Source organism: Streptomyces violaceusniger Tu 4113, assembly GCF_000147815.2.
GTDB classification, from domain to species: domain Bacteria; phylum Actinomycetota; class Actinomycetes; order Streptomycetales; family Streptomycetaceae; genus Streptomyces; species Streptomyces violaceusniger_A.
In genome coordinates this window covers 1-225164 of sequence record NC_015957.1, presented here as the reverse complement: position 1 = coordinate 225164, position 225164 = coordinate 1, and the positions used below count along the sequence as shown (strand labels likewise).

Genomic DNA, 225164 nt, shown 5'->3' with positions numbered 1-225164 from the left:
CCTCGGGCTATGAGCCTGCCGAGGGACACCCACACTCCGCCTTATCGGCTGGTCGCCGACGAACTTCGCCAGCTAATCCGCTCCGGCCGTATCAAGCCGGGCGAACGGGTCCCGTCCTCACGCGACCTCGAAGCCAAGTACGACATCGCGAACATGACGGCCCGGTCCGCGCTGCGTGTCCTGCGCGACGAAGGATTGATCTACTCCACACCGGGCCGGGGCAACTTCGTTGTTGACCCTCTGCCCCCGGAGTCCGAGGAACCCCCGGGGGCAGGCGAGACCGAAGGGCGGCGGCAGATGCCCAGCGCCGAGTATCTGGAGCTATCCGAACGCCTAGACGCCCTAACGGCCAAGGTTGACGAGCTGCTGGGGGTCTTCCAGCAACTCGCCAGCTTCACCGAGCGTCAGAAGAAGAGCTAGCGGCCAGGCCCTCAGCGACCCGACTTGCCAACTCCTCCAACCGGGCAATTTTCTCTTCGAGTTCAGCGAGGCGAGCCCGGATTTCCGCCGACTCTTGCTCGTTCATTGCTACCCCGTTCGCGTTGCTGATGCCCTCTTCACCCATCCCAAGCCTGATGTCGAGACCCCGATGGGACACCCGAGTCGGTGACCCCGATCACACTCGCCCCTTGCTCGCCGATCCGCGCAGCCGCAGCGGAGGCCAAGGAGCACAGAGGTTGCTGTTCAAAGTTTCTTTACTGGATCAAGGCGGCCCGCTTGCGCGGGCCGCGCGCGCTGGCGGCCCGTGGCCGCCGCCCGCTCCTGTCTCCGCCCCGCTCAGCGGCGCCCCCGTGCCACTCAGCGCGCCACCCCGCACCAGCACACCACCAGACGCAGTCAGCACCTGGAGCAGCTCCCACGGAGCGCCTGCCGACCGCAGCGGATGCGCCGACGCAGCAGCACGGCCAGGACCACGGGCCCAACCTGCCAGCCACCGAGGGGCGGACACGCAGAGCGGTTTACATGGCCAGCCGTCCGCCGACTGCGGCCATCGCCGTTGTGCGCGTAGCAACGGCCAGCGGGGAGGGGAGGGGTGCCCGGCCGGGGGCATGTCGATCGTCAGCCCCGGCCCGATGTGGCCGGCCGCCGTACTGCCGCCGTCACGGATGCGGATGCATGAGCAGACCGAACCGCCCAGCCGTGGCGGGCGGGGAGCAACTGCTACCGCGCAGTGGCCCAGGCCGCCGTGGTCGCTCCGCGTCGGTTTCCGTATCGCGGTGGCCGACAAGCGTGTCGTAAGCGCTCTGGCATCCGCCACCACCGAGCCCACCGCCCCAAACCTGCCTTGCACTCGTCACCACCCCTATGCCTCACCTGAACTCACCTGAAAATGGGCGACGTCGAAGCGAGCACGACAACCACCCCGGTACCATCGGCACCGGGGTTCCTGAAAGGGGACTCTCCGCCGGGCCACCCGTCCGCCTGCCAGGGTTTCGAGGGGTGGCCCGGTTTTGCGTATGTGGTTGTTGTGCGCGGCCCGGCCCCCTCTCGCGGATATTTGTGGGGCACGAGCGCGGGAGCCGGACCGCAGACGGCGGACGGTGCAGGTCCGCCGTCACCCTGGGGCGGAGTGGGTGAGGCAGGGGGTTGATGGGACGCACGCCCACCTCACAGCCACAACGCCTGAGGGAGCAAAGGCAGGAGCTACCGGGGTCTCCTTGGGCACGGCAGCGCCCCCGTCCTTCTACGGCTCATTTCGTCCGAGCGGAGTGCGACACCTTCCGCCTCCAGAATTCGATACAGCATGTAGTAGGAGAGGCCGAACTTCTCGCGTATCACGGCCACTTTCAAACCGTCGCCGTACGCCTTCAGGATTTGTCTTTTCTTCGGCTTCCATTTCGCCGGTACGCGGCACGCTGCCGTCACCCCTTGCGCTCCCCTTGCAGACCGGAGTTTTCGAGGAGGAAACGACAGGTGTAGCCCAACCCCTGCACATGCGCCTTAGCCGACAGCAGCCCGTGACCGAGCCCTGCCGCTACTTCATAGGAAATCGAGCGCAGTTTGCTCGCCTTGCCATACCACTCCACCGTGCCGTGGTTAAGGCGATCGATCTGCTTCGTTGCCAGCGGTGTCAATGTCTTGATGTGCCCAATCAGTACTTCCCTCAGCTCGCACAGATCCTCGTATCGGGGCACGGTCGAACTCTCCACCAAAGCTCGGACGATGGCCCCCTTGACCTGTTCAACGTCCACCTCCTGAGGACCCGTCACGGCCGTGCGGTCCTGGTCTTGTGAACCCGTGGCCACCACTGCAATCCCTCCTGCCTGCCAGGCTGGTCTCGTGGTCACATCTTGGAGGGAGGCCAAGGTCAATCCGATACGCCCGGCGTATGGCAGGGGCGTATGGTCTTCGGCATGAGCAATCGGCAACTATGGGCTGACGTTCGGTTGCGAGCCGCCTGGGCGCGCAAGGACTGGGCTGCACTGCTGGGCGAGTACAAGCGCGCAGCAGGGATCTCTCAGATGAAGCTGGGAGAGCTGATCGGGATGCCGCAGTCTCACGTGTCGCTGATCGTGCGCGGAAAGCGGAAGGTACTCGCCGCCGAGGTCATGGACAGGATCACGGAGGGGCTACAAGTGCCGGACGAGCTACGCGGGTTGCCGGATCGTTCGAATCTCGGCGATGCATGGAACCCGGACCCACAGCTCCGAGAACGCATCGCTCACGCGCACGTAACGGGGAAGGCGGATCTGCGTACAGCGGACTGGATCGCCAAGGTGCTGACGGAGCACCGCAAGGCGGAAGACATGATCGATGGGGCCGATCTGTGGCCCGTTGTACGGGCGCAACTCGACCAGGTGACCCGCCTCTTGCCCCTGGCTTCCGGAGCCACCGCAGACGGAATCCTGATATTGGCAGCCGAACACGCACATTGGCTTTCCTGGGTCGCCGCGCGGCAAGGCAAGCATGGAGCGGCAGCGGCATGGTTGGATCTCGCCGGAGGCTGGGCAATCGACGCCGGATCGCCGGATCTGACGTCGTGGATCACACGCGTCCGGTCGTACTACACCTTGCAGTACGCGCGTGACCCGATCCGAGCGCTCAGGACTGCGGAGGCCGCCGCCCACGGTCGTGGTCTCTCCCCAGCAGCCGAGGCAATCGCGCTTCATGAAACGTCTATGGCTGCGGCCTCCGTCGGAGAGCGGGACCGCGCGCAACGGCTCGCCGACCGGGCCTACGACCTAGCCGTGCGGGTGCCCGACGCCGAGGAGCGGCCCGGATGGCTGTACTGGCTCGATCCAGTGCGCGCGAAGCTGAACCGCGCGGACGTGGCCTATGCCGCCCGGGATTGGCGAACAGCGGCAGACGGGTACCGCGACGCGCTACGAGATCTGACCGACTTCCCCAAGGACCACGCTTACTACGCCGGACGCCTCCAGGACGCAGAGGGAAGGGGCTAGGGCCTGTGCGGAGTCGTGATCAACGTGGCGGTAGAACATTCGTGTGGCGAGACGCGAACTGAGCGATGACGACTGGGCGTTGGTTGAACCTTTGCTGCCGATTGGCGAGTACGGGCCGTATCCGCATCGGTTGCGGGACCAGTTCGAGGGTGTGGTCTGGAGGTTCCGTACCGGGAGCCAATGGCGCGAGATACCGGAGGAGTTCGGGGCCTGGTCGACGGTCTACGACCGGTTCCGTCAGTGGCGCGATGCCGGGGTGTTCCAGGCCCTGATGGAGGCGCTGATCGCCGAGGCCGCGCGACTCGGGCAGGTGGATCTGTCGCTGGTCAGCGTGGACTCCACGACCGCCCGTGCGCATCACGACGCGGCGGGCGCACGGGTGAGTGAGGACGTGCTGGCCGCCCTGGAGGAGGCCATCGAGCCGCCAAAGGGGACCGCGAGAAGGGACAAAAGGATCAAGACGGTACGGAAGAAGCGGCGGCGGTCGACGCTGTCCGTGCCGAGCGGCGCAGGGTTCGCCGACGGCGCCGCACACGGCTGAAGGCGGCCGCCCTGGGGCGCTCGCGGGGCGGGTTGACCAGCAAGGTGCACCTGGCGGCCGAGCGTCGCTGCCGTCCGCTGTCCTTCGTGCTCACCCCCGGGCAAGCCGCCGACAGCCCGCAGTTCATCCCCGTCCTGCGGGGCATTAAGGTCCGCGGCCCGGTGGGCCGGCCGCGCACCCGGCCCGACGCCGTCGCTGGCGACAGGGCGTACGCCTCCCGCCGCAACCGCACCTACCTGCGCAGCCGTGGGATCAAGGGGGTCATCCCGGAGAAAGCTGACCAGGTGGCCAACCGCAAGAAGAAGGGGCGCCGTGGCGGTCGGCCTGTAGCCCACGACGCCGAGCTCTACCGGGAGCGCAACACGGTGGAACGTCTGATCAACAAGTTGAAGGCGTGGCGCGGGATCGCCACCCGGTACGACAAGACCCCCGAGAGCTATCTCGCGGCGCTCCACCTGCGCGGCGCGGTCATCTGGCTCCGCAGCCTCCGCTCCTACGAATGATCACGGCCTTGAGCAGGCCCTAATCCTCATCAGCGAGGGCCTGCCAGTCGCGACTGCGCGGCAGATCCTTCACCAGCTGCAGAAACTGCTCATGCAACTGCCCGTTCGTGACCAGCACCGACATGTCACCCTGCAGCACGGACGCCCCGCCCAGGTCGGTCACCCGACCGCCTGCCTCCGCGACGATGACCGGCATCGGAGCCACGTCCTCGTAACCCATCGGCGGACCGGCAATCACCCCGGCATCGGCCCATCCCGTCACCAGGGCCGCGATCATGCCCGTCGAAGGCATGAGGAAGACCCGACGGTGGAGAGCGGAAAGGAGTTCCTCCGGCCAGCCCGCCGGGTTGTGCATAAGCGTCCTCGCCCCGCCCAGGGCGGTCCGCTCCGAGACGTGAGCACGGCGGCCCGACCGAAGATCCGGGTCCGGACCCGGCAGCACCCAGCAGCCCAGACCGCGACCCGCCACCACCATCTGCTGCCTCAGCGGCATGTTGATCACGCCGATGGCCGGACCGTACTCGTCCTCGTAGGCGAGATCGTTCGTGAACAGGGGCACCCGGTGGGTGAAGTAGGTGGTGCCGTTGATGGGGTCGATAATCCATCGCCGTCCCGATGACCCGCTGGTCACGCCTCCCTCCTCACCGAAGATTCCGTCATCCGGCGTCCGTCGACTCAGCTCGGCCCGGAGGAACTCCTCAACGTTCACGTCAATCTCGATGACCTCAGTGCCGTCCTCCTTACGACGGCTGTGCCAGCCACCGCCAAAGAACCCTTCCGTAGACATCTGCCCAGCACGACCGGCCAGGCGCACAGCGAAGTCCAGAAGCTCCCGGTCGATGGGAGGCGCATCCGACGCATAGTCCATCCGACGAGCCTTTCACGATCTCCATGACCGCGTAGAGCCAGATCAACTTCTTACGCCGCAGAGCCAACATTGATCACGACTCCGGACAGGCCCTAGTACTCCAGCAGGATTTCGCTGTCTGACCTGCGAGGTTCGCTGGGCGGCTGGAGTGTAGCGGGCCGTGGCCTGGTCAGGGGCGGTCTTATGGAGGCCGCCCCTCGATCGTGCGACAACGTCGCAGGTAATGACAGCGGCGGGCCACTGCTTGGTGTCGTCGGCGCCAGTTCGACCAGTTCACCGCGTGGTGTCGGCCTCGGTGTCCGCGCAGGTGCGGGGGTCGGGGACGACAAGCTGCCAGGAGTCGCCGAACCTCCGCCACTGTGAGCTCGACTGTCCCAGCCGTCTCACCGGTTCCGCCCCCTTTTCCCGGGCCTGGTGGGCTGTGACGGCCAGGAAGGCGTGCGCGAGCATGGCGAGGGTGATGTGCCGGTACCAGCCCACGTAGCGGCGGACTTCGTACTGGTCCAGGCCGCACTCGTTCTTCGCAGCCTGGAAGCACTCCTCGATCGCCCAGCGCATCCCGGCGACCCGCACCAGCTCCGTCACAGTGGTCGCCAAGGGGGCGTAAGCAAGGTAGTAGGCGATCTCGTCGGGCTTGCTGATGCTGCGGCGGGCCAGCGCCCACCGCATCCGGTGGGGGACTTCGCCCTGGTAGTCGAACTCGGCGACGGCCGGCAGCCGCACCGCCGCCCAGTGGTAGACACGCGGTCCCTTCGCCCCGTCGCCGCAGGACATCTTCTCCCACGCCTCGGCGGGAGCCTGCGCGAACAGGTCCTCGATGCGAGGACAGCCCACGGTGAACTGGGACTTGGGCACGGCCAGCACATAGCCGACGCCCGATTGTTCCAGCAGCCGACGGAAACGGCTCTCGTGTCCGTAGGCGGAATCCGCTGTGACCCAGGCGATGGGCAGTGGGGAGGCGAGGGCCCGCAGCACCATGCGCCGGGCCAGTTCGCCCTTGGTGGCGAAGACCCGGTCGTCGGGGACTCTGGCCGCGCGGCAGCGCGTCCGGTCCTCGGCCCAGGTCTTGGGCAGATACAGCTCCCGGTCGGCCAGGGCGCGTCCGGATGTGGTGGCGTAGGCGGCGAAGACGCCGATCTGGCAGTTCTCTGTGCGGCCAGGGGCCCGTATTTCAATAAGTGTTCGGTAGAGGGGTGTTGGTGGGAGCCTGAGATATGACCTCGTGTCTGTCAGGCCGCGTTGCCGCTCGTGCTCTGCGGGCCAAGTTCGATCAGATCCTGCCGCACCTTGATGAGCGTCGCCGTCGGTTGTACCTGGCCAGTGAGGCGACGGCCCTCGGCCGCGGCGGGATCGTCCGGGTCGCCGCCGCCTCCGGCACCAGCACTGCCACCATCGCGCGAGGCATGGCCGAGTTGGCCGGTTGCCCCTCACCGACCCTGCGGGTCCGGGCTCCAGGTGCGGGCCGCAAGCGGCTGACAGACACCGACCCTGGTCTGCTGCCCGCGCTGGAGTCGCTGATCGAGCCGCATACCCGAGGCGACCCCGTCTCCCCGCTGCGGTGGACCACGTTGTCGTTACGGGCCCTGGCCTCGACCCTCACCACACAGGGCCACCCGGTCAGCGCTTCAACCGTCGGACACCTGCTGCATACCCTGGGCTACAGCCTGCAGGGAACCGCGAAGACGACAGAGGGCATCAGCCATCCGGACCGCGATGCCCAGTTCACCCACCTGAATGCCACCGCTGCCGAGTTCCTCAACGATGCCCAGCCGGTGATCAGCGTCGACACCAAGGCCAAGGAATGGCTCGGCAACCGGGACCGTCCCGGTCGCACCTGGCGTCCCAGCGGGCGTAGCGCAGCAGGCGCTGCATCGGTCCGGGCCGGGCGCGACCGGTCTGTTCGGCCAGCCGCCAGCAGTTCTTGCGTTCGGCACCCGAGAGCAGTCCAAGCAGGTAGGCGCGGGCGGTTGTCCGGGGTTCCACCCGCCCAAACCGCCCCGCGATCCGGGCCATGACCTGGTCGAACATCTCCCGCCAGCGGGCAGGGTCTACGCTATGGCCTGCGGCCAGATCAGAGCCCGATCGTCCGAGAGACCGCCAGGCTCGCCGTTCGCAGCGCAATTCGAACGGCGGCCTGGGTTCCGCCCTCATCAGGCGCGACTATTGACAGCGCGCCCAACAAGTCACCGCGATGGTTCAAGATCGGGGCGGCGACCGTCGACATCGTAGTGGGCCCGGTACGTAGCGGATTGGGCCCCGTCATGGCACAGACGCCTTCCATACGAACGGTGGCCATCAGTCGACGGAGGTGACTCGCGTCGGGCACACCGGACAGTGCCTCGTCCCGCACCTGATCGGGGGCGTGGGTCAGCAGGGCGATACCGATGCCGGTCTCGGTGAGGGGGAGGCGGCCGCCGACCCGGTACTTGACCGCTGCCGCGTCCCGGGCCGATAGGCGTTCGACGAGTACGGCCTCGTGGCCGTCGCGTACGGCGAGGAGGATGTGCTGGCGGGTGACCTGGTGCAAGTCCTCCATGAACGGGAGCGCAGCGGCGCGCAGTCCGTGACCGCGGGGAGCCAACGACGCGATTTCGAGCAGCTGCAGGCCAACGATGAATTCGCCGTCATCGAGGCGTTCGAGGGCACCCACACCCATCAGCTGGTTCGCGATCCGCGACGTGGTGCTCTTGGGGAGACCCGCTCGAGCCGCGAGCCTGTGGAGCGGCAGGCTTTCCCCGGTTTCTGTGAAGGCACCCAGGATCCGGAACGCCCGCTCCAGGATCGGCTCACCGTGCAACGGCCGTCCTGAGTGACGATTAGGCACTGGCGTTCCACTCATCGAAATCGCCGGGGCGTCTCGCTGGTCACAGCTCGAATAGTAGTGCCATGACTCACCCGCACGACGTGCAGAGGCCGGTGTTGATCGCTGGCGCAGGCCCGGCTGGGCTGGCCGCCGCCAGCGAGCTTGCCCATCACGGCATCCGATCCATCGTGGTCGAGCCGCGCCGCGAGATCTCCTACATCAGGCCCCGCGCGAAGACCACGAGCGCGAGGACGATGGAGCTGTTCCGCCGCTGGGGGGTCGCGGATGCGGTACGCCGCGCGGCACCGCTTTCACGTGAGTGGTGCCGACGTGTCGTGTTCTGCGACGATCTCTCCTGCGAGGCGATCACCGAGTTCCAGGACGTCTTCGGCCTCAGCGCCGCGGAGCACGGACTGGCTGCCGAGTCGGGGCAGCAGGTGGTGCAGCCGGTCGTCGAGGACGTCCTGCGCGAGCACCTGGCACGCACCGGCCTCGCCGAGCTCCGTCTCGGCGAGCGCCTGCGCGGCTTCACGGAGCAGCCGGGCGGCGTGAGCTGCGAGATCATCCGCGCCGACGGATCGACCTACCGGCTGGTCTCGGAGTACCTGCTCGGCTGCGACGGCAGCCGAAGCACGGTGCGGGACGGCATCGGTGCCACGCTGCACGGCAGCTCCGCCCCACGCGCCAACCTCAACGCGGTCATCCGGGCACCCGGTCTGCGTCCCGCGGCGGGTGCGGCCCTCCACTACTGGGTGGTCGGGACGGACGTGCCCGGTGTCGTCGGCCCGCTGGACCACGACGGAACGTGGTGGGTCAGCCTCGGGGAGGTCGGTGAGTCGGTCGGAACCGAAAGAGCCTTGGAGCTGATCGCGCGGCTTGCAGGCCGATCCGTCGCGGAACTCGGGATCGAAGTGCTTTCGACCGACCCGTGGACACCGCGGATGCTGCTGGCCGACCGGTTCGCCACTGAGCGAGTCTTCTTGGTCGGTGAGAGCGCTCACGTCAATCCGCCCATGGGCGGGCACGGGTTCAACACCTGTGTCGGGGATGCTGTCAACATCGGGTGGAAGATCGCCGCGGTGCTTCAGGGGTGGGCCGGTGCCGGGTTGCTGGCGTCCTACGAGGTCGAGCGTCGGGGCGTCGCCGAGCTCACCCTCGCCTCAGCCGTCCGCAATCTGCGGGCTTCTGGACCGGAACGGGCAATCACCGCCGAAAGGATCCAGGAAACCAAGGCGGAGGAGTTCTATTCGCTGGGGCTGGTGCTGGGCTACTCCTACGCGGGCTCGCCGGTGATCACCGGTGCCGGCGAGGACGACTCTCCCCAGCTCGGCGTGGAGAGCTATGTCCCTACGACGGTGCCGGGGGCACGCCTTCCGCATGCGTGGGTCTCCCTGGGGCATGCCCTGTACGACGATCTCGGCCTCGGAATGACTCTGCTGCAACCGCCGGACTCCGATGCGGAGGTGGTCGCCGCCTTCGCCGATCGAGCCGCTGTTCTGGGCATCCCGTTGTCCCTGCTTGAGTTCCCCACGGGGACGCACTGGACTCAGGACTACCTCCTCGTGCGGCCCGACCAGCACATCGCCTGGCGCGGCCGCCACCTCGAAGATGCTGACCTGAGCCGCCTCTGTGGCACTTCGCGGTGCAGCGACGGGTCACCCACAGCTAGCAGCGAGAAAACGCAGGAAGGAGTACACCTGTGCCCATGCACCGACTGACCGCAATCACGCTCGGCGTACCCGACGTTACGGCCACAGCCGCGTACTACACCGACTTCGGCCTGACACCGCTCCCCGGCAGCGGCAAGGACATGTCCCTCTTCAGCACCGTCGACGGCGGCGAGCAGCTCACGCTCAGGCAGGCGGCGCGCCGGCAACTGCTTGACCTCGGCATCGGTGTCGACGACCCGGACGACCTCGACCGTGTCGCCGGCAGCCTGCGCAGGCTGGGGGTCGAGGTCGAGCGGTCCGCGGCTTCGGTGGAGGCCAACGATCCCGGCACCGGCGTGCGGGTTCACGTCGAGATCGCCTCGCGCATCGCCTCCGAGCCGAGCCCCTCTCCGGTGTACAACCGCCCGGGGGAGATGACGCGGCTGGGTTCGCGGGCGGATGCCGTCCTGAGGGACAGGCCGGTGCGCCCCCGGAAGCTGGGCCACGTCGTGCTGGGCTCCACGGACCAGGAGACCTCGCAGCGCTTCTTCACCGAGGGCATTGGACTCAAGATCAGCGACATCGTGCCCGGGATCGCCGCGTTCCTCCGGTGCTCCACTGACCACCACAACGTGCTGGTCCAGAGCGCTCCGGTCGGCTTCCTGCACCACACCTCCTGGCAGGTCGACGACGTCGACGAGGTGGGGCGCGGCGCCACAGCCATGCTCGAGGCCGACCCGGAACGGCACGTGTGGGGACTGGGCAGGCACGCTATCGGCTCCAACTTCTTCTGGTACCTCAAGGACCCGGCCGGGAACTTCTCCGAGTACTACTCCGACATCGACTGCATCGTCGACGACGCCCTGTGGACGCCGGGTGTGTGGGAGGGCACGCGCTCCCTGTATCAGTGGGGACCGCCCCCGCCGCCATCGTTTCTCGCCCCCGACGACCTCGCCGCACTGATGACCGGAGCCCACTCCTCGTGACCACTACCCGTTGTCCAACGACTCGGGCATCGCAGACCAAAGAGAAGGAGACGATAACGGTGGCTGATCCCGCACAGCGCGACGTCTACGTCCCGCACGCCTATCCCGAGAAGCAGGCCGATCTCGGCGAGATCACCATGAACTACGCCGAGGCCGGCGAGCCGGACATGCCCGCCGTGCTGCTGATCCCCGAGCAGACTGGCTCATGGTGGGGGTACGAGGAAGCGATGGGCCTGCTTGCCGAGAACTTCCATGTCTACGCCGTCGACCTGCGGGGCCAGGGGCGCAGCAGCTGGGCCCCGAAGCGGTACAGCCTCGACAACTTCGGCAACGACCTGGTCCGGTTCATCGCCCTGGTGGTGAAACGCCCCGTCATCGTCGCGGGCAACTCCTCTGGTGGCGTCCTCGCGGCCTGGCTGTCGGCCTACTCCATGCCCGGGCAGGTGCGGGGGGCGCTGTGCGAGGACGCCCCGTTCTTCGCGTCCGAGCTCGTCACCACGTGCGGTCACTCGATCCGTCAGGCGGCGGGGCCCATGTTCGAGCTCTTCCGCACCTACCTCGGCGACCAGTGGAGCGTCGGCGACTGGACGGGCTACTGCCGCGCGGCCGACGCCTCGTCGTCGCCGATGGCGCGGTACTTCGTGGCGGACGAGATCCCGCAGCACATGCGGGAGTACGACCCGGAATGGGCACGGGCCTTCTGGGAGGGGACCGTCGCATTGCACTGTCCGCACGAGCAGTTGCTGACCCAAGTCAAAACGCCGGTACTTCTCACACACCACATGCGCGACATCGACCCGGACACCGGCCACCTGGTCGGAGCGCTCTCCGACGAGCAGGCCGCCCGGGCCAGGCTGTTGATGGAGTCCGCCGGGGTGAAGGTCGACTATGCGTCGGTGCCGGACGCGTTGCACATGATGCACCAGTTCGACCCGCCTCGGTACGTCGAGATCTTCACACAGTGGGCGGCCACGCTGGCGGCGTGATCGGTACCGCCGTCGGCTCGTGTTGTCCACTGCCGGCCTGTGCAGCCGACCACGACGCTCTCACGGGCGTGCCCCCATCCACCATTGTCAGCCAGAAAGACACGTACGCATGCGCATCGCTACACGTCATGGCCGTTCGGTTTTGATCTCGCCTGACGCTACGTCCCTCGTCGACGTCGCGGAAGCAAGCCAGGGGCGCTTCGGCCCCGGGCCAAGGAGCGTCTACGACGCGTGGGACGAGTTCGTCGACTGGGCAGAGCACGCATCAATCGATTTCGCCATGAAGGGCATCCCGTTGATCCTCGCGGAACTCGGCGCGCCCTCGCCAGACCCACGGCAGGTCTTCGCCATCGGGCTCAACTACCGCGACCATGCTGATGAGTCGGGATTCGACTACCCGACGTCACCGCCGACGTTCACGAAGTTCGCCAGCAGCTTCACCGGACCGGTCGGCGCACTGCCGCTGCCGACGGCGACGGTCGACTGGGAAGCCGAACTGGTGGTCGTGGTGAGCCGCCGGGCCGAGCGGGTGACCGCCGCCGAAGCATGGTCCTATGTAGCCGGTCTGACCGTAGGGCAGGACTATTCGGAGCGTGCCCTGCAACTCGCCGGCCCCGCACCTCAGTTCTCGCTGGGCAAGTCGTTCCCCGGGTTCGCGCCACAAGGACCCTGGCTGGTCACGCTCGATGAGGTCGCCGACCCCGACGACCTCCCGATCGAGTGCCGTATCAACGGCGAGACGATGCAGCGGAGCTCCACCAAGCAGCTGATCTTCTCGGTGCCCCAGCTGGTGGAGCATCTCTCGGCGGTCCTGCCCCTCATGCCGGGTGACATCGTCTTCACCGGCACCCCGGCCGGGATCGGCGGAGCGCGGAAGCCCGCCCGCTTCCTCCTGGAGGGCGACGTCGTCGAGACGAGTATCGGCGGCATCGGTGAACTCCGCCAGGTCTGCGTCGCCTTTGCCGAGACGGGAGAGCGACAGGTGACCGCATGATGCAGTCGGCCTCACCGCCTCACCGCCTCATCGCGCTGCTCGGCGGCTTCCTAAAACTGATCCTGGTGCGGTCCAATTCAGCGTCGGGGTTGCACCGTCGTGCAGCCCCGACGCTGCCTTCGACGTTGAGCGGATCCGGATCCACCTCGGCCGCGGGTTCGGGCCACACAGAAAGTCGCAAGGACTGGTGGCCGCAAGGGGGCCGGCGGTACGACGGGGGCCGACCGAGCCGGTCCCCTGGCTGAGCTTGATTTTTAAGCTCGCTGGTCACCCGACCTGCTGATCTTGGTGTGTTCCTTGTAGGGTCGGGGACGGAGGTTCGGGCGGCGGGCCGAACGGGTCGACGTCGTCGATGGGAGGAGCCTTTTTTGCACGGTGGGCGCCCACCTTGCAGCCGGCGAAGGGGCCGTCCGGGTCCCGCAATGAGCTCATCACGGGGAACAGGTAGTCGCGGTGCCAGTTGGCGGGCCCGCACACCCCGGAACCGGGACCGGTCAGCTCGCTCCAGGCGAGCCACAGGCCGTGAAGCTGGGCGACCGCTTCCTGGTGCTCCCACCAGCGGGAGCACCAGGGGGCCGTGGACGTGACCTCCCTGCCGTAGACCGGCAGCAGCACGTGGTGGGTCCACAAGGTCAATCCCCGTAGGGTCTGTGCGTACGCGGGCCCCTCCATATAAAGGATGAATCGCGGGGCGGCGGGCCGTGGAGGAGGTGTCTTGGAGGAGGGCTCCGCGGGCTTTCGGGCCTCTTGCTCGACGTCAGGATTGTCGGCCGTCATCGTGTTCCTTCCTGATGCGCGGTGAGGGTTGTCTCAGACGGTTGTCAACGAAGTGATGAGCGGGGGGCGGGATCTTGTCCGGGCATCACAACGCGCGCGCGAGGCATTGGGTTCACCGGAACCCGCAGATCCTGCCACGGCGTCCAGCCACGTGGTACGACGTGGCACGGGGAAGCTTCATGGCCCCCGCGTCATGCGCCGCTTCCTGGACGGGCTCGCAGGCCACTTCGACCACAAGGTGCGCCTCGTCGTGGACGGCCGCTCCGCCCACCGCTCCCGCGGGGTCCGCACCTGGCTGTGCTACGGCGGCCACGCGGAAGCGGGCGGCTTTCTAAGGGGGTCGTCACGGCCGTGACGAGTGAACCGGGCCGTGGGTATGTACGTAGTACAGCCGGAACAGGGATCCGCTGTTACCAGAGACCAGGAGAGTGGCGTGCCCGAGCCCAGCCAGTATGACCCGTATGACCAGTCACAGTATGACCCGTATGAGGGGGGCTTGCCTCCAGGGCGGCTGCAATCGCCGGGCCCGGAATTCGCCCCGGCGTTCCTGCGTGAGGAAACGCTGGGACGGGGCGGCGACGTACAGTACCCGCACAACCCGGCACCAGCAGCACAGCACGCCCCCCTCCGCCATACCGACGCGCACAGGCGTTTAACGAGTGGAACGCCACTTCGCCGCGCAACCGTACTGTCCCGACACTCAAAGTCATTGCCGGGCACCCCGCGCTGCAAGGACTAATACTCCAGTCGCAGTTCGCTATCGCTGCTGGTCAGAGCCCTGTTTTGGAGTGTACTCGGCTGATACCCCGTCAGGTGGCGGGAGTTCGTGACCTCGGGTGCGGCGGTGGTAGTGGCAGCGGCGGGCGGTGGCCTGGTGACGGCGGCGCCAGCGGGACCAGTTCAGTGCGTGGCCGGTGTGCCGCAGGTGCGTGGGCGTGGGGCGGCCAGTTGCCAGGAGTCGCCGGATTTCCGCCACGGTGAGCGGTGCGAGGGCGTCGGAACCGTTTCTGCCGCCCCCCTTTCGGTCCCCGCGGCGGCGGTCATCGCGGCGAGGAAAGCGTGGGCGAGCATGGCCAGGGTGATGTGGCGGTACCAGCCCGGATACCGGCGGACCTCGTATTGATCCAGGCCGCACTCGTTCTTCGCGGCTTGGAATGCCTCCTCAATCTGCCAAGCACACTGCACCTATGAATGGGTATCAAGTAGGTGATGTGCCGGTAATCGGGCGTGAGGGACTGCTCAGGCTCGTCGTGGTGATCGAGCGGCTGCGGGCTCGGCAGGGTGAAGAGGAGAGCGAGTCGTCGTGGACGACGCAGGGGGCGGCTGCCCCAGAGCCTGGCCCGTCAGGGCCTGGGCGAGGAGGTGTGGGCGGGGCTGCCGGAGGTGAACCGGCTGCTGGCGGTGCGGTGGCTGGCGGTGTTGGCGGGCCGGGCTCTGCCGGAGGCGGCAGCCGCGCCGTCGATGAGCGGTGAGGCGGGCCGGTCATGACGGCGCTGATGCCGTGGGAGCGGTCGGGGAGCAAGGTGACTGACTGGCAGCTGACCAGGCTCGCGGTCGTGTACGTGCGGCAGTCGAGCATGCAGCAGGTCTCGGATCACCAGGAGTCGACTCGGTTGCAGTACGCGCTGGTGGATCGGGCCGTCTCGCTGGGCTGGCCCGCCTCGCGGGTGGTGGTGATCGATGAGGACCTGGGCCGTTCCGGGGCGAGTGCGGTCGGACGCTCGGGGTTCCAGCGTCTGGTCACCGAGATCGGGCTGGACCATGTCGGCCTGGTGCTGGGCGTCGAGATGTCCCGCCTGGCACGATCGGGGAAGGACTGGTATCAGCTCATCGAGTTGTGCGCTCTGGGCCCGTATTTCAATAACTGTCAACGACGGGTTCCTCGGGGGTTATTCGGGCGTGTAGCTGTTCCAATGTGCGGGCGGGTGTCCCGGGTATCGGCGTGATGAGGATCCGGTGCAGGTCCAGGAGCCGTTTTGCGTCCTGGTACTGGATGGACAGGTTGGTGCGGTTGACGCCCAGTAGTTGGGCCAGGAACGTCATGGTCACCGCTCTGCGGCGGCGGAGGATGGCTGCCAGGAGCCGGTGGGTGTGGTCCACGCTGCTGGTCTGGGGGTGGCGGTAGCTGCGTGGGCGGTGGAAGCGTCGCTGGAATGCTGCCTCGGCCAAGGCGTCCCAGAAAAGGCTCCGAGACCGCCACCAGATGCTCGAAGGCGGTTCGTGACATGCCGGTCAGGGCCGGGTCGGTGAGCATCGCGGTCAGGGCCGGGTCGGTCCGGTGTGTCGTTGCCGGCGCGTCTGGCGCTCGCGGTGGAACGGGAGACAGTGTGTAGTTCCAGTCACCGTGGAAGGTGTTGGGTGTGATCGGAAGGGCGTGGAACTCGGCGGGTGTGACGCTGATGCCGAGGTCGTAGCTGCCTGTGTCCAGTTCGGCCCCGATGGTCAGGCCGGTCCTGGTGGTTGTGGCGGCGATGGTCTCGAGGACGACCTGGTAGCTGGTCAGCGGCCGCCCCCGCCAGTTCGCGGTGATGTGACAGAACATCCTGTGCTCTATCTTGTTCCACTTCGAAGTCCCCGGCCAATGCCGTTGCTTGAACTCGTCAAGCAGTTCCCAGTGACGTTGGAGGAGCGGGGTCGTTGGGCTCGGCATGCATCCTTGGGTGGGGTTGTCCGATCATGTGCGACTGGGTGTGGTGACCCGATGGGTGACCCCGGAACTGGTCGCCGGGGTGCTGGAGAAGTGCGGAGTCCGGGACAAGAAGCCCGGTGCACTGCCGGCCGGGTTCATGGTCTACTTCACGCTTGCCCTGGCGTTGTTCCAGCAGGATTCCCATGACGATGTGGCGGAGCAACTGGTGGGGGCTATTAGGGAGTTGAGCGGGAGAATCCCGAACAAGTCCTCGTTCACGCGGGCGCGCAAGCGTCTGGGACCGCTTGTCCTGGAGACCGTTTTCCGCGAGCTGGCCAGCCCGTTGGCCCCCATCGATCTGGAGGGCTCCTTCTATCGCGGGATGCGGCTGGCCGCGGTAGACGGGTTCGTGCTGGACGCACCGGATACGACGGCCAACCGGGCTGCGTTCGGCGGCCCGGCCAAGAACGGGCAGCCCGCGGGTTTCCCGCAGGTCCGGGTGGTGACACTGACCGAGTGCGGCACACATGCGCAGGTCGACGCGGCGGTGGGCGGATTCAGCGGAGGTGAGCGGGAACTGGCAATGGCTCTGGCTGGCTCGGCGAGCGGAATGCTGGTCATCATGGACCGGAACTTTCCCGGGGTCGCTTTGTGGAAGGCGTACCTCGGAGCCGGGGCGCACTTGCTGATCCGGGCCCGTTCGCCGGTGGCACATCGGCCGGTCGAGCATCTTCCCGACGGTACCTACTTGGCCAGGATGAACCTGGCCGGGCAGAAGGGCGCACACCACGCTGGGGTGCTGGTCCGGGTGATCGAGTACCGCGTCGACGGCGGCGAGGTGGTCAGGTTACTTACCGACCTGCTCGACCCGGTTGACTTTCCGGCGGCGGAGTTGGCTCGGCTCTACCATGCGAGGTGGGAGGCGGAGTCGGCGTTCCGGCAGATCAAGACCTTCCAGCGCGGGCCGGCCGAGGTTCTGCGCTCGGGAGACCCGGATCTGGTGCGGCAGGAGGTCTGGGCGCACCTGGTCGTACACCACTGCCTCACGCGGATCATCATGTCCCTGGCCGAGGACAACGGCATCGATCCGGACCGGGTCTCGTTCGTCAAAGTCCTCAAGCACACGCGGCGCAGTGTGGTCCGTCAGTGTGCGGACACACCCAAGAGGATCAAGAAGTTCCTGGCCATGCTGGCGGCGAAGGTGCACCGGAAACTCGACAACGGCGCCAGGCGCCTGCGCGAGGCGGACCGGCACCTCAAACGGCCGGACTCGAAGTACTCCTCCAAGCTGTCCTACCGGATCAACACCCGGGACCGGCAGCCGACACGGCGCGTTGCCCCCAAGGTCATCACCTTACAGCCGACGATAGTTCACTGACTTAAGCAACGGCATTGAGTCCCCGGCGGTAGGTGACAGACCGTGATCTCCAGGCCGCTCTCTCGTGCGAAGGTGGCAAGGTTGCTTTTCCAGGTCCAGCGGCGGGGGTCGTTGGAGCCACCGGAGTCTGCGGTGATCAGGAGCCGGGTGGCATTCGGGTGGTCCGCCCGTCCGCGGTGTTGCCACCAGCGTCGGATGGACTCCACCGCGAACTGGGCGGTGTCGTGGTCGGTGCCGACGTTGACCCATCCGCTGTTGTTGGCAATGTCGTAGATCCCGTAGGGGATCGCCATGGGCTGGTCGTTGGTGGTGAACGTGTGGCAGTCCACCTTGATCGCGCTCTTGCCCGGGCGCCAGGTGCGACCGGGACGGTCCCGGTTGCCGAGCCATTCCTTGGCCTTGGTGTCGACGCTGATCACCGGCTGGGCATCGTTGAGGAACTCGGCAGCGGTGGCATTCAGGTGGGTGAACTGGGCATCGCGGTCCGGATGGCTGATGCCCTCTGTCGTCTTCGCGGTTCCCTGCAGGCTGTAGCCCAGGGTATGCAGCAGGTGTCCGACGGTTGAAGCGCTGACCGGGTGGCCCTGTGTGGTGAGGGTCGAGGCCAGGGCCCGTAACGACAACGTGGTCCACCGCAGCGGGGAGACGGGGTCGCCTCGGGTATGCGGCTCGATCAGCGACTCCAGCGCGGGCAGCAGACCAGGGTCGGTGTCTGTCAGCCGCTTGCGGCCCGCACCTGGAGCCCGGACCCGCAGGGTCGGTGAGGGGCAAGAGGCCAACTCGGCCATGCCTCGCGCGATGGTGGCAGTGCTGGTGCCGGAGGCGGCGGCGACCCGGACGATCCCGCCGCGGCCGAGGGCCGTCGCCTCACTGGCCAGGTACAACCGACGGCGACGCTCATCAAGGTGCGGCAGGATCTGATCGAACTTGGCCCGCAGAGCACGAGCGGCAACGCGGCCTGACAGACACGAGGTCATATCTCAGGCTCCCACCAACACCCCTCTACCGAGCACTTATTGAAATACGGGCCCCAGCGGTGCCGGAGTACTGGCGCTGGACCCCGGCGGAGGTGGTTCCCTTCTTGAGGAATCCGGTGTCGTCGATGATCAGGACCCCGCCGTTCTCGCCGAGGTGGGTGGCGAGGTATTCCTGCAGGTCGTCGCGAATGTCGTCGGGTTCCCACTTCGCGCCGGCAAGCAGGTGCTGCAGACCGTTAGGGGTGGCGTGGCCCGCCTGCTCGGCCAGCTGCCAGCTGTTCTTCCGGGCCACCGGTGCGAGCAGCCCGCGCACGTAATCACGCATCCTGCGGCGAAGTTCCACTCGCCCGAAGCGATGTCCGATAGCGACGAAGAGGTCGTCCAGCTCACGGTCCCACTGCCCGGCAGCATGCTCGGTGATCACACGGGATGACTTCCCTCGCCGCTGTCATTACCTGCGACGTTGTCGCACGATCGAGGGGCGGCCTCCATAAGACCGTCCCTGACCAGGCCACGGCCCGCTACACTCCAGCCGCCCAGCGAACCTCGCAGGTCAGACAGCGAAATCCTGCTGGAGTACTAGCCCCTTCCGGATGTGAAATCCGTGATCTCAGGAGCCGCGGGAGCGTCCGGGTCGTCCACGTGCCGACAGGACAGAATGACCACGGCATCGTGCCCGACATGACGACGGAGCTTTTCGAGTATTTCCTGGCGCGTCGGCCCGTACCCCATCGGTTCGCCACCGAGCAGAGGAGTAACCGGCTCAACGTTCGAATCAAATTCGAACAGCTCCTGACGCCGCTGGATCGGGTCCGGGTATTCGCCCTTATCTGGGTCGCAGGCAACCCACTGAAAGGGGTCATGAACGTTGTACTTGATCCACCAGTGCTGCACTGCTCCAGCCCTCCACGATGACTACCTCAGCCAACCGTAATGGGCCGCACTGACGAGCAGATAGCAGGAGCGTCCCCGGGCGTGTGCCAGGCGTCGCCCCGCCGCTCGAAGATCACCCGAACAGACGACAAGACCGGTTCCCCCTACGCTCCGAGCAGGAGGAACCGGCAGGTCAGACGCACTTTTACAGAGCCTCGCGCGACGGAGTAATCGGTGTGCCAGACTTACGACATGGAGGCAAGACAGACCACGGGAAGTTGATCCACTGATCGGTGCGCTTCCAGATGTACTCGCACTTCACCAGCGACTGGGGCTTCTCGTAGATCACCGCGCTGCGCACCTCGGCGACCGAGCCGAGGCAGAAGTCACGGACCAGCTTCAGCGTCTTGCCGGTGTCCGCCACGTCATCGGCGATCAGCACCTTCTTGTCGGAGAAGTCGATCGCGTTGGGCATGGGCGCGAGCATCACGGGCATGTCGAGGGTGGTCCCCACGCCCGTGTAGAACTCCACGTTCACCAGGTGGATGTTCTTGCAGTCGAGCGCGTACGCCAGCCCACCGGCCACGAAGACCCCGCCACGGGCTATGGAGAGCACGATGTCGGGCTCGTACCCATCCTCGGCGATCTTCTCCGCCAGTTCGCGGACCGCGACCCCGAACCGCTCGTACGTAAGGTTCTCGCGCTGCTCACCCATACCGCTCATACCTTCGTCCGGTGGAACCGCTGGAACGACCGCGAGGGCGTCGGCCCGCGCTGCCCCTGATAGCGGGAGCCGTAATGAGCGGAGCCGTAAGGATGCTCGGCGGGCGAGGTCAGCCGGAACATGCACAGCTGCCCGATCTTCATCCCCGGCCACAGCTTGATCGGCAGCGTCGCGACATTCGACAGCTCGAGCGTGACATGCCCGGAGAACCCCGGGTCGATGAAGCCCGCCGTGGAGTGCGTCAGCAGCCCCAGCCGCCCCAGACTCGACTTCCCCTCGAGCCGCGAGGCGAGGTCATCGGGCAGCGATACGACCTCGTACGTCGAGGCGAGCACGAACTCCCCGGGATGCAGGATGAACGCGTCCTCGCCCTCGGGCTCCACGAGCCGCGTCAGATCGGGCTGCTCCACCGCCGGGTCGATATGGGGATAGCGGTGGTTCTCGAACACCCGGAAGAACCGGTCCAGCCGTACATCGATACTCGACGGCTGCACCATCGCCGGGTCGTACGGATCAATCCGCACCCGTCCGGCGTCGATCTCGGCCCGGATGTCCTTGTCTGAGAGAAGCACCCGACGAGGATACGCACATCGGACCCACCCCCACGGCACAGGCCCGGTCCCACCGGACCGGGCCCGCACCCTGCGGCTTCATCGGCTACCGCTTACCGCTTCTCGGCACCCACCGGCACAGCGTGCCGGAGCCGGGCGCAACGCGGACACCGCAGCAACCGGCCGGGACCAATGCGGTCGACGGTGAGGTGCTGCATCGGGAACGAGGCGGTGCTGAATACGTGTCCTTCAGCACAACGGACGACGGTGCGCTCCATTGAGTCCCTTCCCCAAGAACGTGGACGGCGTGGACGACAAAAGCCACATTAGGGGATCAACCACGCACCGCTCCACGCGGCACTCCGCACCCCCACCGTACGCCCAACTCCCGCACCCCAACAGCCGCTTCCACCCCCGCCCACACCCCGAAAATCCACCCCAAAACCACCCCGAAACCCACCGGAATCCCCACCACCTCACCCTGCACCCGCCCTGGGCTCACCCCCGCCCGACCCCACCTTGACCTCGATCCAGCCCGAACAGCACGAAGACCCCACGACGAATGCGCCGGGGGTCAGCCATGGGGTAAAGTAACCGACGATGCGGCGCCGGAAATCGGGCGCCCTCGCGGGTGTAGTTTAATGGTAGAACATGAGCTTCCCAAGCTCAGAGCGCGGGTTCGATTCCCGTCACCCGCTCCACCACAAAGCCCCAGGCCACCGTCCCGGGGCCTTTTCGTTGCCCGGGGCCGCTGGCGTCTCCGGCAACTCGCGACGGCGCACCAAGATCCAGCACAACGCGATCACACTTGGGCCAGAGCGATCGAGACGCGTCGGCTGTTGTGTGGCGGACCAGGCGCGGGCGTAGGCTCAGCCCAGCGTCCGCAACAACGGCACGATGATCACGCAGACCGCCGCCCAGGAGACGTTCCGATGACCGAGCAGCCCTCTGCCCCCGACGGGCCCCTGATCCCCATGCCGGCGCTTACTCCGGCAGCGCTCCGCGCAGCGGTTGCCCAGATCGCCCCCGCCCAGTTGCCTTCCTTCGTCGAGCACCTCGACCGCGCGGTTGAACAAGCCGCCGCTCAGAGCACTATTGCTCCGCTGCGTACCTTCCTGCTGTGGTGGGGAGAATTCGTTGCCATCGAGCGCTACCCCGCGCGCACGGCCCGCCTGCGTGAACTGGAAGCCGTAGCGGAAGAAGCAACTGACCGCGAGGCCCTGCGTTCCGCACTCGCCGAGATGCGACAGATGACAGACCTGGCACAGCGCGAGATCTCCACGTGAGCGATAACTGGACCTGGGACTACGACCGCGATGCCGAGCATGCGTAGGCGGCCTGCCGCACGAAGTCGTGGCCGAAGTAGAACGCTTGGCTGAGCAGCTGACGGTCCTGGGCCGCGACGCGGTCGACGTCGGTCGCGGAAACCCGCACGGCGGAGGTCTGCGGACACAGGACATTTTCGGAGGACGGGGCTTCTTCATGTTCATGGCCGTGGAGCGACTCGAACTGGTTGTGATCACCCGCGTCACATGGCTCGGCTGATCAGTCGCTACGGCGCAAGCCTGCATGCGATCGGCCTGCTTGGCACTGCAGAGTGAGCCACGCCGCCTGAGCAACCGCGTAGCGTCCGTCGCACCAGAAGCGCACCAGATACGGCGGTCAACATGGCACGGCTGGTACTGGGAGGGTCGCCCATCGTGGGTCTGCTTGCCTTCGTCGTTCGGAGAGATCTCGGGAAGAGTCTCTCCCACCATGAGTAAACGAATGGCAAAGCACAACCGACTCCAGCGAGTCCACGGGGGGCTTTGACTGACCCGGCTACCACCGCCTGTCACCTCGCTACGAGCGCCATCCCCGCAACTACCTGGCCTTCCTCGGCCTCGCTGCCGCCCTCTGCTGCTACAAACACCTCCTCAAACTGATCATGTAGGACACGGTCGTGTTAGCGCGTTGAGGGCGGCGTCAGCTCTCTGACGCCGCGGCTGCCGGGCGCGTGGCGGCCTCCCGCAGGGCCTCGGCCTCCGGAGGCATTCAGCGGACCCGGTCAGCGTGTCGGGGTGCGGTGGCCGAGGCGGCGGGGTGGGATGGGCACGGCGCACCACGGTCAACGGCTCGGTGCCGACCGAGGTGTTCTGGGCTTCGAGTTCCGGCTCCGGCGGCGCCGCGACACACATCCTCCCCCGCTCACCTCCGGAGACAGCGATGGGATCCCGACCGACCTGCCGTGCCGCCGTGACGCTTCTCGCCCTGGCCACGGCGCTGTCCAGCTGTTCCGCACCGTCCCCGAAACCGGCGGTACGGCGAGAGGTGGCACCGGGCGCCCGGCTGAAGGATCCGCCGGAGCTGGTGAGCCACAACGGGCTGCTGCGGGCACGGCTCGTCGTACAGCGGCGCAAGGTCGACGTGGCCGGCCGCAAGCGGTGGGCCCTCACCTACAACGACCGCTATATGCCCCCTACGCTGCGGATCCGCCCAGGTGACAAGGTGGAGCTGGACTTTGTCAACCGGGTGCGCCCCCACACCAACCTCCATGTGCACGGGCTGCATGTGTCACCCAAGGCCCCCGCCGACAACGTCCTGATCCATATCGGCGCGGGCAAGACGTACCACTACCGATACCGGTTCCCCCAGGCCCTCAAGCCCGGCACCTACTGGTACCACTCGCACGCCCATCCCATCTCGGCTCCCCAGGTCGCCGGGGGACTGGCGGGCATCATCGTGGTCGACGGGCTGCAACAGTACTTGCCGTCGGCCCTGCGCCACATCACCGAGCACACCATCGCGCTCAAGGACTTCCAGGTGCAGGGTGACGCGGTCAAAACCGAGGGACTGAAGATCGGCGCCCCCACCCACCGGACCGTCAACGGCCAGCTCAACCCCACCATCCACATCCGGCCCGGCGAGGTCCAGCTGTGGCGGCTGGCCAATATCAGCGCGAACATCTACTACAAGCTGCGCCTGCGGGGGTATCGGTTCAGGGTGATCGGACGGGACGGATTCCCCGTCGACCGCACCTTCACCAGGGACACCCTCCTTCTGGCGGCCGCCACCCGCTTCGACGTACTGGTCACCGGTGGCCGGCCCGGGCGCACCGTGCTGGAAACGCTTCCGTACAGCACCGGCCCGGCCGGCAATCAGTTCCCCCGGGCGAAGCTGGCCACCCTGGTCTCCTCGGGGAAACCGGTGGCGCGGGTGGCCATGCCCACCACCTTCGCTCCGCCGGAGGACCTGAGCCACCTCCCGCTCGCACGCCGGCGCACCGTGGTGTTCTCCGAGAACAAGGCGGGGACCAAGTTCTACATCAACGGCAAGCAGTTCGACCCGCACCGGGTGGACCTCAGATCGAAGCTGAACACCACCGAGGAGTGGACCGTCGTCAACACCAGCAACGAGGAGCACTCCTTCCACACCCACACCAACCACTTCCAGTTGATGAGCATCAACGGCGTGCCCCACCATGGCCACAGCCTCCAGGACATCGCCAACGTTCCGGCCAAGGGCAAGCTCGTCATCCGGATCCGCTTCACCAACTACACGGGGAAGACCGTTCTGCACTGCCACATCCTCAACCACGAAGACGAGGGCATGATGGCCATCCTGGACATCGTCAAGTGACCGATCCGGTGGGAGCCCCACGGTCACCCCAGGCATGATCTTCGCGGGGCTAGTAGGGCTTGGTCAACGAGAGGACGCACAGCCGTGCATCCCGGCCTACCCCGGCCGGGGCCGACGGCCGGTTCCTGCCTGCCCCGAGCCGGCACAGAGGGTGAAGAGCCTGGTCATCGTGGCCGGCAAAACTTCCGCGCGGCCGGTGCAATGGAGGGAGGGATCGCGGCCGGGCAGTGGCCGCAGCGGGCACAAGCGCATGTACTCGCGCTTCGTGGCCCTGCGGATCCGGCCCGCCGGACGTGAGATCCGCAAGGCCACGGCCGCCACCGGGCTGCCGGTCCGCTGGCTGCTGGCCGAATGGCCCGCCGACCAGGACGAGCCCGTGCAGTTCCGGCTCTCCAACCTGCCCGAGACCACCCCGTTACCCGTCCTCGTGCGCACCGCAAAGCTCCGCTGGCGCATCGAGACCGACTACCGCGAGATGAAAGAGGCCCTGGGCCTGGCCCACTTCGAAGGCCGAACCTGGCCAGGCTGGCACCACCACGTCACCCTCGTCTCGGACGCCCACGCCTTCGGCACCCTTCAGCGACTGCGCCGATCCCCAAAAGAGACGGCGTCGGCCTGAGCCTCTACCGAGTCGTTCGCGAGCTGCAGATACTCCTCGTGATCTTGACCGGCGCCTGCCCCACCTGTCACCGCGACATGCCAGACCTCGCACCAACATGACCAAGCCCTACTAGGTGTGCTGTCCCTGGACGTTGGTGACAGGCGACACGCCTTGAGCGGTCCTTGAACGGGGTGAGGGCCTCTGGTTTCGGTGTGGATTGCGAAGTCTGCACCGAGGCCCAGGAGGCCCTCGTCGTCCCACCGTAATGCCCCGCTGACTCCGACGGGCAGGCTGCGTCTGGCCCAGTGTGTCGTCGACGACGGCTGGCCTGTGCGGCGAGCCGCGGTACGCTTCCAGGTCAGCCACACCACCGCCGCACGCTGGGCACACCGCTACCGCGGGCACGGAGCCGCCGGAATGCAGGACCGCTCCAGCCGCCCGCACCACCAGCCCGCACGCACCCCGGCCGCCATTGAGGAACGGCCGGACGATAAGCGTGCTGAACAGGCGCTGGATCTCGTTGCAGGAAAGCGGGACCAGGTCGGCCGGTGCCGGGCGCCGGACGTATTCGTCGGCTCGGACGGCGGCGAGGAAGGCGTGGGCGAGCTCTACGACTCGACGTCACCCTGACGAGCCAAAGTCAGGTAAACGGGGACCTCATCAATGGAGCAGCGACTGCCCAGGCGGACCAGTTGGAGTGGACAGGACCCGATCAACCGGGGCCAACTGGGAGAAGAGGGCCGCTGGGGGCGCGTTTCCCGCGGCTGCCTGGATGTTTCGTCCGACACCTTGGAGCGCTCATGAAAGGAATGGCCGCGGCGATAGCGCCGGCGGTTTCCGCCATGGCGCTTGCTGCTGCCAGCGGCTGTCCCAGCCGGACGATCTCGTCCGCCTGCGCCAGGCCCACAGCTGGAACGCTGTCAGCGGGCATCCCCGTATACATCGGCTCGGCCGCACCCGGCAGCGCGGCCGCCGCCACTGGCACGGCCACGGTGCACTTCAGCAAGCTCGGCCCCATCCTGGATGACGCCAAGGGGCGGACACTCCACCTCCCCGAGGCCGCCAAGTCGACTACGCCGACGGGCGGCGGAGCATGCGCGTTTGCCTGGTCGCCGCCGCTCCCCTCCGGCGCGCCCAAGGCGGCCCCGTATGCCAGGAGCAACCTGATCAGCACCTGGAAACGCTCCAACGGCATCACTCAAGTGACCTACACCGGGCACCCGCTGCACTGCTCCGCGGGTGACACGACGGCCGGTGACACCAGCGGCGAGGAAACCAGCGCGTCCGGCGCCACAGTGGTACGTCCCAAACGCATCCAGCAGCAAGGTCCAACCCGATTGATCGGGGACCTATGACCGGGCACGCGGGCGCGCGGATGCGGCGTCCCGCACGAACGGTGGCGGGCTTCTTGGCTGCATTGCTGCCGGTCGCCGTCGCGGTGGGGATCTATGCGTTCGGCCGCACGCACACACCCGACTCCACCAGCGGCCTGTTCGGGCAGCACGGCGTCGGTGTCAAGGATCTCAAGGCGCGCCTGGGTAGCGCTCTGATGGGACTCGCGGTCGTCCAACTGCTGCTCGGGCTGTGGATGTACCGGCGCCTACCGGGAGCGGGGGCCGCGCCGCACCGGGTGCATCCCACCCACCGGCTCATCGGCCTCCTCGCCTTTCTGCTTTCGCTGCCCATCGCCTACCACTGCATCACCGCCTACGGAGTTGAGTTCACGAGCAGCCGAGTGGCGGTGCACTCCATCACGGGGTGCGTCCTGTACGGCGCGTTCGTCGCCAAGGTGCTGGTGGTACACAGCCGCCGACTGCCTGGTTGGGCGCTTCCGGCCGCCGGCGGCGCCCTGGTCACTGCCATCGCACTGTTGTGGTACACAGCCGCCTTGTGGCACTTCGTCGGCTCCGCCTCCGGCTTCTGACCATCCTGGTCCCGCTGGGTCACCCTCGCCATGCTCGCCCACGCTTCCTCGCCGTCGTCCGCGCCGCCGAACACATCCGACCGGCCTCCGACGACCTCATTCCGCTGACCCGCAACGAGATCCAGCACCTGTTCATCGCGCTCGTCGTCCAGCCCGTATCCATCCCGGCTCACCGCTTGAGCTGGTCCGAGTGGAGACGATGTCATCAAGCTCGATCCCGCAAGAGTCACTACGGCGACAAGCGGTGACTGGCGAGTCCAGCGAGTCGCGGGCGGTGAGGAAGAGCACCGGCGGATGGTTCTCGTCGGCGGCGACCAGGCACCGGCACACCGTGAAGCCGTCCAGATCGGGCAGCATCACATCGAGGATCACCAAGTCGGGCCGCTCCCGCCCGACCCGATCGAGCGCCTCTCCGCCGGTGGCCGCGGTGCCGACCCGGTAACCGGCCAGCTCGAGGGTGTCGAGAGCAGTTCGGCGATTCTCGATTCATCGTCGACGACCAGGATGTGCTGCCCGCTGCCACGGGCGGGCGCTGATTTCTCGCTGACACTCCCGTACACGCCATGGCACTACGTGAACCGACCGTTCCGGGGCACGGGGACCCTGACCGCGACCGATGAGATCCCAACGTTGCATCCGCGCAGGTCAAGGCATGTCCATCAGCTCCAGCATAAACAACCCGTGACCTGACGGACATCTTCCCTTCGAGCTTCTTCCAACTCATGGAGGTGGCCAAGAATCTGGGACTCAGCCTGCGCGCTCTGACCAGTCGCCTGGCTGCCTACCGGGTGAAAACGGGCATGACCCTGCCGCAGCGCGCCACCGAACTCGACCGCGAGCTGTTCCGCTACGACGACCTGCTACGGCTCGACGCGGAGGATTTCGATGAACGGGACGGGCCCTGGTGGTTTTTACTCGGCCCAGATGACGAGATCCCGTTCTTCGTCCTGGTCATGGCTGCCCGGGACCTCGGTCGGCGCCCGAGAGAGCTGGCGGCGGCAGGGGGCTTTGTTGGGTACCTGGGTCGTCGGAGCCAGACGAGGCGGGTAGTCACGCGGACGGACACGATGAGGGCCACCGGCAGCGCGAGAGCGGGCGACTCTGCGGGTCACAGGCCCGGCGGGAGTTCGGGCCCCATGTAGCGTTCCAGGAAGGCGCGCGCGTAGGCCGGGTCGTCACGCAGCCGGAACAGCCGGGCCCGCCGCAGCTTTTCGAGGTACCCCGCGTCCGGGGTACCGGGAAGCGGTCCGTGCTGGAGGTGGAGCATGAAGTGGCTGAACTCCTGCACCTGCCACACGTCGGCGAGGCGCCGCCGTGAGTAGGCCGCCAGCACCTCACCGAGGTCCCCCGCGGAGTCTTCGCAGAAGTGCCGGCCCAGGGCGGCCGCGAGATCGGCCGCGTCGGCCATGGCCAGGTTCATCCCCTTGCCACCGGAGGGCGGCACGATGTGCGCCGCGTCACCCACCAGCGCCACCCGCCCGAGGTGCATGGGTTCCACCACCCAGGTCCGCATCTCCACGAGGGACCGCTCGAGCACCGGCCCCCGCCGCAGCGCTCCCGGCGGTAGCGCCAACCGGGCATCCAGCTCGCGCCAGATGCGTGCTTCGGGCCAGTCCTCCAGGCTCTCGCCCGGGGGCACCTCCAGGTACAGGCGCGTCACCTCCGCGGACCGCAGCATCTGCCCCGCGAACCCGTCGCGGTGCTGACCGTAGACGGTATGGGGCGCGAAGGGCGCAGTCTGCGCCAGGACGCCGAGGAGCCGCACACCGTGCCGGATGTCGTACTGGGTGAAGGCGTCGGCGGGCAGGGCGGCGCGCACGGGACCGTACTGGCCGGCTGCCTCCACCACCATCTCGGACCGCACCACCGTGCCGTCCGCGCACCGCACCACCGGCAGCCCCCGCTCGGTGCCGAGGCCGACGACGGGGCGGCCCAGCAGTACCGCTCCGCCGTCCGAGACGTACCCGTCCAGCAGATCGGCCACCAGCTCGTGCTGCGGGTAGACGAAGCTCGGGGTGCCTCCGCACAGGTCCGCGTAGTCCAGCCGCACGACCTCGCCGTCACACCGGAACTCGCACGCCGTGTGTGGCAGGCCCTCAGCGTGTAGCCGCTTGGAACGCCCGAGGTGGTCCAGGAGCCGCGCGGTGCGGCGTTCCAGGAAACCGGCACGGGACCTGGCCACCAGCTGGTCGCGCCGGAACTTGTCGATCACCACGCAGGCGACGCCCCGCTGGTGCAGCAGCGTTGCCAGTGTCAGGCCGGCGGGCCCGGCCCCGACGACAGCCACCTGTGTTTCGATTGTTCCCACCACAGTGCTCCTTCGTCCGTGCTAGGCGAAAGGATAGGGAGCCGCTGCTGCATCGCCGCCGGTGTGTCCGGCACCAACGGGTGGGTCCACGAGCCTGCCGGATTCGCGGGCCGGCGCATGGGCGACCGCGCCGGAAGCGGCTCGCCGCGGTGCACGTTGTACGAGGACGGCATAAGCGGTCGGCATGCCGTACAGGGAACTGTGGAAGCTCCGCGAGGCCGACCCGCTGTTCAACCTGCGACTTTCTCTCCTTGGGTGAGTGGGGATCGTGGGCGCTCTTGGAGAAGGGCCCAGGTCAGCGACCTGGGACTTGTTTGTTGTCTGGCCTCTCCGGACGGGTCGTTGTCGCGTGCCGCCCCTCAGCCCCTTCGGTCAACTCTGAGCGCAGCCGGTGGCAGGGTGGCTGGGCGCCGTGGTTTGGCGAGTGAGCGCTCTTGTTGCCGCGCTTCCGTGATGAATACGACTGCATGAGGACGTGTGCTCTGAGCGCCGTCACCGCCGACCTCACTCATGCCAGAGTCATCACGAGGCGGGGCTGCTGGTCGGCAGCCAGCTGTCGATGGTTGCTGCCAGCTCGTCGAGTCTGGTGAAGACGTGCCCGTTCATGCCGGTGGCCTGCGCTGCGCGCACGTTCTCTTCGCGGTCGTCGACGAAGAGGAAGTCGGCGGGCGCGGCCCGCATGGCGACGACGCAGTGACAGAACGCCGCTGGGTCCGGTTTCGCCGCATGGATCTTTCCGGAGAAGGCGACGTGGTCCAGGTTCCGCAGCCAGGGCTGTGCGGCGAGGAATGCGTCCGCATGGTCTGCGGGAATGTTGGACAGCAGGGCGACCTCGGCGACGTCCCGCAGGGACTGGATGTAGGCGACCATGCGGTTGTCGACGCGTGACCAGCTGTCGATGTCGGCGAGCCGCAGCTCCTCGATCGTGTCGCCGTCCACGGGGAGTGACAGCCATCGCAGTACGGCCGTCCAGTACTCACGCGCGGACCACTGCGCGGCGTCGTAGGGCGGGCGGCAGGCCCAATAGGCGTCGGCGAAGTCGTCTGCGGGTGCGGTGCACCGGGCGGCCATCTCCGCCAGGGCGCCCGGGCGTTGGTGTAGGGCGATGACCCCGAAGAGGTCGAACAGGACGATGCGTCGGTCGGTGGACATGGTGGGGCTTCCTCCGGTCCCAGCGGTTTCGGTTCAGGGGCGGGAGTCCAGGGCGCGGGCGAGCGAGGCAAGGGATGTCAGGGCGTCGGGGCCAGTGGGGGTGAGGACGACGCTGGTCGCGCCTGCTGCGTGGCGGGCTGTGATCGCTTCGCGTGCCTGGTCGGGGGTGCCGGCGACGCTCAGTTGGCGGACCCAGGCGGCGGGCATGGTCTGGGCGAACTGCCGGGCGTCGGCGCAGGCGGCGCGGTGTGCGCGCAGCCGCGCGGCGAACGGCAGCGGGTCGATGTGAGCGGCCCAGTCCGACTCGCCGATGGCGGTCAGTCCGTCGCGGACGCGGGCGAGAGCGGCGTCCTCGTCGTCGTCGACGGCGGCTGCGTCGTAGGTGACGACTTCGGGCGCGCTCGCGTCAGAAGTGCTGCCCAGGTGCCGGAGTGAGGAGGCGATGTAGGCGGGGGCCGCGGGCTCGGCCAGGAGGAGCCCGTCGGCCACCTCGCCCGCGGCTGCCTGCGATTTTGGGCCACGTACGCCGAGGATGACCGGGGGGACGAGGTCGGGGGTCTCGGTGATGACGACGCCTTCGCAGCGCACATAGCGGCCGTCTGCCGGGCCGGGCTCGCCGCGCATGAGCAGGCGCAGCGCGGTCGTGTACTCCTTGATCAGCGTCAGGGGGCTGGCGGGCCAGGCTCCTACCTGGCACATCCAGTCCGGCATGCCGTGGCCGATACCGGTGACCAGCCGGCCAGGGTAGAGCTGGGCGAGGGTGGCCAGTTCCATCGCGGCGAAGCACACGTTGCGGGCGCCGGCGGGCATGATGCCAATACCGACGGTGATGCTGGTGGTGCTGGCGAGGACAGGGCCGGCCTGCGCGAGTCCGCCGCGCCAGCCGAGGTCCTCCACCACCCACACCTGGTCGAACCCCAGCTCTTCGGCTCGCCGGGCGTAGGGCAGCACGTCCCGGACGGGCAGGTCGCGAGGAAGCAGGACACCGACACGGCCGCGGGCGGGAGTGGCGTCTGTCTGAGGCAACAACGGCTCCTTCTGTTGGCGGTGGTTCGTTTTTCCTCACCGGTCTGGCGGCCAGCCGGGGCGAGCGGAGGAGCCTGTGCGGCACGGTGTCAGGGGCCGTGCCGCACAGGCGATCAGTGGCTGCTGCGTGCTAGCTCGCGCGTGCGGTCGGATCCGGTGCGCAGGACTCCGGCGGCCGTAGCGGTGATGGCGCACAGCAGGGTCAGCAGTACGAAGGTGTGGTTCAACGCCACAAGATGGGTCAGCCAGCCGATGACGGCGGGGCCGGAGAGCATGCCCAGGTAGCCGAGCCCGGCGACGCGGGAGACGTTGGCCCCGGCAGCGGAGGGGTCGGCGCGGCCGGCCGCGCTGAAGAGCTGGGGGACGCAGCCGGACAGTCCCAGGCCGAACAGCGCCCAGCCCGCGAACGCGGCCCATATCCACGGCGAGACGGCCACGATCGTGATTCCGACGGCGGCCGTGACCGCGCCGTAACGCAGGACGGCCATGGGTCCGAACCGGCCGGAGACGCGGTCGGCGAGCAGTCGGCCGGTGGTCATCGCCGCCGCGTAGGTGCCGTACCCGACGGCGGCGGTGCTCGCGGGCGCACCGAGGACGTCCTTCAGGTGCAGAGCGCTCCAGTCGTTGGCAGCTCCCTCGCTGAGCATGACCATCAGAGCCAGGGCGGCCAGGATCCAGATGCGCCCTGGGGCCCTGCGTGGCTTTCCGGCCCGTGTCTCCTCACTCTCCGCGGCGGTGGCGGCGGGTGCCGGCGTGGTCGGCAGCAAGCCGCGTGTCGGCACCAGTACGGTCACGATGCCCACGGCTCCCACGGTGGCCATGCCCGTAGCCGGGCTCATCCCGACGCTCGCGGTGCCCGCTCCGATGAGCGAGGCAATGACACCGCCGACGGAGAACATGGCGTGGAAGGCCGACATGACGGGCCGGTTGTACGCCTTCTCCACATGCACGGCGTGGGCGTTCATGCTCACGTCGAGACAGCCATTGCAGAAGCCGAAGACCAGCAGAGCACCCGCCAGCATCCAGGGATCCCGGGGCAGGCCGGGCAGCACCACAGCCGCACTGGACAGAACGCCGGCGACAGGGAGCACGACGCGCGCCCCGAGGCGGTCGGCCAGACGACCGGCCACCTGCATACCAGTGAAGGCCCCGAGCCCCAGCAGCACCAACAGGCTCCCCAGCGTCGCGTGGCTGATGCCCACGCGCTCCTCGATGGCGGGGATATGCACCACCCAGGTGCCCATCAGGGTGCCGCAAAGGACAAAGTAGACGAAGTTCGCCACACGGGCGGATCGAAGCGAGCGGTCCATGCCGATCACCATAACGAACATATTTTGTGTTCGTAAGGCTCGGTCGCGAACATCTTGATTGTTCGTTTCCAAGTGGTGTTCAATCGCGGTATGAGCAACGCAGACCGGCACGGGCTGATCGCGCAGACCGTCAGGGAGGCGGGCAGTGTCACGGTCCAGGCGCTCGCTGAGCTGACCGGCGCGTCGGAGATGACCATCCGGCGCGACCTCGACACGCTGGCCGCGCAAGGTGTCCTCGAACGCGTCCGCGGCGGGGCACGCACTCTGCTACTCAGGGGGGAGGAGCCGCCCTTCGCGCTGCGCGCCCGCGAGGCCGTCGACGCCAAGCGCCGGATCGCAGCCGAGGTCTGCTCGCTCATCGCCGACGGCGAGACCGTCCTCCTGGACAGCGGCACCACCTGCCTGGAGGTCGCCCGCCTGCTGCGTCAACGGCCGGTCACAGTGATGCCCTTGTCATTGCAGGCCATCCAGATACTCGGCGACCCCCCGGGTCCGACCACGCTGATGGTGCCCGGTGGACGGCCTCGCGCCGCCGAAGGAGCCCTGACCGGCCCCCTCACGCTCGCTTCCCTCTCGGCGCTGCGTTTCGACACCGCGGTCGTCGGCTGCTGCGGCCTGAGCGCAGCCGAAGGCCTGACCGCCTACGACCTCGACGACGCGGCGGTGAAGAAGGCGGGCATCACCTCATCGCGCCGCATCATCGTCGCGGCGGACGGCAGCAAACTCGGCCGCACCGCCTACGCCTACGTCGGCCCCTCCACGCACCTGCACACCCTCGTCACCGACACCACCGCACCTGCCGACGAAGTGGCCACCCTCGAAGCCACCGGCACCGTCGTCAAGGCCGTCTGACAAAGCCGCTGCGCGGTAGCCGACGGTCGCTGGTCCGGTGCGAACCACCGTATGACCGAGGGGCGCACAAGCAGGCAGGGCGGCGAGGTGTCACAGAATGGGACAGTCGTTCGTTGTCTGTCAGACCGTGCCCGTTGCGTGCCAGATAGCTGTCGCGCGTGTCCGGCGGTCACGTTCACTCCCCGTCCGCCGATCCGCACTGCCGATGCGCTCGCCGGTCCCCATCAGGAATGCTGGATCCATGAGCGGGTATGCAGCGGCGAAGCCGTACGTACTGCCGGAGTCGCTCGACGAGCTCAGCGGGCCGACGGTCGGCGGCAGCACGCTGCCGCGCCACATCGACTGGGGACCTCGCTACGTCTACGACCTGGCCGACGAGGCCGACTTCCGGCTGATGTACGAGCGGGTCATCCGCGAGGCCCAGACGCGCGACGACCTCAACGCATATCTCAACGCGATGTCCTTGCGGAAGGTGTGGCGCAACCTGTTCCTCCCCGTCCCGGTCAAGACGGCATGCGAGGCCCGCTTTCCCGAACTCCGCGAACCGGGCGCCACGAACGCGGTTGCCCAGTGGACGAGCCGCATCGCCATCTGATCCGCATCGGCCTGGACGCGCTCGCCACGGACTACGGATACGCCCTCGGATGGATCGCTTTCTTGAGCCAATGAACCCTCCCAAGGGCGTCGCCGTGCCGCTGCCACCGGGGCAGGGCACGGCCAGGACAGGCCCTTTGACCCTGCGCAACGAGGGTGGTTGTACGGGTCACATCCGGGACACGACGCGATCGACGCCGGGCCGAGGGCGATCGAGCGGCCCGGCGGGCGGGAGGAGGCGGTGGGTCAGCCGACGCTGCAGCCCGACACCCGCCCAGGCCGCTCCCGCCACGGCCGGCAGCACGGCGACGCGCAGCCAGTGCCAATCCGTCAACGCGTCCCCGGCGAGCGCCACGCACCAGGCAGCCAGCGCGATTCCGGTCACGGCCACGGCGGTGCGCCGTGTGCCGGCGGTGCCGGCGCGGACTCCGTCTCCCCCGTGAGCCCCGCCGCCGGCCCCGCCGATCTGCGCCACCAGCCGGTACCCGGCCACGACGAGGAGCGTCAGGCCGGACAGGACCGCCGGACGCTCCGGCGCGGTCCGCGGACACTCAGCCACAGCGCCTCCCCCGATTCCCCCGTCTTGGTGCCGGGCACATCGTGACACCGAGGCCACGAACCGCACATTGCCGGATCCCGGCAATCTTTACGCCTTCCTGACGGCCTGGTAGCACCGGAACCGCATGGGCAGGCCACGCCTACAACGGGCTCCCCGGCCACCCCAGCAGCCGGGCCCCCATGGCCGCCGTCTCCAAGGTGAAGCGCTGCAGGGCATCGCCCGGGTCGTAACCGGTCAGGGTCTTGATGCGCTCCAGCCGGTAGGAGAGCGTGCGGACACCGATGTTCAGCCGCCGCGCCGCCTCGGCGTTGACATACCCCGCCGCCGCGCACGCGCTGAGCGTCTCCAGAAGGGGCCCGGCCCCGCCCCGGGCCCGCGTGAGCGGGCCGAGCACCGTGCGCACCAGGTCGGTCATGGCGGCCCGGTCGCGCCGGAGCACCGGAAAGACCAACAGGTCGGCGGCGCGCAGAACAGGACCGGGCAGACCCAGACGGTCGGCGAGCTCCAGGGCACCCAGGGCCTCCTCATAACTGCTCACCACGCCACCGGCCCCTGGGTGCTCACGGCCGATGGCCACCCACCGTGCGCCCGTGTGCCCACTGCCGGGTTCACGCACCCGGTTCGTGAAGGCGTCCAGGATCGCCCGCTCACGCTCCTCGCCGGCCGCGACGCACACCAGCCGGCCTTCCTTCGTGGTCAGCAGCACATCGTGCTCACCGAAGCGGGCGATCAGCTCCCGCTCGACCCGCCGCACGACCGGATGCACATCGTCGTACGGCTCCTCCCCCTCGACGACCGCCACCGCGTGACTCCGTGCCAGCCGCAGCCCGAACCGTTCCGCCCGCTCGGCCAACCGCCCCAAGTCGCTGCGCCCGTAGAGCAGGTCGTCCACGAACTCCCGCCGCGCCGCCTCCTCCTGCCGCACCGCCAGGCGCTGCGCCCGTTCATGGCCCTCACCGAGGGCGCCTACGGCGGTGTCCACGGCGCCCAGCAGCGCGTCAGCGGTACGGGCCGACGCCGACGCGCCGGACGCCCGGACGGCGCCGGGCAGCGACCCCCACAGCCTGCGGGTCTCGCCCAGGTACAGCCCGATGAGCGGCCCAAGCCCGTATCCGGCCTCGGCCGCCCGCTCCCCCAGATCTCGCAGTTCGTCCAGCTCGGGACGGAGCAGCAGTCGGCCGGTCTCGGCGACGTCGGTGAGCATCCGCTCGTACCCGCCGAGGAAGTCATCAGGTACCCGGGGCTGTCTCATCGGTCCGCTCCCTGTGATCGTCGTAGGGTCAGCTCAAGGCGAAGTACCGCAGCCACAGGTATCCGGCGGCGATCGTGACCGTCACGGCGGTGACGACCAGGCCGTACCGGGTGAACTGCCAGAAGGAGATGGGCTGGCGGTTGCGTTCGGCGATGCCCAGGACGACCACGTTGGCGGAGGCGCCGATGGCGGTGGCGTTGCCGCCCAGGTCGGCGCCGAGGGCCAGTGCCCACCACAGCACGTGGACACCGTCGCCGCCGCCGAAGCCGTGGGCCAGGTCGGCGGTGATGGGGGCCATGGTCGCGACGTATGGAATGTTGTCGACGACCCCCGACAGCACTGCCGAGCCGAACAGCAGCAGCATCACCGCGCCGAGTTCGCTGCCGCCGGTGGCGTCCGCCAGCGCGCGGGAGATCTCCCCGATGACGCCGGTCTCGATGAGCGACCCGACCATGATGAACAGCCCGGCGAAGAACGCCAGGGTCGGCCACTCCACCTCCTTCAGCGCCTCACCCGTCTCCACCTCGGAGACGGCGATGAGCAGCCCGGCGCCGAGCAGGGCCACCACGCTCGGCGCGTAGTGCAGCACCGGGTGCGCCACGAACCCGAAGACGACCAGGGCCAGGACGGCCAGGCCCTGGTACAGCAGCCGGTGGTCGCGGATGGCCTCCCGTTCCTCCAGCGCCATCACCTCGGCGGCGCGGTCCTCGTCGTACACCAGCGCCTTGCGGAACATCACCCGGCACAGCACCACCAGAACGGCGGTCAGGACAACGGCGATCGGGGCGAGATGGACGAGGAAGTCGTTGAAGGTCAGCCCGCCCCGGCTGGCGATGATGATGTTCGGCGGGTCACCGACGAGCGTGGCGGTGCCGCCGATGTTGGACGCCATCACCTCCGCGATCAGGAAGGGCGCCGCCGGCAGCGCGAGACGTTCGCACACCAGCAGGGTCACCGGGGCGACCAGCAGGACCGTGGTGACGTTGTCCAGCAGCGCGGAGGCGGTCGCGGTGATGACTATCAGCATGGTCATCACGCGGAATGGCTTGCCGTGGGCGCGTTTGACCGCCCAGATCGCCAGATACTCGAACAGGCCCGTCTGCCGCAGGACCCCGACGATCGCCATCATGCCGAGCAGCAGGAAGATGACGTTCCAGTCGATTCCGGAACGCTCGTCGAAGAAGGCGGCCTTGTCGTCGGTGGCGCCGATGGTGAGCATGACGGCCGCCCCTCCCAGGGCGGCGGCCGTCCGGTGGACGCGCTCGCTGATGATCGCCGCGTAGGCGACGACGAAGACGGCGATCGCCGCCCAACTGTGCCAGTCACTCATGGGGCTCCGCATGTCCGAGGAGTCGTTGGAGGAGCTGCGAGGCGGTGATCACCCCGAGCAGATGCAGGCCCGCCTTGTCCCGCCTTGCCACCGCCACCAGCGGGCTGCGCGCCTGCGCCATCAACGCGGCCACCTCCAGCGCCGTGTCGTCGGGATCGGCGATCGGCGGCCGGGTCGCCTTGTCGGACAGCAGGTCGCCGACCCGGCGGCCACGCAGTGCCTCGCACAGCCGGTCGGCGTGTTTCTCGTCGATGACCGCCGCCAGCGCGGGGTCCTCGATCACATAGGCCGGGACGAGCGCCTTGATCACCTGGGAGGCGGGCAGGATCGCCTTCGGCTCCCCGTCACGGTCCAGGACCAGCAGCCCGGGCAGTTGGTGCTCGGCCATGAGGCGAGCCGCCTCCAGCGCGTCATCATCGACGCGGACCGACTCGTATGCCATCGCCAGATCACGTGCGCGCATCGTCGTGCTCCTCCACTCGGGACGCCGTCCGGGCTGCCCCGGCGGTCTGCTTCTTCCTGCCCCATCGTGGCCGTCCTCGTCAGCGTCGTCCGGGATGCCGACGAGGTCCTCGACCTCGAAGAGACGGGCGACGGGCACGTCCGTGCTGCTGTGGGCGGCGATGGAGAACGCGATGCACACCGCGATCAGGGTGTACGCCTCCTCGCCCTGCGGGATGCCGGACTGGAGCACCAGCAGGCCGTACACGACGGAGGCGAAGCCCTTCGGCCCGAACCAGGCCGCCGCCAGCTTCTCCCGCCGCGCGAAGCGGGTGCCGATCAGTGAGATCAGCAGCGACGCCGGGCGGACCAGCACAATGGCCAGCACCACTGTGACGTATCCGCCCACCGTCAGATCCCCGAAAAGCCGTGGTGTCAGCAGTGCGCCGAACACCAGCAGCGCCACGAACTTGCTCAGCTCCGCCACCGCCTCACCCAGCGGCTCGAACGCGCGACCGGACTCCGGCGAGACGGAGGCGAGCACCGCGCCCGCCGAGAAGGCGGCCAGGTAGGGGTTGGCGTGGGTCAGATGGCAGCCGGCGTAGAGAATCACACCGGTCGCCAGCGGCAGCAGGGGCTGGAGCTTGGGCTCGGCACCGAGCACCGGGAGCCGCACGAGCGCATTGACCACCAGTGGCAGCACGATGCCCAGGGCCAGGCCGCCGAGCAGCTCCAGGGCGATCTTCGACAACGACGTCTCCGCCTCACCCGAGGCCGGACCGGCCGCCGCGATCAGCACCAGGACGACCGGCAGCGCAAGCCCGTCGTTGATCCCGCTCTCCACGTTCAAAAGCTGCCGCAGCCGAGCCGGAACCTCCTTACGGCCCACGATCGCCGACGCGAAGACCGGATCGGTCGGCGCCAGCACCGCGCCGACCAGGAACGACGTCGTCCAGTCCAGCCCCACCAGGAAGTGGGTGATCAGCGCCATCCCCACGAACGCCAACGGCATGCCGAGGGCGAGCGCACGTGCCGGATTCCGCCAGGCGCCGCGCAGCGCCGGGAACGAGACATGCATGCCGTCGGTGAACAGCACCGCGAACAGCGCCAGATCCGCCGTGACCGCCACGATCGGGCTGTCCGCGGTGATGTGGATCAGTCCGAAGGCCCCATCGCCGACGAGCGCGCCCGCGACGAGGAAGAGCAGCGAGGTGGAGAGAATCGAGCGGGCGGCCAGCCCCGAGACCAGGACCGCGATGAGAAGCGCCACGCCGAAGACCGCGATGAGCACCATGAGTACCGTCCCCGATCGTTGGAGAGAGCAATCCCCTACCGCCGACCAGGCTTCCCGGCACACCGCACGGCACTTTACATGACCCTTACCCGTTTCCTACGGAACGTTGATGCCCTCTCTGCGCGCAACGCGGCCACCCGCACGGATCCGCCACCCGACCACCAAGTGCCATGAAGCGGCACACTGCTCATAGCCCTTCCGCAATTCCTTCCCCGCTCATCGAACCTTGGGGCTCAGCAGCTCCAGCGCTTGCTCCCATCGGAACGTGTCACGACCGCCACCCGCCTTCGGCTGATGCGGCTCGTACTCGGCGACCAGCACGCCCATGCCCCGTAGCCGCTCCAGGCTCTGCCGGTAGGCCGGGTGGGCGGCCTGGGCGGCGTTCAGATAAGGCAGGACGGCGGTGGGGACGCCCAGGCCGTACGCCTCGCACAGGATGCCCACCGCCAGAGTGTCCGAGATCCCGGCGGCCCACTTGTTGATCGTGTTGAAGGTCGCCGGGGCGACAGCGATGGCATCCGGCGGCGGGAGCGGACGCGGATCGCCGGGCGAGCGCCAGGCAGAGCGGATCGGATAGCCGGTCTGGGCCTCGACCGCTTGGGCGTCGATGAAGCCCAGGCCCTGCGGAGTGGCGATGACGCCCACGTCCCAGTCCCGCTCCTGGGCGGCGATGATCAGCTTGCCGACATCATCGGCGATACCGGCCGCGCAGACGACGACGTACAGGAACGGCTTCCTCCGCTCACTCATGCGGGCACTCCCAGGTGTCGACTGAAGCGATGCAACTCCGGCACGGCCCGGCGGCGGTCACGGGCCGCCATGTCCGCCACCAGCTCACGTACGGCCGGCCGCCGGACATCCTGGGCCGCACAGTCTTCGGCGACACGCAGGGCCCGGTAGCCGTCGGCGAGCCTGCCTTGCTGACTGTACGCACGGGCGGCATCGACCCACAGAGCCGCACGCCGCTCAGGGACAGGGATCGGCCGACGCATAAGCGGCCGGGCCGCCTCCAGGGCCACACCCGCGTCGCCGAGCGCAACGGCAGCGCTGACGGCGTGCAACTCGACGTTGATGGGACTGAAGTTGGCCCACGCGTCGGGGCGATCGAGGGTCACGTAGCGGGCAATGTTCTTCGCCTCGGCGAGGAAATCCTGCGTGGCCGCGCGATCTCCAGCGGTACTCGCCGCCGTGACATGGAGGCGACCGATTCGGAGGCGCAGGCTCCCCTTGCGACCGCGACCGCAATGCCGCCCTCGCGCGCGCGTGGCAGTGTCAGCGTCAGCCGCCCCAGGAGAGGTGGAGCACGTCCGCACTCCACTCCAGAGGTCCAGGTCATAGACCCGGGCAAGCCCCGTGCCCGTCGCTTGGTGCCTTCAACAGCCGGTCCAGCTCGTTCCCGGCCTCGTCGTATCCGGCGTCGGCGATCCGTTGCAGTTCGGGCAGGTCGGCGGCCGCGGCCGCGCGGCGGGTGAGCAGGAACCCGGCGTGCATGGACCCTTCGTCCAACAGCTCGCTCAGCTCGTCGAGGTCGCCGGCTGCCTCGGCGAGGTCGGCCAGCCGGTCCAAAGCGGTCTCGTTGCCCTGATCGGCCAGCTCGCGCAGGCTCTCCCGGTCGACATTCAGGTGCGTCATGAGGCGCTGGACCAGTTCGGCGGCGGTCATGCTGCCGGAATCGGTGGTGAGGAGGCAGACCATCACCCGCGCCATCATCTTGTTGGACAGGCCCGATTGCATCATGACGGTGGTGAACCGCTCTTCGTACTCGGCCACGGCCTCGGGGTCGCGTCCGTGCGGCAGGGCGGCCGGCTCCGCTCCCCGGGACGTGACCGAGTACCGCGAGACAACATCCAGCAGATCCGAGCCGACAACGACATCCCGGACGACGAGGATCTGATCTTCGTCGAGGTCACCGTCCGCGACCCGTCCGACTTCGAATCGGCGCTGCGCGTGCACGGCGAGGTGCTGCACGGCCGCTACCGCGTCCTGACCCTCGACGGCTCCAGCATCCCCAACTCGCCGGCCGCGCTGCTGCTGCACGTACGGGATGTGACCGGGTGCAGGCCGCATATCTACTTCGAGTGGACCGAGGGCAGCCCCTTCGCCCAGTTCCTGCGGTTCTTCCTGTTCGGCCAGGGAGAGGTCGCCCCCGTCACCCGGGAAGTGCTCCGCGAGGCCGAGCCCGACCGGGCCCGATGGCCCCATGTCCACGTCGGCTGAGTGCCGGGCTCGGGACGCTGACGGGCTCACCACCGCGCGTGGCGGATCGTCAGTCGTCCGAATCCCATGGTCCCGGAGATGCGGATCCTCGGCCCGCCGGGGCCGGAGTGCCGCCGGGGCTTGTAGCGCGTGTCCTTCCACCCGGTGTGCAGATCCTCGAGGTCGACGATCGCGTCGCGGGGCACCGTGATCCTGGCTCTGCCGGTGCCGAGTTGCAGCTCGATGTCGACTACCGGATGTTCGATGACCGCCCGGGACAGGTCCAGGCGCACCCTTCCGAACGCGGACGCGACCTTGAGGACCCGAGGCACCTGCCATGCGCCGCGCCGCTTGATGCGTCCGCCGGCGGCGGCGATCGTGGACGTGGTGCCCGCGTTCTCCTCCGGGAGCGAGGCCAGAGCCGACACAAGTTCGCCACGCGTCTTGGCGGTGAGCACCTGGTGGAGGCGTTCGTCCATGTCCTCGTGCGAGATGTGCCCCTCGGCGTACGCCTCCTGCACGCGCCGCACGGCCGCGTCGCGGTCGTCTTCGCTGACCAGTAACGGCGGGTCTTCCGGCAGAGAAGTCACCGTTTCACTCTACTGGCGCGCCGGCGATACGCGGGTGAGTCAGCCGGTTTGTGATCGCGTCAGCGCTTCGTTAGTGGAGCGCTAAGGGAACGGTAGCGGCCACCGGCAAGCTGAGTTGCACACCGAGCGAAACGTCGCCGGGAGCACTACAACACTGATGACGAAGAAGGTCTTCCCATGCTTATCAGCCGCCCCCGGGTCCGTATGTTCGCCGGTGCCAGCCTGCTGGTGACGGCCGCGATGTTCGCCACCGCCTGCCAGTCGGACGAGACGAGCAGTGGGTCCGGTGACTCGTCTGCCTCCGCCAAGGCCACGACCGGAGCCACGGCCGATGCCGCGGGCGATGCCGCGGGCGACAAGGACACCGCCGGCGGCTCGTCGGCCAAGACCCCCGGTGCGAAGGACAAGGGAGCCCAGGACGGCTCCGGTGCCGACACCGGCAACGGCAAGCGCGGCAAGGTCGGGCAGGTGTGCGGGGCCAACGACATTTCCTGGAGCACCCGGGAAGAGACGCAGGCCGGCGGATACATCCTGGTCATGGCGAAGGCCAAGGCGGGGATCACCTGTGTGCTGCCCGCCGCGCTTCCCACGGTGGCCTTCGGGTCGGACGGCACCGAGGCGGGTCCCGCGGAGCAGGCCGTAGGACCGGCGATCACGCTGAGCGGGGGAACTACCGCCTACGCCGGGGTGAACCCGAAGACCACCGGGGACAACGGTGGCAAGGAACTGGACAGCATCATCGTCGCCGTCGGCAATGAGGACGCCAACCCGGTCTCCCTGCCGGTCGGCACCATCACCGTCGACAAGCCCATCGTCACCAACTGGCACACCTCCGCGGCGGACGCCGTCCCCTTCGACGGCGGAACGGACCAGTAACCGACCGGGCCGCCCCATTCCGGTGACGGTGGTTGATGGCGAGGGCGCGCGCCCGCTCTCCCCGGTCGCACGCCGCGGCGATGTAGTACGGCAACTCGGTACGCACTCACGGGGCGTCGCCACCCTCTCACTTCGCAGTAACGACGCCAGGAGTTCGTAGATGCTTCGCAAACGGTCACGTCTGATCGCCGCCCCGATCGCGGCTGTCGCCCTGACCCTGACCATCGCCGGTTACCAGGCCAGTGCGGCCGGGTCGTCGCCCTCGGGCGGCGCGGAACGGTCCGGCAAGGTCAGCGAGGCGACGGGCCCCTGTCTGGCCAACGCCACGACGCTGGTCGGCGATCTCGACGGCGACGGCAACCCGGACAAGATCTCGAATCCCGGGCACACCGGAACCAAGATGACCATCCAGTGGGGCGCCGCGGACGGCACGTTCGGCGCGAAGCACGCCGTCAGCGAACTTCTCGGCGCGAAGAAGGGGGAGGTCGCGACCGCCGCGGTCGCCGACTTCCAGAACGACGGCACCCTGGGCATGGTCGTCAACATCGTCGAGCCGGCCGACGGGGACGACCCCTCGACCGCACGCGTCGCGGAATACCGCCCCGGCCCGCTCGCACACACGGACCTGAGCTCCGCCGACGCCCGGCACTCCGACATCGGCGACCAGGGCGAGGTCCAGCAGCTTCGGATCGCCAACTACGGCGACGACCCGTATCCGGACCTCGCGATCCTCAACAACCCCGGTGACGGGCAGCTCGACCGGGACGTGCGCCTGTCGACCGCGGGCAGCGGCCCGGGGGACTTCGACTACGCGATGAAGCAGAAGTACGGGGAGTTCGGCAGCACGGCCGAGCCGCCGGCCATGCCCGGCGACGGCTGGAAGCACTTCTACAAGTCCTGCGCCTGACCTCGACCCGGCGCACTCTCCAGGGCCAGATCCCGATCCGGGGCCTGGCCCTGTCTCGTCCACCGATCGGTGGACGGGAAGTTCAACCGGGCACCTCTGTCGGCCAACCGCGTCGGCCAGCAACGCTTTTGGCCATGAACTCATTCACTGTGCGCATGGCGCGTTGGAGCGCTCGGCACCCCTGGCGGGCCATCGTCGGCTGGCTGGTGTTCGTGGCGCTGTGCCTGGGGATCGGCAGTGCCGTCGGCACACACAGCGCGACCACGGCCGACTACCGGGTCGGCGAGGCCGGGCGGGCGGAGGCGATGGCCGCCGAGGGGGGCCTGGAGCGCAGGGCCGCCGAACAGGTGCTGATCTCTTCCCGGTCGGGACCCTTCGACCGGGACACGGCCGAGGCCGCCGCCGGGGACCTGACCACCCGGATGAAGCGGCTGCCCGAGGTCGCGGGTGTCGCCGACCCGCTGCTGTCCGAGGATCACCGGATCCTCATGGTCGAGGTGGCTCTGAAGGGCGAGGAGCGGGACGCCAAGGACAAGGTCGACGCGCTGGTCGGACAGACCGACGCCGTGGGGAAGGCGTATCCGGGGCTGCGGCTGGAGGAGACCGGGAGTCCCTCCATCAGCAAGGGAGTCGACCAGCAGCGCGGTGACGACCTGGCGCTCTCCGAGAAGATCACGCTTCCCATCACCCTGATCACCCTGTTGGTCGTCTTCGGATCCGTGACCATGGCGGGGGTGCCGCTGCTGCTCGCGCTGTCGTCCGTCGCGGCGGCCGTCGGGCTTTCGATGGTGGCCTCACACCTTTCCCCCGACGCCGGGGTCGGCACGAACGTCATCCTGATGATCGGCCTCGCGGTCGGCGTCGACTACACGCTCTTCTACCTCAAGCGGGAGCGCGAGGAGCGCGCCCGCTCGGGCGGCCGGCTGAGCTCCGAGGCGCTGGTGGACATGGCCGCGGCGACCTCCGGCCGGGCTGTCGTGATCTCCGGACTCGCGGTCGTGGCCTCCACCGCGACGCTGTATCTCGCCTCCGACGTCATCTTCTCCTCGCTCGCCACCGGCACGATCGTGGTCGTCCTGGTCGCGGTGGCCAGTTCGCTGACGGCGCTGCCCGCGATGCTCGTCAAGCTGGGAAAGCGGGAGGAGCGCAGGGCGCGGCGCCGTGCTGAGCGGGGAAAGCCCGTGCGGCGGACCCGGGACGACAGCGGTGGCCGCGTATGGGCCGCGCTGCTGCGACCCGCGAGCCGGCACCCCCTGGCCACCCTGTGCGTCTCCGTTCTCGCCCTGCTCGCGCTCGTCACCCCGTTGGCCGGGCTGAAGATCACGGAGATGAGCCGGGACACGCACTCCCGTGACATCGCCGCGATGCGGGTGTACGACCGGCTCAACGCGGCGTTCCCGGAGCAACGGGTCACCCACCAGGTCGTCGTACGGGCCGACGCCGCGCGGTCCGGCGAGGTCGGCGGGGCGCTGCGCGAGCTGGCCCGGCGCGCCGACGCCGACCCGCTGTTCGCCGGCGTCGGCCCGAAGTCCGATGGGCCCGACCAGAAGTCCGCCGGCGCCTCGCGCGTCCGGACCTCAGCCGACCACCGGATCAGTGTGCTCGAGCTGAAGGTGCCGTACCTGGGCAACTCCGACCAGGCGTACGACTCCCTCGACCACCTGCGCGAGGACTACCTGCCCGCCACCGTCGGCCGGGTCGAGGGGGCGGCGTCCGGAGTGAGCGGGGACGTCGCCCGGTACGCCGACTATCCCGCTCACCAGAACAGCAAACTCCCGCTGGTCCTCGGGGCGTTGCTGCTGGTCACCTTCGCGATGACGACGTACGCGTTCCGCTCGGTGGTGCTGGGCCTGATCGGCGTCGTACTGAATCTGCTGTCCGCGGCGGCGGCGCTCGGACTGCTCGTCCTGGTCTTCCAGGGGACCTGGGCCGAGGGGCTGTTGGACTTCCAGTCCACGGGTTCGATCGGATCGCGCGTACCGCTGTTCCTCTTCGTGATCCTCTTCGGGCTCTCGATGGACTACCAGGTGTTCGTGGTGAGCCGGATCAGGGAGGCCGTCCTCGCGGGCGTGCCCACACGGCAGGCCGTGCTCGAGGGAATCCGCAGGTCGGCGAGTGTGGTGACGAGTGCGGCGGTGGTGATGACGACGGTCTTCGTGAGTTTCGTCTTCCTGCACATCATCGAGATGAAGCAGATCGGCTTCGTCCTCGCGGCGGCCGTGCTGCTCGATGCCTTCATCGTCCGGATCATGGTCCTGCCGTCGGCGATGCTGCTGCTCGGTGAGGCGAGCTGGTGGCCCTCGCGGACGGCGGGCCGGGCGGCGGCGGCCTCGGCTCACCCGGCCGACGGGCGACCGGTGGTCGACGTACGTTGATCGGTATGACCGCTCTCGCCAACCCCTTGGCCGACGCCTTCTGGGCCACTTCGCTGCGCCGGTGGAACGCCGTCTGCTGGGGCCTGTTCGGCGCGATGGCCATCGGGCTGGTGACGACGACTCCGGCCGGGGGGAGCAAGTACCAGGCCATCGCGCTGCTGGGCTGCGTGGTGCTGTGCTACGCGGTGCTCGACCGCTTCCCGGGGAATCCTGTCGTCCGTCCGCGGGTCTACCTCTCGGTGCTCGTGCTCGCGCTCGGCGGGCTGGCCTATCTGGGCAGCAGTTATGCGGCGCTGTTCATGGTGACACTGCCGCACTACTGGATGTTCGGGCGCACCCCGCGGGCCTCGATGGGGTTCCTCGGGCTGGCCACCGGTGCCACGCTGGCCGGGAGTCTGGTCCGGCAGGGCTGGTCGGCGGAGTTCTTCGGCGAGACCCTGATGTCCACGCTGATCGTGGTCGCGGTGGGCGTACTGATCGGCCTGTGGGCGCACTCGGTCGTCGCGCAGAGCAGTGAACGGGCGCGGCTGATCGAGGAGTTGGAGCGGACGCAGGCACAGCTTTCCGAGGCACACCAGCGACAGGGCGCGGCGGACGAACGGGAACGCATCGCACGCGACATCCACGACACGCTCGCGCAGGGCTTCGCGTCGATCATCGTGCTCGCGGAGGCGGCCCAGGCGGGCATTGACCACGATCCGGCGACCAGCGCCCAGCAACTGCGGTCGATCGAGTCCACCGCCCGGGAAAACCTCGCCGAGGCGCGGGAGTTGGTCGGCTCGGCGGGGCAGCCGGGTCCGGGCCAGGTGGCGGCCGGATCGGTGGCGCGGACGCTGCGCCGTACGCTGGACCGCTTCGCGGAGGACACCGGCCTGGCGGTGGACGCCGACCTGGCAGACCTGGAGTGCGACCAGCAGACCCGTATCGCGCTGCTGCGCTGCACCCAGGAGTCCCTGGCCAATGTACGCAAACACGCACACGCGTCCATGGTCGGCGTGGTGCTGGTGCGGCGTCCGCATGGAGTGGAGTTGGAGATCACCGATGATGGAACCGGGTTCCGGGTGGGGGAGTCGACGGGTTTCGGACTCGACGGCATGCGCAAGCGACTGGCGGAGCTGGGCGGGAGGCTCACGGTGACGAGTTCGGTGGGCGACGGGACGCGGATCCTTGCGATGATCCCCGTGGTGAGCGAGGTGGAGGCGTGAGCGGGGGAGGTCTGCGCATCGTCGTGGTGGACGATCACACCGTGATGCGGGCCGGAGTGATCGCCCTGCTCGCCGCCGAGGACAGCATCGAGATCGTCGGCGAGGCGGGCGACGGACGCGCGGCGCTCGATCTCGTCGAGCGGTACGACCCCGACGTGGCGCTGGTCGATCTGCGGATGCCCGTGCTCGACGGGGTGGCGACGACGACCGAGATCGTCGCCCGGTATCCGCGTACGCGGGTGCTGATCCTGACGACGTACGACACCGACACGGAGATCGAGCGCGGAGTGGAGGCCGGTGCCATCGGCTATCTGCTCAAGGACACCACCCGTGAGCAACTCGTCGACGCCATCCACGCGGCGGCCCGGGGCGAGACGGTGCTCGCTCCCCGGGTCGCCGAGAAGCTGGTCGCGCGGATGCGGCGACCGGTTCAGGAGCCGCTGACCGACCGCGAGACCGAGGTCCTGGGCGCCGTGGCGGACGGTCTCACCAACGCCGAGATCGGACGACGCCTCGTGATCGCCGAGGCCACGGTGAAGACGCATCTGCTGCGCCTGTTCGCCAAGCTCGATGTGAACGACCGGACGAGGGCGGTGGTGGTGGCCATGGAGCGGGGGCTGCTGCGGCGGCCTTAGGGGCGCGCACTGGCCACTGGTGCGCGACAGGCGGCCGTGGCTGTCGCACCCGCTCGATACGCTCCGTGCGTCTTGCCCCCGTGCCGCCGGCTCCGCGTCGAGTCACGTGGCCGTCCGCCAGGAGCGCGTTATGGAGCCCACCTTCGCCGACTTCGCCGTCGAGCCCGTACGGCTGGCCAACGCCGCGGTGAAGTACCGCCGTTGCACGTTCGGCGGGAATCACCTCAAGCTCGATGCCGGAGGGGCCGTCTCGTTCGCCTTCACGGTGGCCGGGGACGCGGTGCGCGAGTGCGTTCGCCGCCTTGATCCGGCACGCCCCTCTGCGGCAGGGGCCCCTCACCCCTCGTCGGGCGCTTCCTGGGGAATGCGCTTCCGGTAGTGGATCCGGTCGTACGCGCCGTGCTGGCGGCGCTCGGTCACCTCGTACCCGTACCTCGGGTAGATCTCCTGGTTCTCCCACATGAGGGCGTTGGTGTAGAGCCGGATCTCCGGGAGCCCGAGAGCGCGGGCGTGCAGCTCGGCGAAGGCGAGCAGGCGCCTGCCCACGCCCTGTCGGTGCGCGTCCGGGTCCACGGCGATGCTCTCCAGGACGAGATGGCCGGGCTCGGCCACCAGGACCAGCACCCCCACGACCGGGTCGCCGGTGACGAAGACACGCCCCGCCGCGATGTCGGCCGCGTGGTCCGCGTCCATGGGCGCGGGGCGGACACCGATCCGGGCCACGTAGGGGCGGTATGCCGCGTCGGTGACGGCCCTTATCGCGTCAACGTCGGCTACGGTCGCGGGACGGATGCGGTTGTCCATGCCCCACAGTTTGGCGCACGGCTCAGCCCGGCTGGGCCTGGGTTCCTCGTTGGGTCTGGGCCACCCACTCCGGCGCCGGCGCGGCGTCGTCGTACGCGTCGTGCCAGTTCCACCATTCGTACGGCGGGGTTTTGGGGTAGTCGTTCGGCGAGTCCTCCCACTCCTCCTGCCGCCCGAGCGCCGTCATGTCGAGGTAGCTCCAGGTGCTCCCCAGCGCCTCGTCACCGCGGGCGTTGATGAAGTAAGTGCGAAATACGCGGTCGCCGTCGCGGATGAACGCGTTCGTGCCGTGCCACTCGTCCACCCCGAAGTCGGCGTCGAAGTCGTCGGTGATCGTGTACCAGGGCATCGTCCAGCCCATCCGCGCCTTCACCTGCTCGATCTCCGGCTGCGGCGCGCGCGAGGCGAAGACGAGGGTGGTGTCCCGGGCGTTGAGATGAGCGAGGTGGCCCACGTGGTCGGCGACCATGGAACAGCCGCGGCAGGCGTGGTCGGGCCAGCCGTAGACGACGGGCTCGAAGAAGGCGCGGTAGAGGATCAACTGACGACGCCCCTGGAACAGGTCGAGCAGACTCACCCTGCCCTCGGGACCCTCGAACGCGTACTCCTTCTCCACGGCCAGCCACGGCATCCGCCGGCGCTTGGCGGCCAGTGCGTCACGGGCGCGGGTCAGCCGCTTCTCCTCCCCGAGCAGCTCCTGACGCGCGGCCTCCCACTCCTGCGGCGAAACGACCGGGGGTGTCTTCATCGTGACGTTCACCTTCCAGTTCGGTCCGAGCTCCTGCGCTGGGCCAGGGGAACGTGAGCCGGGCGCTGCTCAGCGGCTCCCCACGTCCACCCTCCAGGGTCGGCCGTCACCGGCGAGGGCGCACGCCGGTACGCCGGAAATCAAACGTACGATCGATATCGGTCGAACGCATGGCTCCCGGCGCTCAGAGCAAAGCCCCGGGCCGGCGGCCCGGGGTTGCTTTGCTGTCTGTTGTCTACGTGCCGGTGTCTACTTGCCGGTGCCGACGGGGTCCACCTTGATGGCGGAGCCGGAGCCGTCGGTGACGGGGACGTTGATGCTGACGGGCAGGGAGTGCGAGTGGGTCTCGTTGGGCGGGGTGACGACGAGCGTGGTGAAGGTCTCGCCGGAGCCGCCGGAGTTGTTCGGCGGGTAGTAGAGCGTGAAGCGGGTCTCCTCACCCGGCTTGACACTCGTCTTCGGCGCCGCGAGGTCGCTGCGCTCGGCGCTCACGGTGCCGTTCTTGCTCTTCAGGTCGACACCCGGGAAGCCCTGGAGCGTGCAGGTGGCCGACCCGGTGTTCTTGAGGTCGACGATCAGGGTGCCCTCACCCATGCCGTGGGTGCTGCGGAACGCGAGCTGCGAGGTCGCGCAGGCATCGGAACCGGCGTTGCCGCCACCGCCGGAGCCCGAGGAACCCGAGCCGGAGGAACCGGAGGAACCCGACGAACCCGAGTCGGAGGAACCCGAGGAGCCGGAGGAGCCCGAGTCGGAGGAGTCCGAACCGCCGGAGCTGGACGAGGCGGCGGAGGACGAGTCCCCGCCGGCATCCGCGTTGTCCTGGCACGCGGTCAGACCGAACGCGGCGGCTGCGACGACCGCGGCGGCGGCGACCTTGCGTGCGTGACGAGTGGTGATGCGGTGCGACATGAGTCCCTCTGCTGTCGTGAGCGTTGTCCCGGTCCCCCGGGGCCATGACAACAAGTCTGTCCGGCTCCGCTGACGATCAACTAACGGCCTGTTAACGGGCTGGCAACACTGTGACCTCGTACTTTGTCGCCTTGACCCCTATGGGGCGTTGTGCCCTCCGTGTGCGGTCCCGGAGCATGCCGCCAGCGGGCCGGGTGATGGTCAGGCCGCGGACAGCGACGGCTCGCCACGGCGGGACCGCGCCCGGGTGACAAAAACCCCGCGCCGTAGGCGGCCTCGCGTCGTTAGGATCCGGCGCATGGCCACAGCCGACCACGCAGTTGCCCATGTCCTTACGGGCTACCGGCCGAAGACCACCGCGGAATGCGTCGACCTCGAGCGGGTGCTCGGCGTTGTCGAGGCGGGCGGCGCCCCCTGGGACCGGTCGACGCCCCTCCACATCACCGCATCCGCCCTGATCGTGCACCCCGACAGTGGCCGTGTGCTGCTGCGCTGGCACCAGCGTCACCAGTCGTGGCTACTGGTGGGCGGGCATGGCGACCCGGGTGAGTACGACCCGCTCGCCATCGCCCTGCGGGAGGGGCGGGAGGAGACGGGGCTGCCCGACCTGGCGCCGTGGCCGGACGCGGACGTACGGCATGTGGTGATCGTCCCGGTCCCCGCGAGCAGCCGGGAGCCGGCGCATGAGCACGCCGATGTGCGGTATGTGCTGGCCACCAGCGTTCCCGAGGCGGTACGGCCGGAGAACCCGGACGCGCCGCTGCGCTGGCTGACGCCGGACGAGGCCCGGATGGCGATCACCGAGGCCAACGTGCTGGACACCTTGTCCCGGGTGGAGTCCCTGCTCGCGCGTGGTTAATTGTCCTGTGCCGTGCTGAATGCCTGGGCCACGGCGAGGCTGTCCTCGTAAACGTGGTGGCGGGTGACGAGGCCGCCTTCGAGGGTGAGGTGCAGGGCGAACCGCGCACGATAGGCGCGTCCGGTGGCCCGGGCGGTCTGGCGGATCTCGCCCAGCACGATCGCGTCGTCGCCGTCGACGAGGATGCGCTCGACCTGCGTGGCCGCCTGCACGGGCACATGGTGGTGGGCCAGCTCCCGGAAGTGGGCGGCCACGTCCGCGCGGGTGGAGCGGTGGCGGATCCACGGGGTGGCGGGGCGGCCGTGCTCGGCCTCCGGCCAGTCCAGCTTCCAGTCGCTGCGCTCGGCGTACAGCTCGGCGATGCGCTCGGGATCACCCTCACCGATGCGGCGCAGCAATTCCGCCACCAGGGCGCGGGTGGTCGTGGGTGCGGCCGAGGACATGGTGATCCCTCCGATCGGAAACCTTGCGGGGAGCGATCACCATGCTGCCCGGCGGCGCGGCGCGGTGCGATTACGTCCCAGGTAATGCCCGCCGTGGAACGGGGTGCCGCCGACTGTTTTGTCCGGGGAGGTCAAGCCCGGCCGGACCGATTCGACCCGGGCGGACGTGGCGGCCCGGGGCGGTGGCGGTCACCGTGGGACGGGTTGGCACAGCAGGAGGAGCAGTGGAGTAGCGGAGGGAGGATCGACGATGGCCGGTTCCACAATGTTCGATCGCGGGGAGTGGCGGACCACGCTCGATCAGGTCACGGCCGAGCACGAGGGGGAACTCGCCACCATCGAGGTGCTGGACCCGTCGGTCGGGCATCAGTACGAGGCCGAGCGGCTGCCCTTCTCCTCCCTCACCTACGACCCGAAGGACGACACCGTGATCGGTGCCGTCGGCGGGAGATCGCCGCGGTATCCGGTGGTGCTGCGGCACATGGTGTGGCATCCCACCGAGGTCGACGTGGCCACGGAGGACATCCCGGAGGCCGCCGTCCGCGTCGTCGCGCCGGACGGGAGCACCACCTTGATCACCTTCTATCCGGAGGAGTCCGGGACGTCGTAGGAAGTGGCCGCCTAGTGCCACAGGGAGATGGCCAGGCCCAGGCCGCCGAGGGCGATGGCGATCCGGAGCGGGGTTTCGGGCAGGCGACGGACGACCAGGGGGCCGAGCCAACTGCCGAGGAGGGCGCCGAGGCCGAGGGATACGGCGGCGGCCCAGTTCACGGGGGCGACGGCGACGTAGGCCACGGCCGCCGTGACATTCGCAGCGCCCGTGGCGATGTTCTTGACGGCGTTGGTGACCGGGAGGGGCTCCGTGGCGGAGAGCGAGAGCACCGCCAGCATCAGGACGCCCGAGGCCGCGCCGAAGTAGCCGCCGTAGAGGCCGACCAGCAGGACCGCACATGCGAGCGGGAGGGTGGGCCGGGCGGTGCGGGCGAGGGAGCGTGAGCGGGAGGCCACGAGTCGGCGGAGCGGATCGCGGACCAGGATCAGCAGCGAGCCGAGGGCGATCAGCCACGGTACGACGGTCTCGAAGGCGGAGGACGGGGTTCCCAGCAGCAGGGCGGCCCCGACCGCGCCGCCCAGCGCGGCGATGACGCCCAGTCGGAGGAGGCGGTCTCGCTGGCCGCGGAGTTCGGCGCGGGATCCCGCCGCGGTGCCGACGGTGTTGGAGAACAGGGCCACCGTGTTGGTCACATTGGCGGCCACCGGCGGCAGGCCCACCGCGAGCAGCGCCGGATAGCTGAACAGCGAGGCCAGCCCCGCGATCGAACCGGCGAGCCCGGAGGCCACCCCGGCCGACACCAGCAGCGCGGCCGAGTCGATGCCCATCCGTTCCCCCTGTTCACCGGCTCGACGACGCCGCTGTTCCTTCTTCACGTCGGTGACGTCGCTTCATACTCCAGGGGTGCTGTCTCCTATGCAAGACAGCGTTCATGTATATGGACTTAAGGGGTGCTTGGGCCTACCAGGTCAGGGCGTCCTGCGCAGTCGTCTGCCAGTACGTGACCTGGGCGGCGCTGTCCATGTAGACCGAGCCGCCGGGCAGCTCGACGCTCGCGGGGTCCTCGCTGCCGTCGATGAACACCTCGAGCGAGTTGACCTCGCTGCCCTCCGAACCCGAGCCGTCCCCCGCGGAGGTGGTGATGCCCGCGTAGGCGCTCTCGCCCGGGGCGAGCACGACGACGGACTGCGGCTGGCTGTCCTCGTTCACCGGGGTGGCGGACTGCGCGTCCTCGCCGAACTTCATCCCGGGGTAGCCGACCAGCTTGCAGTCCACGCCCGCCCCGTTGGTCGCCTTGAGCAGCAGGTGGTTGATCGGGTTCTTGACCTTCTGGAGGGAGAAGGCCGTCTTGTTGACGTCACAGTCGCCGATCGGCTCGTCCTCGGACGCCGCCCCGATCTTCTGGGCCTGCGTCTTCGCGTCCTTGGCGTCCGCGCTGCCCCCCTTGGCCGTCTTGTCCGCCGGGGCCGAGGCCGACGAGTTCGCCTTGCCCGCGTTGTCCGAACCTCCGTCTTCGCTACCGCCGCACGCCGCGGTCAGGCCGAGCGCGGCGACGGCCAGCATGGAGGCGGCGATCGTACGGACGGTGCGGCCGCGGCGGTAAGCGGTGACGTTCATGGTGGTTTCTCCCTGTGGGTCGGATCGGCGGTCCGGCCGGTGTTCCTCTCCGGCCCTCGGTATGGCTATGAGCCTGCCGTGATCCGCTGGCGTAAAGCTGCCGCCGCGACCCCGTTCCGCTAACGCGGCGCTAACGCAACGGCACGGCCCCCACCGCCAGTTGGCCGGCCCGCCCGTTCGCCGATCCGTCCGTTCAGCCCTCGGCCGGACGGCGCTCCGCTGGTAACCGTTCCGCCACGCCCTGGACCACCTGGTCCGCCGATGCTCCCGCCGCCCTAATCTAGGAGGCCGGTACGGCCGTTCAAGACGCGGAGACAGCGCGGGAAAGGGGATCGGCGATGCCGCTGGCCACCGGGGATCCGGAATCCGTAGGCGGCTACGCCCTGGTCGACCGGCTGGGGTCGGGCGGCATGGGCGTCGTCTATCTCGGGCGTTCGGCGTCGGGGCGGCAGGTCGCGCTCAAGCTGGTCCACGAGCAGTACGCGCAGGACGAGGAGTTCCGGACCCGTTTCCGGCAGGAGGTCGCGGCGGCGCGCCGGGTGAGCGGGGCCTTCACCGCACCCGTCGTGGACGCCGATCCGGAGGCCGACCGGCCGTGGATGGCCACGCTGTATGTGCCGGGGCACACCCTCTCCGAGGTCGTACGGAAGAACGGGCCCTTGGACGGGCGCACGTTGCGGACGCTCGGCCTCGGGCTGGTCGAGGCGCTGCGCGAGATCCACCGGGCCGGGGTGGTGCACCGGGACCTGAAGCCCGCCAACATCCTGATGGCCGAGGACGGGCCGCGCGTCATCGACTTCGGCATCTCCCGCGCCGTCGACAGCCAGACCCTCACCGTCACCATCGGGCGGGTGCTCGGCACCCCGCCGTTCATGTCGCCCGAGCAGTTGCGCAGTCCGCGGGACGTCACGGCGGCGTCGGACGTGTTCTCGCTGGGGTCGCTGCTGGTGTTCGCGGCGCGGGGCAGCAGTCCGTTCGAGTCCGACAGCCCGTATCTGTCGGGCTACCAGGTGATGTACGAGCATCCGACGCTGGACGAGGTCCCGGCACCGCTGCGGGGCATCGCCGAACGCTGCCTGGCCAAGGAGCCGGAGGCCCGGCCGAAGCTGGACGAACTGCACCATATGCTGCGTGCGCTGCCGGACTTCCCCGCGGCGGAGCGCGTCGTAACCGCCGGTGGTCCCGGGGCGGGCGGTGGTCCCGGAGCGGCCGACGGTCCCGGAGCGGCCGACGGTCCCGGAGCGGCGGTTGGTCCCGGAGCGGCCGGTGGTCCCGGGGCTGCCGCCGCTGGGCATCCCCCCGCCTCCGCGGCCCACGTTCCCCGGCCCGACCCGCAGCCTGCTCCCCAGCCCCCCAGTTCGCAGCCCCCCGGCCCGGGACGGACCGGACCTGGCCGGGGAGCTCGGCGGCGGCTCGTCGTCACCTCCGTCGGGGTGGCCCTGGCCGTCACCGGGCTGGCCGTCGCGGCGGCGGTCTTCGCCCCGGACATGACGGAGTCGTCGGGCGACGCGTCCGCCGCCTCCGCCACCGCGCCGTCCCAGAAGCCCGCCTCACTCCCCGAGGGCTGGAAGCCATGGCGGACGGATCTGCGGGTCGAGACCGAGGGGCCGCCCCTCGTCTACCAGCAGTCCGGATGTGTCCCGGACAACGGCCGGACCCTGTACTGCGGCGGAAACGGGTTCACGATCGCCAAGGTCGACGCCGCCACCGGCCGCGTCCTGTGGCGCTGGGGCACCCGCCCCCAGGCGGCGCGCCCGATCGGGGTGCGGGACGGAATCGCCTACGCCTACCGGGCGTCGGAGGACGGCCGGCGGTGGGTGGTGGCCCTGGACGCCGCCACCAAGCGCCAGCGGTGGGAGCAGCGGATCAACAACTCCGCGGCGGCGCAACTGTTCCCCGGCGGGGTGCTGACGCTGTCGCCGGACGGCAGTCAGCTCGTCGCCTACGGGACGTCGGGGGAGCGGCTGTGGCAGTCACCGGCGCCCCGAGGGAAGTACTGCGAGCCGACGGTGCTGGGCGGCGAACCGTACGGCCTGTGCTCACCCGTGACCTCCGACGGCCTCGCCGCCGAGGGCCCGTACGACCTGTTGCGGCTCGACCGCTCCGACGGCAAGCAGCACGAACTCACGACTCTCCCGAAGAAGACGCTGACCATCGACGCGGCGCAGGGCAAGCCCCTGTTCCTGATACCGCAGACCGCGAAGGAGGTGTACGACTCGGGGTACGAGCGCCCGTACACGTCCATGGTCCGGGTGGATCCGAGCACCGGCGAGACCAAGCGGATCCCACTGCGCCGCCCCGTGCTCGGTAAGCCGACCCTGCTGCGCGGTGTCGTCTACTTCGTCCGTCCCAACGGCACGGTCACCGCGGTGTCGGCGGACAGCGGCCGGGAGCTGTGGCAGCGGGCGACGGAGACGGAGAGCCTGTCCGCGCCCGTGCTGTCCAGGCGGTACGGGCAGCTCTACTTCTCCAACCGCTTCGGCCGGCTGCTGGCGCTGAACGTGCAGGACGGCACGGAGGCGTGGCGTACGGCCGCACTGGACAACCCCGGGACGGCGGCGCAGGACACGGAGCCGAGGGTGGTGCTCGTCCAGGACGCGATCGTGGGGACGGCCGGGGATGCGGCGTTCTCCGTACGCCCGGACCGTCCCTCGGCGCGGCCCCCGTCCTGAGCCACGCGGCCGCGGTCGGCGCGGCTATGCCGGGGCCGGGCCCACGAGTTCGTCCAGGACGTCCGTCATCGTGACGAAGCCGAGGACCGTCGTACCGGTGTCGGCCGTCACGACGGCCAGGTGGGTGCCGGTGGCACGCATGGTGGTGAGGGTGTCGTCCAGCGGGGTGTCGGCCCGCACCCGGGAGATGGTGTGGACGGCGGTACGGGGGAACGGGCGGTCCCGGTCGACGGCCCCGAGGGTGTCCTTGATGTGGAGGTAGCCCAGGATGGCGCCGCCGGGGCCGGTGACCGGCAGGCGGGAGCAGCCGGAGGCGGCGGCCGCGCGTTCCAGTTGGGCGGGGGTGACGCGGTGGTCGACGGTGACCATCGCGTCGAGGGGGACGAGGATGTCGCCGACCCGCCGGGTGCCCAGTTCCAGGGCGTCGCGCAGCCGGTCGCCGCCGGACTTGTCGAGCAGCCCGGCGTCACTGGAGTCCCGTACCAGCCGGATCAGTTCATCGTCGGTGAAGACCGACTCGACCTCGTCCTTGGGTTCGACCTTCAGCAGCCGCAGTACGGCGTTGGCGAAGGCGTTGACGCCGAAGACGACGGGACGCAGGAGGCGGGTGAGGGCCACCAGGGGCGGCCCGAGGAGGAGTGCGGTGCGCTCGGGGGCGGCGAGGGCGATGTTCTTGGGGACCATCTCGCCGATGAGCATGTGGAGATACGTGGCCACGGTGAGCGCGACGACGAAGGCGATCGGATGCACCAGGGCGTGCGGCACGTGGACGGTGTCGAAGACGGGCTCCAGCAGATGGGCAATGGCCGGTTCGGCGACCGCGCCCAGGGCGAGGGAGGAGATGGTGATGCCGAGCTGGGCCGTGGCCATCAGCGCGGACAGGTGCTCCAGCGCCCACAGCACACCGCGCGCCCGCTTCTCCCCCGCCTGCGCGCGCGGTTCGATCTGGCTGCGACGCACGGAGATCAGGGCGAATTCGGCGCCGACGAAGAAGGCGTTGGTGAGGAGGGTGAGGGCGCCGATGGCGAGTTGGAGGACGGTCATCGGGTGGCCTCGGTGGTCTCGGCGGACTCGGTGGCCTCGGCGGGCTCGGTCGCTTTGGTGACCTCGGCGGGCTCGGTGACCTCGGTGGTCTCGGCGGACTCGGTGGTCTCGGTGGCCTCGGTCGCTTTGGTGACCTCGGCGGGCTCGGTGATCCGTCCGTGGGTGATCCGTACGCGGTCGGCGCGGTGGTGGTCCACCTTCAGGACCGTGAGCTGCCAGCCGTCGGTCTCGATGGTGTCCCCGGCCGCCGGAATGCGCTCCAGGGCGGTGGCCAGGAGGCCCGCCACCGTCTCGTACGGGCCCTCGGGGGCGGTCATGCCGATACCGGTGAGCTCGTCCAGCCGTACGCCCCCGTCCGCCTCCCAGGCGCCGGGGCCGAGGGGCATCAGGCCCGGGGTTTCGTCGGTGTCGTGTTCGTCGCGTACGTCGCCGACGATCTCCTCGACGATGTCCTCCAGGGTGGCGACCCCCGCCGTACCCCCGTACTCGTCGATCACGACGGCCATCGTGTGCGCCCTGCGCAGCCGGTCCAGCAGCCGGTCCACCGGGAGGCTGTCGGGGACCAGGAGCGGGGGCGTGGCCAGGTCGGTGACCGGGGTGGTGGCGCGGTCGGCGGCGTCCAGGGCGAGGACGTCGCGGATGTGCACGGTGCCGACCACCTCGTCCAGCGTGTCGCGGTAGACGGGGAAGCGGGAACGTCCCGTCGCCAGGGTGAGGTTGGCGGCGTCGGCGGCCGTGGCGTGAGCCTCCAGCGCCTGGACGTCCACGCGCGGGGTCATCACGTTCTCGGCGGTCAGCTCGCTCAGGTGGAGCGTACGGACGAACAGCTCGGCCGCGTCCTGTTCCAGCGCGCCCGCTGCGGCCGAGTGGCGGGCCAGCGCGACCAGTTCGTCCGGGGTACGGGCGGAGGCCAGCTCCTCGGCGGGCTCCAGGCCCAGACGGCGCACCAGGCGGTTGGCCGTGTTGTTGAGGTGGTGGATCAGCGGGGCGAAGGCGGCGGTGAAGGCACGCTGCGGGGCGGCCACCGCCTTGGCCACGTGCAGGGGGCGGGAGATCGCCCAGTTCTTGGGCACCAGCTCCCCGGCGACCATCAGCACCACCGTGGAGAGGGCTACGCCCAGCACCAGCGCGGTCGTCGAGGCCGCACCCTCGGGCAGACCGAGCGCGGTGAGCGGGCTCTGGAGCAGGGCGGCCAGGGAGGGCTCGGCGAGCATGCCGATCACCAAGGAGGTGACGGTGATGCCCAGTTGGGCCCCGGAGAGCTGGAACGTCAGCCGGCGCACCGCCGTAAGCGCGCTGTCGGCCCCGCGCTCACCGGCTTCGGCGGCGCGCTCCAGGTCACCACGTTCGACGGTGGTGAGGGAGAACTCGGCGGCCACGAAGAGCGCGCAGGCGAGCGTGAGCGCCAGCGCGAGGAGAAGCAACAGGATCTCGGTCACCGTGCCACCGCCGTCTGCCCGCTCAGGGGCTCCCTGGTGAGGGGCGCCCTCGTGAGGGGCGTCCTCGTGAGGAGTGGGCGGAGGGTGGCACGGGTGGTACTGGGAGGGTCAGGGTCGCCCATCGCGGGTCTGGTGCTCCTTCATCGCTGGTAGGTGGCTCGCCGGGACGTCCGGTGGATCCCCACATGTCCGGGGAAGGCAGTGTCCCTCCACCCATAGTAAAGGGACGGTAAAGGTGCGGGCCCCGGCCCGCGCCCCGGCCCGCGTCGAGATTCGCTCCGCACAACCTGCGGCTTTTCCGTATCGGCTCGATTGAGGACGGGGCTGCCTGTCGTCGGCACAGGTTTATCGGCAATACTTCCCGCCGTGGAGCAGAGCACTGGACCGATCATCCCGCCCATGCACACAGCCGGGACGGATCCGGGGTATGTCCCCGGCCTGACGTCCCCGCGCCCTGCCGATGTGGAGGAGGACGCACCGGACAACGCAGCAGAGCGGCCGCCCGAGGAAGTCACCGCCGAGGACGAAGTCGACGAGGTGGAAGGCGCCGAGACAGAAGGCGCCGACGCCGACGCCGAGGCGGAGTCCGACGACGAAGCCGATGCGAAGGGCGACGTCGCGTCCGACGGGGAAGCGAACGACGACGGCGAGGAAGAGAAAGAGGACGGCGAGGAGGAGGACGGCGGCGTCGTCTTCGACGTGTCCGACCGGCGCGGTGCGATCCGGGCCGGGCGCCATGGTGTCGCGTTCGAACTCGACGGCGAGAAGGCCGAGTTCGGGTGGGACGAGATCGGCGCGGTGGAGGTCGACACCCCCCGGTTCGGGAAGCGCTTCGGGATCACGGTCTATATGACCAACCGGCGTTGGTACACGGCCGATGTCGAGGCACCCGCCCGCAAGTTCCTCAAGGAATGGACGGCCGAGCTCGACGCGGTGCTCGACGCGTATTTCGAGGACTCGGCGGACGGCGACACCAAGGACACCGACTCCGACTCCGACACCGAAGCCAAGGACGCCACCTCGTAGCGGCCATCCGCGCGGGTGGCGGTTCATCCGGTCCTCGCTGCGCACAACCGTATCCGGCGCCGGGAAAACGGTCTAACGTCGGGTTTCAGCAGCGGAACGACTGGGGGGCGGCCGCCGTATGACACCGGATGATCCTGTGATCGGTTGCACCGGGGTGCTGGTACTCGGCACCCGGGGGGCCGGTGGTCCCGGTGAGGTCCTGGTGCGGGTCAGAGGCGGTTCGGAGACGTTCCTCGCCTGGTCTGCCGACCCGTTGCCCCAAGGCGCGTCCGTCCTCGTGATCGACTTCCGTGGCTCCCGCCAGGTCGACGTCATCGAGTGGACCGATCCATTGAACGCGTCGTCCGGCATGGCCGGCGGCGCCGGCTGAGGAGACGAAGTATGTTCGGTTACTGCGTGCCCGCACCCGACCAGGCGATGCTGATCTCGGGGGGCAGGCGTGGGCAGGGGGGTGCGCCGTTTCGCGTGGTGACCGGGCACGGCAAGTTCGTGCTGCCGGTCTTCCGCAAGGTCCGCTTCCTGACGCTGGCCATGTGTGAGGCGGAGGTCGAGGAGAAGTGCGTCAGCCGGCAGGGCATTACGCTGACGGTGCGCTCGGTGATCGCGTTCAAGGTGGGCAATGACACCGAGTCCATCGTCAACGCGGGGCAGCGGTTCCTCTCCGACCAGGAGCAGATGGCGGTGCTGACGGGCCGGATCTTCGCGGGCCATCTGCGGTCCATCATCGGCTCGATGACGGTCGAGGAGATCATCACCGAGCGGCAGAAGCTGGCCACCGAGGTGCTGGACACCTCGAAGACGGAGATGGCGAAGATCGGTCTGATCGTGGACTCGTTGCAGATCCAGTCGATCGACGACGGCGACACCGGCTATATCGACGCGATGTCCGCCCCGCACAAGGCCGCCATCCAGCGCCAGGCCCAGATCGCCCAGGCGCAGGCCAGCCAGGCATCGGCCGAGGCGGAGCAGGAGGCGGCGCGCAACCAGGCCGAGTACGCACGGCAGACGGCGGTGGTCCAGGCCCGGTACACCGCCGAGGTGGACCGCGCCCAGGCCGAGGCCGCCCAGGCGGGGCCGCTGGCGGAGGCGCACGCCCAGCGGGAAGTGCTGGCGGCGCGGACCGAGTTGGCCCAGCGGGCGGCCGATCTGCGGCAGCAGCAGCTCGTCGCCGAGATCGTGAAGCCGGCGGAGGCGGAGGCCGAGCGGATCCGGGTGGTGGCGCTGGCCGAGGCGGAGCGGATGAAGATCCAGGCCGAGGCGGCGGCCTCGCACGGCCGGGTGGCGCTCGACCGCATGCTGATCGACCAACTGCCGCAGATCGTCAAGGAAGCCGCTTCCGGGCTGTCCGGGGCGAACGTCAACGTCCTGAACGGGACCGACGGGCTGGGCGAGATCGCGGCGGGCCTGGTCGGCCAGGGGCTGACCATCCTGGACGCGGTGCGGCGCAACATGGGCACGCCGGGCACGCCGGGTCCTAAGGACGAGCCGAAGCGCTCGGGCGGGGCGGACGACGGAGCGATCGAGGTTCGTTAGGCCCACGGCGCGGGCGAGGTTCGTTGGGCCCGCAGAGCCGATGAAGCCCGTACGGCTCGCACGGCTCGTACCGCTCGCACGGCTCGTACCGCTCGCACGGCTCGTACCGCTCGTACCGCTCGTACCGCTCGTACCGCTCGTACCGCTCGCACGGCTCGTACGGCCGGGTCGGTGGATGGGTGGCGGGGTCTGGCTCTCGGGTCATGGCCCCGGCCCCGGCCGGCCGTTGCTACCGTGAGAAACCCAGCCAGCCGAGAGGGCCGAGGAACGTGACCCCTGACCGCCCGCACCGCGTCAGCGTCGCCGGAGTCATCGTGGACGAGCGCGGCCGAGCGCTGCTGATCAAGCGGCGCGACGGCAGCACCTGGGAGCCGCCGGGCGGTGCGCTCGACCCCGACGCCACCATCCCCGACGCCCTGCAGCGCGAAATCCTCGAGGAGACGGGCGTCAAGATCGCGCTCCCGGCCGCGCTCACCGGGGTCTACAAGGACATGAACGACCTCACCGTCTCCCTCGTCTTCCGCTGCGAGGCCCTCGACGGCACCCCCGTCACGGGCCCGGGCACCCGTGCCTGGCGCTGGGCCACCCGTGCCGAGGTCCCCGACCTCGCCGACGAGGCGTACGCCGTGCGCATCCTGGACGCCCTCGACGCCACCACGCCACCGGCGGTCCGCGCCCACGACGGCGTCACGCTCGTCTGACCCACGCAGCCACAGCTCACGCCGGAAGCAACCGCGTCAGCTCGTCCGCCACCGCCCGCGCCGCCGGGCTGGTCCAGCGGCGGCGGTGCCGGGTGAGGTGCACGGGCACCGGGGGGATGGGCGGGCCGTGGACTTCGGCGAGTTGGCCATCGGCGAGCTGGCGTTCCACCGTGGCGCGGGGCAGCAGCGTCAGGCCGAGCCCGGCGGCGACGCAGGAGCGGGCGGCCTCGATGCTGCCGAAGCGGGTGAGGCGGGGTGGCGGGCCCGGGAGGGTGAGCAGGGTGCGGACGAGGTGGTCGCTGTAGGAGCAGCCCTGTTCGTGGACGAAGAAGCTCTGCGCGGCCAGTTCGTCCCAGTCCGCCTCGTGTCCGGCCAGCGGGTGGCCGGGGGCGGCGAGGTAGACGAGGGGTTCGCGGGCGATGGGGCGGGCGACCAAGTCGGCGTCGGTCACGTCCTGTTCGAGGAGGAGGGCGAGGTCGAGCCGTCCCGTACGCAGTCCCTCGACGGCCGCCGCGGTGCCCGCGGGGTGGAGGTGGAGGTCGATACCGGGCTGGGTGCGGCGCAGCGAGGCGATCACGCGGGGGAGGTGCGAGGCGCACAGGGACTCGCTCGCGCCGAGGGCGACGGAGCCCTCCACCGCGCCGTCCGCGCCATCGCCGTTTCCGGCCGCCGCCACCGCGCGCAGCCGGGCCTCGGCGTCCAGGACCTCCTCGGCCTCCCTCAGCAGCCGGCGGCCGGCACTGGTCGGCAGGGCGCCTGAGGGCAGCCGGTCGAAGAGGCGGGTGCCCAGCTCCCGTTCCAGGGTGCGTATCTGGACGGTGACGGTGGACTGGGCGAGATGGAGATCGGCGGCGGTCGCGGTGAAGCTGCCGGTTCTCGCCAGCGCCGCGAACGTCCTCAGGAGTCGTGTGTCCACGACGGTCAGGATAGGCAGCCCCCACCTGGCCCCATCGGGTTTCTCGATCGCCTCCAGCGAAAGGAATCGTTGGACGCGATACCGGCCGCGGTGGAACCGTGGACGGCATGACGGCACCCACCACGGACATCGACGTTCTGCACTACTCCGCCTTCACCACCCACCCCGACGGCGGCAATCCCGCCGGTGTGGTCCTTGACGCCGCGGCCCTCGCGGACGACGACGCGGCCATGACCGCCGTCGCCGCACGGGTCGGCTACTCGGAGACCGCGTTCATCACCGAGCGGGACGAGGCCGCGCGCCGCTACCGGCTGCGGTACTTCAGCCCGCTCGCCGAGGTCGCCTTCTGCGGACACGCCACCATCGCCACGGCCGTCGCCCTCGCCGACCGCGACGGCCCCGGGGAGCTGGTCTTCGACACCGCCTCGGGCGAGATCCGCGTCGAGACCACGGCCGACGGCGACGGCGACGGCGACGGCCCGTCCCGGGCCACGCTCACCAGCGTTCCCACCCGGTCGCGCCCCGCCGACCCGGGCGCGGAGGTCGAGCCGACGCTGGCGGCGCTGCGCTGGTCCGCGGACGACCTGGACCCGGCCCTGCCCCCGCATGTCGCCTTCGCGGGCAACGACCACCTCGTCCTCGCCGCCGCCACCCGCGAGCGGCTGGCGGACCTCGACTACGACTACGACGCGCTGGAGGCGGTGATGCGGCGGCGGGGCTGGACGACGGTGCATCTGGTGTGGCGCGAGGCGGCTGACGCGCGTGGCTCGGCGAAAGGCTCCTCGTACGGCTCGGCGGGCGGCTCCCCCGACGGCCTTACGGATGGCGTCGTCTTTCACGCCCGCGATCCGTTCCCCGTCGGCGGGGTGGTCGAGGACCCGGCCACCGGCGCCGCGGCCGCCGCCTTCGGCGGCTATCTGCGGGCACTCGGCCTGGTCGAGGGCCCGACCCGGGTCCGTATCCGCCAGGGCGAGGACATGGGCCGACCCAGCGATCTCCTGCTCGACGTCACGCCCGACGAGCCCCGGGTGCGGGTCAGCGGGCAGGCCGTCCGGATCCCGCAGAGCGTGTGAGCAGCAGCGCGAATCACCGACGCGTGACGCTGTGACACCGTGACATCGGCCTCGGCGGTCACGGTACGGGCGGAGCCGCCTGCGCCAGGCCCGTCTGGTAGGCGATGACGACCAGTTGGGCGCGGTCGCGGGCGCCCAGCTTCGTCATCGCGCGGTGGATGTGGGTGCGTACGGTCAGCGGGCTGAGCGTGAGGATCTCGGCGATCTCGGTGTTGGACCTGCCCTCGGCGGCCAGGCCCATCACCTCGCGCTCACGGCCGGTGAGTTCCGACAGGCGCTCCGGGGGCGCGAGGTGGGCGTCAGGGGCGGGGGACATGAGGAAGTTCGTGATGAGGGTGCGGGTCGCGGCGGGTGACAGCAGCGCCTCGCCGGATGCCACCGTGCGCAGACCGGCCAGCAGGGTGTCGGCGGTGACGTCCTTGCCGAGGAAGCCGCTGGCACCGGCGCGCAGCGCCTGGGCGACGTAGTCCTCGGTCTCGAACGTCGTCAGGATGAGGACGCGAGTGGCGGCCAGCTCCGGGTCGGCGCAGATCGCGGAGGTGGCGGCGAGACCGTCCGTGCCCGGCATCCGGATGTCCATGAGGACGATGTCGGGGTGGTGGGCGCGGGTCAGTTCCAGCGCCTCCGCGCCGTCCGATGCCTCGCCGACCACCGTCATGTCCTCGCAGGAGTCGATCAGTATCCGGAAGGTGGCCCGCAGCAGGGCCTGGTCGTCGGCGAGCAGCACCCTGATGGTCATGACTCTTCTCCTCCTGCTGGAACGTCTGTGGCGGCTATGGCCGCTTGGGGGGCCGCCTCGGGTGCCGCTTCGGGTGCCGCTTCGGGTGCCGCTTCGGGTGCCGCTTCGGGTGCCGTCTCGGGTGCCGCGGGCTGGAGCGGCAGTGCGGTGGTGACCTCGAAGCCGCCTTCCGGGCGGGGGCCCGCGCGGAGTTCGCCGCCGATGGTGTGGGCGCGTTCGCGCATGCCCATGACGCCGAAGCCCCGGCTCGGCCCGGCCTCGGTGGTGTCCTTGGTGTCCGTGCTGCCCATGGCGTCCGGGCCGTCGTTGCTGACCGTGATCAGCAGACGGGATCCGGCGTAGGCGATGCGTACGTGTGCGGCGTCCGCGGCGGCGTGCTTGGTGACGTTCGTGAGCGCCTCCTGCACGATCCGGAACGCGGTCAGGTCCACCCCGGGAGAGAGCGGGCGCGGCTCCCCCGTCGTGGTGACCGTGACGGTCAGCCCCGCGGACGCACACGCCGAGACCAGTTCGGGCAGGCGGGCGAGGCCGGGGGACGGCTCCAGCGATGCGGAGGCCGGGTCGTCGTTCTGGCGCAGCAGTCCCAGCGTGGCCTTCAGCTCGCGCAGTGCGGAGGAGGTGGTGCCGGTCAGGTCGGTGAGGATCTTCTGCGTCTGCTGCGGGCTGGTGAGCACGAGGTGAGCGGCCGTACCGGCCTGCGCGTTGGCCAGGGCCATGTGGTGGGCCACGACGTCGTGCAGCTCGCGGGCGATGCGCATGCGCTCTTCGGTGACGCGCAGCCGTGCCTCCTCCTCCCGGGTGCGCTCGGCGTGTTCGGCGCGGGCCTGCACCGATGCCAGGTAGGCGTGGCGCAGCCGGGTCATGTTGCCGGCGGCGAGCGGCAGCAGCAGCCAGAAGAAGGGGCCGATCGTCCTGAGCAGCAGGGACAGGCTGTCCATGGAGTCCGAGACCGCCGCCGCGACCATCAGCGCCGCCATGGTGCTGACGCCGAAGACGCGGGTGGTCTTGCGGTCGGTGAGGGTGGCCAGCCAGTAGAGCGCCGCCATCATGGGTGCCAGCAGCAGGGGGGTGAGCAGATACCCCAGCGAGATCGCGATCACGGTGCAGACCGCGGTCACGACGACGGCGGTGCGCGGGTGGGCGCGGTATTTGAGCAGGGCGAGGCAGGACACGCCCATGAGGACGGTGGCGGCCCTGTCCTGGTCGGGTGGGCTGGCTCCGGGCAGGGTGAGATTGCTGCCGAGGGTCGCACAGCCCATCAGCGCCAGGACGAGCACCACGTCGACGACATGACGGTAACGGTCGGTGTACTGCTCGAAACGGTCCGTGTAACGCTCAAGGCTGGTGCTCATCGGGCTCTCCGGTCGTCGCTCTCGGGCCATCGTGACCGTTCCCCGCTCCCCGCGCGAACGGCTGCCGGGACCGCCCATGGCGTTCGCCACGGGTGGCCCCGGTCGGTGGGGGGCAGGGCGGTCGTATCAGGTACGGGCCACTTCGCGGCCGGGCGTCCCGGCCGGCTCCGGGTCCGCTTCCGGGTCTGTTCCCTGGCCCGCTCCCCGGCCCGCTCCCCGGTCCGCTTCCTGGTCCGCTTCCTGTCGGCGGCTGAGGGCCTCGCCCTCCACGTCGACGTTGGGCAGCAGCCGGTCCAGCCACTTCGGCAGCCACCAGGCCCTGTCGCCGAGCAGGGCGAGCACGGCGGGCACGATCGCCATCCGTACGACGAAGGCGTCGAACAGGACGGCGGAGGCGAGTCCGAACCCGATCATCTTGATCATGGAGTCGCTCTCGCCGACGAACCCGGCGAACACCGCGATCATGATCAGCGCGGCGGCCACCACCACGCGGGCGCTGTGCCGGAAGCCGGATGTGATCGCCTCGCCGGGCCTCTCGCCGTGGACGTACGCCTCCCGCATCCGCGAGACGAGGAACACCTCGTAGTCCATGGCCAGGCCGAAGACGATGCCCACCAGGAAGATCGGCATCAGGCTCATGATCGGGCCGGTCTGTTCCACGCCCAGGAGCCCGGCGCCATGGCCCTGCTGGAAGACGAGGACGACCACGCCGAGAGAGGCCAGCACCGACAGCAGGAAGCCGAGGGCCGCCTTCAGCGGGACGAGCAGGGACCGGAAGACCACCAGCAGGAGCACGATCGCGAGACCCACGACGACGACCAGGTAAGGGATCAGCGCGGCCTGCACCTTGTCGGAGATGTCGATGTTCAGCGCGGTGGTGCCCGTGACCTCGAAGGTCGCCCCGGTCTCGGACTCGACTCCGGGCCGCTCGCCCCGAATGGTCGTGACCAGGTCCTTGGTCTTCTCATCGGTCGGCGACGTGGACGGCACGACCTGGAAGACGGCCGTGTCACCGGCCTCGTTGAAGCGGGGCGGGGAGACGGAGATGACGCCTTCGGTGCCGCGGAGCTTCTTCGCGACCGTATCGGCGGCGCCCTTCGCGTCGGCGCCCTTCGTCTCGGCGTCCCCGTTCGCATCCACGACGACGGTCAGCGGCCCGTTGAAGCCCGGCCCGAAAGCCTCGGCGAGCGCGTCGTAGGCCCGGCGCTCGGTGGTGGAGGTCGACTTGGCCTCGTCCCCGGGCATGCCGAGTTGCAGGGCCGTCATCGGCACCGCGAGGGCTCCGAGGCCCACCACGCCGAGCAGCAGCACGGGCAGCGGACGCCGCAGTACGAACCGCGCCCAGCGGCTGCCCCCGTTGTTCCGGGTGCTCTCGTCCTCGATCCGTCCGGTTTTGCGGGCCCGCCGCCGGAGCACGGCGTTCGGCCAGAAGCCGAGGAACGCCGGGACCAGCGTCAGCGCGATCAGTACGGCGACGACGACCGCGCCCGCCGCGGCCAGGCCCATCTTGGTGAGCATCGGGATGCCGACCACGGCGAGTCCGGCCAGCGCGATTACCACGGTGAGCCCGGCGAAAACGACCGCCGAACCGGCCGTGCCGACCGCCAGGCCGACCGCCTCCTGTGGCGCACGGCCCTTGGCGCGCTCCTCGCGGTAGCGGGAGACGACGAACAAGGCGTAGTCGATGCCGACCGCGAGGCCCAGCATCATCGCCAGGGTGCCGGTCGTCGTGGACAGGCCCAGCGCCTGGGACAGGGTGAGGATGGTGGCCGTGCTCACGCCCACGCCGATGAGGGCGGTCAGCAGTGGCAGCCCGGCGGCGACCAGCGAACCGAAGGTGGCCAGCAGCACGACGGCGGCTATCACCACACCGATCACCTCGGCCGCACCGCCCGCCCCGCCGCCGTCGTCCATCGCGCTGCCGCCGGCCTCGACGGTCAGCCCGGAGTCCTGGGCCGTGTGGATGGCCCGCTCCAGCCGCGTCCGGTCGGCGTCGGTGAGGTCGTCGGCGGCGACCTTGTAGGTGACGGTCGCGTACGCCGTCGTGCCGTCCTTGCTGACGGCCTTCGCCTGGAAGGGGTCGACAGCGCTCGCGACCTGTGTGCCGTCGGCCAGATCGGCCACGGCCTTCTCGACGGCCCGCTTGTTCTCGGTGGCGGTGACCTTCTCACCGCTCGGCGCGACGAAGACGACCCGGGCGGTCGCGCCGTCGGCGGTGGCTCCGGGGAAGCGCTGTTCCATCAGGTCGAACGCCTTCTGGGCCTCGATGCCCGGCATGGAGAACCCGTCGTCGGAGGCTCCCGGAGCCTTGAGGGCACCCAGCCCGACGGCGGCCAGGACGGCCGCCCAGACCAGGGCGACGTACCAGCGTCGCCGGAAGGCCAGACGGCCCACTCGGTAAAGGAAAGTAGCCACGGCAGGAGGTCTCCACATCTGGTGCCGAACATCTGGTGCCGACTGTCCGCCCAGGCTCTCTGGGAGGGGGCGGTTGTGTCGTCGTGCGCCTGCCGACACTTCCGGCTACTGAGAACGCAGTACGGAGGGGGCGAGGGGGTCCGCCGCTGGTACGACTGCCCCGGTGGGGGTTGTCGGGATTGTCGGGATTGTCGAGGTGGCCGGCGGTTCGGGCTGATCGGGGTGGTGAGGTGCGGCGCCGTTTCGCGCCTTCAGCGCAATTGAGCAGCGGCGGCCGGGGGGGCGAGGCACCGCTGCCGGGCGCCGGGTCGGTGGGTGCGGGCGCCGGTGGCGGCTGCGATGGTCGGGGGCCGGGGTAGGTGCCGGACAGCCGGGAGGGGGGTTGGGGTACCCCTCTGGAAAACGTTTGACACATTAGTTGCTTCAGATCAAGCGTTATTTCGGGGGGTACCCGGAGGGGCCTATCGGAGGCCGTGGAGTTTGGTGATCAGACGTCGCAGGAGGGCCACCCGGTCACTGCCACGCGGTCGGCAGTCCTCCAGGCGGCGGACGACCCCCGGCGGTACGTCCTCGATCCCGACGGCGTCAACGACCTTGTCGAGCGCGTGGATGCCCCAGTACTGGTTGAAGGCGAGCGGCTCCTTGACGACGGCGTCGGCGAGGAGGGTCAGCGCGTCAGGTACTGGCACCGCGTAGAGCCGCGCGTACGCGGCCAGCCGCAGACCGCCGTCCGGGGAGGTGAGCCAGCCGTCGAGGTCGGGGTCCGCGAGCCGCTGGGTGGTGCGCACCAGCCGCGCGAAGATGCCGCTCATGCGCTGCGTACGGGCGGAGCCACTGGCCATCGACCGACGGACCTCGAGGTATTCGGCGGCCAGTCGGCGCACGTCCGCCAGCGCCGTGGCGTCGTCGGCCTCCGGTCCGTCGTCGCCGCTTCCGACGAGGGCGGCGTCGGCGATGCGCTCGGCGGCCTCGATGCGCTGCTCGACCGCCTTGAACTCCACGCGGAACCCGCCGGGCAGTTCGATGCTGTTGAGCAGATCGCGCAGCCAGGGCACGACCGCCACGACCAGGAGCGCCACGGTGACGTTGTCTATCTTCAGGTCCGGCGCCAGCACATGCGTGACCGCCACCGCGACAGCCACGCCGCTCACCACGGACGCGACGATGTACCGACGCCACGCGGCCCGCCGCGCAAACCGCCCACCCACCCCGTGCTCCCCCCGCCTCATGACCCCCAGCCTTCCCCAGCCGGGGCCAATTCAGGCCGGACGGGCAAGGGCCCGATGGATCGTCATGCCCGGCGGGATACCCCGTCCGGCCAGACGACATCCACGGGGACGCCCGCCTCGCGTGCCTCGCTCACCACGTCCGCCGTACCGCCGCCCTTGCCGGAGGGCGGCTGCCCGTCCCACACCGCCATCAGCCGCTCGGCCCGCTCCAGCAGCGCGGCGTTCGCCGCTTCGTACGCCTGCCGGTTCGCCGTCTGGTGCGGCATCACCAGCACCTCGTCCGCGGCCTCCACGAGGCGGTCGAAGGTCTCGGCGTGGTCCGGCTTGACCTTCGCCTGCCGGTAGTCCTGCGACGGAATCACCACGACCAGGCTTCCGCCGACGGCCAGGACCGCGTCGGCGAACAAGCTGTCACTGCCCTTCGCGATGCAAGACACCCCGACCAGGCTGGCGGAATCGTAGGCGGCCAGGAGCGTGTCCAGCGCCCCTCGGACCAGCGGCACCGACTCGTCGGTGAGGTCCATGTGCCCGGTCACGGCGATCGTCGTCATGGGGCCGTTGCCCTCCTTGTCACGTGGTCAACAGAGTGCGGATGCCGGCTCGCGCCGGGGTTCGTTCATTTCGTCAGGAGCTTCAGCATCTTCTCGGTATCCGCGAGATCCTCGACGACTTCCGTAGCTCCGGCGGCCCGCAGATCGTCCGCATCGGTACGCCCGGTGGCCACACCGATGACGCGGACGCCGCAGCTCAGGCCGCCCTCGACGTCGTATGGCGTATCCACGACAAGGACAGCGTCGTCTGGCCGCATCTGGGCACGCCGCAGAGCAGTGCGCACCAGTTGCGGGCGTTCGTCCGCGTCCTCGCCGAAGGCTCCGATCGAGAGGCCGATGTAGTGGTCGAGGCCGAACGCGGCCAACTTCACCTCTGCGGCGGCCCGGACGTTCCCGGTCATCACGGTCTGTGTGACCCCGTCCCGCGCCGCCAAGGCCGCGAGCAGCGGAGACGCTCCGGGGAGGGCACGCCCGCGTTCGCGAAGGTCGGCCGCGCGCCGTACGTGGGCGGCTCCGAGTGCCTGGGCGAACCGCTCGAACAGGTCACGGCTGTCGTGCAGTCCATGGAGTCTCAGCGTTTCCCGGAGGATGACCGGCTCGGTCGATCCGTCGATCTTCGCCTGCTCCCGCATGGGCCGGCCGGTGACCTCTTCGAACGCTTCGGCCCAGAGCTCGCGGCCGACTCCCCGGGTATCCACGAGTGTGTGGTCGATGTCCCAGAGCACGAGCAGCGGCACTGTATTGCCTTCCGATCGCTGGATACCGACTCCCGTTGGTGACGGGCACCATACGCTGAGTGGGCATACGCCTACGGCCCCAAGCATCGTCGTTTCATCGCGTCCTACGCTGCCCGCATGATGCGCGCAGTGGTCTTCGACGTCGGCGAGACCTTGATCCGGGATGACCGTGGATGGGCCATGTGGGCGGACTGGCTGAACGTCCCCCGCCATACCCTCTCCGCACTCGTCGGCGCGGTCGTCGCTCAGGGCCGTGACAACGCCGAAGCCCTGCGACTCATTCGGCCCGACATCGACATCGCGGCCGAGCGAGCCGCGATGGAGGCCGCTGGGGTGGGTGAGGAACTGAGCGAAGTCGATCTCTACCCGGATGTGCGTCCAGCCCTCGCGGCCCTCCGTGAGAAGGGGCTCCGCGTCGTCATCGCGGGCAACCAGACCGCGCACGTCGGCCAGTTGCTACGGGAGCTGGACCTCCCGGTTGACGAGATCGCCACGTCGGGAGAGTGGGGCGTGGCCAAGCCCGACCCCCGCTTCTTCGCCCGCGTCCTGGACCTGGCAGTCACTCCGCCCGACCAGACGGTGTATGTGGGGGACCACCCCGCGAACGACATCCGCCCGGCAAAGGCGGCGGGACTGCGCGTCGCGCATCTGCGCCGTGGGCCGTGGGGTCATCTGTGGTCCGGCACAGGCGAGGCGGCTGGTGCCGACTGGCAGATCGACTCGCTGCACGATCTCGTACGATTCGCCGCCGGTTGAGGCGAGCGGCCCCGCTGTCGCAAGGCCGCTCGCTACCGTTTGGAGTGGACGCACCGAACGGAGCACCGGTATGCCCACCGATCTCGGCAAGCGTGTGGCCTATCAGCGCCGCATCGCTCGCCTGACGCAACAAGAGCTGGCGGACGCCGCCGGTGTGCACGTCGGCACCCTGCGAAAGATCGAACGCGCCGCCCGGGGCGCCGGCGACAACGTGGTGGAGGCCCTCGCGGCAGCTCTCGGTGTCGACCCGTCCGTCTTGTTGGGAAGCCGGGACCGGACGGACGCCCGCGTTCACGCAGCGATGCCATCCCTGTCGGCCGTCATCGCGGCGTACGACGTGCCCGACGATGGGCCGGTGCGGCAACTCAGCGAGCTGAGCACAGCAGTGGATGAGGCGGTGACCTGGCGCCTGGCCTCCCAGTACGTCCGGATCGCACGCCACTTACCATCGCTTGTCAGCGAGCTGACTCGCGCCTTCCACCTCGCTTCGGCAGAAGCGAAGCCCGAGACGGCGAGCCTGCTCATCGCTGCGGTTCGAACCGCTGACGCTGTGGCGTACAAGTACGGTGCCCGGGACCTGTCTGCCCGTCTGGTCGATCTGATGCGCTGGGCGACGCCGTACACCGACGACCCGCTGCTGGACGCCACCGTCGCATACGTCCGCACCGAGACCTTCTTCGCCGCCCGCGCGTTCACCCCTGGGCTACGCGCGCTGGAGGCCGCGTTGGACCGCACACCCACCAGTGATGGTGAGGCGGCAATGGCTGCCCGAGGCGCCTTGCACATGCGCGCCGCTGTCATTGCGGGGCGCGCCGGTCTCGTGAAAGCCGCAGACAAGCACCTCACGGAGGCTCGGCGCCTGGGGGACGCCGTGCGCGAGAACGTCTATCAAGGCACAGCTTTCGGGCCGAACAGCGTCCGTGTCCACGAAGTATCCGTCGCGGTCAGCCTCGGTGGTGACCATGTGCGTCGCGCCCTCGACGTGGCCAACGATTGGGCCCCGCCCCGGGACCTTCCTGCCGAGCGCCGCAGCGGGTTCTACATCGAGGTGGCCCGTGCGCAACTGTGGTCAGGGCTGACCCGCGATGCGTTCGAGTCGCTGAAGGTCGCGCGGCACATCGCTCCACAGCACACCCGTGATCACCCGTGGGTGCGAGAGGACGCCGCGACTCTCCGCCGCCTGCGGCGCGGAGATGCCGAGAGCTTGAGCAATTTCGCGGAGTGGTGTCACGCGGGTGAGTGACCCGCACTGACCCTCGCCGGGTCACTCATGGCCCTTCCAGCGGAGAACCATCTACCTGTCCACACCGACCAGGCGGATGGGACAGCCGTACGCCGCCCGACCTATCACTCTTCCCCGGCGGGATCGCGTACGGCCTGACGTCGTCTGTGAAGACCACCGCGACCAAGGCGAACCGAATGACAGCTGACTCTCTCAAGTCCCCACCATGGGCGCCTCCGAGCAGTACCGACGTAGAGATGGTGCGGGTCGGCCCGCACTGGGACGTCGTACGGGCGCCGGAGGCGCTCGGCGGGCGGGCGTTGGAGTTACTCGGTGGGGCCTCCGGGGCCGTCATCGCGGACTACAACCTCATGTACTGGCTCATCCGCCCGGGAAGCGCCCAGTACTGGCGACGCATCCGGCAGGTGCAGACGCTCGGTACGGGGCGCGTCGAGACCTCGTACATCGGGGTTCCCCCCATCGACCGCATCAGCGGGCCGTATCTGCACTGGCGCGTGCCGCTCGGGCCGGGTCGGTATCTCACCGACGCCAATCGGCTTCGCGAGGCCCTCGCCCGGGCGGTCGTTGCCGAGCTGGGCATCGATGCGGAGGCGGATCGGTGAGCGAGGGCTTGGCCGCGCAGCGGCCCGTTGCGCTGCGCGGGATCGAGTTGCCGGATCCCGACACGCTGACCGGGCCCCAACTGGAGGGCTGGCACTGCGCGCTGTGCGGGCGGCGGCTGTACGCCGATCAGTTGCTCGGCACGGTCGTGTGGACCTGCGGCGGCAGGCCCCAGGAGGTCGAACTGTGGGTGTGTCGGCCGCTCTGCCGCGAGGCGTGATGCGGAAAGTCCGCTGCCGTGGTGTGGCACACCGGGGCAGCGGACTTTCTTGGCGCAGCGTCGGCGGGACTGGTCCCGCTCGGAGATGGTCTTGGCGCAATTCCAGGCAACGCCGACGTGGTCAGCCGATGGGGTTGACGAACGTGGCCGGGTGGGTGGCGGCTCGCTGGTCGACGAGCGCGCCCCACGGCCACTCCAGCTTCAGCGAGCTGGTCTCGTTCGGCGGAGTGACGACGGCGAAGGCGGGCTTGTAGGAGCCCTCCTCGCTCTCGTCGGTCATGGCGAGGTTGATCGTGAAGTCGGTGCTGTCCCCGGGGCCCAGGGTGATCGAGCCGTACTTGGCCGACGAGCGGGCCAGCGACCAGACCTGACCGCCGTTCTCGGACGTGAGGTCCACGCCCGCGAAGCCGCCGATCTTGCAGGGGCGGTCGCCGGCGTTGGTCAGCACGATGCTGGTGGTCGTCGAGCCGCCCGCGTTCGGGTCCGGGGCCGCATCGCCACCCGTGGCGAACGACGCCTCCAGGCCGGAGGTGTGGCAGCGCTGGACGCCCGAGCCCGCCCGGTCACCGTCGGCGGCGTGCGAGCCGCTCGACTGCTTGCCCGCGGCGCCCGCCTTGGTGTCGGCCTCGGCAGCCGGGTCCGCCTTGGCACCGGAGCCCTGCGCTCCGGCGGAGGAGCTGCCGCCCTTGGCCTCGGCGCCGGCCGCGGGCTTCGAGGCGTTGGCGTCCGAGCCGTTGCAGGCGGTCAGGGTAAGGGCGGCGGCCGCGGTCAGGGTCGCGGCGGCGATGCGCAGGGTGCGGCGACGAGTGGTGCGGGCAGTGGTGTTGGAGCTCATTTCGGGTCCCCCCGGGGCGGTCGGTGTCGTTGTCTTCTCGGTACGTCACCCACTCTGCTCGGGGCCGCTATCGCAAGGCTGCCGCCCCGCTAACACCCTGGTAACTGGCCGGAAGCGTCGAGGCCAGGGGCCCGGCTCAGGCCGGATACGCGTGGGTCTGGGTCGCCTTGAGGGTGGCCCAGACGGTGCGGCCCGGGTGGAGGGCGAGTTCGGCCACGGCGGGTGTGGTGAGGTCGGCCAGCAGGGGGAGTTCGCCGGTGAGGTCGACGCGGATCTGGTCGCCGTGGGACTCCATACCGGCCACCTCCAGCCGCCACAAGTTGCGTGCGCTGGAGTCGGGGCGGTCGCGGTGGAGGGTGACCGCGGCGGGTGGGAAGGCGACGAAGACCGGGCCGGTGAGGTCCTCGGTGGTGGTGATGGTGGCGCCGCCGTCGAGCCGTACGGTGTGGCCGTCGGCGCGGCCCTGGTAGAGGTTGAGGCCGACGAGGCTGGCGATGTAGTCGGTACGGGGGCGGCGGGAGATGTCCGAGGGGGCGCCCTCCTGGACGGTACGGCCCTCCTCCACGACCACGAGCCGGTCGGCGAGCACCATCGCGTCCAGCGGGTCATGGGTGACCAGCACGGCCACCGCCTCGAACTCGGCCAGATGGCGGCGGAGCCCGGCGCGCACGTCGAGGCGGGTGCGGGCGTCCAGCGCGGCCAGCGGCTCGTCCAGCAGGAGCAGCCGGGGGCGGGTGGCGAGGGCGCGGGCGAGGGCGACCCGCTGGGCCTGACCGCCGGACAGGGCGCGGGGTTTGGCGCCCGCGCGGTCGGTCAGGCCCATCCGCTCCAGCCAGTCGGCCGCCTGGGCGCGGGCCTCCGCCTTCGGCACCCCGTGACAGCGCGGGCCGAAGGCCACGTTGTCGAGCGCGGTGAGATGGGGGAAGAGCAGATAGTCCTGGAAGACGACGCCGACCGGACGGTGTTCGGGCGGGGTCCTCAGCCGACGCTCCGGCTCCTCCAGGGTCCGGCCGTCCAGCCGCAGCGCCCCCGTGGTGAGCGGGGTGAGCCCGGCCAGGGCGCGCAGGGCAGTGGTCTTGCCCGCGCCGTTGGGCCCGAGCAGGGCGACCACCTCGCCAGGGGCCGCGGACAGCCGCAGGTCGAGGCGGAAGGTGCCGCGGTCCACGACGAGGCGGGCGTCGAGGCCGTCGGTGCGCGGCCCGGCGTCCTCGGTGGGGGAGGCGTCCGTGGTCATGAGGCGGCCATCCAGCGGTCGCGCGGCCCGGCGTTCTCGGCGGGAGACGTGTCTGTGGTCATGGGGCGGTTGTCCAGCGGTCGCGCAGCCCGGCGTTCTCGGCGGGAGACGTGTCTGTGGTCATGGGGCGGTTGTCCAGCGGTCGCGCAGCCCGGCGTTCTCGGCGAGGGAAGTGTCCGTGGTCATGGGGCGGTCGTCCGGCGGTCGCGCGGCCCGGCGTTCTCGGCGAGGGAAGTGTCCGTGGTCATGAGGCGGCCATCCAGCGGTCGCGCAGCCCGGCGTTCTCGATGGGGGGAAGTGTCCGTGGTCATGAGGCGGCCATCCAGCGGTCGCGCAGCCCGGCGTTCTCGATGGGGGGAAGTGTCCGTGGTCATGAGGCGGCCATCCAGCGGTCGCGCAGCCCGGCCAGGACCGCGATGGAGACGGCGAGCAGGACGAGGCTGAGTGCGATGGCGGCGGCCGGGTCGCTCTGCAGCGCGAGATACACCGACAGCGGCATCGTCTGCGTACGGCCGGGGAAGTTGCCCGCGAAGGTGATGGTGGCGCCGAACTCGCCCAGCGCCCGCGCCCACGCCAGCACCGCGCCCGCGGCCACCCCGGGCGCGACCATCGGCAGGGTGACGCGCCGGAAGGCGGTGAAGCGGGAGGCGCCGAGGGTCGTGGCGGCCTCCTCGTAGCGCGGATCGGCGGCCCGCAGCGTGCCCTCGACGCTGATCACGAGGAACGGCATCGCCACGAACGCCTCCGCGACCACCACCCCCGCCGTGGTGAACGGCAGCGTGATGCCGAACGCCGAGTCCAGCCAGCGGCCGACGATTCCGTTACGGCCCAGCGCGAGCAGCAGCGCCACACCGCCCACCACCGGCGGCAGCACCAGCGGCAGGGTCACCAGGGCGCGCACCAGCCGGCGGCCGGGGAAGCGGGCGCGGGCCAGCAGCCAGGCCAGCGGCACGCCCAGCACCAGCGCCACGGCGGCGGCGGCGGTCGCGGTGATCAGCGAAAGCCGCAGCGCCTGCCATACCGCGACGCTGGTGAGCTGGTCGGGCAGGCTCCGCCAGGGCGCGCGGACCAGCAGCGCCACCAGCGGAAGCACCAGGAAGACCAGGCCGCCGAGGGCGGGCAGCAGCAGCGGCAGCGGGACGCCCGTCCGGAAGCGGGGGGTGCCGGACCGCCGGCGCGAGCCGCCGGCCAGGACCTCCGCCGGGCCGGTCGCGGCGTCCGGCACCGGCCCGGACTTCTGCTCCGTCACGGCTTGAGGAAACCGGCCTCGCCGAGCACCTTCTGGCCCTGCGCGGACTTCACCAGGTCGATGAAGGCGGTGGCCGCCTCGGCGTTGGGGGCGTTCTTCAGCAGGGCGATCGGATAGTCGTTGATGGCCTGCTTGGACTCGGGGAACTCCACGCCCGCGACCTTGCCGCCCGCCGCCTTCACATCGGTCTTGTAGACGACGGAGGCGTCCACCTCCTTGAGCTGCACCTTGGTCAGGGCGCCCTTGACGTCCTGCTCGTACGAGACCGGGGTGAGCTTCAGCTTGGACGCGTCCAGCGCCTTCTGGGCCGCCGAGCCGCAGGGCACCTCCTTGGCGCACAGCGCGACCTTCAGCCCGGAGCGGGTGAGGTCCTTCAGCGTCGCGATCTTCTTCGGGTTGCCCGGGAGGGTCGCGATCTCGAGCTGGTTGCGGACGAAGGTGGCCGGGGTGCCCTTGGCGTCCTTGGCGTCGGTGACGGTCTTCATGGTCTTCGGGCTCGCGGCGGCGAAGACATCGGCGGGCGCGCCGGAGGTGATGCTGGCCGCGAGGGCGTCGCTGCCGCCGAAGTTGAAGGAGACCTTGGTGCCGGGGTGTTCCTTCTCGAAGGTCTTGCCCAGCGCGGTGAAGCTCTCCTTCAGCGAGGCGGCCGCGAACACGGTCACCGTGCCGGACGGCTTCTTCGAGGACGAGCCGGAGTCGGACTCCTTGGAGGAGTCGTCGGAGTCGCCGGAGGAGCAGGCCGTGAGTGCCATGGCGGCGAGCGCGAAACCGCCCACCGCACGGTAGGTCCAACGGACTCGGGGTCGGGATCCGGATACGGATACGGATACGGAACGGGTCGTCATGGAGTCTGTCTCTCCCTCTCTGCCTCTGCTGCCGCTGCCGCCTGCGCCACTGCCGCTCTCGGTGCGCGTGCTCACGGGGTTTCCACGACCACGTTGGTCGACTTGATGACGGCGACGGCCGGAACGCCGGGCTCCAGCTTCAACTCCTCCGCCGACTCCCGGCTGATCATGGACACCACGCGGAACGGCCCGGCTTGGATCTCCACCTGCGCGGACACATCGCCCAGGATCACCTCGGTGACGATCCCCGAGAAGCGGTTGCGGGCGGAGGAGCCGGGGTTGTCGCGCTCCGCGCTACTGGCGACCTCGCGGGCGAACGCGGCGAGCGCCGGGCCCGGGATGATCCGGCGCCCCTGCTCGTCCCGTTCGGCGGCCAGCCGTCCGCTGTCGACCCAGCGCCGCAGGGTGTCGGCGCTGACCCCCATCAGGGCCGCGGCCTCACCGATCCGGTACGTATGCATCCGCCGATGGTAGCGCCGCATCTGCGAGCCGGTGCACGGCGGTCAGGTGGCATTCTTCCAACGATTCGAGTACGAAGGCTGGCATCTGCGCGTGGGGCCGGGGGGACGGGGGCTCTCAGGGCTCGTCGTCCGGGTCGGCTCCGGGCTCGTCGTCCGGGTCGGCCACCTCGGCCAGCTCCCCGTCCGCCACCTCGGTCAGCTCCCCGTCCGCCATCCCCGCCAGCTCCCCGTCCGCCATCCCCGCCAGCTCCCCCAGCGTCACCGGGGCCGCGAACGGCCGTGCCGAGAGCGGCCGCAGATCCTCCGCCGTGGCCGGGCGGCCGGTCAGCGACGCGGTGACGGCGGCGACGGCGAACCCGCAGATCCGGCCCTGGCACCAGCCCATCCCCGGGCGGGCCAGGAGCTTCATGGTGCGGGGGTCCTCGGCGCCGAGTTCGGTACGGGCGCGGCACAGCTCCCCGTAGGTGACCTCCTCGCAGCGGCAGACCACCGTGCGTTCGGTCAACCGGCCGGTCCACCCGGCGGGCACGGGGTAGGTGCGGTGCAGGGCGGCGGCGAAGGCCCGGCCGTGGCGGATCGTGGCGCGCAGCCGTCGCGCGGCGCGCGGATCGACCGGCAGCCCGTGGGCCGCCGCCAGGGTCAGGGCGGCCAGCCGTCCCTCGGCGACGGCCAGTGCGGCGCCGCCCACGCCCGTGGTCTCCCCCGCGGCCAGGACGTCCGGGACGGTGGTGCGCTGACGGGCGTCGACCACGGCGACGAGGGAGCCGTCGAGGTCGCGCCGGGTGTCGGCGCCGACCATCAGCGGCAGTTCAAGGGCGGGGGTGAACCCCCAGCCCAGCGCCACCAGATCGGCCTCGAGCACCTCGCCGCCGTCGAGCCGCACCCCGCGCACCCGGTCCTCGCCCAGGATCTCGGTCACCGCGGCCCGTGTCCGGTACGGGATGCGGTGGCGGGCCATCAGCGCCGCGTACCGCAGCGCCTCGGCGGACTTGGCGGGCGCCTGCACCGCCCCGCCCAGGTGGCGCAGCCAGCCGTGCGCCGGGTTGGCCTCGCATACGGCGAGGACGCGCACACCCGCCTGAGCCAGGCCCGTCGCCACCGGCAGCAGGAACGGGCCCGTGCCCGCGACCACCGCCCGGCGGCCCGCCGCCGTCCGATGCCCCTTCAGCAGCGCCTGGACGCCTCCGGCGGCCATCACCCCGGGCACGTCCCAGCCGGGGAGCGGCAGTTGGCGGTCGTGGGCGCCGCAGCAGAGCACCAGGGCGCGGGCCCGCACCCGGTCCCGCTCGACGGGGGCCGTGTCGTACGGACCGTTCAGGCGCAGGGTGAACGCCCCGGTGTCCGGGCGGGGGCGGTCGATCAGCCAGACCTGATGACCGGGAAGGTAGTGGAGGCGGCCGAGGCGGCGCTGGTGGTGCAGCCGGGCGCGGAGGCGGGCGAAGAGCCGCCCGTCGCGGTGGCCGGGGTGCGGGGAGTGTTCATCGTCGTGGCGCCAGTACTGGCCACCGGGCAGCCGCCCCGCATCGATGAGCGCCACGTCCAGGCCCGCCTCGGCGACGCCGACGGCGGCGGAGAGCCCGGCGGGTCCCGCGCCCACGACGGCCACGTCGTAGGTCGGCGGATCAGTCGACATCGCCATCACCGCCGCCTTCGCCGTCTACACGGCTATCGACACCGCGACGGTCGCCGTCACGGCCACGGTCTCCGTCACGGGCACGGTCTCCGTCACAGCCACGGTCTCCGTCACGGGCAGCGTCACTGCCACCTGCACCTTCGCCGCCTCGGTCACCGGCACCGCCACCGCCACCGGCACTGGCACCGGCAGTGGCACTGGCACTGGCACCGCCACGGGCAGCGCCTCGGTCACCGGCACCGCCTCGGTCGCCGTCACGGCCACGGTCTCCGTCACGGGCAGCGTCACCGCCACCGCCACTGCCACCGGCACGTTCGCCGCCTCGGTCACCGGCACCGCCACGGGCAGCGTCACCACCACCGCCACCGCCACCGCCACCGGCACTGGCACCGGCACTGGCACCGCCACCGGCACCGCCACGGGCGGCGTCATCACCACCGCCACCGGCACTGTCACGGGCACCGGCACCGGCACCGGCACCGCCATCATCGCCGCCACCGACGCCGTCGCCCTCCGCCGACAGCCGCATCCCGTCCCGTGCCGGGACCAGGCAGGCCCGCTGGTTGGGCCGCCCGTCCACGGTGATCAGGCAGTCGAAGCACACCCCGATCCCGCAGAACAGCCCGCGCGGCCTGCCCTCCCGCCTCGTGGTCCGCCAGGCCACGATCCCGGCGGCCACCAGTGCCGCGCCCACGCTCTGCCCGGGCAGCGCCGTGACCGTCGTGCCGTCGAAGGTCAGCCGGTACGGCGGCGATCCCGTGCCGACGACGGGCTCACTTCCCGCGTGGCTCATCCGCGCCCTCCTTCGCTTGCGAAGCGTTCGGGGGCGAACGGCGTCAGGTCCAGCTCCGTCGCCTCCCCTGTCAGGGCCTGCGCGATCAACTTCCCCGTGCCCGCCGCGAGACCGATGCCCGCGCCCTCGTGGCCGCAGGCGTGCCACAGCCCGGGGGCGCGCGGGTCGGGGCCGATGACCGGCAGATGGTCGGGGCAGTACGGCCGGAAGCCCGCGTACACGCGCATCGCCCGCACCGACGCCAGCACCGGGAACAGCCCGATGGCGCCCCGGGCCAGCGCCCGTAGGGCGGCGGGGGACGGCCGCCGGTCGAAGCCGACCCGCTCCCGGGTGGAGCCGATCAGCACCGTGCCGCCGCCCGTGCCCTCCACGACCGGCGATGCCTGCAGCTCCGCGTCCGAACTGGCCACGGCGTCCACGTAGTCGGCCGAGTAGACCTTGTGCCGTACGGTCGCAGGCGGCAGGGGTTCGGTCACGAGGACGAAGCCCCGGCGCGGCAGCACCGGCAGCTCGACGCCCGCGAGCCCCGCCACCGCACCGGCCCAGGTGCCCGCCGCGTTCAGGACTGCGGGGGCGCTGACGGTGCCGTGGGGGGTCCGTACGCCGGTGACCGGGGAGCCCGCATGCCCACCACCCGGCCGCCCACCACCCGGCCGCAGGAACCCCACCACCTCGGTCCGCGTCCGCACCACCGCTCCGCGCCGCCGCGCGAGCCTCAGCAGGTGCGCCGCCGCAAGCATCGGCTGCACCTGGGCGTCCTGCGGATACAGCGCGCCCCCGGCGGCCTCGCGGGTCAGCCGCGGTTCGAGGGCGGGGAGTTCCGCCCCGGACACCTCTCGTACGTCGACTCCGCAGGCCCGCTGCCGCTCGGCCAGCGTCTGCAGCGCGCCCAGGGCGGTGGGTGTGAAGGCCACCACCAGCCCGCCCTTGGACTCGAACTCCCACAGCCCGCCGTACGCGCCCAGGTCCTCGCCCCACACCTGCCGCGAGTACTGCGCGAGTTCCAGCTCCGGGCCCGGCTCCTTGTCCGAGACCAGGACGTTTCCCTCGCCCGCGCCCGAGGTGCCGCCCGCGACGGCGCCCCGGTCGACCACCACGACCCGCAGCCCGGCCAGGGCGGCGAACCAGGCGGCGGCCGCACCGACCACTCCGGCGCCGATGACGACCAGGTCGGCGGTGCTCGGCAACTCCTCGGCGATCCCCGCAGTCGTGCTGGAGGCGCGCCCACGGGCGTCGGATGTCTCTCCCACCATCGCCACGCTCCCCTACGTCCCCCACATCCCCTACATCAAAAACCCGGCCGGAAACGGATCGTCGGGATCGAGATGGAACTGCGCGGTGCCGGTGACCCACGCCCGCCCGGTGATCGCGGGCACGACGGCGGGCAGCCCCGCCACCGTGGTCTCCTCCAGCAGCCGCCCGATGAACCGCGTCCCGATGAACGACTCGTTCACGAACTCCTCGCCCAGGCCCAGCTCACCGCGCGCGTAAAGCTGCGCCATCCGCGCGGAGGTGCCGGTCCCGCAGGGGGAGCGGTCGAACCAGCCCGGGTGGATGGCCATGGCATGGCGGGAGTGGCGCGCCGTCGACCCCGGGGCCTTCAGATAGACATGGTGGCAGCCGGTGATGTCCGGCCGCTCGGGGTGGTGCGGCGGATCCTGCGCGTTCACCGCCTCCATGATCTTCAGCCCGGCGGTCAGCAGCTCCTGCCCCGCCGCCCGGTCGAACGGCAGCCCGAGGGCGCCCAGCTCCACGATGGCGTAGAAGTTGCCGCCGAACGCGATGTCGTAGCGCACCTCGCCGAAGCCGGGCACCCGCACCGTACGGTCCGTGGCCAGGCAGAACGAGGGCACGTTCCGGATCGTCACCGAGGTCGCGGCCGCGTCGCGTACGGCGACGTCCGCGACCACCAGGCCCGCCGGGGTGTCCAGACGGATGGTGGTGACCGGCTCGCACACCTCGACCATGCCGGTCTCGACCAGCACCGTGGCCACTCCGATGGTGCCGTGCCCGCACATCGGCAGCACCCCGGACACCTCGATGAAGAGCACTCCGTGGTCCGCGTCCGGCCGGGTCGGCGGCTGCAGGATGGCCCCGCTCATCGCGGAGTGGCCGCGCGGTTCGTACATCAGCAGGGTGCGCAGATCGTCCTGGTGCTCGATGAACCACCGGCGGCGCTCGGCCATGGTCGCGCCCGGGAGCGTCCCCACCCCGCCGGTGACCACCCGGGTGGGCATGCCCTCGGTGTGGGACTCCACGGTGTGCAGGACCCGCCGCGACCTCACGAGCGCCCCCTTACCGGTCGCCGCGACCTCACCGGCGCCCCCTCGTCGACGCGCGCCTCCCCGACGGGCGCTTCCCCGACGGGCGCTTCCCCGACGGGCGCGTCACCGGTACCCCAGCCCGAGCACCGTCTCGGTCTCCCGGACGACGCGCGCCGCCACCTCGCCGGTCAGCCGCGAGCGCGGTGGCCGGCAGGATCCGCCGCGCAGCCCGGCGAGGTCCATGGACGCCTTGATGGCCTGGACGAACTCGGTCCTGGAGTCCCAGCGCAGCAGCGGATGCAGCGCGCGGTACAGCGGCAGCGCCTTCTCCAGGTCCGTGCCGACGCCCGAGGTGGCGAGCCGGTACAGCTCCACGGTGGCCTCGGGGATCGCGTTCGGATACCCGGCGATCCACCCCACGGCCCCGGCGAGCCCCAGCTCCAGCAGGACGTCATCGGCACCGATCAGCAGATCCAGCCCGGGGGAGCGCTCGGCGATCTCGTACGCCCGCCGCACATCCCCGCTGAACTCCTTGACCGCGACGATCAGCCCCTCCCCGTGCAGCTCGGCCAGGAGCTCCGGGGTGAGGTCGACCTTGGTGTCATGGGGGTTGTTGTACGCCACCACCGGCAGCCCGGCCCGCGCCACCTCGCGGTAGTGGCCGACCACGGCCTCCCGGTCGGCGCGGTAGCTGTTCGGCGGCAGCGCCAGCACCGCCCGCGCCCCGGCCTCCCGCGCCTGCTCCGCCCACCGCCGGCTCTCCAGCGCCCCGTACGCCGCCACCCCCGGCATCACCCCGAACCCCTCGGGCGCCGCCTCCACGGCCACCCGCACCACCCGCGCCCGCTCCTCGTCCGTCAGCGTCTGATACTCCCCCAACGACCCGTTGGGGCAGACCCCGTCACATCCGTGCTCGGCGAGAAACCGCACATGGGCGGCGTATCCCTCGTAGTCGACCGACAGTTCGTCATCGTCATGGAACGGCAGCGCCGTGGCGACATGAACGCCACGCCAGGGCGCGGAAACACCGGGAATCTCGGGCATGCGGAACCTTCTCGGGAAGGGGACCAGGCCACTTGTCCATTCAACGGTAACAGTGCAATGTCACACCGCACAGACCTCGGCACGCGGCCGGTTATGGCGCTAGGACACCGGCCCGGAGGTGGCGGCGGGCGTCGCCGGAAGTCACCGGAAACGCACAGGAGTTCACGCGGCGAACGGTGCGGTCTGGACCTTTTGCGGCGTGCGACTTCGTGTCGCATTGGGCAGTGAACGTGACTACCATTCACCTCAATTAGGCACGACCTCACGGCTTGTCAGGCGGCTCAAAATCCCTAAACGGGGACTGCTCTACGTCTCTTGTCAGCCAGGTCACCGGCGTGAAAGGCTCGGCCCGCCCCGTAAGGGGAATCCCCAACTCCGAGGCAGAGCTGTGCTGTTGGCTGACTACCCCGCAGCCCGTTTGTGAGAGGGTTGCCCCCGGCGGGGGCGCCGCTGTTCGTGAGTGAGGAATTGCCTCCATGCCCGACCACTCATCGCCCAGGGAATCTCCCGGGGACGGCTCCCCGGCGCGCCACGGTCTCGCCGAAGCGCCCGCCGAGGAAGTCGATGGCGCGGCCTCCGCGACGGCGCTGCTGGGCGCCTATTGGGAGGCGGTCGCCGATTACGCGGAACTGTGCACGACCACTCCCGAAGACGGGATGCGGCTCGCCACCGAGGCGTTCCGGCGCGGTATTCGGGAGACCCGCCACCGCCGCACCCGGGGCTTCGGCAAGCGCCTCCCGTGGCTGCCGCTCTTTCTGACGTCGGTGCGTAAGACCGCCGCCGACTGGCACGCCCACCGCCACGGCGACCGGCTCAACCCGGAGCTGCGGACGTGGCTGACCTCCGACCTCGCCGCCCGCTTCGCCGCCCCGCCCCGCGACCAGCCGCTCGCCCTGCGCGCTCTGCGGGAGCTGCCGGAGGCGGACGGGGAGCTGCTGTGGCTGGTCGAGGTGGAGGCGCGGTCCACGGAGGCGGTTGCCCGGCAACTGGGCTACGACCCGGAGTACGCCACCGAGGAGATCCCCCGGGTCCGCGCGGCCTTCCGTGAACGGTGTCAGCGCGCCCATGTGGAGACCCTCACCGACGAGGAGTGCCGCAGCTACGCCAAGCTGCTGGACGCCGCCACCCGCGCGCCCGACTCCCCCTCACCCGCCGACCTGTGGCAGCACCTCGCCCGTTGCCGGTCCTGCCGTGACGCCGCCACCTGCATGTATGTGGACGGCGAGGGGCTGCCCGGCGCGCTGGCGGGCGGGGTCATCGGCTGGGGCGCGCACCTCTATCTCGCGCGGCGCCGCGCACTCGCCGAGCGGGCCCCGGGCACCGCGCCGAGCGCCCGCGCCGCAGCGCCCACCGCGCACGCGGTCCGCGCGCCGCTGTGGGAGCGGCTGCGCGACCGGGTCCTGGACGTGATCGGGGCGCGGCGCAGCAGACGGGCCGGTGACGCGGGCGGCAGAGCCGGGGCGGGCGGCAGAGCCGGAGCGGGCGGCAGAGCCGGAGCGGGCGGGGCGGATGGTGGGGGTGCTTCCCGCTCCGGGGGGCACCGGGTCAGCCGGAGCCGCGCCTCCCGCCGCCGGTTACGCAGGGCCCGTACGACGGTCATCCTGGCGGTGATCGCCATCGTCGCCCTCGCCACACTGGTCACGCTGACCAGAACCGCCGCGGACTCCGACGACCGCAGCAACGGGTACCTGGGCCCGGAGGAGACCCCCAGCCTGGCCCCCGCCACCTCCTCACCGAACAACCCCGGCGCCTCCGCCTCCCCGAGCCCTTCGAAGGGCGGGAGCGACGCCAAGGACCCGGGCGAGGGCTCCGGCCACGACCCCGGCAAGGGCTCGACGAGGAAGCCCGGTCGCTCCCCCTCCGCGGCCCCCGCGCCCTCCAGGGGCGACTCAGACTCCGGCTCCGCCTCCGGCCACGGCGGAAGGCGGCCCTCCGACCGGAGGCCCGGCGCATACGCCGACTGCACGGCCCGCTTCCAACTGGTCACCGAATGGCCCGAGGGCTTCAAGGCCGCCGTCACCCTCACCTCCCGCAAGCCCCTCGACGACTGGCGGGTCACCTGGACCTTCCGCGACTCGCAGCGGGTGACCCAGATGTGGGACGGGGACTTCACCCAGCACGGCTCGAAGGTGACCGCCACCGCCGCCGACTACAACAAGCGGGTCAAGGCGGGCGGCTCCCTCTCCGTGGGCTTCCTCGGCACCTGGAACGACGGCAACCGGCCGCCCGGATCCTTCACCCTGAACGGCCGCCCCTGCGCGGACTGACGACACCGCTCCGCCCGGCCCGAACGGCGTTCCCACCCGGATGGCGGAACAAGTCCTCCGTCCAGGGGGAAAACATCTCGGAGTGAGCAGTGTCCTGAGCGGCATCGTGACCCTGCCCCCCGACGCCCCCGCCGGGCGGGCGGCGCGGGTGGTGGTGGAGGTGCGCAACGTGTCCCGCTCGGATACCCCCGAGTCGATCGTGGCGGCGCAGGTCCTCACCGATGTGCCGCTGAGCCCGGGAGGCCACGTCCCGTTCAGTGTCACCGTCCCGGGTGAGCTGGTCCCGGGCGACAACTACGGGCTGCGGGTCCATGTGGACGTCAGCGGCTCCGGTGTCATGGAGAGCGGCGATCTGGTCAGCGCCGAGGCCAACCCCGTACCGGCCGGTTCCACCGCCGGTCTGATCGCCTCGGTCACCCTCGTCTGAGGGGCCCCGGCGCGATGCCGCGCCGGGGGCCTCCCGGCACCTTGTGGTCAGGTGTCGTTCGGGGTCGGTCTTCGTTCGCGGTCAGTTGTCGTTCGCCGTCAGTTGTCGCTCGCGGCGTCGGAGTCCGCCTTGTCGGCCGCCGACTCGGCGTCGTCCACCAGCTTGTTCAGCTCGGAGGTGGACGGAGCCGGTGCGGTGGCCGACGGGGCGGATGACGACCCCGATGAGCCGTCCGAGCCGTCGGCGTCGTCCGAACCGCCGCCCTTGCCGCCACCGCAGCCGGTGGCCAGCGCGGCGCAGAGCACCGCCGTGGCCGCCACGGCCCAGGGGCCGCGCCGTACGGGCCGACCGCGCCTCATGTGCCGGAACCCGCACCGCGCGAGGCGCACCACGTCTGGACCTTCGACAGGTCCTTCTGGCGCTGCTCGAGCGTGGTCACGAGGGACCTGCGGAAGGTGAGCTTGTGGTTGAGGAAGGTCTCGACCTCCGTGTGGTCCGCCTTCTTCGCCCGCTCGACCCGCTTCGCCAGCCGGGCCACGGACCCCTTGACGGACGCCTGGCCCTTCAGCCGCTTCAGCGCCCGGTCCAGCCGCTTGTCGATCTTCTTGGAGCGCTTGCACAGCCCCTGGGAGCCGTCCCCCGCTCCCTTGTGCGGCTTCGCGCTCGGGGCGGCGGCCGGTGTGGAGGCCGGGGCGCTGCCGTCCGCCGCCGCGACGCCCACCGGACCGAGCAGGGCAGCGGTGGCCGCACAGGCCACGATGACGCTCTTTCCACGGTGCATGGTGCTGTTCCTTCCCTTGGAGCCGGACGGCCCGGGAGGGGCCGGACCGTCCCGGTCTAGGGAAAAAAAACTAGGAGCCTTCTTTGTGGAAATTCTGTGGGCCGGAACGGCGGGAACATCCGGAACGCCCCGAATGCACAGAACGCCCGGCGGAATCCCCCGGCGTCGTTGAACAGCCCTCGTTCACGGGCCTGTTGGGCGGCCCTCCGGCGGTCCGGACGGCCGCAGGACGAAGCCCACGCCGCGCACCGTGTGCAGCATCCGGGGCCGGCCGCCCGCCTCCAGCTTGCGGCGCAGATAGCTGACGAAGGTGTCCACTGCGTCCGTCCGCACCTCGAAGTCGTAGCCCCAGACGCGGTCCAGGAGCTGATCGCGGGTGAGCACGATCCCGGCGTTGCGGGCGAACGTGTCCAGCAGCTCGAACTCGCGCCGGGTGAGCCGCAGCGGCGTTCCGTCCAGCCACGCCCCCTGGGCCTCCGGCGCCATCTCCAGCGCACCGGCCCGCACCCGGTCGGTGGCGGCGGGCGGACGGCGGCGCAGCAGGGCGTGCAGCCGCAGCACCAACTCCTGGAGCGCGAACGGCTTGACGAGGTAGTCGTCGCCCCCGGCCTGCAGCCCGGCCACCCGGTCGGACACCTCGTCGAGCGCCGAGAGCATCAGGACGGGGACGTCATTGCCGTCCCCGCGCAGGGCGCGGCACACCTCGATACCGCTGAGGTCGGGCATGGAGATGTCCAGGACCACCACGTCGGGCGCGCCGTCGCGCACCGCGGCGAGCGCGGCGTGGCCGCCGTCCGCGAGGGTCACGGAGAAGCCGTTGAGGCGCAGCCCGCGCTCCAGGGACCGTCGTATGGCCGCGTCGTCGTCGGTCACCAGGACGCGACCGCCACCTGTCTCTCCCATGTCCCCACCACCTCCGGCCGCGCATGGTACGTGGCCCGCGGTGCGCCCGGCCCGGCCCAGGGGGCCGGTATGGCCTTTGGGCCAATTGACTCTGTCCCGTCCGCGCCGTGGGATAAGCGTGGTTCACCCCTTTCCCGCCGCGCCCGCCGAGGGGCCGGTGTGTCCTCCGCCCGCGAAGGAGCCAGCGTGTCCCAGCCCGCCACCACCCCGGACGCCCTGGACGCGCCGGACGCACCGGACGCGCCACACGCCCCGGAGGCCCCGGACGCCCCGCATGCCCCCGACCCCCTGCAGGCCCTGCAGGCCCTGGACGCCCTCGGCCCCAAGGGGCCCTACCGCTCCCGTCACCGCCTCACCATCAGCGATGTCACCGGCACTCCCATGGCCGAACTCTCCCTCGTGCCCCGGCTGTTCGTCACCCGCGCGCTGGCCGCGCTGCGCGCCGCCGCCACCCCGCCGCTGGAGGAGCGGCTGGCCGCGCTGAAGCGGGCGGGGGAGCTGTTCGCCACCGGCACCGTCGCCGGGATGACGGCGGCGGCGTACGAGAGCGCGGTGTGCCGGATGTCGGGCACCCCGCTCGCCAATGTGCGGATCGCCGTGGAGGCGATACGGCTCAGCGCCACCGAGGCGTACCGCAGCGTCCAGGCGGCCCGCCCGGTGGGGGCGGTGGGCGACTGGCGCGATCCGTACGCCCGCAGCGGCACCGCCGTGTGGATCCGGCGCGGCGATGTCTTCGCCGTGCACGCCGCCGGAAACCACCCCGCCGTGCACGCCCTGTGGCTGGAGGCGCTGGCGCTGGGCTACCGGGTGGCCGTACGCCCCTCCCGCCGTGAGCCGCTCACCCCGTACCGGCTGGTCGGCGCCCTGCGCGAGGCGGGTTTCGGGACGGATCAGGTGGTGCTGCTGCCCACCGACCACGACGCGGCCGGGGAGATCCTGCACGGTGCGGATCTGTCCATGGTCTACGGCGGGCAGGAGGTCATCGACCGCTACGCCACCGATCCGGCCGTGCTGCCCAACGGCCCCGGCCGCTCCAAGATCCTGCTCACCGCCGACCGGGACTGGCGCGACCATCTCGATGTCGTCGTCGACTCGATCGCCCGCCATGGCGGCACCGCGTGCGTCAACGCCACCGCCGTGCTCGTGGAGGGCGATCCGGCGCCGGTCGCCGAGGCGCTGGCGGAACGGCTCGCCGCGCTCCCCAGCCTGCCGCCGCAGGACGAGAAGGCGGTACTGCCGGTCCATCCGCTCGAGGTCGCCCGCGGCTTCGAGCGCCTTCTGCTCGGCAAGGCCGCGGGCGCCCGGGCGTGGCTGGGCGGCGACGGGGTGGTGGACGACCTCGGCGACGGCAGCGCCGCCCTGCGTCCGGCCGTCTTCCAGCTCGACGATCCGCGGGACCCGCGGCTGGGCATGGAGCTGTCGTTCCCCTGCGTCTGGGTGGCGCCCTGGACGCGTGCGGCGGGGGTCGCCGCGCTCCGGGACAGCCTGGTCGTCACGGCGATCACCGGGGACGAGGCGCTGCTGGACGCGCTGCTCGCCGAGCCGTCCGTCAAGAACCTCTACATCGGGGACCACCCCACGCACTGGATCGCCCCGGGGATCCCGCACGACGCGTATCTCGGCGAGTTCCTGATGCGTACGAAGGCCGTCATCCGCGGCTGACGGCGCCGACCCGGCGTCGCCTGTCCTGACGGCGCCGACCCGGGGTCGCCCGTCCCCGACTGCGCCGATCCCGCGTCGCCTGTCCCCGAGGGCGCCGACCCGGCGCCGCCCGTCCCCCACGAGGAGCATGAGGAGCAACCCGTGCCGACAGCTTCCCTTTCCGTGCTCGACGTCCCCTTCGACGAGCGCCCCGACCCCGACGAGTACATCCGCGCCGCCATGGAGTGGCACTTCGGCCCGGACACCGGCTCCCCGTTCTGGCTGCGGAAGGCGCGGACGCTGGACTTCGATCCGCGCCGGGACGTCAAGGGCGTCGCCGATCTCGCACTCTTCCCCAATGTCACGGGGGAGTTGCGCGACGTGCCGGTGCGCGATCTGATCCCCCAGGGCTACGGCGCCGACGCCCGGATCGTCGGTGTCTTCGAAAGCGGCGGCACCACCGGCGCGCCCAAGCGGATCGTGTGTCTGCGCGACTGGCTGGACCGGCTCACCCACGGGCTGAGTGCCGACCTCGACGGGCTCGGCATCCCGCGCGGGGTGGACTGGCTCGCCATCGCGCCCAGCGGCCCCCATATGGTCGGCGAGATGGTCGCGGGCACGGCCGCGCGGCACGGTGGGCTGATGTTCCGCGTCGACATGGATCCGCGGTGGGTGAAGAAGCTGATCTCCGCCGGGAAGGCCGAGGAGACCGACGCCTATGTGAGCCATCTGGTGGAGCAGGCGGCGTACGTCCTGCGCACCCAGGACATCGGGGTGCTGATGACCACCCCGCCGCTGCTGGAGCGGCTGGCCCGGCATGACGACCTGATCGAGCTGATCGGGGAGAAGGTCAAGGGCATCATGTGGGGCGGCGCCCATATGGACGCCGACACCCGCGATCTGCTGCGCAACGAGGTCTTCCCCGGCTGTGCGCTCTACGGCACCTACGGCAACACCATGATCCTCGGCGGTGCCACGGAGCGGCTGGGGCTCGGCCCGGACGAGCCGTGTGTCTTCGATCCGCGCACGCCGTTCGTCACCTTCTCGGTGGTGGACCCGGCGAGCGGGGAGCCGGTGCCGTACGGGGAGCGCGGCCAGGTGGTGATGAACCACGTCAGCAAGTCCGCTCTGCTGCCGGGCAACCTCGAGCGCGATCTGGCGATCCGCGTCCCGCCGCCCGAGGGCGCGGCCGGGGACTCGGTGGCCGATGTGGGGCCGGTCGCGATGTTCGACGACGAGGTTGTGATCGAGGGCGTCTACTGAGGGGCGGCGTACGGCGGACGGCGCGGGGCGGCTGGCGCTGGCGCGGCGCGGCGCGGGGCGGCGCGGCGCGGGGCGGGGCGGCGTACGGCGGACGGCGCGGCTGGCGCGGGGCGGCGCGGGGCGGCGCGGCTGACGCTCGGGCGGCGCGGCTGACGCCGGGACACCTCCGGGACACCTGAGGCCACCGGACGTCGCGACTGATGCCGCGCCCCCACCAGGCATTTGCCCACCTTCCGCCGTGGGCCCATTCAGTCGCGACAGCCGCAGTGGTTACGATCTGGCGCGATGGGCAGAGGGCGGGGCGGAGAGGGCCACATACGGAGGGACGCGGTGCGCGGCACCGTGCCGTCCGTTCTCTGCCGTGCCGTTCTCCTGCTCGCCGCGGCGATATGGGTGGCGCCCTCGTGCGTCCATCCCGCCGCCGACCACAACGGCCTGTCGGCGGGGTGCCCGCGCCGCCTGACGGACACCGTCGCGTCGGCCGAGCCGCACGAGAAGCCGGTCACCTATCCGTCTCCGGGGCACGGCCCGTCCGACGGCTCCGGCTCCGGCTCCGGCTCCGGCTCCGGCTCCGGAAGCGACGACTGTGTCACGGGCCCCCGGGGCGTGGTCCAGGCACTGGTGCCCACGCCCGTACCCCCGCTCTTCCTCGCCGAGGTTCCGCCGCCGGGCGGCCACCGGAATCCGGACTCCGTCCGGGCGCCGCCCGACCACCCCGTCCGCGCCCTCGGCCTCCATCAGCTCCAAGTGCTTCGGACCTAGGCCGGCGCCGGTAACCGCGATGCACCGCTCCACCCATCCAGCGTGCGAACTGCGCGAACTGCGCGAACTTTGAGTACTCCGAGGACAAGGACAGCCATGGGCTCCAAGGGATCGAAGACGAAGGGCACCGCGGCCGACCGCCGCGCGAAGATAGAGGAACTGCGCCGCGCCGAGAAGGCGCGCGAGCGCAGGTTCCGGGCCATCACCGTCACCTCCGTCGCGGTGATCGTCGCCGGACTGGCCGTCGGGGGCTACTTCCTCGTCGACGCGAGCGACAAGAAGGACAAGAAGGAGGCCAAGGTCACCTCCACGGTCGTGCAGACCGGCGAGTTCAAGGGCATGAAGACCTGGAAGAACCTGGGCCGGACGCATGTCCAGGGCACGGTGAAGTACGCGATGTCGCCGCCGGTCGGCGGAAACCACAACCAGGTCTGGCAGAACTGCAACGGCGACGTCTACACCAAGCCGCTGGCGAAGGAGAACGCGGTGCACGCGCTGGAGCACGGCGCGGTGTGGGTGACGTACACCGACAAGGCGCCGAAGGAGGACATCGCCGCCCTCTCGGAGCGGGTGAAGAAGACCCCGTACTCGATGATCAGCCCCTACCAGGAGCAGGACGCGCCGATCGTCCTCAACGCCTGGGGCAACCAGCTTGACATCCAGAAGGCGTCGGACCCGCGGGTGGCCGCCTTCTTCAAGAAGTTCGTCCAGGGCAAGCAGACCCCCGAGCCCGGCGCCTACTGCACCAACGGAAAGACCTCGTGAGCGACGGGACCGCCGTCGGCCGCGCCGCACGCCGGCCGCTGGTGGCGGGGATCACCGCCGCCTTCGCGCTGGTGACGCTGGTGGCGGTGGCCGTGCTGTGGCTGACGAGCGACCGCTCGGAGGGCACGACCGATACGGGTACGCCGAAGGACACCTCCGCCGAGGCCGGTTTCGCCCGCGACATGTCCGTCCATCACCAGCAGGCGGTGGAGATGTCGTTCATCGTGCGCGACCGCACGAGCGACGACGAGGTGCGGCGGCTGGCGTTCGACATCGCCAGCACGCAGGCCACCCAGAGCGGGATGCTGCAGGGCTGGCTGGACATGTGGGGGCTGGACAAGACGTCCGAGGACCCGCCCATGACGTGGATGAAGCACGGTATGGACGGTATGGAGGGCATGGACCACGGCTCCATGAAGGGCATGGACGGCGGCGGCGCGTACAAGCCGCACGACGGCTCGCTCATGCCGGGCATGGCCACCAACACCCAGCTCGACGAGTTGCGCAAGGCCAAGGGCAAGGCGGCCGAGGTGCTCTACCTGAAGCTGATGACCGCCCATCACAAGGGCGGCGTCGCGATGGCGAAGGGCGCGGTCGAGCTGGTCAAGGACCCGACCGAGAAGCATCTGGCCACGACCATGGTCCAGGGCCAGCAGTCGGAGATCGAGCTGATGGCCGGGATGCTCAAGGCACGCGGCGCGTCCTCCTGACGCCCGCCGATGGCGCCCCCTGCCCCGGGGGCGCCATCACCCCTCGGGATCCCCCTTGCGATCACCCTTGCCGTCACCCTTGGGTACGAACACCCCCGAGCGGGCGGCCTGATACGTCGCCTCAACGCTGGTGTGCACCAGCCGCTCGTCGATGGGCCCGCGCAGAATGAGCATCCGGTAGTAGAGGGGCGCCGCCAGTGCGGCGATGACCTCCCGCGCCTCGGTGCCCTCGGGGATCTCCCCCCGCTCGACCGCCTGCCGCGCGATCAGGGTCACCTCCTCGGTACGCCGCACGAACGCGGCGCGGACGATCTCCTCGACCCGGGAATCGTGCGCGGCGGCCGCGAGCAGCCCCTGGATGACGTTGCGGTTGCGCAGCGCGTTGTTGAAGTCCGCGATGGCCTGGGTGAGTTGCGTCAGGTCCCGCCGGAAGTCACCGGTGTCCGGGGTCGGCAGCGTCGAGCTGTGCTCGGCCAGCAGATCGACGACGACCCCCTCCACCGTCCGCCAGCGCCGCCGGATGGTCGACACATGCACCCCCGACCGCCGGGCGAGCCGGTCCAGGGTGAGCGCGGCGAACGAGTCGCGGTCGAGCTCCTCGTACGCGGCCGCCAACACGGCGGCACGGGTCCGGGCCGTACGCCCCCCGGGGCGAGCCGACCCATGCGGTGGTCGCTCTGTCATGACGCGCCGACTCTACGGCCCCTCCACCCTCGTGAGCACCAGATCTTCACGACATCCGGGCGCGCTACGCCCGGTAACCCATTGCACGGCGTACACGCCCCTCGCTATTGTGACACCCGTTACCTAATGCGCGCGACAGCGCATTAGGCCAACAGGGCGCAGAGTTGCCGGACCTTCCTCACGAGGGGAAGGAAGGTCCAGCACGCCCCCTTCTCTTCCCACCGCGCGATGCTCCCGGCCCCCAGCAAGGCCCGCGCACAGGCATCCGCCTGCCCGCGTCGGCAGCCAGCACATCCCACTTGGGCTAGAGGGCCCCGGGCCCGCACTGAGGTTCCCCCGCTGTACGGGGGTGGCTGACTAGCTGGTCAGGGAGGGTTGACGTGGTTTCAGGTTCACTTGTTCGGCCGTTGCCTGGCTGGCGTAATGCTTCTCCTCGTACTCGATCGGGCTGAGGTAGCCGAGCCGTTTCTGGATGCGGCGGGGGTTATAGAAGCCGTCGATGTACTCGAAGAGCGTGAGGTTCGCTTCGGCTCTGGTGGGGAAGACGCGGCCGCGGATGCACTCGGTCTTGATGACCATCCACAGGTTCTCCGCCAGGGCATTGTCGAACGAGTCGCCGACCGAGCCCATGGACGCCTGGATACCGGCCCTGACCAGGCGTGTCGTGAGCTTCACGGACGTGTACTGACAGCCGTGGTCGGCATGGTGAATGAGCTCACCGGGGGCGACTTCGCGGCTGGCCAGGGCATACTCCAGCGTGGTCAGGACCAGATCGGCGTCTGCGCGGGCGGAGGTTTCCCAGGCCACCACCCGGCGGGAGAACGCGTCGCGGATCGCGGACAGCCACAGCGGGCCCTCCTCCGTCGCGATCATGGTCAGGTCCGTGACCCACAGCCGGTTCGGCACGTTCGCGGTGAAGTCGCGTTGCACCAGGTCAGGGGCCGGTTCCGCGTCCGGGTCACGTCGGGTGAAGCCCTTGCCCCGCCGGGGACTGATCCCGGCCAGGCCGGCTTGGCGCATGAGCCGTTCAATGCGTTTGCGGCCGACGTGGATGCCTTCACGCCGGAGGACGGCGTGCACGCGGGGTGAGCCGTAGATCCCGCCGGAGTCGGCGTGGACCTGCCGGATCTTCCCGGTGAGCTCGGCGTCCTGGCGGCGTCGCTTGCATGGCTCCTTCTCGGCCTGGCGCCAGCGGTAGTAGGTGGAGGAGGGGATGGAAAGTTCCCGGAGTACGGGCTCGACCCCCAGGTGCGGGTGCGCATCGACGAGCGCGGTCACCTGGGCCGGGTCGGGTCGAGCTGGGCCGCGAAAAAAGCTGAGGCCGTCCGCAGGACCTCGTTCGCCCGCTTGAGCTGGGCATTCTCCTTCCGCAGAGCAGCCAGCTCCTCACGCTCGGCGGTGGTGAGAATGTCGCCTCGCTCACCGGCATCAGCCTCGGCCTGACGGATCCAGTTGCGCAGAGCCTCGTGATGCACCCCGAGTTCCTCTGCCATACGGCGGATGACGGGCTTCGGCTCGGCGGCGCGATACATGCGGACCGCGCGGTCACGCAACTCCAGCGGGTATTTCCTCGGGGCAGGCATCGTCTGGGCTCCTCTCGTGAGACCCATCTGACCCTCTGTCACCCCTCCCCGCATCTCGGGGGAACCTCACACCGGTGGCCAGGAGAAAGGCCAATGGCCCCGCCCCTTTGACGCGAAGGGCAGGGCCACTGAAATTGGTCCTAGGTCCTGTCTGTCAATTCGGTCGTCTGGTCAGCGGTCTACCCAGTCTGGCGCCCACACGTCGTGCGGGGTTCGCGGGCCTGCGGTGCGCAGATGGTCGCGTAGCGCGGTCAGCACGGGGTGCTGGTCTCCGCTGCGAAACAGCAGCACGTGCGGGTAGACCGGGGTCGGGTCGTGCAACGGGATGCGCCGTAGGTCGTGGGTCTGGGGCCACAGGTACCGGTCCCCGCTGCCGACGAGGGTGGCCAGCGAGGCCGAGTCGGCCAGCGCGTCCATCAGGGCCTCGTCACCGAAGTTGGGGCCGAGCGCGTCGATGCTCAGGCCGAAGGCCTCGGACAGCGCCTGGTAGAACGCCGCCCACTCCATGCCCGGCCTGATCCCGGGGATCCAGATGCGGTGGCCAGCCAGGTCCGCAGGGCTGACCCAGGACGCGTCAGCCAAAGGGTGGCCGGGTCCGACCAGGAGCTCCAGGGGTGCGTCAAGGAGTCGTTCGGCGCTGATCCCGGCCGGGACCTGGTCTGCCGGCAGGGCACGGAAAGACGCGTCGACGGTCCCTTCGAGCACCGCCTGGGCGGCTTGGGCGGCGTTCTCCTTGCTCAGCGTGACCGCGTCCAGGTCCGTCTCGGGGTGGGAGCGGTAGAACCGGTAGACGGCCTGGGCCGGGGAGATGCGCCGATTGAGGACGTCGACGCGCAAGGGACGGCTGCCGGGGCGCACGGCCTGCTCGGCCTGCTCGAGGGCCGCCAGGACCTTCTTGGCGTGCGGCAGGAAGACCTGCCCGTCCAGGCTCAGCCGGGAGCCTCGGGAGGTCCGCACCAGGAGCGTGACCTCGATGTGCCTCTCCAGGGCCGCGATCCGCTTGGAGACCGCCTGCTGGCTGATCCCCAGCTTGTCGGCAGCAGCCTGGAACTGGCCGGTCTCGGCGACGGCCACGAACGTCCGCAGCGCTTCAACATCCACGCCTCCACCCTACTTCCACAACCATTGGTTGTGTCTGTTGTGGTGCAGGGTTGTTTGATCGAGTGTTCTGCGCGGTGGTGGGATAAGCACATGTCTACCCGCACAGAGCAGGTCATGTATATACAGACGCCTGAGTTCGCGCGTCATGCGGAGCGGATCGTGGAGGTGACCGATGCGACGTCTCGACTGAACGTGCTTCCGTTCAGCGACAGCGAAGGTCGCACGGAACTACTTTCTGTTGTGTTCGGCGGCCCGCTGCCGGAGTCGGTGATGATCTACCCGCCGTTCTTTACCGAGTCCGGGCTCAACACGACGTTCGGGGAGAACGTCTTCGTCAACCAGGGATGCACCTTCATGGACAAGGGAGGCATCCGTATCGGCAACGGCGTCATGATCGCCCCGAAGGTTAGCCTCATCACCGGAGGCCATCCACTGCCCCTGGCCGAGCGCCGCGAGTACCTCTCCTTCGCCCCGATCGTCATCGAGGACGACGTCTGGATCGGAACGGCTGCCGTGATCACGCAGGGGGTGACCATCGGTGCCGGTGCGGTGGTCGCTGCCGGTGCGGTGGTCACTCGTGATGTTCCTGCTGGCACCGTGGTCGCGGGAGTGCCCGCCCGGCTGATCAAGACGATCGACTGAGCCCGGCCGGGCTGCCGGCCCGGGTGCGCGGCACCTCTGCGGTCTGATCCTGATGCCTCGTCACGCCCGGCTGACCGACCGGCAGTGGGACCGTATCCGACCTCTGCTGCCCTCCAGTACCGGTCGTCGTGGCAGGCCGTGGGCCGATCACCGCCGCATTGTGGAGGCGATCGTCTACCGGTACCGCACCGGTATTCCTTGGCGAGACCTCCCAGCCAGGTTCGGATCCTGGAAGACCGTGTGGGCCCGCCACCGCCGCTGGGCCGCCGACGGGACCTGGGACCGCGTGCTCGGCGTCCTGCTCGCCCGCGCGGACGACGATGGGCTGATCGACTGGCGGGTGGCGGTGGACTCCACCATCACCCGGGCCCACCAGCACGCCACCAACACCCGCCGCCCCGAGAAGTGCCGGGCCGCAGCCCGAGGGCAGGGCCTCGACGCCCACCGAGAGCCCGCCGGGCACGCGATCGGCCGTTCCCGCGGCGGGCTGACCACGAAGATCCACCACGCCGTGGACGGTCAGGGCCGACCGCTGGCCGTCGTCGTGACGCCCGGGCAGGCGCACGACGGCCAGTCCCTGCAGTTGCTGCTGGGCGACCTGCGAGTCCCCAGGACCGGAGCAGGCCGCCAGCGCACGACCCCGACCATGCTGCTCGGGGACAAGGCCTACTCCTCCCGCGCGATCCGAGCAGCGCTCAAGGCCCGCGGGATCACCGCGGTCATCCCTGAACGGCGTGACCAGCAGGAGCACCGTCGCCGCCGCGGTTCAGCAGGCGGGCGTCCGTCGAAGTTCGATCCGGTGGCCTACAAGAACCGCAACGTGGTCGAGCGGTCCTTCGCCCTGCTCAAGCAATGGCGGGGCCTGGCCACGAGGTTCGACAAGCTCGCGATCGTCTACCGCTCGGCCGCGGCCCTCGCCGCAGTGCTGGTCTGGGCTCGCATTTAACGGATACGCCCTAGTCCACACGCTCGCCGAGCCTGGCCGACTGCCGCTCGGACCCCTTGGTGTGCCACCACTCGAAGAGGCGGATGCGGAGTGACATGGCCACTGCCTGTACGAGGTCCTCCGGCGGGCTGCCGTCGAAGATCCGGTGCTCGGCACTGTCACACTCCAGACGGACTCTCCAATGCCCGTCCGGGGCGATCAGTTCTACCGCCACCGTGAACCTTCGCCCCTGGTCGATGACCTCGAGCCCGAGGACTTCAAGACAGACCGAGCCGTCCTCGAGCCGCCCCGTCACATACCGGGCGAGGAGGCCACGGACACCTTCGACAGACGGCACGGATTCCTTCTCCTAACAGGCAGGTGAGACCAGCGATGCGGGCTTGTAAGCAGTAATGACCCCCTGCGACTTGATTCGGGGATCGGCTCCATAGGGGTCCGGGTTCGTCACCACCCGGAACAGGATCCTCGGCGGACACTGGATCACTCGCCGCTCGTAGACACGCTGACCCGGTACGTCGATCACGACGTCGCCACTCCAGATCGCGTTCTTGATCTTTTTGCTGAAGTTGGCACTCCACCGCCCATGAGCCACCAGATGACGGTATCCCCAATTCCTCGTGCCGCAACGCAGCACTACCGTGGCAGGGCCCCGGTAGTACGTCTTGACGACGTGCTTCTTCGACTTTCCCGTGCACGCGTTGGACGCGGTCTGTGCGGCGGCCGTCGGGTCTGCAGCCACCGCCTTATGCGACACAAAATTCATTGAAACGGCGACGAATGGTAGATCGGGCTGACAATGCCATCCCCCATTCCGACGTCACGGCCCCCGTCAAGGGCCACGGTCTGCTCAAGCGGCAGCGCCGCCCCGACGACGAACGCGTCGCCGAAGTGGCGCTCACCAGGCAGGCCCGCCCATGGCCGTCAGGTCAGACTGCGGCGCGCGACGGCTAGGAACTTCACCTTGACCGGTTCCAGGCGCTCGGCCAGACTCGCTTCGCCGTGCTCCTGCCAGACTGCCTGGTTAAGGGCACGGGCGTAGGCGGTCGTCGGCGTGTGAAGGCCAGGGGCGCACAGCAGGTGGACACCATTCTCGGCTATGCGCAGGCCGTCTATCGCCGGCCTGGCTGTCCGGTACCACTCGTCACCGACCTCCCATGCGGGCGGCCGGGCATGAGCCACACCCTCAGCCTCCAGCGCAAACCGGATGAACTCCAGCACAGTCCTGATCTGCTCGGCACGCCGCTCCTCCGCCAGCGCCGCAGCCCGTCTATGTTCCTCAGCCCGATCGGCTCCCCGCTGCGTCGCGCGTTGGGTCAGATACGTCAACGCACCTCCCACAGCCACACCGACCATCGAAATCACGGGGGTCCAAAGCTCTCCTGTCATGCCCGACCACTACCCGCACCTGCTCACCGACCGCTGCCGATTTGCGAGGCGGGCGCTCGCCTTAGATGCCAAGCCGACCCAAGGTCCGTTTTCGTTACACGCCCTGGGCGGCCAAGATCCACAGGACAGACCCTAAGGCTCATACAGCAACGACCCCCGCCAGGAAGCAACGGGGGTCAACGTGTCCGCGCGTGCCGACTACCGGGCTGCGGGCATGTTGCCGTCGCGCCAGTCGTTCACTCGTTTCCGGATGCTGGCGACCATGGGGAGGGCATCAACCTCTGCGGGCTCGAACCAGCGGACATCGGTGGATTCCTCGGACGCCGCGAGTTGCCCTGCCACAGGACGAGCCAGGAAGCAGACGGAGAACTCTTGCCGTACCTCGCCATCGTCGTAGGCGAAGACGTGACGGGGGTTGGTGTAGGTCCCGACGATGCCGATGATCTCGACATTGATACCAGTCTCTTCGCTCGTCTCCCGAATCGCGCAGTCCGGCAATGACTCGCCAATGTGCATGGCACCACCGGGAAGCGCCCACATGTCGTTGTCGCGTCGACGCTGAAGGAGAATGCGCCCCGAGTCGTCGGCGACGACGACAGAAGCAGCCGGAACCAAGCTGTTCGCGGCTGGGGCGTTCGGGTCGTCCTCGTAATCGCGCCTACCCATTGCCCTTCTCTTCCCATACCGGAGTGCCCCGTTTCCACAGTTCCTCAACGTGCGAAGCGAAGCGATCAAAAATGCCGTCGTCCTGGTGACGACGCAGATGCAGCGTAGGCGCATCGTGCCCAACGCTATGCGTCAGCAAGGGCGTAACGATCATGTCGTCATCGAAGCGGAACACCGACAGGTACGCATGTCCGTCGCTGAACCTCGCGTCAACGCCCGGCTGGCTCCTGATCTTCTGCAACTCGGCCAGCGTCACGCGGATACGCGTCGACAGCGTGAGCGCGACAGCTTCGTCTTGCTCGCGGGACCGTGTGAGGTCGCTGTCCGGGTCGCCGAGCACGAAGCGGACTCGGCACCCCTGCGCTGCCTTGCGCCGCAACGCGGTGCCGAATCGGGCCTGTTCGAGCCACAGGAAGTAATTGGTGTAACCGGCGAACGTCAGCTCACGCTCGGCTTTGGTGATCAAAGACCGCCACAGGGAAGCCGGACAGCCGGACCGGTACGGATAGACCGAAACGACCTCACGGTCCGGACCGACCTTGATCGCCTTCCTTGCGGCCGCTGGCCATAACACCGCCTCCTCCTCTCCGAGTGCCTCACAGACGGCCCACCTATGGCGGGCACGGGGGATCCGTGCCGTCTCGGTGATCCATCGGCCGACAGTCTTGACGTCCACGCCGCACTTTTCCGCCAACTGGCGGTCTGTCATACGGGTTTGAAGCATGGCGCGGCGCAGTGCTTCGTTCACCGGCAACCCCCTGGGACGTTAGGCACGTTTCCCACGGTAGACCCATTCCGTTCCTAACGGTCATGGAACGAAGTAGGAACGCGCAACCAGGGGCGGAAGTGTGGGGGATGACTGACGCACAGACCCCCGCGACCGTGGCGACGGCCCGGGGACGTGGCCACCAACCCTGTGGAGGTTGACGACATGCCGCACTGTATCGCCCGCATCTTCGAATTGCTGTTGCGGTTACTGCTCCCCGCACCGGGACGGCACCGCAGCGCTGAGACAGTCCCCGTACCGACCGTGGACGTGTCGATGGCCCGTCTCCCGCGCGTCTCCGTGTTGCGGGGTGAGGACAGCGGCCTTGTCCGCCCCTACCTCCTCGCGCACGAGCGGCGACAGCAGGAGCGGCGCCAACGGGCGCGACGGCGGGCGCTGGTGCTCGCGACGTACGGCGTCGACATCGGCCCGCGCCGGATTCACGGCATGAAGGTGACAGCCCGATGAGCTACGACCGCAACGCCGCTCCCGGACCCACGCCGGGGCTGCGCCTGCTGCCGTGGGAGACCGACACCGGCAAGCCGTGCTTCCTGTCCACGAACGGCTCCCCGGGCGCACTGACCCGTATCGCGGACGAGATCGAGGCAGACCAGTTGCGCGACGGCGCCGACGTCCTCAAGGGTGTCCAAGCCGTCCTGGACGACCGCAAAGCCGGGGAGTACGCGCTACGCCTCGCGCTGCGGGCGGCCAGGCAGTGCCTCGGCGATGTGTTGCGCATCGCCGACAGCCGGGGCGCCCGCCTGCCCGTACCCGACGACGAACACGAAGCCGACGACAGCGACCAGGACGGCGGCGCCGACGGCGACGGGCCGCAGCTTCCGGCTGAGGCATGCGGATGAGCGCGGGCAACGGGATCACGCGAGGCCGATACCGATTTGCCGAATGGACGCTGACAGCCATGCCCGCCATGGCTGTGCGTCACTTCGGCAAGTGCCTCACCTGCGGCGAACGCTCCGCCGACACCGCCGACGCGGATGACGCCCAGATGTGGTGTCTCAAGCACGCGGGCCTGACGCACCACAGCGGCTACGAGCTGTCGGCGTTCCAGTACTTCAACGCCGCCATGACCGACCCCGGCGAGGAGCCGCACGCGAATTGGACCGAGGTAACGCCTCGACTCGGTGCAGAGTGTCCTGGCGGTCCCCGTCCCCCGGCCGCGACGCACCGCCGGGGGACCGGGCCGGGGGACGGAGAGCGGGTCAGTCCAGGTGGGCCGGGGTGAACCGGACCGGGAGGGCGGCCACGCCGCGCATCATCAGCGTGACCCGCCATTCGAGGTCGTCCGGGGCGACGGACAGGGTGACGTCCGGGAGGCGGTCGAGCAGGACCTCGACCGCGGCGCCGGCGATGACCTCGGCGATCTCACGGGCGGCCGAGGGGCAGCCGTGCTTGCCGTGGCTGAAGGCCATATGGGCCTGGCTGCCGCCCGCGCCGGAGTGGAAGTCCGGGCGTACGTCGGGGTCGGCGTTGGCCGCGGCGAGGCCCAGCATCAGACAGTCGCCCTTCCTGATGCGGCGTCCGCCGAGCATGGTGTCCTCGGCGGCCCAGCGGCCGATCCAGAACGGGACCGGGGTGTCCTCCCACAGCACCTCGTTGAGCGCCTGGCCGACGCTGCGCCGGCCGCCGGAGAGGGTGATGGCGAACCGTTCGTCCGTCAGCATCAGCCGGAGGGCGTTGCCGATCAGGTCGCTGGTGGGCTGCTGGACGGCGTAGACGCTGCCGAGCAGGTCGTTGACGATCTCGTCGTCGGTGAGCCCGGCGGGGTGGGCCACCAGATGGGCGGCGACGTTGACCTGGCCGGGGTTCTCCCGGACGCGCTTGATCAGCGCCTCCGTCCTGGTCTGCATGTTCCGCAGCGCGAGGGGGCCTTCGGGTCCGGTGAGGTGGAGCGCGTCGTCCTGGATGGCGGCGGATTCGGTGTCGTCCAGACCGTACAGCCGGGTCACCACGCGCAGCGGGATCTGGCTGGCGTACTCCGCCACCAGATCGGCCCGGCCGCTGCCCGCGAAGGTGTCGATCAGCCGGTCGGCGACGCGCTCGCACTGCGTGCGCAGTTCGAACTGGTCCACCGATGCCAGACCGTCCCAGATCGCCTCGGCCCGCCGCTGGTGCTCGGCGCCCTCGCTGAAGAGCATGGTCGGGCGGTAGCCGACGAAGGTCATCAACTCCCAGTCGGGCGGCACCAGATGCCAGGAGTGCCAGCGGCGGGAGTCGCGGGCGAACAGCCGGGGATCGGTGGTGACCCGGACCACCTCGCGGTAGCCGAGCACCGCCCAGACGGGGATCTTGCCGTCCAGCAGGACGGGCACGACCGGGCCGTGGTCCCGGCGCAACTCCCGGTAGAGGTCCAGCGGTTCGTCCCGGAACCGCTGGTAGTCCAGCGGCAGCGACCCGGTGGGCACCACCCCGTCGGGCGGCGCGGGGGCGGACCGGAAGACGGGCTCGGGCGGGTCCTCGGCCAGGTCCTCGGGCGAGTCCTCCGACAAATCCTCGGGCAGGTCCTCCGACAGGTCCTCGAACGGGGACGTGGGGTCGGGCGTGGTCACGCGGTGCTCTCCCCGGCGGCGCCGTTGGTGGAGAGGGAGTAGAGGTAGCGGGCGAGCGCGACCAGTACGGCCTTGCTGGAGTCGCGCTTACGGGCGTCGCAGTCGATCATCGGCACCTCGGGCGGGAGGTCGAGGGCCTCCCGCACCTCCTCCAGCGAGTGCTGCGGCTCGGTGAAGTTGTTGCGGGCCACGATGAACGGCGTGCCGTGGTGCTCCAGCCGGTCCAGGGCGTACCAGGAGTCGGACAGCCGATTGGTGTCCACCAGGACGACCGCGCCCAGGGTCCCGGAGAAGAGCCGGTCCCACAGGAACCAGAACCGCTCCTGGCCCGGGGCGCCGAACAGATAGAGCACCATCTGCTCGTCCAGGCTGATCCGGCCGAAGTCGAAGGCCACCGTGGTGGTGGTCTTGTGCCGTACGAACGAGGCGTCGTCGATGCCGACGCCCGCCTGCGTCATCGTCTCCTCGGTGCTCAGCGGGCGGATCTCGCTGACCGACCGCACCATCGTCGTCTTGCCGACGCCGAACCCGCCCACGATCACGATCTTGAGACCGTTGCTCGCGCTCTCCCGCAGCGGAGCGTGTCCGGTGCTGCCGGGGAGTGCCATGCTGACGGTGTCGTCAGAGATTCTGGAGTGCAACGAGCACCTTCTTCAGGGTTTCGGGCCCGGGCAGCCGGCCACCGGGACGGGCCGCCGCCTGCGGATGGCGCGCGGTGATCCGGCCGGTGTCCAGCAGATCGCACAGCAGGATCTTGACCACGCTGACGGGCAGTTCCAGATACGAGGAGATCTCCACGACCGACAGGGGGCGGCGGCACATCCGCAGGATCCGGACGTGCTCGGACTGCATCCCGGGGGTGGGGTCGCTTTCGCTGACGATCAGCGTGACCATGTCGAACCGGCTCTCGTCCGCCCGGCTGCGGCCGCCGGTGACGGTGTACAGCCGGTCCGGCCCCTCCTTGTCCAGCGGCCCTCGGATCATGCCGTCGCCCCGCCGCCGGTGTCGCTGTCGCCCGCGGCCACCCTCGGGGCGGCTCGCAGATGGTCGCCGATCTGCTCGACCAGCTCGTTCATGTTGTGGCCGATGATGCCGACATCGGCCTCGTCATGGGCCACCACGGCGAGATGGGCGCCTTCGCCGGCCTCGACGATGAACAGAATTCCCCCGTGGAACTCCGTCATCGACTGCCGTACGCCGCCGCTGCCGTCGCCGAACTCGATGGACGCGCCATGGGCGAGGCTCTGGATGCCCGACGCGATGGCCGCCAGCTGATCGGCCTGGTCCACGGACAACCCGGAGGAGAGGCACAGTTTGAGCCCGTCCCGCGACAGCACCAGCGCGTGGCGCGACCCCGGGGTCTTCTCCAGCAGGTTCTCCAACAGCCAGTCCAAGCTGCGGTCGGTGGTGTTCATCGGCGTTCCTTCTGTCACGGCTTGTCGTTCTCGGCAGGCTCGGCGGACTCGGCAGGCTCGGCGGCGGACTCGGCGGTCTCGTTGTGATCTGCGGATACCGAAGGCTCGGTGTCACACGGAGCACCGGTGGCGGAACCACGGCGGGCCGCCTGGCGGAAGGCGCCGAAGCGGGCTCCGGCTTCCTCGGGTCGTGGACGGCTGGTCTTGGCCTTGGGTTCCGCCTCGGCCGCCTGGGCGGCCGACCGGGTGGCGGCGGCCAGCGTCTCGCCACGGCGCCGCTTGGGCAGTCCGTTGACGGGCCGTGAGGGCTGCGCGGCGGGCTCCGGCGCGGCGGGCTCCGGCGCGGACGACGGCGAAGGGGACAGCGAAGGGGACGGCGAGGTGGCGGGTGCGGGGGCCGTCGCGGCGGGCGCCGCGGTGGTGGTGGCCGTGGACCCGACGGCCTGGGCGGACGCCTGCCGGGGGACCCCGGAGCGGACGGAGCCCGGTGTGTCGAGAACGACCGCGTCCTGGTTGACGTGCGTGATCAACTGCTGCGGGATCAGGACGATCACGCCGGTGCCGCCCCGCGCGGACGGCCGGAAGGAGACGGTCAGCCCGTGCTTACGGGCCAGACAGCCGACGACCGCCAGGCCCAGCCGGGTGCCGGACAGGCTCATCAGGTCCAGGCTCTCGGAGGAGACGGACTTCTGGGCGCGGTCCAGGGCGGCCGGGCCCATCACGAGTCCGCCGTCCTCGATGGTCACCACGACGCCCGCGTGCGTCTCCTCGACGTACACATGCACCTCCTCGGTGGGAGGCGAGAAGCTGGCGGCGTTGTCCATCAGTTCGGCGAGGGCGTGCATGACGCCCTCGGCCGCGTAACCGGCCACCGCGGCGTTGCTGGCCGAGTGGACCCGTACCCGCTGGAAGGCGCTGATCCGGCCGATCGCGCCGCGCAGCACGGACTCCATGACGATCGGCTTGGTCCAGCGGCGCCCGGAGCGCGCACCGGTCAGCACCGCGATACTGTCCGCGATCCGGCCCGCCTGGGCAGTGGTGTGGTCCAACTTCAGCAGATCGCCGAGGACGGTCTCGTCGTGGCGGTTCTCCATTTCCCGCAGATCGGCCAGCATGCTGGTGGCCAGCGCCTGGACGCGGCCCGCGGCGTTGGCGCACGCGGCCATCGCGGAGGCGCGCATCCGCTCACCGTCGCCGATCTCGCGCAGCAACACCCGCAGGAGCTGCTGATGGGCCCGGCTGGTGGGGCGCTCCATGCGGGTGATCACGGTTTCCGCCGAGCCGCCCTCGCGCAGTCTCCGCACCGCGGACGGAATCGTTTCCTCGGCGAGCCGGGTGGCCTCGATCTCCTTGGCGGCGGCCGTGGTCTCCAGCTCCGTGACCCGCTCCTGGAGACGGCCGATGGTCCGCGAGCGGTTGGTGGCGACCGCGAGCGCCACCCCCAGCAGCACGGCCGCCACTGAGCAGAAGACGGCGACGGAGGCGCGCTGGGCGGACGGCACGGCGGTGGTCACCCACAGTCCCGCTCCACCGGCGACGACGGCTGCCAGCAGGGGGACGGTCAGGGCCCCACGTGTCACCGAGGGCCCTTTGTGCGGATGGCTGGATATGTGTGCTGACATCTATCAGGTCCTCATGGGCGCGTTGAGGGTTTTTGGCTGGACCACGCGGACATCAAGCCGTGGGCGCCACATGTTAGTGGAGTCACGTCACTTTGACCGGTCCCGCTCATGACATGGAGCATGACGGTCCGTCAAATCGGAGCACTGAGAAGCGTCACGTTCCGGACGCATATGCCGCTGCCATCGCTCGCAAGCGTCACGGCCCCGAAAACGTCACGGCCCGGGAAGCGTTTCGCCGCCGAAGCTTCACGGAATCGCCAGCTCGGCCCAGATGACCTTGCCGTCCGAGGTGTAGCGGGTGCCCCAGCGCTCGGCGAACTGGGCGACCAGGAAGAGCCCCCGGCCGCCCTCGTCCGTCGTCGCCGCGTACCGCAGATGCGGGGAGGTGCTGCTGGTGTCGGAGACCTCGCAGATCAGGGCCTTGTCGCGGAGCAACTGCACCCGGATCGGGCCGGTGGCGTGGCGGATGGCGTTGGTGATCAGTTCGCTGAGCACCAGCTCGGCGGTGAACGCCGCCTCGTCCAGCCCCCACTCCGCCAGCTTCCGCATCACCTCGGCTCGCACCCCGGCCACGGCGGCGGGGTCGGACGGCACGTCCCAGGAGGCCACCCGGTCGCCGCCGACGACCCGGGTACGGGCGGCGATCAGGGCGATGTCATCGCTCGGGTTGCTGGGCAGCAGCGCGTCCAGCACCTCGGTGCAGATCTCCTCGGGCGTCCGGTCGGGGTGGGACAGGGCGTCGCGCAGCATCTCAAGACCGGTGTCGATCTCCCGGCGGCGGTCCTCGATGAGCCCGTCGGTATAGAGGACGAGATTGCTGCCCTCGGCCAGTTGCACCTCGGCGGTCTCGAACGGCAGCCCGCCCAGGCCCAGCGGCGGCCCGGCCGGGAGATCGAGGAACTCCACGGAGCCGTCCGGACGCACCAGCGCGGGCGGCGGATGACCGGCCCGCGCCATCGTGCACCGCCGCGTCACCGGATCGTAGATCGCGTACAGACACGTCGCCCCGGTGATCCCCTCACCCCCACCGCCGTCGCCATCCGGCCCGCCAGGGCCCTCGTCCTGGTCGATCCGGGCGATCAGATCGTCGAGATGGGACAGGATCTCATCGGGCGGGAGATCGAGCGTGGAGAAGTTGTGCACCGCCGTCCGCAGCCGCCCCATCGTCGCCGCCGCATGCAGACCATGCCCCACCACATCGCCCACCACCAGCGCCACCCGCGCTCCGGGCAACGGGATGACGTCGAACCAGTCGCCCCCGACCCCCGACTCGGCCGGCAGATAGCGGAAGGCCACATCCAGCGCGTTCTGCTCCGGCAGGGCTCGGGGCAGCAGGCTGTGCTGCAGGGTGACCGCCATCGTGTGTTCGCGGGTGTAGCGGCGGGCGTTGTCGATACAGACCGCGGCATGCGCGGCGAGCTCCTCGGCGAGGGACACCTCTTCCTCTTCGAAGGGCTCGCGCTGCTTCATCCGCCAGAAGCTGACCACGCCCAGCAGCACGCCCCGGGCCCGCAGCGGCACGGTGACCAGCGACCGGACGCCGTATTCGATGATCTTGGCGGTCCGCTCGGGGTCCTGCGCCTGCCAGCCGGGGGACTCGGTGAGATCGGCCTCGACGACCGGCTCCCCCCTGCTCAGCCCGAACGCCTGGGGCGAGGTCGGGACGAACGAGAACACCCGGCCGACCGGATAGAAGGGGTGGCTCTGGCCGGGCCGGATCCCGTGGACCGCCTCCCGGCGCATCTCGACACCCCCGACCGCCAGCGGCTCATCGCCGCGCGCCACGGGCTCCGCCAGGTCGACCGTGACGAAGTCGGCGAAGCGGTCCACCGCCACCTGCGCCAGCTCCTCGGCGGTCCGGGCCACATCGAGCGTGGTGCCGATCTCCACGCTCGCGTCGTACAGCAGCTTGAGCCGCTTCTGGGCCACGTCGGCGCGGCCGGAGAGGGCGCGCAGTTCGGTGGAGTCGCGCAAGGTGGCGACGCTGCCGGGCGGGCCGCCGTCGCGGTCGGTCAGCCGGTTGTTGATGGCCAGCAGCCGGTCACCGGCCACCAGCACCTCGTCGGTGACATCGCGCCCGGCGGCCAGGACGTCGGCGACATGGGGCTCCAGGCCCAGATCGTCGACCAGCCGCCCCTCCGGCCGCGGCGGCAGATCGAGCAGCCGGCGCGCCTCGTCGTTGGCGAGCACCAGCCGCCCGTCGCCGCCGACGATCAGCACGCCCTCGCGCACCGAGTGCAGCACCGCGTCATGGTGCTCGTACATCCGCGTCATCTCCACCGGGTCCAGGCCGCGGGTCTGCCGCCGCAGCCGCCTGCTCACCAGGGCGGTGCCGCCGGTGGCGAGGACGAGGGAGGCGGAGACGGCGCCGACGAGCAGCGGGAGCTGGCGGTTGGCGAGCCCGCTCACCTTCTGGATCGTGATCCCCGCGCCCACCAGGCCGACGACCCTGTGATGGCTGTCGAAGATCGGGGCAACCGCCTGCATCGCCGGGCCGAGGGTCCCGGGGCGGCTCTCGGTGATGGTGTGCCCCCGCAGCGGGCGGCCGATGGCGCCGATGAAGTGCTTGCCGATCCGATTGGGCTTGGGGTGGGTGAGCCGGATGCCCTTCGGGGTCACGACCACGACGAAGTCGAGCCCGGATTTCTTCCGGGCGGCCTCGGCTCTCGGCTGGAGCACCTTGGTCGGGTTGCGGCTGTGCAGGGCCTGGACGATGCCGGGGGAGTTGGCGAAGGCCTCGGCGACCGCGACGGACCGGCCGCGGGCCTCGTCGGTGGCGTCGTGCCGCACCTGGAGCACCAGGGCGATGGTCGCCGCCGCGCCGAGGAGCAGCACGATCACGAGTTGGAGGACGAAGACCTGGCCGGCGACGCTGCGGACGCTCAGCCACGATCGAAAGCGCCGGCCCGCCACCTCCGGGCGCTCCCGGCGCCGACTCCGTGGGCGCCGACCGGGGATCATGCGGGCAGCCCACGATCGACCCATAAACCGGGCCATACACATACATCTACACCGGGAAATCCTGGAAGGCGAATCTCCGCTTCCGTCGGCCAGGCGCGAAACGACAAGGCACATACGGTGGGACGACTTTGCGTGCCGACTCGATTACACACTGCTCTCGTGGGACGTATTCACGATGGCGAGGTGCCGAAGCCGGGGGTCTATGCAAATCTGAGAAAAAGGGCAATTCACCCTTACTGCCGTCAATCGGTGCCATCGGGACATCGATTGCGCCTGACGAAGGAGCCCGACATGGCCAGTCACGCCGGTGGAGTTCATACAGGGGTCGCCCCGGGCCACGCGCACCGGGCGGTGAGCGGATGGCTCGTCTTCGCGGCGGTCATGATGATCTTCAGTGGGCTGATGAACCTGCTCCAGGGCATCTCGGCCATCCGGACCGACCAGGTGTTCCTGGTCACGCAGAGCTATATCTTCCAGTTCGACCTCGCCGGATGGGGATGGGTCCACTTCGGCGTCGGAATCGCCCTCCTGCTCGCCGGGTTCGCGGTGTTCACCGGTGCGATGTGGGCCCGGGTCGCGGGGGTGGCGCTGGCCGGGCTCGCGCTGGTCGCCAACTTCCTGTGGCTGCCGTACTTCCCGGTCTGGGCCACCGTGCTGCTCATCGTCGACGCCCTCGTCATCTGGTCGCTGTGCGCCGGGCCGAGCCGTGGCGGCGCGGGAGGACGCGGCGAGGTGGGACGTACCGCCTGAGAGCCGCGGCGCCTGGCTTCCCGGCGGGGCGCGGGGCAGGCTGGAGCCATGCTGCTGGCTGATGTCGCGCTGACCTCCCGCCAGGTCGCGGCCACCTCCGCCCGCTCGGAGAAGATCGCCGCACTGGCCCGGCTGTTCCGGCGTACGGAACCGGCCGAGGCGGCCGTGGTGATCACCTACCTGGCGGGCAAACTGCCCCAGCGCCGGACCGGAGTGGGCTGGTCCACCCTGCGCCACCGGCAGGAACCCGCCGCCGAGCCGACGCTCGCGGTGCTCGATGTGGACGAGGCCCTCACCCGGGTCGCGGCGGTCTCCGGCACCGGCGCGACGGCGGCCCGCAAGCGGCTGGTGGGCGAGCTGCTGGCCGCCGCGACCAAGGAGGAGCAGGGCTTTCTGCTCGGGCTGATCGGCGGGGAGCTGCGGCAGGGGGCCCTGGAAGGGCTGGCCGTCGAGGGGCTCGCCCAGGCCGTGGGCGCACCGGCCGCCGAGGTGCGGCGGGCGGTGATGGTCGGCGGTTCGCTGGGCACCGTCGCCGAGGCGCTGCTGGCGCGCGGCCCGGAGGCGCTGGCCGGCTTCCGGCTCGAAGTGGGGCGGCCGGTGCTGCCGATGCTCGCGCAGAGCGCCAAGGACCTCGACGAGGCCATCGACCGGCTGGGACCGTGCGCGGTCGAGGAGAAGCTGGACGGGATCCGGGTCCAGGTGCACCGGGACGGCGAGGACGTACGGATCTACACCCGCACCCTCGACGAGATCACCGACCGGCTGCCGGAGGTCGTCACGGCGGCACGGGAACTGGCGGTGGACCGGGCGATCCTCGACGGTGAGGTGATCCTGCTGGACGGCGAGGGGCGGCCACGGCCGTTCCAGGAGACCTCCGCCCGGGTCGGCTCCCGGCTCGATGTGGCCGGGGCGTCGGCCGCGCTGCCGCTGTCCCCCGTCTTCTTCGATCTGCTCGTCGTGGACGACCGCGATCTGCTCGACCTGCCGGCCCGCGAGCGCCATGCCGAACTCGCCCGGATCGCCCCCGGGCCCCGGCGGGTGCGGCGGCTGGTGACCGACGACCCGGCGGATCCGGAAACCCGGCGGGCGGCACGGGAGTTCGCCGCCGACGTGCTGGCCCGGGGGCATGAGGGGGTGCTGGTCAAGGCGCTGGAGGCGCCGTACGGCGCGGGCCGGCGCGGGGCGTCCTGGCTGAAGGTCAAACCGGTGCACACGCTGGACCTGGTGGTGCTGGCGGCGGAGTGGGGACACGGCCGCCGCACCGGGAAGCTGTCCAACCTGCACCTGGGCGCGCGAGCGGCGGACGGCACGTATCTGATGCTGGGCAAGACCTTCAAGGGGCTCACCGACGCGATGCTGGAGTGGCAGACGCAGGCGCTGCTGGGGATCGCGGTCAGCGACGACGGCTGGGTGGTGCGGGTGCGGCCGGAGCTGGTGGTGGAGGTGGCCTTCGACGGGCTGCAGCGCTCGTCCCGCTATCCGGCGGGCGTCACACTGCGGTTCGCGCGGGTGCTGCGCTACCGGGAGGACAAGCCGGCGGATCAGGCGGACACGGTCGAGGCGGTGCTGGCGCTGCGCGGCGAGTGACCGGCCGGGGCCGGCAGACCCGCGCGGCCCCGGGCGGTCCGGGGCCCAGGACCGCGAGACCCCGGGCCGCCGGGCGGTCCGGGGTCTCGCGGGATCGGGTGCGCTCAGGAGGGGTTCTCCGCGTGGGTCAGGGTCTCCCAGCCCAGGAAGAGGCTGTTGGTGCCCGCCGGGCGCTGCTGCTCGGTGAGCTTCTGGGTGTTGGCCATGGCGATGCCGAGGCGGGTGTGCAGGGCGTTGTAGCCGACCTCGGTGATCGGGCCGAGGCCCCGCTTGACGCTGCCGCCGCACAGCCAGGACGGCACGCCCTCGCCGAGTTCGTACTTCGCCTGGAAGCCCAGCGCCTGCCGCAGCCGCTCGCCCACCTCGGGGTAGAGGTCCTGGCCCTGGATGCGGCTGGTCTCGGCGACATGCGCGATGGAGGCGATGCCGTATCCGGTGTGGGTGAAGTCGCGGCAGGTCTCCTGGGTGAGGCCGGTGACGAAGGTCGTCTGGCCCTGCCAGTACTTGACGATCTTGTCGCGGGTGTCCAGGCCGCTGCCGGGCGCGGTCTTGGGCAGGGAGCCGTCGGACTGCAGGTAGATGTACGCCGGGACGCGGCCGCGGAACTTCGCGACGGCCTTGTCGTAGCCGGCCCGGTCGTCGAGGAAGACGGAGATGCCGGTGGCGGCCTCCATCATCACCAGCTCCCAGTTGCCGTTGGAGTTTGAGCCGCCGATGACCTTCGGGAGGTAGACGTTCCGCAGCATCGTGGAGAAGCGGCTGATGGAGGCGTCCGACCAGCCGTCGTAGGTGTAGCGGATGATCTCGGCCGCCCGGGGCCAGGAGGATCCGGCCCAGCCGGTCTGCAGCGGGGCGTTGCTGTTGGTGTGGTCCTTGATGGTGGCGGACCAGGCGTCCATGATCTGGATCGCCTTGTCGGCGTAGCGGCTGTCCCGGGTGATGTACCAGGCCAGCGAGAGCGAGTAGGCGGCGAGCGCGTCCTGGCGCTCATCGGTGCAGCCGAGGTTGGGGTCGGAGTAGGGCCCGCATTCGACGACCGCCCGCGGCTTGGGGGTGCGCGACAGCGAGGCGTACGGGCTCGACAGCATCGCGTCGTACGCGCCCTTCCAGGGCTGCGCGCCGGCGTTCACCTTGGAGCGGACGAAGTCGAGCTGGGCCTGGCTGACCAGGACGCCGGGGTGGGTGAAGGCGGCGGCGGCCTTGGGTTCGGCGGACCGCTGGGTCTGCCCGGCCGTGGCCGGACCGCTGAGGATGCCCGCGAACAGCGCGGCCAGCGCTGCCGCGAGGGCGAGATACAGGGCTCTGGTGCGCATGGGGGCGGCTCCTGACGGTGGGGTTCGCGTATATGAACGACGGATGCCGACATGAACTCCTGCGATGCTCCGGGAAGTTAGCCCATGAACACGTCAAGGTCTAGACCTGCGGGGCGTAGGAGAGAATGTGCGCCCCGCCCCGATCGAGAGGCCCAGCGTGGAGACGACAGTCGCGGAGGACCAAGGCACCGGCCCCGGCCGCCCGTCCGGCGCCCCGCGCGGCCCCCGGGGCACCCGGGGCGCCGTCGCCCGGCTGCTCCGGCTCCCCGATGGACGGGCCCGGCGGACGGCGGCCTGGTCCGCGATGGTGCCGCTGGCCCTGGTCAGCGCGGTGGTGCTATGCCGGGCCACGGACATCGACGGCATCACCCCCATGCCGCAGCTACTGGCCTTTCTGCCCTGGCTGCTGGTCCCGGCGGCGCTCGGGCTGCTGCTCGGCACGGCCGCCCGCTGGCCACTGGGGTGCGGCTGGGCGCTGGCGGCAGCCGCGGCCACCGGATGGTTCATCCAGCCGTACGACGGCGGCACCCCGCCCGAGCCGCACGGACCGGTCCTCGCCCGGCTGCGGGTGATGACCGCGAACCTCGAATTCGGCCAGGCCAGGGACGGACTGCTGACCGCGCTGCGCCGGGAGCGGCCGGACCTGGTCGCGGTCCAGGAGTGCGACACGGAGTGCGCCGAGGCGCTGGAGACGGCCGCCGTCCGCACGGCCTACCCGTACCGGAGCATCGCCCTCGGCGACAGCCCCGCCGCGGGCTCGGCGATCCTCAGCCGCCACCCGCTGACCCGGGAGGAAGGGGTGCGCGGGACGCTGCGGATGCCGGGGGCGGTCGTCCGGATCGCCGGACAGCGGCTGCGGCTGCAGGTCGCGCATCCCATGCCGCCGATGCCCGGCCAGTTGGACGTCTGGCGCACCGAGCTGGGGCGGCTGCGGTCCTACGCCGCCGGGCGGGGCGAGGAACCCACCCTGATCGCGGGCGACTTCAACGCCACCCAGGACCACGCCGCCTTCCGGGCCGTCCTGGACACCGGGCTGCGGGACAGCGCACGGGCCACCGGAGTCTCCCGCACGCCGAGCTGGCCGAGCGCCACGGCCCCGGTGCTGGGGGCGCAGATCGACCATGTGCTGGCCAGCCGGGCGCTGCGGCCGCGCACGGCCCGCTTCCTGGAGCTGCCGCACACCGACCACCGGGCGCTGCTGGTGGAGCTGGACCTGTACGGGCCACAGGGCTGACCGGCGGCTGAGCCCTCGCCCGGATCGCGACTCAGCCCTCGCCCGGGTCGCGACTCAGCTCTCGCTCGGGTTGTAGGAGTTGGCCAGCTCGAACGGATCGGGCTCCAGGCCCGCCGTGGGCCAGCGCTGCTCCCGCTGCCAGCGCGCGTTCTCCTGCGCGAGCGCGTCCCAGAGCAGATTGAGCGGATGGCCCGCGTCATAGGACGCGCGCTCACCGCGCCGGGTGAAGGCGCCCAGCAGCACCTCCAGCCGGGGCCCGGTGTCATTGACCAGCTCGACCGCGCGCAGCCCGCGTCCGTACGCCACCCGCGGATCGCCCGCCGCGTCCGCCACCCCCTTCGTGACCAGCATGCAGCCGCGCAGCAGACCGGAGCGCAGCAGCTCGAAACCGTAGTTGACGGTGTCGATCTCGGCGGCGATGCGCAGCTTGTTGCGGTAGTCGCCGCCGAACCAGGTGTGCAGCACCCCGGCCATCAGCCCGCTGGCCGAGACCACCAGCGGCAGGGAGCGCAGCGCGCTGCTCGGGGCGGTGGGACCGGGCAGCTCGGCCTCGGACAGATTGGTCAGCAGCGAGACCCCGCTGCGGCGCCACTCCATCACATCGAAGGCGGCGAGTTCATCGTCGCCCTCGGGCCGGGTCACCACGGAGCCGCACACCAGGTCGACATCCTTGGCGCGCAGCTTGGCCAGTACGTCCCGGGTGCGCACATGGCCCACCTTGAGGTCGATGGCGCGCTGCCGGAACTCCTCGGACACCCGCTCCCCGGCGCCCGCCAGATAGCTGAGGGTAAATCGGGTGGTGCCCACCACCAGGGTTTTCCCCAGGCGGCGCCGTGACTCATGGATGCCGTCCAGCCACTCGCCGAGAGTTCCGCGCGCCAATTCGACCAGGGCTTCTCCGGTGCCGGTGAACAGCACGTCCTTGCCGCGCCCCTGCTTGAGTATGAGGGGTTCGCCGCAAAGCTCGCGAAAGTTCCGGTTCATGGTGTCGATCTGCTTTTGCACACTGGACTGTTCACGGCCCAGAATCCGTGCGGCGCCCAGTGCGGTACCGGCCTCATGGACCATGATCAGGGTGCGCAACTGGTCCATCGTGGTGTCCATGAGCGCGAGTGGGCTCTGCGCCCAACGGCCGCGCCGATCCGTCGTCGGTGGGCCGATCGACCCGGGTCTCACCATGATTTCCCCCGCTTTTCAACTTCTCCCGTTTTCCTGACTCCAGAGTTTAGTCAGCTATCCACACGGTTACCCGGGTCCGATATGAGCGAGAAGCGGACCGATGCGCGAAACGTCAGGGCCGGGAGCCGCACCGTACGGATCAGCCGCCCGGAAAAGGTGCTCTTCCCCGACGACGGGATCACGAAGTGGGATCTCGTCGCGTACTACCGCTCGGTCTCCCGGCGCATCATTCCGCAGTTGCGCGGCCGCCCTTTGATGATGGAACGCCATCCGGACGGAATCGGCGGCAAGCCGCTGATGCAGAAGAACGCCCCCGACTACTTTCCGGACTGGGTGCGCCGCGCCGTACTGCCCAAAGAGGGCGGCGAGGTCACTCATGTGGTCTGCGACGACACCGCGACCCTCCTCTACCTCGCCGACCAGGCGTGCGTCACCCCGCACCGCTGGCTCTCCCGCGCCGACCGGCCCGACCACCCCGACCGGCTGGTCTTCGACCTCGATCCGCCCCCGGCGGAGGAGTCCGCATTCGAGGAGGTGCGCTGGACGGCCCGGCGCTGCTGCGGGCTGCTCGGCGAGCTCGGGCTGCCGGGGCTGCTGATGACCACCGGCTCCCACGGACTGCATGTCATCGTCCCGCTGGACCGCCGCGCCGACTTCGACACCGTACGGTCCTTCGCGCGCGATGCCGCCGAGCTGCTGGCCGCCCGCCACCCCGACCGGCTCACCACCGAGCCGCGCAAGGCGAAGCGGCGCGGTCGGCTCTATCTGGACATCCGGCGCAACGCCTACGCCCAGACCGCCGTCGCCCCGTACGCGGTGCGCGCCCGCCCCGGAGCCCCCGTCGCCACGCCCATCGACGCGGCTGAGCTGGACGACCCGGCGCTGAGCGCCGACCGCTGGACGCTGCGGACCGTCGGCGAGCGGCTCGCGGACGACCCCTGGGCCCGTACGGACACCAGGGGCCGTTCCCTGCGCGCCCCCCGCGAGCGGCTGCGGCGGCTCGCGGAGGGCGAAGGCTAGCGCTTGAGCCCCAGGGGCCTCAGGCGCCTAAGGAGCCTCATGGACCCCATGGGCCTCAGGCGCCGATGTCGCCGCCGTCGCGCCGCCAGACGCTGACCACGGACGGCCGGGTCAGCTTGCCCGGGCCGTCGGGCCAGGTGGACGCGGGCTTCTCCACGCTCGCGCCGTCGAGCTCACCCGGGTGCTGCACGGCCACCAGCACCCGCCGCTCCTGCACGATCGGGCCGCAGGTCTCGGCGCCGTTCGGCACGGTCAGGAACTGCTTGACCTGGCCGCGGCGGCTGCCCGCCGTCGCCACGCCGAACAGCCCGTCGTGGTTGCCGAGCGCGTTGCCGTCCGTGGAGATCCACAGATTGCCGTGCGCGTCGAAGGTGATGTTGTCCGGGCAGGAGATCGGGCTGACCTGGTCCTTGGGGAAGCCGCCGAAGTAGGTGCTCGGGTCCTCGGGATCGCCGCAGACCAGGAACAGCCGCCAGTTGAAGCGGGTGGAGCCCGGGTTGTTCCAGCGCTCGGTCAGCTCGAGGATCTGGCCGTGCTTGTTGGCGTTGCGCGGGTTGGCCTCGTCGACGGCGGCCTTGCCCTCCTTGCCACGGTCCGTGTTGTTGGTCAGCGCGATGTACACGCGACCGGTGCGCGGGCTCGGCTCGACGTCCTCGGGGCGGTCCATCTTCGTCGCACCGGCCTTGTCGGCGGCCAGCCGCGTGAAGACGTACACCTCCTCGGCGGTCATCCCCGCCACGAAGGAGCGGTCGCCGCAGGCCAGCGCGATCCACTCACCGCCGCCGTCGAACTCGCCGTCCTTGGGCAGCTTTCCGGTGCCGTCGATCTCGGCGGACGGGCTGTCGCCGGTGAACTTGGCGACGTACAGCGTGCCCTCGTCCAGCAGCGTGCGGTTGTGCTCGCGGGCGGTGCGGCTGTTGCCCTTCATCATCCGCTTGGCGGAGACGAACTTGTAGAAGTAGTCGAACTTCTCGTCGTCGCCCATGTAGAGGACCGGACGGCCGTCGGTGGTCAACCGGGGCTCGGCGGCCTCGTGCTTGAAGCGGCCCAGCGCGGTCAGCTTGCGCGGAGTGGAGTCGGGGTCGAACGGGTCGACCTCGATGACCCAGCCGAAGCGGTGCGCCTCGTTGGGCTCCTTGGCGAGGTCGAAGCGGTCGTCGAAACGCTCCCACTTGCGCTCGGAGGCGCCGTCCTTGAAGCCGTACCGCTTCAGGGCCGCCTTGACGGTCGGGTCGGTCACCTTGTCGGGGTTGGCGAAGTACTGGTTGAAGTTCTCCTCGCCGGAGAGCACCGTGCCCCACGGCGTGATGCCGCCACCGCAGTTGTTCAGCGTGCCGAGGATGCGCTTGCCCGACGGGTCGGCGGAGGTGCGCAGCAGCTTACTGCCCGCCGCCGGGCCGGTGACCTCGAACGGAGTGGTCGCGGTGATACGGCGGTTGAGGTGGTGGCGGGGCACGGCGGTGAGCCGGCCCAGCCGGCGCTCCTCGGCCGTCATGACCACGGACAGCCCGTGCGCGGCCCAGCCGATCTCGGCCTGCTCGCGGGTGGGGTTCTCCGGGTCGTACCCGGCGAACATCAGCACCTCGTCGGTGTACTCATGGTTGACCACGAGGAGCTGATGGTCGCGCTCGCCGGGGACGTCCAGCACCGCCATGTAGTCGTTGTTGTAACCGAACTGGCCCGCCTGGGCCTTGGCGCTCTGCTTGGCCGGGTCGAACGCGGGCGCACCGCGCAGGATCGGGTCGCCCCAGCGGAGCACCACGTTCTGGTCGTGGCCCTCGGCGGCGACCACGGCGTCCTCGGTGTTGGGGGCCACCGGCGAGAAGCGGAGGCCGCGGGCGGCCTTGTTGTGCGTCGCCTCGGCGGCGGCACCGGCGGTGGCGGCGTCGCCGGACGCGGCGGACGCCTGCGGCGCCCGCTCGACCGCCACGACTCCGGTCGCGGCCGCCACGGTCACCACCGCACCGGCCCGCAGAAGGGAACGGCGCGAGGCGGCACCGGCGATGACGTCACCCACGTAGGCGTTGTCGCTGGTGTTCGGCGTCTCGTGAAAGCAGGCGTCGCCACAGCGGTACCGGCACGTCAGCGCGGAACGACCGCCCGGGTGCGAGCTGATGAGCGGCAGGAGGTTGCGCACGTCTTCCCCTCCGTAAGGGTGTCACGTATGGGCTTCGCAGGGCCCCGCATGGGCAGTACGCCGACGCGGTCGGGCCGACATGACGTCGGGATCCTTTGGCGGCGAAGCTATGGGCGTAGAACCGCACGGTGTCGAAGAACGCCTGAACCAGAGGTGAACGAAGCGCGAGCGGAATCGGCGGAAGAGGGCCGCCCAACGGCCCGCTAGCCTTTCGGCACCACGGTCATGCACCGCCATGCACCGCACTCGACACGTGAGAGGTATCTCCCATGGGCATACGGGACCTACTGCGCAAAGTTTTCGGCCGCTCCCGAACCACGGGGGTGGACGAAGCTTCTGCCGCGCCGGAGGCGGAGGTTGTCCCGGACCCCCAGTCGGCCGAGAAGTCGGCACAGCCGACGGTAGAGCAGACGGCGGACGAGAAGGCCAAGTCCAAGGCTGAGTCGGCCGCCGAGCCGAAGGCTGCAGAGTCCGGCGTCGAGCCGAAGGGCGAGGTGGAGGCCGAAGCCGAGCCCGAGCCCGAGCCGAAGGCTGAGCCGAAGGCTGAGCCGAAGCCTGAGCCGAAGCCTGAGCCGACCGCGGACATGGCACCGGCCCCGGACTCCCCCGACGACGAATCCACGCACGACCCGGCCCTGTCGGCTCCGCTGAAGTCCCTGGACGAGATCCTGAAGTCCCCGGCGCCCGAGGACACGACAACCTCCGGCGACGACGCGCCGAGTGAGGCAGCGGCAGCGGCCGACGCGAAGACGGAGGCGAAGGCAGGGGCGGACAAGCCCAAGCCCGCCACCGAGGACGAGCCAAAGGCCACGCCCGAGCCGGACGTTGACGCCCAGCCCACGTCGTCGGACGGTGCCGACGCCACGTCCCCCACCACCCCGGCGGCCGACGCCGAACCCGAGCCGACGCCCGAACCGGCAGCCGAGGCCGAGGCGGAGCCCGCCACCGCGCCTGAGGCTGCCGCAGCCGCGGACGCCCCGGCGGCGGAGGCGAGTGCCGACGCCGGAGCCGAGACGAAGGCAGGCACCGAGGCCGCTGCCGAGACCAAGACCGGTGACGAGCCCGCCGAGACCACGGCCGAGGCCGTGGCGAAGGCCGAGCCTGAGCCCGCGCCCGCAACCGACCCCGCGCCGGAGGCCACCGAGCGGGTAGCGGAAGCCGCCGACGCATCCTCGGCGGAGGCCGACACCACGCCCGAGGCCGAGGTTGTGGAGGACCCCGCGCCGGAGCCCGCCACGGCGGAGACGGCAACTGCCGCCGCGCCCGAGGGTGAGGCAGCGGCAGAGGCTGACGACGAGGCCATGCCCGCCGCCACGAGCGACGAGGCCATGCCCGTGGCCGCCGCCACGAGCGACGACAAGCCCGCCACGGTAGAGGCCGAGGCCAAGGCGGAAGCCGAACCGGAGGCCCCGGCGGAGGCCGAGCTCGCGGTCGACGGCGATGCCACGGCGGCCCCGGCGGCAGCGAGTGCCGACACCGAGCCCAAGGCCGAAGCCGAAGCGGCAGCAGAGACCGACGACGAGGCCATGCCCGCCGGCACGAGCGACGACAAGCCCGCTGCGGCAGAGGCCGAGGCCAAGGCGGAAGCCGAACCGGAGGCCCCGGCGGAGGCCACGCCCGCGAACGACGGCGAAGCCGCCCCCGCGACCACGACCGATGGCAAGCCCGCCGAGGCGGAGGCCGAGCCGGTGGCAGCCGCAGCCGCCGCACCCACCGCCGCCAAGACCGAAGCACCCGCCACCGCACCCGCCACCGCGTCAGCCATCGCGCCCGCCGACCTCGCATCGCGGGCGCCCGGGCTGGTCGGGGCCTTCGCCGCCGCGGGGGAGGCCGTCCAGGCGCATGGGCTGGCCGGGCAGCGGGCGGTCGTCTACCTCGTGCTGGACCGGTCCGGGTCGATGCGGGGGTACTTCAAGGACGGCACGGTTCAGCACCTCGCCGAGCAGGCGCTCGCCCTGTCCGCACAGTTCGACGCCACCGGCACCGTGCCCGTCGTGTTCTTCTCCACCGACATCGACGGCACCGCCGACCTCGAGCTGGACCAGCACACCGGCCGCATCGAGGAGCTGCACGGCTCGCTCGGCCACATGGGGCGGACGAACTACCACACCGCCGTCAACGCCGTCATCGAGCACTACAAGGCGTCCGGTACCACCGCCCCCGCGTTCGTGATCTTCCAGACGGACGGCGCGCCCACCGCGAAGACCGCGGCCGAGAAGGCGCTGTGCGAGGCGGCGGGGCTGCCACTGTTCTGGCAGTTCCTGGCGTTCGGGGACCCGGAGGCGAAGGGGTTCGACTTCCTCCGGAAGCTGGACACCGCGCCCGCGCTCGCCGTCCCGGAGAAGCGGGCGGTCGACAACACCGGCTTCTTCCACGCCGGGCTCGACCCGCGTGCGGTCGCCGACGCCGAGCTGTACCGGGAGATCATGAAGAAGTTCCCGGGCTGGCTGACCGCCCGTAAGCAGGGCTGACCAGGGGCCGCACCACACCCGACAACCCACCGGGCACCACATCGGGGGCCATCCGCCGCGGAAAAAACGCCGCGCGGGTGGCCCCCGTCACTCGGATACGATATGGGCGGCTCAGTAGAGCCGGACGTCACTTACCGTATCGACTCGGGAGCAGCCTGCAATGGCTCGACACCTCATCACCAGCGCCCTTCCCTACATCAACGGGATCAAGCACCTGGGCAACATGGTGGGGTCCATGCTCCCGGCCGACGTCTACTCCCGCTATATGCGCCAGCGCGGCCATGACGTCCTCTACATCTGCGCCACCGATGAGCACGGCACCCCCGCCGAGCTGGCCGCCAAGGAGGCCGGGCTGCCGGTCGACGAGTTCTGCGCCCAGCAGCACGAGGCGCAGAAGGCGATCTACGACGGCTTCGGGCTCGCCTTCGACTACTTCGGCCGCAGCTCCTCCGCGCAGAACGTGCAGATCACCCAGACGATCGCACGTGAGCTCAAGGCGAACGGCTTCATCGAGGAGCGCTCGATCCGCCAGGTGTACTCCAACGCCGACGGCCGCTTCCTCCCCGACCGCTATATCGAGGGCACCTGTCCGCACTGCGGCTACGACAAGGCCCGCGGCGACCAGTGCGAGAACTGCACCCGCGTGCTCGACCCGACCGACCTGATCGACGCCCGCTCCGCGATCAGCGGCAGCAGCGATCTGGAGGTCCGGGAGACCAAGCACCTCTTCCTCCTCCAGTCCAAGCTGGCGGAGGAGGTCGCCTCCTGGGTCGACGAGCGCGGCAAGGACTGGCCGACGCTGGCCTCCTCGATCGCCCGCAAGTGGCTGAACGAGGGGCTGCAGGACCGGGCGATCACCCGCGACCTGGACTGGGGCGTGCCGGTGCCGGCCGACACCTGGCCGGAGCTGGCGGCCGAGGGCAAGGTCTTCTACGTCTGGTTCGACGCGCCGATCGAGTACATCGGGGCCACCAAGGAATGGGCGGATCTGGACCCGGAGAACCGCGACTGGAAGTCGTGGTGGTACGACGTGGACGAGACCGTCCGCTACACCGAGTTCATGGCCAAGGACAACGTCCCGTTCCACACCGTGATGTTCCCGGCCACCCTCCTCGGCACCCGGGACGCCTGGAAGAAGGTCGACTACGTCAAGGCGTTCAACTGGCTGACGTACTACGGCGGGAAGTTCTCCACCTCCCAGAAGCGCGGGGTGTTCACCGACGCCGCGCTCGAGGTGCTGCCCGCCGACTACTGGCGCTACTTCCTGATGGCGAACGCCCCGGAGTCCGACGACACCTCCTTCACCTGGGAGCACTTCACCGCCACCGTCAACAAGGACCTGGCCGACACTCTCGGCAACTTCGTCAACCGCGTGCTGTCCTTCTCCCGCAAGCGGTTCGGGGACGAGGTCCCGGCCGGGCAGGCCGCCGGGGAGGCGGAGGAGCGCCTGGGCGAGGAGATCGCGCGGCTGCTGGCGGAGTACGAGGAGCACATGGACGCGCTCCAGTTCCGCAAGGCCGCGGCGGCGCTGCGCGCCCTGTGGAGCGCGGGCAACTCCTACCTGGAGGAGAAGGCCCCCTGGCTGGAGATCAAGACCGACCAGGAGGCCGCGGCCCTCACCCTGCGTACGGCGATGAACCTCATCCACCTCTACGCGATCGTCTCCGAGCCGTTCATCCCGTCCTCGGCACGGGCCATGCGGTCGGCGTTCGCGCTGAGCGAGGACACCGCGGTCTGGGTCGGCCAGGAGGAGGCGAAGGCGCTGGCGTCGGTTCCGGCGGGCACGGCCTTCACCGTTCCCCCGGTGCTCTTCGCGAAGATCACCGAGGAGGACCTGGAGTCCTTCCGGGAGCGCTTCGGCGGTGCGGAGCAGAACGGGAACGGCGCCGCGTAGCGGTCGGCGAGCGGGCGCCGCATAGCCGCTCATGCGCGTGTTGATCGCGCGGCAACCGTTCGTTTAGTCCCCTCGGTGACCCTGTGGAGTCCATAGCCACCGGGGAGTCGAGGAAGCAGTGCCGGACGCACGTGTCACGGTGACGGTCCACGGCCCCGACCCGCTCAGCCGGGCCGGGGTCGTGCGTCATCTGCAGCATCAGCCCAGCGTCGAGCTGGTCGACCGGCCGTGCCCGCCCGGCGACGAACCCCGCGGCGCCGTCGCCGTCATGCTCGCCGAGCGCCTCGACGACCGCGCCGGGGCGGAGCTGCGCCGCCTGGTGCGGGGCGGTCGGCAGCGGGTGGTGCTGATCGCGGGCGAGCTCCGTGAGACGGAGCTGATGGCGGTGATGGAGTACGGCGTGCAAGCCGTCTTATGGCAGCACCGGACCACGCCGAAGCGGCTGTTGCGCGCCGTGCACCGGGCCGCCCGCGCGGACCGTGGCACACCGTGCGGCGTGGACCGGAGGCTTTGACCCGAGGGCGCCCAGGGCTTCACCTCGCCTCAGGTCTTCACCTCGCCTCAGGGCTTCACTTCACCCCGGGGCTCCACTTCACCCCGGGGCTTCAGAGGTCGGTGCCCTCGTGGGTCTCGTCGGGGTCGACCCCCAGGGTGAGGCTTCCGGTGACACCCTTCTCGATCTTTCCCTTGCGGTACTTCAGGTTCAGCAGACCGCCCTGCGCGCCGTTGCCGGGGTAGATCCCGTCCTCGTCGAGGGTGGTGCGCTCGGTGGTGCTGGTGTTGTACGGGGCCACCTCGGCCGAGGCGAGCACCGCCTCCTCGGCGAAGAAGAGCTGACCGGTGTGGCAGGTGTGGCCGCCCTCGTAACCGGCGTCCGTGAGCTTGCCGCCGACGTGCACCTTGGTGTGGACGTGCACACAGCGGCCCCGGTACCAGCCGGGGAAGACCGTGGTGAACTCGACGAAGCCGTGCCGGTCGGTCAACTGGGTGCCGCGCAGATACCGCTTGTCGTCGGTCGGATCCTGGTGGCCGCCGCCGGGCGGGCCACCGGTCGGAGCACCCGTCGGGGCGTCGGTGGGCGGGGTGCCGGTGGGCGGGGTGCCGCCCCCACCGCTGCTCGAGCTCTCATAGCCCGAGTAGAGCCCCAGCGCGTCGCAGTGCCAGATGTCGACGGCGGCCTTCGCCACGGGTTTGCAGCTATCGGAGTCGATCACTTTGAGGCGGAGGGTCATCGGAATGCCCTCCTTGTGCTCGGTGATGTCCTTTCTGATCTTGTCCGCGTCGATGTAGTACGGCCCCTCGGTCGTCTCCGAGGTGAGCCGGTAACAGACCTCCCCGGACGGGGAGGAGGCGGAGGCCGAGGGGGTGGCGGAGGTCGCGGAGGTCTCGCCCGCCGAGGCGGTGGTGGCGATGGCCGTTCCCAGGCCCGCCGCCGCGACGGCCGCGCCGCCGGCCACCACGACCCGCCGCCTCGTCAGGTCCCGCTCGGGATCCAGGTCGTTGCTCTGCTGTTCGGTCATGGCCCGGGACAGTAGGGAGGCAAGCTGGCAGCCCCATGGGTGCCGGCTGTGAATGGCTGTGCGAAGCGCGTCATTCGGCCATCCGCAGACGCGGGGCGGGGGCGCGCCGTTCGGCACGCCCCCGCCCTGTGGGTCTCGTCCGGCCCGCCTACTCGGCGGGCTTCTCGGCCTCGGCGGCCGTCTTCTCAGCCTTATCTGCCTTCTCAGCCTTCTCGGAGGTCTCGGCCTTCTCGGAGGTCTCGGCCTTCTTGACCTGCGGCGGCTTGCGCACCGACAGGTGCAGCTCCCGCAGCCGCGCCTCGTCCACCTCGCTGGGCGCGCCCATCAGCAGGTCCTGCGCGTTGCCGTTGAGCGGGAAGGCGATGGTCTCGCGGATGTTGGGCTCATCGGCCAGCAGCATCACGATGCGGTCGACGCCGGGGGCGATGCCGCCGTGCGGCGGGGCGCCGAAGTGGAACGCGCGCAGCATGCCGCCGAACTCGCGCTCGACCTCGTCGCGGTCGTAGCCCGCGAGCGCGAACGCCTTGTACATGACGTCCGGCTCGTGGTTCCGGATGGCGCCGGAGGACAGCTCCACACCGTTGCAGACGATGTCGTACTGCCACGCCAGAATGTCCAGCGGGTCCTTGGTCTCCAGGGCCTCCAGACCGCCCTGCGGCATGGAGAAGGGGTTGTGGGAGAACTCGATCTGCCCGGTGTCCTCGTTCCGCTCGAACATGGGGAAGTCCACGATCCAGCAGAAGCGGAAGACGCCCTCCTCGAAGTGGCCGGTCCGCTTGGCGGCCTCGACCCGCACCGCGCCCATGATCTTGGAGACCTCGTCGAACTCACCCGCGCCGAAGAAGATCGACGTGCCGGGCTTGCCCTGGACCTCGGTGATCAGCTTCTCGACGTCCTCGTGGTTGAGGAACTTCGCGATCGGCCCGGTCAGCTTGGCGTCCTCGCCGATCCGCACCCAGGCCAGCCCCTTGGCGCCCTGCAGAGAGGCGAACTCGCCGAGCTGGTCGAAGAACTTCCGCGGCTGGTCGGCGGTGTCCGGCACCGCCAGCGCGCGTACGTGCTTGTCCGCGAACGCCTTGAAGCCGGAGCCCTCGAAGATGTGGCTGACGTCCCGCAGCTCGAGCTGGGCCCGCAGATCCGGCTTGTCGGAGCCGTACTTCAGCATGGCCTCGCGGAACGGGATCCGCGGGAAGGGCGAGGTCACATGCCGGCCGCCGCCGAACTCCTCGAAGAGCTCGGTCATCACCTTCTCGATGACGCCGAAGACGTCCTCCTGCTCGACGAAGCTCATCTCGACGTCGAGCTGGTAGAACTCGCCCGGCGAGCGGTCGGCGCGGGCGTCCTCGTCGCGGAAGCAGGGCGCGATCTGGAAGTAGCGGTCGAAGCCCGCGATCATCAGGAGCTGCTTGAACTGCTGCGGGGCCTGCGGCAGCGCGTAGAACTTGCCCGCGTGCAGCCGGGAGGGGACCAGGAAGTCCCGGGCGCCCTCCGGCGAGGTGGCGGACAGGATCGGGGTAGCCAGCTCGTTGAACCCCTGCGCGGTCATCTTCTGCCGGATGGCGGAGATGACGGCGGAGCGGAGCATGATGTTGCGGTGCATACGCTCGCGGCGCAGGTCCAGGAAGCGGTACTCCAGGCGCCGTTCCTCGCCGACCCCGTCCTCGGGGAAGACCGTGAAGGGCAGCGGGTCGGCGGCGCCGAGCACCTCGACGTCGGCGACCTCGACCTCGATCTCGCCGGTGGGCAGTTCGGGGTTGACGTTGTCCGCGCCGCGCGCGATGACCCGGCCGTCGATACGGACGACGGTCTCCTTGCTGATCGAGCTCAGCGCCTCGTTGGCGGCGGTGTCGGGGCGCACCACGAGCTGGACCAGGCCGTAGTGGTCGCGGAGATCGATGAAGAGGATGCCGCCCAGGTTCCGTCGATTGTGGAGCCAGCCGGAGAGCCGGACGTCGGTGTCGACGTCAGCGGCGCGGAGCTGACCACAGGTGTGCGACCGGTACCGATGCATCATTCATCCAAGTCGTCTGATCGGGAGGCGTGCGTACCCTCGTGAACTTCCGGCCAAGCCTACCGGCGCCGCGACCCTCACTGGTAAGCGGTTGGCAAATCCCCATAAGGTAGCGCAATGCGCACCGAGGACCTGCTGGCCGCCATAGCGACCGGCCTATGGCGTTGGGACAGTGTCTCGGGCGCCGTCAGCTATGACGCCGAGGCGGCCCGGCTGGTGGGCCTGCCCGCCGAGCCCGTCACCCTTCCCGAGGCCGCCGCCCGCGCGTGCTTCCACCCCGCGGACTGGCTGGAGGTCCAGGCGATCGTCGACCTCGCGGTGGCCGAGGGCACGCTCGCCGAGGCCCGGCTGCGCATCGTGGACGAGAAGGGCACCGTGTTGCGGACCGTGCGCACCCGGTCCCGGCCGATAGCGCGGGGCGGCAGCGAGGACGGCTACTACCTGCTCGGCACCCTCCAGGAGGTCCCCGACCCGCTGCCCGGCACCTCGGCCGCGGGCCCGCCGGTCACCGGCGACTGGCGGCGCAACCGCGAGGCGTTCCTGCTGGACGCGGGGCGGGCGCTGGCGGAGGCGATGTCCACCGCCGAGGTGCTGCGGGTCGCGGCGGGGCTGTCCATGCCGGGCTTCTCCCCGGAGGGGCTCGCGGTCTTCGGCGTCCAGGGCGAGCGGATCTCGGTGATCGGCCACCACGGGCCGCGGGCGGGCGCCGATCACCCCTTTCACGACATCGGGCTGGGCACCGACTATCCGGCGGCCGAGGTGGTCCGCACCGGCCGGGCGGTCTATCTGCCCACACCGGAGGAGTACCGCGGCCGGTTTCCGGCCGCCTGGTCGCTCGGCCGGCCCCGTAAGCGCCGGTCCTGGGCGTTTCTGCCACTGATCGTCGCGGGCCGCACCATCGGCGCGTGGATGGCCGGATTCGCCCATCCGGTGTCGTTCTCGCCCGATGAGCGATCGGTGCTGACCACGATCGCGCGGATGCTGGCCCAGGCGCTGTCCCGCACCGCGCTCCAGGAGACCGAGCGGGAGCTGGCGGACGGGCTGCAGCGCTCGATGCTGCCCGCCAGCAAGCCCGATATCCCGGGGCTGACGGTGGCCGCGCGCTATGTGCCGACCGGCGGCGGACTACAGGTCGGCGGCGACTGGTACGACGTGATCGGGCTGCCCTCGGGGCGTACCGCGCTGGTGATCGGCGATGTGCAGGGCCACGATGTGCACGCCGCGGGGATCATGGGGCAGCTACGGATCGCGGTCCGGGCGTACGCCTCCGAGGGGCACCACCCCGACGCGGTGCTCTCCCGCGCGTCCCGCTTCCTCGCCGGGCTGTCGGGGCCCGACGGCCCGGACGGCCGGTACGACCCGAGGTTCGCCACCTGCCTCTATATGGAGGTGGACCCGGTCGCCGGCACCCTGGACATCGCCCGCGCGGGCCACCCCGACCCGGCGGTCCGGCTCGCCGACGGCACGATGGTGGTCAGGCCCACGTCGGGCGGGCTGCCGCTGGGCATCGACCCGGACACCGACTATCCGACCACCCGGGTGGTGCTGGAGCCCGGCGAGACGCTGCTGATGTGCACCGACGGGCTGATTGAGACCGGCGGGCACGATCTGGAGACCGGCTGGGACCGGATCCGTAAGGTCTTCGAGCGGCCCGCCACCCTCACGAACGACTCCGGCACCCTCCCCTCCGGTGCTCTGCCCTCCGACGGCCTGCCCTCAGGCGGCCTCGACTCCGACGACCTCGAAGCCCTCGCCGACTCCCTGGTGCAGGCCGTGCACGGGCCGCCCTCCCACCACACCACCGGCCCGCTCGCGGACCGGCGCGAGGACGACATAGCGCTGTTGCTGATCCGCCGGGAGGCGGAGGTGTGCCTGGTCGGGCCCGGTTCGGCGCCGGTGCGGCGGACCGCGGTCACGGTCGCGCAGGCCGAGCCGGAGCGCATAGCGGGCACCCGGCAGCAACTGCGCGACATGCTGCACGACTGGGCCGACCCGGACCAGGTGGAGTCGGCGGTGCTGATGCTCTCCGAGATGGTCACCAACGTTTTGGTGCACACCGACGGAGACGCCCTGCTGGTGGCCGAGGTCAGCGGGCGGCACGGGGCCCGGCGGCTGCGGCTGGACGTCGCCGACAGCAGCGATGAGCTGCCGCACCGCCGGCGGCCGGGCGAGCTGGCCTCGTCGGGGCGCGGGCTGCTGCTCCTGGAGATGCTCGCCGACATCTGGGGGGTGGATCCGCGCGGCGACGGCAAATGCATCTGGTACGAGCTGTACGAGGCAAGCCCGAACGAGCGGCCCGGCCCGGCGGCGGACGGGTCGGCCCCCCGCGCGTGATCAGCTCGCGCCGTCCGGGATGGTGCCGAGGCGGCCGGGCCGTTCAGCGGAAGAGCCGGGAACCAAGCGGGTGTTGTTCGTCGAAACCGGGAAGTATCAGAAAGGTCGCACTGGCGGTCGTGGTCGTGTATTCCAGCAGGGCATCGGAATTGTCCATACGGGTGAGGGTGTTGGTGAATGTCCGTATGTCGTTCTGGAAGCTCATGAAGAGCAGGCCGGGGGCGGGTCCGTCGGTGCTGTAGGAGCGACGGAGCATGAGGCCGACGCCGACCGCGGTGGCGTGTGCTCTGCGGGCATGGGCCTCCGCCGGGACGAGGTAGCGTCCGTCCGGCGTTTTCGCGCCGAGGTCCGGGCCCGAGGCGATGGAGCCACCGGAGAGGGGCACGCCAGTGGTTCGGCGCCGGCCGAAGACCGCTTCCTGTTCGGGGACGGACAGCTTGGCGAACCGCGGCAGATCGAGTTCCATGCGTCGTAGTACGGCGAGGGTGCCGCCGGCGACCGGAGCCGGCCCGGCCAACCACAGGTCGCGTTCCTGTTCGGCCCTCGTGTGGGGGCCCACGATGCCGTCGACGAAACCGAAGAGGTTTCGTGGCGCGGCACGGCCCCGATCCACCGGCACGTTCGCACCACGGACTCCGGACTGCCGCCAGCGTTCCTGTATCCGGTCACCGGCCTGCTCCAGAAGCGCGGCAGCCACGACCGGTACCACCAAGGCGTCGCCGGCGCAGATCTGTATCAGCAGGTCGCCGCCGCGTGCCCGGGAGGCGATCTGTTCGCGGGAGAACCGTGGGAGGTCCTTCGCGCCGGGCAGGGCAGGATCGACCGTGCGCACCAGCCGGGGGCCCACCCCGATCGTCACGGTCAGATCGCCCGGCGGCAGGCCCATCAACCGTGTGTCGATCCCCGCGGTGAGTGTCCGGACTGCCTCGCCGAGTTCGGCCAGCAACGGACGGACAGGCACGGCGTCAACGAGGTCGGCCACCACGGCCAGCAGGTTCCGCTGGGCTGGTTGTGGAAGCGTGATGCCCGCCTGGTACCGGCCCGTTGGTGACACCGGCGGGGTCGGCGCGGGGGCATCGTCCCGGTCCGGCGGGTCGGAACGCGATTGGCACCCGGCGGAGAGGCCGACGGCGGTCACGGTGCCGGTGGCACCGAGAAACGTGCGGCGTGACGGGCGGGAGTCGGCTTGGCGCACAGCGTGAACTGTGCCATATCCGAATCGGCGCCTGCGACCCCGTCGGCGCCCGTGCCAGGATGAGGCCATGCCTCGTCTCCGTCTGCGCCTGATGGCCGCGTTACTCGGCACACTGACACCCGTCATGGTCGGCTGCGGCGCGGACGATGACGGATCGGATCAGGGCCGACGACCGTCCGGTGCGCATGTGACGATCAACGTGCCGGCCGACGCCCCGACGATCTCGGCCGCGGTTTCTCTGGCTCGGCCCGGCGATCTTGTGCTGGTCGCACCGGGCAAGTACCACGAGTCGGTGAAGATATCGACGGCTCGCATCACTCTTCGCGGCGCGTCTCGGGACAAGGTCGTCATCGACGGGCGGTTGCGGCAGCCGAACGGCGTCGTCGTCACCGCCCCCGGGGTGGCCGTGGAGAACCTGACCGTGGAGAACAACACCCAGAACGGGGTCCTGGTCACCGGCTCGGCGAAGGCGGCCGCCGGAATGCCGGGGCAGTCCGGCGGCTACGACACCGGCGACGAACCCGTCACCTTCCTGAAGTCATTCCTGGTCTCCCACGTGACCGCGACCCGCAACGGGCTGTACGGCATCTACGCGTTCTCCGCACAAAACGGTGTCATCGAGCACTCGTACACCTCGGGCTCGGCCGACTCGGGGATCTATGCCGGACAGTGCAAGCCCTGTCGCATCGTGGTGCGGGACAACATCGCCGAACTCAACGCGGTCGGATACGAAGGCACCAATGCCAGTGGCGACATGTACGTGGTCGGCAACCGTCTGGTCGGCAACCGGGTCGGGCTCACCACCAACTCCGACCACCAGGAGAAGCTGCTCCCGCAGCAGGACGCCGTCATCGCGGGCAACCTGATCGCGGCCAACCAGCAGGCGGCCACCCCCGAACAGGCCGACGGCGGGTGGGGCATCGGCATCGGCGTCGACGGCGGCACCGACAACCAGTTCATCCGCAACCGAGTCGCCGGCAACAGCAACGCCGGGCTGGTGATCACCGCGACCGCCGACATCAAGCCGGACGGCAACCGGATCCTGGACAACACCTTCGCCGCCAACAGCGTCGACGTCGGCTGGACGTTCCCCACCGCCACGAAGGGACGGGGCAACTGCCTGCGCGGCAATGAGCTGCGAACGACGGTGCCCGCCCGGCTCGCGACAACCGCGTCCTGCCCGCGTCCCGCCCGGTCGCCCTCGCCGTCCGGCACCTGGGCGAAGCCGACGGCACCTGGCGGAATCCCGTTCACCGACGTGGCGGCACCCAAGCGACAGCCGCAGTTCCCGAACGCCAGGACCGCGGGCGCCACCGCCGTTCCGGCCGTTCCGGCGCTGCCGGACACGGCGGGCGTCCGGCTGCCGCCGACGTCACTGCTCGCCGAAGCCGCGCGGGTGCGGACGTCCTGAGCGGCGGCTACCGCGTCGGGGTGGCTCCGGGTACCGGCCGGACCGGAACGTACTTCTGGGTGTCGAAATCGATGACCACCGGCTCCGATGCGGACGCCACGCCGACGCGAACCCGGTACATGGTGCCGTCCGAGCCGATCCAGTAGCGCACGGCACCCGCCCCCGCCGGACCGGACGTCGCACGGGCGCTCGGCCCGGTCATGATGTCCACCTGATGGCCGTCCAACCGGTCCTGTCCCACCCAGGCGGCACCGTTCTGCGGCAGGAGTTCGGCATTGTCCGGCCGGTCGCTACCGAGCTTCAGCGCGATGGCCAGCGAACTGTCCAGCGAACTGCCGTACCTCTGCAGCGGACGGCTGTACCAGCCCGAACCCGGCGGCCGTGCGGGCGCCTTGGCCGGGGCCTTCGCCATCGGGTGGACGAACACGGTGGTGGCCGTCCACTCGATCAGCCCGTCGCTGGACGTATCGCGCCCGGTGCCGTGCACCACGCCGTAACCGATCTTGCCGCGGTAGTCGATGGATCCGGTGATGGTCAGCCCACCAGCGGTGTTCGGCACGTTGATCGTCAGGGCGCGCCCGCCCGCCTGGTAGTTGAGGAACCGTGTCACCGCCAGACGGCTCGCCTGATCCGAGGTCAACGCCTTCGGACCGGTAGGGCCGGAGCCGCTGTCGGCGACCAGGAACGTGGTCACCGCGACGGCCACACCACCGATGACGACTGCCACCCAGCGTGGCCGCAGCCATCGGCGCCGGCCGGCCGCACGCCGCGAGAGAACGTGTCTGATTTTCAGACTCCGCACACGGTGCATTGCTAACACGTTCTGCTTATTCATTCCCTACTCTCCCCCCGATCTTGGCGTCCACCCGCTACAGTATCGCTGCTGGTGAGGCGGTTCAGGATCACTATTCAGACTCTTGTTCTCTTTCCGTGTGGGAAGGCGAGGACGAGTGCGACTCGCCTGGGAAAGGCACTCCCGAGTCCCTGAATTCGCTCCATCCGCCAGGACGACCAAGAACGACCGGGCCCACCGAAACAGCGGTGGGCCCTTTTCATGGCCGACGTGTCACCCGGGGGCCGGGAAGCGGATGTACGGCTCGAAGCGGGTGGTCGGTTCACATCACGAGGGGAGAGTGATGGCTGTGCGAAGAGTGTGTAGCAGGTTACGCCGGACAGCCGGGAAGCGTACGGGGCCACTGGCACGAGTGGGCCTCTGCACTTTCGTACTGTTGGGCAGCGCCATGGGCGCGACGGCCGGGACGGCCACCGCTTCGACTGGCGACGGAACTCTGACGGTTCAGGTCCTGCGGGATTTCTTCGGCACCGGCGTGATCAACGCGGCCATGGACGTGCCGCAGCGGGGCATGAAGGTTCGGGTAACCGACCCTGCCGGCCATCGGGTCACCGGCACCACGGATGCCACCGGAAAGGTGGTGGTCTCGAAGTCGACCGAACTGACCGGCGGCCAGTACCGCGTCGACGTCACCATCCCGGCGCCGTACAACAAGTATCTTCAGGCGGCGCCGGCCTCGACGGCGGAAAACCACTTCGACAGCTTCACGACGTTCGTGGACGTGTCGGACGGCAAGGACGACTCGGTCATGACCGGGGTCTGGAACCCAGCCGACTACGCACTGCCGGACTCGCGCTATTTCGTACCCATCCACAACGCGGCCGGCGGGAAAGACACCCGGGCACTGGTGGCGTTCGGGACGGACAAACGAGGTACGTGTCCTGATCAGACGGCGTGCCCGACCGCGCTCAACACGCAGGACCAGGTGGGCACCACGTTCGCACTGGCCTACGACAAGAACCGGAAGCGACTGTTCCAGGGCGAGTTCGCCCGGCGGTACACCCCGTACGGGCCGGACGGCGGTGACGCGATCTACACCGTGCCGACCAACGGTGAGGGCGCGACGACCCTGTTCGCGAAGGTGCCGGGCGCCGCGGTGACGCCGCACGACACCGGCAACATGAACAAAGACGCCGGGTTCACCGATGCGGCGGGCAAGGAGAGCATCGGCGGCCTGGCCCTGTCGGAGGACGGCTCGACGCTGTACGCGGTGAACCTGCGGACCCGGTCCCTGGTCAGCTTCGACGCCACCGGGACCACCGCGTCCGCGCCCAAGGCGACGGTGCGCATCCCGGACCCGGGCTGCGCGGTGGCCGGCGACTGGCGGCCGTTCGCGCTGTCCACCCACGACAACAAGCTCTACGTCGGTGGCGTGTGCAGCGCGGAGAGCACGCAGAAGCGCGAGGACCTGAAGACCGTCGTCTACGCCTACGACGGCGAGCGGTTCGACACAGTGCTGACCCAGCCGCTCACCGCCGAGCGCGGTCCCGTCTATGCCGGTGCCGCGGGGAATGACCAGGCAAATCACTGGAACCCGTGGAACACCAACCTGGCAACTTGGGACAAATTCAAAGTAAACGGAGGAACTCTCCTCGTCGATCCGCAGCCGGAGCTCTCCACCCTGGCCTTCGCCCGTGACGGTTCGATGATCCTCGGTTTCCGCGACCGGTTCATGGACGTGGTCAGTGGGGGCGGGCTGGACCCTCGGCCGGGCAACGACACCCCGGAAAGCGGCATGTCCGGTGGTGACATCAACATGGCCTGCGCCAATCCCGACGGTGGATACTCGTGGGAAGGCACCGGGAACTGCCCCAACCACGCCGACCCCGCCACCGACGGCAACCAGAACAGCGGCGTCGTCGAATACTTCCCGGGCGACTACGTTCGGAACAACGGCGCCCCGGAGCAGGTCCAAGGAGTGCACAACGAAGCCTCCCAAGGGGCGGTCGCCTACATTCCGCAGCAGCAATGGGTCGTCAGCACGCAGATGGACCCGACCGACAACTACAGCACCGACGGGACCGGTTACTACGACATCCAGACCGGCCAGGGTCCCGGTAACAACCATTCCGCCAACGCGTACCAGTTCGTGAATTCGACCGACAATGGGTTCGGTAAGGCCGGTGGGCTCGGCGATATCGCGTACGAGGCGGCGAACGCGCCGATCCAGATCGGCAACCGGGTGTGGTTCGACGGCGACCACAATGGGATCCAGGATCCCGAGGGTCCCGCCGAAGTGCCGCTGCCGGACGCGACGATCAACCTGTTGGACGCCGACGGCAAGCAGGTCGCCACGACCAAGACCGATGCCGCCGGCGAGTACTACTTCGGCGGAGTCGGCGCCGCCTACGAGCTCAAGCCGGGTGCGAAGTACACGGTGCAGTTCGATGTGTGTACCGCGGACACCAGCGAGGTGCCGACTGAGCCGCCGGCCACCAAGCTGCGGTTCACGCTCCCGCGGGCCGGTGACAACCGGGCACATGACTCGAATGTGACCCCGCCGACGACCGGGCGGCTGTGCAACGGACGCGCACCTGTCACGGCGCCGGACAAGCCGGGAGAGGTCGATCACACGATTGACGCCGGCGTGTACATCCCCAAGAAATCGCCGACTCCTACGCCGACGCCCACTCCGTCGTCGTCCGAGCCGCCGACCTCTGAGCCGCCCAACGAGCCAGGCCCCCAGTCCGGCGGAGGCTCCGGGACAGGCGGAGGCTCGGGGACTGGCGGAGGCTCGGGGACCAGCGGAGGCTCGGGGACTGGCGGAGGCGGTGGCTCGCTGGCCAACACGGGCACGTCCGGCCTGCTGGAGATCATCTCCCTCAGTGCCCTGCTGGCCGGTGCGGGCACGGCAGTCGCGTTCATGACCCGGAAGCGTCGCGCCAGGCAACACTGAGACACCACGGAAAGACGGGTGATCCGCCCGTAAGCGCCGACGAGCCTCGTCCATATCCGGACGGGGCTCGTTCGCGTGTGGTCCCGGCGAGCCTTACATCCCGCCCTCGGACATCCCGCCCTCGGACATCCCGTGCACGGCCGGGACCGTGCCGAGACGCCCCTTCTGAAAGTCCTCGAACGCCTGCTGGAGCTCCTTGCGGGTGTTCATGACGAACGGGCCGTAGTGGGCCATCGGCTCGCGGATGGGCTGTCCGCCCAGAAGGACGACTTCAAGCTCCGGAGTGTGGGAGTCCTGCTTCTCGTCCGCTCGGACGGTCAGCGAGCCGCCGTCGCCGAAGACCGCCGTCTGACCCACCTGAACGGGGCGGCGCTCGGTGCCGACGGTGCCGCGGCCCGCGAGGACGTACGCGAGACCGTTGAAGTCCTCCCGCCACGGCAGGGTGATCTCCGCACCCGGCGCCAGCGTGGCGTGGATCATCGTGATCGGCGTGTGGGTGATACCGGGACCCTGGTGGCCGTCCAGCTCACCGGCGATGACCCGCAGCAGCGCGCCGCCGTCCGGGGTCGTCAGCAGTTGCACGTTGCCGCCGCGGATGTCCTGGTAGCGCGGCGCCATCATCTTGTCCTTGGCCGGGAGGTTCACCCAGAGCTGCAGACCGTGGAAGAGGCCGCCCGCCATGACCAGCGACTCCGGCGGCGCCTCTATGTGGAGCAGACCCGAGCCGGCCGTCATCCACTGGGTGTCACCGTTGGTGATGGTGCCGCCACCACCCTGGCTGTCCTGGTGGTCGAAGATCCCGTCGATGATGTACGTGACGGTCTCGAAGCCGCGGTGGGGGTGCCAGGGGGTGCCCTTGGGCTCGCCCGGCGCGTAATCCACCTCGCCCATCTGGTCCATCATGATGAACGGGTCGAGGTGCTGGTAGTCGATGCCCGCGAAGGCCCGGCGCACCGGGAAGCCCTCCCCCTCGAAACCGCTGGGGGCGGTGGTGACGGCGAGCACGGGGCGGTGTCGTGCCTCGGCGGGTGCCGCGACGCGCGGCAGGGTCAGCGGGTTCTCTACGGTCACTGCGGGCATGACGGCCTCCTCGGTCGTTCACCATTCAACTTAATTGAATGGTGAACAACTCGCAAGAGGGCCTTTATTTCCGCCCGAGCGGCCCGCGAGGCGAACGGCGATATCCGGACCTGTCCGGGCCTATCCGTACATACGCCTCATCGCGAAGTCCACCATCTGCTCCACCGCCTTCGCGTCGAAGACGATCCGGTGCTCACCCTCCATGTCGAGGACGAAGCCGTAGCCGGTGGGCAGCAGGTCGATCACCTCGGCGCCGGTGATCACGAAGTACTTGGACTCCTTGCCCGCATACCGCCGCAGCTCCTTGAGCGAGGTGAACATGGGGATCACCGGCTGCTGGGTGTTGTGCAGCGCCAGGAAGCCGGGGTTGTCACCTCGCGGGCAGTAGACCTTCGAGCCCGCGAAGATCTGCTGGAAGTCCTCGGCCGGCATCGAACCGGTGGTGAAGGCGCGCACCGCGTCGGCGAGCGACGGCGGCGAGGGCTCCGGGTAGAGCGGCTGCTGGCCGTAGCCCGCACCCGCCTGCGCGTGATGTGACGCATGCGGCTGCTGTTGCGGCGGAGGTGGCGGAGCGGCATAACCCTGCCCTGCGCTCGCGTTCTGGTCGTAGCCGTACATGCGAAGAAGCGTACTGAGTCACAGTTACCCGGTTGAGGGTTGCCCTTTATTACCCACGGGTAGCATCATGGCGACAGCTCATCCGATACGCGTCAACGCAGAGGTCCTGGCCTCCCGATCCCTTACGGAGCCGTCGCCATGGGGCACTACAAGTCGAATCTCCGCGACATCGAGTTCAACCTCTTCGAGGTGCTCGGGCGCGACACGGTGTACGGCACCGGCCCGTTCGCGGAGATGGACGTCGAGACCGCCAAGAGCGTGCTCGCGGAGATATCCCGGCTCTCCGAGCACGAGCTGGCCGAGAGCTACACCGACTCCGACCGGAACCCGCCCGTCTTCGACCCCAAGACCCACACGGCACCGCTTCCCGAGTCGTTCAAGAAGAGCTACCGGGCCTACATGGAGGCCGAGTGGTGGCGGCTGGGCGTCCCGGAGGAGCTCGGTGGCACGGCCTGCCCCCGCTCGCTGCTGTGGGGCTCGGCCGAGACCATCCTCGGCTCCAACACCCCGATCTGGATGTACGCCTCGGGCCCGGCCTTCGCGGGTGTGCTGCACGACGAGGGCACCGAGGAGCAGCTCAAGATCGCCCAGCTCATGGTGGACAGGCAGTGGGGCTCCACCATGGTGCTGACCGAGCCGGACGCCGGCTCCGACGTCGGCGCGGGCCGCACCAAGGCCGCCCAGCAGGAGGACGGAAGCTGGCACATCGAGGGTGTGAAGCGGTTCATCACCTCCGGTGAGCACGACCTCTCCGACAACATCATCCACTTCGTGCTGGCCCGGCCCGAGGGCGCGGGGCCCGGCACCAAGGGGCTGTCGCTGTTCGTCGTCCCCAAGTACGACTTCGACTGGGACTCCGGTGAGCTCGGCGAGCGCAATGGCGTCTACGCCACCAACGTCGAGCACAAGATGGGTCTGCGCGCCTCCAACACCTGTGAGCTGACCTTCGGCGCCGACCACCCGGCCAAGGGCTGGCTGCTGGGCGACAAGCACGACGGCATCCGCCAGATGTTCAAGATCATCGAGTTCGCCCGGATGATGGTCGGCACGAAGGCCATGGCCACGCTCTCCACCGGCTACCTCAACGCCCTGGAGTACGCCAAGGAGCGGGTGCAGGGCCCGGACCTGGCGGCCTTCACCGACAAGACCGCCCCGCGCGTGACCATCACCCACCACCCGGATGTGCGTCGCTCGCTGATGACGCAGAAGGCGTACGCGGAGGGCCTGCGCGCCCTGGTCCTCTACACCGCCTCCGTCCAGGACGAGATCCTGGTCAAGGAGGCCGCGGGCGAGGACGCCTCCGCCGTGAGCCGCCTCAACGACCTGCTGCTGCCCATCGTCAAGGGCTACGGCTCGGAGAAGGCGTACGAGCAGCTCGCGCAGTCCCTGCAGACCATCGGCGGCTCCGGTTACCTCCAGGAGTATCCGCTGGAGCAGTACATCCGGGACGCCAAGATCGACACGCTCTACGAGGGCACCACCGCCATCCAGGGGCAGGACTACTTCTTCCGCAAGATCGTCCGGGACCAGGGCCAGGCCCTGACCGTCGTCTCGGAGGAGATCAAGAAGTTCCTGGCCGAGGCCGCCGGTGGCGAGGAGCTGGAAGCCGCCCGCGACCAGCTCGCCCAGGCCGCGGTGGACCTGGAGGCGATCGTCGGAGCGATGCTCACCGACCTGGCCGCCACCGAGCAGGACGTCAGCTCGATCTACAAGGTCGGTCTCAACTCCACCCGGCTGCTGCTGGCCTCCGGTGACGTGATCATCGGCTACCTGCTCCTCAGGGGCGCGGCCGTGGCCACCGAGAAGCTGGGCACCGCCTCCACGAAGGACCGGTCCTTCTACGCGGGCAAGATCGCCGCCGCGAAGTTCTTCGCCCAAGAGGTGCTGCCGGGCGTCTCGGTGCAGCGCTCGCTGGCCGAGTCGGTCGACAAGAGCCTCATGGACCTGGACGAGTCCGCGTTCTGAGAGCTCTCTTCCCTCGTCCAGGGGGTCGGCCGTCCCATTCTCCAGCGGGGCGGCCGGCCCCTGGCCTGTGCCCGCGGACGTCGTCACCGCTCCTGGTCACCGCTCCTCGTCACCGTTCCTCGTCACCGTTCCTCGTTTCGTCGGGCGGCCGCTCGCGCAGGGCCCGTTCGACCTCTTCCCGGGCCCACCGCCGGAGGTCCTCGCCCTGGGCGAGGAGTTCGTCGACCGACTCGCCCCCGCCCTCCGGCGGGCGCGGGCGGGCCCTCAGCTTCTCCAGCAGGTCCCGGCACGCCTCGTCCTCCGTGGCGAACCGGCTGGTGTCCCGGTCCAGGGAGCGCTCCCTCAGCCCGGTCTCCCAGCCGCCGTCCGCGGCGGGGCGCAGGTAGTAGTAGGCGTCGGGCTGCACCGGGATGTCGTGCACTCCCGGGATGTCGTACAGCGCGTCCGGCACCTGTTCGTCGCGCAGGGTTGTGACGAGTTCCGTTCTGTCCACCGGTTCAGGATCCGCCCTCAGTTGAGTGCGCGCAGATTACCCGCCGCGACCAACTGGGGGATCGAAGGACCGGTCAGATACTGGAGCCCGAAGCCCGGTTGTCCGAACCATGGCCGGATGGGACCGGCCTCGACCAGGAAGGCTTCGGTGACCTCATAGAGGTGATAGCCGTTCGGATACGCCGGGTCGATGGTGTTGAGGTTGCTGGGCGGCAGCGCGCGCTCCGCGTAGGGCGTGCCCGCCGGGGCGAGGAAGTGGCCGAAACCGCTCCCGAAGAGATCGACCTTCTGACCGACCTTCATCCTGATCGTGGTGTGCAGCGGTGACCCGTTGAGCAGAACCCAGCCGTCGGGGTAGGGGAACCACCAGCCGCTCGTCTGCTCGTTCCAGTAGCAGTCGAGGAACGCGGAGGAGGTGCGGAAGTGGTCGAGCCGTTCGTAGCCTTCGAGCATCCGCCCGATGGCGCCGTACCGGGGGAGCTGGGCGGGGCCGAGCCGCCAGTCACCCTGGTAGTAGCGCTCACGCGGCGGGTTGGGTGCGAGGCTGGTCCCCCCGATGCGGTCCATGGTCGGACAGGGAGGGTGGCCCTTGCCCTCACTGTCCCCGCCGTTCCCCGGACGCGGGCCGGGCGAGGGCGCGGCTGCCGGCTCCGGAGAGGCCACGGGCGCGAGCCCCGCGGCGAAATCCGTGACAGGCTTGGCCATGGCAGGCCCGCCTGCGCACAGCAGCAGCAGCGACCCCAGAACGACAAGCAGGTGGCGAAGAACGCGCATCCGGTATCCCCTTGACTTACGACTCAGTGCGGCGTTGCTCGGTACACGGGGAATATCGACCGATTCTCCCGAATCTTCGCCTTACCTGACGTGCTTTCATCAGATTGGATCAACGTGGCCCCACGGATGGATGCCACGACCCGCCCCAGGGCGAGCCACCCCCCGGCGAATCTATGCTGAGCACATGAGCGCACAACCCGGCATCGACCGCGGCCACACCGATGACCTGATGTCCTTCCTCCGCGCCAGCCCATCGCCGTACCACGCTGTGGCGTGCGCCGCTGAGCGGCTGGAGAAGGCCGGGTTCCAGCGGGTCGAGGAGACCGCGCCCTGGGACGGCGCGGCCGGTGGTCGGTTCGTGCTGCGAGGCGGTGCGATCATCGCGTGGTACGTACCGGAGGGGGCGGACCCCGCCACTCCGTACCGAATTGTCGGTGCTCATACCGACTCTCCCAATTTGCGGGTCAAGCCGATTCCCGACACCGGTGCGCACGGCTGGAGACAGATCGCCGTCGAGGTCTACGGCGGGGTGCTGCTCAACACCTGGCTCGACCGCGACCTCGGGCTCTCCGGCCGGATCTCGCTCAAGGACGGCTCACACCATCTCGTCACCATCGACCGGCCGCTGCTGCGAGTGCCCCAGTTGGCCGTCCACCTCGACCGGTCCGTCAACACCGAAGGCCTCAAGCTCGACAAGCAGCGCCATATGACGCCCATCTGGGGGCTCGGCGGCGTCGAGGAGGGCGACCTGATCCGCTTCGTCGCCGAGGAGACCGGTGTCGCGGCCGAGGAGATCGCCGGCTGGGACCTGATGACGCACAGCGTCGAGCCGCCCGCCTACCTCGGCCGGGACCGCGAGCTGCTCGCCGGGCCCCGGATGGACAACCTTGTCTCCGTGCACGCCGGTACGGCCGCGCTCATCGCCGCCGCCCGCCCCAAGCTGCCGTACATCCCCGTACTGGCCGCCTTCGACCACGAGGAGAACGGCAGCCAGTCCGACACCGGCGCCGACGGCCCGCTGCTCGGCACGGTGCTGGAGCGCTCGGTCTTCGCCCGCGGCGGCGCGTACGAGGACCGGGCCCGCGCCTTCGCGGGCACCGTCTGCCTGTCCTCCGACACCGGCCACGCCGTTCACCCCAACTACGCCGAGCGCCATGAGCCGGGCCACCACCCACGGCCCAACGGCGGCCCGATCCTCAAGGTGAACGTCAACCAGAGATACGCCACCGACGGCGCCGGGCGGGCCGTCTTCGCCGCCGCCTGCGAGCGCGCCGGGGTGCCCTGGCAGAGCTTCGTCTCCCATAACTCGATGCCGTGCGGCACCACGATCGGTCCGATCACCGCCGCCCGGCACGGCATCGCCACCGTCGACATCGGCATCGCGATCCTGTCCATGCACTCGGCACGCGAACTGTGCGGAGTGCAGGACCCGCGGCTGCTGGCCAAGGCATTGCACGCCTTTCTGGAGGGCTGAGTTGGACTTCTCCGTGCTGGGACCGGTGACCGTCATCGCGGGACCGCCGGCAGCGCCCATCGAGCTTCCGCTGGGGCCCGCCAAACGGCGCAGCGTGCTCGCGATGCTGCTGCTGCGGCCCAACGCGACGGTGTCCGTCGAGCAGTTGATAACCAGCCTGTGGGAGGACGAGCCGCCGGCCCACGCCCGGACCGTCATCCAGGGCCATGTCTCCCGGCTCCGTGCCGCGCTGGCCGAGGGCGGCGCCGAGGACCACGGTGTCGAGCTGGCCACCCACAGCTCCGCCTATCTGCTGCGCATCCCCGAGTCCCTGATCGACACCCAGCGCTTCGACGCGCTGACCGCCCAGGCCAGCCCGGAGTCCGCCCCCGGCGAGGCGGTCCGGCTGCTCCGCCAGGCGCTCGGCCTGTGGCGCGGCCCGGCGCTCACCGGGACCGTGGCCAGCCCGCCGTTCGCGGCGGCCGCGCACGCCCTGGAGGAGCGCCGGCTGAGCGCCGTGGAGGCCCTGGCCCGGGCGCACAAGGCGCTGGGCGAGCATGAGGAGGCGGTGCGCGCCCTGCACCCCGCCGCCGTCGCCAACCCGCTGCGCGAGGGGCTGATCGCCGCCCTGATGCTGGCGCTGTACCGCTCCGGACGGCAGTCCGACGCGATCGCCTGGTTCCACCGCACCCGGCAGTTGCTCGACGACGATCTGGGGGTCGACCCGGGCCAGCGGCTGAGCGCCGCGTACCAGGAGATCCTGCGGGCGGCCCCCGAGGCGGACGGGCCGCAGGGCGGCGCCCAGAGCGCCGGAGCGCCGGGCCCCTCGGGGCAGCCGGGGCCGTCGACCCCGTCGCATCAGCAGTCCGTGGCCGCCGCCGCGTCCGTGCCCGAGCTGCTCCCCCGGCCCCCGGCGGGCTTCCAAGGCCGGGGTGCGGAGCTGGCCGAGCTGACCCGGCTGGCCCGGGGCAGCGCCGAACCGGCCCAGGGCGGCGCGGCGGGCGGCTCCGGCGGCTACCCCCAGGAGGGCGGTATCGCGCTGCTCACCGGGCCCGCCGGGGTCGGCAAGACCGGTCTGGCGGTCCATTGGGGCCATGCCCAGGCCGCCGCCTTCCCCGACGGACGGCTCTTCGCGGATCTGCGCGGCTTCAGCGGCGGCGAGGCCACGGTGCCCGCCGAGGTGCTGCGCGAATTCCTGCTCGCCCTGGGCACCCCGGCCGAGCAGATCCCCACCTCGACCGAGGCCGCGTCCGCGCTGTACCGCTCGCTGGCCGCCCGCCGCCGGCTGCTGGTGGTGCTGGACAACGCGGGCAGCTCCGCCCAGGTGCGCCCGCTGCTGCCCGGCGGACCCCACTGCGCCACGCTGGTCACCAGCCGCAGCAGGCTGGACGGGCTGATCGCCACCGACACCGCCCGCCCCGTACGGCTGCACGCCCTCGGCACCGAGGACGGGGCGGCCCTGCTGGGCGCGCTGCTGGGCCCCGCCCGGGTCGCCGAGGACCCGGAGGCCGCGCGGGAGCTGGTGGCCCTGTGCGACGGGCTGCCGCTGGCGCTGCGCGCCGCCTCCGCCCAGCTGATGGCCCGGCCGCGCTGGCGGCTGGCCCGGCTGGCCACCGCGCTGCGCGACGAGCGCCGCAGGCTGGCGCTGCTGTCGGCCGAGGACACCGGAGTGGCCGCCGCGCTGCGCAACTCCGTGGCCCGGCTCTCGGCGGACGACGCGCAGTTGCTGCGGGCCCTGGGCACCGGCTTCGCACGGGAGGTCAACACCGCCGAGGCGGCCGCCCTGTCGGGCGCGGACCCCGAGCTGATCCAGGACTCCCTGGAGCGGCTGGCGGAGATGCATCTGCTGGACGAGGAGGCCACCAACCGCTACGTCATGAGCGACCTGGTGAAGCTCTTCGCCCAGGGCGACGGGAGCGGGCGCGGCAAGACCCCCGGCGAGGGGTCCGGCGGGGCCTCCGGCGAACCGTCACAGGGGGCCTGAGCAGGGGTGAACAGCGGGGCGTTAGCGGGACGTTAGCGGGCGGCAGCCGTTCACCAGCCGAACGGCAGCGGGTCCGGACAGGCTTGAGCCGTACCGGAAAACGCCCGAACGCCCGCTGAGGGGAGACCCGCCATGCCGCTCACCACCGCTCGCCTCGCCCACCGCGCCGGCACCCTGCGCTCGGTCGCGGCCGGCCTTACGATCGTCGCCGCGGGCATCACCCTCGCGGCGTGCGGCACCGCCGACGCGTCGGGCGTGAAGACGGCCGGCAAGGCCGAGAGCATGGCCTCGGCCGTCCCCACCGTCCACGAGGACGGCCTCCAGGGCGGCGCCCAGCAGGCCGCGCGGGAGACGGTGGCGGGCGGGGCCGACGCCGGGGCCCAGGGCGGTCTGCGGGCCGACAGCGGCGTCGAGGGCGAGACCGGCGTCTGCCGTCTCGACACGATGTCGGTGAGCGTCACCTCCGTCCCCCGGCCGGCCAACCATCTGCTGCTGGAGATCACCAACCAGTCCGGGGTGACCTGCCGTCTCATCGGCTCCCCCGTGGCGCGGTTCGACGACGGGCGGGCGGCCGTGCCGCAGGACGGGGACACCCGGCCCCAGACGGTCGTCACGCTGCCGCCCGGCGAGAGCGGTTACGCGGGCCTGACCACCTCCGCGGCCGACGCCCCGGCCGACGGCGGCCGTAAGGCCACCGGGTTGACCGTCTCCCTCCCCGGGGAGGACAGCCGCCGCGCCGTCGACCTTCCCGGCGACTCGGTGGAGGTCGGCGACGGGACGGAGGTCGGCTACTGGCAGAGCGACGCGTCCGACGCCCTGCTCTGGTGACCGCCCGGCCTTCCCTCCGGTGACCGCCCGGCCTTCCCTCCGGTGACCGCCTGGCCTTCCACTCCGGTGACCGCCCGATTCCGAGCCCCTCAGCCGGACAGGTAGCCGCCTCCCCCCGGCTACCTGCCCCGGACGGCCCCCGCCTCGGCGGGGGCCGTCTCGTCATGTCCCACGGCACCGCCCTCCATGTCCCGCTCCTGGCCTCTCCCATGGGCGTCCTGGCAGGTCATCAGGGGCGCGCCCGGCTGGGACGTCCCGAAGGACGGCTCGGCCCCGGAAAGGCCCCGCCCCGCGGCCCACAGTGGTTCCCGTCGCCGCGACGAACGGCCCGGCGGCCTCGACCGAGCCGTGCCGACGCCCGCCGTCGGCGCTCTCACCAAGGGGGAATCCCTACATGACGCACTCCATCAGCGGCGGCCGACGCCGGATCTTCCTGCGCAGGGTGGTCCCCGCGATCGCCGCGGCGGGCATCGGCGCCACCGGGCTCGTGGGCTGCTCGGGTTCAGGCGACACCGCGGGCCATGACGCCAAGGCGGCGAAGGCCGGGAAGGTCGCCGAGAAGGGTGTGACGAGCCGCGACACCACCTCGGCCCAGGGCGGGGCCGCCGCCCTCAAACTGAAGACGACCACGGGCGAGTTCGGCACCAAGGCCGCGGCCACCGCCGACTTCCCCACCTGGGGCACCCGCTGGGTGGTCCACCAGAGCGCCGACACCGGCTCCCCGTCCGTCGGGATGCTCAACAAGGACGCCCCGGGCCAGGACCGCATCACCGCCGACTACCAGGTCAACACCGGAAAGAAGGTCTGCGAGGACGGGGCCTGCTCGACCTACATGGCCCATATCACCGGTCCGGTCAGCGGCTTTGTGACCGTCGTCGCGGTGGACATCCCGCAGGACTCGCTGCCCGGGGTCCCGGTGCAGAACGGCGGTGGTGAGCCGCCGAAGCCGCCGCAGACCGGCGGCACCCGCGCCGAGGCGCTGCAGCGGGCCGCCACCTGGCTGACCGCCAACAACGGCGGCCGGGTGCCGTACAGCCAGGCCCAGGTCTGGACGGACGGCTACCGCCAGGACTGCTCGGGCTATGTCTCCATGGCGCTGGGCCTCCAGGCGCCCGGCAGCAACACCGTGGGCCTCACCGGCTCCGGCATCACCAAGCCGATCGCCCTGAACGACCTGCGGCCCGGGGATCTGCTGATCGACGCCTCCGGGAACAACAACACCCGCCATGTCGTGATGTTCGAGAAGTGGAACGATGCCGCCCACACCTCGTACACCTCCTACGAGCAGCGCGGCGACTTCGGGACGGATCACACGACCCGTCGCTACGGACTGGAGCCGGGCAGCGAGTACAAGCCCTACCGGCCGCTGAAGTTCATGGACTGATGCGTTCCTGACCCGGTTCCTGTAACGAGCGGCACGTCCACCTCGGGGGTGTGGACGTGTCGCTCGGCATGTTCATGATCCCGTGCTGCAATGGTGTACGTGGCAGCGCATCCGAATCGCCCAGAGAACCGGCGACGCAAGCCCCTTGCCCCGCTTCCCGAGGAACTCTCCGGCCCGGTACGGGAATTCGTGACCGCACTGCGCCGGATGCACGGCGAGCTGGGACTCAGCCTGAAGGAACTGGAGGGGCGGCTGCCCGCGAGCCGGTCCTCCCTCTCCCGCTATCTGCGCGGCCAGAGCCTTCCCGACGAGCGGCTCCTGGTCCAGTGGGGCAAGCTCTCCTTCACCGCCGAGGACCGGCTGCCCGAACTGGTGACCCTGCTGCACCGGGCCACCGAAGCCGAGGCCGCCGTACAAGCCGCCGAGGGGACCGGGCCGGAGCCCGGCGCGACCGCGTCGCCGCCCCCGGGACAGCCTCCGGAGGGCCGGCCGTCCCGGCGCCGGCTGCGGCTCACGCTCGCGGCGGTGGGCGCCGTCGTCGTCATCGCCGGGGGCACGGCCGGCGTGATCGCCCTCCGGTCGTCCGGCGACGGCGGGTCCCCGGGCGGCGCGGCGGGCTCCTCGTCCCTGGGCGACGCCCGGATCACCGTCTACAACGCCGAGAAGGACTGCCGGCACAAGCGGGTCCGCGCCTGCTCCCTGGGCCTGGCCGAGGATCCGTACGTCGCCTACCGCCCGTCGAACATCGTGGGCCGGGCCTGGCACGGCGACGCACTGCGCGCCGACTGCCGCATCGCCAACGGCGTCACGGTGACCGACGAGGCGGGCGGGCACAGCAGCATGTGGTTCCGCGTCTTACAGGACGGCAAGCGGATGTGGGTGCCGGGCATCCGGATCCGCCAGGACCAGGTGCAGTACTCCACGCTGCCCAACTGCCCCGACTGACCGCCGGTCGGGGCTCAGCCGTCCATCCCGGAGAGCACCAGCGGCAGCCGGGTCGCGCCGCCCTCGGTGATCCGCACCGGGACGCCCCAGTCCTGCTGGTGCACATGGCAGGCCGGGTACTCGTTGGACGGGTCGTCGTCACAGGAGGCGGCCATGGCCGAGACATGCAGCACGCCCTCGGTCATGCCCTCCGTAAGGACCAGCTCACGGTTAAGATCCGTGCCCGCGCCGTCTCCTTCGGCCAGCAGCTCGGGCGGGGTGGAGCTGACCAGCAGCCGGGTGGAGGGGCCGTAGCGGGTGTCCAGCTTCTGCCCCTCGGGCGCCTGGAAGACCACGTCCAGCCGCAGTGTCCCCGGGGCGATGTCGGTCGCGGCCCGCTGGGTGCGGTGGGCCACCGCGTCGACCCTTACGGCCTCCTCCGGCAGCCGCAGCCGGGTCAGCCGGTGCCGGGCGGACTCCACCACGACGACGTCCCCGTCGGCCAGGACCGCGCCGGAGGGCTCGCGCAGATCCGTGGCGAGCGTGGAGACCTCGCCGGTGGCCGGGTCGTAGCGGCGCAGCGCGTGGTTGTAGGTGTCCGAGATCGCCACCGAGCCGTCGGGCAGCGCGGTGACGCCCAGCGGATGCTGGAGCAGCGCCTGTTCGGCGGCGCCGTCCCGGTGGCCGAAGTCGAAGAGCCCGGTGCCGACGGCCGTACGGACGGCGAAGCCGTCGCCGTCGCGCTCGACGTACCGCAGCGCGGACGTCTCGGAGTCGGCGATCCACAGCCGGTCCTCGGTGGCGGCGAGCCCGGAGGGCTGGGCGAACCACGCCTCCTCGGCGGGGCCGTCGACCAGACCCTCGTTGGTGGTCCCGGCGGCGGCCCGTACGGCCTGGGCCTCCGGGTCGTAGGTCCACAACTGGTGGACACCCGCCATGGCGATCCACAGCCGGCCGGCGAACCAGGCGACGTCCCAGGGGGAGGACAGGTCGACCTCGCGGGCGGGCCCCTCGGTGGGCGACCCCTGCCACCACTGGCGGCCGGTCCCGGCGAGCGTGGTGACCTCGCCGGTGGCCGGGTCGAAGCGGCGCAGTGCGTGGTTCACGGTGTCGGCGACGGCCACGGTGCCGTCGGGGAGCAGGGCGAGCCCCTGGGGCTCGCTGAAGCGGGCCCGCTCGCCCGTGCCATCCGTAAGGCCGCGCTCGCCCGCGCCGATCCGCCGCACCACGCTCTCGCCGTCCGCCGCGAGCTCCACCAGTTGATGGCGGGTGGTGTCCGAGACGAGGAAGGTGCCGCCGGGCAGCAGCAGCGCCTTACCGGGGAAGCGCAGCTCGGTGGGGACCGGCTCCGGGGGCACGTACGGGCCGTCGCCGCGCCGCAGGGTGCCCTTGGCGGCGTGCTCGGCCTCGAGCTGCCCCACGAGGGTCTCCAGGGCGTGTGCGTGGCCCTCGCCCGCGTGCTGGGCGACCACATAGCCCTCGGGGTCGATGACGACGAGGGTGGGCCAGGCCCGTACCGCGTACTGCTTCCAGGTGGCTAGCTCGGGGTCGTCGAGGACCGGGTGGTGCACCTCGTAGCGCTCCACGGCGTCCACGACCGCCTGGTGCTCCGCCTCGTGGACGAACTTCGGCGAGTGCACCCCGACGATCACCACGGTGTCGCGGTGCTTCTCCTCCAGCTCGCGCAGTTCGTCCAGGACATGCAGACAGTTCACACAGCAGAACGTCCAGAAGTCGAGGATGACGATGCGCCCTCGCAGGTCGGTGAGGGTGAGGTCGTTGCCGCCGGTATTGAGCCAGCCGCCCCGGCCGATCAGTTCGGGGGCGCGGACGCGTGCACGTGGAGCCATATCCCCATGAAACAGCAGCCCCACCCGTCTCATTCCCCCGCCCCCCGATGGCTTTCGCCCGATGTGCGGGGGTATGTCCGGAGATAAGGAGAGGGCGGGCGCACACTACCATCGCGAGCAGGCCGCCAGCCGCCGATCCCGGCCTACGATCAGAGCCGAAAGCACTGCCCGCGCGCTCGTGGGCAGCGTAACTTGAACGCACACACCAGCACCCAGCCCGCGCACCAACCGCCCGAGGGGTCCCGTGACCGTCCATCCCAGCCTTCAGACCTCCATCGACGCCTGGACGCACTCCATCGACGCGATATCGGAGTTGGTGAATCCGCTCGCGGAGCGCGAGTGGAACCTCGCCACCGAGTGCCCGGGGTGGTCGGTGCGGGACGTCGTCTCGCATGTCATCGGACTCGAATGCGAGATGCTCGGCGACCCCCGCCCCATCCACACACTGCCGCGCGACCTTTTCCACGTCACCAACGAGCTGTCGCGGTACATGGAGGTCCAGGTCGACGTCCGGCGCTGTCACACCGCGCCCGAGATGACCTCCGACCTGGAGTACACCGTCATCCGGCGGGGCCGCCAGTTGCGGAACGAGAAGCGCGCCGCGGACGCCATGGTGCGCTGGCCCGGCGGCTCCGAGGTCACGCTGGGGGAGGCCCTGATGAAGCGGGTCTTCGACGTCTGGGTGCATGAGCAGGATCTGCGCCGGGCCCTGAACAAGCCCGGCAATCTGGACTCGCCGGGCGCCACGATCACCCGTGACCTGCTGCTGTCGGCGCTGCCGAAGGTCGTCGCCAAGGACGCGGGCGCGGCGCCCCAGTCGGCCGTCGTCTTCGATGTGAACGGCCCGCTGGAGTTCATGCGGACGGTCCGGGTCGACGCGGACGGCCAGGGCAGCATCGACGGCAGTGTCTCGCTCGGGCCGACGGCCACCCTCTCCCTGGACTGGGAGACCTACGTCCGGCTGGCCTGTGGGCGGGTGCGGCCCGAGGCGGTCTCCGAGCGGCTGAAGATCGAGGGCGATCAGCAGCTCGCCGAGGCGATCCTCGGGCACTTCGCGATCACGCCGTAACGCCTCCCGGAGGGCCCTGGCGCCTCGCGGAGGGTCGGGCCGCGCAGCCGCCTGGGATCACGCCGTAGCGCCGCCCGCAGGGTCAGCCGTACAAGCGCTGGGATCACGCCGTAACGCCGCCCGTAGGGTCGGGGCGCACAGCGCCTGGGATCACGCCGTAAGCCCCCTGGGGGTCACGCCGTGAGCCGCCCCGGGGAGCTCGCCGTGACGCCCCTGGGGGTCACGCCGGTACGTGCACGGCCTCGACACGGCTCGCGACCACGCGCTCGCGCTCCCGGCGGTGCGCCCGGCCGCGCAGCCGCAGGATCTGGCTGATGCCGAGCGCCTGCAGCACGAACACCGAGGCGAACGCGATCCGGTAGTTCTGGCCGGTCAGGTCCAGCAGCACGCCGACGGCCAGCAGTGTGGTCATCGACGCCGTGAAGCCGCCCATGTTGACGATTCCCGACGCGGTGCCGATCCGCTCGGGCGGATTGGCGGGCCGGGCGAAGTCGAAGCCGATCATCGACGCGGGCCCGCAGGCGCCGAGCACCACGCACAGGACCACCAGCAGCCACATGGGCGCGTGGGCGGACGGCCAGACCAGCATGGTGCCCCACAGCAGCGCGGTGGCGCCGACCGTGCTGAGGGCCAGCGGGGCGCGGGCGGCGTGGTGCCGGGCGATGACCTGCCCGTAGACCAGGCCGACCGCCATGTTGGAGAGCACCACGAGGGTCAGGAGCTGACCCGCGGTCGCCTGGGACAGCCCCTCCGCCTCGACCAGGAACGGCATCCCCCACAGCAGCAGGAAGACCATCGCCGGGAACTGGGTGGTGAAGTGCACCCACATGCCGAGCCGGGTGCCGGGCTCGCGCCAGGCGTCCGCGATCTGCCGGCGGACGTAGTCGGCGCCCAGGTGGGTGGCGGGCGCGGGCTCGAAGCCCTCCGGGTGGTCCTTGAGGAAGAACAGCACCAGGAGGAAGACGGCCAGGCCGCCGAGCGCGCTGCCCGCGAAGGTCGTGGTCCAGCCGACGCCGTGCAGGGACCGGGCGATCACCAGCGTGGAGACCAGGTTGCCCGCCATGCCGAAGAGCGCGGCGATCTGGGCGATGAGCGGCCCGCGGCGGGCCGGGAACCAGCGCGAGCCGAGCCGCAGCACGCTGATGAACGTCATCGCGTCACCGCAGCCGAGCAGCGCCCGGGAGCCCAGCGCCATCGCGTAGGAGTGGGAGAACGCGAAGCCGAACTGCCCCAGGGTGAAGAGCACCACGCCCAACATGAGCACCTTACGGGTGCCGAGACGGTCGACCATGAGCCCGACCGGTATCTGCATCCCGGCGTAGACCAGCACCTGCAGGATGGAGAAGGTCGACAGCGCCGAGGCGTTGATGTGGAAGCGCTCGGCGGCGTCGATACCGGCGACGCCGAGGCTGGTGCGATAGGTGATGGCGACGAAGTAGACGGCGACGCCCAGACCCCACACGGCGACGGCACGACGGCCGCCGGGCGGATCCCCGGGCAACTGGGCCGAGGTCATCGCTCCTCACCCCGGGCGAGGTTGTTCACCCAACTGATGTGGCGCTGCACCAGCCCGGACGCGAACCCGGCGTCCCCGGCGCGCAGGGCCCGGAGGATCTCCGTGTGCTCGGTGATGTTCTTGGCGATGCGGCCGGGCTCGGCGTGCATGGTGGCCACGCCCATCCGCAACTGACGGTCCCTCAACTGGTCGTAGAGCTGCGCCAGGATGGCGTTTCCCGCCGCCCTGACGATCGCCGCGTGGAAGCAGCGGTCGGCGGCCGCGAAGGCGGCCAGATCCCCGGCCGCCGCGTGCACCTTCTGCTCCTCCAGCAGCTCCTCGAGCCGCCCCAGGAGCTGCTGCCCGGCCGGTACGACCTTGGCGACCGCGTGCTGCTCCACCAGCAGCCGGGTCTCGACCACGTCCGCGATCTCCTGGGAGGAGACGGGCAGCACCAGGGCGCCCTTCTTCGGATAGAGCTTGAGCAGCCCCTCGGCCTCCAGGCGCAGCAGCGCCTCCCGGACGGGCGTACGGGAGACCCCGACGGCGTCCGCGAGTTCGCCCTCGCTCAGCAGTGTGCCGCCCTCGTAGCGGCGGTCGAGGACGGCTTGTTTGACGTGGTGGTAGACGCGTTCGGCGGCAGGGGGCGGCTTGGTGGCCGTATCGGCGGGACTCATGATGCGCACATCATAGATACAAGATGCATGCGCACCCATCCCCCGTCCGCGATGCGGACGGGGGGCACCTACCGCTTCGGGGCGCTGAGTTCTTCCGGCCGGGGGCACCTCCCAGCGATAGCCGGGGGCGAGCCGAAGGGGCGCGCCGGTGTCGAAAGGGAGCGCGCGCAGGTCCCGAGGAACGAGGGACCGAGCACGGCCGACCGTCGACACCGGCTGAAAGCGCCCCGGAGGCGAACCGAGCCGTAGCTAAGTCAGGTCCACGTGATGAGGCGCTTGGGGCGCTCCAGGACGGCCGCGACGTCCGCGAGCACCTTGGAGCCCAGCTCGCCGTCGACCAGCCGGTGGTCGAAGGAGAGCGCGAGCGTGGTGACCTGGCGGGGCTTGACCTCGCCCTTGTGGATCCACGGCTGGAGCTTGACGGCGCCGAAGGCGAGGATCGCGGACTCACCGGGGTTGAGGATCGGCGTGCCCGCGTCGATGCCGAAGACGCCGACGTTGGTGATGGTGACCGTGCCGCCGGACATCTCGGCCGGGGTGGTCTTGCCCTCACGGGCGGTGGTGACCAGCTCACCCAGGGCGGACGCCAGTTCGGGCAGGGTCTTGGCGTGGGCGTCCTTGATGTTGGGGACGATCAGCCCGCGCGGCGTGGCAGCCGCGATGCCCAGATTGACGTAGTCCTTGTAGACGATCTCCTGGTTCTCCTCGTCCCAGGTCGCGTTGACGTCCGGGTTGCGCCGGATGGCCACCAGCAGGGCCTTGGCGACCAGCAGCAGCGGGTTGACCCGCAGCCCGGCCATCGCCGGGTCCTGCTTGAGGTCGGCGACGAGCTTCATCGTGCGGGTCACGTCGACCGTCACGAACTCGGTCACATGCGGGGCGGTGAAGGCGCTGTTGACCATCGCCTGCGCGGTGGCCTTCCGTACGCCCTTCACGGGCACCCGCCGCTCCCGGCCCTCCACGGCCCTGGACGGGGCCGCCACGGGCGTCTCCCGGGCCGTCTGGACGGCCTCGGCGGCCGCGTGGACGTCCTCGCGGGTGATGATCCCGTCCGGCCCGCTCGGGGTGACCGCCTCCAGGTCGATGCCCAGATCCTTGGCCAGCTTGCGGACCGGCGGCTTCGCCAGCGGCCGGGCGGGCCGGCCGCTGCCGTTCAGCTCGGGCGAGGGCGAGGGCGCGGCCTCGGGACGTGCGGGCGCGGGGGCGTGCTCCTGGGGCGCGGGCGCCCCTGCGGAGGGGGCGGGCTCTGAGCGCTGGGGGCCCGGCAGCGGTTTGCGCGGACGGCGCTTGGTGGAGGCGGGCGCCGCCCCGTAGCCGACCAGATTGGCCTGGCGGCCCTCCTTCTCGGCGGGCTCGGCCTCGGCGGCGGGCTCCTCGGCGGGCTTCCCGGCGGCGGGAGCGGCCTGGGGCGCCGCCTCCCCCGCACCGGGGTCGGTGTCCACCGAGATGATCGGCGTGCCCACGTCCACGGTGGTGCCCTCGTCGAAGCGCACCTCGTGCACCACGCCGTCGAAGGGAATGGGCAGCTCGACGGCGGCCTTGGCGGTCTCGACCTCGCACACCACCTGACCGTCGGTCACGGTGTCGCCCGGCGCCACGAACCACTTGAGGATCTCGGCCTCGGTCAGCCCCTCGCCCACATCGGGCATCTTGAACTCACGGAAGCGCTGTTCGACTGCGGTCATCGTCACGATCTCCTCAAGCCCTTCAGTACGCCAACGCACGGTCTACGGCGTCGAGCACCCGGTCCAGCCCCGGAAGGTACTCGTCCTCGAGCCGTGACGGCGGGTACGGCGAGTGGAAGCCGCCGACCCGCAGCACCGGGGCCTGGAGGTGATAGAAGCACCTCTCGGTGATGCGTGCGGCGATCTCCGACCCAGTGCCCAGGAATACCGGAGCCTCGTGGACGACGACCAGCCGCCCCGTCCGCTCCACGGAACGCTGGATGGTGTCGAAGTCGATCGGCGACATCGACCGCAGGTCCACGACCTCGATCGACTTGCCCTCCTCGGCGGCGGCCGCGGCGGCGTCCAGGGCGACCTTCACCATCGGGCCGTAGGCCGCGAGGGTCAGGTCCGCCCCCGGCCGCACCACCCGGGCGGCGTGCAGCGGACCGGGGATCGCGGCGGTGTCGACCTCGGACTTGTCGTGGTAGCGGCGCTTGGGCTCGAAGTAGATCACCGGGTCGTCGCTGCCGATGGCCTGCTGCAGCATCCAGTAGGCGTCGGAGGCGTTGGCGGGCGAGATCACCTTCAGCCCGGCCACATGCGCGAACAGCGCCTCGGGCGACTCGCTGTGGTGCTCCACCGCGCCGATCCCGCCGCCGTACGGAATGCGGACGACGACCGGCAGCTTGACCTTGCCGAGGGACCGTGCGTGCATCTTGGCGAGCTGGGTGACGATCTGGTCGTAGGCGGGGAAGACGAAACCGTCGAACTGGATCTCCACCACCGGGCGGTAGCCGCGCAGCGCGAGCCCGATCGCGGTGCCCACGATGCCGGACTCGGCGAGCGGGGTGTCGATGACCCGGTCCTCGCCGAAGTCCTTCTGCAGCCCGTCGGTGACGCGGAAGACGCCTCCCAGCTTGCCGACGTCCTCGCCCATGATCAGGACCTTGGGGTCGGACTCGAGGGCCGTGCGCAGTGACGCGTTGATCGCCTTGGAGAGCGACATCTTCTCGGCGGCCATGTCAGATGCCCTCCTCTGCGGTGACGAACGAAGCCTGGTACTCGGCGAACTGCGCCCGCTCCTCGTCGACGAGCGCGTGCCCGTCGGCGTAGGTGTGCTCGAACAGCGCCATGTCATCGGGGTCGGGCATGGCCCGCACCGCGTCCCGCACCCGCTTGGCGAGCGCGTCGCTCTCCCGCTCCAGCTCGGCGAAGTACGCGTCGTCGGCCAGGCCCTCGCGGGTCAGCAGGGTGCGCAGCCGCAGGATCGGGTCCTTGGTCTCCCACAGCTCCCGCTCCTCGGGGGAGCGGTAGCGCGTCGGGTCGTCGGAGGTGGTGTGGGCGCCCATGCGGTAGGTGAACGCCTCGATGAGCATCGGGCCCTGCCCGGTGCGCGCCCGCTCCAGCGCGGCCTTGGTGACGGCCAGGCAGGCGAGCACGTCATTGCCGTCCACCCGCACCCCGGGGAAGCCGTAGCCCTGGGCGCGCTGGTAGAGCGGGACCCGGGTCTGCTTCTCGGTGGGCTCGGAGATGGCCCACTGGTTGTTCTGGCAGAAGAAGACCACCGGGGCGTTGTACACCGCGGAGAAGGTGAACGATTCGGCGACATCGCCCTGGCTGGAGGCGCCGTCGCCGAAGTAGGCCAGGACCGCGGCGTCGGCGCCGTCCTTGGCGACGCCCATCGCGTAGCCGGTCGCGTGCAGCGTCTGCGAGCCGATCACGATGGTGTACAGGTGGAAGTTGTTGCTGTTCGGGTCCCAGCCGCCGTGGTTCACCCCGCGGAACATCCCCAGCAGATTGGTCGGGTCCACGCCCCGGCACCAGGCCACACCGTGCTCGCGGTAGGTGGGGAAGACGTAGTCGTCGTCGTGCAGCGCCCGGCCGGAGCCGATCTGCGCCGCCTCCTGGCCGAGCAGCGACGCCCACAGGCCCAGTTCGCCCTGGCGCTGCAGGGTGGTCGCCTCGGCGTCGAAACGCCGTGTCAGCACCATGTCCCGGTACAGACCGCGCAGCTCCTCCGGGGTCGGGTCGATGGCGTAGTCGGGGTGCTCGACACGCTCGCCCTCGGGGGTCAGCAGCTGTACGAGTTCGGTCTGGCCCTCAGGCTGCTTCTTGGCGTCCCGCGCTGTGGTGCTGCGCTTGGCTCCGCTGCGGCGCGGCTTGCGCGCGGCAGTGCTCTCCACGGTCACGTGTGCTCCTCCGTCTGTCCGGCCCCCGGGATCCGCCGGCGGCCAGTTGCGGCTCGCCCGTTCCGTCTCGGCACACGGGGTGGGTGCGCCGAGGCATGGCCGGGCGTGACAGGTTCCCGGCGGCTGGCCCTGCACAAGGCACGTTACCCAGTGCGTCGCATGTCTGCGAAACCCCACCTGACCTGCAATTTTGCTTGGATATCCAAGTAAATCGCGTGAGGGGGGAAACTTCCACTGGTCACAGCCCCGCAGGCCGCCGGACAAGCGCACGTTATCCCGCTGGACAAGGGCACGGGAAGACATCGTGTGTGAGACTGGATCCGTGCGCGAAGAAGGAAAAATAGGGATTTTCCTGGTTGACGACCATGAAGTCGTCCGACGCGGCGTACGGGATCTGCTGGCGAGCGAGCCGGACATGGAGGTGGTCGGCGAAGCGGGCACCGCGGCCGACGCCCTGGCGCGGATCCCGGCCGCCCGGCCGGATGTCGCCGTCCTGGACATCCGGCTGCCCGACCGCAGCGGGGTCGAGGTCTGCCGGGAGATCCGCGCCCGCGACGAGAACATCCGCTGCATGATGCTCACCTCCTTCGCCGACGACGAGGCGCTCTTCGACGCCATCATCGCGGGCGCCTCCGGCTACGTCCTGAAGGACATCCGCGGCGCGGAACTGCTCTCCGCCGTCCGGGACGTGGCCGCGGGCCGGTCGCTGCTCGACCCGGTGGCCACCGCCCGGGTGCTGGAACGGCTGCGCGGCCAGACGGCCGCCAAACCGGACGACCGGCTCGCCGCCCTCACCGAGCAGGAGCGCCGGATCCTGCTGCTGATCGGGGAGGGGCTCACCAACCGGGCGATCGGCGAGCGGCTCCATCTCGCCGAGAAGACGATCAAGAACTATGTCTCCAGCCTGCTCGCCAAGCTGGGCATGGAGCGCCGGTCGCAGGCGGCGGCCTATGTCGCCCGGATGCAGGCGACGCAGCCCCAGAAGCACTAGCCCTGGCGGAGGCGGCGCAGGCCCGGAAGCGCTACGGGGGTGTCCGCCGCGTGGCAGGGGCCTTGCCCTCAGACCCCGGGGTCTGGGGCAAAGCCCCAGTTGAGGGAAGGGGCGGGGAGGGGAAACAGCCCGTCGCAGGCGCCAAGACCCGTCGGACACCCCAGCCCCGGGCGGGCGACGCGGACCGAGACGCGCCGGCCCCGTCTCGGTCAACCGGCCGTCCCCCGGTGTGCCGTGCGGCGTCGTCCTCGCGCGCCGTGGCGGTGATCCCTGGTGATCTAACATCTGGCAGGTGCCGCGCTCACATGTACACTCCGCCGAGGCCGCTCCCGACGGGGAAACCCTGGGCGCCCTGCTCCGCCGCTACGACAGCGCCGGTGAGGCCGTCTCCTGCGAACCGCTCGCCCAGGGGCTGCTCAACCGGGGCTACCGCCTCGCCACCACCCGCGGCCGGTTCTTCCTCAAACACCACCTCGACGGCGACCGCACCGCCATCGCCCGCCAGCACCGGGTCACCCAGCGGCTGGACGCGCTCGGGGTGCCCGTCGCCCCGCCGGTCCCCGACGCCGACGGCCGTACGGTCGCCGTCATCGGCGGCCGCTGCTACGCGTTACACCCCTGGATCGACGGACAGCACCGCGCCGGCGGAGAGCTGACCGCCCCCCAGTGCTGGCGGCTGGGCGGGCTGCTCGGGCTTGTTCACACCTGTCTGGAGCGCGTCATGCGGGCCCGTACGGGCGACCGCCGGCCGCCCGAGGAGGCGGCCGACCCCGAGGACACCTTCGACGTCATCGACGAGCTGCTCACGCTGATCCGGGGGCGCCGGGACCGCGACACCTTCGACGAACTCGCCGAGCACCGCCTGGTCGAGCGGCGGGCGCTGCTGGAGCGGCACGCCCACCGCCGCCCGGAGGCCCACGCCGTCCCGGTCGCCGGCTGGGTGCACGGCGACTTCCACCCGCTGAACCTGCTCTACCGCGACACGGAACCGGCCGCCATCGTCGACTGGGACCGGCTCGGGGTGCAGCCGCGCGCCGAGGAGGCGGTCCGGGCCGCCGCGATCTTCTTCGTACGGCCGGACGGCACCCTGGAACTCACCAAGGTGCGCTCCTACGCGCGGGCGTACCGCTGCACGGCGGGGGCCGGGGCCTCGGAGATGGCCGCGGCCGTGCACCGGGTGTGGTGGGAGCGGCTCAACGACTTCTGGATGCTGCGCTGGCGCTACCAGCGCGGGGACCGGCGCGCCGATCCGCAGTTCCCGGCGGCCGCCGCGCTGGTGGTGTGGTGGACCCGGGAGTACGACGCGGTCCGGGACGCCTTCTGCGGGTGACCTCTGCGGGTGACTTCCGCGGGTGACTGAGGCGGGGGGCGCCGGAGGGGCGCCCCCCGGGCCGTTACGGAATGCCGCCGTCCGTGGCGCCCGCCGTACCGGTGGGATCGGCGGTGGGCTCGGTCGGCCCGTCGCCGGTGGGCTCGGTGCTCGGATCATTGCCGCCCGGCGTGGTCGGCTCCTCGGTGGGCACGTTGGTGCCCGGGTCCGTCTGCGAGTCCGTCGGCTCGTCCGTAGGGTTGTTGGAGTACGTCGGCGTCGGATCCTCGGACGGGGTGGAGTCGTCGCCCGTGTTCCCGGCGGTGGAGTCGTCGGTCGGGACCGAGCCGTCGCTCGTGTCGTCGGTCGGCTGGTCGCTCGGCTTGGTGGTCTTGTCCTGGGTGACCGACGTCTTGGGCTTGTGCGGCTGCTTGTTGTCGTCCTTCTTGCCGGCCTGCAGGGCGAAGGCGACCCCCGCCGCGACCGCGATCATCGCGAGCACCGCGATCAGCCAGACCTTGCCGCGGCCCTTACGGCGGCCGGAACCGCCGTGGTAGCCGCCGCCACCGCCCCCGGGACCGGTGACGATCGGCTGCTGGGAGGTCTCGCCGTGGCCGGGGTGGGGCAGCGCGGTGGTGGCCCCGGGCACGCCCGGCATGCCCATGGCGGGGGTGGCGGCGCCCAGGTGCTGGGTGACCGGGCCGGTGCTCCACACGCCGGTGTGGCCGCCCGCCTCGTGGAGCATCTGCAGCGCGTACTGCACCATTCCGCGCATTTCCTCGGCGCTCTGGAACCGGTCGTCCGGGTCCTTGGCGAGGGAGCGCATGACCATGCCGTCCAGCTCCGGCGGCACGGTGCCGGAGGTCTCCGAGGGCGGCACCGGGGTGTCCTGGACGTGCTGGTAGACCACCGACAGCGGGGTCTCCCCGGTGAACGGCGGGCGGAGCGCCAGCAGCTCGTAGAGCAGACAGCCGGTGGCGTACAGGTCGGAGCGGTGGTCCACGGCCTTGCCGAGGGCCTGCTCCGGCGAGAGGTACTGGGGTGTGCCCATGACCATGCCGGTCTGGGTCATGGTGGACTGCGCGCCGTGCAGGGCGCGGGCGATGCCGAAGTCCATCACCTTGACCGCGCCGCTGTGGGTGATGATCACGTTGGCGGGCTTGATGTCACGGTGCACGATGCCGTGCTGATGGCTGTAGGCGAGCGCCTCCAGCACCCCGGAGACGATGATCAGCGCCTGATCCGGCGGCGGGGCCTCGGCGTTGAGCAGCAGATCGCGGATGGTCCGGCCCTCGACCAGCTCCATGACGATGTACGGCACGGTGTTCTGGCCGACGGTGTCCTCGCCGGAGTCGTAAACCGCCACCACGGCGTGGTGGTTCAGCCCCGCGACGGACTGTGCCTCGCGGGTGAAGCGGGCCTTGGACACCGGGTCCTCGGCCAGATCGGCGCGGAGCAGCTTGACCGCGACCGTCCGACCGAGCCGGAGGTCCTCGGCGGCGAAGACTTCCGCCATACCGCCACGGCCAAGACGACCGGTAAGCCGATATCGGCCATCGCCGACAAGTCCTCCGTTGCCCCACGCTTCGGGCAAATCCGGCATTCCGGACCCGCTGGCGTCAGGTTCGGAGGGCCCCTGGGCGCTCTGGGTCGGTGCCATCGGTCCTCGCCGTCTCGTTCTCGGTGGGGGTCTGGTCAAGATCGCCCCGCCCACGGGCGGTACGGTTCCTGCTAGGCACGCTACAGCCTTCGCGCCGTACATCGGTTGGTGATGGACCGGCCATCAAACCTGTTGACGCCACAGCGATGCAAATCGCGTGACGGGTTCTTGCTCATCCGGTCACGGAACGGGCACGCGGCTTGACGTGTCCGTGGCCTGGGGCAGACTTGGCCACGATATCCAGAACATCAAGATCAATGCGTCGAAACGTGCGCGTCAGAGTAGTGAGTGCGCCAAGGGGGAAGTACGAAATGAGCCAGTACGGCGCATCAGGCAGGTATCACGGCCACTCTCTGGCGAACGGCCGCTATCAACTGCGTGACCTGCTGGGCGAGGGCGGAATGGCCTCCGTTCACCTGGCCTATGACTCCGTACTGGACCGTCAGGTCGCGATCAAGACGCTGCACACCGAGTTGGGGCGCGAGCAGTCCTTCCGCGAGCGGTTCCGCCGCGAGGCCCAGGCTGTAGCGAAACTCACGCACACCAATATCGTCTCAGTCTTCGACACCGGCGAGGACTCGGTCGACGGCTCGCTGATGCCGTACATCGTCATGGAGTACGTCGAGGGCCAGCCGCTGCGCGCGGTTCTGGACACCGATGTCCGGCAATACGGTGCGATGCCGACCGAAAAGGCGCTGAAGATCACCGGCGATGTGCTGGCGGCGCTGGAAATCAGCCATGAGATGGGGCTGGTTCACCGCGACATCAAGCCCGGTAACGTGATGATGACCAAGCGTAATGTGGTCAAAGTCATGGACTTCGGCATCGCCCGCGCCATGCAGTCCGGGGTCACCTCCATGACCCAGACCGGCATGGTCGTCGGCACCCCGCAGTACCTCTCCCCCGAGCAGGCGCTGGGCCGCGGCGTCGACGCCCGCAGCGACCTGTACTCGGTCGGCATCATGCTCTTCGAGCTGCTGACCGGCCGGCTGCCCTTCGACGCGGACTCGCCACTGGCCATCGCGTACGCGCACGTCCAGGAAGAGCCGGTCGCGCCCTCCACGATCAACCAGTCCATCCCCCCGGCGGTGGACGCGCTGGTCGCCCGCGCCCTGAAGAAGAACCCGAACGAGCGCTTCCCGACCGCCGAGGCCATGCGCGACGAATGCGCCCGGGTCGCCCGTACCGGGCAGACCGGCGCCTCCCCGATCATCATCAGCGGCGGTCCGCCGGCCCGCAGCGGCTTCGGCGTCGGCTCGGCGGTCTTCCCGCCGATCGACCAGCAGACGCCCGCCCCCGGCCCCGGCAGCGTCCAGACGCCGTATCAGCCGCAGCCCTCCCCCGGGCAGTACGGCGCCTTCGGCCCGTCCACCCCGACCCCGGCCACCACGCCGATGGGGCAGCACGGCTACCAGACCCCGGCGCCGTCGTACCACGGCCCCAGCACCCCGCCGCCGTACAGCATCTCGCCCTCGGCGCCGTCCGGAGGCGGCAACGGCAACAAGCGCGTGATCATAGGTTCGGCCGTCGTCGCGGCCGTCGCGGTCATCGCCGTGGTCCTGGCCATCGCGTTCAGCGGTGACGGCGGCTCCAAGAACGAGAGCAAGGGGGGCGGGGGTGGCGGCGCCGCCAAGCCGTCGAAGCCGTCGGCCTCCGACACCGCCGCGGGCTTCCGCATGGGCGACAAGGCCAAGGCGATCGAAACATCGAAGTGCACCGACGCCTACGAGGACTCCGACGAGAAGGGCACGTACTCGGTACCCGACTTCCAGAACCTCTACATCGACTCGGTGAAGAAGTGCATCCGGGCCGCGGGCTGGAAGTACCGCGTGGTGACCCAGGACGAGAATCTGTGGGGCAAGGGCACCGTCCTCAATTACACGTACCGGAACTACGAGCCGTACAACCCCAAGACGGACACCATCGAGCTGACCGTCTCCACGGGTAACCCCGGGTAGCCACGGCTCTGCGCCGACCACGCGCCCGGCGCACTCCCTCCGACGGACACGACGCCGCGGGCCGCACCTTCCGGTGCGGCCCGCGGCGTCGTTTCGGCGTACGGTGCGTGGCTCGTACGGTGCGTAGCTCAGAGATACGGGCCCGAGCGGGCGCCGCCGGGCTTGGGCACGTCCTCGTCCTCCTCGCCCCCGCCGAGCCCGGGCGGCAGGGCCCGGCGCATCTGCTCGAGCTGGGCACGCGCCGCCATCTGCTGCGCGAACAGGGTCGTCTGGATGCCGTGGAACAGCCCCTCCAGCCAGCCGACCAACTGGGCCTGGGCGATGCGCAGTTCCGCCTCGGTCGGCACCACCTCGTCCGTGAAGGGCAGCGACAGCCGCTCCAGCTCCCCGATCAGCTCGGGTGCGAGCCCATCCTCCAGCTCCTTCACCGAGCTGGAGTGGATCTCCTTGAGCCGGACCCGGCTGGCCTCGTCGAGGGGTGCGGCGCGCACCTCCTCCAGAAGCTGCTTGATCATGCTGCCGATCCGCATGACCTTCGCCGGCTGCTCGACCATGTCGGTCACGGGAATCTCGCGCGACTCGTCGTCCCCACTGCCCTCGCCAGAAGCAGGGCCGCCGCCGAGTGCCATGCCGTCCGGACCGACGACCAGGACGTGCGGGCTCTCCTGCGCTCGTTCGTTCATCGGCTGGTTCATACCCCTATTGTTCCGCACCGGCATCCGGTCCGGCGGGCGAGGGTCGAGGATTCGGCGCCGATGTCAGCGGCGGCGCAGCCGCAGACCGAAGAACGCCAGGCCGAGGCCGAGACCGGTGAGCGCGAGACCGGTGCCCAGCGGCAGCACCCGCATCGCCCGCTCGCTGGGCTCGGCGGCGGTCCGCTGAGCACCGTAAGGCTGCCCGGAGGGGAGCGGTTCGCGCGCCTGGTGGCGGTCCGGGCGCTGCGGCATGGGGAGGGAGGACGGCGTCCACTCGGGTACCAGCGAGAACCGCCCGGCTCCCTCGTCGTTCTCGTTCTCGTTCTCGTTCCCGCTCTCGTTCCCGTCTCCGTCCCTGTCTCCCTCCCGTGGCCCGGACGAGGAGTCCTCGTCCGGCGGTGAGGGGGCGGGGGGCCGGGTGCGGCCGGGGTGCGTACGACCCTCGCCCGCCCGGGTGCCCGCCAGCCCGCCGCCGCCGCCGTCGGCGGCGGCGGCGGCGTCGGCGTCGGCGTCGGCGTCGGCGTCGGCGTCGGCGTCGGCGTCGGCGTCGGCGTCGGCGTCGGCGTCGGCGTCGGCGTCGGCGCGGGCGGCGGTTGTGGTGGAGGCGGCGGATGCGGCGTGGGCGGCCTGGGCCGCCTGGGTGGCGGTCAGGGCGGTGCCCGCCAGCAGGGCCGCCGCGGGGAGTGTGCGGAGTGTCGCGGGGTTCACGGTGGTCACCCTCCCGTGCCGAACCGTTGCGTAACGGGATCAGCGTCACATGAGGGTACGTACCGGGCACCCTGAGCGCCGCCGTACGGACGCGACGCCGCCGTGCCTGCGACGCTGCCGTCCGTACGGCCGGGGCCGGGCCAGTGCCGGGCCACTCCGGGGCGGCCCGGCGGTCAGGTCGTCAGGAGGATCTTCCCCACATGCTCGCTGGACTCCAGCAGCCGGTGGGCCTCCGGGGCATCCCGCATCGGGATGGTGCGGTAGACGACCGGGCGGACCCGGCCGCCCGCGATCAGCGGCCAGACGTGCTCCTGCACCGCCGCGATGATCGCCGCCTTCTGCGCCGGCGAGCGGCCCCGCAGCCCGGTGGCCGTCACGGCGGCGCTCTTGGCGAGCAGACTGGCCAGGTTCAGCTCGGCCTTCGCCCCGCCCTGCAGCCCGATGATCGCCAGTCGGCCGTTGGTGGCGAGCGTCTCCACATTCCGGGCGAGGTACTTCGCGCCGACGATGTCCAGGATGACGTCGGCCCCCACGCCGTCGGTGGCCCGGCGGACCTCCTCGACGAAGTCCTGCTCGCGGTAGTCGATCAGGACGTCGGCGCCCAGCTCCCGGCAGGCCGCCAGCTTCTCCGGGCCGCCCGCGGTCACCGCGACCCGCGCCCCGACCGCCTTGGCGAGCTGGATCGCCATGGTGCCGATACCGCTCGACCCGCCGTGCGCCAACAGCGTCTCGCCCGGCCGGAGATGGGAGATCATGAAGACGTTGGACCATACGGTCGCGGTCACTTCGGGCAGTGCGGCGGCCGTGACCAGGTCCACGCCCTCGGGGATGGGCAGTAGCTGCCCCGAGGGAACCACCACCTTCTCGGCATATCCACCGCCCGCGAGCAGGGCGCACACCTCGTCGCCCACGGCCCAGCCGGTGACGCCGGGGCCCAGCGCCGAGATCCGGCCCGAGCACTCCAGTCCGGGGTAGGGCGCGGCTCCGGGGGGTGGCGGATAGACGCCCTGGCGCTGCAGCACATCCGCGCGGTTGACGCCGGCGGCGGCCACGTCGACCAGGACCTCGCCCTCACCGGGTACGGGATCGGGAACCTCGGCCCATACCAGGGCTTCGGGGCCACCGGGTTCGGGAATCGTGATCGCATGCATGGCCGCGAGGCTACTCCTGGACCATCGGCGCGCGAACGATCGTGATCAGCCGGTCGGCCGCCTGCAGCGGACTGGCGTCGGGGTCGTCGTACGCGAGCAGCCGATGGCCGCGCAGCACCGACACCACGAGGTCGTCGGTGTCCCGCACCGACTTGCCCACCTCCGCCTTCACCACCGTGCGCTCCACCAGGTCCAGGCCCGAGCCCTGCTGGATCAGATCCTCGATCACCGCCCCGGCCGTCGGACTCTGCACGCTCATGCCCAGCAGTCGGCCGGCCGCGCTGGCACTGGTGATCACCGCGTCGGCTCCGGACTGGCGCAGCAGCGGCGCGTTCTCCTCCTCGCGCACCGCCGCCACGATGTTGGCGCCCCGGTTGAGCTGCCGGGCCGTCAGCGTGACCAGGACGGCCGTGTCATCGCGCTGGGTGGCGATCACGAACTGGCGGGCGCGCTGCGCCTCCGCGCGCAACAGCACATCGCTGCGGGTCGCGTCGCCCACCACCCCCGCGAACCCGTCCGCGTTCGCCGCCTCGATCACCTTCTGGTTGGGGTCGACCACGACCACCCGGTTCTTGGCCAGTCCCGTCGCGCAGAGGGTCTGCACCGCGGACCGCCCCTTCGTGCCGAAGCCGACGACGACGGTGTGATCACGCAACGCTGACCTCCAGCGGTTCAGGCGGTACTGCTCGCGGGTTCGTTCGGCCAGGACTTCCAGGGTGGTGCCGACCAGGATGATCAGAAACAGCACGCGCAACGGCGTGACCAGCAGGATGTTGCTGAGCCGCGCGCTGTCGCTGTACGGCACGATGTCGCCGTATCCGGTCGTCGACAGCGTGACGGTCGAGTAGTAGACGGCGTCGAGGAAATCGACGCCTTCGTCGGAGTTGTCGTGGTAGCCGGAGCGGTCGACGTACACGATGACCACTGTCAGCACCAGCACCAGCAGCGCGAGCAGCAGCCGGCTCGCGACCTGGCGCAGCGGGCCCGCGCGGAAGCGGGGCAGGTGGACGCGGTGGCCGCCGTCCCCGGGGTTGCGGGCGGCCGCGTCGTGGCTGGGCAGCTTCACGCCGGGCCCTCCTCGGGAGATATGTCCTCGCCGTCTCCGTGGCCCGCTGCTTTGTCCTTGCGGTGGCTCGCTTGGGGTGCGCGGTGGGTTCGGTCTGCGCCTTGGCCGGCTCGGTCTGCGGAGCTGGCTTGGTCCGTGCCTCGGCTGGCTCGGCCTGTGGGGCGCGATTGGTCCGCGTGGCGCATGTGGTCCGCGTAGCTCAGTTGCTCGGTCGCGATCGCCGACCACGGGAGATCCAGCACCTCGACCTCGGTGCCCCGCTTCGCCCCGCCGGGCGGGATCACGGCGAGGCCGTCGGCCACCGCGATTCCGCGCAGCATGGCCGGGCCGTTGAAGCGCAGCGGCACCGCCGCGTCCTGCCGGAAGGTCACGGGGACCAGCCGGGTGTCCCGCGGATGCCCCTGTACGGCCTCGGCCAGCGGGGCCGGGCCGGGCGCTGGGGCCGGGCGGCCCGTCAGCGTCCGCAGCAGCGGCTCCGCGAGGGTCAGCAGACCGGACACCGCCGCGAGCGGATTGCCCGGGAGCCCCACCAGATGCCGGGCGGGGCGGGTTTGGGGTCCGGGATTTTCGGCCTTTTCCGACTTCTCGGAGCTCTCGGGGTTCTCGGAGCTCTCGGAGCTCTCGGAGCTCTCAAGGTTCTCGGGTGCGAGCCGGGCGAGCAGCATCGGGTGGCCGGGGCGCACCGCCACCCCGTCCACCAGCAGTTCCGCGCCCAGGCGGCCCAGGGTGGGGTGGACGTGGTCCACGGGCCCCGCGGCCGTGCCCCCGGTCGTCACGACGACATCGGCGGACGACTCGGCCACCGCCGCGCACACCGCGTCCGCCTCGTCGGCCAGCCGCCGGGTGCCCGTAACCTCGGCACCGAGCGCCCGCAGCCACGGCCCGACCATCGGCCCCAGCGCGTCCCGGATCCGGCCGTCGTGCGGCAGCCCCTCGGTGAGCAGCTCATCGCCGAGCACCAGCACCTCGACGCGCGGCCTGCGCACCGTCGGCAGCTCGTCGTACCCGGCCGCGGCGGCCAGCCCCAGTACGGCCGGGGTGACCAGGGTCCCGGCGGACAGCAGTTGATCGCCGCTGCGGCACTCCTGGCCGCGGGTGCGGATGTCCTGGCCGAGGACGACGGGGTGGGCGGCGGACGCGTGGAGCCAGCCGTCGCCCGCGTCGGTGCCGTACTCGCTGCGCAGCACGGCGGTGGCGCCGGGCGGGACGCGGGCGCCGGTGGCGATGCGGACGGCGTGGCCGTCGGGCAGGGCGGCCGCCTCACCATGTCCGGCGAGGATGCCGTGGTCCTGGTCCTCGTCATCAGTTGGCAGCCGCCAGGGGCCGGGGCCCGCGAGCGCCCAGCCGTCCATGGCGGAGGTGTCGAAGGGCGGCAGGTCGGTGAGCGCGGCGAGCGGCGCGGCCAGGACCTGCCCGAGCGCCTCGGACAGCGGCCGCATCACCGGGGCGGCGTGGGCGGCCTCCTTGACGGCGGCGCGGGCGGCGATGGCCCGGGCGTCGGGCCAGGAGGTGGGGCTGTGGTGCGGTTTGTCCATAAGGGGGTGCGGCTGGGAGGTGGGTGGGGCTGGGGTGCGTTTCGGGTACGGGGCCGGGGGCTTCGGGGCGGGGGCTCTGGGCCGCAGGTTTTTGCTGCCAGTGCCCTCTGACGTCGAGTTACCCAGAAATTGGCGCCATACGTATACGTCGGCTTCCGGATCCCCCGCCTCTCCGCCCCCGTCCCCTCCCGTCTCATCGCGGCACTCCCGCCGTTTCGCCGGCCGCTCATGGGCCAGGTCGAGGGCGGTCTCGGCCCAGTCCGTCCCGGTCGGGTCGGCGCTGTCGTCGCGGCCTCGTTCCGGGGCGGGCCGGTCCGGGCGGCCGTTGGCCAGGTTCAGGGCCGCGTCCGCCCAGTCCTCGTCCTCCTTGTCGACTGGCTGCTCCGGGCCCTGCGGCGGGGATTCGTTGGCCAGCGCCAGCGCCTCGTCGACCTCTCGATCGAGCGGGTCCCCGTCCCGGGGGTTGCGTGGTGTCACCGCTCCTCGGCCCAACGCGCGGCCAGCGCCGCGGCCTTCTCGGTCGCGGCGGCCAGTGCCTCCGGGCCGCCGCCCTTCTGGGCCGCGGCGTAGCCGACGAGGAAGGTGGTCAGTGGGGCGGCGGGCCGGGCGACGCCATGTGCGGCGTCGCGGGCCAGATCGAGTAGCGCCGCGGTGTCGACATCCAGGTCGATCCCGAGCTCGGCCTTGACTGCGGTAATCCATTCGTCCAACACGCTTCCATGCTCCCTGATACGCGCTCGAGCCGTGGTGATGTCCTCCCAGGTGTCGCAGTCGAACGACGCCGTGGGGTGCTGGATGCGGGCCAGGGCCAGCTCGGAGACGAGAAGGCGCAGGGGCAGCCCGCCGAGGCCGCCGTGCTCGGTGGCGAGGAGGGCGATCTCGCGGCGCAGCGGCTCGGCGCGGTAGGCGGCGACAAGGGGCTGCTCACGGCCGTCGGAGTCGATGAGCTGGGCGCCTTCGGTGCCCTCGACGCCGTTGAGGAGGGTCTCCACGGTCTCGGGCGTGAGGAAGGGCAGATCGGCGGAGAGGACGAGGACGACCGGAGCGGTGGTCTGCCGGACGCCCGCGTCGACGGCCGCGACCGGGCCGCCGCCGGGGGGCTCCTCCCGGGCCCACCGCACGGGCCGCACCGTGGGCCTGCGCGGGCCGACGACGACGGTCCGCCCGGCGCCGCGGCAGGCGTCCAGCACCCGGTCGAGCAGGGCTCGCCCGCCCACCCGCAGTGCGGGCTTGTCCACCCCACCGAGCCGCCGAGCGGCGCCCCCGGCCAGGATCACCGCGTCATACGCACCTGGAGTCACCCCATGAGTATGGCGCCGCCGGGCAGCCGCTACAGCCGTCGCAACAACACCAGGGGCTGCTCCACGCAGTCGGCCACGTACCGCAGGAATCCGCCGGCGGTGCCCCCGTCGCATACCCGGTGGTCGAAGGTGAACGAGAGCTGCACCACTTGGCGCACCGCCAGCTCGCCCTCGTGCACCCAGGGCTTCGGGGCGATCCGCCCGACCCCGAGCATCGCCGCCTCGGGGTGGTTGATGATCGGCGTGGAGCCGTCGACCCCGAAGACCCCGTAGTTGTTCAGGGTGAAGGTGCCGCCGGTGAGCTGCGCGGGGGCGAGTGTCCCGGTCCGCGCGGCCTCGGTCAGCCGGGCGATCTCCTCGGACAGCCCTTCTATGGTCCGCGTCTGCGCGTCGCGCACCACGGGGACCACGAGGCCCCGGTCGGTCTGCGCCGCGAAGCCGAGGTGGACGCCGGGGAGCCGGATGATCTCCCGGCCTTCCATGTCCACCGTGGCGTTGAGCTCGGGGAAGCGCGCCAGGGCCGCCGTGCAGATACGGGCCAGGAGGGCGAGCACGGAGACCTTGGGCCCGCCCGCGGCGTTCATCGCCGCGCGGGCGGCGAGCAGTTCGGTCGCGTCGGCATCCACCCAGCAGGTCGCGTCGGGGATCTCCCGCCGGCTGCGGGCGAGCTTGTCGGCCACGGCGCCCCGCACCCCGCGCAGCGGCACCCGCTCCCCCTCCGGGGCGAGCGCGGGGGCGGGGGCTGAGGCAGGCGCGGGTGCGGGCTCGGGTCCGCGTGCGGGAGCCGCCACCGCTCGCTCCACGTCCGCCCGCAGAATCAGCCCCTCGGGGCCCGAGCCCTTGAGCTGGCGCAGATCGACGTCGTGCTCCCGGGCCAGCCGCCGTACGAGGGGCGAGATCACCGGCAGGGGCCCGGCGGGGGCCACCGCCACCGTCTCGCGCAGCGGCCCGGGGGAGAGCTGAACGCGACGGCGCCGCGCGGCGGGACCGGCCGTGCCATAGCCGACCAGCACATTGCCCGAACCGCCGTCGGCCGCGCTCTCGGTGACCGGCGGAGCGGAGCCGTCGTCCGAGCCCTCCGGCACGGCGACCGTGATCAGCGGCGCCCCGACCGGCACCTCCGCGCCCTCCTCGCCGTAGCGGGCGGTCACCACGCCGCCGTAGGGGCACGGCACGTCCACCATCGCCTTGGCGGTCTCGACCTCGACCACCGGCTGGTCGACCGCGACCACATCACCGACCTGGACCAGCCAGCGCACGATCTCGGCGCCGGTCAGCCCCTCGCCCAGATCGGGCAGGGTGAACTCCCGTACGACAGCCATCAGACGGCGCTCCCCTCGGTCCACTCCGACTCCCACTGCAGCCGGGCGACGGCGTCCAGCACCCGGTCCACACCGGGCAGATGGTGCCGCTCCAGCATGGGCGGCGGGTAGGGGATGTCGAATCCGGCGACCCGCAGCACGGGCGCCTCCAGATGGTGGAAGCAGCGCTCGGTGACCCGGGCGGCGATCTCCCCGCCGGGCCCGCCGAAGCCTGTGGCCTCGTGGACGACGACCGCGCGGCCGGTGCGGCGCACGGAGGCGCACACCGTCTCGTCGTCGAAGGGGACGAGCGAGCGCAGATCGACGACTTCCAGATCCCAGCCCTCGGCCCGGGCCGCCTCGGCGGCTTCGAGGCACACCGGCACGGAGGGGCCGTAGGAGATCAAGGTGGCGCTGCGCCGGCCACCGGTGGCGGGCCTGCGCACCACCGCGCGCCCGATCGGCGGCACCTGCTCGGGGGCGTCGGCCGACCAGTCGGCCTTGGACCAGTACAGCCGCTTGGGCTCGAGGAAGATCACGGGGTCGTCGGAGGCGATGGCGGCGCGCAGCAGCCCGTAGGCGTCGGCGACGGTCGCCGGGGCGACGACATGGAGGCCGGGGGTGGCCATGTAGTAGATCTCGGAGGAGTCGCTGTGGTGCTCGACGCCGCCGATGCCGCCCCCGTAGGGCACCCGCACGGTGATCGGCATCGGCATCGCGCCCCGGGTGCGGTTGCGCATCTTGGAGACATGGCTGATGAGCTGCTCGAAGGACGGGTAGGCGAAGGCGTCGAACTGCATCTCGACCACCGGCCGCAGCCCGTACATGGCCATGCCCACGGCGGTGCCGAGGATGCCCGCCTCGGCGAGCGGCGTATCCGTGCAGCGGTCCTCGCCGAACTCCTTGGCGAGCCCGTCGGTGATCCGGAAGACGCCGCCCAGGGTGCCGACGTCCTCGCCGAGGACATGGACGGACGGATCGGCGGCCATGGCGTCGCGCAGCGCGCGGCCGAGGGCCTGGGCCATGGTGGCGGGCTTACGGGCGGTGTCGGCCCCGATGGCGGTGGTCATCACTGCCCCCTCCCGGAGTCGCCGGCCTCGGCGTCGAGCTCCGCGCGCAACTGGGCCGCCTGCTCGCGTAGCTGGCTGGTCCGGTCGGCGTAGACGTGCTCGAAGAGCTCCATGGGGTCGAGGACCGCGTCCTGGTGCATGCGCGTGCGCAGATCGGCGGCGAGCCGCTCCGCGGACTCCCGCGCGGCCCGGGCTCCCTCGTCGTCCAGCAGACGGCGGTCCCGCATGGCGTCCTCCAGGAGCGCTATCGGGTCGTGTGCCCGCCATGCCTCGACCTCGGAGTCGGGGCGGTAGCGGGTGGCGTCGTCGGCGTTGGTGTGGGCCTCGATGCGGTAGGTGACCGCCTCGACCAGGGTGGGGCCGCCTCCGCCGCGGGCCCGGCGCACCGCCTCCGCCAGGACCTGGTGGACGGCGGCCACGTCATTGCCGTCGACGAGGCGGCCGGGCATCCCGTACCCGACCGCCTTGTGGGCGAGGGAGGGCGCGGCGGTCTGCTTGGCGAGCGGGACTGAGATGGCGAAGCCGTTGTTCTGGACGAGGAAGACCACCGGGGCGTGCCAGACGGCCGCGAAGTTGAGGGCCTCGTGGAAGTCGCCCTCGCTGGTGCCGCCGTCGCCGACCAGGGCGAGGGCCACGACATCGTCGCCCTTGAGGCGGGCGGCGTGGGCGAGGCCGACGGCGTGCGGCAGCTGGGTGGCCAGCGGGGTGCACAGCGGGGCGACGCGGTGTGCGTGGGGGTCGTAGCCGGAGTGCCAGTCTCCGCGCAGCAGGGTCAGGGCGTCGACGGGGTCGAGCCCGCGGACCACGGCGGCCAGGGTGTCGCGGTAGCTGGGAAAGAGCCAGTCGCGGTCCTCCAGCACCAGCCCGGCCGCGACCTGGCAGGCCTCCTGCCCGGTGGAGGAGGGATAGACGGCCAGCCGGCCCTGCCGGGTGAGGGCGGTGGCCTGGGTGTTGTACCGGCGGCCGCGCACCAGCTCGCGGTGGAGCCGGGTCAGCAGATCGGGGGAGATGCCGGCGGCAGCGGCGGTGCCCAGCAGGCGGTACGGCTCCGCGTCGGGCAGCAGCGGCTCGGCCTCGACGCGGGGCTGCCAGCCGGGCGGGGGAGTGGGCCGGTAGGCACCGGGCTGCTCAAGGACCGTCATGTCGCGACCTCCTGGGCGTGGCGTACGGCGGGAGGGCGGGGCGTGCCGTGCGGCATCGCCCTCCCCCTACCGATTGTTCGGTCGTTGACGCATTTTGGCTACAGGCGACCCAAGCCTGTGGACAAACGGTTCTGCAGCGCCTGTGATGAAGACAGGACGTCCATGAAGGGGAGGCGGGACGATATGCGGGGCGAACAGATGGCCAATCCGGACGGCAAACCCCCGGCACGGCCCCTGGACGCCATCGACCACGACATCCTGCGGCTGCTCCGAACGGATGGCCGCGCCTCCATACGCTCCGTGGCCGAGCAGGTGCACGTCTCGCGCGCCAACGCCTACGCCCGGATCAACCGCCTGATCGACGACGGGGTGATCCGCGGCTTCAGCGCCCGGGTGGACCAGGAACGGGCCGGGCAGGGCGCGTCCGCGTACATCACGCTGAAGATCGTCCAAAACTCCTGGCGCACCGTGCGCGAACAGCTCCGCCAGCTTCCAGGGGCCGCCCACATCGCCCTGGTCAGCGGGGACTTCGATGTGCTGCTGCTGGTGCACACCGAGGACAACCGCTCACTGCGCGAACTGGTCCTCACCCGGATCCAGGCCATACCGGAGGTGCTGAGCACCCGGACGCTGCTGGTCTTCGAGGAGACCGACCTGGACTCGGAGCCGTAGCGGGGACTGGGGCGGCCGCGGTAGGGCCTGGTGCCGGGCGCCGCAGCGGGGCCCTGCTGCTGGGCTGCCGCAGCAGGACCTCAGCAGATCGGCGGAAGTCGGCTGCGGTTCGAAATGCGCCCTGAAGGGGCGCGGGGCTGTGTCGATGTGCGGCTCCGCCGCGTGGGCGCGGCCGGCCACGACGGCGCCGCAGACGATCGACGGCGTCTCAGCGCACTTCCAGCGGAGCGCTCAGCGCTCCGTGCGCAGGCCCGTGAAGGCCGTACGGACCACGGCCTCGGCCACTTCCTGGGAGGTCGCGGCCCCGCCACGGCCCGGCCGGTACCACTCCACAATGGAGTTGATCATGCCGAAGAGCAGCCGGGTCGCCAGCCGGGCGTCCACATCGGACCGCAGGTCGCCGTCGGCCGCCGCCCGCTTGAGCAGGTCGGCGACCTGGTGGTCGAACTCCCGGCGCCGCTCCATGGCCCACCGCTCGGTGTCCGTGTTGCCCCGGACCCGCAGCAGCAGGGTGACGTAGGGCAGCTCCTCCATCAGCACCTCGCTGGTGCGCCGGGTCACATGCTCCAGCCGTTCGATCGCCCGCCCGTCGCGTGCGGCGGGCTCCTGGAGGATGCCGAACAGCCCGTCCAGCGCACGGCTTATGGCGAGCCGGAGCAGCTCCTCCTTGCCCTTCACATGGTGGTAGATGGAGGACTTGGAGATCCCGGCGGCCCGGGAGAGGTGCTCCATGGAGGTGCCGTCGTAGCCACGCTCGTTGAACACCTCCACGGCGACCGCGAGCAGCGATTCGGGCGTGTAGGTGTCGCGCTTGGCCATGGTCATGATTAGAGCAGCCTCTCATCGGCGGCGGCACGCCGGATCAGCGCCCGGGAGGGGGCGTAGCGGCCGGTCGGACAGGCTTGGTGGAGGTTGCGCAGGGTGTCGCGCACCCAGCGGGCGCCGAGCGCGTGCCCCCAGGCCAGCGGTCCGCGCGGGTAGTTGACCCCTGTCAGCATGGCGGTGTCTACGTCCTCGGGGCTCGCCACCCCGCGGGCGACGGCGTCCTCGGCGAAGTCCACGAGCATCGCGACCGTGCGGGCCACGACCATGCCGGGGACGTCCTGGACCACGCTGACCGCCTTACCGAGCGCCTGGAACAGGCCGATCGCGGACCGCAGGGACTCCTCGGTGGCGGCCGGGGACGGTGCGAGGGCGACGCGGGTGGCGGTGCGGTAGTCCAGCGCCAGGTCGAAGCGGACCGTCGCGGCGAAGGGGTCGTCCGTGGCGGTCGTGCCGTCGGTGAGGGACAGGCGGGTGCCGTCGGGCAGGGCGAGATGTCCCCCGACGGGCTCGCGGGTCACCGGGATGCCCGCCTCCTCGATGAGGCCGACCAGTCCTTGCGCCGGCCCCAGGTCGCCGTGGAGGGCGACCTTGGCGGGCGGCTCGCACGGCTCGGCGGTGTGCGGGGCGGGCCGCCCGGCGCCCTCGGAGTGGTCGAACCAGCCGTGGCCCGTCTTGCGCCCGAGCCGTCCGGCGGCCACGAGCTGCCGCTGGGCGAGCGACGGAGTGAATCTCGGATCGTGGAACAGCGCTTCCCACACGGATCGGGTGACGGCCTCGTTCACGTCCTGGCCGATCAGGTCGGTGAGCTCGAAGGGGCCCATCCGGAAGCCGCCGGATTCCCGCAGCACGGCATCCAGGGTGGCGGGGTCGGCGGCGCGCTCCTCGTACGCCCGGAACGCCTCGGCGTAGAAGGGGCGGGCGATCCGGTTGACGATGAATCCGGGGGTGTCGGCGCAGCGCACCGTGGTCTTTCCCCAGGCCGCGACGGTGGTGTGGGCACGGTCGGCGGCGGTCTCGTCCGTGGCGGCGCCGCGCACCACCTCCACCAGCGGCATCAGCGGGGCCGGATTGAAGAAGTGCAGTCCGAGGAGGCGGCCGGGGCGGCGCAGGACGCCCGCGACGGCCGTGACGGAGAGGGAGGAGGTGTTGGTGGCGAGCAGACAGCCGTCGGAGACCACCGATTCCAGCGCGGTGAACAACTGCTGCTTGGCGCCGAGTTCCTCGAGGATCGCCTCGACCACCAGTTCCGCCTCGGCCAGGTCCGCGAGGTCGGCGACGGGGGCGAGCCGGCCGAGGGCCGCGTCACGGTCGGCGGCCTTGAGCCGTTCCTTGGCGACCAGCCGGCCGAGCCGGGCCGCGATGGCGTCGGCAGCCTGGGAGGCGCGGCCGGGCGCCGCGTCGTAAAGCCGCACGGGATGGCCCGCGGCCAGCGCCACCTGGGCGATCCCCTGGCCCATCGTGCCGGTGCCGATGACGGCGACGACGCCGGCGCGGTCGATCCCACGGTCGATCGCAGTCATGCCGCAGATCCTTTTCGACGAAGTTATCCACAGGTTCGTCAGGCCCTCTTGTCCCGACCGATCGTTCGGTTACTCTAACTCTGTCGCCCATTCCAGCCCAGCCCCAGCTCGACGAGGAGTTGGTCAGTCGTGACCGCCGCACTCACCACCGCGCAGTTGACGCAAGAGCACCGCCCCACCCTCGACCAGGCCCTGGAGGCGATCCGTACCCGCGCCTATTGGTCCCCGCACCCCGAGCACCCGAAGGCTTACGGCGGCGAGGGCCAGAGCGGGCGCCCGAGCCTGAGCGTCGCAGAGGGCCAGGCCGCGTTCGAGGCGCTGCGCGGTCAGCGCATCGAGCTCGACCAGCCGGGCACCGACGGCTGGACGGGCTCCGAAGTCTCGCCGTTCGGTATCGAGATGGGCATGGAGTATCCGCATCCGGACCTCGACGCGCTCCTCCCGGCGATGCGGGCGGGGATGCCCGCCTGGCGGGAGGCCGGCCCGGAGACGCGGGCCATGGTGTGTCTGGAGATCCTGGCCCGGATCGGCGCCCGGTCGCATGAGTTCGCCCAAGCGGTCATGCACACCAGCGGACAGGCGTACATGATGGCCTTCCAGGCCGGCGGCCCCCACGCCCAGGACCGCGGCCTGGAGGCGGTGGCGTACGCGTTCGCCGAGCAGACCCGCACCCCCGGCGCCGCGGACTGGTCCAAGCCGCAGGGCAAGCGCGACCCGCTGCGCCTGCGCAAGACGTTCACGGCCGTCCCGCGCGGTATCGCGCTGCTGATCGGCTGCAACACCTTCCCGACGTGGAATGGCTATCCGGGCCTCTTCGCCTCGCTCGCCACCGGCAATCCGGTGCTGGTCAAGCCGCACCCCAAGGCCGTGCTGCCGCTGGCGCTGACCGTCCAGGTGGCGCGCGAGGTGCTGAAGGAGGCGGGGTTCAGCCCCGACCTGGTGGCACTGGCCGCCGAGCGGCCGGACGAGGGGATCGCCAAGGTCCTCGCCGTCCGCCCCGAGATCCGCATCATCGACTACACGGGCTCGACCGCCTTCGGCGACTGGCTGGAGACCCACGCCCGCCAGGCCCAGGTCTTCACCGAGAAGGCGGGGGTCAACACGGTGGTGATCGACTCCACCGACGACTACCAGGGCATGCTGGCCAACCTGGCGTTCTCCCTGTCCCTCTACAGCGGCCAGATGTGCACCACCCCGCAGAATCTGCTGATCCCCCGCGGCGGTATCACCACCGACGCCGGCCCCAAGACCTACGACGAGGTGGTGGCCGACCTGGCGGCAGCGGTGGACGGCCTGCTGGGCGATGACGCGCGGGCGAGCGCGCTGCTGGGCGCGATCGTGGGCCCCCGGGTCCAGGAGCGGCTGGAGGCCGCGCCCGGCCTGGGCGCCATCGCCCTGGCCTCGCGTACGGTGACCCACCCCGACTTCCCGGGCGCCACGGTCCGTACGCCGCTGATGGTCAAGGCGGACGGCGCCCGGAAGTTCTGGGAGGGGGCCGACGCGGACGCGCCCTATCTGTCCGAGTGCTTCGGCCCGGTCTCCTTCGCCGTCGCCGTCGACTCCACACAGGACGCGGTCGCGCTGCTGCGCCGGACCACCCGGGACAAGGGCGCGATGACGGTCGGCGCGTACACCTCCTCACCGGAGGCGGAGCGGCTGATCGAGGAGGCGTGCCTGGAGGAGTGCGCCCAGCTGTCGCTCAATCTGACCGGCGGGGTGTATGTGAACCAGACCGCGGCCTTCTCGGACTTCCACGGCTCGGGCGGCAACCCGTCGGCCAACGCCACGCTGTGCGACGGGGCGTTCGTGGCCGGCCGCTTCCGGACGATCGAGGTCCGCCGCCCGGCGGAGTAACGGGCCCAGTGGGCGGGGCGCGCGGGGCCGGTCTCCGCGCCGCCCCGCCTCGACACCATCTCGGGCGGGTCGGGCCTCAGCGGATCGGCGGAAGTCGGCTGCGGTTCGGAGGCGCCCCGAAGGGGTGCGGGGCTGTGTCGACGTGCGGCTCCGCCGCGGCTGTGTCGATGTGCGGCTCCGCCGCGTGGGCGACCGGCCACGACGGCGCCGCAGACGGTCGACGTCATGTCAGGGCCCTTCCAGCGGAGCGCTTAGGCGGGGTGCGCGGGGCCGCCCCAGTGGAAGAGGGCCATGGCCACGCTGGTGGCCAGGTTGTAGCTGGAGACCTGTGGCCGCATGGGGAGGGCCACCAGTCTCGTGGCCCGCTTCCGCAGCTCCGGCGAGATCCCGTGCCGCTCGGAGCCGAAGGCGAGCAGCGCGTCATCGGGGATGGTCACGGACCGGATGTCCTCCCCCTCCGCGTCCAGCACATACAGCGGCCCCTCCGGAAGGGCGTCGCCCGGCAGCCGCTCGACCGCGGTGGCGAAGTGAAGCCCGGCGCCGGACCGCACGGCGTTCGGATGCCAGGGATCGATATCGCCGGTGGTGACCACGCCGGTGGCCCCGAAACCGGCGGCGAGCCGGACGACGGCCCCGACGTTCCCCAGGTTGCGGGGGTTGTCCAGGACGACCACCGGGGCCGCCCGGGGCCGCTTGGACAGCTCGTCCAGATTCCCCTGACGGCCGCGCCGTACCGCCAGCGCGGCGACCCTCGTGGGGTGCACCCTGGGCACCAGATCGCGCAGGGTCCCGGCCTCCACCTCCACCAGGAGATCCGCGATCGTCTCGGTGAGATCGTCGGCCAGGTCCGCGGCGAGTTCCACGGCGGCCGCCTTGTCGCTGGTGACCGCGGCGCGCACCTCCGCGCCGAACCGCAGCGCGTGCTTCAGCGCGTGGAAGCCGTCGAGCAGGACGGTCTCGGGGGCCGTCGCGCGCCAGTGCCGTACGGCCTGCGCGGCCTCGTCATCGATCATTCCCCCAGCGTACGAGGGTGCCGTCCACGGTTTCCCCGTCGCTCTCCCGCACCCGCTGCCCCGGCAGCCACACCGCGGGCGCCGTCAGCCGGTCCCGGGCCCGGCCCAGCCGCGCCGCGGCCCAGCACAGGAAGTTCGTCGGCAGGAAGACCGAGTCCGCCGCGATCACGGCGAGCGAGAAGAAGGGCAGCCCCAGCATCACGGCGATGCCGAGGTGCTCCAGCATCAGCAGGACGAGCATCACGTTCTTGGCCCGCCGGTTGAGCAGGGTGAACGGGAAGGCCACCTGGACGATGACCGTGCCGTAGGTCAGCACCATCACCAGGGTGCCGCTGGACGCCATGACGTCGGTCAGCCCCGGCCAGGGCGAGAAGTAGTCCAGATGCAGCGGGTAGTAGAGGGCGGTACCGTCCTGCCAGCGCGAGCCCTGGATCTTGTACCAGCCGGCCGTGGCGTACAGCAGACACACCTCGGCCATGATCACCACCAGGGCGCCGTTGTGCGCCACATTGGCGAGCGCGTCCAGAACGGTTCGCGGCTCCCCCGGTGCGTAACGCTTGACGAGCCACCAGCCGGCCTGGACGATCCACAGCCCCCACAGGACGGTGGCCCAGCCCAGCCCGGGCAGCGGGCCGTCGGAGATCAGGGAGAGCCGGGCGTCGGTGAACAGCTGCACCCAGAGCAGGGCGGTCCCGGTGAGGGCCCACAGCACGATTCCGGTGGTGTCGCGCGGCGGCCCCTCGCGGTCCGCCTGCCGGGCCGCCCGGCGCGCGTCCAGCGACCACATCTGACCGCACCGGGTCAGCACCAGGTACATCGACATCAGATGGATGAGATTGTCGCCGCCGTCCCCCACGAAGATGGAGCGGTTCTGCAGCGACAGCACCCCGATCATGAACAGCACGGACATGGTGCGGGTGCGCCAGCCCACCAGCAGCAGCGCGCTGGAGACGAGGGCGAGGGCGTAGACGACCTCGAACCATACCCCGCCGTCGGACCACATGAGCGCGCTGAAGGCGCGGTTGCCATCGATCAGCCGCGCGGCCATGTCCCAGTTCCACGGGCCGTCCGGCCCGTACAGCTCCCGGCGGTGAGGCCATTCGCGCACCAGGAAGAGGAGCCAGGTGAAGGAGAAGCCGATGCGCACGACGGCGCTCTGCCGCGCGCCGAGCGCGGATCCGGTGACACGGGCGTAGCCATGCGCCACGGCGGTCTGGAAGCGGGCGGAGGGGGTCACCGGCTCTTCGCCTCCGGGATGTCATCGGTGGTCACCGTCCACCACGGCAGCGTCCGGTAGATCGTCTTGGTGTCGATCTTCTCGTCGCTCCAGGACGGCGGGGCCACCGGAGTGGTCGCGGAGCGCACCTGTATTCGCCCCACGGTGCCGCCGTCCTCCTCGCGGCCGAAGCGGAGCATCACGATCCGGCGGATGTACTGCTCGGAGAGGCTGCCGCGCATGCCCTGCGGCCGCTCCTGCGCGTCATGCGAGCCGACGTAGAACTCCCAGGCGCGGCGCAGCTCGTTCTGCTGGGTGTGGCTGGGCAGCGGGTTGTGGCGGATGGCCGCCCCGTCCTGGGCCGAGAGGTCGCGCCAACCGGTGGTCGCGGTGCCGCCCTCGCGGGTGCGGATCTCGGCGCGGGCCTGGACGGCGATGTTCTGCTGGAGCGGGTTGGGGGCGAAGAGCTTCCAGACCCGTTCGAACTCCGGATAGATGTAGTCGTCGATCGCCGCGCCGTGCCGCTTGGTGAGGGTGTTGGGCGGTGAGACGGCCAGAAAGGCCGCCGAGAGATGGATCGCGGCGGCGACGGCGGCGACCGCGATGCCCACCGCGATGATGAGCTGTGCGGGCAGGGAGAGCGCGGTGAGCGGTTCCGCCGCGTCGTCGTCCGGCTCCGGCTCCGCCGGCTCTGGTTCCGCCGGCTCCGGTTCCGTCGGCTCTGGTTCCGCCGGTTCCGGTTCCGTTGGTTCCGGCTCCGTCCCGGCCATACCCCGCCCCGCCATACCCCGCCCCGCTCCCGATGGTCCAGGTCCTCTCGCACGCCGGTCGGCCGCGCACCCCGTGGCCCCACGCCCCCGGCACCGTACCCATGCGGAACCACTCGGCACAGCGTCCTCAGCGTTATCCACAGGGTTGACACCCTACGTTCCTCAGCACACCATTGAACCGAACGATCGGTCGGTCGGCTGGCCGGTCGGCGGAGACGGATGGGCGGAGGGGCTTCGCATGACGACGATGGCGGCGGACGCGGGGGCGTACGAGGCGGTGTTCGACGCCGCCCTGGCCGCGGACGAGCGCATCGAGCCGCGCGACTGGATGCCCGATGACTACCGGGCCACGCTGGTGCGGCAGATGGCCCAGCACGCCCACTCGGAGATCATCGGCATGCAGCCGGAGGCCAACTGGATCACCCGCGCCCCCTCGCTGCGGCGCAAGGCGATCCTGATGGCCAAGGTCCAGGACGAGGCGGGCCACGGCCTGTATCTCTACAGCGCGGCGGAGACCCTGGGCACCAGCCGGGAGGAGCTGCTCGACAAGCTCCACAGCGGCCGCCAGAAGTACTCCTCGATCTTCAACTACCCCACGCTGACCTGGGCAGACGTCGGAGCCATCGGCTGGCTGGTGGACGGCGCCGCGATCACCAACCAGGTCCCGCTGTGCCGCTGCTCCTACGGGCCCTACGCACGGGCGATGGTCCGCATCTGCAAGGAGGAGTCCTTCCACCAGCGCCAGGGGTATGAGCTGCTGCTGGCCCTGAGCCAAGGCACCGAGGCCCAGCACGCCATGGCGCAGGACGCGGTGGACCGCTGGTGGTGGCCGTCGCTGATGATGTTCGGCCCGCCGGACGACGCCTCGGCCCACTCCGCCCAGTCGATGGCCTGGAAGATCAAGCGCCACTCCAATGACGAGCTGCGCCAGCGCTTCGTCGACATCTGCGTCCCCCAGGCCGAATCCCTCGGCCTCACCCTCCCCGACCCCGAGCTGCGGTGGAGCGAGGAGCGGGGGCATTACGACTTCGGGCCGATCGACTGGGACGAGTTCCGCGAGATCCTGCGGGGAAACGGCCCGTGCAACACCCAGCGGATCACCCAGCGGCGCCGGGCCCATGAGGAAGGCGCCTGGGTGCGCGAGGCGGCCGCGGCACACGCGGCCAAGCACGGGAAGGCACAGTCATGAGCGGCAGCCCGAGCGCCGAGTGGCCGCTGTGGGAGGTGTTCGTCCGCAGCAGGCGCGGACTGTCGCACACCCACGCCGGATCCCTCCACGCCCCCGACGCGGAGATGGCTTTGCGGAACGCACGGGATCTGTACACCCGGCGCTCGGAGGGCGTCTCGATCTGGGTGGTGCCGTCCGCCCAGATCACCGCCTCCTCGCCGGACGAGCGGGATCCGTTCTTCGAGCCGTCCGCCGACAAGCCCTACCGTCACCCCACCTTCTACGCGATCCCGGAGGGGGTGCGGCATCTATGACCGCGGCCCTCGCCCTGGGCGACGACGCGCTGGTGCTCTCCCACCGGCTGGGGGAGTGGGCCGGGCACGCCCCCGTGCTGGAAGAGGAGGTCGCGCTCGCCAATATCGCCCTCGACCTGCTCGGTCAGGCCCGGGTGCTGCTCTCCCTCGCCGGCGACGAGGACGAGCTGGCCTATCTCCGCGAGGAGCGGGCGTTCCGGAACGTGCAGCTCGTCGAGCAGCCCAACGGTGACTTCGCCCAGACCATCGCCCGCCAGCTCTACTTCTCCACCTACCAGGAGCTGTTGTACGAGCGGCTTGCGCGCGGCACCGGCCCCTTCGCCCCGCTCGCCGCCAAGGCGGTCAAGGAGGTGGCCTACCACCGCGACCACGCCGAGCAGTGGACCCTGCGGCTCGGCGACGGCACGGAGGAGAGCCATGAGCGGATGCGGCGGGGGCTGGACGCGCTCTGGCGGTTCACCGGTGAGCTCTTCGAGCCGATCGAGGGGTGCGACGTGGAGTGGCACACGCTGCACGACGCCTGGCTGACCCGGATCAGCTCGGTCCTGGAGCGCGCCACCCTGGCGGTGCCCGAGGGGCCGCGGCGCGGCGGCTGGGCGGCCGGGGCGGGGCGCCAGGGCCTGCACACCGAGCCGTTCGGCAGGATGCTCGCCGAGATGCAGCATCTGCACCGCAGCCACCCGGGGGCGACATGGTGACGCCCACACCCTCCGCGGCACCCACGCCCCCCGCGTCCGGCACAACCCCGCTGGAGGAGGAGCTGCTGCGGCTGGCCGGATCCGTGCCGGACCCCGAGCTGCCGATGGTGTCCCTGGCCGAGCTGGGCGTGATGCGCGGGCTGCGGCTGCTGGGGCCGGGCCGGGTCGAGGTCGAGCTGACGCCCACCTACACCGGCTGCCCGGCGCTGGAGTCGATGGCCACCGATATCGAGCGGCTGCTCCATGACCACGGCGTCCCCGAGGTCGCCGTGCGCACGGTCCTCTCCCCGCCCTGGACGACGGACGCGATCAGCGCCGAGGGCCGCCGCAAGCTGGCGGAGTCCGGCATAGCGCCGCCCGCGCCGCGCCGTGCGGCGGCGGACGGCCCGGTGCCGGTGGCCCTGGCGGTGCGCTGCCCGCAGTGCGGCTCGACCGAGACCGAGCTGCTGAGCCGCTTCTCCTCCACCGCCTGCAAGGCGCTGCGCCGCTGCACGGCCTGCGGTGAACCGTTCGACCACTTCAAGGAGTTGTGATGGCCACGGAGGCGGTGAAGCGGGCCACGCCCCGCCACGGCGCGTTCCACCCGCTGCGGGTGGCGGCGGTCGGCCGGCTCACCGATGACGCGGTGCTGGTCACCCTCCTGGTGCCGCCCGCGCTGCGGGAGACGTTCCGCTTCACGGCGGGTCAGCACATCGCGGTGCGCCGGTTCGCGGACGGCGCGGAGATCCGCCGGACGTATTCGCTGTGCACCCCGGCCCCTGGCGCGGAGGGCCCTGAGTTCCTGCGGATCGGGGTGCGGCTGGTCGAGGGCGGTGAGTTCTCGGCCTATGCCCTCAAGGAGCTGGCGGTCGGCGAGGTCATGGAGGTGATGGCCCCGGCCGGCCGTTTCGTCCTGGAGCCCCGGCCCGGCCATTTCGCGGCGGTCGTCGGCGGCAGCGGCATCACCCCCGTGCTGTCCATCGCGGCCACGCTGCTCAGCCGGCAGCCCGAGGCGCGTTTCTGTCTGATCCGCAGCGACCGCACCGCGGCCTCGACGATGTTCCTGGAGGAGGTCGCCGACCTCAAGGACCGCTGGCCCGACCGGTTCCAGCTGGTGTGCGCGCTCTCCCGGGAGGAGCAGCAGGCCGGGCTGGTGTCCGGGCGGCTCGACGAGGAGCGGCTGACCGCCCTGCTGCCGGCGCTGCTGCCGGTCGCCTCGGTGGACGGCTGGTTCCTGTGCGGGCCCTATGGTCTGGTGCGCGCCGCCGAGCGGGCGCTGCGCGGCCTCGGGGTCTCCCGCGGCCGGGTCCATCAGGAGATCTTCCATGTGGAGGCGGCCCCCGCCGAGGACGTCTCCCCCGGGCCGGATCCGGCCCGGACGGCGTCGCAGGTCACGGCGACCCTGGACGGCCGGTCGGGCACCTGGCCGGTCCAGGCAGGGGAGCCGCTGCTGGAGACGGTGCTGCGCAACCGGGCCGACGCGCCGTATGCGTGCAAGGGCGGGGTCTGCGGGACCTGCCGGGCCTTCCTGGTCTCCGGCGAGGTGCGGATGGACCGTAACTTCGCGCTGGAGCCGGACGAGGTGGAGGCGGGCTATGTGCTGGCCTGTCAGTCCCATCCGGTGGGCGAGCGGGTGGAGCTGGACTTCGACCGCTGACATCCCGGGCGCGGCACCGGCGTTCCCTTCTTGTAGAACCTGTTCTATCTTGACGGCCCGTCAGATAAAGCCGCGGCGCGGGAGGTACGGACAGTGGACTTCACCTTCACCGAGGAGCAGCAGGCGGCCGTCGAAGCGGCGAAGGCCGTCTTCTCCTCCGTCACACCGGACAGCGTGCCCAGCCCCGCGCTGACCGCCGGCGCCGTCGCCGAGGACTTCGACCGCGCGCTGTGGCGGAAGCTCGCCGAGAGCGATCTGCTCGGCCTGAGCCTCGACCCCCAGTACGGGGGCTCGGGCCTCGACCCGCTCGCCCTCTGTCTGGTGCTGCGGGAATGCGGCCGGGTGCTGGCCCGGGTGCCGCTGCTGGAGTCCAGCGCCGCGGCGCTGGCCGTGCAGCGGTACGGCGGGGCCGAGCTGCGCACCGCCGTACTGCCCCGGGCCGCGAGCGGTGAGCTGGTCCTCACCACGGCCTCCAGCGGCCGCACCGGCCATGGCCCGGCCGAACTCGCCGTCCAGGCACGGCGGAACGGGGACGGCTGGGTGCTGGACGGTGTCCAGACCGCGGTCCCCTGGGCCCATGGCGCCGAGCGGGTGCTGATCCCGGCCCACACCGGGGAGGGCCGGACGATCCTCGCCCTGGTCCCCCGCGACCATGAGGGCGTCGTCCTCGATGAGCAGATCTCCACCAGCGGTGAGCGGCAGGCCGAGATCCGGCTGGACGGAGTGCGGCTCGCCGACCGCGAGGTGCTGGCCTCGGACGGCGCCTGGGAATGGCTGCGCGATCTCCTCACCACCGGCACCTGTGCGCTCGCGCTGGGCCTGGGCTCGGCAGTGCTGGACCTCACCAGCTCCTATGTGAGCGAGCGCGAGCAGTTCGGCTTTCCGCTCGCCAGCTTCCAGGCGGTCGCCGTGCAGACCGCCGACCGCTATATCGATCTGCGGGCCATGGAGGCCACGCTGTGGCAGGCGGCCTGGCGGCTGTCCCTGGACGAGGAACGGCCGACGGCGAGCGGGGCGCTGCCCATCGCGGGGGATGTCGCCGTCGCCAAGATCTGGGCCGCCGAGGGCGTGCGCCGCGTCGTGCAGACCGCACAGCATCTGCACGGCGGCTTCGGCGCGGTCACCGACTACCCCCTGCACCGCTACCACGCATGGGGCAAGCAGTTGGAGCTCTCGCTGGGATCCGCCGCCGCCCATGAGGAGGCACTGGGCGAACTCCTCGCCGCCCACCCCCTCGGCTGACCGGCGAGTCCCGCCGATCATAGGGAAACTCCTAGAGCACAAAGGCCCCTTCGGCGGTGCCGTCGGGGCCGCTCACCATCGGGCGGCCCGCCGCGTCCCAGGCCAGCATCCCGCCGTCCACGTTCACCGCGTCCAGGCCCTGCGCGACCAGATACTGCGTCACCTGCGCGGAGCGGCCGCCGACCCGGCACATCACATGCACCCGCTGCCCCTCGCCGACCGCCGCCGTCAGCTCATCGAACCGCGCCACGACCTGGCCCATCGGAATGTGCAGCGCGCCCTCGACATGCCCGGCCGTCCACTCGTCGGCCTCCCGGACATCCAGCAGAAGGCCATCGGCCGGTACCGCCGCCGCCTCCATCTGGGGAAGCTGGGCAAAATGCATCAGACACACCTCTCACATGACATCTGTAGCTGCGGCAAACCTACTACCGCACCAGCTCCGCGAGCCGGGTCTCCTTCTCCGCGGCCTGGGCCAGCAGTTGCTCGGCGATCTCGTCCAGCAGCCGGTCGGGGTCCTCCGGCGCCATCTTGATCATCGCGCCGATCGCGCTCGACTCCAGCTCCGCGGCGACCGCGGCCAGCATTTCCTTGCGCTCGGCCAGCCACTCCAGCCGGGCATACAGCTCCTCGCTCCGGCTCGCCCGCCGCTCCGGCGGCGGCGGACCGGCCTCCCACTCCGCGGCCAGCGCCCGCAGCGCCTCCTCGTCCCCGGCCGCGTACGCCGCGTTGACCCGCACGATGAAGGCACCGCGCCGCTCCCGCTCGGCCTCCTCCTCGGCCAGATCCGGATGAGCCTTACGGGCCAGCTCCCGGTAGATCCGCCGGGCCTCCTCGCTCGGCCGCACCCGCGGCGGCGGCTGTACGGGCCGCTCGGTGAGCATCGCGGCCGCCTCCGGTGAGAGCCCCTCGGAGTCGATCCAGCCGTGGAACAGCTCCTCCACGCCCGGCATCGGCTGCACCAGCCCCCGCGCCTCATGGGCCTTGCGGATGTCCTCCGGATCGCCGGTGCGCGCCGCGACCGCCTCGGCGATCAGCGCGTCCAGCTCGTCGAGGCGCGAGTACATCGGGCCGAGCCGCTGGTGGTGCAGCCGGGAGAAGTTCTCCACCTCCACCCGGAAGGTCTCCACCGCGATCTCGAACTCGATCAGCGCCTGCTCGGCCGCGCGCACCGCCCGTTCCAGACGCTCGGCGGCCTGAGCCTCCTCCTGGGCACGGGCATCCTCGGCGTCCGCGGCATCCCCGGACGCGGCGTCCCCGGGCGACCCCGCGTCCCCGGACCCGGCATCTTCGGACCGGGATTCCTCGGACCAGGGCCCCTGGGACCGCGTCTCCCCGGGCCATGTCTCCCCGGATCGCGTCTCCCCGGACAGGTCGTGCGACTCCGCCTGGGGCTCCGCGTCCGACACCGACTGCCGTGCCTGCTGCTGCGCTTCCGGATTCGTCACCCGCTCAGACTACGTCCGGCGGTGATCGGCGACCGAGCTCGCACCCCCGCCCCGCGCCTCACACCCCCATCTCGGCCGCTATCCGGCCATTGCGCACCGCCAGGACCAGCGCGGAGTGATCCGCTTCCGTGCGATCCGCGTACGCCACCGCGAAGGCGGCCACCGCCTCGTCCAACTCCTCCCCCTTGCCGCAGTAACCTGCCAGCAGCCGAGGGTCCGCGCTGTGGGCATGCGCCCGCGCCAGCAGCGCGCCGGTCATCCGCCCGTAGTCGTCCATCTGGTCCGCGGCCAGCGCCGCCGGGTCCACACTTCCCTTGCGGTTGCGGAACTGCCGCACCTGGTAATGCCGCCCCCGCACCGTCGTCCACCCCAGCAGGATGTCGCTGACCACCTGCATCCGCTTCTGGCCGAGCACCACCCGCCGCCCCTCATGTGTGACGTCCGGCACCTCGAAACCGGCCTTCGCCACATGCGGCAGCAGCGCGGAGGGGCGCGCCTCCTTCACCTGGAGCACCATCGGCTCGCCGCGGTGGTCGAGCAGCAGCACCACATAGGAGCGGGTGCCCACACTGCCCGTGCCGACGACCCGGAACGCCACATCGTGCACCTCGTACCGCGAGAGCAGCGGGAGCCGGTCCTCCGACAGCGTGCCCAGATACTCGGCGAGCGACGAGGCCACCGCCGCCGCCTCCTCGTCCGGCACCCTCCGCAGCACCGGCGGCGCGTCCACAAAGCGCCGGGCCTCCGGCCGACCGGAGGAGCCCCTCTCACCCGGCACGGGCTCGGTGGACCGGGCCGCGTACCGCGCGCTGGTGTTCCGCCGGGCCTTCTCGGAGATCCGCTCCAGCGTGCCGACCAGGTCCTTGGCGTCCGTGTGGGAGACCAGCTCCTCGTCCGCGATCGCGTTCCACGCGTCCGCCGCCGGCAGCTTGGCCAGCAGCCGCACCGTGCGCCGATAGGCGCCCACGGCATCCCGCGCCGCCGCCCGGCAGGTGTCCTCGTCGGCTCCCGCCTCCCGGCCGGCCAGCACCAGCGAGACCGCGAGCCGCTTCACATCCCACTCCCACGGGCCGTGGACGGTCTCGTCGAAGTCATTGAGATCGATGATCAGGCCACCGCGCGCATCTCCGTAGATCCCGAAGTTGGCGGCGTGGGCATCGCCACACAGCTGTGCCCCGATACCGGTCACCGGCGTGCTCGTGAGGTCGTGCGCCATCAGCCCGGCGGCCCCGCGCATAAAGGAGAAGGGGCCCGCGGCCATCCGCCCCACCCGGATCGGGGTGAGCTCCGGCAGCCGCCCGGCGTTCGACCGCTCGACCGCCGCCACCGGATCCGGCCGCCCGTCGCCCCTCGGCGGCTCGGCATGCACCGAGCGCGGCACCCGCTTGCGCAGCGCCTTGCCCCGCTGCCGGGGAGACTGCCCGTCACCGCGCCAGACGGCGAAGCCCGCAACCGGCGGCAGCCGCCGGGCCGCCCCGCCCGCGGTGGCCTCGCCGCCCGGTCCCCGCTCGCCGTTCTGTCCGCTCTCTGCGCTCCGGCCGCTCTCTTCGCCCCGGCCGCCCTCGCCGCTTCCGCCGTCCTGACCGCTCCGGTCGTCCGTCATCGCGCCCCCGCCTTCCTCGCACACGACATCGACTGAGCAGACCGTACCCCCTGTCAGCCCACCCCGTCAGAGCCTGTGGAAAACCTCGGCGATCATGGTGAAATCCCTGATCAGACGCGACTCAACTCGGCCCGGCCCGGCCCCGGCCCCGGCACAGTCACGGAACCAGCCCCGACCCCAGGCCCAGGCCCAGTCACGGAACCAGCCCCGGCCCCGACCCCGGGCTCAGCCCCGGAACTGCTCCGGGCAGTCCTCGCCGCCCGAGGGCAGATGGCTCTCCGCCCACCGCGACAGCTCCTTCAGCGCGGGCTCCAGCGCCTTCCCCGCGTCGGTCAGCCGATAGGCCACCCGCAGCGGTGGCCCGGCGTCGACCTCCCGCACCACCAGACCCGCCGCGGAGAGCTCGGTGAGCCGGTCCGACAGCATCCGTTCACTGATCCCCGGGATGGCTCGCCGAAGCTCGGCGAAGTACGCCGCCTGCTCCGTCAGCACGGCCACGATGAGTCCCGTCCAGCGCTTGCCGAACAGCTCGAAGAACCGCGTCATCTCGCCGTCGACCTGCTTGCAGGCCTGCTCGTTGTGCTCCCCACGATCCTTCGCCATGGAATACAGACTACTGCGTTCTCGTTCGGGACTGCAGAAAAGTAAGCTACTGTGTCATCAGTAGGTACGTAGGTATTACGGGCTCCTTACCGAGCCCTCTTCACTGGAGGCATTCATGCCGACTCTTCTGCACATCGACACGTCCGTCTTCCCTGGTGAAGCCTCCGCTTCCCGCTCGGTCACGGCCACCTTCCGCAAGGAATGGGAAGCCCAGCACCCGAACGGCACGGTGATCTATCGCGACCTGGCCGCCGAGCCGCTGCCGCACCTGGACGGCCTCGCCGCCGCAGCCGGTTTCGCCGCTCCCGATCAGCGCTCGCCCGAGCAGCACGCCGCGTTCGCCCTGCGGGAGACCCTTGCCAGCGAGCTCGAGCAGGCGGACACGGTCCTGATCGCCGCCCCGATGTACAACTTCACGATCCCCTCCACCCTCAAGGCGTGGCTGGACCACGTGATCATCATGGGCCGCACCGCGGGCGCCGAGCAGACCACCACCTCGGGCACCCCGACCGTCGTCGTCGCCAGCCGTGGCGGCGGTTACGGCCCCGGCACCCCGCGGGAGAGCTTCGAGTTCGTCACGAACTACCTGGGGAAGGCGCTGGGCGACGGGCTCGGCCTCGATGTCACCTTCGTTGTGCCGGAACTCACGCTGGCCCGCAGCAATCCGGCCATGGCCGAGCTGGTCGATGCCTCGGACGCCTCCAAGACGAAGGCCCACGAGGAGGCCGCGGCCAAGGCCAAGGAGCTCGCCACCCGCTTCGCCGCCTGATCAGCCCGACCGCCTGATCAGCCCGACCGCCTGATCAGCCTGACCATCTGATCAGCCCGACCGCATGACCCGGCCTGACCCGCCCGATCCCGTCCCACCCGGGCATCAGGCCACAGGGGGCCTCCCCTCCCCGGGGAGGCCCCTAGCCATTTCCCTGAGAAGGGAAGGCCCCGGCAAGACCCCTGCCACAACGCGAAGCGGGCCCCCCAAAAGCGACTTTCGTCACTTCTGAGAGGCCCGCTCCGACTGGTGCGCGAGGGGGGAGTTGAACCCCCACGCCCTTTCGGGCACTGGAACCTGAATCCAGCGCGTCTGCCTATTCCGCCACCCGCGCATGGGTGCTGCCGTCCGGCCACTCGTCCCGCTCTCCGGCTGATCGTTTCGACCTGTCCGGTTCGTGTGGAGCGCCTTTCGACATCCAGAACATTAGCACGCCCTCCGGGGTGTAATCACACCCGTTACCGGCGCCCCCGCCCCCACCCGTCCGTGGAGCGTCACGGTTGCGGGACACTGTCGTCAGGGCACCTCTACGATCCCTGTGAGGGGTGACACTGCTCCACAGGGCCGGGAAGGGGAACCACCCGATTTCCCGACGCGTGGATACGATCAGTAAGCAGTACCAGGACGGCATAGAGCACGAGTGACGGAAGGAGGTGCCCCGTGGGAGTACTGAAACGCTTCGAGCAGCGTCTCGAGGGCCTCGTGAACGGCACCTTCGCCAAGGTGTTCAAGTCCGAGGTCCAGCCTGTCGAGATCGCCGGCGCCCTCCAGCGGGAGTGCGACAACAACGCCACGATCTGGAACCGCGACCGGACGGTCGTCCCCAATGACTTCATCGTCGAGCTGAGCACGCCCGACTACGAGCGGCTCAGCCCGTATTCCGGCCAGCTCGGCGACGAGCTGGCCAGCATGGTCCGCGACTACGCCAAGCAGCAGCGTTACACCTTCATGGGCGCCATCAAGGTGCATCTGCAGAAGGCCGACGATCTCGACACCGGCCTGTATCGGGTGCGCAGTCGGACGCTGGCGTCCAGCGAGTCCCAGGACGCACAGCAGGCGCCGGGCCGCCCCGGCGCAGCCCCGCAGCAGCGCCCCGGCGGCTACGGCTACCCCGCCCAGCCCGCCGGTGCCCCGCCGATGCCGTCCACGCCCCCCGGGGCCCGTCCGGCGCCCCGCACCAGCGGAGCCGGGGCCGGCGCCGGAGCCCAGCAGCAGGGCCAGGCCCGCCGCTGGATCGAGATCAACGGCAGCCGCCACCAGATCTCCCGGCCCACACTCGTTCTGGGCCGCTCCACCGACGCTGACGTGCGGATCGACGATCCCGGTGTCTCCCGCAGACACTGCGAGATCCGGGTCGGAACCCCACCGACCGTCCAGGATCTCGGGTCGACCAACGGCATCGTGGTGGACGGACAGCACACCACGCGCGCTACGCTCCGCGACGGCTCGCGGATCGTCGTGGGCAGCACCACCATCGTTTACCGGCAAGCCGAAGGGTGAAGCGGGGGCAATGTCAGAGCTGACCCTCACGGTCATGCGGTTGGGTTTCCTCGCCGTACTGTGGCTGTTCGTCATCGTGGCCGTCCAGGTCATCCGCAGCGACCTGTTCGGGACCCGCGTGACGCAGCGCGGTTCGGCGCGGCGCGGCGCCCCCGACCGGCCGCAACAGCAGCAACAACGGCAGAGCGCGCCGCCGCCGCAGCGCCAGCAGTCCGGTGGCCGCGGCCGCCGCGGTGCCCCCACCAAGCTGGTGGTCTCCGAGGGCACGCTCACCGGCACCACGGTCGCCCTCCAGGGGCAGACCATCACCCTCGGCCGTGCGCACGATTCAACAATCGTGCTGGACGACGACTACGCCTCCAGCCGGCATGCCAGGATCTACCCGGACCGTGACGGCCAGTGGATCGTCGAGGATCTCGGGTCCACCAACGGCACGTATCTCGACCGGACCCGACTCACCACACCGACACCGATCGCGCTGGGTGCGCCGATTCGCATCGGCAAGACCGTCATCGAGCTGCGGAAGTAGTAGGACCATGACGACCGGAGGGTGGGCAGCGTGGTTGGCAAGGGGCTGTACCCGGAGCCGACAGGCGAGGTGCGCATGAGTCTGTCACTGCGTTTCGCGGCCGGATCGCACAAAGGCATGATCCGGGAGGGCAACGAGGACTCCGGCTATGCCGGTCCCCGGCTGCTCGCCATCGCCGACGGCATGGGTGGCCAGGCCGCCGGCGAGGTCGCCAGCTCCGAGGTGATCTCCACCCTCGTCCAGCTCGACGACGACGTCCCGGGCTCGGACATCCTGACGTCCCTCGGCAGCGCCGTGCAGCGGGCCAATGACCAGTTGCGCGTCATGGTCGAGGAGGACCCCCAGCTGGAGGGCATGGGCACCACGCTCACCGCCCTGCTGTGGACCGGCCAGCGGCTCGGCCTGGTGCACGTCGGCGACTCGCGCGCGTATCTGCTGCGCGACGGTGTGCTCACCCAGATCACCCAGGACCACACCTGGGTGCAGCGCCTGGTCGACGAGGGCCGGATCACCGAGGAGGAGGCGGGCACCCACCCGCAGCGCTCCCTGCTGATGCGCGCGCTGGGCAGCGGCGACCATGTCGAGCCCGATCTGTCCATCCGCGAGGTCCGGGCCGGGGACCGCTATCTGATCTGCTCCGACGGCCTGTCCGGCGTCGTGAGCCACCAGACGCTCGAGGAGACCCTCGGCAGCTACCAGGGCCCCCACGAGACCGTGCAGGAGCTGATCCAGCTCGCCCTGCGCGGCGGCGGCCCCGACAACATCACCTGCATCGTCGCCGACGTCCTCGACGTCGACGGCGGCGACACCCTGGCCGCCCAGCTCAACGACACCCCCGTGATCGTGGGCGCGGTCGCCGAGAACCAGGTCCCCCTCGGGGACGGCGGCGCCGCGCACACCCCCGCGGGCCGCGCGGCCGAGCTCGGCCGGTCCGTACCGCAGCAGGGCGACCCGCACGGCGGCTTCGGACCGCCCGGCAGCGGCGACCCGGCCATGGGCGGTCTGCCGCAGGGCAGTTACGACGACTACGCCGACGGCGACTTCACCAAGAAGAGCGGCGCCAAGGCCTGGGCCAAGCGCTCGCTCTTCATCGTGCTGGGCCTGGCCGTGATCGGCGGCGGCCTCTACGGCGGCTATCGCTGGACCCAGACGCAGTACTACGTGGGCTCCAACGGCGACCATGTCGCGATCTACCAGGGCATCAGCCAGGACCTCGCGTGGATCAAGCTCAACAAGGTCCATGAGGACCACCGCGAGATCGAACTCAAGTACCTCCCGGCCGACCAGCGCGGCCGTGTGGAGGACACCATCACGGTCAGCGGGCTCGGCCAGGCCCAGGACAAGACCAAGGACCTCGCCACCCTCGCCGGCGCCTGTAAGAAGGCCGACGCCCAGCAGAAGGCCGAGGACAGCCAGAAGGACCTCACCGGCGGCGACAAGGGCAAGAAGGGCGGCTCCGGGGGCAGTCCCTCCAACAGCGTCGGCCCGTCCCAGAGCGGCGCCCAGTCCGGGGACGACAAGACCGAGAGCCAGCTCGGGGCACGCGCCGCGAAGGCCACGACCAAGCCCACGCCGACGACGTCTCCCACTCCGAAGCCCGGCCCCACCCTCTCGGAGGAGGAGAAGAAGTTGGTCCCGCAGTGCAGCAGCACCCAGCAGTGAAGCCGTAAGGGGCCGTCCACCCATGAGCAGTAGTACGACCAACACGACGACCATCAGTACGGCCGGGCCGCCGAGCAGGCGGAACACCGAGCTGGCCATGCTCGTCTTCGCGGTGATCATTCCGGTCTTCGCCTACGTCAACGCGGGCCTCGCGCTCAGCGACGAGATGCCCACCGGCATGCTCAGCTACGGCATCGGACTCGGTCTGCTGGCCGCCGTCGGCCATCTGGTGGTCCGGAAGTTCGCGCCGTACGCGGATCCGCTGCTGCTGCCGATCGCCACGCTCCTCAACGGGCTGGGCCTGGTGCTCATCTGGCGGCTGGACCAGTCCAAGCGACTGGCCCAGCGGGCGGAGAGCATCGGCCAGGTCTTCGCGCCCTCGGCTCCCAACCAGCTGATCTACTCGGCGCTGGGTGTCGCCCTCTTCGTCGGCGTGCTGATCCTGCTCAAGGATCACCGCCTTCTCCAGCGCTACACCTACATCTCCATGGTGGTGGCGCTGATCCTGCTGATCCTGCCGGTGTTCTTCCCGCCCCGGTTCGGCGCGCGCATCTGGATCACCCTCGGAAGCTTCTCCATCCAGCCCGGCGAGTTCGCCAAGATCATCATCGCGGTGTTCTTCTCCGGCTATCTGATGGTCAAGCGGGACGCGCTCGCGCTCGCCAGCCGCCGCTTCATGGGGCTGTACCTGCCCCGCGGCCGCGACCTCGGCCCCATCCTGGTGGTCTGGGCGATAAGCATCCTCATCCTCGTCTTCGAGACCGACCTGGGCACCTCGCTGCTGTTCTTCGGCCTCTTCGTCGTGATGCTGTACGTCGCCACCGAGCGCACCAGCTGGATCGTCTTCGGTCTGCTGATGTCCGCGGTCGGCGCGGTCGGCGTCGCCACCTTCGAACCGCACGTCCAGCAGCGGGTGGACGCCTGGCTCGACCCCTTCGCGGCGTTCAAGACCGGGGGCAGTGACCAGATCGCCCAGGCGATGATGGCCTTCGGCTCCGGCGGGGTCTTCGGCACCGGCCTCGGCCAGGGCAACTCCGACCTCATCGGCTTCGCCGCCAACTCCGACTTCATCCTGGCCACGATCGGCGAGGAACTCGGGCTCGCGGGCACCATGGCGATCCTGCTGCTCTACGGCCTGATCGTGGAGCGCGGTGTGCGCACCGCGCTGGCCGCCCGTGACCCGTTCGGCAAGCTGCTGGCCATCGGCCTCTCCGCGGCCTTCGCCATCCAGGTCTTCGTCGTGGCGGGCGGTGTGATGGGCCTCATCCCGCTGACCGGTATGACCATGCCGTTCATCGCACAGGGTGGTTCGTCCGTCATCGCCAACTGGGCACTCGTCGCCATTCTGATCAAGATCAGCGACACCGCGCGCCGTCCGGCGCCGGCGCCCGCTCCCACCACAGACGCCGAGATGACCCAGGTGGTCCGACCGTGAACAAGCCGCTGCGCCGTATCGCGATCTTCTGTGGACTTCTCGTCTTCGCCCTGCTGCTGCGGGACAACTGGGTCCAGTACGTCCAGGCCGACGAGCTCAAGAACCACGAGAAGAACCGCAGGGTCCTGATCGCCCGTTACGGCCAGCCGCGCGGCAACATCATCGTCGACGGCCAGCCGATCACCGGATCCGTCGAGACCAACGGCACCGACTTCAAGTACAAGCGCACCTACAAGAACGGTCCCATGTGGGCACCGGTCACGGGGTTCGCCTCGCAGGCCTTCGACGCCAACCAGATCGAGAAGCTCGAAGACCAAATCCTTACGGGCAACGACGACCGCCTCTTCTTCAACCGGACGATCGACATGATCACCGGCAAGAAGCAGAAGGGCGGCGACGTCATCACCACCCTGAACGGCAAGGCCCAGAAGGCCGCGTTCGAGGGCCTCGGTAACAAGAAGGGCGCCGTCGCCGCGCTCGACCCGCGCACCGGCAAGATCCTCGCCCTCGCCTCCACCCCGAGCTACGACCCCTCGAAGATCGCGGGCGCCTCCAAGAAGGACTCCGACGCGTACAACGCGCTCAAGCCGGACGTCGACAAGGACGACCCGATGCTCAACCGGGCGCTGCGGCAGACCTACCCGCCCGGCTCGACCTTCAAGGTCGTCACCGCGGCGGCCGCGCTGGAGAACGGCAAGTACGCGGACATCGACGGGCCGACCGATTCCCCGGACCCCTGGAAGCTCCCGCTGTCCACCCAGCCGCTGCCCAACGAGGGGAACATCCCCTGCAAGGACGCCTCGCTGCGGCAGGCGCTCCGCTACTCCTGCAACACGGTCTTCGGCAAGCTCGGTGACGACCTCGGCAAGGACAAGATGCTCGAGGAGGCCGAGAAGTTCGGCTTCAACAAGGAGGTCCTGACGCCGGTCCGCACCAACGCCAGCGTCTACCCCAAGAAGATGGACCAGCCGGGCAACGCGATGTCGTCCATCGGCCAGTTCGACAACCGGGCCACCCCGCTGCAGATGGCGATGGTCGCCTCCGCGGTCGCCAATGACGGCAAGCTGATGAAGCCGTACATGGTCGACTCGCTGCGCGCGCCCAACCTCAACACCATCGAGCAGACCGACCCGGAGCAGATGAGCCAGCCGCTCAGCTCGGAGAACGCCCAGAAGCTCCAGAGCATGATGGAGACCGTGGTCAAGGAGGGCACCGGCACCAGCGCCCAGATCCCGGGCGTCACGGTCGGCGGCAAGACCGGTACCGCGCAGCACGGCGTCGCCAACAGCAAGAACCCCTACGCGTGGTTCATCTCCTACGCCAAGGGGAACAACGGCTCGCCGGTCGCGGTCGCGGTGGTCATCGAAGGGTCCGACACCCTCCGTGGCGACATCGCCGGTGGCAAGCTGGCCGCGCCGATCGCCAAGAGCGTGATGCGGGCCGTACTGGAAACCGAGAGCGACAAGTGACCCCCGTCACGTCCGGATATCAATCCCGCACGTCGCCGTACCGGTCCGGTATCAGATAGCGACTGAGGCCGGGTCCCGTAAGACGTGCCGGGTACGGTATGCGCGAGCAGCACTTCGCCGGCCCCCACAGGTGCGGCCGGGAACCACGGAAGAGGGCTGGAGTAGCTATGGAAGAGCCGCGTCGCCTCGGCGGCCGGTATGAGCTGGGCTCAGTGCTCGGCCGCGGTGGCATGGCGGAGGTCTACCTCGCGCACGACACCCGCCTCGGCCGTACTGTCGCTGTGAAGACGCTCCGGGCGGACCTCGCCCGTGACCCGTCCTTCCAGGCCCGGTTCCGCCGAGAGGCCCAGTCGGCCGCCTCGCTCAACCATCCCGCGATCGTCGCGGTCTACGACACCGGCGAGGACTACGTCGACGGTGTCTCGATCCCCTACATCGTGATGGAGTACGTCGACGGTTCCACGCTGCGTGAGCTTCTCCACTCGGGCAGAAAGCTGCTCCCCGAGCGCTCGCTGGAGATGACCACCGGAATCCTCCAGGCACTCGAGTACTCGCACCGCAACAACATCGTCCACCGGGACATCAAGCCGGCCAACGTCATGCTCACGCGGGACGGCCAGGTCAAGGTGATGGACTTCGGCATCGCCCGCGCCATGGGCGACGCCGGTATGACCATGACGCAGACGGCCGCCGTCATCGGCACCGCCCAGTACCTCTCCCCCGAGCAGGCCAAGGGCGAGACCGTCGACGCGCGCAGCGACCTGTACTCCACCGGGTGTCTGCTCTACGAGCTGCTGACCGTAAGGCCGCCGTTCGTGGGCGACTCCCCGGTGGCCGTCGCGTATCAGCATGTGCGGGAGGACCCGCAGTCGCCGAGCACCTACGACCCCGAGATCACCCCGGAGATGGACGCCATCGTCCTGCGGGCGCTGGTCAAGGACCCCGACTACCGCTACCAGTCGGCCGACGAGATGCGTGCCGACATCGAAGCGGCCCTGGAGGGACAGCCGGTGGCCGCCACCGCCGCGCTGGGCGCGGTCGGCTACGGCTCCGAGGACCAGCCCACCGCGATGCTGCGGCCGCAGAACGCCGGTGCCGGGGCGCAGACCTCGATGCTTCCGCCGATGCGCGATGACGACGGGGGCTTCGGCTACGACGAGCGGCCGGACCGTGGCCGGGGGCGCGGGGGCTCCGGCAAGAAGAGCAACCTCTCGACGATCCTGCTGATCGTCGCGGGGATACTGGTGCTGGTCGGCGCGATCTTCATCGGGAAGTCGCTGTTCGGCGGCGGTAAGAACGACGGCATGGTCCCGGTCCCCAATCTCGTCGGCAAGACGATCGCCGACGCCAAGAGCCAAGGGGAGAACGGCGACTTCAAGATCAAGAACGTCGGCTCCAAGTTCTGCGAGAACGCGGACAAGGACACCGTCTGCGAGCAGAACCCCGAGAGCGGCGGCGAGATCAAGCGGTACGGCGTGGTCGAGCTGACCATGTCCAAGGGCCCCAAGCCCGCGGCGAGGGTCGAGGTGCCGGACGTCCTGAACGTGCAGTACGCGTCGGCCAAGGATCAGCTCGAGGCCAAGGGCTTCAAGGTCGAGCAGAAGACCCAGCAGTCGGACCAGACCGCCGGCAAGGTGATCGACCAGAACCCGAAGGGCGGCAAGAAGGTCGCGAAGGGCGCCACGATCACCCTGACCGTCGCCGAGGCACAGCAGAAGGTCACCGTCCCGGACGTGACCACGCAGAAGGTCGCGGACGCCACGGCCGCCCTCCAGGGGAAGGGCCTCAAGGTCCAGACGCAGGAGGTCGACAACGGCGACGTCGAGGCCGGTACGGTCACCGACCAGACGCCCAAGGGCGGCCAGGAGGTCCTGCCCGGTTCGACGGTCACGCTGACCGTCGCCAAGGCAGCCGCGGAGAACGTGCCGGTGCCCAACCTGGGCGGCCAGAAGCTCAAGGACGCCAAGAAGGCGCTCCAGGACCTGGGCCTGAACGTGGGCAACATCACCGGTCCGCAGGACGACGAGGCCACCGTGGTGGCCAGCCAGCCCGGTGCGGGCACCCAAGTGCCCAAGGGCCAGTCCGTGAACCTCATCACGGTCGCCGGGCAGGGCAACGGAGGGAACGGCAACGGAGGCGGGGACGGCGGAGGCATCTTCGGCGGCCAGAACGGCTTCTAGACGCTGAGCAGTGACACGGGGAAGCCCCCGGCATCCTGAGCAGGGTGCCGGGGGCTTCTTCGTGCTCAGCGACCGTCCGAGGGGCCGGGAGGCCGTCCCGAGGGGGTCAGCGCAGTTCCTTGGGGGGCGTGCGGTCCGCGTCGACCTTCTCGGTGCGCTCCAGTTCGCCCCAGACGATGTAGCGGTGGCGGGAGGTGTAGACGGGGGTGCAGGTCGAGAGCGTGATGTAGCGGCCCGGCCGCTTCCGGCCCGACTCCTTCGGGACCGCGTTCAGCACGTCCACGTTGTACTTCGAGGTCTCCGGCAGCGTCGCGTAGACCTTGTAGACGTACCAGGTGTCGCGGGTCTCGAAGACCACCGCGTCGCCGTCGTGGACCTTGTCGATGTTGTGGAATTTCGCGCCGTGCCCGTCCCGGTGCGCGGCCAGGCTGAAGTTGCCCTTCTTGTCCCACGGCATCGCGGACTTGACCGGCTGGGTGTAGTAGCCGGCCACGCCGTCGTTGAGGGTCTCGGTGCTGGTGCCCTTCTTGACCAGCACGTCGCCGTTGTGCATGGACGGTACGTGCAGGAAGCCGATGCCGTTCTTGGTGTCCAGCCTGCCCGGCCCCTGCTGCGACCAGTGCTTGCGCACCCGGTCGCCCTGCTTCTTCGCCTCACGGTCGGCCAGGACGTTGGTCCACCACAGCGAGTAGACGACGAACAGCGCGAGGATCAGCCCCGCGGTGATCAGCAGCTCGCCGAAGACCGCGATGGCCGCGGCTACCCACCCACGGCCGGGACGACGGCTGGGCGTTGCGGGCGGGCCGGGGTGCCGGTCCTGCCGCTCGTCGTGGTCGGTCCGTGCCACCGCGTCGTACCCCTTTTTCTGGTTTCCCGGCTGTACCCGCTCATTCGACCAGCGCGTCCGGCTTTCCCTTGCTACGCGGCCGCTCCTCGACCATCTTGCCCCAGAGGATCATCCGGTAGGTGCTGGTGAATTCGGGGGTGCAGGTGGTCAGCGTGATGTACCGGCCCGGCTCGGTGAAGCCGGAGCCGGGCGGCACCGGCTTGATGACGCCCGTGTTGGACGGCGACGTCTGCGGCAGGATGCTGCTCATCGCATAGGTGTAGTACCGGCTCTGCGTCTCGACGACGATCTCGTCGCCGGGCTTGAGGCGGTTGATGTAGCGGAACGGCTCGCCATGGGTGTTGCGATGCCCGGCGAGCGCGAAGTTGCCCTTCTTGTCCCACGGCATGGCGGTCTTCAGCGGGCTCTTGCCGTAGTGGCCGACCATGCCGCGGTCGAGCACCTTGTGCTTGTCGATGCCCTCCGCGATCGGGGCCTTCACATCCAGCTTGGGGATGTAGATGATCGCGAAGCCCTGCCCGGGGGAGAAGGTGCCCGGGTCCCGGTCGTCGCCGCCGTTCTCGTCCCACTTCTTCTGCAGGTTGTTCGCGGCGCCGTTGGCCTGCTGATGGGCACGGATGTTCGTCCACCACAGCTGATAGGTGACGAAGAGCAGCATCACCACGCCGAGCGTGATGAACAGCTCGCCGACCACCCGGCTCGCCACCACCCCGGGGCTGTCCTTACGGGCCCGCGCGGCGCGCTTGGCCTCCATACGGGTGCGGGGCGCGGCGTCCGCGGCGCTCCCCGCGCCCTCCGTGGGCCCTGTGGCGCCCGCCTCGGCCGTGCCGGGCCGGGCGCGGGAGCCATGCCGTCCGGCGCGCTTCCCGGCCCCCTGGGCGGCCTTACGGCGGGCGGCCCGGCCGTAGGGCGGGGGCTCGGCGCCGCTGTCCCGGTCCGGCTCGACCTTGCGCAGCGCCATGGTCCGGTCGGCGGGCGCCGCCTCCACAGCGCGCAGAGCGACCGTCTCGTCGGCGCCCCGGGGCGTCACCGGGGGCAGGACGGCCGTCTCCGCGGCCTCCGGGACGCGTGCGGACGGCTCGGAGGAACGTGCGGGCGTCCCCGGGGCGCGTACGGGCGTCTGAGCGGCGTGTGCGGCCCCTGAGGGCCCCGAGGACCCTGAGGGCCCCGAGGAAGCCGCACGGGCGCGTCGGCGCCCCGTGGGCGGCCCGGCGGCCTCAGCGCCCTCCTCCGGCCCCGCGGGGGCCGGGCGGGCGCGCCGTCGGCGGCCGGTGGGCGGCGGCACGGAGAGCGACGCGGTGCCCATGGCCCGCCCCGTGGGCCCGGCCGGGGCGGAGGGCCCGGCCGGGGCAGAGTCCGGCAGCGGGTCTGCCAGCGGGTCCCGTAGGCCCTCCGCGGCCGCCGCGAACGCGTCCGGGCCCACCGCGCCATGTGCGTCGCGGCCCCCATGCGCGCCATGGGCGTCATGGGCGGCGTGCTGCTCATGAGACCCGTACGGCGCGTACGGGGCGGGCTCCCGGGCGCCGTGGCCGGCGCCCTCGCGCTCAGGGCGCGGTCCGGTCACTCGCCGGCCTTACCGCCGACCGCCCCGACCACCGGGGCGAGCCCCGCGGACCGCCCCACGGCATCCGTGTCCCCGCACTCCACCAGCCAGTTGGCGAGCATCAGATGGCCCCATTCGGTGAGGACCGACTCGGGGTGGAACTGGACGCCCTCGACCCGCAGTGCACGGTGGCGCAGCCCCATGGCGATGCCGGTCTCCGTCCAGGCCGTGATCTCCAACTCCGGGGGCACCGTCCCCCGTTCCACGGCCAGCGAGTGGTAGCGGGTGGCGGTGAAGGGCGTGGGCAGTCCGCTGAAGACGCCGGTGCCCTCATGGGTCACCAGCGAGGTCTTGCCGTGCAGCAGCTCCGGGGCCCGTCCGACGACGCCGCCGTAGGCGACGGCCATGGACTGCATCCCCAGGCAGACGCCGAACACCGGTACCCCGGTGCTCGCGCAGTGCCGCACCATCTCGACGCAGACCCCCGCCTCCTCCGGGGTGCCGGGCCCGGGGGACAGCAGGACTCCGTCGAAGCCGTCCTGGGCGTGCGCGAGGGAGACCTCGTCGTTGCGCACCACCTCGCACTCGGCGCCGAGCTGGTAGAGGTACTGGACGAGGTTGAAGACGAAGCTGTCGTAGTTGTCGACGACCAGGATGCGCGCGCTCATCGCGGACCCCCCATTCCCTCGTCGACCGTCACGTCATTGAACGGCAGCAGGGGCTCCGCCCAGGGGAAGACGTACTGGAAGAGCACGAAGACGATCGCCAGCACCAGCACGAGCGAAATCAGCGCCCGCATCCATGCGTTACCCGGCAGATGCCGCCAGATCCAGCCGTACATGCCATCCCTACTCACCGATGACGAAGTCGATTGCAGCACCGGAGTGCAGCACCAGAGTAAGGGGCGCGGGGTGGGGCCGGAGGGTCACCTGTACAAAGCCTTGGGCTTGCCTTGGGCAACCGATTGGGTCGCGTCGAGGTGCGCCCAGGTGATCAGGCGGTGGCTGTGGCCCCACTCCGGCTCACAGGTCGTCAGCGTGAGATAGCGCCCGGGGCGCCGGAAACCGGACGCGCGCGGCACCGGATCGATCACCCCGGTGTCGGTCGGCAGGGTGCGGTAGGGCCGCCGGTCGACGCGGTAGGTGAACCAGGTGGTGCCGTCGGTCAGCACCACCGCGTCACCGGGGCGCAGCGCGGGGAAGTCCTTGAAGGGGTCGCCGTAGGTGCGGCGGTGCCCGGCGACGGCGAAGTTGCCGAGGGCACCGAGGCGGGCGGTGCGGGAGTAGTGGCCGAGCCCCTTCTTCAGGGTGCCGGTGGCGGTGCCCTCGAGGACGGGCTTGGCCCAGCCGGCGCCGAAGCGCGGGATGTACATGATCGCGAAGGAGGCGCCGGACTCGTGGCGGCGGGGCTCGGACGAGGGCTCGGCGCCGGCGGTGACCGTGCCGGTGGCCCATCGGTCCTGGAGGTGATCGATCTCGCCGTCCATGGCCCGGTCGGCCCGCACCGAGGTCCAGTACAGGACGTAGACCACCAAAAGGATGATCAGGGCTCCGACGGTGACGCAGATCTCACTGAGCGTCCTGACGATCAGCCGCGTTCTCATCGGCCCCCACTGTCCGCCCCGCTGACCCCGTACCGCCGGCCCGTGCCGCGTACCGGTGTCCGCCGGTGCTATCCGATGGGCTGTGCCTGGTGCAGATCCACTGTGCCGGAGTAGCCGGGAAGAGTCACCTTGTCGTGCTGGTCGACTTTCCAGCCGAGGCCGTACGCGTCGACATAGCTGCGGTAGTTCTGGATCGTGGGCGAGGCGGTGAGGGCGGCGCTCAGCTTGCCCCGGTCACCCACGGCGGTGACCTTGTAGGGCGGTGAGTAGACCTGGCCCTGCAGGATCAGGGTGTTGCCGACGCAGCGCACCGCGCTGGTGGAGATCAGCCGCTGATCCATGACCTTGATCCCCTTGGCGCCGCCCTGCCACAGGGCGTTGACCACGGCCTGCAGGTCCTGCTGGTGGATGACGAGATCGTTGGGCTGGGGATCCGGGACGCCGGGGATCTGCGGGGTGGCGTTCGGCGGGGCGTCGGTGAGGGTGACCGTAAGGCCGGCTCCGGAGAGTTTCCTGGTGCCGGCGGTCTTCTCCAGCTCGGCCAGCTTGCGGCGCTCGGCCTGGGTGCTGCCATTGTCCCGGCGGGCGAGGGCGTCGACCTCGGAGCGTATTTTGCCGGTGCTGTCGCCCAGGGTGCCGTTCTTACGGCTGCGTTCCTGGATGAGATCGGAGAGCCGCAGCATCGATTCATCGCTGCGGATGTTGGTGCCCTGAGCCGTGTTGAAACTGGTCCAGAAGATCACTCCGGCCAGCGCGAAGACCGCGCCGGTCAGCAGTCGCACGGGCCGGAACCGGGGGCGGCGGGACGCCGGGGTGGGGGAGTCAGCGGAATTGCTCAACGTACCCTTACTCCTTACGACGCCGCGGAAGGACTACGCTAACGGACGTGTGGGGGAGGGACGTGGTCCCCGTCGCTGTCCCGCCCCGGCGCCGTCCGTACACATCCCAGCGCGGTCACGCAGCGCATCGACAGGAGAGTTCCTCGTGCCGAAGTCACGGATCCGCAAGAAGGACGACTTCACGCCGCCGCCGGCGAAGCAGGCAGCCAGCATCAACTTGAACAGCGGCCGCCGGTGGGTGGCACCGCTGATGCTGGCCATGTTCCTGATCGGCCTCGCGTGGATCGTCATCTTCTACGTGACCACGGGCGATATGCCGGTCAAGTCGCTCGGCAACTGGAACATCGTGGTCGGCTTCGGCTTCATCGCCGCGGGCTTCGTCGTCTCCACCCAGTGGAAGTGACCCGGCTGTCCCCACGCCGGTCCCCAGGTTGTCCACAGAGTTATCCACAGCCGGGGAAAACTCAGAAGATCTGTGGATAACCTCCGCCGTGTTGACGCCGGTGTGACCGGCGACGGGCGTCTGTTCGATCGTTCACACCCCCGCCTTCCTGCGAAAACGCAGGTCAGTCGGGGGTCGTACGCAGGTTCTCCACAGGTTGCGTATGATCCACCACTTGCTGTGGACAACTGACCGAGCCCGGCACGGCCCAACGCGCCGGAGATCGCCGGGAACCGTCCACGGCCCTACGGGAGGACATCCGCGGCGGCCTGCCGAGCGCCGGCCGGCCGCGCCGCTCAGCCGGTGAGCTGGATCGTCCGGATCCACACCATCGCGATGATCGCCAGCAGCACCAGGGCGCAGGTCCCGCGCTGCACCAGCGCCCGCTTCTCGCGGGGCGCGTGCACCATCCCGTACGCCACCACCGTGCCCGCGACCAGGCCGCCGACATGGGCCTGCCAGGCGATTCCGGACCAGGTGAAAGTGAAGAGCAGATTCAGCGCCAGCAGCGCGATGACCGGCCGCATGTCGTAGTTCAGCCGACGCATCAGCACGGCGGTGGCGCCGAGCAGGCCGAAGATCGCGCCGGAGGCGCCCAGCGACGGCTGGTTCTGTGCGGCGAGGAGATACGACAGCGCACTGCCGCCCAGCCCGGACAGTATGTAGAGCACGATGAAGCGGACGCGGCCGAGCGCGGCCTCCAGCGGTCCGCCGATCCACCACAGCGACAGCATGTTGAAGGCGATGTGGATGAGCTGCTGGTGAAGGAAGATCGAAGTGACCAGCCGCCACCACTGGCCCTCGGCGACTCCGACGATCTGCGCCGCGCCGGGGTCATAGGCCCGCCCGACCAGGTCGAGATCGTTCACCAGCCGGTCGCCCGCGGACAGCGCCGCGAGCCATACCGCGATGTTGATGGCGACCAGGATCTTGGTGATCAGCCGGGGGTCCGAGGTGATCGTGCCGCCGGCCATGGTGCGCGGCTGGACGGCACGCGGCGGGGGACCGGCGGCCGAGGCCCCGGCCCCGGCGGGCATCCGTCCGCTCACGCACTCAGGGCAGTGGAACCCCACAGAGGCGCTGATCATGCACTCGGGGCAGATCGGGCGCTCACAGCGGGTGCAGCTGATGCCGGTCTCCCGCTGAGGGTGCCGATAGCAACAGACCGCCTGGTCCTCCATGATGTCCCCTCGCCCCTTGTCCACTTCTGATCGGGCGTTCCCCCGCCCCGCTTGTTCACACGGACACTTGTTCACACGGACAAGCGGGGCATGAAAGTTCCCCGTACGGGCTCAGCCCTCGCGGGTCTCCACGACGACCGACTCGATGACGACGTCCTGGAGCGGACGGTCGGTGCGCGGGTTGGTCGCGGTGCCCACGATCGCGTCGACGACCTTCTTGCTGGCCTCGTCGGCGACCTCGCCGAAGATGGTGTGCTTACCGGTCAGCCATGCGGTCGGGGAGACCGTGACGAAGAACTGCGAGCCGTTGGTGCCCGGGCCGGCGTTGGCCATGGCCAGCAGGTACGGCTTGTTGAAGGCCAGGTCCGGGTGGAACTCGTCACCGAACTCATAGCCGGGACCCCCGGTCCCGTTGCCCAGCGGGTCCCCGCCCTGGATCATGAAGCCGCTGATCACCCGGTGGAAAACGGTGCCGTCGTAGAGCTTCTCCTTGGCCTTCTTGCCAGTGGCCGGGTGGGTCCACTCGCGAGTGCCTTCGGCCAGTTCGACAAAGTTCTTGACCGTCTTGGGGGCGTGGTTCGGCAGCAGCCGGACCACGATGTCGCCATTGTTCGTCTTCAGGGTGGCGTAAAGCTGCTCGGCCACGATCAACCTTCCATCGTTTTCACTTCCGTCTCCTGATCCTCGCACGGACGCAAGGTCGACGAGTAGCCGCGGAGGCGGCGCCGGGCGCGCCGATCCGCGTGGTTTCAAGGAGAATCCTCCCTATGACCCAGATGCCCGGTCACGCATGCCGGCCGTGCTGCGAACGGGCATGATCTCTACAAACAGGCATGATCTTTCTTGGGATGGAAACACGAAACTGGGCAAATAGAGCGCGCGACGAAAACGCACGACTCTGAACCCGGGAGCTTGACCACGCCACCGAGGAGGAGGATCCCGTGACCCGCATTGACAGCGTGCGAGCCGCGACCGGCACAGCCAAGGGCAGCGTTCTGCACGCCGCGGAGGCGGTGGCGCCCTACGCCGGCACGGCCAAGGACACCGCATCGCGCTACGCGCACGAGGCCCGCGTACGGCTGGCGCCGAAGGTGTCGACCGCGGCGCACCAGGCCCGGTGCACGGCCGGTGCCCAGTACCACGCCCATATCGAGCCCAGGCTCAACCAGGCCCGCGGCACCCTGCCGCCGAAGGTGGACCAGGCCGCCACCCGGGCCGCCAAGCGCACCCGTAAGGCCGCCCGCCACGCCGCCGACTACACCGGTCCGCGGATGGAGCAGGCGATGGCCGGAGTGCGCGCCGCCGCCGGACCGGCGCGCGAGGAGGCCGCCGTCCGCACGGCCGCGGCCATCGCGGCGCTGCGCACCCATGTGACGGCCGCGGAGATCGAGAAGCTGGCCAGGAAGCACCGCCGCCGGGCCCGGGCCGCCCGTGTCGCCAAGCGTGCGGCCTTCATCGGACTGGTCGGCGCGGGCGTCTTCGCCGCGTGGAAGTGGTGGGACAAGCAGGCCAACCCCGACTGGCTGGTCGAGCCCCCGGCGGCGACCGAGGTGGGCGACCGCGAGCGGCTCTCGGCGGTGGACGGCAGCGACCAGGGCGCCCTCGACCCCGAGGTGCAGGCCAAGCAGGCCGAGGCCCGCAGGGACGACGAGCGCTGAACGACGACCGCTGAACGACGCCGCACACGGCGTCCGGCGCGGCCCTCCGCGAGGGGCGGGAGATCGGATGATCTCCCGCCCCTCGTCCCGTCTCCGGCCCCGTATCGGATCGGTCCGGCCCGGTCCGAGCCGTAGGGCCCCGGCTCAGTCCGCCGGGTCCTCCCCCTGGGAACGGCGCTGCCGGCGCTCCAGGAAGATCTCGGTGAAGACCGAGACCTTGGCCCGCAGCGCCCAGGGGTCGAACGGCTTGGCCATGTAATCCACCGCACCGGCCGCATAGCCCCGCGAGGCGTTCTCGGGGTCGGCGCCCATCGCGGTGAGGAAGATGATCGGGATATCGCGGTTACGGGAACGCCGCTTGATGTGGGCCGCCGTCTCATAGCCGTCCATCTCGGGCATCTGCACATCCAGCAGGATCACCGCGAAGTCGTCATGGTCGAGCAGCGCCTTGAGGGCCTCCTGCCCGGAGGTCGCGGTCACCAGCTCCTGGTCGAGCGTGGCCAGCACGGCCTCCATGGCCAGCAGATTGTTCTGCTGGTCGTCCACCACGAGGATCTTCGGCCGCGGCCCGGTGCCCCGCTTGGGCGCCGCCGGTCCCTCCGGGGCCGCGGGCTCGTCCTCCGGCTGCGGCACCGCGGCCGGGGGCTGGGACTCCACCATGGCAAGCTGCCGCTCCAGGACCAGGCAGCGCTCCTCCGCCAGCCGGCCCCGCAGCCGCACGTCTTCCAGCTCCTCGGCGAGCCGCCCCACCTCCTGGCGGAGCAGATCCCGCTCCTTGATCAGCTCCTTCCGGTCCGGCAGCTCCCGCTCCAGCGCGTCCGCCCGGGCCCGCTCCGTCGCCCATGCCGCCTCGGCCTGGTTCAGCCGCACCTCGAGATCGGCGATGCGGTGCTTGCGGTCCAGCAGCGCCTCGCCCAGCACGTCCTGGTGCGCCATGGACACCCGCGCGTCCCGGTCGGCGTCGGCCAGCTGGATCTGCAGGATCTCCATGGCATGCCCGGGGGAGCGGCTGGTGCGGACCGCGGCCCGGTGCAGCTCCCGCACCAGCTCGATGGCGGCGGGGGTGGGAGCGACGCCCCGCCGCGCCGCGAGATCGGTGAACAGATCGAAGACGAACTCCCACGGCGGGATGCGGGTGCCGCTCAGAAACCGCGAGATGGTGCCCGGATCCCGGTGTCTGCGCACGGCGTATCTGCGCACCGAGATCCCCAGCCCCAGGAACAGCTTCCTCAGCTCCACAGCGAACGCCCGGCACTCCTCGGGCAGGTTCTCGCCCAGCGGATGCAGCTCACCCATCGTGTCCCCCTGTACGGCGGCCCGCGCCGATCAGACGACTCCCGGGCGATCTGCCCGAGTTGTGGAAAACACCCTGGAGCATCCCGTGGGTGTTGCGCCGGGCAATGACAGGAGTGGCAACACCGATATCAAGGGCGAAACAAACCAGCCAGGGCATCGATCACGATGTCCTGGCTGGTGACGAAGGTGGAGCCTAGGAGAGTCGAACTCCTGACATCCGCCATGCAAAGACGGCGCTCTACCAACTGAGCTAAGGCCCCGTCGCCGATCAGGATACCTGCTACCGGCCACCATTCCCGACCGGGTATCGCTCGTGCGTAGCCCTCTCCGTAGGATGCCACGCAAGATTCGCGGCAGCGAAGCGAAGGGGAGAGCGAGATGGACGCAACACAGCAGGATGCCACCGCGCGCGCACGGGAGCTTCAGCGCAGCTGGTACGGGGAACCGCTGGGGGCGCTCTTTCGCCGTCTCATCGATGATCTCGGTCTGAACCAAGCCCGTCTCGCCGCCGTGCTCGGGCTGTCCGCGCCCATGCTCTCGCAGCTCATGAGCGGCCAGCGCGCCAAAATCGGCAACCCCGCCGTCGTCCAGCGGGTGCAGGCGCTGCAGGAACTGTCCAGCCAGGCGGCGGACGGCAGGGTCAGCGCCGCCGAGGCCGCCGAGCGCATGGAGGAGATCAAGAAGTCCGCGGGCGGCTCGGTCCTCAACTCCACCCAGTCCACGGCGACGAGCACGGGCGCCCCGACCGTTCGGCGAGTGGTGCGCGAGATCCAGTCGCTGCTGCGGTCCGTGGCTGCGGCGGGGGACATCATCGATGCCGCCGACTACCTCGCCCCGACCCACCCCGAGCTGGCAGAGTTTCTCCGTGTGTACGGCGCCGGGCGGACCGCCGATGCGGTCGCCCACTACGAGGCGCACCAGAGCTGACGGGCTGAACTGCTGACGAGTCGATGACGGGGCGGGCACGGCGCGATGGGTGAGATCTTCGCGGGCCGGTACGAGCTGGTGGACCCGATCGGGCGTGGGGGCGTGGGCGCCGTATGGCGCGTCTGGGACCACCGCCGCAGACGGTACGTGGCAGCGAAGGTGCTTCAGCAACGTGACGCCCATACGCTGCTGCGCTTCGTCCGGGAACAGGCCCTGCGGATCGATCACCCCCATGTGCTGGCACCGGCCAGCTGGGCGGCCGACGACGACAAGGTGTTGTTCACCATGGATCTGGTGGGCGGCGGCTCGTTCGCCCATCTCATCGGGGACTACGGCCCGCTGCCGCCCCGCTATGTGTGCACCCTGCTCGACCAGCTTCTCTCCGGACTCGCCGCGGTGCACGCCGAGGGCGTGGTGCACCGGGACATCAAACCCGCGAACATCCTGCTGGAATCCACCGGGACCGGGCGGCCGCATGTCCGGCTGTCCGACTTCGGCATCGCGCTGACCAAGGGCGAGCCGCGCCTCACCGAGGCCAACTACGTGATGGGCACGCCGGGTTACTTCGCGCCCGAGCAGATGATGGGCGACGACCCGGACTTCCCGGCGGACCTCTTCGCCGTGGGGCTGGTGACGCTCTATCTGCTCAACGGGCAGAAACCGGACGCGGAGGCGCTCGTCAAGCTCTTCGAGCAGGGAGTGCCGAACGCGCCCACGGGGGTGCCGGAACCGCTGTGGCAGGTGATCGCGGGTCTGCTGCAGCCGGACCCCGAGAACCGCTTCCGCACCGCCACGGGAGCGCGGAAGGCGCTGGCGACGGCCGTCGACCTGCTGCCCGAGGCCGATCTGGACGACGACGCCATCGAGGTCTTCGACCATCTCGGGCCGCTGCCCGCCGGGTTCGACCACAACGGACCGACCCGGCAGCGCCGCCGCCACGCGAAGACGGACCCACCCCGAGAGAACGGCGCGAACGGCACGGCGCCCTCCCGGCCCCAGCCCACCGCCGACGCCGCCCCCGCGGGCCCCGCCGCCGAGGCGGCCCCACCGCAGCCGGCCGCCCCACAGCCGTCCATGTCCGACACCGGCAGCTTCACCCTCCCGCCGCCGCTCCCCCGGACCGACCAGCCAGGGACACCGCATACCGAGCCCCCGTCCGGCCAGGCCCCGCGCACCGGGGCTCCGGGGGCTCCATCCTCCGGCGTCCCGCACGCCGAACCCCCGCACGCCCAGGCGCCCCTGAGCCGGACCCCACCGCCCCACCCCGCGGGCCCACCGACACCGACGCCCCCGCCACCGACCGACCGGCCCGCGACTCCGCCCCCGCCGGTCCAGCGGCCGTCGATGCCGCAGTCGATGCCCCACCCACTGACCCCGCCGACCCCCTCGACGGCGGCCCCGCTGCCACCGGCACAGCCGCCCGTGCACCATCCGCACCACGCACAGCAGCCCCCACACCCCGTACAGCCGGTGCACCACGCGCACCCGCATACGCCCACCCCCGCTTCCGCTCCGACCGCGGCTCCCTCGCCGACACCGACGCCAACGCCGACACCCACGCCGACTCCGACCCCGACACCAACGCCGCCCCCGCGTGACTTCCCTTCTACTCGTCCATACACCGCAGAGCGGCCGCGGGTTCCCTCGGCGACGCGGCGGCGCCCCGGACCGTCCCGGAAAGCGGCGCTCTCGATCCTGATCGTCGCGGCGGTGTGCTTCGCCGTCGGCGCATGGGCGCTGGTGGCCGCGGGCTGAGCACGGACGGGCCCGTGCACTGAGCACGGACGGGCCGCGAGCTGACGTCGCCCATGCGCCGCGAGGGCGCCCCCACCGGCGTCACCGCCGCCAACGTCACCCCCCTGACGACACCCCGCCACCGCCACCGCCACCGCCACCGACGTCACACCCTCTGACGGCGCCCCCTCACTCACCACCCAGCGAAAGCAGCGCCCCCAACTACCACCCAGGCGGCGCCCCGTACCGCTGCGCCGCCGCCCGGCGCCGGGCGGCGAGCGTCCACGCGCCGAGCCCGAGCACCAGAGCCGTCCCCGTGCCGATCCCCGCGTACCCCACCACCCGCAGCGCGGTCGTCTTCGAGTCGCCCGCGCCGGAGCCAGGACTCGCCATCCGGTCGTCGTCCGCGGCATCCGGATGGTGCTTGGCCGCCTTCCGGTCGGCCGCCGTGAGGCCGAACCCCGCCTCGACCGGGTCCTTGTCGTAGCTCGGCCCGCCGCGCGCGGAGCCCGCGACCCGTACCCGCAGGACGACCGGCACCGAGCCGTTCAGATGCGGTGCCACCTGCGGCGGGTTGACGGTGACCGCCAGGAAGTACCCGCCGCTGAAGCTCATCGCGCGGACCGTGGAGCCGGTGTTGGCATACCGGTTTCCGTAGGCCACCGGCGCGGTGGCCACCTGGGTGCGGGGCGATTCACCGTCCTGCGCGGCGGGGATGCCCCGCTTGGCGAGCCCGCGCGCCGGGTTGTACGCGTGCATCGCCAGGGCGCGGTCGAGCAGACGGGTGCTCTGGTCCTTGCCGTCGGCGGACAGTTCGGCGGCGGCGGTGAGGCGCTGCCCCCAGTCGACGGGCACCCGGTAGAAGTGCGTCTCCCCCGGCGTGATCTCGTCCTTCCACACCCCGCTCCCCAGGGTCGGCGCGTCGGTGAAGCCGCGTCCGCCGCGCCGCGGCCAGGGAGTGCCGTCCGGCGGCTTGGGTGACGGCGTGCTCCAACTCCCCTCCGGAGCCGCTCCCGTGGCCCCGCCCTTCACCGGTGGCTCCACCATCACCCGGAGCTCCACAGGCCAGCGCTCCGGGTCCGGTGACCCGTCCTGGCGCTCCACCGTCACCACATAGCGACCGGCCTCGTGGCAGGAGGCCGGGCCGGAGTCGATCTGGCGGGCGGCGTAGTCGGCGAGGGGATAGGCGACGCCATTGGTTTCGATCTTCGGGGCGGCGGTGCCGCAGATGCCCCCGTCAGGGCTCTCCAGCGTCACCTTCACGCCGTCGCGGTACGAGGTCACGTCCGCCCCCGGCCGGGGCGCGGCGACGGCCGAGACGTAGGCGGCCGACTTCGTGTCGAGCGTCACGCCGTAGTACCGCTTCTCGCCCGGCCCGACGCTGTCGACATAGGGGCGGCCGGCCGCCAGGGATGGGGCGTCCGAGTCGGCGTCGGCGCCGGATATCCGAGTGCCGCGGGTCTCGTACGCCCGGGCCCCGGCAGCGCCGTCGGCGAGGGATCTCCCCGGCGCCGCGGCCACCGCGCACAGTGCCGCCACCGCGGCGAGACCGGCCCTGACCTTGCGGCGGTCCTTCATCGCGCGTCACTCCTCGTCGTACCGGCCGGTCGGCCCGTTCAACTTTGCCTGTGCAAGCTATTCGTTTGCGAGAGTGAAACACGAAGGCCCCCCGGCATCCCATCCCCCGGCGCCCCGGCCCCTTCCCCCCACGGCGCCAGTAAAGCGGACGGGGCCCCGACCGCTCCAGCGGTCGGGGCCCCGTACTGGGACTGTCTTAGGAGCTGGGAGCTCACACACCCGAACCTGCGGGCACGGAGTCGGTCGCCTCCGTCCACAGATCCTGCTCGGCGCGATCCGCCTGGATCTGGCGGTACACGAGGAGCCCGCCGATGGCGGCCAGTGCGACCAGGAGCAGCTTCTTCACCGCGCTACCTCGTCTCTTTCTTGACGTAGGGGACCTCTGGCGCCCGATGATACACACCGACCGATACCGATCGGTGACCTATGACCGGCATTGGCCGGTGAGAAACCGGGCAGGAACCGGGGATCAACTCCCGGCCCCCCATACGACATCAGCCTGGATGAAGAAAATCTCCATCCAGGCTGATCGCTACGGTGGGGCTAACAGGACTTGAACCTGTGGCCTCTTCCTTATCAGGGAAGCGCTCTAACCGTCTGAGCTATAGCCCCGCGCTGCACCGAAAGATTAGCGCACGACCTGCCCCGTCCCAAAATCGGTAACGGCGGGCCGCTACTCGTCCTCAGCCAAGGTCAGCTCGACGCCACCCACGAAGCCCGCCGACAGGTTGTAGATGAAGGCCCCGAGCGTGGCCAACGCGGTGGCCAACACCACGTTGATCACGGCGATGATCCCGGTGAACCCGAGGACACGCGGAAGCGACAGGAAGGACTGCAGGTCGAACCCGCTGCCCTTCTGCGACTCCGTCGCATCGCTGATGGTGCCACCGACCGCGCTGAAGACGCCCATGGCGTCCATGACCATCCACAGCACCGCCACCGCGATCACGGTGCAGATCCCCAGCGCGATCGCGAGCAGGAAGCTGACCTTCATGACCGACCACGGATCGACCCTGGCGACCCGCAACCGCGCCTTACGGGTCCGCGGCGCCTGACGGGCCCCCGCGGGCGTACGGGGGCGGCGGACGGCCGTGGCGGCCTGCTGGTGCCCCGACTGGGCGGCCTGGCCCGGCTGCCCGGGCACCGCGGAGCCGACCTGTCCGGCCCCGCCGCCGGGCGGCGGGGCGTAGGCCTGCGGCGGGTGGTACGGCTGCGCGGGCTGGGAGGGGGCGGGACGCTCGTTGGGGAGCGGGCTGGAGTACTGGGGCTTCGGATGCGGATCGCGCTGCGGCCGCAGCTTCCGGGTCTCCGTCACCGAAGCGGGGGCGGAGTCCCCGGCGGGGCCACGGGCGCCTTCCCCAGCGGTGGTGCCGCCCGCCGCAGTCGGGGCTCCCGATCCCGGACGCCCTCCGGCGTCCGCACCGCCGCCCGCGGCACCCGTGGCTCCACTCACGACTTACTCCTCGGTCTCGTCGGCCGGGGGCAGTGTGCCCTCGACCGCCTCGGACGCGGCCTCCTCGGCTGGCGCGCTCCCGGTCGCGGAATCTTCCTCGACCTCTTCAGCCTCACGACCGGCCTCGGCGTTCCGGGCGATGCCGACGACGGCATCGCGCTTGCCCAGGTTGATCAGTTGGACGCCCATGGTGTCACGGCCCGTCTCCCTGACCTCATTGACCCGGGTACGGATCACGCCACCGCTGAGCGTGATGGCGAGGATCTCATCGGTCTCCTCGACCACCAGCGCCCCGACCAGGGAACCGCGGTCCTCGACGATCTTCGCTGCCTTGATCCCGAGGCCGCCGCGCCCCTGGACGCGGTACTCGTCGACGTTGGTCCGCTTCGCGTACCCGCCGTCGGTGGCGGTGAACACGAACGTACCGGGCCGGACGACATTCATCGAGAGCAGTTCGTCGTCCTCGCGGAAGCTCATGCCCTTCACACCGGAGGTCGCGCGCCCCATCGGCCGCAGCGACTCGTCCGTCGCCGTGAACCGGATCGACTGGGCCTTCCTGCTGATCAGCAGCAGATCGTCCGCGGAGGACACCAGCTCGGCACCGATCAGCTCGTCCTCGCGGCCGTCCGCCATCTCCCGGAGGTTGATCGCGATCACGCCGCCCGAGCGGGGCGAGTCGTAGTCCTTCAGCGGAGTCTTCTTCACCAGGCCGGACTTGGTGGCGAGCACCAGATACGGCACCGCCTCGTAGTCCCGGATGGCCAGGATCCGCGCGATCTTCTCATCGGGCTGGAACGCCAGCAGATTCGCGACATGCTGGCCGCGCGCCTCCCGGCCGGCGTCCGGCAGTTCGTACGCCTTCGCCCGGTAGACCCGGCCCTTGTTGGTGAAGAACAGCAGCCAGTGGTGGGTGGTCGAGACGAAGAAGTGGGAGACGATGTCGTCCTGCTTCAGCTTCGTCCCGCGCACGCCCTTGCCGCCGCGCTTCTGGGAGCGGTAGTCCTCGGTCTTGGTGCGCTTCACATAGCCGCCACGCGTGATCGTGACGACGATGTCCTCCTCCGCGATCAGGTCCTCGATGGACATGTCACCGTCGAAGGGCACCAGCTTGCTGCGCCGGTCGTCGCCGAACTTCTCGACGATCGCGGTCAGCTCCTCGCTGATGATCTGCCGCTGCCGCTCGGGCGAGGCCAGGATCGCGTTGTACTCGTCGATCTTGGACTGCAGCTCGTCATGCTCCTGGACGATCTTCTGACGCTCCAGCGCGGCCAGCCGCCGCAGCTGCATCTCCAGGATCGCGTTCGCCTGGATCTCGTCGATCTCCAGCAGGCCCATCAGGCCCCCGCGCGCGGTGTCCACCGTGTCGCTGCGCCGGATCAGCGCGATGACCTCGTCGATCGCGTCCAGTGCCTTGAGCAGACCGCGCAGGATGTGCGCCCGCTCCTCGGCCTTGCGCAGCCGGAAGCGGGTCCGGCGGACGATGACCTCGATCTGGTGGGTCACCCAGTTGCGGATGAACGCGTCCAGCGAAAGGGTGCGCGGCACACCGTCGACCAGCGCCAGCATGTTGGCGCCGAAGTTGGTCTGCAGATCGGTGTGCTTGTAGAGGTTGTTGAGGACGACCTTGGCGACCGCGTCCCGCTTGAGCACGATGACCAGGCGCTGGCCGGTGCGCGAGGAGGTCTCGTCGCGGACGTCGGCGATGCCTCCGACCTTGCCGTCCTTCACCAGGTCGGCGATCTTCTGCGCGAGGTTGTCCGGGTTCACCTGGTACGGCAGCTCGGTGACCACCAGGCACTGCCGGCCCTGGATCTCCTCGACCTCCACGACCGCGCGCATCGTGATCGAGCCGCGCCCCGTGCGGTACGCCTCCTCGATGCCCTTACGGCCGACGACCAGCGCACCGGTCGGGAAGTCCGGGCCCTTGATCCGGTCGATCAGGGCCTCGAGCAGCTCCTCCTGGGTGGCCTGCGGATTGGCCAGGAACCACTGGGCGCCCTCGGCGACCTCGCGCAGATTGTGCGGCGGGATATTGGTGGCCATGCCGACCGCGATCCCCGCCGAGCCGTTGACCAGCAGGTTCGGGATGCGCGCCGGGAGGACCGTCGGCTCCTGGTTACGGCCGTCGTAGTTGTCCTGGAAATCGACGGTCTCCTCGTCGATGTCCCGGAGCATCTCCATGGCCAGCGGGTCCATCTTGCACTCGGTGTACCGCATGGCCGCCGCGGGGTCGTTGCCCGGGGAGCCGAAGTTGCCGTTGGAGTCGACCAGCGGCATCCGCATGGACCACGGCTGAGCAAGCCGCACCAGGGCGTCGTAGATCGACGAGTCGCCGTGCGGATGGTAGGTGCCCATGACGTCGCCGACGACGCGGGCGCACTTGTAGAAGCCCTTCTCGGGGCGGTACCCGCCGTCGTACATCGCGTACAGCACCCGGCGGTGCACCGGCTTGAGGCCGTCCCGGACGTCGGGCAGCGCACGGCTGACGATCACGCTCATCGCGTAATCGAGGTACGAGCGCTGCATCTCCGTCTCGAGGCCGACCGGCTCGACGCGGAGTGCGGCGCCTTCGGCGAGCTCGTCGGAGGTCAGTTCATCGGGCGTGTTCGGGGTGTTCTCGTCGGCCATTGCTGGTCAAAGTCCTTCTGTCGTCTGCGGCTGGGGGCCGACTCAGATGTCGAGGAAGCGGACATCCTTGGCGTTGCGCTGGATGAACGAGCGCCGTGCCTCGACGTCCTCACCCATCAGGACCGAGAACAGGTCGTCGGCCTGCGCCGCGTCGTCCAGGGTGACCTGGCCCAGGACGCGGTGGTCGGGGTCCATCGTGGTGATCCGCAGCTCTTCGGCGTTCATCTCGCCCAGACCCTTGAAGCGCTGGACCGAGTCGTCCCTGATGCGCTTGCCCTGTGCACGGCCGGCCTGGATCAGCGCGTCCCGCTCCCGGTCCGAGTACGCGTACTCGAAGTCGTCCCGGCCCCACTTGATCTTGTAGAGCGGCGGACGGGAGAGGAAGACATGCCCCGCCTCGACCAGCGGGCGCATGAAGCGGAAGAGGAAGGTCAGCAGCAGGGTGTTGATGTGCTGGCCGTCGACATCGGCGTCCGCCATCAGAATGATCTTGTGATAGCGGAGCTTGTCGATGTCGAAGTCCTCGTGCACCCCGGTGCCGAAGGCGGAGATCAGCGCCTGGACCTCGTTGTTCTGGAGGATCTTGTCGACCCGGGCCTTCTCGACGTTCAGGATCTTGCCGCGGATCGGGAGGATCGCCTGATACTGCGGGTTACGGCCGGACTTGGCCGAGCCGCCGGCGGAGTCACCCTCGACGATGAAGATCTCGCACTTCGACGGGTCATTGGACTGGCAGTCACTCAGCTTGCCCGGCAGCGACGCGGTCTCCAGCAGCCCCTTACGGCGGGTCAGATCCCGCGCCTTACGGGCCGCGACCCGGGCCGTCGCCGCCTGGATCCCCTTGCGGACGATGTCCGCCGCCTCATTGGGGTAGCGGTCAAGCCAGTCGGCGAGATGCTCGTTGACGACCTTCTGGACGAAGGTCTTGGCCTCCGTGTTGCCCAGCTTGGTCTTGGTCTGGCCCTCGAACTGCGGCTCGCCCAGCTTGACCGAGATGATCGCGGTCAGGCCCTCGCGGATGTCCTCACCGGTGAGGTTGTCGTCGCGCTCCCGGAGCAGCTTCTTGTCGCGCGCGTACTTGTTGATCAGGTACGTCAGCGCGGCGCGGAAGCCCTCCTCGTGGGTGCCGCCCTCATGGGTGTGGATGGTGTTCGCGAAGCTGTAGACACCCTCGGTGTACTGGGTGTTCCACTGCATCGCGATCTCGAGGGAGAGCAGCCGTTCCTTGTCCTCGGCCTCGAACCCGATCACCGTGGGGTGGACCAGCTCACCCTTGCGGGAGTTGAGGTAGGTGACGAAGTCGACGATGCCGCCCTCGTAGTAGTACTTCACGGAGAGCGGCTTGCCCTCCTCGTCCACATGGGCCTCGCGCTCGTCCTTGAGCGAGATCGACAGGCCCTTGTTGAGGAACGCCATCTCCTGGAAGCGCCGGGCCAGCGTCTCGAAGGAGTACTCGGTGGTCTCGAAGACGTCCGGGTCCGCCCAGAAGGTGACCGTGGTGCCGGTCTCCTCCGTGGCCTCGTTCCGGGCCAGGGGCGCGGTCGGCGCTCCCGTCTTGTAGTCCTGGGTCCAGCGGTAACCGTCCGTCTTGACCTCGACCGACACCTTCGAGGACAGGGCGTTGACGACGGAGACTCCGACGCCGTGCAGACCGCCGGAGACGGCGTAGCCGCCGCCGCCGAACTTGCCGCCCGCGTGCAGCACGGTCAGCACGACCTCCACGGCCGGCTTCCCCTCCGAGGGGACGATGCCCACCGGGATCCCGCGGCCGTTGTCCACGACGCGGACGCCGCCGTCGGCGAGGATCGTGACCTCGATGCTGTCCGCGTGACCGGCCATGGCCTCGTCGACGGAGTTGTCGACGACCTCTTGGACGAGATGGTGCAGGCCGCGCTCACCGGTGGAACCGATGTACATACCGGGTCGCTTGCGGACCGCCTCCAGCCCCTCCAGGACGGTGATCGCACTGGCGTCGTACGACGGCGGAGCCAGGGCCTCGCTGTCGGACGTGGACGGGATGTTTTCGATGGGGTTGCCGGAATCGGCCACGAAGCGCCCTTTCTGGCACAGCACAAGCCGTCTCCGGGCAGGCTGGAGCGGCTGCGTCGTTCAACATGTGTCCGCAAGCGCTCGGTGCGCCAGCGGCGACGGTGTACCGCCCCAGTCTACCGGTAGCGCCGACAAGAATGGGGGCTTGCTGGCGCCTGAGTCCGCATGTGCCGCCCTGAACCGGCTGCCAGCGACTCCCCATATGCGGGGACGGGCTCCAAGAGGCTCACACCGCCACTCAGCGCTTCGAGCTGTCAACCACCGGCAACCGTGACCGGGGTCTCAGCAGTCACCCTGTTACCCCCGGTTAACACGGGGGCGCACAAGCCCCCGGTCAGCCGTAGGTATCGCCCGGGCCGGTGGAGCCCGGGGAGCGCAGCGGGCCGTAGCGGCGGGCCGGGCCGCCGGGGCCCAGCACCTTGATCATCTTGACGGTGCCATGACCCAGATCCGCGTTCAGCCGGGCCACGAGCTGCGGGGCGAGCAGCCGGAGCTGGGTCGCCCACGCCGTGGAATCACAGCGCACCGTGAGCACCCGGGCGTCCTCGTCGTACCGCTGGGGCTCGCAGTGCTGCGCCACCTCGGGCCCCACCATCTGGGGCCAGCGGCCCATCACGCCGCCGACCGCGGCCGGGGCCTCCCAGCCGCGCTCGGTGATCAGCCGGTTGATCGCCGCACCGAGCGGAAGCGGATCGCGGCCATCGGCGCGCGCGCCGGAGCGCAAGCCCCCTCTGCGCGCCTGCTTCTTCTGCTGTGCCGCGGCTCCCCGGGCGCGCGCCTGCTCCTTGGCGGCGCGCAGCGCCACCCGCGCGAGATCGACGCCCGAGGGCTCGGGCACCGGCGAGGGCCCCGCAGGCTGGTCCATTCCGTCGGTCATTCCGTCGGTCATACGCGCCGTACCTCGCCCTCGGACACCGCATAGCGCGTGCCGGACAGCACCTGCGGAACGTCATCCTCCACCGCCGCGGTCACCAGCACCTGCTCCCCGGGGGCGACCAGCTCGGCCAGCCGCTCCCGGCGCCGCTCGTCCAGCTCCGCGAAGACGTCGTCGAGCACCAGCACCGGCTCGCCCGCCTCGGTGCGCAGCAGATCGTAGGAGGCCAGCCGCAGGGCGAGGGCGTACGACCAGGACTCGCCATGGCTGGCGTAGCCCTTCGCAGGGAGCCGGCCCAGCTTGAGGACCAGGTCGTCGCGGTGCGGGCCCACCAGCGTGACCCCGCGCTCGATCTCCTGCTTACGGGCCTCGGTCAGGGCGGCCATCAGCAGCTCGCACAGCTCCTCGCGGCTGCCCGCCTCGGTCAGCCCCTCACCGGCCGAGCCGCGGTACTCCAGCAGCACGGGGCCCCCGCCCGGAGCGAGTTGCTCGTACGCCTTGTCGGCGAGCGGCTGGAGCACGGCGATCAGATCGAGCCGCTGGGCGAGCAACTCGGCACCGGCCCGGGCCAGATGCTGGTCCCAGACGTCGAGCGTGGACAGGGCCGCGTCGCCGCCACCGCTGCGCGAACCGTGCCGCCGGGCCAGGGCCGCGGTCTTCAGCAGGGTGTTGCGCTGCTTGAGCACCCGGTCGTAGTCGGAGCGGACTCCCGCCATCCGGGGCACCCGCGCGGTGATCAGCTCGTCGAGGAAGCGCCGGCGCTCGCCCGGATCGCCCTTGACCAGGGCCAGATCCTCGGGCGCGAACAGCACCGACCGCAGGATCCCCAGCACATCACGCGGTCTGACCTGCGAGGACCGATTGATACGGGCGCGATTGGCCTTGCCCGGGTTGAGCTCCAGCTCGATCAGCTGCTGCCGGTCACCCTGGACGACCGCGGCCCGGACCACGGCCCGCTCCGCGCCCATGCGCACCAGCGGGGCGTCGGAGGAGACCCGGTGGCTGCCGAGGGTGGCGAGATAGCCGACGGCCTCGACGAGATTGGTCTTGCCCTGGCCGTTGGGCCCGACGAAGGCCGTGACGCCCGGGTCGAGCGCCACCTCGGCCCGGGTGTACGAGCGGAAGTCGGCGAGCGAGAGATGCGTGACGTGCATAGTGGGCTGCGCCGACCTCCCCCGGCTGAACTGCTTGCTCCACCCCGTGGGGTGGTTACTTGTCGCTGCTCTCGACCGCGTGGCCGCCGAACTGATTGCGCAGCGCGGCGATCATCTTTATCTGCGGCGAGTCCTCCTGACGGGAGGCGAACCGGGCGAAGAGCGCCGCGGTGATCGCGGGCAGCGGCACGGCGTTGTCGATCGCCGCCTCCACGGTCCAGCGGCCCTCACCGGAGTCCTCCGCGTAGCCACGCAGCTTCGCCAGGTGCTCGTCCTCGTCCAGGGCGCGCACGGCCAGGTCAAGCAGCCAGGAGCGGATGACCGTGCCCTCCTGCCAGGAGCGGAAGACCTCGCGGACGTCGGTGACCGAGTCCACCTTCTCCAGCAGCTCCCAGCCCTCGGCGTACGCCTGCATCATCGCGTACTCGATGCCGTTGTGGACCATCTTGGCGAAGTGGCCCGCGCCGACCTTGCCGGCGTGGACGGCGCCGCCCTCGCCCTCGGGCTTGAGCGCGTCGAAGACCGGCTGGACCTGGGCCACATGCTCGGCGGCGCCGCCGTACATCAGGGCGTAGCCGTTGTCCAGGCCCCAGACTCCGCCGGAGACACCGCAGTCGACGAAGCCAATGCCCTTGGCGTTGAGCTGCTCGGCGTGCTTCTCGTCATCCGTCCAGCGGGAGTTCCCGCCGTCCACCACGATGTCGCCGGGCGACAGCAGCTCGGCCAGCTCGTCGATGGTGATCTGGGTGGGGACGCCTGCCGGGACCATGACCCACACCACGCGCGGGCCCTTGAGCTTGTTGACGAGCTCATCGATGCTGTGGACATCGGCGACGTCCGGGTTCCGGTCGTAGCCGATGACGGTGTGGCCTGCGCGGCGAATGCGCTCGCGCATGTTGCCGCCCATCTTGCCGAGGCCGATGAGACCGAGCTCCATCAGTGATCCTTCATGCCGTAGTGCGTTTCGTTTCGCGGTGAGTCCGAGCCTACGCCCGCGGGTAGCCGCACAGATGTGGGCTACACCTGCTCATTCGCTCGCTCTCAGCCGCTGAGTCGCACCGGCATGATCAGGTACTTGTACGCCTCGTCCGCCTCGGCGTCCATGGCGGGCCTGCCACTGAGCAGCGCGGGCTTGGTCGAGGTGGTGAAGGACAGCTGGGCGACCGGCGAGTCGATCGCGCTGAGGCCGTCCAGCAGGAACGTCGGGTTGAAGGCGATCGAGATGTCGTCGCCGTCGAGCTGGGCGTCCACCCTCTCCACAGCCTGTGCATCGTCGCTGGATCCGGCCTCCAGGATCAGCACGCCCTGCTCGAAGGTGAGCCGCACCGGGGTGTTCCGCTCGGCGACCAGGGCCACACGCTTGACGGCCTCGACGAACGGGGGCGTCTCGATCACCGCGACCGAGTTGAACTCGGTGGGGAAGAGCGTGCGGTACTTCGGCAGATCGCCCTCGAGCAGCCGGGTGGTCGTACGGCGCCCGGCGCCCTCGAAGCCGATCAGACCCTCGCCCGCACCCGAGCCGGAAAGCGCGAGCGCGACAGTGTCACCGCTGGTCAGCGACTTGGCGGTGTCGAGAAGCGTCTTGGCGGGCACCAGCGCGACGGCGGAGATGTCGGGGGTCTCGGGCTTCCACAGGAACTCGCGGACCGCGAAGCGGTAGCGGTCGGTGGAGGCCAGCGTGACGGTGTCGCCCTCGATCTCGATCCGCACACCCGTGAGCACCGGCAGGGTGTCGTCACGGCCGGCGGCGATGGCGACCTGGGCAGCGGCGGCGGCGAAGACCTCACCGGGGACGGTGCCGGTCGCGGTCGGCATCTGCGGCAGCGTCGGGTATTCCTCCACAGGCAGGGTGTGGAGTGTGAATCGCGAGGAGCCGCAGACGACGGTCACCCGCACCCCGTCGCTGGAGATCTCCACAGGGCGGTTGGGGAGGGCGCGGCAGATGTCGGCGAGGAGCCGGCCGGAGACGAGGACCGTGCCGTCGTCCTCGATGTCGGCCTCCACGGAGACGCGGGCCGAGACCTCGTAGTCGAAGCCGGAGAGGCTGAGCGCGCCTTCCTCCGCCTTCATGAGGATGCCCGCGAGGACGGGCACCGGCGGTCGGGCCGGGAGGCTGCGGGCCGTCCAGGCCACCGCCTCCGCGAGTACATCGCGCTCCACCCGGATCTTCACCGTAAGCCGCCTCCTGCTGTTGCTGGCTCGCCCTGCTGGCCTTCGTCGTCGGCTGAGTAGCCGGAGACCAGTCTGACGCACGCCGCCGACAGTCGGTGCGGCTCGGGGTCAAGTCGGTGCGCGGGGTGTCGGGCGGCTCGGCCCGAGGTTGTGCACAGGCCCCACTTCGAAGCGGTTTCCTCGCTATAACTCTGTGGTCGTAGTAGTAGGGCCTGTGGAAACCGTGGAAAACTGACTTTTCCCTGGTCAGCGGCGGTTTTTTGTCCACCGGGCCTGTGGGTGACGGCGGTGGACAACCAGGGTTGTCTGTGGATGCCGAAGAGTTCTGCACATGCGATGCACAGACATCGCCCGGTTCTCCCCAGCGTCGTCCCCAGTTTTACCCACCTTCCCCACAGCCCAACCCGCCTCCTTGGTGTGACGCCTTTCACTCGCACCGGTGACCGTGGCCATTTCGTTGCCGAACAGTGGACAGCGGTGTGGAGAAGCTGTGGGCAACGGGCCTTCGGCTGTGGGTTGCCGGTGGACAAGCTGATGCGCGGCCTGTGGGTATCTCGATCATCCACAGTCTGTGGACTCCCGATAGCCACAATTCCACAGCCACCTGACCTCGGCGGATGCCCTCCCCACCGGACAGCCTGTGGACGCGATCGGGACAACTTCCACGTCCCCAGGGTGTGGACGGTGGATGGGCCGCGTATCTGTGGAGAACCGGGCCGGCCGGGCCGAGAATCGAACAGCTCGTAGGGATGAACGACGAAGGGCGTCCCGGGAGTTGTCCCTCCCGGAGCGCCCTTCAGCGGTTCGTGGTGGCCCCTGCGGGCCCCTCTCAGCCGTTCTTGATGCGGTTGGTCAGCTCGGTCACCTGGTTGTAGATGGAGCGCCGCTCGGCCATCAGCGCCCTGATCTTGCGGTCGGCGTGCATGACCGTCGTATGGTCGCGGCCGCCGAACTGCGCGCCGATCTTGGGCAGCGACAGATCGGTCAGCTCCCGGCAGAGATACATCGCGATCTGCCGCGCGGTGACCAGCACCCGGCTGCGGGAGGCGCCACACAGATCGTCGACCGTATGCCCGAAGTAGTCGGCGGTCGCGGCCATGATCGCGGTAGCGGTGATCTCCGGGGCCGCGTCCTCGCCGCCGGGGATCAGATCCTTCAGCACGATCTCGGCGAGCCCGAGGTCCACCGGCTGCCGGTTCAGGCTCGCGAAGGCGGTGACGCGGATGAGCGCGCCCTCCAGCTCACGGATGTTGCGGGAGATCCGCGAGGCGATGAACTCCAGCACCTCCGGCGGCGCGTTCAGCTGCTCCTGCACCGCCTTCTTACGGAGGATCGCGATCCGCGTCTCCAGCTCCGGCGGCTGCACATCGGTGATCAGGCCCCACTCGAAGCGGTTACGGAGCCGGTCCTCCAGAGTGACCAGCTGCTTGGGAGGCCGGTCGGAGGAGAGCACGATCTGCTTGTTGGCGTTGTGGAGCGTATTGAAGGTGTGGAAGAACTCCTCCTGCGTCGACTCCTTGCTCGCCAGGAACTGGATGTCGTCGACCAGCAGGATGTCCATGTCGCGGTAGCGCCTGCGGAACGCGTCCGCCTTGCCGTCGCGGATGGAATTGATGAACTCGTTGGTGAACTCCTCCGAGCTCACATAGCGCACCCGGGTGCCGGGATACAGGCTGCGCGCGTAGTGACCGATGGCGTGCAGCAGGTGGGTCTTGCCGAGCCCGGACTCCCCGTAGATGAACAGCGGGTTGTACGCCTTGGCCGGCGCCTCGGCCACGGCGACCGCCGCGGCGTGCGCGAAGCGGTTGGACGCGCCGATGACGAAGGTGTCGAAGAGGTACTTGGGGTTCAGCCGCGCGGTCGGCTCACCGGGGCCGGACGCGGGCGCGGGCTGAGCGGCGAGCGGGCCGGGGGCGCCGGTCTGCGAGGGCAGGAGGGGCGGTCCGCCGCGAGCGCGCTCGAGCGGGTCGGGCAGGTCGTGGCGCTGCTCGTACGGCGGGCGCTCGGGGCCCGGCCCGGGACCGCCGCCGGGGCCGCCGCCGGGGCCGCCCGGCCCGGGGCGCTCGGCGCCCGGCCCGCGGTAGTCGCCGCGCCGCTGCTGGTCGTACGGCTGCTGGCCATAGCCGGACGGGGCGTGCTGGGAGGCGTAAGGATCGCCCTCGGGGAAGCCGCCGAGCCGGGGCTGCTGCCAGCCGTAGTCGTCACGGGGCCGCGGCCAGGCGCCCGGCTCGGGGCGCGACTGCTGATAGCCGGGGTACGCGGGGCGGGCCGACGGCAGATCGTCCGGCGCCTGGCGGCCATAGCCGTCCCGGCCGTCGTAGCTCTCGTAGGACTCGCGCTGCTCACGGTTCTCGTAGGACTCGCGCTGTTCGCGCTGGACCTGCGGCGGGACGACCGGTTCGCCGGCGGACTCGTCGACGGTGATCGCGATGCGGATGGGGCGGCCGCACTCCCGGCTCAGCGTTTCGCTGACGACGGGGGCCAGCCGGCCCTCCAGCACGCCCTTGGCGAATTCATTGGGGACGGCGAGCAGCGCGGTGTCGGCGACCAGCGCGAGGGGCTGGCACCGCTTGATCCAGTGCTCGTCCTTGGCCTCGACGCCTTGCCCGCCCTGTCCCGAGCCCTCTCCCAGCAGCCGCTCGAGCACGCGTGGCCACACTGCGGCAAGATCGGCAGGTACGTCAGCCACAGGGCACGCTCTCTCAGCTCGCTGGGTGGGGGACGCCGACAGGTCCCACGAATGCGTGGTTCTCGGGACGGGCGTGAAGGAATCAGAGCCCAGCCACGGTAGTCAGGCCGGGGTGCGCGGTTCAAGTCGTTGTCCACAGGGTGTGCACAA

General features: G+C 70.5%; 203 protein-coding genes, 4 tRNA genes and 17 pseudogenes. 95 read left to right on the top strand and 129 right to left on the bottom strand.

Features of this window, described 5'->3' with window-relative positions; genetic code table 11:
* The first annotated feature begins 9 nt into the window (after window positions 1-9).
* Window positions 10-420, top strand: coding sequence for a winged helix-turn-helix domain-containing protein (locus STRVI_RS01075; protein WP_014053769.1), 411 nt, complete (start codon window positions 10-12; stop codon window positions 418-420).
* A gap of 1442 nt (window positions 421-1862) precedes the next feature.
* On the opposite strand, the gene STRVI_RS01065 is transcribed toward STRVI_RS01075, so the two are convergent.
* On the bottom strand, window positions 1863-2249 hold the full coding sequence (locus STRVI_RS01065; protein ID WP_014053766.1) for a DUF6415 family natural product biosynthesis protein: 387 nt from the start codon (window positions 2247-2249) through the stop codon (window positions 1863-1865).
* Window positions 2250-2354: 105 nt separating this feature from the next.
* On the opposite strand from STRVI_RS01065, the gene STRVI_RS01060 reads away from it, so the two are divergent.
* Both STRVI_RS01060 and STRVI_RS47285 read left to right on the top strand, forming a co-directional pair.
* Complete coding sequence (locus STRVI_RS01060; protein WP_106685821.1) at window positions 2355-3401, top strand: helix-turn-helix domain-containing protein; 1047 nt, start codon at window positions 2355-2357, stop codon at window positions 3399-3401.
* A gap of 43 nt (window positions 3402-3444) precedes the next feature.
* Window positions 3445-4445: pseudogene (locus tag STRVI_RS47285) on the top strand (IS5 family transposase).
* Window positions 4446-4464: 19 nt separating this feature from the next.
* Here STRVI_RS47285 and STRVI_RS01045 read toward each other — a convergent pair.
* Window positions 4465-5313 (bottom strand): inositol monophosphatase family protein, encoded by an 849-nt coding sequence (locus STRVI_RS01045; protein WP_014053762.1) that lies wholly within the window; start codon window positions 5311-5313, stop codon window positions 4465-4467.
* A 273-nt stretch (window positions 5314-5586) separates the two neighbouring features.
* Window positions 5587-6471, bottom strand: a pseudogene (locus STRVI_RS01040) (IS701 family transposase); the annotation flags it as partial.
* Window positions 6472-6527: 56 nt separating this feature from the next.
* Between STRVI_RS01040 and STRVI_RS47280 the strand changes: the two are divergent.
* Window positions 6528-7172, top strand: a pseudogene (locus STRVI_RS47280) (ISAzo13 family transposase); the annotation flags it as partial.
* On the opposite strand, the pseudogene STRVI_RS56310 reads toward STRVI_RS47280, so the two are convergent.
* Both STRVI_RS56310 and STRVI_RS01035 read right to left on the bottom strand, forming a co-directional pair.
* Window positions 7135-7326: pseudogene (locus tag STRVI_RS56310) on the bottom strand (IS701 family transposase); the annotation flags it as partial. The pseudogenes STRVI_RS47280 and STRVI_RS56310 overlap by 38 nt on opposite strands.
* A 58-nt stretch (window positions 7327-7384) precedes the next feature.
* Complete coding sequence (locus tag STRVI_RS01035; RefSeq protein WP_043235201.1) at window positions 7385-8152, bottom strand: IclR family transcriptional regulator domain-containing protein; 768 nt, start codon at window positions 8150-8152, stop codon at window positions 7385-7387.
* Between the two features lie 47 nt (window positions 8153-8199).
* Here STRVI_RS01035 and STRVI_RS01030 point away from each other — a divergent pair, with 47 nt between their 5' ends.
* The 4 genes from STRVI_RS01030 to STRVI_RS01015 all read left to right on the top strand — a co-directional run bounded on the left by STRVI_RS01030 (window position 8200) and on the right by STRVI_RS01015 (window position 12731).
* Window positions 8200-9834 carry an FAD-dependent monooxygenase gene (locus STRVI_RS01030; RefSeq protein ID WP_014053759.1) on the top strand — a complete coding sequence of 545 codons (1635 nt, stop codon included), beginning with the start codon at window positions 8200-8202 and terminating at the stop codon, window positions 9832-9834.
* Entirely contained in the window at window positions 9816-10751 is a 936-nt protein-coding gene (locus STRVI_RS01025; protein ID WP_014053758.1) for a VOC family protein, read from the top strand. The genes STRVI_RS01030 and STRVI_RS01025 overlap by 19 nt, the downstream gene beginning before the upstream one ends.
* A 59-nt stretch (window positions 10752-10810) precedes the next feature.
* Window positions 10811-11737: an alpha/beta hydrolase gene (locus tag STRVI_RS01020; RefSeq protein WP_014053757.1), complete on the top strand. Its 927-nt coding sequence runs from the start codon at window positions 10811-10813 to the stop codon at window positions 11735-11737.
* 280 nt (window positions 11738-12017) lie between these two features.
* The gene (locus tag STRVI_RS01015) at window positions 12018-12731 is read left to right on the top strand and encodes a fumarylacetoacetate hydrolase family protein (RefSeq protein WP_353477026.1); all 714 of its coding nucleotides are present in this window, start codon (window positions 12018-12020) and stop codon (window positions 12729-12731) included.
* A 267-nt stretch (window positions 12732-12998) separates the two neighbouring features.
* On the opposite strand, the gene STRVI_RS01010 is transcribed toward STRVI_RS01015, so the two are convergent.
* Window positions 12999-13403 carry a DUF4913 domain-containing protein gene (locus STRVI_RS01010; protein WP_050993871.1) on the bottom strand — a complete coding sequence of 135 codons (405 nt, stop codon included), beginning with the start codon at window positions 13401-13403 and terminating at the stop codon, window positions 12999-13001.
* A 298-nt stretch (window positions 13404-13701) separates the two neighbouring features.
* On the opposite strand from STRVI_RS01010, the gene STRVI_RS53960 reads away from it, so the two are divergent.
* Window positions 13702-13863 carry a hypothetical protein gene (locus STRVI_RS53960; RefSeq protein ID WP_251982535.1) on the top strand — a complete coding sequence of 54 codons (162 nt, stop codon included), beginning with the start codon at window positions 13702-13704 and terminating at the stop codon, window positions 13861-13863.
* Between the two features lie 545 nt (window positions 13864-14408).
* On the opposite strand, the pseudogene STRVI_RS53955 reads toward STRVI_RS53960, so the two are convergent.
* Window positions 14409-14681, bottom strand: a pseudogene (locus STRVI_RS53955) (IS701 family transposase); the annotation flags it as partial.
* 108 nt (window positions 14682-14789) lie between these two features.
* Here STRVI_RS53955 and STRVI_RS51955 point away from each other — a divergent pair.
* The gene (locus tag STRVI_RS51955) at window positions 14790-14996 is read left to right on the top strand and encodes a hypothetical protein (RefSeq protein ID WP_150112876.1); all 207 of its coding nucleotides are present in this window, start codon (window positions 14790-14792) and stop codon (window positions 14994-14996) included.
* Window positions 14993-15289 (top strand): annotated as a pseudogene (locus tag STRVI_RS56305) (recombinase family protein); the annotation flags it as partial. The gene STRVI_RS51955 and the pseudogene STRVI_RS56305, both read left to right, overlap by 4 nt.
* Before the next feature lie 66 nt (window positions 15290-15355).
* On the opposite strand, the pseudogene STRVI_RS56300 reads toward STRVI_RS56305, so the two are convergent.
* A pseudogene (locus tag STRVI_RS56300) lies at window positions 15356-16086 on the bottom strand (ISAzo13-like element transposase-related protein); the annotation flags it as partial.
* An 82-nt stretch (window positions 16087-16168) separates the two neighbouring features.
* Here STRVI_RS56300 and STRVI_RS00995 point away from each other — a divergent pair.
* Complete coding sequence (locus tag STRVI_RS00995) at window positions 16169-17515, top strand: IS4 family transposase (protein ID WP_050993602.1); 1347 nt, start codon at window positions 16169-16171, stop codon at window positions 17513-17515.
* Between the two features lie 17 nt (window positions 17516-17532).
* On the opposite strand, the pseudogene STRVI_RS00990 reads toward STRVI_RS00995, so the two are convergent.
* The 5 genes and pseudogenes from STRVI_RS00990 to dcd form a co-directional block, all read right to left on the bottom strand.
* Window positions 17533-18492 (bottom strand): annotated as a pseudogene (locus STRVI_RS00990) (ISAzo13 family transposase); the annotation flags it as partial.
* Window positions 18493-18544: 52 nt separating this feature from the next.
* Window positions 18545-18913 (bottom strand): annotated as a pseudogene (locus tag STRVI_RS00985) (transposase); the annotation flags it as partial.
* Window positions 18914-19071: 158 nt separating this feature from the next.
* Window positions 19072-19386, bottom strand: coding sequence for a hypothetical protein (locus STRVI_RS00980; RefSeq protein ID WP_014053748.1), 315 nt, complete (start codon window positions 19384-19386; stop codon window positions 19072-19074).
* A 184-nt stretch (window positions 19387-19570) separates the two neighbouring features.
* Window positions 19571-20089 (bottom strand): phosphoribosyltransferase, encoded by a 519-nt coding sequence (locus tag STRVI_RS00975; RefSeq protein ID WP_014053747.1) that lies wholly within the window; start codon window positions 20087-20089, stop codon window positions 19571-19573.
* Entirely contained in the window at window positions 20086-20661 is a 576-nt protein-coding gene (gene dcd, locus STRVI_RS00970) for a dCTP deaminase (RefSeq protein ID WP_043235196.1), read from the bottom strand. Before dcd ends, STRVI_RS00975 begins: the two co-directional genes overlap by 4 nt.
* A 606-nt stretch (window positions 20662-21267) precedes the next feature.
* On the opposite strand from dcd, the gene STRVI_RS00965 reads away from it, so the two are divergent.
* The 10 genes and pseudogenes from STRVI_RS00965 to STRVI_RS53945 form a co-directional block, all read left to right on the top strand.
* Window positions 21268-21341, top strand: a tRNA-Gly gene (locus STRVI_RS00965).
* A 231-nt stretch (window positions 21342-21572) separates the two neighbouring features.
* Window positions 21573-21926, top strand: coding sequence for a hypothetical protein (locus STRVI_RS00960; RefSeq protein WP_014053744.1), 354 nt, complete (start codon window positions 21573-21575; stop codon window positions 21924-21926).
* A gap of 85 nt (window positions 21927-22011) precedes the next feature.
* Window positions 22012-22185: a hypothetical protein gene (locus STRVI_RS00955; protein WP_353477025.1), complete on the top strand. Its 174-nt coding sequence runs from the start codon at window positions 22012-22014 to the stop codon at window positions 22183-22185.
* Between the two features lie 274 nt (window positions 22186-22459).
* A pseudogene (locus STRVI_RS53400) lies at window positions 22460-22573 on the top strand (IS5/IS1182 family transposase); the annotation flags it as partial.
* A 302-nt stretch (window positions 22574-22875) separates the two neighbouring features.
* A complete protein-coding gene (locus STRVI_RS00950; RefSeq protein ID WP_251982534.1) occupies window positions 22876-24258 on the top strand; it encodes a multicopper oxidase family protein in 1383 nt (460 codons plus the stop codon).
* 73 nt (window positions 24259-24331) lie between these two features.
* Window positions 24332-24877: pseudogene (locus tag STRVI_RS00945) on the top strand (IS701 family transposase); the annotation flags it as partial.
* A 198-nt stretch (window positions 24878-25075) separates the two neighbouring features.
* Window positions 25076-25342: pseudogene (locus STRVI_RS47265) on the top strand (leucine zipper domain-containing protein); the annotation flags it as partial.
* A 317-nt stretch (window positions 25343-25659) separates the two neighbouring features.
* Entirely contained in the window at window positions 25660-26214 is a 555-nt protein-coding gene (locus tag STRVI_RS51950) for a hypothetical protein (RefSeq protein ID WP_014053742.1), read from the top strand.
* Window positions 26211-26783 (top strand): DUF6529 family protein, encoded by a 573-nt coding sequence (locus STRVI_RS00930; protein WP_014053741.1) that lies wholly within the window; start codon window positions 26211-26213, stop codon window positions 26781-26783. Before STRVI_RS51950 ends, STRVI_RS00930 begins: the two co-directional genes overlap by 4 nt.
* A gap of 3 nt (window positions 26784-26786) precedes the next feature.
* Window positions 26787-27031: pseudogene (locus STRVI_RS53945) on the top strand (IS701 family transposase); the annotation flags it as partial.
* On the opposite strand, the gene STRVI_RS47255 reads toward STRVI_RS53945, so the two are convergent.
* Window positions 26916-27233, bottom strand: coding sequence for a response regulator (locus tag STRVI_RS47255; protein ID WP_251982845.1), 318 nt, complete (start codon window positions 27231-27233; stop codon window positions 26916-26918). The pseudogene STRVI_RS53945 and the gene STRVI_RS47255 overlap by 116 nt on opposite strands.
* 278 nt (window positions 27234-27511) lie before the next feature.
* Here STRVI_RS47255 and STRVI_RS00920 point away from each other — a divergent pair, with 278 nt between their 5' ends.
* Window positions 27512-27925 carry a hypothetical protein gene (locus STRVI_RS00920; RefSeq protein ID WP_167543190.1) on the top strand — a complete coding sequence of 138 codons (414 nt, stop codon included), beginning with the start codon at window positions 27512-27514 and terminating at the stop codon, window positions 27923-27925.
* On the opposite strand, the gene STRVI_RS00915 is transcribed toward STRVI_RS00920, so the two are convergent.
* The 4 genes from STRVI_RS00915 to STRVI_RS00900 all read right to left on the bottom strand — a co-directional run bounded on the left by STRVI_RS00915 (window position 27892) and on the right by STRVI_RS00900 (window position 32591).
* Window positions 27892-29091, bottom strand: coding sequence for an FAD-dependent monooxygenase (locus STRVI_RS00915; RefSeq protein ID WP_014053739.1), 1200 nt, complete (start codon window positions 29089-29091; stop codon window positions 27892-27894). The genes STRVI_RS00920 and STRVI_RS00915 overlap by 34 nt on opposite strands.
* A 522-nt stretch (window positions 29092-29613) precedes the next feature.
* The gene (locus STRVI_RS00910) at window positions 29614-30243 is read right to left on the bottom strand and encodes an HAD-IA family hydrolase (protein WP_014053738.1); all 630 of its coding nucleotides are present in this window, start codon (window positions 30241-30243) and stop codon (window positions 29614-29616) included.
* 33 nt (window positions 30244-30276) lie between these two features.
* Entirely contained in the window at window positions 30277-31269 is a 993-nt protein-coding gene (locus STRVI_RS00905) for an LLM class flavin-dependent oxidoreductase (protein WP_014053737.1), read from the bottom strand.
* A 113-nt stretch (window positions 31270-31382) separates the two neighbouring features.
* Complete coding sequence (locus STRVI_RS00900; protein ID WP_014053736.1) at window positions 31383-32591, bottom strand: MFS transporter; 1209 nt, start codon at window positions 32589-32591, stop codon at window positions 31383-31385.
* Window positions 32592-32669: 78 nt separating this feature from the next.
* Between STRVI_RS00900 and STRVI_RS00895 the strand changes: the two genes are divergently transcribed.
* Both STRVI_RS00895 and STRVI_RS00890 read left to right on the top strand, forming a co-directional pair.
* Window positions 32670-33431 carry a DeoR/GlpR family DNA-binding transcription regulator gene (locus STRVI_RS00895; protein WP_014053735.1) on the top strand — a complete coding sequence of 254 codons (762 nt, stop codon included), beginning with the start codon at window positions 32670-32672 and terminating at the stop codon, window positions 33429-33431.
* A gap of 241 nt (window positions 33432-33672) precedes the next feature.
* Window positions 33673-34026, top strand: coding sequence for a hypothetical protein (locus STRVI_RS00890; RefSeq protein ID WP_014053734.1), 354 nt, complete (start codon window positions 33673-33675; stop codon window positions 34024-34026).
* 168 nt (window positions 34027-34194) lie between these two features.
* Here STRVI_RS00890 and STRVI_RS00885 read toward each other — a convergent pair whose 3' ends face one another.
* From STRVI_RS00885 to STRVI_RS00855, 8 genes and pseudogenes are all read right to left on the bottom strand, one after another.
* The gene (locus STRVI_RS00885) at window positions 34195-34584 is read right to left on the bottom strand and encodes a hypothetical protein (protein WP_014053733.1); all 390 of its coding nucleotides are present in this window, start codon (window positions 34582-34584) and stop codon (window positions 34195-34197) included.
* A gap of 139 nt (window positions 34585-34723) precedes the next feature.
* The gene (locus tag STRVI_RS00880) at window positions 34724-35836 is read right to left on the bottom strand and encodes a PucR family transcriptional regulator (protein WP_014053732.1); all 1113 of its coding nucleotides are present in this window, start codon (window positions 35834-35836) and stop codon (window positions 34724-34726) included.
* Between the two features lie 28 nt (window positions 35837-35864).
* A complete protein-coding gene (locus STRVI_RS00875; RefSeq protein WP_014053731.1) occupies window positions 35865-37166 on the bottom strand; it encodes an SLC13 family permease in 1302 nt (433 codons plus the stop codon).
* Window positions 37159-37608 carry a CBS domain-containing protein gene (locus STRVI_RS47250; RefSeq protein ID WP_435532607.1) on the bottom strand — a complete coding sequence of 150 codons (450 nt, stop codon included), beginning with the start codon at window positions 37606-37608 and terminating at the stop codon, window positions 37159-37161. Before STRVI_RS47250 ends, STRVI_RS00875 begins: the two co-directional genes overlap by 8 nt.
* 78 nt (window positions 37609-37686) lie before the next feature.
* Window positions 37687-38901 (bottom strand): annotated as a pseudogene (locus STRVI_RS00870) (cation:proton antiporter); the annotation flags it as partial.
* Between the two features lie 216 nt (window positions 38902-39117).
* A complete protein-coding gene (locus STRVI_RS00865) occupies window positions 39118-39651 on the bottom strand; it encodes a flavoprotein (RefSeq protein ID WP_014053729.1) in 534 nt (177 codons plus the stop codon).
* Window positions 39648-40091 (bottom strand): annotated as a pseudogene (locus STRVI_RS00860) (helix-turn-helix domain-containing protein); the annotation flags it as partial. The pseudogene STRVI_RS00860 and the gene STRVI_RS00865, both read right to left, overlap by 4 nt.
* Before the next feature lie 142 nt (window positions 40092-40233).
* Entirely contained in the window at window positions 40234-40671 is a 438-nt protein-coding gene (locus STRVI_RS00855) for a hypothetical protein (protein ID WP_435532573.1), read from the bottom strand.
* A gap of 66 nt (window positions 40672-40737) precedes the next feature.
* On the opposite strand from STRVI_RS00855, the pseudogene STRVI_RS00850 reads away from it, so the two are divergent.
* A pseudogene (locus tag STRVI_RS00850) lies at window positions 40738-41118 on the top strand (amino acid transporter); the annotation flags it as partial.
* 26 nt (window positions 41119-41144) lie between these two features.
* On the opposite strand, the gene STRVI_RS00845 reads toward STRVI_RS00850, so the two are convergent.
* Window positions 41145-41687, bottom strand: coding sequence for a DUF1707 SHOCT-like domain-containing protein (locus STRVI_RS00845; RefSeq protein WP_014053728.1), 543 nt, complete (start codon window positions 41685-41687; stop codon window positions 41145-41147).
* A gap of 177 nt (window positions 41688-41864) precedes the next feature.
* Between STRVI_RS00845 and STRVI_RS00840 the strand changes: the two genes are divergently transcribed.
* From STRVI_RS00840 to STRVI_RS51945, 6 genes are all read left to right on the top strand, one after another.
* Window positions 41865-42563 (top strand): DUF4232 domain-containing protein, encoded by a 699-nt coding sequence (locus STRVI_RS00840; RefSeq protein WP_014053727.1) that lies wholly within the window; start codon window positions 41865-41867, stop codon window positions 42561-42563.
* Window positions 42564-42723: 160 nt separating this feature from the next.
* Window positions 42724-43470, top strand: coding sequence for an FG-GAP repeat domain-containing protein (locus STRVI_RS00835; protein ID WP_014053726.1), 747 nt, complete (start codon window positions 42724-42726; stop codon window positions 43468-43470).
* Window positions 43471-43604: 134 nt separating this feature from the next.
* Window positions 43605-45845 carry an MMPL family transporter gene (locus STRVI_RS00830; protein ID WP_014053725.1) on the top strand — a complete coding sequence of 747 codons (2241 nt, stop codon included), beginning with the start codon at window positions 43605-43607 and terminating at the stop codon, window positions 45843-45845.
* Window positions 45846-45850: 5 nt separating this feature from the next.
* A complete protein-coding gene (locus STRVI_RS00825) occupies window positions 45851-47050 on the top strand; it encodes a sensor histidine kinase (RefSeq protein WP_014053724.1) in 1200 nt (399 codons plus the stop codon).
* Window positions 47047-47685, top strand: coding sequence for a response regulator (locus tag STRVI_RS00820; protein WP_014053723.1), 639 nt, complete (start codon window positions 47047-47049; stop codon window positions 47683-47685). The genes STRVI_RS00825 and STRVI_RS00820 overlap by 4 nt, the downstream gene beginning before the upstream one ends.
* A gap of 130 nt (window positions 47686-47815) precedes the next feature.
* A complete protein-coding gene (locus STRVI_RS51945) occupies window positions 47816-48064 on the top strand; it encodes a hypothetical protein (RefSeq protein ID WP_014053722.1) in 249 nt (82 codons plus the stop codon).
* Here the strand turns inward: STRVI_RS51945 and STRVI_RS00815 are convergent.
* The 3 genes from STRVI_RS00815 to STRVI_RS00805 form a co-directional block, all read right to left on the bottom strand.
* A complete protein-coding gene (locus STRVI_RS00815) occupies window positions 48022-48489 on the bottom strand; it encodes a GNAT family N-acetyltransferase (RefSeq protein WP_014053721.1) in 468 nt (155 codons plus the stop codon). The genes STRVI_RS51945 and STRVI_RS00815 overlap by 43 nt on opposite strands.
* Window positions 48490-48511: 22 nt before the next feature.
* On the bottom strand, window positions 48512-49237 hold the full coding sequence (locus tag STRVI_RS00810) for a DUF899 domain-containing protein (protein WP_043237581.1): 726 nt from the start codon (window positions 49235-49237) through the stop codon (window positions 48512-48514).
* A 249-nt stretch (window positions 49238-49486) separates the two neighbouring features.
* Entirely contained in the window at window positions 49487-50146 is a 660-nt protein-coding gene (locus STRVI_RS00805; RefSeq protein WP_014053719.1) for a DUF4232 domain-containing protein, read from the bottom strand.
* A 298-nt stretch (window positions 50147-50444) separates the two neighbouring features.
* On the opposite strand from STRVI_RS00805, the gene STRVI_RS00800 reads away from it, so the two are divergent.
* Window positions 50445-51005, top strand: a complete 561-nt coding sequence (locus STRVI_RS00800) for an NUDIX hydrolase (RefSeq protein ID WP_014053718.1) — start codon at window positions 50445-50447, stop codon at window positions 51003-51005.
* Here STRVI_RS00800 and STRVI_RS00795 read toward each other — a convergent pair.
* Window positions 51002-51448: a nuclear transport factor 2 family protein gene (locus tag STRVI_RS00795; protein ID WP_014053717.1), complete on the bottom strand. Its 447-nt coding sequence runs from the start codon at window positions 51446-51448 to the stop codon at window positions 51002-51004. The genes STRVI_RS00800 and STRVI_RS00795 overlap by 4 nt on opposite strands.
* Before the next feature lie 250 nt (window positions 51449-51698).
* Here STRVI_RS00795 and STRVI_RS00790 point away from each other — a divergent pair, with 250 nt between their 5' ends.
* The gene (locus STRVI_RS00790) at window positions 51699-52058 is read left to right on the top strand and encodes a DUF5335 family protein (RefSeq protein WP_014053716.1); all 360 of its coding nucleotides are present in this window, start codon (window positions 51699-51701) and stop codon (window positions 52056-52058) included.
* Window positions 52059-52069: 11 nt separating this feature from the next.
* On the opposite strand, the gene STRVI_RS00785 is transcribed toward STRVI_RS00790, so the two are convergent.
* Both STRVI_RS00785 and STRVI_RS00780 read right to left on the bottom strand, forming a co-directional pair.
* The gene (locus tag STRVI_RS00785) at window positions 52070-52828 is read right to left on the bottom strand and encodes a sulfite exporter TauE/SafE family protein (RefSeq protein WP_014053715.1); all 759 of its coding nucleotides are present in this window, start codon (window positions 52826-52828) and stop codon (window positions 52070-52072) included.
* A 133-nt stretch (window positions 52829-52961) separates the two neighbouring features.
* The gene (locus tag STRVI_RS00780) at window positions 52962-53618 is read right to left on the bottom strand and encodes a DUF4232 domain-containing protein (protein ID WP_014053714.1); all 657 of its coding nucleotides are present in this window, start codon (window positions 53616-53618) and stop codon (window positions 52962-52964) included.
* Between the two features lie 338 nt (window positions 53619-53956).
* Here STRVI_RS00780 and STRVI_RS00775 point away from each other — a divergent pair, with 338 nt between their 5' ends.
* Window positions 53957-56290, top strand: coding sequence for a protein kinase domain-containing protein (locus tag STRVI_RS00775; protein WP_014053713.1), 2334 nt, complete (start codon window positions 53957-53959; stop codon window positions 56288-56290).
* Window positions 56291-56314: 24 nt separating this feature from the next.
* Here the strand turns inward: STRVI_RS00775 and STRVI_RS00770 are convergent, their stop codons facing one another.
* Complete coding sequence (locus tag STRVI_RS00770) at window positions 56315-57334, bottom strand: hemolysin family protein (protein ID WP_014053712.1); 1020 nt, start codon at window positions 57332-57334, stop codon at window positions 56315-56317.
* Window positions 57331-58773: a hemolysin family protein gene (locus STRVI_RS00765; RefSeq protein WP_014053711.1), complete on the bottom strand. Its 1443-nt coding sequence runs from the start codon at window positions 58771-58773 to the stop codon at window positions 57331-57333. Before STRVI_RS00765 ends, STRVI_RS00770 begins: the two co-directional genes overlap by 4 nt.
* Before the next feature lie 399 nt (window positions 58774-59172).
* Here STRVI_RS00765 and STRVI_RS00760 point away from each other — a divergent pair, with 399 nt between their 5' ends.
* The 4 genes from STRVI_RS00760 (at window position 59173) to STRVI_RS00745 (ending at window position 62033) form a co-directional block, all read left to right on the top strand.
* Complete coding sequence (locus STRVI_RS00760; RefSeq protein WP_014053710.1) at window positions 59173-59799, top strand: hypothetical protein; 627 nt, start codon at window positions 59173-59175, stop codon at window positions 59797-59799.
* 118 nt (window positions 59800-59917) lie between these two features.
* Window positions 59918-60169 (top strand): hypothetical protein, encoded by a 252-nt coding sequence (locus tag STRVI_RS00755; RefSeq protein ID WP_014053709.1) that lies wholly within the window; start codon window positions 59918-59920, stop codon window positions 60167-60169.
* Between the two features lie 11 nt (window positions 60170-60180).
* Window positions 60181-61332 (top strand): SPFH domain-containing protein, encoded by a 1152-nt coding sequence (locus tag STRVI_RS00750; protein ID WP_014053708.1) that lies wholly within the window; start codon window positions 60181-60183, stop codon window positions 61330-61332.
* A 269-nt stretch (window positions 61333-61601) separates the two neighbouring features.
* The gene (locus STRVI_RS00745; RefSeq protein WP_014053707.1) at window positions 61602-62033 is read left to right on the top strand and encodes an NUDIX hydrolase; all 432 of its coding nucleotides are present in this window, start codon (window positions 61602-61604) and stop codon (window positions 62031-62033) included.
* A gap of 16 nt (window positions 62034-62049) precedes the next feature.
* Here STRVI_RS00745 and STRVI_RS00740 read toward each other — a convergent pair whose 3' ends face one another.
* A complete protein-coding gene (locus STRVI_RS00740) occupies window positions 62050-62949 on the bottom strand; it encodes a LysR family transcriptional regulator (RefSeq protein ID WP_014053706.1) in 900 nt (299 codons plus the stop codon).
* A gap of 107 nt (window positions 62950-63056) precedes the next feature.
* On the opposite strand from STRVI_RS00740, the gene STRVI_RS00735 reads away from it, so the two are divergent.
* Complete coding sequence (locus STRVI_RS00735) at window positions 63057-64022, top strand: PhzF family phenazine biosynthesis protein (protein ID WP_014053705.1); 966 nt, start codon at window positions 63057-63059, stop codon at window positions 64020-64022.
* A gap of 58 nt (window positions 64023-64080) precedes the next feature.
* Here STRVI_RS00735 and STRVI_RS00730 read toward each other — a convergent pair whose 3' ends face one another.
* From STRVI_RS00730 to STRVI_RS00705, 6 genes are all read right to left on the bottom strand, one after another.
* On the bottom strand, window positions 64081-64761 hold the full coding sequence (locus STRVI_RS00730) for a response regulator transcription factor (RefSeq protein WP_014053704.1): 681 nt from the start codon (window positions 64759-64761) through the stop codon (window positions 64081-64083).
* Entirely contained in the window at window positions 64758-66113 is a 1356-nt protein-coding gene (locus tag STRVI_RS00725) for a sensor histidine kinase (protein ID WP_014053703.1), read from the bottom strand. The genes STRVI_RS00730 and STRVI_RS00725 overlap by 4 nt, the downstream gene beginning before the upstream one ends.
* 126 nt (window positions 66114-66239) lie before the next feature.
* Window positions 66240-68528, bottom strand: coding sequence for an MMPL family transporter (locus STRVI_RS00720; RefSeq protein ID WP_014053702.1), 2289 nt, complete (start codon window positions 68526-68528; stop codon window positions 66240-66242).
* Between the two features lie 461 nt (window positions 68529-68989).
* Window positions 68990-69670 (bottom strand): hypothetical protein, encoded by a 681-nt coding sequence (locus STRVI_RS00715; protein WP_150112875.1) that lies wholly within the window; start codon window positions 69668-69670, stop codon window positions 68990-68992.
* A 149-nt stretch (window positions 69671-69819) separates the two neighbouring features.
* Window positions 69820-70308 carry a hypothetical protein gene (locus tag STRVI_RS00710; protein WP_014053700.1) on the bottom strand — a complete coding sequence of 163 codons (489 nt, stop codon included), beginning with the start codon at window positions 70306-70308 and terminating at the stop codon, window positions 69820-69822.
* A gap of 65 nt (window positions 70309-70373) precedes the next feature.
* The gene (locus tag STRVI_RS00705) at window positions 70374-71045 is read right to left on the bottom strand and encodes an HAD family hydrolase (protein ID WP_014053699.1); all 672 of its coding nucleotides are present in this window, start codon (window positions 71043-71045) and stop codon (window positions 70374-70376) included.
* Window positions 71046-71162: 117 nt separating this feature from the next.
* On the opposite strand from STRVI_RS00705, the gene STRVI_RS00700 reads away from it, so the two are divergent.
* The 4 genes from STRVI_RS00700 (at window position 71163) to STRVI_RS00685 (ending at window position 73864) form a co-directional block, all read left to right on the top strand.
* On the top strand, window positions 71163-71801 hold the full coding sequence (locus tag STRVI_RS00700) for an HAD family hydrolase (RefSeq protein WP_014053698.1): 639 nt from the start codon (window positions 71163-71165) through the stop codon (window positions 71799-71801).
* Between the two features lie 70 nt (window positions 71802-71871).
* Complete coding sequence (locus STRVI_RS00695) at window positions 71872-73044, top strand: helix-turn-helix domain-containing protein (RefSeq protein WP_014053697.1); 1173 nt, start codon at window positions 71872-71874, stop codon at window positions 73042-73044.
* Window positions 73045-73220: 176 nt separating this feature from the next.
* Window positions 73221-73646, top strand: a complete 426-nt coding sequence (locus tag STRVI_RS00690) for a hypothetical protein (RefSeq protein ID WP_043235183.1) — start codon at window positions 73221-73223, stop codon at window positions 73644-73646.
* Complete coding sequence (locus STRVI_RS00685; protein ID WP_014053695.1) at window positions 73643-73864, top strand: hypothetical protein; 222 nt, start codon at window positions 73643-73645, stop codon at window positions 73862-73864. The genes STRVI_RS00690 and STRVI_RS00685 overlap by 4 nt, the downstream gene beginning before the upstream one ends.
* A 121-nt stretch (window positions 73865-73985) precedes the next feature.
* Here the strand turns inward: STRVI_RS00685 and STRVI_RS00680 are convergent, their stop codons facing one another.
* The 11 genes and pseudogenes from STRVI_RS00680 to STRVI_RS00635 all read right to left on the bottom strand — a co-directional run bounded on the left by STRVI_RS00680 (window position 73986) and on the right by STRVI_RS00635 (window position 84222).
* Window positions 73986-74699, bottom strand: coding sequence for a DUF4232 domain-containing protein (locus STRVI_RS00680; protein ID WP_014053694.1), 714 nt, complete (start codon window positions 74697-74699; stop codon window positions 73986-73988).
* A gap of 136 nt (window positions 74700-74835) precedes the next feature.
* Complete coding sequence (locus STRVI_RS00675; protein ID WP_014053693.1) at window positions 74836-75933, bottom strand: ABC transporter ATP-binding protein; 1098 nt, start codon at window positions 75931-75933, stop codon at window positions 74836-74838.
* Between the two features lie 370 nt (window positions 75934-76303).
* On the bottom strand, window positions 76304-77158 hold the full coding sequence (locus tag STRVI_RS00670; RefSeq protein WP_050993870.1) for an ABC transporter permease: 855 nt from the start codon (window positions 77156-77158) through the stop codon (window positions 76304-76306).
* A 20-nt stretch (window positions 77159-77178) separates the two neighbouring features.
* Complete coding sequence (gene modA / locus STRVI_RS00665) at window positions 77179-78027, bottom strand: molybdate ABC transporter substrate-binding protein (protein WP_014053691.1); 849 nt, start codon at window positions 78025-78027, stop codon at window positions 77179-77181.
* Between the two features lie 71 nt (window positions 78028-78098).
* Window positions 78099-78488 carry a TOBE domain-containing protein gene (locus STRVI_RS00660; protein ID WP_208949114.1) on the bottom strand — a complete coding sequence of 130 codons (390 nt, stop codon included), beginning with the start codon at window positions 78486-78488 and terminating at the stop codon, window positions 78099-78101.
* Between the two features lie 115 nt (window positions 78489-78603).
* Window positions 78604-80127: an FAD-dependent oxidoreductase gene (locus tag STRVI_RS00655; RefSeq protein WP_043235181.1), complete on the bottom strand. Its 1524-nt coding sequence runs from the start codon at window positions 80125-80127 to the stop codon at window positions 78604-78606.
* An 18-nt stretch (window positions 80128-80145) separates the two neighbouring features.
* Window positions 80146-80619 (bottom strand): hypothetical protein, encoded by a 474-nt coding sequence (locus STRVI_RS53940; protein ID WP_251983015.1) that lies wholly within the window; start codon window positions 80617-80619, stop codon window positions 80146-80148.
* A gap of 31 nt (window positions 80620-80650) precedes the next feature.
* Window positions 80651-80914: pseudogene (locus STRVI_RS53935) on the bottom strand ((2Fe-2S)-binding protein); the annotation flags it as partial.
* A complete protein-coding gene (locus STRVI_RS00645) occupies window positions 80911-82167 on the bottom strand; it encodes an NAD(P)/FAD-dependent oxidoreductase (RefSeq protein WP_014053687.1) in 1257 nt (418 codons plus the stop codon). The gene STRVI_RS00645 and the pseudogene STRVI_RS53935, both read right to left, overlap by 4 nt.
* Before the next feature lie 30 nt (window positions 82168-82197).
* Complete coding sequence (locus tag STRVI_RS00640; RefSeq protein ID WP_014053686.1) at window positions 82198-83199, bottom strand: proline racemase family protein; 1002 nt, start codon at window positions 83197-83199, stop codon at window positions 82198-82200.
* Window positions 83200-83301: 102 nt separating this feature from the next.
* Entirely contained in the window at window positions 83302-84222 is a 921-nt protein-coding gene (locus tag STRVI_RS00635; protein WP_014053685.1) for a dihydrodipicolinate synthase family protein, read from the bottom strand.
* 476 nt (window positions 84223-84698) lie between these two features.
* On the opposite strand from STRVI_RS00635, the gene STRVI_RS53930 reads away from it, so the two are divergent.
* A complete protein-coding gene (locus STRVI_RS53930) occupies window positions 84699-86489 on the top strand; it encodes a cellulose binding domain-containing protein (protein WP_014053684.1) in 1791 nt (596 codons plus the stop codon).
* 82 nt (window positions 86490-86571) lie between these two features.
* Window positions 86572-86916, top strand: coding sequence for a hypothetical protein (locus STRVI_RS00625; protein WP_014053683.1), 345 nt, complete (start codon window positions 86572-86574; stop codon window positions 86914-86916).
* A 98-nt stretch (window positions 86917-87014) separates the two neighbouring features.
* Here the strand turns inward: STRVI_RS00625 and STRVI_RS00620 are convergent, their stop codons facing one another.
* From STRVI_RS00620 to STRVI_RS00610, 3 genes are all read right to left on the bottom strand, one after another.
* On the bottom strand, window positions 87015-87275 hold the full coding sequence (locus STRVI_RS00620) for a hypothetical protein (protein WP_014053682.1): 261 nt from the start codon (window positions 87273-87275) through the stop codon (window positions 87015-87017).
* Complete coding sequence (locus STRVI_RS00615; RefSeq protein WP_014053681.1) at window positions 87272-87697, bottom strand: hypothetical protein; 426 nt, start codon at window positions 87695-87697, stop codon at window positions 87272-87274. The genes STRVI_RS00620 and STRVI_RS00615 overlap by 4 nt, the downstream gene beginning before the upstream one ends.
* A gap of 183 nt (window positions 87698-87880) precedes the next feature.
* Window positions 87881-88600 carry a response regulator transcription factor gene (locus STRVI_RS00610; protein ID WP_014053680.1) on the bottom strand — a complete coding sequence of 240 codons (720 nt, stop codon included), beginning with the start codon at window positions 88598-88600 and terminating at the stop codon, window positions 87881-87883.
* Window positions 88601-88897: 297 nt separating this feature from the next.
* Here STRVI_RS00610 and STRVI_RS00605 point away from each other — a divergent pair, with 297 nt between their 5' ends.
* The 5 genes from STRVI_RS00605 (at window position 88898) to STRVI_RS00585 (ending at window position 93741) form a co-directional block, all read left to right on the top strand.
* Window positions 88898-90262 carry an aldehyde dehydrogenase family protein gene (locus STRVI_RS00605; protein WP_043237564.1) on the top strand — a complete coding sequence of 455 codons (1365 nt, stop codon included), beginning with the start codon at window positions 88898-88900 and terminating at the stop codon, window positions 90260-90262.
* 141 nt (window positions 90263-90403) lie between these two features.
* Window positions 90404-91504, top strand: coding sequence for an AMP-binding protein (locus tag STRVI_RS00600; protein ID WP_014053678.1), 1101 nt, complete (start codon window positions 90404-90406; stop codon window positions 91502-91504).
* A 285-nt stretch (window positions 91505-91789) separates the two neighbouring features.
* Window positions 91790-92266, top strand: coding sequence for a hypothetical protein (locus STRVI_RS52435; RefSeq protein ID WP_167543177.1), 477 nt, complete (start codon window positions 91790-91792; stop codon window positions 92264-92266).
* A 96-nt stretch (window positions 92267-92362) separates the two neighbouring features.
* Window positions 92363-93031 carry a DUF3105 domain-containing protein gene (locus STRVI_RS00590; protein WP_014053676.1) on the top strand — a complete coding sequence of 223 codons (669 nt, stop codon included), beginning with the start codon at window positions 92363-92365 and terminating at the stop codon, window positions 93029-93031.
* The gene (locus STRVI_RS00585) at window positions 93028-93741 is read left to right on the top strand and encodes a DUF305 domain-containing protein (RefSeq protein ID WP_014053675.1); all 714 of its coding nucleotides are present in this window, start codon (window positions 93028-93030) and stop codon (window positions 93739-93741) included. Before STRVI_RS00590 ends, STRVI_RS00585 begins: the two co-directional genes overlap by 4 nt.
* A 36-nt stretch (window positions 93742-93777) precedes the next feature.
* On the opposite strand, the gene STRVI_RS00580 is transcribed toward STRVI_RS00585, so the two are convergent.
* The 4 genes from STRVI_RS00580 to STRVI_RS00565 form a co-directional block, all read right to left on the bottom strand.
* A complete protein-coding gene (locus tag STRVI_RS00580; RefSeq protein ID WP_014053674.1) occupies window positions 93778-94425 on the bottom strand; it encodes a TetR-like C-terminal domain-containing protein in 648 nt (215 codons plus the stop codon).
* A gap of 357 nt (window positions 94426-94782) precedes the next feature.
* On the bottom strand, window positions 94783-95703 hold the full coding sequence (locus STRVI_RS00575; protein WP_014043694.1) for an IS3 family transposase: 921 nt from the start codon (window positions 95701-95703) through the stop codon (window positions 94783-94785).
* The gene (locus STRVI_RS00570; RefSeq protein WP_014043695.1) at window positions 95700-96008 is read right to left on the bottom strand and encodes a transposase; all 309 of its coding nucleotides are present in this window, start codon (window positions 96006-96008) and stop codon (window positions 95700-95702) included. Before STRVI_RS00570 ends, STRVI_RS00575 begins: the two co-directional genes overlap by 4 nt.
* Before the next feature lie 171 nt (window positions 96009-96179).
* The gene (locus STRVI_RS00565) at window positions 96180-97109 is read right to left on the bottom strand and encodes a LysR family transcriptional regulator (RefSeq protein WP_014053673.1); all 930 of its coding nucleotides are present in this window, start codon (window positions 97107-97109) and stop codon (window positions 96180-96182) included.
* A gap of 114 nt (window positions 97110-97223) precedes the next feature.
* On the opposite strand from STRVI_RS00565, the gene STRVI_RS00560 reads away from it, so the two are divergent.
* Together STRVI_RS00560 and STRVI_RS00555 are read left to right on the top strand one after the other, a co-directional pair.
* Window positions 97224-97751 (top strand): DapH/DapD/GlmU-related protein, encoded by a 528-nt coding sequence (locus STRVI_RS00560; RefSeq protein WP_014053672.1) that lies wholly within the window; start codon window positions 97224-97226, stop codon window positions 97749-97751.
* 52 nt (window positions 97752-97803) lie between these two features.
* A complete protein-coding gene (locus tag STRVI_RS00555; protein ID WP_014053671.1) occupies window positions 97804-98697 on the top strand; it encodes an IS5 family transposase in 894 nt (297 codons plus the stop codon).
* Between the two features lie 10 nt (window positions 98698-98707).
* Here the strand turns inward: STRVI_RS00555 and STRVI_RS00550 are convergent, their stop codons facing one another.
* From STRVI_RS00550 to STRVI_RS00535, 5 genes are all read right to left on the bottom strand, one after another.
* Window positions 98708-99034 (bottom strand): hypothetical protein, encoded by a 327-nt coding sequence (locus STRVI_RS00550; protein WP_014053670.1) that lies wholly within the window; start codon window positions 99032-99034, stop codon window positions 98708-98710.
* A 12-nt stretch (window positions 99035-99046) separates the two neighbouring features.
* Window positions 99047-99436 (bottom strand): hypothetical protein, encoded by a 390-nt coding sequence (locus tag STRVI_RS51940; RefSeq protein WP_150112874.1) that lies wholly within the window; start codon window positions 99434-99436, stop codon window positions 99047-99049.
* 182 nt (window positions 99437-99618) lie between these two features.
* The gene (locus STRVI_RS00545; RefSeq protein ID WP_150112873.1) at window positions 99619-100023 is read right to left on the bottom strand and encodes a hypothetical protein; all 405 of its coding nucleotides are present in this window, start codon (window positions 100021-100023) and stop codon (window positions 99619-99621) included.
* Window positions 100024-100281: 258 nt separating this feature from the next.
* Window positions 100282-100749: an NUDIX domain-containing protein gene (locus STRVI_RS00540; RefSeq protein WP_014053667.1), complete on the bottom strand. Its 468-nt coding sequence runs from the start codon at window positions 100747-100749 to the stop codon at window positions 100282-100284.
* Window positions 100742-101497, bottom strand: coding sequence for a DUF5919 domain-containing protein (locus STRVI_RS00535; protein WP_014053666.1), 756 nt, complete (start codon window positions 101495-101497; stop codon window positions 100742-100744). The genes STRVI_RS00540 and STRVI_RS00535 overlap by 8 nt, the downstream gene beginning before the upstream one ends.
* Window positions 101498-101680: 183 nt before the next feature.
* On the opposite strand from STRVI_RS00535, the gene STRVI_RS00530 reads away from it, so the two are divergent.
* From STRVI_RS00530 to STRVI_RS00520, 3 genes are read left to right on the top strand one after another with little or no spacing between them, the layout of a single operon-like run.
* A complete protein-coding gene (locus STRVI_RS00530) occupies window positions 101681-101983 on the top strand; it encodes a hypothetical protein (protein WP_014053665.1) in 303 nt (100 codons plus the stop codon).
* Window positions 101980-102375, top strand: coding sequence for a hypothetical protein (locus STRVI_RS00525; protein WP_014053664.1), 396 nt, complete (start codon window positions 101980-101982; stop codon window positions 102373-102375). Before STRVI_RS00530 ends, STRVI_RS00525 begins: the two co-directional genes overlap by 4 nt.
* Before the next feature lie 59 nt (window positions 102376-102434).
* The gene (locus STRVI_RS00520; protein WP_043235171.1) at window positions 102435-102758 is read left to right on the top strand and encodes a hypothetical protein; all 324 of its coding nucleotides are present in this window, start codon (window positions 102435-102437) and stop codon (window positions 102756-102758) included.
* Here the strand turns inward: STRVI_RS00520 and STRVI_RS00515 are convergent.
* The 6 genes from STRVI_RS00515 to STRVI_RS00490 form a co-directional block, all read right to left on the bottom strand.
* Window positions 102736-104082, bottom strand: coding sequence for a cytochrome P450 (locus tag STRVI_RS00515; protein WP_014053662.1), 1347 nt, complete (start codon window positions 104080-104082; stop codon window positions 102736-102738). The genes STRVI_RS00520 and STRVI_RS00515 overlap by 23 nt on opposite strands.
* Window positions 104079-104723 carry a GTP-binding protein gene (locus STRVI_RS00510; protein WP_014053661.1) on the bottom strand — a complete coding sequence of 215 codons (645 nt, stop codon included), beginning with the start codon at window positions 104721-104723 and terminating at the stop codon, window positions 104079-104081. The genes STRVI_RS00515 and STRVI_RS00510 overlap by 4 nt, the downstream gene beginning before the upstream one ends.
* Window positions 104704-105066, bottom strand: a complete 363-nt coding sequence (locus STRVI_RS00505) for a DUF742 domain-containing protein (RefSeq protein WP_014053660.1) — start codon at window positions 105064-105066, stop codon at window positions 104704-104706. The genes STRVI_RS00510 and STRVI_RS00505 overlap by 20 nt, the downstream gene beginning before the upstream one ends.
* On the bottom strand, window positions 105063-105497 hold the full coding sequence (locus STRVI_RS00500) for a roadblock/LC7 domain-containing protein (RefSeq protein WP_014053659.1): 435 nt from the start codon (window positions 105495-105497) through the stop codon (window positions 105063-105065). The genes STRVI_RS00505 and STRVI_RS00500 overlap by 4 nt, the downstream gene beginning before the upstream one ends.
* Window positions 105498-105511: 14 nt before the next feature.
* On the bottom strand, window positions 105512-107119 hold the full coding sequence (locus STRVI_RS00495; RefSeq protein WP_014053658.1) for a sensor histidine kinase: 1608 nt from the start codon (window positions 107117-107119) through the stop codon (window positions 105512-105514).
* A 246-nt stretch (window positions 107120-107365) separates the two neighbouring features.
* Window positions 107366-110080, bottom strand: a complete 2715-nt coding sequence (locus tag STRVI_RS00490) for a SpoIIE family protein phosphatase (RefSeq protein ID WP_251982531.1) — start codon at window positions 110078-110080, stop codon at window positions 107366-107368.
* 291 nt (window positions 110081-110371) lie between these two features.
* Between STRVI_RS00490 and STRVI_RS00485 the strand changes: the two genes are divergently transcribed.
* A complete protein-coding gene (locus tag STRVI_RS00485) occupies window positions 110372-110830 on the top strand; it encodes a DUF7144 family membrane protein (RefSeq protein WP_014053656.1) in 459 nt (152 codons plus the stop codon).
* A 48-nt stretch (window positions 110831-110878) separates the two neighbouring features.
* Window positions 110879-112417: an ATP-dependent DNA ligase gene (locus STRVI_RS00480; RefSeq protein ID WP_014053655.1), complete on the top strand. Its 1539-nt coding sequence runs from the start codon at window positions 110879-110881 to the stop codon at window positions 112415-112417.
* A gap of 104 nt (window positions 112418-112521) precedes the next feature.
* Here the strand turns inward: STRVI_RS00480 and STRVI_RS00475 are convergent, their stop codons facing one another.
* Window positions 112522-113730 carry an alginate lyase family protein gene (locus STRVI_RS00475; protein WP_014053654.1) on the bottom strand — a complete coding sequence of 403 codons (1209 nt, stop codon included), beginning with the start codon at window positions 113728-113730 and terminating at the stop codon, window positions 112522-112524.
* A 157-nt stretch (window positions 113731-113887) separates the two neighbouring features.
* Between STRVI_RS00475 and STRVI_RS00470 the strand changes: the two genes are divergently transcribed.
* On the top strand, window positions 113888-114964 hold the full coding sequence (locus tag STRVI_RS00470; RefSeq protein ID WP_251982530.1) for an endonuclease/exonuclease/phosphatase family protein: 1077 nt from the start codon (window positions 113888-113890) through the stop codon (window positions 114962-114964).
* Between the two features lie 54 nt (window positions 114965-115018).
* On the opposite strand, the gene STRVI_RS00465 is transcribed toward STRVI_RS00470, so the two are convergent.
* Window positions 115019-116068: a LysR family transcriptional regulator gene (locus STRVI_RS00465; RefSeq protein WP_106685598.1), complete on the bottom strand. Its 1050-nt coding sequence runs from the start codon at window positions 116066-116068 to the stop codon at window positions 115019-115021.
* A 156-nt stretch (window positions 116069-116224) separates the two neighbouring features.
* On the opposite strand from STRVI_RS00465, the gene ligD reads away from it, so the two are divergent.
* Window positions 116225-117163, top strand: coding sequence for a non-homologous end-joining DNA ligase (gene ligD / locus STRVI_RS00460; protein ID WP_014053651.1), 939 nt, complete (start codon window positions 116225-116227; stop codon window positions 117161-117163).
* 55 nt (window positions 117164-117218) lie between these two features.
* On the opposite strand, the gene STRVI_RS00455 is transcribed toward ligD, so the two are convergent.
* On the bottom strand, window positions 117219-119300 hold the full coding sequence (locus STRVI_RS00455) for a PhoX family protein (RefSeq protein WP_014053650.1): 2082 nt from the start codon (window positions 119298-119300) through the stop codon (window positions 117219-117221).
* A gap of 269 nt (window positions 119301-119569) precedes the next feature.
* Between STRVI_RS00455 and STRVI_RS51670 the strand changes: the two genes are divergently transcribed.
* The 3 genes from STRVI_RS51670 (at window position 119570) to STRVI_RS00440 (ending at window position 124179) form a co-directional block, all read left to right on the top strand.
* Window positions 119570-121771: a VWA domain-containing protein gene (locus STRVI_RS51670; protein ID WP_014053649.1), complete on the top strand. Its 2202-nt coding sequence runs from the start codon at window positions 119570-119572 to the stop codon at window positions 121769-121771.
* Between the two features lie 160 nt (window positions 121772-121931).
* Window positions 121932-123665, top strand: coding sequence for a methionine--tRNA ligase (gene metG, locus STRVI_RS00445; protein ID WP_014053648.1), 1734 nt, complete (start codon window positions 121932-121934; stop codon window positions 123663-123665).
* A 118-nt stretch (window positions 123666-123783) separates the two neighbouring features.
* Window positions 123784-124179 carry a hypothetical protein gene (locus tag STRVI_RS00440; RefSeq protein ID WP_014053647.1) on the top strand — a complete coding sequence of 132 codons (396 nt, stop codon included), beginning with the start codon at window positions 123784-123786 and terminating at the stop codon, window positions 124177-124179.
* A gap of 91 nt (window positions 124180-124270) precedes the next feature.
* On the opposite strand, the gene STRVI_RS00435 is transcribed toward STRVI_RS00440, so the two are convergent.
* Both STRVI_RS00435 and aspS read right to left on the bottom strand, forming a co-directional pair.
* On the bottom strand, window positions 124271-125185 hold the full coding sequence (locus STRVI_RS00435) for an intradiol ring-cleavage dioxygenase (protein WP_014053646.1): 915 nt from the start codon (window positions 125183-125185) through the stop codon (window positions 124271-124273).
* Window positions 125186-125333: 148 nt separating this feature from the next.
* Window positions 125334-127196, bottom strand: coding sequence for an aspartate--tRNA ligase (gene aspS, locus STRVI_RS00430; protein ID WP_014053645.1), 1863 nt, complete (start codon window positions 127194-127196; stop codon window positions 125334-125336).
* A gap of 117 nt (window positions 127197-127313) precedes the next feature.
* On the opposite strand from aspS, the gene STRVI_RS00425 reads away from it, so the two are divergent.
* A complete protein-coding gene (locus STRVI_RS00425; protein WP_014053644.1) occupies window positions 127314-129530 on the top strand; it encodes an ATP-binding SpoIIE family protein phosphatase in 2217 nt (738 codons plus the stop codon).
* 43 nt (window positions 129531-129573) lie between these two features.
* Here the strand turns inward: STRVI_RS00425 and STRVI_RS00420 are convergent, their stop codons facing one another.
* Complete coding sequence (locus STRVI_RS00420; protein ID WP_014053643.1) at window positions 129574-130725, bottom strand: Dyp-type peroxidase; 1152 nt, start codon at window positions 130723-130725, stop codon at window positions 129574-129576.
* 67 nt (window positions 130726-130792) lie between these two features.
* Here STRVI_RS00420 and STRVI_RS00415 point away from each other — a divergent pair, with 67 nt between their 5' ends.
* On the top strand, window positions 130793-132136 hold the full coding sequence (locus STRVI_RS00415; RefSeq protein ID WP_014053642.1) for a right-handed parallel beta-helix repeat-containing protein: 1344 nt from the start codon (window positions 130793-130795) through the stop codon (window positions 132134-132136).
* Between the two features lie 7 nt (window positions 132137-132143).
* Here the strand turns inward: STRVI_RS00415 and STRVI_RS00410 are convergent, their stop codons facing one another.
* On the bottom strand, window positions 132144-132830 hold the full coding sequence (locus STRVI_RS00410; RefSeq protein ID WP_043237543.1) for a hypothetical protein: 687 nt from the start codon (window positions 132828-132830) through the stop codon (window positions 132144-132146).
* 547 nt (window positions 132831-133377) lie between these two features.
* Here STRVI_RS00410 and STRVI_RS00405 point away from each other — a divergent pair.
* The gene (locus STRVI_RS00405) at window positions 133378-135885 is read left to right on the top strand and encodes an SdrD B-like domain-containing protein (protein ID WP_043237539.1); all 2508 of its coding nucleotides are present in this window, start codon (window positions 133378-133380) and stop codon (window positions 135883-135885) included.
* 93 nt (window positions 135886-135978) lie between these two features.
* Here the strand turns inward: STRVI_RS00405 and STRVI_RS00400 are convergent, their stop codons facing one another.
* Together STRVI_RS00400 and STRVI_RS00395 are read right to left on the bottom strand one after the other, a co-directional pair.
* Window positions 135979-136965: a pirin family protein gene (locus tag STRVI_RS00400; protein WP_014053639.1), complete on the bottom strand. Its 987-nt coding sequence runs from the start codon at window positions 136963-136965 to the stop codon at window positions 135979-135981.
* Between the two features lie 120 nt (window positions 136966-137085).
* Entirely contained in the window at window positions 137086-137583 is a 498-nt protein-coding gene (locus STRVI_RS00395) for an SseB family protein (protein WP_014053638.1), read from the bottom strand.
* A 138-nt stretch (window positions 137584-137721) separates the two neighbouring features.
* Between STRVI_RS00395 and STRVI_RS00390 the strand changes: the two genes are divergently transcribed.
* The gene (locus STRVI_RS00390; RefSeq protein ID WP_014053637.1) at window positions 137722-139548 is read left to right on the top strand and encodes an acyl-CoA dehydrogenase; all 1827 of its coding nucleotides are present in this window, start codon (window positions 137722-137724) and stop codon (window positions 139546-139548) included.
* A 109-nt stretch (window positions 139549-139657) separates the two neighbouring features.
* Here the strand turns inward: STRVI_RS00390 and STRVI_RS00385 are convergent, their stop codons facing one another.
* Both STRVI_RS00385 and STRVI_RS00380 read right to left on the bottom strand, forming a co-directional pair.
* Window positions 139658-140041, bottom strand: a complete 384-nt coding sequence (locus tag STRVI_RS00385; RefSeq protein WP_014053636.1) for a hypothetical protein — start codon at window positions 140039-140041, stop codon at window positions 139658-139660.
* Window positions 140042-140058: 17 nt separating this feature from the next.
* The gene (locus STRVI_RS00380) at window positions 140059-140814 is read right to left on the bottom strand and encodes a TNT domain-containing protein (protein WP_050993594.1); all 756 of its coding nucleotides are present in this window, start codon (window positions 140812-140814) and stop codon (window positions 140059-140061) included.
* Window positions 140815-140998: 184 nt separating this feature from the next.
* On the opposite strand from STRVI_RS00380, the gene STRVI_RS00375 reads away from it, so the two are divergent.
* From STRVI_RS00375 to STRVI_RS00355, 5 genes are all read left to right on the top strand, one after another.
* The gene (locus tag STRVI_RS00375) at window positions 140999-142288 is read left to right on the top strand and encodes a M18 family aminopeptidase (protein WP_014053634.1); all 1290 of its coding nucleotides are present in this window, start codon (window positions 140999-141001) and stop codon (window positions 142286-142288) included.
* 1 nt (window position 142289) lies between these two features.
* The gene (locus STRVI_RS00370; protein ID WP_014053633.1) at window positions 142290-144251 is read left to right on the top strand and encodes an AfsR/SARP family transcriptional regulator; all 1962 of its coding nucleotides are present in this window, start codon (window positions 142290-142292) and stop codon (window positions 144249-144251) included.
* Window positions 144252-144383: 132 nt separating this feature from the next.
* Window positions 144384-145079, top strand: a complete 696-nt coding sequence (locus tag STRVI_RS46130; RefSeq protein ID WP_014053632.1) for a DUF4232 domain-containing protein — start codon at window positions 144384-144386, stop codon at window positions 145077-145079.
* Between the two features lie 394 nt (window positions 145080-145473).
* Window positions 145474-146463: a hypothetical protein gene (locus STRVI_RS00360; RefSeq protein WP_014053631.1), complete on the top strand. Its 990-nt coding sequence runs from the start codon at window positions 145474-145476 to the stop codon at window positions 146461-146463.
* A gap of 90 nt (window positions 146464-146553) precedes the next feature.
* On the top strand, window positions 146554-147408 hold the full coding sequence (locus tag STRVI_RS00355) for a helix-turn-helix domain-containing protein (protein WP_014053630.1): 855 nt from the start codon (window positions 146554-146556) through the stop codon (window positions 147406-147408).
* Between the two features lie 14 nt (window positions 147409-147422).
* Here the strand turns inward: STRVI_RS00355 and STRVI_RS00350 are convergent, their stop codons facing one another.
* Window positions 147423-149237, bottom strand: coding sequence for an NHL domain-containing thioredoxin family protein (locus STRVI_RS00350; protein WP_043235167.1), 1815 nt, complete (start codon window positions 149235-149237; stop codon window positions 147423-147425).
* A 244-nt stretch (window positions 149238-149481) separates the two neighbouring features.
* On the opposite strand from STRVI_RS00350, the gene STRVI_RS00345 reads away from it, so the two are divergent.
* Window positions 149482-150306, top strand: a complete 825-nt coding sequence (locus STRVI_RS00345; protein ID WP_014053628.1) for a maleylpyruvate isomerase family mycothiol-dependent enzyme — start codon at window positions 149482-149484, stop codon at window positions 150304-150306.
* A 220-nt stretch (window positions 150307-150526) separates the two neighbouring features.
* Here STRVI_RS00345 and STRVI_RS00340 read toward each other — a convergent pair whose 3' ends face one another.
* The 5 genes from STRVI_RS00340 to pdhA (STRVI_RS00320) form a co-directional block, all read right to left on the bottom strand.
* The gene (locus STRVI_RS00340; protein WP_014053627.1) at window positions 150527-151822 is read right to left on the bottom strand and encodes an MFS transporter; all 1296 of its coding nucleotides are present in this window, start codon (window positions 151820-151822) and stop codon (window positions 150527-150529) included.
* Window positions 151819-152478 (bottom strand): GntR family transcriptional regulator, encoded by a 660-nt coding sequence (locus STRVI_RS00335; protein WP_086019663.1) that lies wholly within the window; start codon window positions 152476-152478, stop codon window positions 151819-151821. The genes STRVI_RS00340 and STRVI_RS00335 overlap by 4 nt, the downstream gene beginning before the upstream one ends.
* A gap of 254 nt (window positions 152479-152732) precedes the next feature.
* The gene (locus STRVI_RS00330) at window positions 152733-154163 is read right to left on the bottom strand and encodes a dihydrolipoamide acetyltransferase family protein (protein ID WP_014053625.1); all 1431 of its coding nucleotides are present in this window, start codon (window positions 154161-154163) and stop codon (window positions 152733-152735) included.
* A 22-nt stretch (window positions 154164-154185) separates the two neighbouring features.
* Entirely contained in the window at window positions 154186-155166 is a 981-nt protein-coding gene (locus tag STRVI_RS00325) for an alpha-ketoacid dehydrogenase subunit beta (protein WP_014053624.1), read from the bottom strand.
* Between the two features lies 1 nt (window position 155167).
* Window positions 155168-156334: a pyruvate dehydrogenase (acetyl-transferring) E1 component subunit alpha gene (pdhA, locus tag STRVI_RS00320; RefSeq protein WP_014053623.1), complete on the bottom strand. Its 1167-nt coding sequence runs from the start codon at window positions 156332-156334 to the stop codon at window positions 155168-155170.
* A gap of 322 nt (window positions 156335-156656) precedes the next feature.
* Here pdhA (STRVI_RS00320) and STRVI_RS00315 point away from each other — a divergent pair, with 322 nt between their 5' ends.
* Together STRVI_RS00315 and STRVI_RS00310 are read left to right on the top strand one after the other, a co-directional pair.
* Complete coding sequence (locus STRVI_RS00315) at window positions 156657-157325, top strand: response regulator (RefSeq protein WP_014053622.1); 669 nt, start codon at window positions 156657-156659, stop codon at window positions 157323-157325.
* Window positions 157326-157617: 292 nt separating this feature from the next.
* The gene (locus STRVI_RS00310; RefSeq protein WP_014053621.1) at window positions 157618-158655 is read left to right on the top strand and encodes a phosphotransferase; all 1038 of its coding nucleotides are present in this window, start codon (window positions 157618-157620) and stop codon (window positions 158653-158655) included.
* A 64-nt stretch (window positions 158656-158719) separates the two neighbouring features.
* On the opposite strand, the gene STRVI_RS00305 is transcribed toward STRVI_RS00310, so the two are convergent.
* Window positions 158720-160294, bottom strand: coding sequence for a protein kinase domain-containing protein (locus tag STRVI_RS00305; RefSeq protein ID WP_014053620.1), 1575 nt, complete (start codon window positions 160292-160294; stop codon window positions 158720-158722).
* A gap of 311 nt (window positions 160295-160605) precedes the next feature.
* Between STRVI_RS00305 and STRVI_RS00300 the strand changes: the two genes are divergently transcribed.
* Window positions 160606-162252: a protein kinase domain-containing protein gene (locus STRVI_RS00300; RefSeq protein WP_014053619.1), complete on the top strand. Its 1647-nt coding sequence runs from the start codon at window positions 160606-160608 to the stop codon at window positions 162250-162252.
* A 128-nt stretch (window positions 162253-162380) separates the two neighbouring features.
* Here STRVI_RS00300 and STRVI_RS00295 read toward each other — a convergent pair whose 3' ends face one another.
* The 9 genes from STRVI_RS00295 to pdhA (STRVI_RS00250) all read right to left on the bottom strand — a co-directional run bounded on the left by STRVI_RS00295 (window position 162381) and on the right by pdhA (STRVI_RS00250) (window position 172221).
* Window positions 162381-162947: a bacterial proteasome activator family protein gene (locus STRVI_RS00295; protein ID WP_043235164.1), complete on the bottom strand. Its 567-nt coding sequence runs from the start codon at window positions 162945-162947 to the stop codon at window positions 162381-162383.
* A gap of 63 nt (window positions 162948-163010) precedes the next feature.
* Window positions 163011-163655, bottom strand: coding sequence for a hypothetical protein (locus STRVI_RS47015; protein ID WP_014053617.1), 645 nt, complete (start codon window positions 163653-163655; stop codon window positions 163011-163013).
* 173 nt (window positions 163656-163828) lie between these two features.
* Window positions 163829-164806, bottom strand: coding sequence for an NAD(P)H-quinone oxidoreductase (locus tag STRVI_RS00280; protein WP_014053616.1), 978 nt, complete (start codon window positions 164804-164806; stop codon window positions 163829-163831).
* A gap of 10 nt (window positions 164807-164816) precedes the next feature.
* Window positions 164817-165872 carry a potassium channel family protein gene (locus STRVI_RS00275; protein WP_014053615.1) on the bottom strand — a complete coding sequence of 352 codons (1056 nt, stop codon included), beginning with the start codon at window positions 165870-165872 and terminating at the stop codon, window positions 164817-164819.
* Window positions 165869-167884: a molybdopterin molybdotransferase MoeA gene (locus STRVI_RS47230; RefSeq protein WP_014053614.1), complete on the bottom strand. Its 2016-nt coding sequence runs from the start codon at window positions 167882-167884 to the stop codon at window positions 165869-165871. The genes STRVI_RS00275 and STRVI_RS47230 overlap by 4 nt, the downstream gene beginning before the upstream one ends.
* Complete coding sequence (locus STRVI_RS53925) at window positions 167881-168708, bottom strand: NTP transferase domain-containing protein (protein ID WP_043235161.1); 828 nt, start codon at window positions 168706-168708, stop codon at window positions 167881-167883. Before STRVI_RS53925 ends, STRVI_RS47230 begins: the two co-directional genes overlap by 4 nt.
* Window positions 168709-168737: 29 nt before the next feature.
* Window positions 168738-170030, bottom strand: coding sequence for a dihydrolipoamide acetyltransferase family protein (locus tag STRVI_RS00260; protein WP_014053612.1), 1293 nt, complete (start codon window positions 170028-170030; stop codon window positions 168738-168740).
* Window positions 170030-171079 (bottom strand): alpha-ketoacid dehydrogenase subunit beta, encoded by a 1050-nt coding sequence (locus tag STRVI_RS00255; protein WP_014053611.1) that lies wholly within the window; start codon window positions 171077-171079, stop codon window positions 170030-170032. Before STRVI_RS00255 ends, STRVI_RS00260 begins: the two co-directional genes overlap by 1 nt.
* The gene (gene pdhA, locus STRVI_RS00250; RefSeq protein ID WP_014053610.1) at window positions 171079-172221 is read right to left on the bottom strand and encodes a pyruvate dehydrogenase (acetyl-transferring) E1 component subunit alpha; all 1143 of its coding nucleotides are present in this window, start codon (window positions 172219-172221) and stop codon (window positions 171079-171081) included. Before pdhA (STRVI_RS00250) ends, STRVI_RS00255 begins: the two co-directional genes overlap by 1 nt.
* Before the next feature lie 183 nt (window positions 172222-172404).
* On the opposite strand from pdhA (STRVI_RS00250), the gene STRVI_RS00245 reads away from it, so the two are divergent.
* Window positions 172405-172893 carry an Lrp/AsnC family transcriptional regulator gene (locus tag STRVI_RS00245; RefSeq protein ID WP_014053609.1) on the top strand — a complete coding sequence of 163 codons (489 nt, stop codon included), beginning with the start codon at window positions 172405-172407 and terminating at the stop codon, window positions 172891-172893.
* Window positions 172894-173124: 231 nt separating this feature from the next.
* Here the strand turns inward: STRVI_RS00245 and STRVI_RS00240 are convergent, their stop codons facing one another.
* Window positions 173125-173718 (bottom strand): TetR/AcrR family transcriptional regulator, encoded by a 594-nt coding sequence (locus tag STRVI_RS00240; RefSeq protein WP_014053608.1) that lies wholly within the window; start codon window positions 173716-173718, stop codon window positions 173125-173127.
* A gap of 2 nt (window positions 173719-173720) precedes the next feature.
* The gene (locus tag STRVI_RS00235; protein WP_014053607.1) at window positions 173721-175238 is read right to left on the bottom strand and encodes a 3-hydroxyacyl-CoA dehydrogenase; all 1518 of its coding nucleotides are present in this window, start codon (window positions 175236-175238) and stop codon (window positions 173721-173723) included.
* A gap of 129 nt (window positions 175239-175367) precedes the next feature.
* Here STRVI_RS00235 and paaN point away from each other — a divergent pair, with 129 nt between their 5' ends.
* Complete coding sequence (gene paaN, locus STRVI_RS00230) at window positions 175368-177092, top strand: phenylacetic acid degradation protein PaaN (protein WP_014053606.1); 1725 nt, start codon at window positions 175368-175370, stop codon at window positions 177090-177092.
* A gap of 251 nt (window positions 177093-177343) precedes the next feature.
* Here the strand turns inward: paaN and STRVI_RS00225 are convergent, their stop codons facing one another.
* Genes STRVI_RS00225 through STRVI_RS00215 form a run of 3 tightly spaced genes read right to left on the bottom strand, consistent with a single transcriptional unit; the run spans window position 177344 to window position 180091 of the window.
* The gene (locus STRVI_RS00225; RefSeq protein WP_014053605.1) at window positions 177344-178105 is read right to left on the bottom strand and encodes a TrmH family RNA methyltransferase; all 762 of its coding nucleotides are present in this window, start codon (window positions 178103-178105) and stop codon (window positions 177344-177346) included.
* The gene (locus STRVI_RS00220) at window positions 178095-179342 is read right to left on the bottom strand and encodes an HTTM domain-containing protein (protein ID WP_014053604.1); all 1248 of its coding nucleotides are present in this window, start codon (window positions 179340-179342) and stop codon (window positions 178095-178097) included. The genes STRVI_RS00225 and STRVI_RS00220 overlap by 11 nt, the downstream gene beginning before the upstream one ends.
* The gene (locus STRVI_RS00215) at window positions 179339-180091 is read right to left on the bottom strand and encodes a DUF5819 family protein (protein WP_251982529.1); all 753 of its coding nucleotides are present in this window, start codon (window positions 180089-180091) and stop codon (window positions 179339-179341) included. Before STRVI_RS00215 ends, STRVI_RS00220 begins: the two co-directional genes overlap by 4 nt.
* A 238-nt stretch (window positions 180092-180329) precedes the next feature.
* Here STRVI_RS00215 and paaA point away from each other — a divergent pair, with 238 nt between their 5' ends.
* The 6 genes from paaA to STRVI_RS00185 all read left to right on the top strand — a co-directional run bounded on the left by paaA (window position 180330) and on the right by STRVI_RS00185 (window position 185149).
* Window positions 180330-181280 carry a 1,2-phenylacetyl-CoA epoxidase subunit PaaA gene (gene paaA, locus STRVI_RS00210; RefSeq protein WP_014053602.1) on the top strand — a complete coding sequence of 317 codons (951 nt, stop codon included), beginning with the start codon at window positions 180330-180332 and terminating at the stop codon, window positions 181278-181280.
* Window positions 181277-181573: a 1,2-phenylacetyl-CoA epoxidase subunit PaaB gene (paaB, locus tag STRVI_RS00205; RefSeq protein ID WP_014053601.1), complete on the top strand. Its 297-nt coding sequence runs from the start codon at window positions 181277-181279 to the stop codon at window positions 181571-181573. The genes paaA and paaB overlap by 4 nt, the downstream gene beginning before the upstream one ends.
* Entirely contained in the window at window positions 181570-182271 is a 702-nt protein-coding gene (gene paaC / locus STRVI_RS00200) for a 1,2-phenylacetyl-CoA epoxidase subunit PaaC (RefSeq protein WP_014053600.1), read from the top strand. Before paaB ends, paaC begins: the two co-directional genes overlap by 4 nt.
* Entirely contained in the window at window positions 182265-182804 is a 540-nt protein-coding gene (gene paaD / locus STRVI_RS00195; RefSeq protein ID WP_014053599.1) for a 1,2-phenylacetyl-CoA epoxidase subunit PaaD, read from the top strand. The genes paaC and paaD overlap by 7 nt, the downstream gene beginning before the upstream one ends.
* Window positions 182804-183907 (top strand): 2Fe-2S iron-sulfur cluster-binding protein, encoded by a 1104-nt coding sequence (locus STRVI_RS00190; protein ID WP_014053598.1) that lies wholly within the window; start codon window positions 182804-182806, stop codon window positions 183905-183907. Before paaD ends, STRVI_RS00190 begins: the two co-directional genes overlap by 1 nt.
* Before the next feature lie 93 nt (window positions 183908-184000).
* Entirely contained in the window at window positions 184001-185149 is a 1149-nt protein-coding gene (locus STRVI_RS00185; RefSeq protein WP_014053597.1) for an acyl-CoA dehydrogenase family protein, read from the top strand.
* A gap of 31 nt (window positions 185150-185180) precedes the next feature.
* Here the strand turns inward: STRVI_RS00185 and STRVI_RS00180 are convergent, their stop codons facing one another.
* From STRVI_RS00180 to STRVI_RS00165, 4 genes are all read right to left on the bottom strand, one after another.
* The gene (locus STRVI_RS00180; protein WP_014053596.1) at window positions 185181-185534 is read right to left on the bottom strand and encodes a rhodanese-like domain-containing protein; all 354 of its coding nucleotides are present in this window, start codon (window positions 185532-185534) and stop codon (window positions 185181-185183) included.
* Window positions 185535-185577: 43 nt separating this feature from the next.
* A complete protein-coding gene (locus STRVI_RS00175) occupies window positions 185578-186558 on the bottom strand; it encodes a hypothetical protein (protein WP_014053595.1) in 981 nt (326 codons plus the stop codon).
* 97 nt (window positions 186559-186655) lie between these two features.
* Entirely contained in the window at window positions 186656-188200 is a 1545-nt protein-coding gene (locus STRVI_RS00170) for a DUF2252 domain-containing protein (protein ID WP_014053594.1), read from the bottom strand.
* 225 nt (window positions 188201-188425) lie between these two features.
* On the bottom strand, window positions 188426-188803 hold the full coding sequence (locus tag STRVI_RS00165) for a winged helix-turn-helix transcriptional regulator (RefSeq protein WP_014053593.1): 378 nt from the start codon (window positions 188801-188803) through the stop codon (window positions 188426-188428).
* 115 nt (window positions 188804-188918) lie between these two features.
* Between STRVI_RS00165 and STRVI_RS00160 the strand changes: the two genes are divergently transcribed.
* Window positions 188919-189572 (top strand): FMN-dependent NADH-azoreductase, encoded by a 654-nt coding sequence (locus STRVI_RS00160; RefSeq protein WP_014053592.1) that lies wholly within the window; start codon window positions 188919-188921, stop codon window positions 189570-189572.
* 247 nt (window positions 189573-189819) lie between these two features.
* Here STRVI_RS00160 and STRVI_RS00155 read toward each other — a convergent pair.
* Window positions 189820-189906, bottom strand: a tRNA-Leu gene (locus STRVI_RS00155).
* A gap of 326 nt (window positions 189907-190232) precedes the next feature.
* On the opposite strand from STRVI_RS00155, the gene STRVI_RS00150 reads away from it, so the two are divergent.
* The 6 genes from STRVI_RS00150 (at window position 190233) to pknB (ending at window position 198347) form a co-directional block, all read left to right on the top strand.
* The gene (locus STRVI_RS00150; protein WP_014053591.1) at window positions 190233-191072 is read left to right on the top strand and encodes an FhaA domain-containing protein; all 840 of its coding nucleotides are present in this window, start codon (window positions 190233-190235) and stop codon (window positions 191070-191072) included.
* A gap of 10 nt (window positions 191073-191082) precedes the next feature.
* On the top strand, window positions 191083-191601 hold the full coding sequence (locus tag STRVI_RS00145; RefSeq protein ID WP_014053590.1) for an FHA domain-containing protein FhaB/FipA: 519 nt from the start codon (window positions 191083-191085) through the stop codon (window positions 191599-191601).
* A gap of 75 nt (window positions 191602-191676) precedes the next feature.
* On the top strand, window positions 191677-193263 hold the full coding sequence (locus STRVI_RS00140) for a PP2C family protein-serine/threonine phosphatase (protein WP_043237521.1): 1587 nt from the start codon (window positions 191677-191679) through the stop codon (window positions 193261-193263).
* Window positions 193264-193285: 22 nt separating this feature from the next.
* Window positions 193286-194698 carry an FtsW/RodA/SpoVE family cell cycle protein gene (locus tag STRVI_RS00135; RefSeq protein ID WP_014053588.1) on the top strand — a complete coding sequence of 471 codons (1413 nt, stop codon included), beginning with the start codon at window positions 193286-193288 and terminating at the stop codon, window positions 194696-194698.
* Window positions 194695-196167, top strand: a complete 1473-nt coding sequence (locus STRVI_RS00130) for a peptidoglycan D,D-transpeptidase FtsI family protein (RefSeq protein WP_014053587.1) — start codon at window positions 194695-194697, stop codon at window positions 196165-196167. Before STRVI_RS00135 ends, STRVI_RS00130 begins: the two co-directional genes overlap by 4 nt.
* Window positions 196168-196334: 167 nt before the next feature.
* Window positions 196335-198347 carry a Stk1 family PASTA domain-containing Ser/Thr kinase gene (gene pknB, locus STRVI_RS00125; protein WP_014053586.1) on the top strand — a complete coding sequence of 671 codons (2013 nt, stop codon included), beginning with the start codon at window positions 196335-196337 and terminating at the stop codon, window positions 198345-198347.
* 106 nt (window positions 198348-198453) lie between these two features.
* On the opposite strand, the gene STRVI_RS00120 is transcribed toward pknB, so the two are convergent.
* From STRVI_RS00120 to STRVI_RS00095, 6 genes are all read right to left on the bottom strand, one after another.
* Window positions 198454-199194, bottom strand: coding sequence for a class E sortase (locus STRVI_RS00120; RefSeq protein WP_014053585.1), 741 nt, complete (start codon window positions 199192-199194; stop codon window positions 198454-198456).
* A 40-nt stretch (window positions 199195-199234) separates the two neighbouring features.
* Complete coding sequence (locus STRVI_RS00115) at window positions 199235-200758, bottom strand: class E sortase (RefSeq protein WP_014053584.1); 1524 nt, start codon at window positions 200756-200758, stop codon at window positions 199235-199237.
* Complete coding sequence (locus STRVI_RS00110) at window positions 200755-201405, bottom strand: aminodeoxychorismate/anthranilate synthase component II (RefSeq protein ID WP_014053583.1); 651 nt, start codon at window positions 201403-201405, stop codon at window positions 200755-200757. The genes STRVI_RS00115 and STRVI_RS00110 overlap by 4 nt, the downstream gene beginning before the upstream one ends.
* Window positions 201402-201578, bottom strand: coding sequence for a hypothetical protein (locus tag STRVI_RS52430; RefSeq protein ID WP_014053582.1), 177 nt, complete (start codon window positions 201576-201578; stop codon window positions 201402-201404). The genes STRVI_RS00110 and STRVI_RS52430 overlap by 4 nt, the downstream gene beginning before the upstream one ends.
* A gap of 84 nt (window positions 201579-201662) precedes the next feature.
* On the bottom strand, window positions 201663-202340 hold the full coding sequence (locus STRVI_RS00100; protein ID WP_014053581.1) for a class E sortase: 678 nt from the start codon (window positions 202338-202340) through the stop codon (window positions 201663-201665).
* Window positions 202341-202408: 68 nt separating this feature from the next.
* Complete coding sequence (locus STRVI_RS00095; protein WP_014053580.1) at window positions 202409-203179, bottom strand: DUF881 domain-containing protein; 771 nt, start codon at window positions 203177-203179, stop codon at window positions 202409-202411.
* Window positions 203180-203324: 145 nt separating this feature from the next.
* Between STRVI_RS00095 and crgA the strand changes: the two genes are divergently transcribed.
* Window positions 203325-203582 carry a cell division protein CrgA gene (gene crgA, locus STRVI_RS00090; RefSeq protein WP_014053579.1) on the top strand — a complete coding sequence of 86 codons (258 nt, stop codon included), beginning with the start codon at window positions 203325-203327 and terminating at the stop codon, window positions 203580-203582.
* Between the two features lie 335 nt (window positions 203583-203917).
* Here crgA and STRVI_RS00085 read toward each other — a convergent pair whose 3' ends face one another.
* Together STRVI_RS00085 and STRVI_RS00080 are read right to left on the bottom strand one after the other, a co-directional pair.
* Entirely contained in the window at window positions 203918-204802 is an 885-nt protein-coding gene (locus STRVI_RS00085; RefSeq protein ID WP_014053578.1) for a rhomboid family intramembrane serine protease, read from the bottom strand.
* Window positions 204803-204913: 111 nt separating this feature from the next.
* Window positions 204914-205447 (bottom strand): peptidylprolyl isomerase, encoded by a 534-nt coding sequence (locus tag STRVI_RS00080; protein WP_014053577.1) that lies wholly within the window; start codon window positions 205445-205447, stop codon window positions 204914-204916.
* A gap of 296 nt (window positions 205448-205743) precedes the next feature.
* Between STRVI_RS00080 and STRVI_RS00075 the strand changes: the two genes are divergently transcribed.
* Window positions 205744-206460 carry a DUF5324 family protein gene (locus STRVI_RS00075; protein ID WP_014053576.1) on the top strand — a complete coding sequence of 239 codons (717 nt, stop codon included), beginning with the start codon at window positions 205744-205746 and terminating at the stop codon, window positions 206458-206460.
* Between the two features lie 144 nt (window positions 206461-206604).
* Here STRVI_RS00075 and STRVI_RS00070 read toward each other — a convergent pair whose 3' ends face one another.
* Both STRVI_RS00070 and STRVI_RS00065 read right to left on the bottom strand, forming a co-directional pair.
* Entirely contained in the window at window positions 206605-207756 is a 1152-nt protein-coding gene (locus STRVI_RS00070) for a response regulator (protein ID WP_014053575.1), read from the bottom strand.
* Between the two features lie 187 nt (window positions 207757-207943).
* Window positions 207944-208016 (bottom strand) — tRNA-Ala (locus STRVI_RS00065).
* A gap of 118 nt (window positions 208017-208134) precedes the next feature.
* On the opposite strand from STRVI_RS00065, the gene STRVI_RS00060 reads away from it, so the two are divergent.
* Both STRVI_RS00060 and STRVI_RS00055 read left to right on the top strand, forming a co-directional pair.
* On the top strand, window positions 208135-208683 hold the full coding sequence (locus tag STRVI_RS00060) for a helix-turn-helix domain-containing protein (RefSeq protein WP_014053574.1): 549 nt from the start codon (window positions 208135-208137) through the stop codon (window positions 208681-208683).
* A 45-nt stretch (window positions 208684-208728) separates the two neighbouring features.
* Window positions 208729-210438 (top strand): serine/threonine-protein kinase, encoded by a 1710-nt coding sequence (locus tag STRVI_RS00055; protein ID WP_014053573.1) that lies wholly within the window; start codon window positions 208729-208731, stop codon window positions 210436-210438.
* Window positions 210439-210639: 201 nt separating this feature from the next.
* Here STRVI_RS00055 and STRVI_RS00050 read toward each other — a convergent pair whose 3' ends face one another.
* The 11 genes from STRVI_RS00050 to dnaA all read right to left on the bottom strand — a co-directional run bounded on the left by STRVI_RS00050 (window position 210640) and on the right by dnaA (window position 225014).
* A complete protein-coding gene (locus STRVI_RS00050) occupies window positions 210640-211995 on the bottom strand; it encodes a hypothetical protein (protein WP_014053572.1) in 1356 nt (451 codons plus the stop codon).
* Window positions 211996-212206: 211 nt separating this feature from the next.
* Entirely contained in the window at window positions 212207-212341 is a 135-nt protein-coding gene (locus STRVI_RS53395; protein ID WP_003958712.1) for a DLW-39 family protein, read from the bottom strand.
* 192 nt (window positions 212342-212533) lie between these two features.
* A tRNA-Ile gene (locus tag STRVI_RS00045) sits at window positions 212534-212607 on the bottom strand.
* A gap of 61 nt (window positions 212608-212668) precedes the next feature.
* On the bottom strand, window positions 212669-213448 hold the full coding sequence (locus tag STRVI_RS00040) for a DUF3566 domain-containing protein (RefSeq protein WP_014053571.1): 780 nt from the start codon (window positions 213446-213448) through the stop codon (window positions 212669-212671).
* A gap of 3 nt (window positions 213449-213451) precedes the next feature.
* A complete protein-coding gene (gene gyrA / locus STRVI_RS00035) occupies window positions 213452-216076 on the bottom strand; it encodes a DNA gyrase subunit A (protein ID WP_014053570.1) in 2625 nt (874 codons plus the stop codon).
* Between the two features lie 42 nt (window positions 216077-216118).
* Window positions 216119-218149 carry a DNA topoisomerase (ATP-hydrolyzing) subunit B gene (gyrB, locus tag STRVI_RS00030; RefSeq protein WP_014053569.1) on the bottom strand — a complete coding sequence of 677 codons (2031 nt, stop codon included), beginning with the start codon at window positions 218147-218149 and terminating at the stop codon, window positions 216119-216121.
* A 310-nt stretch (window positions 218150-218459) separates the two neighbouring features.
* Entirely contained in the window at window positions 218460-219014 is a 555-nt protein-coding gene (locus STRVI_RS00025; RefSeq protein ID WP_014053568.1) for a DUF721 domain-containing protein, read from the bottom strand.
* Window positions 219011-220153, bottom strand: a complete 1143-nt coding sequence (recF, locus tag STRVI_RS00020; protein WP_014053567.1) for a DNA replication/repair protein RecF — start codon at window positions 220151-220153, stop codon at window positions 219011-219013. The genes STRVI_RS00025 and recF overlap by 4 nt, the downstream gene beginning before the upstream one ends.
* Window positions 220154-220208: 55 nt before the next feature.
* Window positions 220209-221090 (bottom strand): phosphogluconate dehydrogenase (NAD(+)-dependent, decarboxylating), encoded by an 882-nt coding sequence (gene gnd, locus STRVI_RS00015; protein WP_014053566.1) that lies wholly within the window; start codon window positions 221088-221090, stop codon window positions 220209-220211.
* Between the two features lie 104 nt (window positions 221091-221194).
* Entirely contained in the window at window positions 221195-222325 is a 1131-nt protein-coding gene (gene dnaN / locus STRVI_RS00010; protein WP_014053565.1) for a DNA polymerase III subunit beta, read from the bottom strand.
* Window positions 222326-223154: 829 nt separating this feature from the next.
* Window positions 223155-225014, bottom strand: coding sequence for a chromosomal replication initiator protein DnaA (gene dnaA / locus STRVI_RS00005; protein WP_078505045.1), 1860 nt, complete (start codon window positions 225012-225014; stop codon window positions 223155-223157).
* Between the last annotated feature and the right edge of the window lie 150 nt (window positions 225015-225164).

Excerpts from the sequence above, each read along its gene's own strand:
- STRVI_RS00170 (WP_014053594.1), bottom strand. The coding sequence starts at position 188,200 with ATGACGGACGACCGGAGCGGTCAGGACGGCGGAAGCGGCGAGGGCGGC.
- STRVI_RS00770 (WP_014053712.1), bottom strand. The coding sequence starts at position 57,334 with ATGACCGTCCTCCAACTCGCCATCGGCGCCCTCACCCTCCTCACCAAC.
- STRVI_RS00295 (WP_043235164.1), bottom strand. The coding sequence starts at position 162,947 with ATGAACCAGCCGATGAACGAACGAGCGCAGGAGAGCCCGCACGTCCTG.
- STRVI_RS00815 (WP_014053721.1), bottom strand. The coding sequence starts at position 48,489 with ATGGACAACCGCATCCGTCCCGCGACCGTAGCCGACGTTGACGCGATA.
- STRVI_RS00135 (WP_014053588.1), top strand. The coding sequence starts at position 193,286 with ATGAGCAGTAGTACGACCAACACGACGACCATCAGTACGGCCGGGCCG.
- STRVI_RS00680 (WP_014053694.1), bottom strand. The coding sequence starts at position 74,699 with ATGAGCTCCAACACCACTGCCCGCACCACTCGTCGCCGCACCCTGCGC.
- STRVI_RS00235 (WP_014053607.1), bottom strand. The coding sequence starts at position 175,238 with ATGACTGCGATCGACCGTGGGATCGACCGCGCCGGCGTCGTCGCCGTC.
- STRVI_RS51950 (WP_014053742.1), top strand. The coding sequence starts at position 25,660 with ATGAAAGGAATGGCCGCGGCGATAGCGCCGGCGGTTTCCGCCATGGCG.
- STRVI_RS00785 (WP_014053715.1), bottom strand. The coding sequence starts at position 52,828 with ATGGGCATCGACTCGGCCGCGCTGCTGGTGTCGGCCGGGGTGGCCTCC.
- STRVI_RS00780 (WP_014053714.1), bottom strand. The coding sequence starts at position 53,618 with ATGAACGTCACCGCTTACCGCCGCGGCCGCACCGTCCGTACGATCGCC.
- STRVI_RS00570 (WP_014043695.1), bottom strand. The coding sequence starts at position 96,008 with ATGCCTGCCCCGAGGAAATACCCGCTGGAGTTGCGTGACCGCGCGGTC.
- STRVI_RS51670 (WP_014053649.1), top strand. The coding sequence starts at position 119,570 with ATGGGCATACGGGACCTACTGCGCAAAGTTTTCGGCCGCTCCCGAACC.
- STRVI_RS00495 (WP_014053658.1), bottom strand. The coding sequence starts at position 107,119 with ATGTCAGCACACATATCCAGCCATCCGCACAAAGGGCCCTCGGTGACA.
- STRVI_RS00555 (WP_014053671.1), top strand. The coding sequence starts at position 97,804 with ATGCCTCGTCACGCCCGGCTGACCGACCGGCAGTGGGACCGTATCCGA.
- STRVI_RS52435 (WP_167543177.1), top strand. The coding sequence starts at position 91,790 with ATGGGCAGAGGGCGGGGCGGAGAGGGCCACATACGGAGGGACGCGGTG.
- STRVI_RS00795 (WP_014053717.1), bottom strand. The coding sequence starts at position 51,448 with ATGTCCTCGGCCGCACCCACGACCACCCGCGCCCTGGTGGCGGAATTG.
- STRVI_RS00880 (WP_014053732.1), bottom strand. The coding sequence starts at position 35,836 with ATGAGACAGCCCCGGGTACCTGATGACTTCCTCGGCGGGTACGAGCGG.
- STRVI_RS00525 (WP_014053664.1), top strand. The coding sequence starts at position 101,980 with ATGAGCTACGACCGCAACGCCGCTCCCGGACCCACGCCGGGGCTGCGC.
- STRVI_RS00735 (WP_014053705.1), top strand. The coding sequence starts at position 63,057 with ATGACGGCACCCACCACGGACATCGACGTTCTGCACTACTCCGCCTTC.
- STRVI_RS00415 (WP_014053642.1), top strand. The coding sequence starts at position 130,793 with ATGCCTCGTCTCCGTCTGCGCCTGATGGCCGCGTTACTCGGCACACTG.
- STRVI_RS00660 (WP_208949114.1), bottom strand. The coding sequence starts at position 78,488 with ATGCATACGTACCGGATCGGTGAGGCCGCGGCCCTGATGGGGGTCAGC.
- STRVI_RS00375 (WP_014053634.1), top strand. The coding sequence starts at position 140,999 with ATGAGCGCACAACCCGGCATCGACCGCGGCCACACCGATGACCTGATG.
- STRVI_RS00190 (WP_014053598.1), top strand. The coding sequence starts at position 182,804 with ATGGCCACGGAGGCGGTGAAGCGGGCCACGCCCCGCCACGGCGCGTTC.
- STRVI_RS00350 (WP_043235167.1), bottom strand. The coding sequence starts at position 149,237 with ATGGCTCCACGTGCACGCGTCCGCGCCCCCGAACTGATCGGCCGGGGC.
- STRVI_RS46130 (WP_014053632.1), top strand. The coding sequence starts at position 144,384 with ATGCCGCTCACCACCGCTCGCCTCGCCCACCGCGCCGGCACCCTGCGC.
- STRVI_RS00755 (WP_014053709.1), top strand. The coding sequence starts at position 59,918 with ATGACACCGGATGATCCTGTGATCGGTTGCACCGGGGTGCTGGTACTC.
- STRVI_RS00395 (WP_014053638.1), bottom strand. The coding sequence starts at position 137,583 with ATGTACGGCTACGACCAGAACGCGAGCGCAGGGCAGGGTTATGCCGCT.
- STRVI_RS00240 (WP_014053608.1), bottom strand. The coding sequence starts at position 173,718 with ATGACCATGGCCAAGCGCGACACCTACACGCCCGAATCGCTGCTCGCG.
- STRVI_RS00540 (WP_014053667.1), bottom strand. The coding sequence starts at position 100,749 with ATGGGTAGGCGCGATTACGAGGACGACCCGAACGCCCCAGCCGCGAAC.
- STRVI_RS00260 (WP_014053612.1), bottom strand. The coding sequence starts at position 170,030 with ATGGCTGTCGTACGGGAGTTCACCCTGCCCGATCTGGGCGAGGGGCTG.
- STRVI_RS00085 (WP_014053578.1), bottom strand. The coding sequence starts at position 204,802 with ATGGAGGACCAGGCGGTCTGTTGCTATCGGCACCCTCAGCGGGAGACC.
- STRVI_RS00050 (WP_014053572.1), bottom strand. The coding sequence starts at position 211,995 with ATGAAGGACCGCCGCAAGGTCAGGGCCGGTCTCGCCGCGGTGGCGGCA.
- STRVI_RS00025 (WP_014053568.1), bottom strand. The coding sequence starts at position 219,014 with ATGACCGACGGAATGACCGACGGAATGGACCAGCCTGCGGGGCCCTCG.
- STRVI_RS00840 (WP_014053727.1), top strand. The coding sequence starts at position 41,865 with ATGCTTATCAGCCGCCCCCGGGTCCGTATGTTCGCCGGTGCCAGCCTG.
- STRVI_RS00490 (WP_251982531.1), bottom strand. The coding sequence starts at position 110,080 with ATGATCCCCGGTCGGCGCCCACGGAGTCGGCGCCGGGAGCGCCCGGAG.
- STRVI_RS00530 (WP_014053665.1), top strand. The coding sequence starts at position 101,681 with ATGCCGCACTGTATCGCCCGCATCTTCGAATTGCTGTTGCGGTTACTG.
- STRVI_RS00825 (WP_014053724.1), top strand. The coding sequence starts at position 45,851 with ATGACCGCTCTCGCCAACCCCTTGGCCGACGCCTTCTGGGCCACTTCG.
- STRVI_RS00635 (WP_014053685.1), bottom strand. The coding sequence starts at position 84,222 with ATGCCCGAGATTCCCGGTGTTTCCGCGCCCTGGCGTGGCGTTCATGTC.
- STRVI_RS00760 (WP_014053710.1), top strand. The coding sequence starts at position 59,173 with ATGCACACAGCCGGGACGGATCCGGGGTATGTCCCCGGCCTGACGTCC.
- STRVI_RS00055 (WP_014053573.1), top strand. The coding sequence starts at position 208,729 with ATGGGTGAGATCTTCGCGGGCCGGTACGAGCTGGTGGACCCGATCGGG.
- STRVI_RS00690 (WP_043235183.1), top strand. The coding sequence starts at position 73,221 with ATGACAGCTGACTCTCTCAAGTCCCCACCATGGGCGCCTCCGAGCAGT.
- STRVI_RS00620 (WP_014053682.1), bottom strand. The coding sequence starts at position 87,275 with ATGAGGCGCGGTCGGCCCGTACGGCGCGGCCCCTGGGCCGTGGCGGCC.
- STRVI_RS00610 (WP_014053680.1), bottom strand. The coding sequence starts at position 88,600 with ATGGGAGAGACAGGTGGCGGTCGCGTCCTGGTGACCGACGACGACGCG.
- STRVI_RS00810 (WP_043237581.1), bottom strand. The coding sequence starts at position 49,237 with ATGAAGACACCCCCGGTCGTTTCGCCGCAGGAGTGGGAGGCCGCGCGT.
- STRVI_RS00405 (WP_043237539.1), top strand. The coding sequence starts at position 133,378 with ATGGGCGCGACGGCCGGGACGGCCACCGCTTCGACTGGCGACGGAACT.
- STRVI_RS01075 (WP_014053769.1), top strand. The coding sequence starts at position 10 with ATGAGCCTGCCGAGGGACACCCACACTCCGCCTTATCGGCTGGTCGCC.
- STRVI_RS00975 (WP_014053747.1), bottom strand. The coding sequence starts at position 20,089 with ATGAGCGGTATGGGTGAGCAGCGCGAGAACCTTACGTACGAGCGGTTC.
- STRVI_RS53930 (WP_014053684.1), top strand. The coding sequence starts at position 84,699 with ATGCCCGACCACTCATCGCCCAGGGAATCTCCCGGGGACGGCTCCCCG.
- STRVI_RS00355 (WP_014053630.1), top strand. The coding sequence starts at position 146,554 with ATGGTGTACGTGGCAGCGCATCCGAATCGCCCAGAGAACCGGCGACGC.
- STRVI_RS00330 (WP_014053625.1), bottom strand. The coding sequence starts at position 154,163 with ATGACCGCAGTCGAACAGCGCTTCCGTGAGTTCAAGATGCCCGATGTG.
- STRVI_RS00300 (WP_014053619.1), top strand. The coding sequence starts at position 160,606 with ATGAGCCAGTACGGCGCATCAGGCAGGTATCACGGCCACTCTCTGGCG.
- STRVI_RS01060 (WP_106685821.1), top strand. The coding sequence starts at position 2,355 with ATGAGCAATCGGCAACTATGGGCTGACGTTCGGTTGCGAGCCGCCTGG.
- STRVI_RS00180 (WP_014053596.1), bottom strand. The coding sequence starts at position 185,534 with ATGCATTTTGCCCAGCTTCCCCAGATGGAGGCGGCGGCGGTACCGGCC.
- STRVI_RS00505 (WP_014053660.1), bottom strand. The coding sequence starts at position 105,066 with ATGATCCGAGGGCCGCTGGACAAGGAGGGGCCGGACCGGCTGTACACC.
- STRVI_RS00160 (WP_014053592.1), top strand. The coding sequence starts at position 188,919 with ATGCCGACTCTTCTGCACATCGACACGTCCGTCTTCCCTGGTGAAGCC.
- STRVI_RS00380 (WP_050993594.1), bottom strand. The coding sequence starts at position 140,814 with ATGCGCGTTCTTCGCCACCTGCTTGTCGTTCTGGGGTCGCTGCTGCTG.
- metG (WP_014053648.1), top strand. The coding sequence starts at position 121,932 with ATGGCTCGACACCTCATCACCAGCGCCCTTCCCTACATCAACGGGATC.
- STRVI_RS00480 (WP_014053655.1), top strand. The coding sequence starts at position 110,879 with ATGCTGCTGGCTGATGTCGCGCTGACCTCCCGCCAGGTCGCGGCCACC.
- paaD (WP_014053599.1), top strand. The coding sequence starts at position 182,265 with ATGGTGACGCCCACACCCTCCGCGGCACCCACGCCCCCCGCGTCCGGC.
- STRVI_RS00340 (WP_014053627.1), bottom strand. The coding sequence starts at position 151,822 with ATGACCTCGGCCCAGTTGCCCGGGGATCCGCCCGGCGGCCGTCGTGCC.
- STRVI_RS00325 (WP_014053624.1), bottom strand. The coding sequence starts at position 155,166 with ATGGCCGCCGAGAAGATGTCGCTCTCCAAGGCGATCAACGCGTCACTG.
- STRVI_RS00775 (WP_014053713.1), top strand. The coding sequence starts at position 53,957 with ATGCCGCTGGCCACCGGGGATCCGGAATCCGTAGGCGGCTACGCCCTG.
- STRVI_RS00305 (WP_014053620.1), bottom strand. The coding sequence starts at position 160,294 with ATGGCACCGACCCAGAGCGCCCAGGGGCCCTCCGAACCTGACGCCAGC.
- STRVI_RS00910 (WP_014053738.1), bottom strand. The coding sequence starts at position 30,243 with ATGTCCACCGACCGACGCATCGTCCTGTTCGACCTCTTCGGGGTCATC.
- STRVI_RS00830 (WP_014053725.1), top strand. The coding sequence starts at position 43,605 with ATGAACTCATTCACTGTGCGCATGGCGCGTTGGAGCGCTCGGCACCCC.
- STRVI_RS00790 (WP_014053716.1), top strand. The coding sequence starts at position 51,699 with ATGGCCGGTTCCACAATGTTCGATCGCGGGGAGTGGCGGACCACGCTC.
- pknB (WP_014053586.1), top strand. The coding sequence starts at position 196,335 with ATGGAAGAGCCGCGTCGCCTCGGCGGCCGGTATGAGCTGGGCTCAGTG.
- ligD (WP_014053651.1), top strand. The coding sequence starts at position 116,225 with ATGAGCGAGAAGCGGACCGATGCGCGAAACGTCAGGGCCGGGAGCCGC.
- STRVI_RS00400 (WP_014053639.1), bottom strand. The coding sequence starts at position 136,965 with ATGCCCGCAGTGACCGTAGAGAACCCGCTGACCCTGCCGCGCGTCGCG.
- STRVI_RS00890 (WP_014053734.1), top strand. The coding sequence starts at position 33,673 with ATGAGCGGGTATGCAGCGGCGAAGCCGTACGTACTGCCGGAGTCGCTC.
- STRVI_RS00590 (WP_014053676.1), top strand. The coding sequence starts at position 92,363 with ATGGGCTCCAAGGGATCGAAGACGAAGGGCACCGCGGCCGACCGCCGC.
- paaC (WP_014053600.1), top strand. The coding sequence starts at position 181,570 with ATGACCGCGGCCCTCGCCCTGGGCGACGACGCGCTGGTGCTCTCCCAC.
- STRVI_RS47250 (WP_435532607.1), bottom strand. The coding sequence starts at position 37,608 with ATGGCATACGAGTCGGTCCGCGTCGATGATGACGCGCTGGAGGCGGCT.
- STRVI_RS00485 (WP_014053656.1), top strand. The coding sequence starts at position 110,372 with ATGGCCAGTCACGCCGGTGGAGTTCATACAGGGGTCGCCCCGGGCCAC.
- STRVI_RS00280 (WP_014053616.1), bottom strand. The coding sequence starts at position 164,806 with ATGCATGCGATCACGATTCCCGAACCCGGTGGCCCCGAAGCCCTGGTA.
- STRVI_RS00645 (WP_014053687.1), bottom strand. The coding sequence starts at position 82,167 with ATGGTGGGAGAGACATCCGACGCCCGTGGGCGCGCCTCCAGCACGACT.
- STRVI_RS00900 (WP_014053736.1), bottom strand. The coding sequence starts at position 32,591 with ATGGTGATCGGCATGGACCGCTCGCTTCGATCCGCCCGTGTGGCGAAC.
- STRVI_RS01030 (WP_014053759.1), top strand. The coding sequence starts at position 8,200 with ATGACTCACCCGCACGACGTGCAGAGGCCGGTGTTGATCGCTGGCGCA.
- STRVI_RS00465 (WP_106685598.1), bottom strand. The coding sequence starts at position 116,068 with ATGGACACCACGATGGACCAGTTGCGCACCCTGATCATGGTCCATGAG.
- STRVI_RS52430 (WP_014053582.1), bottom strand. The coding sequence starts at position 201,578 with ATGTACGGCTGGATCTGGCGGCATCTGCCGGGTAACGCATGGATGCGG.
- STRVI_RS00070 (WP_014053575.1), bottom strand. The coding sequence starts at position 207,756 with ATGGGTGAGCTGCATCCGCTGGGCGAGAACCTGCCCGAGGAGTGCCGG.
- STRVI_RS00110 (WP_014053583.1), bottom strand. The coding sequence starts at position 201,405 with ATGAGCGCGCGCATCCTGGTCGTCGACAACTACGACAGCTTCGTCTTC.
- STRVI_RS00145 (WP_014053590.1), top strand. The coding sequence starts at position 191,083 with ATGTCAGAGCTGACCCTCACGGTCATGCGGTTGGGTTTCCTCGCCGTA.
- STRVI_RS00960 (WP_014053744.1), top strand. The coding sequence starts at position 21,573 with ATGACCGAGCAGCCCTCTGCCCCCGACGGGCCCCTGATCCCCATGCCG.
- STRVI_RS00930 (WP_014053741.1), top strand. The coding sequence starts at position 26,211 with ATGACCGGGCACGCGGGCGCGCGGATGCGGCGTCCCGCACGAACGGTG.
- STRVI_RS00360 (WP_014053631.1), top strand. The coding sequence starts at position 145,474 with ATGACGCACTCCATCAGCGGCGGCCGACGCCGGATCTTCCTGCGCAGG.
- STRVI_RS00805 (WP_014053719.1), bottom strand. The coding sequence starts at position 50,146 with ATGTCGCACCGCATCACCACTCGTCACGCACGCAAGGTCGCCGCCGCC.
- STRVI_RS00835 (WP_014053726.1), top strand. The coding sequence starts at position 42,724 with ATGCTTCGCAAACGGTCACGTCTGATCGCCGCCCCGATCGCGGCTGTC.
- STRVI_RS00140 (WP_043237521.1), top strand. The coding sequence starts at position 191,677 with ATGAGTCTGTCACTGCGTTTCGCGGCCGGATCGCACAAAGGCATGATC.
- STRVI_RS01035 (WP_043235201.1), bottom strand. The coding sequence starts at position 8,152 with ATGAGTGGAACGCCAGTGCCTAATCGTCACTCAGGACGGCCGTTGCAC.
- STRVI_RS00800 (WP_014053718.1), top strand. The coding sequence starts at position 50,445 with ATGGCCACAGCCGACCACGCAGTTGCCCATGTCCTTACGGGCTACCGG.
- STRVI_RS00655 (WP_043235181.1), bottom strand. The coding sequence starts at position 80,127 with ATGGCGATGTCGACTGATCCGCCGACCTACGACGTGGCCGTCGTGGGC.
- STRVI_RS00580 (WP_014053674.1), bottom strand. The coding sequence starts at position 94,425 with ATGACAGAGCGACCACCGCATGGGTCGGCTCGCCCCGGGGGGCGTACG.
- STRVI_RS00475 (WP_014053654.1), bottom strand. The coding sequence starts at position 113,730 with ATGCGCACCAGAGCCCTGTATCTCGCCCTCGCGGCAGCGCTGGCCGCG.
- STRVI_RS51945 (WP_014053722.1), top strand. The coding sequence starts at position 47,816 with ATGGAGCCCACCTTCGCCGACTTCGCCGTCGAGCCCGTACGGCTGGCC.
- STRVI_RS00520 (WP_043235171.1), top strand. The coding sequence starts at position 102,435 with ATGCCCGCCATGGCTGTGCGTCACTTCGGCAAGTGCCTCACCTGCGGC.
- STRVI_RS00100 (WP_014053581.1), bottom strand. The coding sequence starts at position 202,340 with ATGAGAACGCGGCTGATCGTCAGGACGCTCAGTGAGATCTGCGTCACC.
- STRVI_RS00225 (WP_014053605.1), bottom strand. The coding sequence starts at position 178,105 with ATGATCGATGACGAGGCCGCGCAGGCCGTACGGCACTGGCGCGCGACG.
- STRVI_RS00335 (WP_086019663.1), bottom strand. The coding sequence starts at position 152,478 with ATGAGTCCCGCCGATACGGCCACCAAGCCGCCCCCTGCCGCCGAACGC.
- STRVI_RS00255 (WP_014053611.1), bottom strand. The coding sequence starts at position 171,079 with ATGACCACCGCCATCGGGGCCGACACCGCCCGTAAGCCCGCCACCATG.
- STRVI_RS00875 (WP_014053731.1), bottom strand. The coding sequence starts at position 37,166 with ATGAGTGACTGGCACAGTTGGGCGGCGATCGCCGTCTTCGTCGTCGCC.
- recF (WP_014053567.1), bottom strand. The coding sequence starts at position 220,153 with ATGCACGTCACGCATCTCTCGCTCGCCGACTTCCGCTCGTACACCCGG.
- STRVI_RS00500 (WP_014053659.1), bottom strand. The coding sequence starts at position 105,497 with ATGAACACCACCGACCGCAGCTTGGACTGGCTGTTGGAGAACCTGCTG.
- modA (WP_014053691.1), bottom strand. The coding sequence starts at position 78,027 with ATGACGACCCGTTCCGTATCCGTATCCGTATCCGGATCCCGACCCCGA.
- STRVI_RS00615 (WP_014053681.1), bottom strand. The coding sequence starts at position 87,697 with ATGCACCGTGGAAAGAGCGTCATCGTGGCCTGTGCGGCCACCGCTGCC.
- STRVI_RS00435 (WP_014053646.1), bottom strand. The coding sequence starts at position 125,185 with ATGACCGAACAGCAGAGCAACGACCTGGATCCCGAGCGGGACCTGACG.
- aspS (WP_014053645.1), bottom strand. The coding sequence starts at position 127,196 with ATGCATCGGTACCGGTCGCACACCTGTGGTCAGCTCCGCGCCGCTGAC.
- STRVI_RS00245 (WP_014053609.1), top strand. The coding sequence starts at position 172,405 with ATGCGGGGCGAACAGATGGCCAATCCGGACGGCAAACCCCCGGCACGG.
- STRVI_RS00725 (WP_014053703.1), bottom strand. The coding sequence starts at position 66,113 with ATGAGCACCAGCCTTGAGCGTTACACGGACCGTTTCGAGCAGTACACC.
- STRVI_RS01015 (WP_353477026.1), top strand. The coding sequence starts at position 12,018 with ATGAAGGGCATCCCGTTGATCCTCGCGGAACTCGGCGCGCCCTCGCCA.
- gyrA (WP_014053570.1), bottom strand. The coding sequence starts at position 216,076 with ATGGCCGACGAGAACACCCCGAACACGCCCGATGAACTGACCTCCGAC.
- STRVI_RS00695 (WP_014053697.1), top strand. The coding sequence starts at position 71,872 with ATGCCCACCGATCTCGGCAAGCGTGTGGCCTATCAGCGCCGCATCGCT.
- STRVI_RS53960 (WP_251982535.1), top strand. The coding sequence starts at position 13,702 with ATGCGCCGCTTCCTGGACGGGCTCGCAGGCCACTTCGACCACAAGGTG.
- STRVI_RS01045 (WP_014053762.1), bottom strand. The coding sequence starts at position 5,313 with ATGGACTATGCGTCGGATGCGCCTCCCATCGACCGGGAGCTTCTGGAC.
- STRVI_RS00215 (WP_251982529.1), bottom strand. The coding sequence starts at position 180,091 with ATGGCCGGGACGGAGCCGGAACCAACGGAACCGGAACCGGCGGAACCA.
- pdhA (WP_014053610.1), bottom strand. The coding sequence starts at position 172,221 with ATGACGGTCCTTGAGCAGCCCGGTGCCTACCGGCCCACTCCCCCGCCC.
- STRVI_RS00060 (WP_014053574.1), top strand. The coding sequence starts at position 208,135 with ATGGACGCAACACAGCAGGATGCCACCGCGCGCGCACGGGAGCTTCAG.
- STRVI_RS01010 (WP_050993871.1), bottom strand. The coding sequence starts at position 13,403 with ATGGAGGGGCCCGCGTACGCACAGACCCTACGGGGATTGACCTTGTGG.
- STRVI_RS00895 (WP_014053735.1), top strand. The coding sequence starts at position 32,670 with ATGAGCAACGCAGACCGGCACGGGCTGATCGCGCAGACCGTCAGGGAG.
- STRVI_RS00730 (WP_014053704.1), bottom strand. The coding sequence starts at position 64,761 with ATGACCATCAGGGTGCTGCTCGCCGACGACCAGGCCCTGCTGCGGGCC.
- STRVI_RS00710 (WP_014053700.1), bottom strand. The coding sequence starts at position 70,308 with ATGACGACGATCGCCGTGACCGGGCACATGGACCTCACCGACGAGTCG.
- paaA (WP_014053602.1), top strand. The coding sequence starts at position 180,330 with ATGACGACGATGGCGGCGGACGCGGGGGCGTACGAGGCGGTGTTCGAC.
- STRVI_RS00425 (WP_014053644.1), top strand. The coding sequence starts at position 127,314 with ATGCGCACCGAGGACCTGCTGGCCGCCATAGCGACCGGCCTATGGCGT.
- STRVI_RS00560 (WP_014053672.1), top strand. The coding sequence starts at position 97,224 with ATGTATATACAGACGCCTGAGTTCGCGCGTCATGCGGAGCGGATCGTG.
- STRVI_RS00700 (WP_014053698.1), top strand. The coding sequence starts at position 71,163 with ATGATGCGCGCAGTGGTCTTCGACGTCGGCGAGACCTTGATCCGGGAT.
- STRVI_RS00165 (WP_014053593.1), bottom strand. The coding sequence starts at position 188,803 with ATGGCGAAGGATCGTGGGGAGCACAACGAGCAGGCCTGCAAGCAGGTC.
- STRVI_RS00390 (WP_014053637.1), top strand. The coding sequence starts at position 137,722 with ATGGGGCACTACAAGTCGAATCTCCGCGACATCGAGTTCAACCTCTTC.
- STRVI_RS00865 (WP_014053729.1), bottom strand. The coding sequence starts at position 39,651 with ATGAGTGAGCGGAGGAAGCCGTTCCTGTACGTCGTCGTCTGCGCGGCC.
- STRVI_RS00750 (WP_014053708.1), top strand. The coding sequence starts at position 60,181 with ATGTTCGGTTACTGCGTGCCCGCACCCGACCAGGCGATGCTGATCTCG.
- gnd (WP_014053566.1), bottom strand. The coding sequence starts at position 221,090 with ATGGAGCTCGGTCTCATCGGCCTCGGCAAGATGGGCGGCAACATGCGC.
- STRVI_RS00675 (WP_014053693.1), bottom strand. The coding sequence starts at position 75,933 with ATGACCACGGACGCCTCCCCCACCGAGGACGCCGGGCCGCGCACCGAC.
- paaB (WP_014053601.1), top strand. The coding sequence starts at position 181,277 with ATGAGCGGCAGCCCGAGCGCCGAGTGGCCGCTGTGGGAGGTGTTCGTC.